Raw genomic sequence first — 229,921 nt, 5'->3', positions numbered from 1 at the left:
ATCGGCAAATTCTCGACGCAGGATATTGCAGCGATCGGCTCCGACCTCATCGTCGGGCTTTCGACCGCCGTGATCGCAGCACTGACCACCGATCAGGTCGCAGCGCTGAGTGCAGCCGGACTGTCCGGGCTGTCGACGAAGCAGATCCAGTCTCTGACAAGCGACCAGATCGGATCGCTCTCATCGTCCCAGATTGCGGTTCTCAACTCCAAGCAGATCGCAGCGCTGGATACGGAAGATGTCGCGGCCCTTTCGGCCGGCCAGATCGCCGCTCTGAGTTCGGGCGGCGTTACGGGGCTTTCGAGCGCGCAGATCAGCGTCCTTAGCACCGCTCAGGTCGAGGCCTTTACGGCGACCCAGGTTGGCGCCTTCAGTTCATCGCAGATTGCAGCGCTTGGCGCCGACGATCTTTCGACCTTCTCGGAAGCCGATATCGCCGCGATCAGCTCGGCTGCGATGCAGGGTCTGTCGACCGCGACCATCGCGGGCTTTTCGGCAGACCAGATCGAAGCGCTAGGCACCGCCAATATCGCCGGCCTGACGACGGCTCAGGTCGGGGCGATGAGCACGGATCAGCTGTCTGCGCTGACCACGAGCCAAATCAAGAACCTGACCTCGCGGCAGATTTCGGCGCTCGGCACATCCGGGATCGCTGCCTTCTCCCACGATCAGATCGAAGCGCTCAACACGGCCGCCATCGCGGGGCTGACAACGGCCCAGATGAGCAGCATGAGCAGCGATCAGATCGAAGCTCTGACGTCCGTTCAGGTTGCCATGCTGAGTTCGACGCAGATCGCATCGCTTGGCACGGACGATCTGGCGACATTCAGCACTGGCGATCTTTCGGCGATCAGTTCGTCGGCCATGCAGGGGATCTCGACAGCGACGATTGCAGGCTTCTCCGCCGATCAGATCTCTGCACTCGGCACCGGCGGCATTGCCGGGCTGACAACGGCCCAGATCAACGTTCTGAGCACCGATCAGGTCGGCGCACTCACCACCGGCCAGCTTTCGGCTCTGACATCGAGGCAGGTGGCAGCGCTCGGCACCGACGACATTCTTGCCATCTCGGCCGATCACATTTCGGCGCTCAACCCGTCGGTGATCGCCGCTTTCTCGACGGTCCAGATCGCAGCGCTCAGCACGAGCCAGTCAGAGGCACTGACATCCAGCCAGATCGCCACCTTGAGCTCAGGCCAGATCGCAGCCTTCGGCCTTGACGACATCGAGACATTCTCGACTGCAGACATCGCCGCCATCACGTCCAAAGCCGTGCCCGGCCTGTCGACGTCGATGATTGCGGCACTTTCGACCGACCGTATCGCGGCTCTCAGCGCCGACGGCATTGCAGGCCTTTCGACCGCCCAGATCAATGCCATGAGCGTGTTGCAGGTGGAAGCCCTGACGACTGCACAGTTCTCGGTGATGACGTCCCGCCAGCTTGCGGTGCTCGGCACGGACGATCTGGCGATGCTGTCGCCGAACGATATCGCGGCGCTCAACACAGGCGCGATATCAGGCCTCTCGGCGACCCAGATTGCCGCCTTGACGGTCGATCAAGTGGAAGCATTCACCTCCGATCAGGTGGGCATGCTCACATCCACACAGCTTGCCGCGCTTGACCAGGACGATATCGAATCGTTCTCGACCAGTGACATTGCCGCGATCAGTTCGAAGGCGATGCCTGGCCTTTCCACAGCAATGCTGTCGGCGTTTTCGGTCGAGCAGATCTCCGTGCTCGGTACCGGCGGCATTGCAGGACTTTCGACGGCGCAGATCGCCGTCTTGAGTTCGATGCAGATCGAAGCTTTGACGACCACGCAGATCGCGGTCTTCACGTCCAAGCAGATTGCAGCGCTCGACACCGGCGATCTCGCCGTTCTCTCGAGCCAGCAACTCGCGGCCATCAGCTCGGCCAGCGTCGGCGGACTTTCGACGGCAACGATCGGCGCCTTCACGACGGAGCAGATCGCGGCCTTGAGCCCGGCGGCGATCTCGGGTCTCTCCACCAGCCAGATCAACGCCATCAGCGTCGATCACCTGGAAGCGCTGACGACCGACCAGGTCGGCGCCCTGACCTCCAAGCAGATGGCCTCGCTCGGCACAGACTATATCGCAGCACTTTCGGTCGAACAGATCGCAGCGATCGGTGCCGGCGGCATTTCCGGTCTCGGCAGTGTTCAGATCGCGGCTCTCAATACCGAGCAGATCGACGCGTTCACGACGAGCCAGATTGCGGCGCTGAGTTCCGGCGCGCTGATGGGGCTCTCGTCGGAAGATTTCGAAACCTTCTCGACGGCGGATCTGGCAGCGATCAGCTCATCCGCAATCAAGGGCCTTTCGACCGGCTTTATTGCCGCGCTTTCTAACGATCAGATTGCTTCTCTGAGTGCCGGAAGCGTCGGCGGCCTGACAAGCCTGCAGATCGACGCCATGAGTTCGCAGCAGATTGACGCCTTTTCGACCGAACAGCTTGCGGGCCTCAGCGCCAACGGACTTGGGGGGGTTTCGGCAGACGATTTCGGCACGTTCACACTCGAAGAGCTGGCCGTTCTCAACCCGACTTCGATCAAGGGACTGCCGGTCAGCATCATCGCAGGTCTTTCCACGATCCAGATCGGCGCGCTGACGACCAGCCAGGTGGCCGGCCTCGGCTACAACCAGATCGTCGCCATGAGCATCGATCAGCTCGCCGCATTGTCGGTCGATCAGGTCGGGGCCCTGGGCGCGCTTCAGGCATCGGGCATCGGCGCCGACGATATTCTCGGCTTTACCACCGAGGAGATTGCCGCCTTCAGCACCGGTGCGATCTCAAGCTTGAGCACGCTGGTCATCGCGTCGCTCACCACGGCACAGGCAGAGGCCCTCACACCGCTGCAGGTCAACGCGATGACGTCGGCACAGATTTCCGCACTGACGGATGCGGGCCTTGCGACATTCTCGGCCGAAGACATCTCGCTCATCAGTGCCTCGGGGATCTCCGGCATATCGACGGCAGACATCTCGCATCTGACGAGCGACCAGCTTGCGGCGTTGATCGATACGCAAATGGGATCGTTGAGCCCGGACCAGATCTCCGCCGTGATTGCCCGCTATGTCGCATAAGTAAGGTTCACCGCGTCGCGGTGAACCGCTCGACGGCCGTTGGGTTCAAAGCATCTGTGAGAAACCGGTAAACCTTGCGGCGCGGCACGGGCGGACAGATGCCACCGCGCCGTGCTTCTGCTAAGCTTGCTGCCGATGAAGCAGGAGTTGGCTCTTGTCCGACGATCAGGATAAAGACAGCAAAACCGAAGACCCGACTGGTAAAAAAATCCAGGACGCGATGGACAAGGGCAACATCGCGATCTCGTCCGAGGTGGCGATCTTCGCCTCGACGCTTGCCTTCTACATCTACCTGATCTTCTTCCTGCCGCAAAATACCGCTCATCTGGCTGAGGTTCTTAAAGATCTGGTCGAACGCCCCGAACAGTGGCGCATCGATTCGAGCGCGGACCTGGTGTCGCTCTGCGCCTATGTGCTGCTTCAGAGCGCTTATTTCATGCTTCCGGCAGCCGTCCTGTTCATGGGCTTCGGGTTGCTTGCGTCGGCAGGTCAGCACATGCCGTCGTTCATTCTCGAACGAATCAGGCCGCAGTGGAACCGGATCTCGCCGATGTCCGGGTTCAAGCGACTTTTCTCGATGCAGGGCATGGTCCATTTCGGCAAATCGCTGATCAAGATCGTCGCCGCCGGCATCATCATGTACCTGTCGCTGCGCAACGAGTATTTCAAACTGCTCGATTCGATCTTTTCCGACCCGCAGACGCTTTTTCCGATTCTGGCGCGAATCATCAAGAAGATGATCATCGTCGTCCTGGCCTGCACGTTTCTGGTTGCAGCACTGGATATCGCCTGGACGCGTTTCCACTGGTTTACCGAGCTTCGGATGACCAAGCAGGAAATCAAGGACGAGATGAAGCAGTCGCAGGGCGACCCTTTCGTCAAGGCGCGGCAGCGTTCGATTGCCCGTGATCGCGCCCGTCGGCGCATGATCAACAGCGTTCCGCGCGCCACACTGATCATCACCAACCCGACCCATTATGCGATCGCATTGCGGTATGTCGCGCAAGAATCGGAAGCTCCGGTTGTGGTTGCCAAGGGCCAGGATCTGATTGCGATGCGAATCCGCGAAATTGCTCAGGAGCACGGAATACCGATTTTTGAAGACCCACCGCTCGCCCGTTCCATGTTTGCGCAAGTCTCGGTTGATAGCGTCATCCCATCGGTTTTTTATAAGGCGGTCGCTGAACTGATCCATCGGATCTATGCGGGACGTCGTCAGAACAAACGGATGCGCTGACAGAATGAAAAAATGCTCCTATTCCGCCGTACGTGAAGAAATTCTTGCAAAGGCCATCGGCCCGCTTGCATCCGAATTACGGCTCATCGATGCGGCCGATCTCATTTCGCTTTTGCGGCTTGAGTATCATGCCAATATCTCGGACCTCGTCTCTTCGGCGGCCGAGCTGTATTTCCATCCCGGCACCGTGAATTTCGGCGTCGGTGGCGACTATCATCTCGACTGGGATACGCACCCATCGGTCACGCTGGACCTGGAGATCAAGCCGCGTGGCGTGACGATCCATGCTCAGCTGACGCTTCAGGCCGAAAAGGCGAGCGTCGAAATCAACTACATCAGCTTCCTTTCGCCCTCGGCCAATCCTGACGAGAACACCCGGTTTCTCGAGCGCAGTCTTCAGGACGCAGCCTTCGTACCGTCCATGCGCGGTTTGGCCGGCATGGCCGCGACGGCAAACTAAAAGGCGTCGTACCGCGGATCGTAAAGCTCCGCTTAACCGGGTCTCTGGTACATATGCTTGATTCGGCATTTGACTGCCGAATCAAGCGGCGATGCCCGGGAATGAAGCCCGATCTTTAAGGGTGAAGACCATGACTTCGACGACGCTGTCGACCTATACGAGCTATCTGATCGTCAACCGCGACATGAAGTCGTCGCTTGACCGCGTCGCCAGCCAGGGCACGGTCGCTCGCGATACCGAATATTACGAAGCCAATATCGACAAGGTGACGACAGCCGACGAATTCGTCGATGACTATCGACTGTATTCCTATGCGATGAAGGCCTATGGCCTTGAGGAAATGACCTACGGAAAGGCCTTCATGAAGAAGGTCCTGGAGAGCGATCTCAGCGATACCGCAAGCTTTGCCAATTCGCTGACCGACAAGCGCTATGCGACCATGGCGGCGGCTTTCAACTTCGGCACGAAGACCGCCGAGGCGCAGACTTCGGTTCAGGAAGATAATCTCGTCAAGGCGTATCAGGATTCCTTCGATCAGGAAGAAAAGGATATCCAGTCCGAGGTCGACTATTACAGCAAGGCCATCGCTAATATCACCGATGTCGACGACCTCCTGTCGAACAGCCGGCTGAAGACATATGTGCTCGACTCATTCGGGCTCGATGCCAAGTACACGTCCACCAGCTATCTGAAGCAGGTGTTGACCAGCGATCTCGAAGACCCGAACAGCTTTGCCAACCAGACCGGCAGCGACAAGTTCGTGGCGCTTGCCGAAGCGTTCAACTTCCAGGCTGACGGCACCGTCGCAGACGGCGACAGCGCCCAGACGAGCGGCCAGATCGAATCGCTGAGGCTCGATTACGTCTACAACAAATCGACGTTCCCATCCGATACGCTCGCGGCCGCCAACCAGACCTATTGGGAAACCAATATTGCCTCGATGACCAGTGTCGACGAGTTGGTCGACGACCCGCGGATGGTCGAGTATCTGACCACGGCCTTCAGCGTCAAAGTGCAGTTCACCTCCACGATCCGGTCGCTGCTGACCAGCGATTCGGCTGCAGCGACGCTCGGCTATACGGGCGTCAAGGCGATGTTCAATTTCCAGAGCGACGGTTCGATCGCCGCTGGCGAGACCGCTCAGAACCAGACCCAGCTGGCGTCTACCAGCACCTCCTACCAGACGGCCTTCAAGGCCAACCAGGAAGATGCGGTTACCAACGCCGTCACCAACTATCAGACGCGCATCGCCGAGGTGAAAAGCCTCGATGACTTTCTAAGTTCGAATAAAGACGACGACGACGATACCAATGACGATGTGACGGAGATCTGGGACGTCGCCCTGCGCGCCTATGGGATCGATCCGGCCGATGTCAGCAAGAGCCGGCTCAAGGATATTCTGGCAAGTGATCCGAACGACCCGAAGAGCTACGTCAACCAGCTGAAAGACGACCGGTACGTCAATCTGGTCAAGGCGTTCAACTTCGACGCGGAAGGCGATATCGACACGCCTCTCCTCGTCCAGTCAGCCAGCGTCATCAGCAATTTCGCGACAGACTACAAGACGGAACAGCTCAAACTTCTCAAGGGCAGCGCTCGCGAGAAGGCGGAGGAAGCTGCCGACAAGGAGATCGACTACTACAATACCCAGATGCAGACGATCACCACGGCCGCCGAGCTTATTGCCGACGACCGCCTGGTGTCCTTCGTGCTCGAATCGAAGGGGATCGATCCCAAATCGGTCACCAAGGACGAGCTGAAGAACATGTTCTCGTCCGATCTCGACAATCCCAAAAGCTATGTGAACAGTCTTGCCAACGGCGTGTTTGCTGAGATCGTCGCATCGTTCAACTTCGATAGCGAAGGCAACCTTTCTGCGCAGCCCGTGGGCACGATCCAGCAGCGCGGCGACGTGCTGGCGACCGTCAATAACTACAAGCAACAGACGCTTGAAGAGCAGGAGGGGGAATCCAACGAGGGCGTGCGGCTGGCGCTGTATTTCGAGCGCAAGGCGGCGGACGTTACGAGCGCTTATACGATCCTTGGCGACACGGCGCTGTTCGAGTTTTTCAAGACGACGTTCAGCATGTCCGACTACATATCCAACATGGATACGGATCAGCAGGCGAGCATGATCGAGAAATACGTCGACATCTCGAAGCTTCAGGATCCGGACTACGTGACCAAGTTGATCAAGCAATACACTGCGCTCTACGATTCCGAGAACAGTTCGACTACATCGCCGGCGCTGACGCTGCTCACAACCACCGGCACGACACGCATCAGCTCCGATACGCTGCTTGCCGTCGCCCAGCTTTCATCGAAATAGAGACTTCAGTGGATGTAGCCGAGGCGGATCGCCTTGGCGATCGCCTGGATGCGGTTCACGGAATTGAGCTTGATCGTCGCGGAGCCGAGATAGGCGTTGACAGTGTGAACGGAGAGGCCAAGCTTCTCGGCGATCTCTTCGCTGATACGACCGTCGCCGGCCAGTTGAAGACACGCCACTTCCCGTTCGCTCAGGGATTCGGCCGGCACGCTTCGACGCTCATCGAGTGCCAGAAGGTCCATCATGACCTGACAACTTCTGACGTGCTGGTCGATGATCAGATTGCTGCCCAGCTCCAGCGAGCCCGACAAAAACGTGACGTAGCCATTCCCGAGAGCACCCAACCGCACCGGGAATGCAATTCCTGACGATGGCATGATCCGGTCGTCGATCTTGCGCACGAGCGAGGAAAAATCGCCGGCCTCGCTATAGGCCCCTTTTTCCGTGCCGGTCCACACGATCGGCAGGATCGACATTTCGATATGATCGAGAAACATATCGCCGTAGGAGCTCACGAGTACGCCCTGATGCTCCCCGCTTCCGGCGCCCCAGTTGTCCAGCTCGCAGACCAGCTTGCGCTTGTTGGGAAGCCCGGCGCCGGTAACACGAAACACAGCAAAGTGCCGCGCCTTGAGGTTCCTCTGCATGGCGACGAGTTTGGGAAATATGTCAGAACGACTGGAGGCACGCTGAAGACGCAGATACTGGATGCTGCCCGGTCCATCTGACGTTCCACCGCGGGAAAAGCCCATTGTTGCCCCAAGCCTTCCTAAACCAGATTGTTGCGTACGGCATAAGCGATCGCTTCCGACCGCGTTTTGGTTGCCGTCTTACGCATCACGCTGGTGATGTAGTTGTTGATCGTATTGCGGGAGATCCCGAGGATCACCGCTATCTCATCGCTGGTCTTGCCCTCGGCGATCCAGAACAGGCATTCCAGCTCGCGTTCCGTCAGTTCGAAGTCGCGTTCAGCCTTGGCATCGCGCGCCTCGGCAAAGCTTGCGCCATAGGATGCAAACAGTCCGACTTCGCGAAGTCTTTCCTGTGACAGGATGATGCCTTCCAGGAAAAGCAGCATCAGAGAGAAACGGGTTTTGCCGACGCAGAATGTCAGCGAACAGTATTGGCGGCTGATGTCGTCCGGCGGCGTGATGTCATCGGGCAGGAGCGCGAAGCTCGGGGTCAGCAGCGACAGACACTTTTCGAGTTCCGTCGAACGCGCATAACCACTCGCCAGATCCGCCCCAAGCCGTCGGACGAGATCGAATGGCCAGTTGGAGGTTACGATGAAATCGAGACCGTGTTCCTGGACGAGGTCGTAGCGGGCGAGAAGAAAATGCGAAGCGCCAACGTAGTCTGCGAGCAGCCGCATGATAGCCTGAACGTTGTTCGATCTCGACAAGATCGAAAGCCGTCTTACCAGTTGTTCACGGGAGATAATTTTCGACCCAGGTCCATCGTGATACGCGCGCTGGTCGATCGTCATCTCTGCTTCAGGCAACTCCACCGTTATCTGCTCCCCACCGGCTCCTCTCCCCGAAGGGCGACACCGGTATGTTCAAACGACGTATGGCATCCGCTTCCAGAATTAAGGCAGTTCCGGGTGCCGATACCTTGGCGTGACCGGTCCATTCCGAATCAGACTTCACATGTGCAAAGCCTAGACGTTGCCGTACGAATCAGGGCCATTGTAGGAATCGCTTTTGGAAATGCTATGCCGCGAGCGCCGATTTTGCCCACTTCCATCCATAAAGGCTTCATCAATGAGGCTAAAATGCGCCAACTGTATGGCAATGCCCACGCAACAAGGCCGGGACGAGCCCGGCCTGTTGTGATCATATGTTTGTGAAGGCAGTTTAGGCTGCTTTGTCGATCGCCCACTTGCGCAGGATTTTCGCGGCCCGCTCTTCGGAGATCTCGACCATGCGGGAGAGACGTTTTTCCGGACCTTCCTTGACCCGGCGGTTGAAGCCGCCGTCGTCGGCACCGCCCAGAAGATCGTCCGAGCTGTCGAAACCGAAGTCGGCGCCGAAGCCATCCATGAGCGCCGGGCTTGCGCCACCCGGTGAGAAGTCGGGAAGTTCGAGGCCGGCCGCATCGGCGGTAAGCTCTCCGGCCGGGACGCTGGTGTTGCCACCGACGGTGCGCACCAGAGGACGAAGGCCAAGCCAGACCACGAGAAAGGCGACAAGAACGAACGCAAGCGAGTTGATGATGCCGCCGATATTACGGTTGAGCACTTCCATCATACCCGGACCAGACGAAGCGGCCTCGTCGAGAAGCTGGGTTTCGACGAAATCCATGGCCGTGAGTGTGACGACATCGCCGCGGTCGCTGCTGATGCCGGCAGCCGAAGACACGATCTTCTGCATTTCGGCAAGATAGGCGTCGACCTTTGCCTGATCCGCGGGCTCGCCCACCATCTTGGCAATACGGCCCTTGTTGACGACGACGGCGATCGAAATCTTTTCAATCTGATAGCCGTTGCGAACTGTCGCCGTGGTCTTCTGATTGATTTCGTAGTTGGTCTGCTCTTCCTTCTTGTCCGACTGGTCGGAGGATTTAGGAGCGCCGTCGCCGCCGGCCTGAGGAGCGGCCTGGGGAACGTTCTGCTCGACCGTGGTCGCGCTGTCGTTCTGGGCCTGCTGCGACTTGGAAGCTTCCTTGGTGGAGCGCACCGACCGTTCAACGCGGGAGTTCGGGTCGAAAACGGTTTCCTGGATCTGCTGGCTGTCGGTGTTGAGGGCGGCAGTCACGCTGGAGCGGAAGTTATCCATTCCGAGAAAGGGTGCCAACGCCTTGTCGATGTTGTTTTCGATTTCCTGCTGGACCGACTGGACCACACCGAGCGAACGGCTGATCTGGCTGTTGCTGCCATCGTCACCCGAGGCGAGAAGCTGGCCGGTTGAATCGAGGATCGTGACGTCGTCGACTTCGAGGCCCGGGACGGCCGAGGCGACGAGATGGCGGATAGACGCAGCGGCTTTGCGACCGGCGGATGCGTTCGCACGGATCATCACGGACGCCGTCGGCTTCTGCTCGCCGCGACGGAAGTTGCCGGCATCAGGCATGACGATGTGGACGCGTGCGGCCGACACGCCGGAGATCTGCTGGATCGAACGGCCGATTTCGCCTTCGAGCGCCCTCACCCGCGTGACTTCCTGCATGAAGGAGGTCAGACCGAGCGAACCGACATTGTCAAACAGCTCGTAGCCGGCATTGGCGCTGTTGGGCAGACCGCGTTCTGCAAGCATCAGACGCGCCTTACCGGTCATACCGACAGGCACCTGGATGCTTGCGCCATCAGAGCCAACCTCAAAGGGCATGTTGGCTTCCGCAAGGGCGATGCTGATCTGATTGAGATCGGCTGTTTCCAGACCGACATACAGTCCCTCATAGGAGGGCTTGTTCACATAAAGGGCAGCGGCCAGAACGATCGCTATCGAAACGACGCCGACGGCGCCCAGCGCGATCAATCGTGTCTGGCCAAGACTGGCCAGATTTTTGAATATTGTTGGAAATTGAGATAACAGATTCATTCTGTCCCACGCCGCCAGATAACATCTCGAGCCTATGCCCAGCATCACCCTAGGGAGCGAAGCTTGCGCGAGCGTTTCGAAACGTCGTGTCTGGTTGCCGCATGACGATTGCGCGGCCTGGCAGCAGGGTCAGAGACAGTCTGTGACGTCAGAAGAAATCGAAGTCTCCAGCGGCCTTGTTGAGCGGCTGGGAGTGGCCGTGGCGCATCCCGTTGGCCAGCGCCTTCTGCATGTCGGCAAGTTTGACGAGGCTGAGAGCCGTCGACAGATCCACCATCCAGTCGCTCGGAATGCTCGCGGTGACGGTATCGATGAACTCTGCGAGACCCCGCGTTTTCTGCACCGCGAGATCGATGCCCTGCAGCACTTTCACGCTGTCGGGTGAATGAAGCAGGCCCGGGCCGGCCAGTTCCAACACCTGCGGTTCGATACGCTCGATCAGATAGGCGACATCGTGCAGCTCCGAGACGAGGCGCATCAGTACCTCGGGCAGAGATTCCTCAAGGGAATCGCGTATCGGGGCGGTGATTTCAGTCATGAATTTCCTCGTCTTTACCCAGGCGTAAGAATTAAAAGAATTCGATCGAGCTTTCGACGGGCTTTGGTGGCGTACGGACAGGACGCTGCTCCAGCGCAACCGTCTTTTGCGTTTCGGCGCCTGTGAGAGGATATTGCCGGGCACGGCCGCTGACCGGCCAGAATTCCAGCTTGCGGCCGTGATCGCCTCCGGTCGAGGACCCCACCACCGGAATGCCTTCGTCACGCAGGAACTCCACGGCGAAGGCCGCATTCTGTTCGCCGACATTGGAGAAACTGGCAATCGTCTTTGCGCCGCCGAAGATCTTTGCCTCGAGCCGGTCACGACGGGCACCCTTTTTCAGGAGACCGTTGATCAGCAACTCCATCAGGTGCACGCCGTAGCGGGTCGCGTCGCCCCCCGACGACGCTGCCCCGCCCGAGCCCGGAAGCAGGAAGTGGTTCATGCCGCCGACACCGGCGACAGGATCACGAAGGCAGGCAGCCACGCACGAGCCAAGAATCGTCGACAAAACCACATTGGGATCGCTTTCGACCTTGAATTCGCCCTGGATAATATGGACGCGTTTGGCACCTGCCGGGTCGTTCATTTAAGGGCTCCGAACACCGCCTCGATAGCAGCTTTCATCTTTTCGATTGTGAATGGCTTGGCGAGCACGTTGTTGGCGCCGAGCTGAGCAGCCTTCTGAACCAGAGCGCGATCGCCCTGCGCCGTCAGAATGATAAACGCTGCCTTCTTGGTGTTCGGGTTGGTGCGCACTGCCTGCAGCAGGCCCAGACCGTCCATGTTCGGCATGTTGAAGTCCGAGATCACCAGGTGATGCGGCTGCTCGGCCATGATCTTCATGCCCTGCACACCATCGCCGGCGGCAGTGATCTGCTTGAAACCGAGCTGTGTCAGAGCGTCGCTGAGCAGCAGTCGGCTGGTGACCTGATCGTCGACGATCAGAACTTTGATTTTTTCAGCGAGGGACATTATTCGGTACCTTCTTTTCGGGCGGCAGTTAGTTTCAGTATTTCGTCTCCGATGGAGCCGAGCGGCAGCTGCTGCTCGACTGCACCAATTTCGTAGGCGACCCTCGGCATGCCGTAGACCACACATGTCTTTTCGTTCTGGCCGATCGTGCGAGCGCCTGCGCTACGCATCCTCAACAGTCCCGAAGCCCCGTCGCGACCCATGCCCGTCAGGATAGCCCCGACCGCATTGCGACCAGCCAACTCCGCGACCGAATCAAACAGGACATCGACCGAGGGCCTGTGGCCGTTCACCGGATCGCGTTCGACCAGCCGGCAGCATGGCGCCGACGGATTGACCACCTGAAGGTGCCGGTCGCCACCAGGCGCGAGATAGATCTTGCCGATCTCGAGACGCGCATCATCGGTCGCTTCCTGCACCACAGGAGCGCAGATACGATTAAGCCGTTCAGCAAAACTTTTCGTAAACGTGGACGGCATATGTTGAGTGATTACAGTCGGTGGGCAGTTCAGCGGAAACTTTTGAAGCACTGCGATCAACGCTTCAACGCCACCGGTAGAAGATCCGATCGCCACAACCTTGCGACCGTTGCGGTAATCTGATGCCGGCGTCGGGACCATTGAGACCGGAGCACTGACCTGTCGGCGTGCAGAGCGTGCCGCGGCCTTTACCTTTTCAGCCAGATCCATGAACGGGCGAACGTCTCCCGGCACCGGCTTTCCGACGCAGTCGAACGCACCGATTTCGAGCGCGGCAAGCGTTGCGTCGGCGCCGCGCTGGGTCATGGTCGAGACCATGATGACCGGCATCGGACGCAGACGCATGATCTTTTCGAGGAAGTCGAGGCCGTTCATGTTCGGCATCTCGATGTCCAGCGTCACGACATCAGGATTGAGCTGCTTGATGGCGCTACGCGCTTCCATCGCATCGCTGGCCTGCCCGACGACGCTGACATCGGGATCGGAATTGAGGACGGCCGTGATCAGGCCTCGCATGGTCGGGCTATCGTCGACGACGAGAACTCTGGCCGGTGCGATCATGCCTTCCTCCCGGCATTCTTGCCCATATATTTGTAGGTCGTGATGCCGATATTATCGAACGTGTTCTTCGCTTCGCCCGATACCCGCTCCGAATGGCCGATATAGAGATGGCCGCCTTCCGGCAGAAGCTGGGAGAAGCGTGACCAGATTTTCACCTGGGTCGGTTCGTCGAAATAGATCACGACGTTGCGGCAGAAGATGATGTCGAAACCGCCCTTGAAGGGCCATTGCGCCATCAGGTTCAGTTCGTTGAAGGTGATAAGCTTCTTGACGCGATCATCGACCTGGAACTTGCGGCGGCCACCGACGTCGACCTCGCGGAACCACTGCTTGCGCATGGCCGGGGAAACAGTTTCGAGGGCACCTTCGTCATAGGCTCCTGTCCGCGCGGCAGCCAGGATCTTAGGGTCGATATCGGTTGCCAGGATGCGGAAATCATAGTCGGCAGCGTTGGGAAGAAGGCCCAGCACCGTCAGCGCGATCGAATAGGGCTCCTGCCCATCGGAACAGGCCGCCGACCATATGCGCACACGTCCGCCATTGCGGGCACGCTGGATCAGCCCGGGCAGGACCTCGTCCCGAAGGTGCTCGAAGTGGTGGTTCTCTCGAAAGAAACGGGTGAAGTTCGTCGTCAGATGCGACAGCATCTCCCGGCGTGCCGGAGCGCCCTCAACGGAGGCGACCAGGGTACAGTATTCCCGAAAGCCCCGCAGTCCGAGGTTGCGGATATGCTTGGACAAGCGGGAATAGACGAGCGACGCCTTGGAATCGTTGAGGTAGATCCCGGCATCGGCGTAGATCATCGCCGCAATCTCCGACAGGTCGCGGCGCGTCAACGGGTATTCCCCGCTGGCGAGGACTTCGTCCGGCGACTGTCTGGCTTCTATGGCGCCCAGGGGCATCATGCGGCTTCGCTTTCCTTTTCGAGGTACGTCTCGGGGAAGAGATGATCCAGCTCGATCATGCAGATCATCCGCTTGTCGAACGCCAGAATGCCCTTCGCGTATTGTTTCGCCAGGTCGGAGGAAATCTCCGGCACAGGCTGGATATTCTCTTCTGTAATCGTAAGGATATCGGAAACGGCCTCGACCAGCAGGCCGACAATCCGTTTCCCGACCTGCGCAACGATGATGACGTGACGCGCCGTCGGTTCGGCATCCTTCATTCCAAGCCGCGCCGACAGATCGACGATCGGCAGCACGGCGCCGCGCAGATTGATCACGCCGCGCACATCGGCGGGAGCGTGCGGCAGCTGCATTGCCGGCGTCCATCCGCGGATTTCGCGGACAGACATGATGTTGACGCTGAATTCCTGATCGCCGATCCGGAAAGCGATCAGCTCCCGGCTTGCCTGCGTCAGATTTTTCACAGCGTAGGACATTGTGTTCAACCTGTCGCAGCGAGCGACATCTCCGGACTGAGCGACTGCCCGCGGGACGCGGCGACCACTGCGTCAACATCCAGGATGAGAGCGACGCGGCCATCACCAAGGATGGTGGCGGCGGCAATGCCCGGAACATGGGTGTAGTTGGCTTCCAGCGACTTGATGACGACCTGACGCTGACCCTGGATGGCATCGACCATCAGCGCGCGCTGACCGCCGCCTTCGGATTCGACCAGAAGTGCCACGCCCTCGACCGGATTTGCCTGTGTGGCGCGGAAGTTGAGGATGCGGCCGACATCGACCAGCGGGCAGAACGAGTTGCGGATCGAGATGAGCCGCTGCGTTGCGCCAAACGAGTGGATGGCAGACGCTTCCGGCTGCAATGTCTCCACGATCGCCGTCAACGGCACGACAAGCGTCTGGCCGGCAACCGTTACCACCATGCCGTCAAGGACGGCGAGCGTGAGCGGCAGGCTCATGGTGAAGGTCGAGCCCAGACCCGGGCGCGAGGAGATCGAGATACGGCCGCCAAGTGCCTGGATCGAACGCTTGACCACATCCATGCCGACGCCGCGGCCGGAAATGTCGGAGATCGTGTCGGCCGTCGAGAAGCCAGGCGCGAAGATGAGGTTGTCGATTTCCTCGTCCGACAGATTGGCATCCGGCGAAATCAGGTCGTTGTCGATTGCCTTCTGCTTGACGCGCTCACGGTTGATGCCGCCACCGTCGTCGATCAGTTCGATCAGGATGCGGCCCGAACGATGCTTGGCCGAAAGCTTGATCGTGCCTTCCGGATCCTTGCCGGCGGCTTCGCGCTTTTCAGGGCTTTCGATGCCGTGGTCGACAGCGTTTCGGATCATGTGGGTCAACGGCTCGGCGATCTTGTCGATAACCGTCTTGTCGACTTCGGTGTTCTCGCCTTCGGTGACCAGACGGATCTGCTTGCCGACCATGTCTGCGACTTCGCGGACGATACGCGACATGCGCTGGAAGACCGGCTTGACCGGCTGCGCGCGGATCGCCATGACCGAGTCCTGGATCTCGCGCGTCAGCTGCTGCAGCTCTTCGAGACCCATATTGACGGCGGAGGTGCCGCTGGCATCGTTTTCGATGACGCTCTGCGAGAGCATCGCCTGGTTGATGACAAGCTCGCCGACCAGGTTGATCAGGCGATCGACGCGATCGAGATCGACGCGGATCGTCTGGCCGGCGGCCGCTGTGGCAGCGGCCTGGGCCGGAGCCGGCGCGGGTGCTGCGGCTTCCTTCTTTTCGACGCGTGCCGCGGCGGCAGCCATCTTGCTGACGTTGGCGGCAGCTTCAGTCGCCACGACGGCGGCTGCCTCGTCGGCAGCCTTCGTGTCGGAGCCGAGCTCATCGTCGAGCGACGAGAGATCGAATGGTACCGGAACCATCGGCAGTTCTTCGTCGCTTGGCTTTGCTGCGGCCAGCTTGACGTCGAGATCACAGTCCCACTCGGCGAATTCGAACACCGAGCGAATATCGGCTTCGGTCTTTTCGGTCGTCAGGGAGATTTTCCAGCTGAAATAGGAGGCTTCCGGATCCAGCTTGTCGAGGGTCGGCAGCTGCTCCATGTCGCAGCCGACGCTCATCTCGCCGAGCTTGGACAGGTCGCGCAGCAGGAGGGCTGCTTCGTTGCCCTTGGCATAGAGATCGTGGCGCGGCTTGAAGCCGATCTCGTAGACCGACCCTTTTGCTGCCGGGACGTCGTCGTCGAAACCATCGAAGGTGAAAGGGATCGGCTGGAAACCGCTGTCATCGCTCGGCTTCGGTGCCTCGGCCTTTGCAGGCTTTGCGACTTCGGCATGGGCCGAAGGCATTTCGCCATGGGCAAGGGCTTCCAGTTCCTTGACGAGGCCGCGTGATCGCGCCTCGTCCACACCACCGCCGTCACGGGACGCGGTGACGAGATCGGCGAGCACGTCGGCCGATTTCAGCATCACCTTCAGAACGTCCTGGTTCGGCTCGAGCTTGTTGGACCGGACGCAGTCGAGCGTCGTCTCGAAGACGTGGGCAAAGCCCACGAGGTCATCGAGGCCGAAGGCGCCTGCTCCACCCTTGATGGAATGAACGGCGCGGAAGACGGCGTTGACCGTTTCGGGGTCGCGGTCCCCGTCGTTCAGCTTCAGCAGACCAGATTCCAGTTCAGCGAGCTGTTCTTCGCATTCCTGAAAGAAGATCTCTTTGATTTCGTTCATATCCATGGGAGGATTTCCTGGCTCAGGCGGTTACACGCTCGATGGCATCGATCAGTTTAGCGGGATCGAACGGCTTGACGATCCAACCCGTGGCACCGGCCTGGCGGGCGCGGTTCTTCTTCTCCGCGTCGCTTTCCGTGGTCAGGACCAGGATCGGGATGGCGCGATACTTGTCGTTGCGGCGAACGCCTTCGATGAAACCGAAGCCGTCGAGGCGCGGCATGTTGATGTCGGTGACGATCACATCGGGGTTGCAGCCTTCGAGGACTTCGAGACCTTCGATGCCGTCTTCAGCCTGGATGGTTTCGAAACCGGCGTTGTTGAGAGTGACCAGAAGCATGTTCCGGATCGTCCGTGAATCGTCCACGGTCAGGACTTTTTTCTTCATCGCTAAATCTCCTTAGCAACCAAATTCTGTGTATCGAGGCCGATGAGCTGCATCGTCTTGACGAAGGCATCGGAAGGCTTTTGGACGGCAAAGGACTTCTTGTCGTCATCCCAGGCGTTTGCGCCGGCGACGAGGACCTGGACGCACTGGACGCCGAGACGCTCGACACCGGACGCATCGATGACGATGTCGCTACCGCGCATGGACAGCAGTTTGGCGTGCAGCGCGGACGCCTCGTTGAGGTCCAGCACGGAAGACAGTTTCAAACTTCCCGGACCGGCTTTCTTGGCCGCCATCAGCTTATTCCTTGTCGTTTGGAGTAAAATGTCTCTGAGGAACCGATGCGTTCCGCCGCGGCCCGCGGGGAGATGTCGGTGGCAATTTCCGGCCGGCGTGCAGCCGGTCTTGAGCGGTCGTCATCGTAACGGCCCTGTCGCGCAATCCGGAATTCGCGAACCGTGCGTCCAAGCTCCAGGATCACCGTCTGCAATTCGTCCGCGCCTTCGCCCGAGCGACGCGCCAGAACGGCATTGGATGCGACTTCCTGGCTGAGATCACTGACATGTGCCGTGACGACGTCGAGGCCTTCCGCCTGGACCCCGGTATCGCGAGCTATGCCCGCAATCGTGTCGTTGATGGCGGACACCTGCTGGACGATGCCATCGATGGCGCCCTGCGTGCGGTGAACCATTTCGACACCGGCATCGACCTGCGTCTTAGTGCCGTTGACGAGCGTCTTGATCTCGCGGGCGGCCTCGGCGGAACGCTGGGCGAGCGCCCTCACCTCCTGCGCAACGACAGCAAAGCCGCGGCCACTGTCGCCGGCGCGGGCGGCTTCGATGCCGGCATTGAGGGCGAGGAGATTGGTCTGGAATGCGATCTCGTCGATCGTGCCGATGATCTGGCCGATCTTTTCGGCTGACGCTTCGATATCCGCCATGGCGCTGATCGCCTGACCGACGACCTTGCCGCTGTCTTCCGCTGACCGGCGTGTGGCGGCCGTCGCCTTTTCGGCGGCGGCCGTGCCGACGGCACTCTGGCGGACACCGGCAGCGATCGACGAAAGCGCTTCGCCAGACTTTTGCAAGCGGGCGGACTGGTTCTCGGAAGTTCTGGCGAACGTGCGTGCGCTCTCGGAAAGAGCGTCGGTCAGCATGTCCGCCTGGATTCCGGTCTCGCCGACGGTCTCGAATGTCGTGCGGAGGTCGCCGATGGCGCTGTTGAGGATGTCGCCGAGTTCGCGATAGGCGTCCGGCATGTCGTCCGGAACCTTTGCGGTCAGATCGCGATCGGCCAGCGCTGAAACCACGGAGAGGAAGGTCTCAACGGCCTGCGCCTGATCGGCCTGGCGCTGCTCGGTCAGGGCACGCTGGTGCTTGAGGCGCAATTCGTTAAAGCGCAACGACACTGCGATCTCCGCGTCGACCATGACGAGACGCACGATTGCGCTGACGAGATCGTTGAGTTCCTGTTCGCGCTTGCGACTTGCCGGAAGAATGGAGCGGGATGACATGCCGGCGACCGCACCGGTGATCAGATGCTCGAGCATCACCGAATGACCGGCAAGGTGCCAGCGCGGATCAAGACCCATGCGGCTTTCGGTATCGGAGAGGAGTTTGACCCGTTCGGCATACAGTGCATCGAAGCGCGCGTCGCTGAGCACGCTCCAGTGAGACGCCTGGAGGTCATGCAGGCGTTCGATCTGCTGTTCGCTTTCGAAGATACCGGCAGCTTCGGGAACGGACTGCAGCCGATGAAAATAGTCGCGCAATCCGGCTTTGAGATGCGGTTCGAGCTGCGGCCGGCACCGGCGCAGCAAGTCGCGCAGGTCCCCGTCGAGGCCAGCAAAGGCCAAGCGTTCGCTCAGGCTGCCCGCCTGGCTCCGTCGCCCCTGTTCTGTCGGCGTGTCCTGCACCAAAACCGTCCCCGCATGAAAGTCAGACCAACCCGACGAGTTGGTGTATTGCCGCCCAGCGAGGCAAATCCGAAACGGGCGGGAGCGTGCCGGGACAGGCCATGACCTGTCTGCGGTGGCGATGCTTATACCGCGAAGCATTTCGTAATCTGTCGATGAGAAATACCGGATTCAGACCGGTACGGCTTGGCGGCTTCATGCCTGTTGGGAGCCCTCGGGACATCCCATTCGCCGTCTATCTAATATGTATGGTTAATTCCTTGCCCGAAGGTTAACACGGGCGGTGTGAAATGCTCTTTCAAGCAAAGTCAGAAACCGGCCATAGCTCCGACTGTCCGCAAAGGTGACAACAAACAGAGGCGCAGAACAGCTCAACCAAAAGCTTTAAAACTTTCAGTAAAATCAAATGGATCTAATCTGGAAGTTCAGCTTGTGCCGATGTTTCAATTGTCCGGCGGCCAGATCAGTTCGGCCAGCGCTCGTTGGCCGTCCTTGCTTCCGGTCGATGCAAGAGCCTGAAAAATTCTTCGCGCATCGGGCTTGCGACCGACATTGAGGTAGGCGTAGCCGCGAAGGATCATCAGATCGGTCTGTTCCGGCGTGATCTGGGCGCGCTGATCGAGCGCGATGAGCGCCTCCCGGTAGCGACCGAGGTTGAAGGAGCTTTGGGCGCGATTGGCAAGAATGGCGCTCTGAAGCTCCACGGCGCGGGAGTTGGTCTGCTTGGCGGCGGCCGCGGCAACCGATGCCTGATCCGTCAGGCCTGCCCGCAGATAGGCAAGGCTTCGACCATAGGACGCATCGGAGCGGACCACGTCGGAAGCACTGTTTTGCGCGACCTCGAAAGCCTTGACGGCTTCGAGCGGCCTGTTCAGATCCATCAGGCACCAACCGCGCGATAGTGCCTGGTCCGGATTGGTCTGGCGGAGTTCCGTCAGAGCACAACCGCGCGACGGCGGCCCGGAGCTTGCCTGAGCGGATCTGGTTGCCTGGCGGACCGACGGCTGCACGGCAACAGGCTGCCGGGTTGCAGCGGCACGCTGCGGGTTGGGTTGCTGAACGCTGCGTTGCGCTGGTTGCTGGTAGGGTTGTCCGTCCTGCTGCGAATAGGCTTCCGCAACGCGATCCTCGGGCCTGACGCTCGGCAGCGGCGGTTGGCGACGGTAACCTGTCCGGTCGTCGACGCCCGCGACAGATGGTCTGCCGAGATTTGCAATGCGCTCTGAACGACCGCCCCAGGCACGCTGGAGAGAAGCGACACCGGCCCGGTCGCCCAGGTCGTTGCGGGTCAGCGCCAGACCATAGGCGGAGGGCTCGTCATCCGGCTTCCAGGCGAGTGCTGCCCCGAACCACTCGGCGGCCGTGCGAAGCTGCCGCATTGCTCTTGCATACCAGCCGAACTGTTGTGCCGCGTCGGCATCGCGGGCGGCGATCACGACAGGCGCCATGCGGGCCAGAACCTCTTCCTGCAGCATGGGCGGAGGATCGAGTGCAAGAAGATTGGCGACGGCGGAAAGATAGGCCGCCTTGGTGCCTTCGGAACTTTCCCGGAAACGATAGAGAACGTTTTCCGCTTCAAGCGGCGACTTCTGGCGGACCAGGGTGAGCGCCAGCCCCTCAGCAGCGGAGGCCGTCTCTTCCTTGCCATAGGCGCGCCGGAACCAGCGCTCGGCACCGCCGAGATTGTCTCTGCGATAGGCATACCAGCCCAGCAGCAGCGCGTCCGAGGCGAGCCCTTCGCGTTCCGCGAGTTGTTCGAGACGCGTGACATACTGCTGGCCGACGACCAGTTTCGCATCGTCGCCGGCTTCGCTGATAAAGCGGCGCGCGAGATCGTTTCTCAGACCCTCGAATTCCGGCTGACCACCGGCGGGAGTTTTTTCCTTGGCGAGGAGATCTTCCAGCATGGTGGAGGGAAGAAGTTCACTCGCCTTCTGCACCGTGGCGACACGCGCGGCGGTGTCCTCGCAATTGTCCAGAACGTAGAGATAGGCATCCCGGGCGCGACCCTGTCGCTCGGTCTCGGCAAAGGCTTCCGCCACCCGCCACAAGACGTCGATTTCGCTGCAGGTGAGAAGGCTCGGGTTTTCGGCCGCCATGCGGATGACGACGTCGTAATCCTTGCTGTCGGAGGCGCCGGTCAGGCTGACACGTGCCTCGGCAAGCTTTAGCCGGTCGAGGAGATCGTCCGGTGCCTGCCAGCCGCTCTCGGAAGTCTGACGGTCGGCGATTGCCTTACGCACGTCGGCAAAGCGCGACTGTGCATAGAGTTGCCACATGTTTTCGAGCTGCGGATCACTGCTTGCGCGCACAGCCAGCGGATCAGCGGGCGGCGACCAGGTCGGATAGAGCGCGCGCAGGCGCGAGATCTCGGCCTGAAGCCGTGCCGTGTCGCCACGGGCAGCAAAATATCGCAAGGCGCTTTCATCCACGACGACCGGAGGCGGCGTGTTGCCGCGCTGCGCCGTCAAGTTTTCGGGACGCTGCAAGGGTGGTGGCGACGATGCGGCCGGGGACTGTGCGATCAAGGGCATGCCCGAACGCGCCGGGGAAGGCGTATCGGCCGGTTCGGTGGCGGATCCGTTCGGCAGCGTTTGCGTGATCACAAGCGCTGCTGCACCCGGAGACTGCGCGGAAGGTTCGTCTGAGGAGAGCAGTTGAGCCGTAAGCCGCTCGGTCTTGGGACGCGGCTGCATACCGTCTGCCCATGCGGGCGCTTCGGGACTGATGGCGCCGGTCAGCTGCGTCATGTCGACATTGGAGGATTGTCTATCGAGGCTCCAGAATCCAACAGCGGCGATACCTACCACCGTCAATGAGATCATCATAACCTTCATGGACTTCCGATCCCGATCCTAACCCCGACCTGTTGCCCCGCAACGAGGCGTATCAATGGCATGAACGCCATGATGTGTAAGAATGAGCTGATATGGTTAACGAACAATTTAGATTTGTTTAGCAAATTGTAAGCAAGACTCGCGATTCGCTTCGTTGCGTAGACTTTTGTGGAAGCGGAAATCGAGACGGAAGCGATCGGACGATGACTGTCCAATAGATGCGCCATTATATGCGAGTGCCCATGACGAAAAGATCATTTGCCGAAGTTCGCCGGTTCGTACGCAGCGACCGCCGAAGCTTCGCAATTGCCATCGCAGGATTGCTGCCTCTCGTCCTGGCAAGTTGCGGCGGAGCTCCGATCCAGCCGGGCGCCCTGGTGAAGACCGTGCAGGCGGAAGAAGCCATGGTCATGCCCCCGCCATCCGGCCCCGGTATCGTCGGCGTCATCGAGCGGCGCTACGACAACGCCATCGAGCAGGAAATTCCGCTCTTCACATCCGCACTCACGCCCGGCCAGAACTTCATCAAGGCGCAGTTCTTCGGCACGAAGAGCGCGTTCAGCTATAGCTCGAACCGGCTGACGTCGAAAATGGTCTCGCAAAGCGGCACGGCCCGCGAAATGGCATCCGGGTTTCCCGGTGTACGGATGGTGCGGTCGCAATTTTACGTCCAGAACAGCTATGGCCCGTTCGGCTATGCGTTCGGGCGCGGCAGGGGCAGCGATCTTTGCCTCTACGGATGGCAGCAGATCCGCTCGCAGGCGCAGAAGATGTCGCCGGTCGATAATTACGGCTCGATCCAGATCCGCGTGCGGATCTGCGAGGCCGGCGCGACGGAGCAGGCGCTTCTCGCCTTCATGTACAATTTCACCATCAACGCCTCCGTCGACTCGCTCGGCTGGAATCCCTATGGCGATGCGAGCCCGCTTTCGCCTGAAATCGGACGAACCGGCGCTCCGACCTACCCGCGTCCTGCCTCGACGGAAGCTATCGTTCCGGTCCTGCCGCAACGACAAGCTGCGCCGATGATCCGCCGCGCAGCCCCTGCGGCGCCGGTCCGGCCAGCCGTAGCACCGGTTGCCAGCAGCATGATGGAGCCTGTCATGCAGCCGGTGGGGCCAAGGATCCCCAGCGTTTCCGCCCTTTCTCCCGCAGGCCTCAGTCCGTCAGCACCCTCGGACGCTGCTGCGTCCCCGAGGTCACTGACACCCGCAGCCGCTCCGCGCGTCACTGTTCCTTCGCCTTCCTGCTCGACACAGGCGGAGGGTGCCAATGTCGTATGTCGCTGAGCGTCAGGCCGGCAATCCCGTCGTGATCCTGCCAACCGTAATCCGGTCGATCGAACCGCAAAGGTAATCCGGCGATGCGTACTTTTATTTCTGCCATCGTGTGGGTTCTCGCCACGATCATGATCGTGACCCTGGTCACCCTGCCGATCAACACGCGCACCCAGTTGATCGCGAGCGTCCTGATCGTCACGGTGATGATCATCATCAAGATGCTCAACGCCGACGGCAAATGGCGTCTCGTGGCTCTCGCCTTCGGCACCGCGATGGTGATGCGCTACGTCTACTGGCGCACGACGAGCACGCTGCCGCCGGTGAACCAGCTGGAGAATTTCATTCCCGGCATGCTCGTCTATCTTGCGGAAATGTACAGCGTGATGATGCTGGCGCTCAGCCTCTTCGTCGTTGCCATGCCGCTGCCGGCGCGAAAGCCGCACGGCCGCACGGAAGGACCGCTTCCGAGCGTCGACGTCTTTGTGCCGTCCTACAACGAGGACGAGACGCTGCTTGCCAACACGCTTGCAGCCTGCCGCAACATGGATTACCCGGCCGACAAGTTGACCGTCTGGCTGCTCGATGACGGCAGCACGCTGCAGAAGCGCCGCGCCGACAACGTGGCGGATGCAAGGGCTGCGGATGCGCGCTACAAGGCCCTCAACCAGCTTTGCGAAGACCTCGGCGTCAAATACCTGACCCGCGAGCGCAACGAACACGCCAAGGCCGGCAACCTCAACAACGGGCTTGCCCATTCGAGCGGCGATCTGATTGCCGTGTTCGACGCCGACCACGCCCCGACGCGCGACTTCCTCTTGGAAACCGTCCACTATTTCGAGAAGGAGCCGAAACTCTTCCTCGTGCAGACGCCGCACTTCTTCCTCAATCCTGATCCCGTCGAGCGCAACCTGCGCACATTCGAGAAGATGCCGAGCGAGAACGAGATGTTCTACGGCATCATCCAGCGTGGTCTCGACAAGTGGAATGCCGCCTTTTTCTGCGGCTCCGCGGCCGTTCTCAACCGCAAGGCGCTCGAAGTCTCCAACGGTTTCAGCGGCGTCAGCATCACGGAAGACTGTGAAACCGCGCTCGATCTGCACGGTCTCGGCTGGCACAGCATCTATGTCGACCGCCCACTGATTGCCGGCCTGCAGCCGGCGACCTTCGCCAGCTTTATCGGCCAGCGCTCGCGCTGGGCGCAAGGGATGATGCAGATCCTTCGGTTCCGCTTCCCGCCGCTCAAGCGCGGGCTCTCCTTCCCGCAGCGCCTCTGCTACATGTCTTCGACGCTATTCTGGCTGTTTCCCTTCCCGCGGACGATCTTCCTGTTTGCGCCGCTGTTTTATCTGTTCTTCGATCTGCAGATCTTCACCTCGTCCGGCGGCGAGTTCCTGGTCTACTCGCTGACCTATATGATCGTGAACATGCTGATGCAGAACTACCTCTATGGGTCGTTCCGCTGGCCGTGGATTTCGGAGCTCTACGAATACGTCCAGACCGTGCACTTGCTGCCGGCTGTCGTTTCGGTCATGCTCAATCCGCGCAAGCCGACCTTCAAAGTGACGGCGAAGGACGAGTCCGTGTCCGTCAGCCGACTTTCGGAGATCAGCCGTCCGTTCTTCGTGATCTTCTGCGTTCTCGTCATTGCCTTCTTCATCAGCATCTACCGGGTCTATACCGAGCCGTTCAAGGCGGACGTGACGCTGGTCGTGGGCGGCTGGAATCTTCTCAACATCATCATTGCGGGCTGCGCGCTCGGCGTCGTTTCCGAACGTGGAGAGAAGCAGTCGTCCCGCCGTATCCGCGTCAGCCGGCGTTGCGAATTCGGGATCGGCGACCGCTGGTTCACGGCGACGATCGAGGATGTTTCGGTCAATGGTGCAGCACTGCAGATCTATACGGAAGGCGCCAGGGACATCGCGAACGGTGCCATGGGTGTGCTCCGGTTCCAGCCGTTCAGCGACCTGCCGATCAGCGACTTGCCGATCGAAATCCGCAATTTCGATACGGTCGGCGACGTGACAACGGCGGGGTGCCGCTACATGCCCCAGAAATCCACCGATCACCGTTTGATCGCCGATCTCATATTCGCCAATTCGAGCCAGTGGACACAATTCCAGACCTCGCGACGTTACAACCCGGGCCTCTTGCGCGGCACGATCTGGTTCCTGGGTCTTGCCGCCTATCAGACGACCCGCGGCCTCGGCTACCTGTTGAAGGATCTGGGCAAGAGCCAGACGACGAAGGAAGGTTGAGCGACATGATCATCAATACACGCTTCCCCCGCCTTCTCTTCGTCGCGGCCATGCTGGCATCGACCGGCGCCCTGTCGGTCTCGTCGCTTGCGCAGCAACCCGGTCAATCGCCGGCCACCGCATCATCGCCATTCGACATGGGTCCGGAGCGGTCCCGCCAAGGTGTAACCCCGACCGCGCCGCCTTCACCGCAAACCCCGGCTCCGGCACCTGTGCCACAGGTTCAACGGCCCATTCCAGCCGCTCCAAAAACGCCCGCGGCACCGGCACCGGCGGCCACCGCTTCTCCCTCTCCGGTAACGGCCCCTGCTCCTCAGGCGGCAGCCAAGGCTTCGACCGAAACGGCGCGGCGCTACCTCATCCCTGCCCCGTCGCTGCGCCTGAACGGCGAGGTCCAGCAGCGTTCCTGGTCCGTCTACCTGACCGAGGAGCAGGCGGCGACGGGTGCAAAGCTGCACCTCACATACCAGAACTCGATCGTCGTTGCGCCGGAGGCCTCGCGACTTTCCGTGACGATCAACGACGTCGAGATCTATGGCGACAAGATTGCATCGCCCGACCAGCCGTTCGAACGGGTGCTCGACATACCGCCGGGCGTTCTGAAGGCGGGCGGCAATATGGTACGGTTCGCGGCCAATCAGCGTCACCGCACCGACTGCACGGTCGAATCCACGTTCGAACTCTGGACCGACATCGACCCGAAGCGGACGTTCCTGGCGTTCGACGACGAGCGTAGCGACCGGTTCAACCGACTGGACGATGTCAGGGCAGTCGGCGTCGACGGCAGCGGAAAGACGCGATTCCGCTTGATTGTGCCGGCGCTCGACCAGCTGGCCGCGACGGATGTTCTGATGCGGCTTGCGCAGGGACTATCGCTGGTGGGCGGCATGCCGAACCAGTCGTTTTCATTCCAGAAAACCATTACACCCGATCTGAGGCCCGGCGAACTTGCGGTCTTCGTGGGGACACCGGACGAACTTCGACCGATCCTTCCGAACCTGGCGGCAGCCGCTTCCAGTGCAGCCGTTGCAAGCTTTACCGATTACCCTGGGCACGGATCCTCCGCTCTGGTCCTGTCGGGACCCAGCTGGCCGGCGCTTCAGGGCCTTATCGACAGTTTCGTTGCCTCCACCGATGGCGGCAGCATCCAGCGCCGCGATACACTGGCGACCTCGAGCTGGCGCGGCATCGATACGCCATTCCTGTTTGCCGAGAAATCGATTGATTTCAATTCTCTCGGGGTCAGCAGCGAGGAGTTTTCCGGGCGGCTTTACCGTACCGAGTTCACAATCGGCGTTCCGGCGGATTTCTACGCGAACGCCTATGGCGAAGCGCGGATCCTGCTGGATGCGGCCTATGTGTCGGAGGTTCTGCCCGGCAGTCACATCGACGTCTTCGTCAATGGGAATATTGCCTCAACCGTTCCGATCACCTCGGACGGAGGCGCCATTCTGCGCCACCTGCCGATCAAGCTGACGCTGCGTCACTTCAAGCCTGGGGTCAACACGATCACGCTCGAAGCTGCGCTGCTGACGGCGTCTGACAAGGCCTGCGCGCCGGGTGCCTCTGCGAATGAAGGCACGCGGTTTGCTCTCTTCGGTACTTCACAGTTCGAGATGCCGGATTTCGCCCGCATCGCCCGCGTCCCCAATCTCGGCGCTACGTCCGGCACCGGCTTTCCCTATTCGACCGGCACCGAGTCCGTTCCTTTGTTCCTCGGGCGGATCGATGAAAAGACCCTCGGATCTGCGGCGACTTTCCTTGGCAAGATCGCGACCGCGTCACATCGGGCAATACCGGTCTCGGTGACGATTTCAACGGCGCGTATCGCCGGGCGCAATGCGCTGTTTGTCGGCGCGATCTCCGAATTTCCAGCCAATATCCTGACGGATCTCGGCATCGAGCAGAAAAGCCGCGGTAGCTGGGGTGAGAACAGCGATCACGTCCCGGCCGACCGGGCGTCATTGACGCTCCAGGACTGGCAGGATCGCAACGGCAACAACTTCTTCGGCCGACAGCTTTCTTCCGTGGCGGATTGGGCCAAGCGGAACTTTGACCTCTCCGCACCGATGCTGCGGTTTGCGCCGGCCGGTGACGCGATCTATGTGCCCCCGAAAACCGCCGGAATGATCATCGCACAGGAAAACGATCCGACCCAGACCGGCACCTGGACGGCGGTGATCGGCGCGACGGGCGATGAGCTTTCCGCCGGGATGGAGGCCTTTTCGGCACGCGAGGCGTGGAACCAGCTCGACGGACGCGTGTCCGTGCACGATGTTTCCGAAGCAGATCCGGTGATTGTTCCGGTCAACTGGTTTCACTTCACGCCGACTGCAAACTTTTCACTCTCGAATGCACGGTTGATCGCAACGAACTGGCTGTCGGACAACATCATGTCCTACGGACTGCTTCTCGTCGCGAGTGCAATTCTCGTGGGGCTGGCAACCGGTGGACTGCTGACCCGGCTCGGTCGGAAATAGGCACGGCAGGTCAATCCCGTGCGGCTGTCGGGTCCTCCGGCAACCCTCCCTTACCGGTAAAGCGTCGGCTGACATGCAGCGATCCCTGAAGGCCGAACCGCCAGGGCTGGTCGATACCACGCGATATTCCGATCCGCCGTCCCGCGACCACCAAGGGCGGCGTTACCGGCGGAGCAAGCCGGAAAGGCACTTCCATGAGCGACAGGCCGTCATGCTCGATACCAATTCCCAGCGCCTGGCAGACGCGTCCGGGGCCGGAGCATAACAGCAGGGGCTCCGCCCTGCCCCGCCGGTGTTCCATCTCGGCAATGCCGTTCACGGGCTGCAAGGCCCGGATCAGCACCGCGCTGCCCGGCGTGCAGACGAAATTCACGCACCAGTGGATGCCGTAGGAACGGTAAACATAAGCATGACCGGCCGGCCCGAACATGGCAAGGTTGCGGGGCGTCGGCCCGCGAAAGCTGTGGGATGCCGGATCATCCGGCTGGTAGGCCTCTGTCTCGACGATGACGCCGCCGACGCCCGAAAGCTCGAATTCAGCGCCGATCAGGTCGCGCGCCACATCCACCGCGGACCGCGTGAAAAATCCGGCTGCCAGTGCCATGTCGTGCCTCACCATTTCTGCGGTTCATGATCCAACCTAACCACTCGAGAGCGCCAAGGGAACAAAGGGCCTCGTCACGGGTTGGCGTCCATTCCCTGGCTCTTTGCCTCCCGGAGCGTTTTCATGACTGTTTTTTCTTCCGATAACAGAGACTCTGCGGCCTATCCGCTGCAGTCCCTCTTCGTTCCCTTTCCTTTCGTCTGCTTCACCCTGACACTCGGGACCGACCTGGCCTTCTGGCTGAGCGATGGTCACCTGATGTGGCAGAACTTTTCCTCCTGGCTTCTGTTCGCCGGCCTTGTCTTCGGTGGCGTTGCAATCGTCGCTGGCCTGCTGGATATGCTTCGTCCAAGAACACGGCCGCTGCGCCCGGCATTTCTCACCATCGTCATCTATATCGTCATTCTGGCGCTGGCTTTCCTCAATAGCCTTGTTCACGCCGGCGACGGCTGGACGGCCGTTGTGCCTTACGGACTGGCGATTTCTGTCGTCACATTCGTTCTCTCGATTTTCGCCGCCGCGATTTCCGCCCGCAAGTATTCCCGCCTGGCCTGGAGGATCTGATCCATGAAGCCGTCCCGCATTCTCTTTGCCTCCGCGCTTTCGCTGTCGCTCGGCACCGCCTTGCCGGCCTTTTCCCAAAGCAGTGACTTCGATGTCAACTCGCAGATTGGCCCCGATCCTGTCCTGCCGGAACCATCGCACCCGCTCATCCCCGACCTGAAAGTCGCGGAAGTGATCGGCTGGAAGGATGGCGAAACGCCGAAGGTTCCTGAAGGCCTGAAGGTTACCGTTTACGCCAAGGATCTTTCGAGCCCGCGCACCGTCCACACGCTGCCGAACGGCGACGTGCTTGTCGTGCAATCCAAGGCACCGGCAGGCGAGCCGACCTCGAGGCCGAAGGATTTCATCCGCGGCTGGATCATGTCGATCGCCCACGGCGATATTGGCGCTGAGAAGGAAACCAATATCATCACTCTGCTGCGCGATACCAATCTCGATGGCACGGTCGACGAACGACACGACCTTCTGACCAAGCTGGATTCCCCGTTTGGCCTGGCTTGGGTGGACAATACGCTCTACGTGGCCTCGGCCAGCGCCGTGATCGCCTACCCATATGAACTCGGCCAGAACGAGATTACCGCGCCGCCCAAGGTGCTGACCCCGCTTCCTGGTGGGCCAATCAACCACCATTGGACCAAGGATCTGGCGCTCAGCCCCGATGGCAAGATGCTGTACGTCTCAGTCGGCTCGAACTCCAACATCGTGGAGAACGGGCTCGAGGCTGAAAAGGGCCGCGCCGCGATCTGGCAAGTCGATCGTCAGACGGGGGCGGCACGCGTCTTTGCATCCGGCCTACGCAACCCGAATGGTCTTGCCTTCAACCCGGATACGGGCGTTCTCTACACCGTCGTCAACGAGCGTGATGAACTCGGTCCGAACCTGGTGCCGGACTACATGACGTCGGTGAAGGAAGATGGCTTCTACGGCTGGCCGTGGAGCTACTACGGCAACCATGTCGACGTTCGCGTTCACCCGCCACGGCCGGACATGGTCGAACGGGCGATCGCGCCGGACTACGCGCTGTCCAGCCATGTCGCAGCACTCGGCCTGACGTTTTCGGCCAATTCCGCCATGCCGTCCGCCTTCGCAAGCGGTGCCTTCATCGGCGAACATGGCAGCTGGAACCGGGATCACTTCAACGGCTACAAGGTCGTCTATGTGCCCTTCGAAAACGGCAAGCCTGTCGGCAAGGCACAGGACGTCGTGACAGGCTTTATCGAGAACGATCAGGCGCGCGGCAGACCTGTCGGTGTCGGGATCGATGGAACGGGGGCGCTTCTGGTTGCCGACGATTCCGGCAACACGGTCTGGCGGGTCGCCAATGCCGACGGCACGGTCATTCCGCAGCCGATCGGCACCGACCAGACCGCGGCAACCGCACAGCAGGCCGCGACCACCGACAAGACGGATCGGGCACCCGTTGCAGCAGTGAGTCCTCCGGCCAACGGGACGACCGGCTCCACGGAACCGGCACTCGCCGCACCAACCGCCCCTGCAGAAGAGCGGCTGACCGGTCAGGCCCCAGTGTCCGGTAAAAGTGATACGCTGCAGCCGTCGCAAACCGACATTGCGCCAGCAGCAAGGCCCTGATCCGGAAACGGTCTCGCGCTTATCGACGCTAGACAGACGAACTCATGTGCAGCCGGTACCACCTACCGGCTGCACTTTCTTTTTAAGGTCGCCCGTCATGCCGCGCGCTTGAGTGCATCACCGAGCATCGAGACGATGGTGCCGATCTGCTCCTTTTCGATGATCAGCGGCGGCGACAGCGCGATCGTGTCGCCCGTGACTCGGACCAGCAGCCCCTTCTGGAAGCAATCGACGAAGACATCATAGGCACGTGCTCCCACAGCGCCTTCGCGAGATGCCAGCTCGACGGCGCCGACGAGGCCAAGGTTTCTGATGTCGATGACGTGCGGCAGGCCTTTCAGCGAGTGCAGCGCCTCTTCCCATTCGCCAGCAAGACCAGCAGCGCGGGTCAACAAGCCCTCTTCCTCGTAGATTTCCATGGTCGCTAGACCGGCGGCGCAAGCGACCGGGTGGCCGGAATAGGTATAGCCGTGGAACAGCTCGATCGCGTTCTCAGGCCCTGCCATCAGTCCGTCATAGATCGTGCGGCTGGCAAACACCGCGCCCATCGGGATCGTCCCGTTGGTAATGCCCTTGGCGGTGGTGACGAGATCCGGCACGACACCGAAGTAATCCGTGCCAAACGGCATGCCGAGACGGCCAAAGCCGGTGATGACTTCGTCGAAAATCAGAAGAATGCCGTGTTTCGTGGCCGTTGCGCGCAGCTTTTCGAGATAGCCCTTGGGCGGCAGGATGACGCCGGCGGAGCCTGACATCGGCTCCACGATCACGGCTGCGATGGTTTCCGCCCCGTGCAGTCCGACGAGACGTTCGAGATCGTCGGCAAGCTCGATGCCATGCGCCGGCAATCCCTTCGAGAAGGCGTTGCGCTCGATATCGAGCGTGTGACGCATATGGTCTGCCGGGATCTGCGGAAAGACACGGCGATTGTTGACGAGACCGCCGACCGAAATGCCGCCGAAGCCGACGCCGTGATAGCCCTTCTCGCGACCGATGAAACGGGTGCGGGTCCCCTGCCCGATCGACCGCTGATAGGCAATGGCGATCTTGAGTGCGGTATCGACTGATTCGGAACCGGAACCGGTAAAGAAGACACGATCCAGCTTGGCGGCGGCACCACCCGGCGCATGCTCCGCCAGTTTCGTGGCGAAATCGAACGCGATGGGATGACCCATCTGGAAGGTCGGGGCAAAATCCATGGTGGTGAGCTGGCGTTCGACGGCCTGTGCGATCTTCTTGCGACCATGGCCGGCATTGCAGCACCACAGCCCCGCCGTGCCGTCGAGAACCTTGTTGCCGTCGACATCGGTGTAATACATGCCATCCGCCTGCGCGAGCAGACGCGGCGTCGCCTTGAACTGGCGGTTTGCCGTAAACGGCATCCAGAAATTGTCAAGATTGAGCGCGTTTGTCTTGCTCGCGTGATCCATGAAAGCCTCCTGTTCGATAGGGTAGATGTCACGGATTTTTCGGTGGCGAACAAGTCTTTTTGTGTTGGGGGCGGGAGAGGTGGCGGATATCGAGAAATCCATTTTGCCGCCACAAATTCCGCGCTATGACAATTGGGAAGCAGTGCCGGGGACGTAATGCAGTATTTCAAGACACATATAAGGGTATCGACGTCGTTTGCTTTGCGTGAGGTCGCGACGCGATATGGAAAGCATCCCGGCGGAAATATATTTGGGCGCTCCTTGAGCCTGTATCCTACGTGGTGCTGATGAGCTTCCTCTTCGGAGCCCTTGCGCGTCATCCTGCTTTGGGTACCAGCTTTCCGCTGTTCTTCGCGACCGGTTTCATCGCTTTCGCACTCTATTCCGATACATACCGGTATTTGACCTCCTCGATCAGCGCGAACAGAGCACTTCTTTCCTATCCCACAGTCGCTCCAATCGACGCTTTCGTAGGACGCTTCATTCTGCAATCCATAACGTCGCTTCTGGTGGCGCTGGTGATCCTGACTGCTGCTCGCATGACGGAACCTCACGCGTTAGCCTTGAACTGGAAAGCATTACTGGAAGCAGTTTTCTATGCTTGGGCGCTAGCGCTGGGCATGGCCTTCTTCAATGCAGCGCTTTTTCAGAGGTACTCGTTGTATGAGAAGCTGTATTCGATCGTGACGAAGCCGCTTCTACTTCTTTCCGGCGTGTTCTACGTACCCAGCCTGCTGCCATCGCCGTTTCGCGAATATATGCTCCTTAATCCGCTCACGCACGTTGTGATCCTTCTCCGGGAAGGCTTTTACGGACAGAGCCCGTTGGATGGAGTAGATCGCTTCTATCTGGCCGAATGGTCGGCATGCCTGTTGTTCGTCGGCATGCTCACGTTCACCTTGATCCCTTTTGCACGTGAACGATAAAATAACTCGTTCTGACGTTGCGACTTGTCTTCACACGATAAAGCGAAATTGCATGCGGCAGTGAGATGCCGCAATCGTTTCGTCCGCAGCAAGCGCAGGCTGCCGCCGGATATCCCATCTTGAGCCTGAAGTTCTGCTACACTCCTCTCGCGATCAGCGAAGGGCTCTTGAGAGATGGCAGATGATTTTTCAGCGACCTGCATCAGCTTAGATGTCATCGACCGGATTACGGATACGATCGAGAATTACGACTCTTTACCATCCGACGACGTCATCGTGGTGCTGAACGAAGCGCTAAATGTGATCCGGGAACTCCTGCGGATGCTGGACGTCCAGAGAGATGGTTGAAGATGCCGGGCGGCATGCTAAAGCACGGCACTTCAGGTGAGGATCATTCCTGACAAACTTGCGGTGACACGCGCGATGTACGAGCGATATCTGGGTTGGGTGCTTTCATCTTTCACGTGGGCCGGGGTCAAGCCGCGTGCCTATGTGTTCGGGATGAGCCCGTGGAAAAAAAACGTGCGCCACTGGCTGGACGGCGAAACCGTTTCGCAAAAAAGCAGGCATGTCGGAAAAGTCTGGTTTCATGCTGTTATCGCTCCCGCCATTGCCGCGCGGAAAGGCTCGAAGGTCTATGTCTGGGGTTACAAGGTTCAGCCCCACATCGAACAGTTCTGTCGATCACGGAACATCCCGATCATCCGTGTCGAAGACGGGTTCATCCGGTCCATATCTCTCGGCGCCTTCAAAGCGCCACCCCTTTCCTTGTGCTTCGATCGTTCGGGGATGTATTTCGACGCGACCCAGCGTTCTGACCTCGAACAACTGATCGAAGCCTACGACTTCAACGCCGACCCCGACCTGATTGCGCGTGCCCGGACTGGCATTAACAAGCTCATTGCCTCGCGGCTTTCCAAGTACAACACCTCGACCGATACCGATATCGCCGCAGTCTATGGACCCAAAACCGATCGGAAGCGCATTCTCGTCGTCGGTCAGGTTGAGGACGATGCCTCGATCCGACTGGGGTGCGACCGCATCATCGATAATAATGCACTGGTGCGAATTGCCGCGAGCGAGAACCCGCAGGCCCAGATCATCTACAAGCCGCACCCGGAAGTGCTTCACGGAACGCGCGCTAACCAGTCCGATCCAAATGACGTGAGCGATCTGGCGATGATCCTGAAACAGGACATCACCCTGGCAGATGCCTTTCAAACCGTTGATCATGTCTACACAATCACATCGCTGTCAGGCTTCGAGGCACTTATCCGCGGCATCCCGGTCACCTGTCTGGGGATGCCGTTCTATGCGGGCTGGGGCGCAACGGACGACCGGCAGGAATGCGAACGGCGGACGGCAAAGCGAACTCCCGAAGAGATATTCGCCGCCGCCTACATCCTTTACGCCCGCTATCTCCACCCTACCCTCCACAAGCCGCTCAGCTTCGAGGAAGCGATCGAACTGCTCGCGGAGATGAAGGGGCGGGTGTTGTAAGGGGCCAGATCGCTGAAGATTCCAGCGCGGTCCTCGGACACTGTCTTGCAGAAAGCGGCTTCCACAGTGATCGATAGCCCCATGACAGAACCGTTCGACTGATGCAGTCTACGACGGCACAGAAATAGACAAAACAGATGCCGACGGTTGGCTTTACTTCCGTTGACAAGTGCTTACTCAGATCCGACAACATAACTTGGACGGCAGCCACCGGGGGGACTTTTTGATGTCTAGGCGCGCGATCTTCGGACTTTCCGCATTGTTGTTTTCGTCTCTAGTTCTGGCGCTGCCTCTGACTGCGGCGGAGCGGCGGATAGAGACCACGGCGGATGGGGACTATTCGGGTTTTGATCTGCGGACCGTCAAGAATGTCAGCCAGGGTCAGTGCGAAACTGCCTGTATCGGCGACAACCAGTGCCGCGCCTTTACCTATAATGTCAAAGCCAAGTGGTGCTTTCTCAAGTCCGACCACGCGCAGCTCAATCCGTTTGCAGGCGCGGTCGCCGGCAAGATCGTCGAAGTGGCGGCGGAACCGGATATCGGAGCGGCGCCGCGGCTCTCCTTTCTGACGGAAGAACTGCTTCAGCAGGCCCGCGAGCAGAAGGATGGCCTGACGCTTGGTGACAACCAGCAGGGCCGGGATGTCGAAAGACTGAAGACCGACGCGCAGGCCGAACTTCTCGCAGGCCGGTTCGATAACGCGATCTATAATTACAAGGGTGCCCTCTCGCTCACACCTGAAGATGGCGCGCTCTGGATCGAATTTGCCCGCGCCGCCTCCACTGCCAACGGCAACAGCTCTGCAGACGGCGATGCAACGCTTGGCGCCATCAACGGCTATCTTCTGACCCGAACGACCCAGGCAAGAGCCGATGCGCTTGCCGTTCTTGGCGCAGCGCTTGCCAAGCAGCAGGCTTACCGCCAGGCGATTTCCGCCTACAAGCAGAGCCTTGCGCTGGTCAGCGCCCGCACGGTGCAGGCATCCTATAACGACCTTCGCGAGCGTCATGGTTTTCGCGTGACCGGCAACACGGTCGATGCAGACAGCGCCAATCCCCGCGCCTGCGTTCAGTTTTCCGATCCTCTGGTAAAGGCCGGCGTCGACTATGCGCCGTTTGTCACGCTGGACGGCAAGGCGCCGAAGGCGATGGAAGCCAAGGACAGCCAGATCTGCGTCGAGGGCCTGACCCACGGCCAGCGTTACAAGCTGTCGCTGCGGCGCGGCCTTCCCTCCTCCGTCGATGAACCGTTGCCAGCGCAGGTCGATCTCGACCTCTACGTCAAGGACCGCTCTCCGACGGTGCGGTTTACCGGGGACAGTTTCGTGCTGCCATCCACGGCCCGGCGCGGCATTCCGATCGTTTCGGTCAATACCGAAACGGCCGCTCTCAAGCTTTACCGGATCGGCGACCGCAATATCGCGCCGCTTCTGACGGACTCGGAATTTCTGACCCAGATGAGCGGCTACACCGCCGACCGCATCGAGCAGGAAAACGGTGAACTCGTCTGGCAGGGCACGATCGCTCTTGGGCCCGAATCCAACCCCGAACTCAACAAGGATGTGGCGACCAGTTTTCCGGTTGACGAGGCGTTGCCGAACCGCAAGCCGGGTGTCTATGTGCTGACGGCATCGGCCGCCAACGCCATCTCCCAGGAATGGGATAACAAGGCGACCCAGTGGTTCGTCGTTTCCGATATCGGGCTGACCACCTATGCCGGCACGGACGGGCTCAGTGTGTTTGCCCGTTCTCTCGGTTCCGCCAAGCCGATCGCCGGCGTCGATCTCCAGCTTCTTGCCAAGAATAACGAGGTGCTGGGCACCGCAAAGACCGATGGCGATGGCCGTGCCACGTTTACGGCCGGCCTGATGCGCGGGACGGCGGCCATGGTGCCGGCGGTGCTGACGGCGCAAAACAGCGGCCAGGACTACGTGTTTCTCGACATGAGCCGCGCCGGCTTCGATCTCTCCGATCGCGGCGTCACCGGCCGGCCGGCACCCGGCGCGATCGATCTTCTGCCCTGGACCGAACGCGGCATCTACCGGCCAGGCGAGACGGTGCATGCGAGCGCCCTTGCCCGCAATGTGGATGCGACCGCGATCGACAACCTGCCGCTCACCTTCGTCTTCCTGCGCCCTGATGGCGTCGAGGATCGCCGCATGGTGAAGTCAGGCGCGCTCGGTGGCTACACGCTCGATCTCGCCCTGCAGGACACGTCCATGCGCGGCACCTGGACGATGCAGGTGTTTACCGATCCGAAGGGCTCGGCGATCGGCGAAAAGACGTTTCTGGTCGATGATTTCGTACCTGATCGCATCGAGTTCGACATGACCAGCGCGGCGAAGGAAATCGTGGTCGGCGAACCGGCTACGGTCGAGATCGACGGACGTTTCCTCTATGGCGCACCGGCAGCGGGACTTGGCCTGGAAGGCGAGATCGCCCTCAAGCCGACCCGCGAAAATGCTGCCTTTCCCGGCTACCAGTTCGGCCTTGCAGATGAGGAACAGGCGGAAACCGTCCGCATTCCGCTCGAGGCACTCGACGATACCGATGAAGACGGCAAGGCATCGTTTCCAGCAGATGTCGCGGAGCTTCCCTCGACCACCAAGCTGATCAATGCCGATATCGTCGTGCGCATGAAAGAATCGGGCGGCCGCGCGATCGAGCGGACCCTGTCGCTGCCGGTCAAGGCGGACGGGCCGCGGATCGGCATCAAGCCGGAGTTTTCAGGTGACCTGCCCGAGGGCGCGGTTGGCAGTTTCAAGGTCATTCTCGTGGACGAGACCGGAGCAAAGCAGGCCGCGAAAGGCTTGGCCTGGAAGCTGGTCAAGGTCGAGCAGGACTATCAGTGGTATCGCGAGGGGAGTTCCTGGCGCTACGAGCCGATCACCCGCACCAAGCAGGTATCCAATGGCAGCGTTGACGTAACTGCTGACGGCGGCCGGATTTCGGTTCCGGTCGCATGGGGCCGTTACCGCCTGGAAGTCGAGACGGTCGATGCTGGCGGCCCGGCCTCAAGCACCGAGTTCGATGCCGGCTGGTTCGTGACCGCCACGTCGACCGAGACGCCGGACGCGCTGGAGATCGCCCTCGACAAGCCGAGCTACAAGGTCGGCGATACTGCCAAGCTCAAGGTTTCCTCGCGTTATGCCGGCGAACTGATGATCATTGCAGGCTCCGAGCAGCTGACCGCGGTCAAGACGGCAAGCCTTGCGGAGACCGGCGGAGAGATCGAGATCCCCGTCACGGCCGAATGGGGAGCCGGTTCCTATGTGACCGCGACACTCTACCGCCCGGGTGCTGCGCGTGAAAACCGTATGCCGATGCGGGCGATCGGCGTGACCTGGCTGAAGGTCGATCCGGAAGCACGCGATCTCGCGGTCGCGATCACGGCACCGGATAAAACCCTGCCGCGCCAGCCATTGGATATCTCAGTCGCCGTAACCGGTGCCGGCGCCAACGAAGATGCCTATATGACGGTGGCAGCCGTCGATGTCGGCATCCTCAATCTCACCCGCTACGAGCCACCGGCGCCGGACGACTGGTATTTCGGCCAGCGCCGTCTCGGGCTCGAAATCCGTGACATCTACGGCCGGCTGATCGATGGCTCGCTTGGTGCTACCGGTCGCCTTCGAACTGGCGGCGATGGCGGCAGCATCGCGCTGCAGGCAAGCCCGCCAAAGGAAAAGCTGGTCGCTTTCTTCTCGGGCCCGGTGAAGCTGGATGCCGACGGCAAGGCGAACGTCTCCTTCGACATTCCGCAGTTCAATGGCACGGCGCGCGTGATGGCCGTCGCCTGGTCGAAATCCGGGGTCGGTCATGGGGTCAAAGACGTCATCATCCGCGATCCGATCGTCGTGACCGCCAGCCTGCCGCGCTTTCTTGCGCCGGGAGACGACAGCAACCTCAGACTGGACATCGTCAACACCGATGGGCCTGCCGGCACCTATGATCTCGCCGTCACGACAAACGACCCGGTTGCGGTCGGCCAGAGTGCGATCAAGCCCGTCCAACTCGCGGCCGGCGCTAAGACGAGCGTCACGCTGCCGCTGGTGGGTATCGGACCCGGCGACGGAACTGTTTCGATCCGCGTCTCGAATGCGTCGGGCCTGTCGGTCGATCAGGTTCTCAACATCCCGGTTCGCCCGGCGGCCATGCCGGTGACGGAGCGGCGGCTGGTGGATCTGAAGCCCGGCTCAAGCGTGACTGTTGATGCCAACCTTCTCGCCGACAGCATGCTTCAGGGTGCCTCCGTCAGCATCAATGTCAGCCGTTCCAACGCGTTCGATATTCCGGCGCTGCTGATGAGCCTTGACCGCTATCCCTATGGCTGCGCCGAACAGACGACAAGCCGGGCACTTCCGCTTCTCTATCTGAGCCAGATGGCGGTTCAGAACGGGCTTGCCGATGATGCCGAGGTCAAGAAGCGGGTGCAGGATGCGATCTTCCGCGTGCTCTCCTTCCAGGCATCGGCTGGCAGTTTCGGGCTTTGGGGACCTGATGGTGCCGGCACCGATCTCTGGCTGGACGCCTATATCACCGACTTCCTGTCGCGGGCTCGCGAACAGGGTTTCGACGTGCCTGAAAAGCCCCTCATCCAGGCGCTCGAAAATCTGCAGAACACTCTGGCCTACACGACCAATGTCGCCGACCAGGGCAATCAGATTGCCTATGCGCTCTACGTGCTGGCGCGCAACCGCAAGGCTGCGATCAGCGACCTGCGCTATTACGCCGATACGATGCTCGGCGACTTCCCGACACCGCTTGCCAAGGCGCATATCGCTGCAGCACTTTCGCTCTACGGCGATGCCCAGCGCTCGCGCACCATCTTCAACGACGCGCTGCAGATGTCGGAAGAAGCGCAGATCAAGAAAGTCAGCCTCAGCCGTTCGGATTACGGCTCCTCGCTGCGAGATGGTGCAGCGGTTCTGGCGCTGGCCGCCGAAAGTCGGCCGGTGCCGCCGATCGTGCCTGCACTTGCCAATGTCGTTGCCAAGGAATGGGTGGCGAAGAAACATACCAGCACGCAGGAACAGACCTGGATGCTGCTGGCATCCCGGGCCTTGCAGAACGGCGACGAAGACCTGCGTCTCAGCGTCAACGGCGCGGCCCACATCGGGACGCTGATGTCGCAGATGCCAGGCGACGTGCTGCTCGATCATCCGCTGACGGTGCGCAACGACAGCAAGGATAAGCTGTCTGCGGCCATCACCACGGTTGCGGCCCCGGCACAGCCACTTGCCGCCGGCGGCGATGGTTTCGAGATAACCCGCACCTACTACACGATGGACGGCGAGGAGGCGAATGTCAGCACGGCGCAGCAGAACACGCGTTATGTCGTCGTTCTCAACGTCACGGAGACAAACGACTGGCCGTCTCGCATCGTCGTGACGGATCTCCTGCCGGCGGGTTTCGAGATCGACAATCCGAGCATCGTCAACAGCGCCAGCCTTGCCAATTTCGACTGGATCGAAGAGGTGCAGGCCGCCCATACGGAGTTCCGCAGCGACCGTTTTGTTGCAGCCTTCAACCGCGCAGCAGGTGACAACCGCAAGATCACGCTCGCCTATGTGGTGCGCGCCGTGACACCCGGCACCTACGATCATCCGGCGGCGCAGGTGGATGACATGTACCGCCCGCAGCTTTCCGCAAGGACTGCGATGGGCAAGATGGAGGTGGTGGCGGCGCCGTGAGAGACGACAGGCAGGTGTCTGCCGCCCTCCTCAACGGGCGGCATTTTGCACGGAGCGAAGTCGAGGCAGTCAGCGTCAGGACGACAAGAAGACCATGAGACGCAGATGGACGTATTCGTTGGCTCTTGGTCTTTGCGTCGCTCTCGCAGGGGGGCTGGTGATCGGGCTTGACGCTGCAGACCGCGCCTATCCGCCGCCGCTCGACAAGGCGCAAACCGTATCGGCAGAGGTGCTTGACGCGGACGGGCTTCTGCTCCGTGCATTTGCCACATCCGAAAGCCGCTGGCGTCTGAAGACCTCGATCGCGGATGTCGATCCGCGATTCCTGAAGATGCTTGTTGCCTATGAGGACCAGCGGTTTTACCAGCATGGCGGCATTGACCTGAAGGCGATGGGCCGCGCCGCGGTCCAGCTTCTCGTCAACGGGCGGATCGTTTCCGGCGCCTCGACGCTATCCATGCAGGTCGCGCGTCTGATCGAGCCCCGGGAAGCCCGGTCCTATTCGGCAAAGCTCCTGCAGATCGCCCGCGCCATCCAGATCGAGCGCCGCCTCGACAAGCAGGAGATCCTCGAGCTCTATCTCACCTACGCGCCCTATGGCGGCAATCTCGAAGGCGTGAGGGCTGCAAGCCTTGCCTATTTCGGCAAGGAGCCGGGGAGACTGACGGTGGCGGAAGCCGCTCTGCTCGTCGCCCTGCCGCAATCCCCGGAAACGCGGCGGCCGGACCGGCACCCGCAATCGGCAATGCGGGCCCGTCAAGGTGTTCTCTCGCGGCCTGCCGTGGCATCGCTGACGGGTGAAGGGGAAGCGGAACGGGCGTCCCATGACGGCCTCCCGCGGCGCAGACTGCAATTGCCGGCGCTTGCCGCGCATATGGCGGAAGCCGCAATCCGTAAACAGCCCGGGGTGCCGCGATACCAGAGCACGCTGAAACGCGGCATTCAGCAGAAGCTGGAAGACGTCGCGCGGGAAGCTTCGGCGAAGCTCGAACCGAAAGCATCGCTGGCCATGGTCATGGCGGATGCGATGACGGGCGAAATTGTCGCCCAGGTCGGTTCGGCCGACTATTTCGATGCCAGCCGCGCCGGCTGGACCGACATGACACGGGTGCTGCGGTCGCCGGGGTCGACCCTGAAGCCCTTCATCTACGGACTTGCCTTCGAACAGGGGTTGGTGGCGCAAGAAACGATGATCGAGGATCGGCCGGCGGATTTCTTCGGCTATCGGCCGAAGAATTTCGACATGAGCTATCAGGGCGATGTCACGGTGCGCCAGGCCTTGCAGCTGTCGCTCAACGTTCCGGCGATCCGACTGCTCGATGCCGTCGGCCCGTCGCGTCTGATGATCCGGTTCAGACGGGCCGCGGTACAACCGGTGCTTCCCCCGAACGAGGCGCCGGGCCTTGCGATCGGGCTTGGCGGGGTCGGCATCACGCTAAAGGATCTGGTTCAGGCCTATGCGGCTCTCGCCAACGGCGGCCAGCCCGTTCGGCTCGGCAACGGCATCGACACCATCGCGGCGCGTCTCGACAGCGAACCCTTGCTGGAGCCTCAGGCGGTCTGGAACGTCACCGACATCCTCTCGGATGTGCTGCCGCCAACCGGAAGCCGCCGCCTCGGCATCGCCTACAAGACCGGCACGAGTTACGGATACCGCGACGCCTGGTCGGTGGGTTATGACGGACGCCATGTCCTGGGTGTCTGGGTCGGGCGGCCGGACAATGGTGCGGTGCCGGGCATCGCCGGCTACCAGACAGCGGCGCCGATCCTGTTCGAGGCCTTTGCCCGCTCCGGCGTCGCGATCACGCCGCATCCCTCGCCCCCGCCCGCCACGTCACGGCTGGCGCAATCCGACCTGCCGATCGGTCAGCGGCGCTTCTCGATGACGGCAAGCGGCCTGATCAGCGCCTCGACCCGCGAAGCCGCCCCGCAGATCGTCTATCCCCCCGAGGGCGCCAAAGTGGATCTCGGCGCGCAATCGGGCGAGATCTCGCCGCTGGTGCTGAAGCTGCAGGGCGGGCGCCCGCCGTTCCGCTGGCTGGCGAACGGAAAACCCCTCACCGATCTTTCCCGCCGCCGCACCAACAACTGGTTACCCGAAGGCGCGGGCTTCTCGACACTGACGGTGATCGATTCCGCCGGCCGGGCTGCAACCGTGCGGGTGTTCGTGGAGTGAGGGCGGGTTAGGCCAGGAGTGAACCGGACCGAGATCGGAAGGATCAGGCCCGTCAGCTTGTCAGCCGTACACGACCCACGATCTTGCGAAACAAGACATCCATTGCCTCGCTTATGCCATCGGTCGGACTGACCTCGAAATAGTAGCCTTCCGTGGCGCAAGATTGCATCTGCGTTGGAATTTCCTTCTGAAAGGGTGCGATCCACTTCTTGTAGAAACCGTCTTTGGGCAGAGGCAAATAGGTCGTGTACAGGACTGCGACCTTTATTCCGCGCGCCTTCAGGGCGTTGCAATGACTGGCATTCAACGGCTCCATGCAGCGATCGCCGTTGGATGATGAGAGCTTCTTTGTACAATCGGAACGGTATGCGTCTCCAACGCCGTCCGCGACAAGGAAAACGATTGGCTGTCTATCCGCCGAACTGCTCCCGTCACCGACGGTTTTGATCTTTTGGCCAATCTTGGACAGTATTTCATTGTAGTCGGTCTGCCCGTTCGGCGACGAATGGCTCGGAACGCTCATCAGCTCAATCATCTTCGTGGCCTTTGCCACTGAGGTGAAATTGCTCGTCGGCTCGGAAACGGTGTATAACTGGGCATCGGCAGAGGTTTGTCCGAACGTGTAGGCACCGATCTTGAATTGGCCTGAAACGGTCTGAGTCTCCTGCGCCGTTGTCATGAGCGCGGAGACCGCCTCCGCGACAACGTCGATGCGGATGGTCGCGCCAACTTCTTTGGCGAGATAGTAATAGCTGTTTTTGTCGGCGACACCGCTCGTCGAAACGATGTGGCATGCAAAAGCGCAGTTGGCGTCCTTGCCTTTCCCATCCGATCCATTCTTCGTTGCAGCTTCCAGTTTCGCCACGTCGTCGGCAGTCGCGCCGACCCCCATCGATGGCGTGTTGTCCAGCAGCATGTAGAAATCCAGAAAACTCGGTATCAGGTATGCTGCGGTCGCTTGCCCCGAAATCGCCATCTCGTCATTGCCGAGGATTCGCGTAAAGGTCGTGGGTAGAGTGGCGGCGTATTTCAGTCTCGATGTGACGACACCGTCGGACTTTACCAGCTCCAGCTTGACGTCGATCAGCAGGCTCGACAAACCTTCCATGTTGTCCCCATATCTGGCCGACAACTGAGATTTGAAGATTTTCTTGGCTTCGGTGTCCGCGATGGCGACAGTACCGTCCTCGGCCATTTTCATGGCTTTTGCGACCGCTGCGGATTTTTCGGAGACAGCAGCAAGTACCGCAGCATCCGCAGCGGCATCGAGATAGGATTTTGCCTCCAGGGCGCGTCCGAAATCGATTGCCAATCCGACACTACCGATCAAAGGAACCATGATAAGGCCGGTGAGCACGCCGAAATTGCCCCGGGTGCAGGAAAAAATAGACCTCAATGTCGCAAGCATAAACCGCAATCTGCCTTTTAGTTTTTATAGCGGCATCATGCTGCAGTTCGATCAGAGCATTCGATCAACTCCCACCGTTTCAAATGTTTGTTACTAAAGTAGCTAATTGAAATTGTTAACGAAACGTGTTTTTGCGGCGCCTGGTCTCGTGGCCAGCGGTGGGGAACGGGAGGGGGCCAACCACATATGTTTTTGCAACGTTCGAAGAAGCAGGAGGGCTGGAGCCGTTTGTGCTGACGGAGAAGCCTACAGGCTTCGGTCAGGGCGCGTTCTCGTCAGGAGAGGATATGCTACGCCTCGGCTTAACTGGCCAAGATCTCAGCCACGATGCACCCATCCTGTTCGACTACATGCGGCGGCAAAAGATGGTCAATCCAGTGAGGCCGCGGGCGGAACCGTTCCATAGCATTGGTGGCCGGCTCGACCTCACAATCATCCGGCCGACTGGCTACGAGCAAACCCTGCTGAAGACTTGGCCCGACGAAATCGGGGAGAAGATCTGCCCGTTTAATGATCAAGCCGCAGCCGCTTAATCTACTGCCATGGGAGGGGCTTGGGTTGCGCCGCGACCAAGCCCCATATAACTGTCGCACTGCTTGTTGCGAAGAGTAAGCCGGCGATCATGCCAAGTGCTGCTGATATGTACATAGTGCGGTTCATCCAACCGACGTCTTCGTCGAGCTTTATATGGCGATAGACTAGGGCTGGGTCAGCATAGTTTCGATATAAAACCTCCGCCAGTTGGAGGTTCATCCATGCGAAAAGGCCCGCTACAAGGGTAATGAAGACCGCCGCGAGGTTCTGCGCGGCTGCATAGATTAAGAAGTCGCTCTTACCCTGAGGTATGGACGTTCGAAGCGAGTTTAGTGCGTATATCGCGCCGCCGTGCACTGCGAGTAACGAAGCAAAGAGCCATTTTGCGTAGTCCATGTGGCCCGCATGAGACTGGTTCTCCTGCTCTCGATAGTACCGATATAGCTCCTCATTGTGGAGCTTCAGCCTATCTCGATATTTGAGGTCGGTCATGTGATCGTAAAATACGATCTCATCGGTCTCGCGATCTACGGGCTCATCATTTGACATACGTCAATCCTGTCAGCGACTGATAGCGTCGATCCGGCGGGCTTTATTTTCGAGCTATGAGGAAATGGACGGCTTTGTTAAGGGCGGTGTCATCTTGCTTCAGCGTCGCAATCTTGTCGACCAGATCATTTAAAACGAGCCGGACCGCTGCTGCAGCTTCTAAGCAGAAATCGTCAGTCTCATTGTGTAGGCCTACACTTAGCGCGCTATGAAGGGCAGCCAAAGGGTTATGACCGTTGATGAGAAGTCCTTGAGGTAGTGCCACTTTGATTTTATCGAGCGATTTTGAGAATGATATCTCAAGTTTCGCGCTTTCCAGTTCGTCGATCAACTCAGCCGGTGCGCCGATCGTTTTGCAGACTTTGATGATATCATTGAACAGATCGTTTTTATGACTTTCGACAACGCGCCTGTAATATGCGAAAGCTGCTATCCCATAGCCAAGGCTCTCACACTGTCGGCCTTTCAGGAACAACGGTGCATCCTGTCGAAAAAGTCTAAGTACCTTGTTCGAGGCGGGAATCCCAAAAGCAGGCAGTTCGCCGAATTTATACGCCTTTCCTTTTCCTTCATCGTCTAGCGTAAGGTGCAACGAATACTGCTTGGTCTGCCTGTTGCAGTCACCACAAATATAGATCGGGTGAGGGACTGTTTTGGCCGTACTTCTTTCCAAGGAGCCACTTGTGGAAGTCCTAAATGTGCGCTCTCCCTCGCAAATTTTGCAATGTAGCCTAAGTTCAGGATAGGTAAGTTTGCGAAAGACGCCTCCACTCGGATAGTACGCAATTTCCCACAAGCCGGTGACATCGCGTTCGGTAGACGGGTGGACGGACTCAAGGAATACCTTAAACTCTAAAGGAGGTGGCTGCTCCATGAGGGGAGGATTTTCGTTGCTGTCTTCTCTTGGTTCATCGCTCATCAGTATCTCTCAGTAATTGCTTTCGAAACGCTGTAAGCTGCCATCGTGACACGCTCATTTCGGAGTTACGAAGACATCGCAAACGCGCTCTGGCGGCGCGTCCACCCTCCGGTATCCTGTAGTGTCTTCATACCATAGTGCTTGCTCGTATCGATAAACGCGTGTCGTGACGGCAGTCGGCCCTGACGCGTAACGTGCATCTCCCGGACAGGTTTTTATCAGCACCGCATCTCGCAGGAACTTTCTTTCGAATTCTACTCGAACAGGGTCCTTTTCCTGGTCACTGCAGGCAACCAGCGCCACCGCAAGAAATCCAAATAAGAGTGGCCTGGAGATGCCGTCGGTCATTGGGGCGTTGCTTTTCATGTTGCATCCGTGTCGCGTGGACTAGCGGAGTGTGCCAAGAAGCGTCGAGAAATCAAGGGGAATAGCACGCAGCGAGACGCAACACGAAAACGACTGAAGCTGAAAATTTATTCGGCTAAGTTTATGAAAATATTGGAAAAAAATGGTGCCCGGAGGCGGATTTGAACCACCGACACGCGGATTTTCAATCCGCTGCTCTACCAACTGAGCTATCCGGGCATCCGGGCTTTGTGCAAGCCGTTCCGGTCCTTGGTTGACCGGCCGGGGTTTGTATCCCCGGGAAGCGAGCGGGGTTATAACATCTTGTTCGGCCATGTCCAGCACCCCGGACGACTTTTTTGAAAGGTTTGTGAAAAACCTGATTTCATGAGCGAAATCAAAGGCCGAACCGGACGAGGATCTAGTCCTCGTAGTTGTCGGCTTTGCTTTCATCGTCGGCCACGGGGATGGCGTAGCTGCCCTGCAGCCAGCGGGAGAGATCCAGATTGCGGCAACGGTCCGAGCAGAAGGGATAGTGTTCGCGCGCGGAAGGGCGGCTGCATTCGGGACAGGGCCTTGCCTTGCGCAAAGGCTCCACCTTGCCGCCTGTCGTGATGTCCTTGTTTGAAGTTTCAGCCATATCAGGCCTCCTTCTTAAGTCTTCAGCCTTGCGGCCATGCGCCGGCGACGTCAAAACCTTCGCCAGCCAGCAGACCCGTCACTTCATGAAGCGGCAGGCCGACGACGTTGGAATAGGAACCGACGAGTTTCTGCACGAAGGCGCCGGCGATGCCCTGGATCGCGTAAGCCCCGGCTTTTCCCCGCCACTGGCCCGATGCGATATAGTTCTCGATCTCGCGGGTCGACAGTCGCTTGAAGCGCACCTTGGTCTCAACCACCTTCTGGCGGAACTGGCCGCCCGGCGTGACAAGACAGATGCCGGTATAGACCCAGTGGCCGCGGCCCGACAGAAGATTCAGGGCGGCACTGGCGTCCTGCGTATACTCCGTCTTTTCCAGGATGCGGCGTCCAACCGCCACGACCGTATCGGCAGACAAGATATAGCTGTGGCGCCAGGCGGGATCGTTGTTGACGGCGGCGAAGGCGGCTTCCGCCTTTTCCGTCGAAAGACGACGCGCAAGCGAACGCGGATGTTCCACCCGCTTGGGTGTCTCGTCAATATCCATCGGCATCAGCCGGGCCGGTTCGATGCCGACCTGATTGAGAAGATCGAGACGACGCGGCGAGCCTGAGGCCAGGATGAGCTTTTGTTCGATCGCCATGGGGACCCGTCTTTGCCGCGAGAAATTCTTACTTGAAGCGGTAGGTGATGCGACCCTTGGTCAGGTCGTAAGGGGTCATTTCGACAAGAACCTTGTCGCCTGCCAGAACGCGGATACGGTTCTTGCGCATGCGGCCCGCGGTGTGGGCGATGATTTCGTGTTCGTTCTCGAGCTTCACGCGAAAGGTCGCGTTCGGCAACAGTTCGACGACAATGCCCGGGAATTCAAGAACTTCTTCTTTAGCCATGTATTGGTTTTCTTTCTGTGTTGAAGGTCGGGCAGGCCGAAATCTGATCAGCCGCCTCGAAATTTGCGCGGAAACTACACAATCGCGTCCGGTTTGTGAACCTCGCTTGACAGCGATTCTTGAAGACCGTCAATCGCCTGCCGGAGGTGGCCTGCGAATGGGCCTCATCCGTCGGTCAATCAGCTTCCACAGATGCTCTCGCACCTCGCGATAAGCGTCGAGAACCTGCTCACGCGTGCCGGTCGCAGCCGTCGGATCCATGGTCGGCCAATAGACCACATCGACGGCGTTCGAACGGGTGAGTTCCAGCGCCACGTGATGGGCCTCCGGCGTCAGCGTCACTATCAAATCGAAGAAATCATCCTCAAGGTCATCCATCGTCCGCGGCTTGTGCTGCCGGTTGCGGTTAAGCGAAAGGCCCACCTCTTCCAGAACGACATCGACGAAGGGATCGTGCTCGCCGGAACGGACACCCGCCGACTGGATGTAGATATCGGGCTGCAGCAGGCTTTTTGCAATGGCCTCCGCCATCGGCGAACGGATGGAGTTGAAACCGCACATGAAGAGGATCGCGGTCGGAATGCCGATCGTCTGCTTCCTTGTCGGTTCGTCATCGGCCGCCATGGTCTTCAGCCGCGCCAGTAGAGCACGCAGACGAGCGTGAACAGCCGTCTTGCGGTATCGAAGTCGATTCGGATCTTGCCGTCGAGACGATCCATCAGGGTTTGCGAGCCCTCGTTGTGAATGCCGCGGCGGCCCATGTCGATCGCCTCGATGCGCGATGGCGTGGAGGTCTTGATCGCCTCGTAATAGCTTTCGCAGATCATGAAGTAATCCTTGATGATCCGCCGGAATGGCGTCAGCGACAGGATGTGGACCGCAACCCCCTCGCCCGCTTCGCCCGTGATGGTGAGCATCAGCTTTGCCTCGACCAGCGAAAGCTTCAACGTGTAGGGGCCGCCTGCATGGCCGACCGGCTCGAAGGCGTTTTCCTCGACAAGGTCGAAGATGGCAACTGCCCGCTCATGTTCGACATCGGGCGTCGAGCGCCCGATCGAGTCGTCGAGGACGACATCCGAGAGCCGGAAGTGCCCTTGTCCCATCCCTAGCCCTCGTCTTGCGGAGGATGGGCGTTCATGCGGATGGCGACCGAACGGGCGTGTGCATCGAGCCCTTCCGAATGGGCGAGCGTGATGGCGGCCGGCGCCAGTTGCCGCAGCTGATCGGGTCCGAGCCTGAGGATCGAGGTGCGCTTGACGAAATCGAGCACACCGAGGCCGGACGAAAAGCGTGCCGAGCGTGCCGTCGGCAGAACGTGGTTGGAGCCGCCGACATAATCGCCGATGACTTCAGGCGTGTGGCGACCGATGAAGATGGCGCCGGCATTGCGGATGCCGGCCATGAGCGCATCCGGATCGGCAACGGCCAATTCAAGATGTTCGGCGGCAATGCGGTTTGCCAGCGGCAACGCGGCTTCGAAATTCTCGACCAGGATCACAGCGCCAAAATCGCGCCAGCTCGCGGCGGCCGTTTCTGCGCGCGACAGTGTCTTCAATTGTCGCTCGACGGCTGCCTCGACCGATTTTCCGAATTCGGCATCGTCAGTGATCAGGATCGACTGGGCACCGGCATCGTGTTCGGCCTGCGCCAGAAGGTCGGCGGCGATCCAGTCGGGGTCGTTGTCCTTGTCGGCCAGGATCAGCACTTCAGATGGGCCGGCGATCATGTCGATGCCGACGATGCCGAAGACCTGGCGCTTGGCGGCCGCCACATAGGCGTTGCCGGGACCGACGATCTTGGCGACCGGCGCAATCGTATCAGTACCATAGGCAAGCGCTGCTACGGCCTGCGCACCGCCGACGCGGTAGATTTCCGTAACGCCCGAGATGCGTGCCGCGGCAAGGACGGCCGGGTTGATGCTGCCGCCACCGGCCGGCACGACCATGACGACGCGCGGCACGCCGGCAACCTTTGCCGGCAGCGCATTCATCAGCACGGAGCTTGGATAGGATGCCGTGCCGCCCGGTACGTAGAGACCGACGGCTTCGATCGCTGTCCAGCGGGAGCCGAGGCCGACGCCGATCGCGTCTTCGTAGATATCGTCCTTCGGCATCTGACGGGCATGATGCTTTTCGATCCGCTCGGCTGCAAACTTCAGCGCGTCGATCACCTCGCGGTCCGTTTCGGCGAAGGCCTTGTCGACCTCCTCATCGGTCACGCGGATGCCGGTCGCTGCAAGATCGATGCCGTCGAAGCGTTTTGAATAGTCGACAAGTGCCGCGTCGCCCCGGGCGCGCACGTCATCGATGATGGCGTGCACGACGGCGTTCACATCCTCGGAGACTTCCCGCTTGGTCGAAAGAAAAGCGGAAAAGCGTGTCTCGAAGTCCGGTGCTGTCTGCTCAAGCCAGAGTGCCAAGCGGATATTCCTTCCCGTTCCATGCCATGATCACAAGGCCGGTCAAGGATGGCGCGGCCTCGTTGCGGTTTCCCATGCGCCGCCGATATCTGCAAGAGCAACTTCGATGCATTCGACATCGAGAGCAATGGTGCCGCCGCCGGAAAGCAGCAGTTCCACGGTGCCATCAGGCCCCTCGCCCTTGGGCATGAAGCGCACGGCGAGAAGCGACAGGACATCGTCCTTGCGGTTGCGGTCGATCCCCGTCGAACGGACCGCTTCCACGCGCTTGAGGACGAGCGCTGCACGGTGCCGCTCGAACCCCTTTTTCTTCTCGCCGGCCTTTTCCCAATCAAACCTGTTGGCAGCCAGCGAGAATATCTTTTCCGACGCCGACCACTGCACGTCGGACAGCTTGAACACCGCATCCTGCATATGGGCAGACACGATCCCCAGATCGTCGGTATCGAGAGCCAGAAGCTTGAGCTCGGTCATGCGCGTCCATTCCGTTCCTGGGCCGCGATCTGCGGCCCGTTGCTTGATGGTCTGGAGATAGGATGGCGCATGGCAAGAAGCAACTATTTCGGGAAGTCGGCAGAGAGCGTCGTGTCCTTCCAGGCAACGATCTCGTCGCGGCGTTCCGCAAGCTTGGCGGTGATGCCGGTATAGGCAATTTCGCCGAGCACGAGGTGGCGCGGCGGGTTGGACGCCTCGACGACCTTGATCATGGCTTCGCCGGCACGCACAGGATCGCCCGGCTGCTGGCCGCTATAGCCTGCCGTCTGCGACAGACGGGCGCCTGCGGTATCCTGATACTCGTCGATCTTGACAGGCGTCTGTTTCAGCGAACGGCCGGCCCAATCCGTTCGGAACGGACCGGGTGCGACGCAGGTGACCTTGATGCCGAGCGACGCCACTTCGGCAGACAGCGCATCGGAAAAGCCTTCGACCGCATGCTTGCTTGCCGCGTAATAACCGGAGCCCGGAAAGCCGATAAAGCCTGCCTGGGAGGTGATGTTGAGGATGTGGCCCTTGCGGCGGGCGCGCATGCCGGGCAGCACCGCCCGCGTCATGGCGAAAAGGCCGAAGACATTGGCATCGAACATGCCGCGGATCTCGTCTTCCTCGCCTTCCTCGATCGAGGCCTGGTAGCCGTAACCGGCATTGTTGACGAGGACGTCGATGCGCCCGAACTTTTCCTCGGCAGCGCTGACAGCAGCTGCGATCTGGCCTTCGTCGGTCACGTCGAGATCAACGGCGAGCGCATTGTCGTGGCCTGCAACGAGATCAGCAAGCCTCGCCTTGTCGCGGGCCGTGACGACGGTCGGAAAGCCCTTTGCAATTGTCAGCTTGGCGAGTTCCAGGCCGAAGCCGGAGGAGCAGCCGGTGATGAACCAGACGTTGGAAGATGCATCAGTCATAAAAATATCTCCGATGGAAAAGCCGGATCATGAAAATGAGGCGGGGCGTGTTGGATGACAATACCTGACATAGGCATGAAAAAAGGGACGGCAAGGTATCCCCCTGGCCGCCCCTCATCCCTCGAAACATGCGGCCTCTTCAGGCCATATTGCTCAGTCGCTGACGCGTTCGACGATGGCGCCGCAGCGTGTCAGCTTTTCTTCAAGACGCTCGAAACCACGATCGAGATGGTAGACGCGGCTGACGATCGTTTCGCCTTCGGCCGCAAGGCCGGCAATGACGAGCGACACCGATGCGCGAAGGTCTGTTGCCATCACTGGCGCACCCTTCAGCTGCGAAACGCCTTCGATACGCGCCATCTGCCCCGACAGCGAAATGCGCGCACCGAGACGGGCGAGTTCCTGCACGTGCATGAAGCGGTTTTCGAAGATGGTTTCGGTGACGTGCGAAACGCCCGACGACATGGTCATCAGCGCCATGAACTGTGCCTGCAGGTCCGTCGGGAAGCCCGGGAAGGGCTCGGTGACGATATCGACCGGCTGAATCCGGTTGCCGTTCCTGACGACACGCAGACCGCTTTCGGTTTCGGTGATCTCGGCACCGGCAAGGCGCAGCGTATCGAGCGCATTTTCAAGCAGCGAGGCCTGCGTGCCTTCGAGCACCACATCGCCGCCGGTCATGGCAACCGCCATCGCATAGGTGCCGGTCTCGATCCGGTCCGGCAGGACGCGGTGACGGGCGCCCGACAGCGAGGCAACGCCTTCGATGGTGATGGTGCGCGTGCCGGCGCCGCTGATCTTGGCGCCCATGGCCGTCAGGCATTTTGCGAGATCGACCACTTCGGGTTCGCGGGCGGCGTTGTCGATGACGGTGGTGCCGCGGGCAAGGGTTGCCGCCATCAGCATGACATGCGTGGCGCCGACCGAAACCTTGGGGAAGGTGTAATGTGCGCCGACAAGGCCGCCCTTGGGCGCCGACGCGTTGATATAGCCGGCATCGACCTCGAGGATGGCGCCGAGCGCCTGCAGGCCGTCAAGGAACAGATCGACCGGACGCGTGCCGATGGCGCAACCGCCCGGCAGCGACACGCGGGCCTTGCCTTCACGCGCAAGCAGCGGGCCGATCACCCAGAACGAGGCGCGCATCTTGGAGACGAGCTCGTAAGGAGCGGTCGTATCGACGATGGTGCGGCAGGTGAAATTGATCGTGCGCGAATAGCTCTCGGCCTGGCTTTCGCGGCGGCCGTTGACGGAGACATCGACGCCATGATTGCCGAGGATGCGCAAAAGCTGCTCGACATCGGCCAGATGCGGCACGTTTTCGAGCGTCAGCGTATCGCTGGTCAGAAGCGAAGCGATCATCAGCGGCAGCGCGGCGTTCTTGGCGCCCGAGATCGGGATCGTGCCGTGAAGCTCGTTGCCGCCGGAAATTCTGATGCGATCCATGGTGTGGTAACTCTTTCTCTCAAGCGGCCGGGTTTGCGTCTCTAGACCAAACCCTGCGTCGCTTCAATGCGTGATGAAAAATGCGGATTAAAGCAAATCGTGCCACAACCCGTCGATTGCAGGCAATCGCTATGATGATTCGTCCGTTTTTACGGCAGAGGGTGAAGAGGCCGGCAACCCTTGCGTCTCGTCCGCCTCGCCGGCGCGCCGCGCACGCGACTGACCTTTCCGACGCATCAGGTTTTCCCGCAATTTCGCAGCCGCCCGCTGCTTGCGGTCCATCTCGCGCCGCTCGGCTTCGCTCATGGGTGCAGCCTGCGCCTGGCTATCCAAGGTTTCTGGTTTTTTCGACATCGCTTCTCCATAGAGAAAAAGCCCTCCACACGAAAGCGCCCACGGCGTTTTCCCGGATGGTTCTCCAAGAAGTTCGATTTTGCTGCTTGCACTTGCCCCGAACCTATGGCAATAGCCCCCTCGCTGACGACACGCTCACCCAGCCCGTCCGCAGATGCTGCTATAGCTCAGGGGTAGAGCACTCCCTTGGTAAGGGAGAGGCCGAGAGTTCAAATCTCTCTAGCAGCACCATTTTTCTTCCCATCCAGTATATGTAGTCTGCCAGTACTTTTCGGACAATCTTACGACGTCGTGCGACGCGAAGCTCGCGTCTTCGGTGCGTAAACTACCAGCCGTTTCATTGTCGATTTCGCGTGCGAGTACTTTGGCTCACCGGACAAGGCGAAGTCGTAAAAGGCCGCGCGCCCCCTCTCCGCCTAGCTCCGACACCCAACATACGGCATCAGCAGCTTCAACTGCTCGCTCATGATATCCGGCCTGTCGCGCGGGGGATCAACAGTTTGCTGGTTGGTGTTGCCCCAGACGCCGCCGCCGGCCCAGTAGGTGGCGCCGAGGAAGATGTCGGGGCGGGCCATCATGGCATCGAGCAGGTCGCGCAGTTCCCGTAGAGAGCCTTCGGTTCGGCCTGTGGCGAATTCGCCGATGAAGATGCGTTTTCGATGTTGGGTCGCCCAGTCTGTGGCGCTTTTCAGGATCCGCTTTCCGATGCCTTCGGTGGCGATCGGGTTGGAGCCGCCAAATCCCTTGTCGAGATACTGGTGCATGTCGAAGCCGCAATTGTCTGCAGGATCGAACGCCTGCAACATCACGGTGCCGTTCGAGGTCTTCGTCCAGGAATGGGCGCCCGTCCAGGCGATGCCGGAAAACAGCACGGTTCCCGTTGCGCCACGCCGCCTGATTTCGGCGCATGCGGCGTTCTGGGTGTTGAGGTTGAGAATGGGATCCTGGTCATGCGGCTCGTTCATCAGCCCGTACCAGACAAGGCTGTTTTTCCCGTAACGCTGTGCCAGCTCGCCCCAGAACGCCGCGTAGCTTTCGAGCGTTGCCGCGGACGTGCCGTCTCCGATGACGATCTTATCGCGCCTTCCGTAGTCATGCATATCCAGGAGGACAACCGCACCCTCGCCCACTGCCCGGCCGACCAGACGATCGAGGCCCTCAAGTGCCGCCGGCTCAAGCGGTTTTGCAATATCGGGCTGCAGGCGGTTCCACTTGAAGGGGATCCGAAACACTTTCACGCCCAGCGAGAGGTAATAATTCAGGTTCTCCAGGTGAGGCCACTTCCAACGGCCGCCAATCATCTCGAACTCAGCACCGGCCAGGTTAACCCCGATCAGCGGGCACGTTGCCGTTCGGGCGCCTACGGAAGGACCTGACGACACAACCGACGCCGCAAACGCGCCAGCGCCGAACAACAAAGATCTTCTTGAGCATTCATTCATGTAAGACGCCTGTAATAAAGATTTTATTATAATATTGATGCACTAAACAATCAATAACTTACGGATTTTTGTGCAACACCTCAGCGAATTCACACTACAACACCCATATTGAATTCCATTATACGATTAACCTAGCGATTAGTTTTGTTTATTGAGGACTCAGCAAGAGCATATCCATGCTGTAACCACGATTCGATGTCGTGCTACTCGACATTTCACTGATTAGCAGCGGTGATGGACGGCATGCGCGGGTGTCCGGCGACAGCAGGAGTGGGAATGCGAGTGATATTCGATCTGACGCTTGCCACGCGCAAGCCGGAGATTACCGGTGTCGAACGTTACGGGATCAATCTATTCGAGGCATTCAGGAAAATTTGCCCTGGCAGCACGGCCTATGTCATGTCGACGTCGTTTTTTTCGAGCGACGACAACCTGGTCCTCTGCCGGCATCCTTTGATGGCCTGGCTCACTTTGCCGTTCAGGCTGGCATCTTCCAGTTACGATGCGGCCGTCTTTCCGAGCATGCCGGCAAGTCCGCTCTCCATATCATCCAGACTGCCACTCTATCGAATCATTCACGACGACTTCCCCTGGACAAGAGGACAGGAGATGCCGATCAAGGGGCGCCTTCTGTTTCGGGATGTGGAGCGCGCCGTCTCATCCCGATACCGCGCCATCTTTGCGCCAACCGGCTACTCGGCGGCAAAGCTTCGTCCGATCTTTCCCTCCCATGATGTGAGCGAGATCGGCAACGCCCCCGCGCTGCCGTTCAACGGCGAACTGTCCGAGATCGCGGAACTGCGGGGCAAAGACTTCGTCCTGAGCGTGGGGACGGTGGAGCCCCGAAAGAACTACGAAAAGATCATCGACGTCGCGGCAGCGCTTCAACCGCACAATGTTCTGTCCGTCGTTGTTGGTCGCAGCGGTTGGGGGAATATTGTCACCGATCTCGACCGGGCAAGCAACGACCCAACGAGCAACATCCGATGGATGAAGGACATATCCGACAGCCAGTTGCGGTGGCTTTACGCAAACTGCCGGTCGTTCCTGTCCTTGTCGCATGACGAGGGGTTCAATATGCCGCTCGTCGAGGCAGGGTCGCTGGGCTGCAGTATTGTCGCGTCCGACATCGCCATCCACCGGACTGTTTCTCCGCCATGGGGACGGCTGGTCTCGCCGGGCGCACGCGCTGACGAGATCGCGACTGAGATCATGACGGCTCCGCGAGCGACTGAAAGCGCGTATCTTGCCTACAGAGCCCGGTATTCCTGGGATTTTATCGCGGCAAACCTGCTTTCGAAAATCCAGGCCCAAAGACGCACCGGAGCACGGCCCCATGCCTGAGCACCAGTTGACCATGCTCTGGCATGAAGCCGGAAACTCGCACTACCATGACCGATTTGTCGAGCTTTCGAAGGTCGCCAATCTCACGGTCATGGGGCCAAAAACCTTTCAAGGCACAACGTTCGACCCTGAGAAATTCCGCTTTCCGGTGAAGCTGTTTAATTCCGTCTTGTCGTCGCACTGGCTGACATTCATTCCGAGCACCATCGCTTTCTACCGGGAAGCGCGACGGGCGGACATTCTCTACGTTCATGAGGAACCGCACTCGCTTGTCGCGTTCCTAAGCGCCACCCTGCGTCTCGGGCGGCCGATGTACATCGAAAGCTCGGCCATCAATCTCAAGGGAAACCTCTCCGGATGGAATGTCCTCGAGCGGTTCGTCTATAAAACAGCAACCAAGATCATTCCCAAGAACCATGAGGTCGCCGATGTCCTTCACAGACGGGGGGCTCCCCGGAGCAAGATCTCAAGCCCCATCGGTAACGGCGTTTCAAAGTCGTCGTTTTCGATCGTCGATAAGTCGGCGGCACGTTCTGCGCTTGCGCAAAAGTATCCGCAGGTCTCCGATGCATTCAAGAAGGGCGGTCTCGTTCTCGGCTATGCCGGGCGGATCTGGCAGCCGAAAGGGATAGAGATCCTGGCGCAGCTTGCACAGGAACTCCCGGTCACGATCCTCGCCTGCGGGCCGGTCGCAGATGATTATCTGGTCGATACACTCGTTGCGGCGGGGGTAACGGTTCTTCCCAGTCTTCAGAAGGATGATCTGCGGACATTTTACAGCGCGCTCGATCTCTTCATTCTGCCGAGCCTCTCGACGAAGAACTGGCGGGAACAGTTCGGCCGTGTCTGCATCGAGGCGATCTATTGCGGGACGCCGGCTGTCGGTTCGCATGTGGGCGGCATTCCGATGGTGATCGGCGCCAGCCAGACCTTCGAGGCAGGCAATATCGAGCAGGCCAAGGCACTGCTGACCAAACTTTCAGACGAGGCGGAGCGGGCGGAAATCCTGCGGTGGCAGACCGCCCATGTCGATCAGAATTTTTCCTGGAAAGCGATTGCAGAGCAAGTTTTAGCCGTCACACACTTAAAGAGATAAATGCAATGACCGAAGATCGACTTGGGTCCAGAGATAAAATATTCGGTTTATCCTTTTACGAATATTCCGACGACGCTCTCGTAGAACAGGCTGTTTCTCCCCTTTCCGAGACGGACGGGGTAAAACTGGTCGTCACTGCGAATACGGATCACGTCTCCAACCTGTACAAAAATGCTGAATTCAGACGTGCTTACGACAGTGCGTGGTCAGTCACGATCGATGGCATGCCCGTCTTTCTCTATGCGAAACTGTGCGGCGCGGCCGTCAAGCAGCGGATACCAGGCGCCGATCTCTTTCCCAAGCTGCTCGATGCCCTGACAGACACGAACCATCGGCCGTTCTTCGTCTGCTCGAGCCAGGCGACGGCGGACGGGCTGGCAGTCCAGATGACGGCACGTGGCTTCCCGGAGGCCGGCTTCGGCTACGCGATACCGCCGTTTGGTTTTGAAAAACAACCCTCTCATACGCGCGACCTGCTGAGCGCGATCCGCGACAACCGCACAACGCATCTGTTCATGGGTATCGGCGCGCCCAAATCCGAAATTTGGGTGAACCAGAACAGATCCGCGCTTGGGCACCTTTACGCCTTCTGCTTCGGCGCGGCTCTCGAATTCACAGCCGGCACCAAGACTAGAGCGCCAAAGGTTTTCCGGTTGGTTGGAATGGAATGGTCTTGGCGAGTGGCCACCGAGCCCCGTCGCTTGTTCAAACGGTACTTCATCAGCTCCTGGGGCTTTTTCTCAGCCGTTGTCGCCGATCTGAACCAATCCAGAATAAGCTCGTAGGTGGCCCGATGTACGATGTGTCCGTGATCATTCCAGTCGTATCGAAAAGCAGTCGTCTGGCGCGCACGCGCGAAGTGGTGCGGCGATTGCAGGAGCAGAGGGCGATCGCGCTTGAAATCATCATCGTGATGCAGGGGTTCGACGAGACCGAAACGATCGGCATCGACGGTGTGAAAACCATATTCTCGCGCGTGTTCAGCTCGTCGCATTCCCGAAATGTCGGCGCCTGTCACGCGACGGCCGATCTCATCTCGTTTCTGGATGACGACACATTCCCTGCCGCGAGCGATTTCTACCGCAGGGTGAAAACCATTCTCGATGTCGGCGCGGTCGATTTCGTCACCTGCAACATCGTCTCGAACGGCAAGCGGCTGGCTGCAAGCCGGATCGAAAGCGATGTCCAAATCAACAGGCAAACCATCATCGGCAACATGTGGGAACCGGGGCTGACGCTTCGCCGCAAGACGTTTTTAAAATTCCAGTTCGATGCCACGCTGGGTATCGGCGCCATTCATGGATCGGGAGAGGGCTTCGATCTCGGGGCACGTTTGGTCGATGCCGGCCTGAAGGGCAAGCGGTTGGCCGGCCTGGAAATCGACCATCCGCCTTTGCCGTTGAACTCCGAATTCGATGTCCAGCGCACGTTCTACTACTCGCTTGGCAACGGCAGCTCCCTGGTCGCCAGAGGGTTCCACAAGGCCTATGCAAAGCAACTCTTCAAGCAGGTCGCAAAGACGGTGCTCTATCCATGTCTCAACAGGTGGAGCGAGGCGAAGCTTGCCCTGCTGCGGCTTGCCTGCCTGCTGATCGGGCCGGCGATCCCGCGCGGCGTTCCGAAGATCATTCCAAACCAGTTGGCGAAGGACCTGATCGACGGTGAAATCGACCCGTTCCCTAAGGTGGAACCTCGGATCGACCGGGCCACAGCCTAGACCATTCGCATGACGCGACCGAAATATCACCGATCGGGTTCACATGTCCTATTTGAAACTGGCAATCAAGGGTACGAGCTGGTCGCTTGCGCAGGTGCTCGTCGAGCGGCTGACGCAGACCGTGGTGTTTCTGATTGCGGCAGCCTTGCTCGGGCCGCATGAGTTTGGTGTCGCAGCGCTTTCAACCGCGCCGGCCGTGATCATCGCGTCCACCCTGCAGTCCGGAAGCCAGGTGGTGATACAGCGGCGATTGCTCGACGATGACTTCGTCAATTCGGTCTTCGGTCTCTTCCTTCTGCTTGGCCTTTGCGGCTCGGCGCTACTGTTGATAGCGAGCGCCCTTCTCCGCCACCTGGAAACCTTCTCCGGCCTCAGTGCCATGGTTGCCGTGACGTCGATCGCTCCCCTTGTCTCAGCGCTCGCGGTCGTGCCGGAAGGACTGCTCGCGCGAGATTTCGCCTACAAGGTACTGGCGGTCCGAAAGTCGGCCGGGTTGCTTGTGGGCGGGATTGTCTGCTGCGCGCTTGCGTTTTCGGGGTTCGGCGCCTGGAGCATCGTTGCAGTCGTCGTGATAACGCCGATCGTTGCGGCGATGGTCAGTGTTGTGGCGGCGCGCTGGAAGCCAACGGCCATGCCGACGCTGATCTCGATGCGGTCGACGCTGAATTTCTCGTTCGCCGTAATCGGAATGTCGGCAGTCACGCAGATCAACGTGCGCTCTGCCGATGTGGTGGTCGGTTTGGTCGCGACACCGACAGCGACGGGTGTTTTTCGGCTATCACGCACGGTGCTTGATCTCGCATCAAGCCTGTTTCTCAATCCGATCAACAACATCCTGCTCCCAATCTTTTCGAGGATGGGTGAGGATCGTGACCGGATGATAAGCACGATGTGGAGGTCATGCGCGGTAACAGGCCTTGTTGCCGCGATACCTTTTGTCGCTTCCGCGTTTTCAGCGCCCTATGTCGCATTTATGTTTTTTGGAGACAGGTGGCCACAACTGCCCGAAACGATAACACTGATGCTGGTGGCGCTACCGTTCATTGCGGTTGTCGTGCCAGTGCAAACCTTCCTGGTTGCAACAGGACACCCAAGCTTGGCATTCCTGAACAATGTTTACCAGGCACTTGCTGATGTCGCGATGATTGCAGTCGGAGCATATTTCGGGATTTTTTGGGCAGCAGCGATGTTCAGCCTGAGATTCTCTCTGACAGCGTTGTTTATTCTCCTGGCCGTGCAGAAGCGATTCAGTGAGATCAACGCGTTTGATGGGATCAAAACAACATTTCCGGCGCTTGTCGCGATTGCGATCGTATCAACCCTGACCGGGTTTCTATGGCTATGGCAGCTCGATCTCAAACACTTATCAGTCGCTGTATCATTTAGCGTTACGGCCTCTCTGGCATACGCATTGATATGCGCGTTCGTATTTCACGATCGTATCCGGCCAGTTCTTGAGATCTGGAAGGCGCGGCGCGTTCGTGCGCCGACTGCTGCCTGACCTAAAGCACGGCTGTCTCGCAGGCTGGCCTCCGTCTCGAGGTCCTGGGGAAGGTTGGTGGTCTGATACGGTATCATCGTAACCGTCGGGGCGTCCGACCTGATCGATCAGGACAGCGCGCCGGTGTCTGACGAGTGCGACCCTAGTTTACCATTGGTTGGCAACAAAGGTCAGGCGGTCGTTGGATGGCCCGATCTTGACCCAGATCCTAGGGCTCTTCTGCGACTGCATCATGATCCAGGTCAGGTCGGTCTTCTTCCACGGCTTGATTTCGGAGAACCGGTTGTCCAGCACCAGGTCGCCGGCGGATGTCTTTGCAACCAGCACCGCATGTCCCTCTCCGGACCGCGTTCTTGCCACAGCCATTCTCAGCGATCCGGAAGGCCAGCCGAGGGAGATGAGGTGTTTGCGCTTCGTGAGCGCGTAATCTTCGCAATCGCCTGACGCCACATCAATGCTCCACTCGTCGGAGCCGTCGGCATCATTGACGGGACGGACGGTGCGATTGATGCCTGAATTCACCGAAAGCAGTTGCGCCTTGCGATCCTCAGTCAGTTCGACGATGCCGTCGCCGCCGGTATCGGCGCACTGCTCCTGATTGCTACGGCAGAATTTCGCAAAAGCGTAAGGTGCAAGCGCAAAACCACTTTCCTGGATGCGCTGCATTGAGCCTCTCACATCCCGCAGAATGCCGACAGGGCCAGCCGCCATCGTTACCGATGGAACTGCGAAAAACGCCAGAGTCATGACTATCGAATGCAGTTTCATGGCACGTCTCCATGTGGAATGGAGAGTAATTTACCTGCATTCGTTGTATATCACGTTTTGAGAAAGTGTAAGATTTTAATCGTCGTGCAGATTAAATTTTTCTGTTTAAGAACTACTGCAAACATCGATTTTGCTGATGGTTCAAGGAACTGCTCCCATCAGGGCAACAAAAAAGGCCGGAGCGAATACACGCACCGACCTCCTGCATTGCTCTCAGCCACTGCGCCAGTACATCCGTGGTCGCCGACGAAAACAATGTTGTAGTCACGATATGGGAGCTCGATCCAGATATTCAACAGGAAATCGGGATCAAAAATGGGGGCAGCAGCTCAATGCGCTGCCCCTCATCACCTCAAAAGGCTAGACGCCCTCAGTAAGGCGAGTTGCACTGTGCGCGAACGCCGGCACGTGGCACGTAGCTGTTATCCGATGCACGGTAGCTGCGGTAGCGGTCGGCACACCACTGGACGTGAGCACGGGTACCTGCGCGGGCCGGGCGACCTGTCACGGCACCGCCGATGATTGCGCCTGCGCCGAATGCTGCGAGCGGATACCAGAAACCATCGGAATGGCGGCGATAGCCCGGACGGCGATCACGGTATCCACGGTGGCCCTGGTGCCACCCGCGACGATCACGCATTTCCCGGCGTTCGCGCATGTCACGACGGTACTGGACATGTTCGACATCGGATACCTGAGGCGACTTCACCATCGGCAGGGGTGCCGCAGTCGCCGGGACAAGCGAGGTGAGGCCCAGTGCCACCGCAAGCGACGACGCGGTCAGAAACTTCGTAACAATATGCATATTAGTTCTCCGTGTTATGGAGAGACAACACATTGACGCAACAGGGAGTTCCCTCATCACGCGAGAGTGAGGCCCGCGTTACAGGTGTTTCCAACCTTGAGCGATCGCGACAACGGGAACAGCGGCCAATACATCGTTTAAATCTTAAATAAGCATTCTCCGCTATTTCTGATTGTTCAGAGCGTGCGGAGCATCCCATGGGCTTTTACGGCAACCCCTTCGGCTACGAGTATCAGTTCCCAAACAGGCTTACGCCGTCCCTCGACAAGGACGTCGTCAGCGTGGTTGACACCACCGCGGTTGCCGCGCTTACCGTCAATACAAAGTCGCTGTTCCAGCTGAAACTGCAGGACAACTCGATCCGCTTCGAGTTTACCCAGTATGCCTTGTGGACCTCTGGTTACAAGCCGACTTCAAGCGATACCGCCAGCGCTGTGCACTTCAACGGGCCGGTGTTTACCGATATCAACAACAACCTGTCTCCGATCGTCGGCGTCTCGATCAAGAGCAATATTGCCGGCCTCGACAGCCGGGACGTTTCGTTCGACTACAACAAGATTGCGATCGACTTTACCGGCATCAAGGCGGGTCCGACGTCGTACATCACAGTGTCCGTGACCTTCAATGAACCCAAGATCGGGGGTGACGGCAACGACGTGCTGAACGGATCGCGTTACGCAGACATCATGTCCGGCGGCAAGGGCGACGACAAGCTGATGAGCAGCGCCGGCGCCGACAAGATGGACGGTGGTGCCGGAACCGATACCGTTTCCTACGCCAATGCCACAACCGCAGTGGTTGCCAGCCTCGCCGCGCCGGAGGGCAATACGAACAATGCCAAGGGCGATACCTATACCTCGATCGAAAACCTCATCGGTTCGCAGTATCGCGATGTGCTGACGGGCGACCAGGGCGCGAACGTCCTTTCCGGCGGCCTTTCGAACGATCGCCTGACAGGCGGCGAAGGCGCGGACAGTTTCGTGTTCGACACGCGACTGAACAAGAAGGGCAATGTGGATACGATCACAGATTTCTCCGTCGCGGATGACACGATCTGGCTCGACACGGATATATTCACAAAGGCCGGCACGGTTGGGGATCTCGCATCGGATGCATTCCATAGCGGCACCGCGGCCAGCGACGCATCCGACCGGATCATCTACGACAAGGCGACCGGTCGTCTCTACTACGACGCCGATGGAACCGGGAAATACGGGCAGATGCTGTTTGCCATCGTCGACAAGGGCCTCAACATCACCGCAGCAGACTTCGACATCATCGCCTGACCGTATCCGGCACGAGGGTGCTTACGCCGCCTGCTGGACGAAATGGCCCGGCGAGACCTCGAGATAGGTGCGCTTCGGCGCCACGTAATCGAGCGGCCTCACGGGGCTCTTAATCTCTTCGGACAGTGGCGGCGGCGTCTCACCGCGGCGTGAGGGGTCGGGAACCGGCACGGCCGAGATCAGCCGGCGGGTATAGGCGTGCTGCGGATTGTCGAAAATCGCCGCACGCGGCCCGATCTCCACGATCTCTCCAAGGAACATGACAGCGACCCGGTGGCTCATGCGCTCCACGACCGCCATGTCGTGGGAGATGAACAGATAGGCCAGACCGTGCTTTTCCTGAAGCTCGAGCAGCAGGTTGGAGACCTGCGCCTTGACCGTGACGTCGAGGGCCGAAACTGCTTCGTCGGCGACGATAAATTTCGGCTCCAGCGCGAGCGCGCGCGCAATCGAGATGCGCTGGCGCTGACCGCCGGAGAATTCATGCGGATGGCGATCGGCCATTGCCGCCGAGAGCCCGACCTGTTCCAACAGTTCTGACACACGCGCCTTGGCCTCGCGCTTGCCCATCATTTTATGCGCAAGGATCGGTTCTGCAATCGCCGAACCGACGGTGATGCGCGGATTGAGCGAGGCAAACGGATCCTGAAAGATCATCTGCGAATTGCGACGCATGGTGCGCAGATCGCGCGTGCCGGCCTTTGTCACATCCTGGCCGTCGATGACGATCGAGCCGGCGGATGGATTGAGCAGACGAATGATTGCGCGTCCGGTCGTCGACTTGCCGCAACCGGATTCACCGACCAGCGACAGTGTTTCACCGGAGCGCAGATCGAAGGATACGTCTTCCACGGCATGGACGCGACCATTGGGCAGGTCGAAACGGACCGCAAGATTCTCGACCTTGAGGATTGGTGCGACGGACTGGGAAACCGGTTTCATCTCGCGGCCTTCGGTCGCTACTCCCGTCGCGGGATCGACCTCGGGGAAGCGCTTGGGCGCCACGCACGCGCCCATCGCGCCGAGGCGCGGGATCGAGGCGAGCAGCGACTTCGTGTAGATCGCTTTCGGGCTTGCGAAGATCTCGGTGGTCGGACCGGTCTCGATCATGTCGCCGCGGAACATCACGACCGTGCGGTCGGCGATTTCGGCCACCACGCCCATGTCGTGGGTGATGAACAGCACGCCCATGTTTTCCTCGCGCTGCAACTCGCGCAGCAGGTGGAGGATCTCGGCCTGGATCGTCACATCGAGTGCCGTCGTCGGTTCGTCGGCTATCAGCAGTTTCGGACGGCAGGCAAGTGCCATGGCAATCATCACGCGCTGGCGCATGCCGCCGGAGAACTTGTGCGGATATTCGTGCAGCCGCGCCTTGGCGGCCGGGATGCGCACCCGCTCCATCAGCCGCACGGTTTCAGCTTCGGCTTGGCCCCACGACAGGCCGCGATGCAGAACCAGCGCTTCGGCAATCTGGTTGCCGATGGTGAAAACCGGGTTGAGCGAGGTCATCGGCTCCTGGAAGATCATGCCGATCGACCCGCCGCGGACCTTGCGCATTTCGGATTCACTTGCGGCAAGCAGATCCTTGCCGTCGAGCAGGATCCTGCCCTCGGTGCGCGAGCGTCCGGGCGGCAGGAGCCGCATGGTGGAAAGCGCCGTGACGCTTTTGCCGGAGCCGCTTTCACCCACGATCGCCACCGTCTCACCGGCATCGACGGACAGGCTGATGTTGCGGATGACGGCCTTCCATCCTTCCGGCGTCTTGAAGGAGGTCGTCAGGTTTTCGATCGACAGAACAGGCGGGGTCGTTTTTACTGTGTCGGTCATGATCAGCTTTCCTTCGCCAGCCGTGGATCGACGAGATCGCGCAGGCCATCGCCCAGCAATTGCAGGGAGAGAACCGAAAACACGATGGCGAGGCCTGGAAACACCATTAGCCACGGAGCGTTGTTCATGTATTCGCGCCCTGACGCGAGCATCGTGCCCCAGGTCGGCATGTCAGTGGAAACACCGACGCCGAGGAAAGAGAGGCTCGCTTCCGCCAGCATCGCCGAGGCGAACACGAAAGTTGCCTGCACGAGGATGGGCGATGCGAGGTTGAGGAGAACGTGGCGGAGCAGGATCTGCCATGTGGGCAGACCCATGGCCACAGCTGCCTCGATATAGGGCAGTTCGCGCAACACCAGCGTCGAGCCGCGGATGATGCGGGCAAGACGCGGCGCGTAGGTGATGCCGAGCGCCAGGATGACGGTCGTGAGCGACGGACCGAGTGCCGCGACGAGCGCGATCGCGAGCAGGATATCGGGAAACGACATCATCGCATCGAGGAGGCGCGAAATCGGCGCGTCGAGCTTGCGGAAGAAGCCGGCAGCGACACCCAGAATGACCCCGAGAACCGTGGAAATGGCGACCACGCCGAGGCTGACCATCAGCGAGATGCGGCCTGCGAAGATGGCGCGCGAAAAGATGTCGCGGCCGAATTCGTCCGTGCCGAAGAAATTCGCCATCGACGGCGGCTTCAGCTTGTTGACGATCGACAGCTTGTTTGGCGCGTAAGGGGCGACCCAGGGCGCAAGCAGTGCAGCTGCAACGACGACCACGAGAATGATGGCGCCTGCCAGCATCGCGCGGTTTCCGAACAGGCGGCGAAGGCTTGACGCGAAGGGCATGGAGACGGAGGCCATGGTGTTCATAGGCGCACCCGCGGATCAACGATGATGTAGAGCATGTCGACGATGAAGTTGATGAGAACGTAGATGGCGGCAACGACGAGCAACGCGCCCTGGATGACCGGATAATCACGCCGCAACACGGCCGAGACGACGAGGTTGCCGACGCCGGGAAGGCCGAACACGGTTTCCGTCACGACAGCACCCGCGACCAGCATGGCGACCGACAGGCCGATGACGGTGATGATGGGGATCAGCGCGTTCTTCAAGGCGTGCTTGAGGATAACGCGGCCCTCGCCCGCTCCCTTGGCGCGTGCCGTGCGGACGTAATCGTCGCCGAGAACGTCCAGCATTGCGGCGCGCGTGAAGCGTGTGATGAGCGCCGAGTTGACGACGCCGAGTGCCACGGCCGGCAGGACGAGGTGATGCAGCCGCTCGAAGAACGGCGTACCCGGACCGCCATAGCCGGAAGCCGGGAACCAGCCCTGCCCGACCGCGAAGATCTGGATCAGCATCAGCCCGAGCCAGAAGCTCGGCACGCTTGCCGCAACCATGGTCAGCGTCACCACGATCTGGTCGAAGATCGTGCCGCGCTTGACGGCCGAGAGAATGCCGACGGGAAGCGCGATGGCAACCGCGATCAGGATCGAGAACAGCGTGAGGAAAAAGGTTGGCTCCGCACGCGCGGCAAGTGCAGTCGTGACCGGCTGGTTCAAGAAGATGGACTGACCGAGATCGCCTTTCAGAATGCCCAGCACGAACTGGCCGTACTGGACGAGCATGGGCGCATCGAGGCCCATGCGGGTGCGCAGCTGCGCGATGTCTTCCGGGGTCGCATCCGACCCCAGCATGACAGCGGCAGGATCGCCAGGCGTCACGCGAACGATGATGAAGACCACCGTCACGACGAGGGCGAGCACGATGGCCATGCCCCCCAGCCGTTTCAAAAGTGCCTGTGCGATCCTTGCCATAGCCAGTCCCTAGTTATCCAGCTTACTTCTTCGGGCTCACGTTCCAGAAATGCGGCCAGTAGGTCGGCTCATAACCGGAAACGCCGTTGGCGAGACCCGAAACACCATTGAAGTTGCCGACCTTGTAGAGCGGCGCATCGTCGTAGATGACCGTCTGGATTGCGTCCCATGCGGTCTTCTTGGCGTCGTCGGTCGTGGCGTCCATGTAGGTCGCAACGGCCTTGGTCTTCTGGTCGGAGACGTACCAGCCCGGATAGGTGTCGGTGATCGTGTTGATCGTCGTCGGATCGCCCGGGAAGTTGGAGTGGGTGATGAAGATGTCCCACTGCTTGGCGTCGGCGCGACGGGTCGTCAGCGTCGCCCAGTCGACCACCTGCAGATCGACCTTGAAGCCTGCGGCTTCCAGATAGGCCTTGGCGACTTCGCCGATCTTGTAGTGGAATTCATACTGGCGGCTGGTCATCAGGCGCAGCGGCTGGCCATCGTAACCGGCAGCCTTGAGCAGCTTGGCAGCTGCTTCCGGATCGCCTTCGCCGTAACGGGCAACGCCCGCTTCGGTGTGCCAGACGGAGCCTTCCGGGAAGATCGAGGCATCGACGCTGAAGAAGCGGTCATCGGAGAAGGCGGCGAGCATCATGTCGGATGCATTGAGCGCTGCCTGAACGGCCTGACGGAGTTCCTTCTTAACCAGAAGGCCTTCCTTCATGTTCATGTTCATCGATGCCCAGCCGGCATTCTTGAAGATGACGGGCTTGGCATTGCTGCTCTTTTCGACGCGCTCATAGGCGCTGACCGGGAGCGAGTCGGCGAAATCGAACTGGCCGGAAATCAGGCCTTCGACGCGGGTATTGGCGTCTGGAACCGGCACGAAGCGGATTTCCTTGGCGATCGCCTCGCGCTTGCCGGCATAGTTGCTCGGCGTGCCCTCGGGCGATTTGTAGCCGTCGAAGCGGACGAGCTGGGTGTACTGGTCGGGCTTGCGTTCCTTCAGCGAATAAGGACCCGTGCCGACGAATTCGGTCAGCGTATCGGCGATCTTTTCGGACGGCAGGATGACAGACGCCTGAGACAGGGTCGCGAGCAGCGGCGCATACCGCGACTTCAGCTTGATGACGACGGCATGGTCGCCATCTTCCGCGATGCTTTCGACGACGCCGGCAACCTGCTTGCCCTTGGAATTGATCGTCATCCAGCGCTTCAGCGACGCCGTGACGTCCTTGGAATCGAAGTCGCTGCCGTCGTGGAACTTGACGCCTTCGCGCAGCGGGATCTTGTAGGTGAGGCCATCTTCCGAAAGCGTCGGCATGGCGGCGGCCAGAAGCGGCACGGACTTCCACTCGGCGTCGTAGGTGTAGAGCGTTTCGAAAATGTGCTGGTCGATCGTCAGCACGATATCGGTCGGCGTCTGCATCACGTCGAGCGACGGCGGCTCGCCGATCGTTGCAACCGTCAGCACGCCGTCGCCTGCCTGGGCATTCGCCTTTGTCAGCGCGAGGCTGCTGGTGCCGGCCAAAGCCGCCAGCGTCATGAGAACAAGTGCACTCTTTTTCATTGTCATCCCCTTGTTGTCTTCAGTGGTCAAATCCCGGCCGGCTTTCCTGTCCGGTCGAAAATTCAGGCATCCAGTCCCAGCGGATCCGCGACGCGCGGCCATATTTCGAGGCTCGCTTTGCGATACGGCGTCGTTGTGGGATTGGTCGGGTAACAGGTCGGCGCGGCGATATAGACGATCTCGGAGGAGACCGGCTGGAAGCCCGCGTGAAAATGGTTGGTCGACTTGACGAGCAGATAGGATTTGGCCGCAAATTCGATGCCCTGATTGGCAAAGATGTCGGGCTCGTAGGTCTGGGTGCGGCTGGTGATCAGCACGATATCGATATGGGTACCGACCGGGCGCACGACGGCGGTGCTGCCCAGTGTAACGCGGCTGTTGCGAAAGCTCTGCCAGCCCGCATCGAACACGCTTTGCACCGTGACGCGCAGATCGAGCGGTTCACCGCCTTCCGGACCGGATTTTCCACCAATGCGCAGGCTGAGTTCCGCGCCCTCTCCTGCCGCCTGGCAGAAGGTGACGGCAATCGGATCCCAGATGGTCGCAACGGCGAAATCATCCATGCCGCGCTCCATCATCCGGCGCAGGATGAAGGTCGCATCACCCGCCACGCCGCCGCCGGGATTGTCCCAGACATCGGCGATCGTCACCGGCAATCCGGGATTTTCTGTGCGGATCGACACGGCCTTGTCGAGGCCGGCTTCCGTATCGAGCATGGGCATCGCGGTCTGCCGGCGCAGGCTGTAGAGCTCGCGCCCCAGGGAGGCCGCAAGCGCATCGCCCTTGGCCTTGTCGTTGTCGGTCACGACGACGATGCGGGTGCCCATGTCGGGCAGGTCGCCGGCCATGAAGCCGTGAATGACCGAGGCAGATAGAATGCCGTCCTTGCCTTCCATCGCTTGCATGCGATCGACGAAGGAGCGCATCGGCTCGCGGCTGGTCGGGAAGATCGTGATCATCCGGCAGTCGAATGTGGAGATGACCGGCTTGATCTTGCCCTTCAAGGCCTGCAGCGCCAGCTCGACCACGTGTTCACCGCGCTGTTCGAAATCCGTATGGGGGAATTCGAGGAAGGCAGCCATGATATCGAGATTGGCGACGCGTAGCGCCGTCAGGTGACTGTGCGGATCAAATTCGGCGGCAACCAGAACATCCGGCCCGACGATCTGCCGGACACGCTCCAGAAAATCACCTTCCGGATCGTCATAGCCCTGCGCGGCCATTGCACCGTGAAGACCGAGCACGACGCCATCGACGGGAAGCGCTTCCGTCAGTTCGGAGAGGATCAGGTCGCGCAGCGCCTCATAGGTCTGGCGCTGGATCAGGCCGGCGGGCTCTGCCCAGCAGGACGTGCCCTCGATCACGGTAAAACCTTCCGCCCTGCCGCGGCGGCGCAGGATCGGCACGACGGACGAGCACAGCGTCGGCGTATCCGGATGCTCGCCCGGCCCGGCGAAGAACGCCGCCTTGAAGGCGTTCATATCCGTCGGAACGGGAGAGAATGTGTTGGTCTCGGTCGCCAGGGAGGCGGTGAAGATGCGCATATGTCTTATCCGGATAGGTCCGACGGCATCAGGCTCCCATCACGGTCACCGAGCGCCAGCACCCCTATTGCTTGAATTTTGTCGATGGCCGGAGCAGGCATGCCACGCTCCGGAAAACCTCAGTCCCGTTTCTCGTTCAGTTCGCCCATTCACCATTTTGGTGTAATTTATTTTCTTCATAATGCGTCAAACCCGACTGAAGTCAACGAATTTCCAGAACTCGCACCAATTTGTGTAATTTATTTTCTACAGATCTGAATTCGGGGAAATTTTCACCTTCATGGCATTTCGCGCTGCGAACATGAAAAAGGGCGCCCGAAACAGGCGCCCGATTTTCATTCGCTCGGAGGAAATCGATCCGTCAGCTACCAGACGGTGCCGCGGGCATCGACGTTTTCGACCCGGGTGACGATGCCGTCGCGGTGAAACACCATCCGGTCGAACAGGTTGGTGACGACGCAGGTGTGGTTCGGCACGACCTTTACGATCTGGCCGATCTCCGCAAATGGGGTTGCACAGGCCGACAGATCGACCACCGCATGTTCTTCGGACAACGATACGATCCGCGCACCCTCGAAGCCGACGAGTGAACCGTAGTCGGAAAAGCCGAGCAGATCGGAGGTCAGGGCCTTCGAGCCGCAATCGAGCACTGCCCGGTCGGGCGCAGGCTTCGACACGACCGTTGCCAGGATATGCATGGCGAGATCATCGGGCGTGCAATGACCGGCGCGCACCATGCTGCGGTCGTTATAAACATAGGTTCCCGCCCGATGTTCGGTGGCGGAGGGCACCAGATGTGCCGAAAAGAGATCCGGCGAACCGCCGCTGGACCGCACCGGGCATTCGATGCCCTTTTCCGACAGAAGCGACATGGTGGTCGCCATGAACTCCTCGACGGCCTCTGCGCCACCGATGGCCGGGTAGGTCATGATGCCGCCGAAGCGCAGGCCCGGCGCCGCTGCAATCTTTTCGGCGAGAGCCACCGCCTGTTCCGGCGTCTGCACGCCGCAGCGTTTTGCGCCCGTATCGCATTCGATCAGGACGGTCAGCGGGCGATCGGCATCGAACGTTGAAGACAGGCCCGACACGGTCGTTTCACTATCTGCGACGACGGCAAGCTTTGACACGCGCGCATTCAGCGCCTTCAGCCGCGCAAGTTTCACCGGTCCGAGAATGTTGTAGGTGATCAGGATGTCGTCGAAACCGGCATCGGCGAACACTTCAGCCTCGGTGACCTTCTGGCAGTTGAGGCCGACGGCGCCGGCTTCGATCTGCTGGCGGGCGACGGCTGCGATCTTGTGGGTCTTGATATGCGGGCGGAACGCCTTGCCCTGCGCATCGCAGTAGGCCTGTACCTGCGCAATATTGGCGGCGAGCCGATCCTCGTCGATCACAGGCATCGGCGTTGCGATCTGATCGAGCGGCGTGCCGGGTTCAGGCCAGGGATAGTTCATGATGTAAACCTCTGTGGGCATGGCTGGTTTCGTTGATGCTTGCCCGCTTTGTGCTATCAGGGCAAGAACTGGTGAAATTCATTTTCACGATCGTGACGTGCTTCGTTTGTGCGACCAGTTTCGAGGAAGATACCTGATGGACCTGTTTCACGCGCTTTCCGATGAAGACGGCAGGCTCTCGAGCCTGGAGACGAAACTGGCGCAGTTTGCGCTCGCCAATGTCGATTTCGTGGTCAATTCTTCAATCAGTGATCTGGCCGAGCGTGCCGGGGTTTCGCCGCCGACCGTGACAAGGTTCTGCCGCCGACTGGGCTGCCAAGGCTATTCCGACTTCAAGGTTCAGCTGGCCAAGATGGCCTATGTCGGTTTGCGCTATCTGAAACCGGAAGCGCCGACCGCGACGGTGGAAGAGGTTGCCCAGGACATCATCTCGAAAGCCCAGAACGCGCTTTTCGATTTGCATCGGCAGCTCGACCTTGGCGCAATCGAGAAAGCCGCGCAGATGCTGCGCGGTGCCGACTTCATCCAGGCCTTCGGTGCCAGCGGCAATTCCGCGATGGTCGTCAACGAGCTGCACAATCGCCTCTTTCGTCTCGGCTGCCGCATCAATGCATCGAACGACCACAACATGAACCTGATGATCTCGGCAGCAGCCCAGCCCGGCACGGTCGTGTTCGGGTCGTCCTATACCGGCCGCGACATGGGCCTCGTCCAATGCCTCAAGCTGCTCCGCCAACACGGCATTCCCACCATCGTGATGACGCAGCGGGGTTCGCCTGTCTCCGATGCGGCCGACCTGACGATCGCCATCGACATGCAGGAGGGCAAGAACATCTTCCGCCCCACCTCGACCCGCTTTGCCTATCTCGCTGCGATCGACATCCTCGCCAACATGGTCGCCTATGCCGACCGCAACATTGCGCTCAAGGCGCTGCGCAGCATCAAGGAAGAACTGGTGCGCAACCGCGACGGCGACGACCGCCAGCTTCTCGGCGACTGACGGTCGTCATTGACACAATCAGTCGATCGGCTTGTAGGCGATCACGTCCATCTCGACCTTGGCATCGACCATCAGCGGCGACTGGACCGTCGAGCGTGCTGGCGGATGATCGATGAAATGCTTCTGGAACACCGCATTGAAGCTGGAGAAGTCACGGGCATCGTCGAGCCAGACATTGACCTTCACGACATCGGCCAGCGTGCAGCCCGCAAGCGCAAGCACGTCCTTGATGTTCGCAACGACCTGTTCGGTCTGGGCCACGATGCCACCGGTCACCACTTCGCCATCCACCGTCGGCACCTGGCCGGACACATAGACGAAATCGCCGGCGCGCACGGCCTTGGCGAATGGACGTCGCTGGCCGCCCGCCTGTGCGTCGGCCGCAGCGAGACGTTCGATTTTCTTGTGGCTCACGATGCTCTCCGTAATTTATTTTCACCGACCGCGAATCTAGCACTGCCTGGATGCGAATTTCCAGCACCTCGGGGGAATACGAGAAAATTATTTACGGTAGTTAAAACGGCTCGGATATCAGCGACGCCTTGCCGACGACGCGCGCGAACCGGTCGGCGCCGTCGTATGGCGCTTCTCCAAGCGCTTCTCGACGACATGTGCCGGCTCCGGCCGGCCAAAGGCAAAACCTTGCAGCAGGTCAACGCCAAGACTTGCCAGCACGTCCGCATGGCCGAGCGTTTCGACTCCCTCGGCGACGACTTCCATGTCCAGCGTCCGGGCGATATCGACCAGTGCGGCGACCAGGCGCTGCTGGGGCAGGCCATCCAGCATGGGCAGGATGAGCTGCCGATCGATCTTGACGCGGTCCGGGCGAAGCTTGATCAACCCGAGCAGTGAGGCATGGCCCGAACCGAGATCGTCGATCTCGATTTCGATCCCAAGCGACCGGATGGCATCGATATTGGCTCTGATCTCCGGTGTGAGCTCATCGAGGAAGATCGTCTCGACCAGTTCGAAACTCACCTGGCCTGCCGGGATATCGAGACGCTTGAGCTTTTCCTCCAAATCAGGATCGGAGAGGCGGGAGGCCGACATGTTGACGGACACGCGCGGCAGAGCAAATCCCTCGGCTTGCCATCGCCTCAAGTCGGCAAGGACAAGGCGCAGCATGATTTCGTCGATTTCGTCGATCAACCCGTTCGTCACCGCCGTCGGCAGAAATGCGCCGGGCGGTTTCAGCTCTTCTCCATGTTTCCACCGCACAAGCGCTTCGAGGCCCTTGATAGCGCGGGTCCGGGCATCGACCTGTACCTGGTAGAACGGCACGAAATTGCCGTTGGTGATGGCGCTGCGCAGCTCGTAGAGGATGTGTTTTTCGGCGATCGATGCGGCTGCCATGGCGGGCGAGAACCATTCGGCGCGGTTGCGTCCGTTTCTCTTGGCCTCATAGAGCGCGAGATCGGAACAGGCGAGCAGTCCGGTGACATCCGACGCCGAGGTTTGCGCCACGCCCATCGAACAGGTGACAACGACATTCTTGCCGTTGAGAAGAACGGGTGATTGTAGCTCGGCGCGGATTTCGGCGACGATCTTCTCCATCGCGTTGAGGCCGCGGTCCATCGAAACGATGGCGAATTCGTCACCCCCCAGCCGCGCCACGATATCTCCCGGGCGGCTTGCCTGCTTCAGGATCGACGCGACATGGGCGATGACCACATCTCCACAGGCGTGGCCATATCGGTCGTTGATTTCCTTAAAGTTATCGACGTCGAGATGGCACAGCGACACGAAGTCCAGCTCACCCCGTTTTGCAAGGCTGGCACATATCGCGTCGAAGCTGCGGCGGTTGAGAAGTCCGGTCAGGTGGTCGTGGTCAGCAGCATAGCGCGCTTCGGCGCGGCTCTGGTCTGCGGCTTCCCGCTCTTCCGCCAGTTGATGGCTTCGCATCACATCGTCGGTGACATCCCATTCCGCGCCGACGAAGCATGGCTCGCCATTCCCGTCGATGAAGAACTTTGCGCGTGAGCGAAGGTGGCGAATGGAACCATCCTGGCGGATGATCCTGAACTGCGACGCATAGTCTTCGCGGTTTTCGATTGCCTTTTCGAAGTGCGCATTGGCGGCATCTCGGTCGTCTGGGTGGACGCATTCGAGCCACACCACATCCGTCGGACCCTTCGGGACACCGTAGAGTTCCTGTAGCTGCTCATCCCACCGGGTCTGGTTCTTGCGCAGATTGTGCTGCCAGATGCCGATGCCGGAAGCCTCCAAAGCAACATTCAACTGGCGCAGGAGGTCGTCCAGTTCGTTGTTCGTCCAGATGCGTTTGTTTTCCATGGCTTGCTCTGCCGACATCGGTGGCGACGACAATAACAGCCATTACTTAGCGAATACTAAAACAATGTGCACGTGTTATTATGAGGGAGCTCTACCCTTTAAACACCGGCGATCCGCGTCAGCGAGATAGCTCAGGCCGTTCGCGACCGCCGAGCAACGCCGATTCGGCGATCAACCGAACATCGGGAACTTGGAACGTATGTTTTCGATGTAATACTGTCCTGGCGACCGGGACCCTGCCAATTGCTGGAACACCTGCACGGGTACCGTCTCGAATTCGCGAATTTGCCCGTTTTTCATGAACAGCCGGAGACGCTCCGCACCTTCATCATAAGCAGCAGCATCGAAGAGAGATGAGTTTAGCTCTGCTTGCATAATCGCACTCCTTGAACGGAGACAATAATGCAGTGCAGCATAAAAATTGCAAGAAAATTTAAGCTTAATTAAGTAATCGAGATGCTCACGCTCTCTTCGTTGCTTTCACATGAAATTCGGAGGAACTAGCAATTTCCGAGCCCTCCTTTTGAGGCTGATCCCGATCCACCTCAAAACAATCCAGGCAGCTTGGCGGTCGTCTCATGGTCGCCTGAGGCCTCGAAATCAGAGAGGCGAACGAATTCTGCGCCTCTGTTTTTCAGATCAACCAGTGCACGAGCGACCCCCTCGCCGGCGGCATGAGTCGGCTGGTTGATGTGTGAAATCACCACATCGCCATCCTTGGCAGCAGCAATCCGTTTTTCGGCAGCCGCGGCGCCGAGGAGCGAGCCATCATCGCCGTTCAGCGAATAGCCGGCGATCTTGAAACCCATGGCCCGGATCTCCCGGATGGCCGAGAGATCATATTTTGCCGTCGCGCCGCGAAACCAGTGCGGTCTCGGAAGACCGGCTGCAAGCATGGCGTCGGCTCCTCTCCCCACCTCGCGGCCGACAGCTTCAGGCGAGCCTGCGGCCGGTATGCCATAGATCGCGATCGGAATATCGACTGCGGGAATGTGATTCTCGCCGTGATTTTCCAGCTCGAAGAGATCGCTGTTTTCACGCAGAACAGCGACGGTTTCCGGATTGTGCTTCAGCCAACGTGACGTGACGAAGATCGTTGCGGGAATTCTTTCACGAACCAGCGTGGTCAGAATACGCTCGTCGGCCTTGCCCATGCAGGCATCGAAGGTAAGGGCAACACGGATGTGTTTCGCATTTCCCGCAGGCGCCACCGTCAGACGCGGCTCGACCAGTTTCTGAACCGCCAGAGCGTCTGCTTTCGCCAAAGGCGCAAGACAGCAAAGGAGGATAGCGGCGGTGGACAAGAGGCGCATGGTCAGTTTCCGCAGGATCGGGTTGTTCCAGGATCCCGCTTTTAATTCTCTGCACGCCATTCGACCATGCGCATTCTCACGTATCAGCAATGCGGCCGCATCACTGCATCATGCTTGCGCTCAGAAGCTCGCCGACGCGAGCCGGGTGCGGATCGCACGGATGCTTTCCGGACGGCGATCGCCCAGTTCCCGTTCCCAGCGGATTGCGGTTTCGACGATCAGGTCGAGATCGTCGTGGCGCGGGGTCCATTCAAGAAGGCGCCGGGCGAGCGTCGCATTGGCGACGACGCTCGCTGCATCGCCCGGGCGACGCGGGCCGTAGTTGATGTCGAACCCGCGGGCTCCGGCTTTCTTGACCGCTTCGAGCACTTCCAGCACCGAATAGCCGCGCCCATAACCGCAATTGGCGATCAGAGGTTCGCCGCCACGACGCAGATAGCTCAGTGCCTTCAAGTGCGCTTCGACCAGATCGGTCACATGGATGTAATCGCGCACACCGGTACCATCGGCTGTCGGATAATCGGTGCCATAGACATCGACGCCGCGGCGCTTGCCGAGAGCCGCCTCGCAGGCAATCTTGATGAGATGCGTCGCACCTTCCGTGGAAAGACCGGTGCGCCCAAGCGGATCAGCACCGGCGACGTTGAAGTAGCGCAGCGCGACGAAGCGGAAATCATGGGCTGCAGCCGCATCGCGCAGCATCAGTTCGGACATCAGCTTGGATTGACCGTAGGGGTTTTTCGGCAGCGTCGGCGCGCTTTCCAGAACCGGCGTGTCATCCTTCTGATCGCCGTAGACGGCGGCGGTGGAAGAGAAGACAAAATGCTTGATGCCCGCTTCGACGGCGGCTGCCGCCAGGAAGCGGGTCTTGCCGGTATTGTTTTCGTAATAATCCAGCGGATGCGCGACCGATTGCGGCACGACGATCGAGCCTGCGAAATGCAGGATGGCGTCGATGTCATTTTCAGCAAAGATCTGCTTCAGGATGATGGAATCGCCGACATCACCCAGATAGAAGCGCGCCTCGTCCGGAACCGCCCAGCGAAAGCCTGTCGACAGCCGGTCGAGCACGACGACATCCTCGCCAGCGTCGAGCAGCGCCCAGACCATGTGACTTCCGATATACCCTGCACCACCCGTGACCAGAACAGCCATTTTCTCGCCCCTGCTTTTTTCTTTCGCAGAGAGAAACACGGCCGTTCTTCAGCAAACCTTACCACCGGGCGGGGCCGCCGGGTTTAACGCGGAACACGGAAAACACGGCGTTCAGGCGATCGATAAAATTTTACAGACCGCCCTCTTTGCGGTGATGGAGCGGGGTTAGAGGCGCTTGATATAGTCCGCCAACCGACCGGCGGCTTCTTCGACATGGGCCGAATTGCGCAGAAAACAGGCCCGCAGAAACAGTTCGCCACCCTCTCCGAAGGCAGAACCGGGCGCCAGCGCCACGCCGATCTTGTCGACGATGTCCATTGCCGTCAGGCGGCTGTCGGTTACGCCATCCACCTTCAGGAAGGCGTAGATCGCGCCATCCGGTTTCAGCGTCTGCACGCGGTTGGTGGCGATCAGCGCATCGCAGAGGATATCGCGGCCGGCGACGGCGCGGGCCACGTTCTCGTTGACGAAGCCATCGCCTTCGTTCAGCGCCACGACCGCGCCGCGCTGCATGAACTGGGCAACGCCCGAATTGGAATACTGGATGAGGTTTTCGATCACCTGCCCCATTTCCGGCGGGGCCACCAGCCAGCCCATGCGCCAGCCGGTCATCGACCAATTCTTGGAGAAGGAGTTTGCGAAGATGATCCGATCGCCCTCTTCCATGATGTCGAGGAAGGACGGAGCCCTTGCCGCACCACCGTAGTAGTAACGGGCATAGATCTCGTCGGCGATGATCCAGATCCCATGTTTGCGGGCGAGCGTCAGAATGTCTCGGAGATCATCAAGCGTTGCCGTCCAGCCGGTCGGGTTGGCGGGCGTATTGATGAAAAGGCCACGTGTCTTTGGTGTGATCGCAGCGTCCAGCGTGTCGAGATCGAGAGACCAGCCGCCGCCGGTAAAGGCAAGCGGCAGGCCGATGGCGGAAGCGCCGGAAATCTCGATCGCGGAGATGATGTTCGGCCAGGTCGGCGAGAGGTAGATCAGTTCATCGCCCGGCGAGGCGATCGCCTGCACGGCCATCATGATCGCGTGCATGCCGGAGCCGGTGACATAGAAATGCTCTGACGACAGCGTCTTTGAAAAATGCCGCGTGTAATAGTCTGACAGTGCCTGGCGCAGTTCGGGAATGCCGCGCTGCCAGGTATAGAAGGTCTCACCGCCCAGAAGCGCGCTCGATGCCGCCTGATTGATGAAATCCGGGCTCGGCAGGTCGCCCTCGCCTGCCCACAGCGGGATCAGGTCGCGGCGGCCACCGGCGCGGGCGTGATTGATGATCTCGACAATACCGCTTTCGGGAGTGGAGACGGCGCGCGGGCTGAGACTTGCAATGATCGACATGGTTCCTGAACATTTCCCTATGCTTTCATTCTGTTTAGCGCAGAGAACTCGGAAAATCCCATGACAATCCGTGGATCGGCGATCGTTTTTCTTGATGGATCGCCGATCTGTTGACGCGGTTGGATTACCGGATCGGGTTACCCGTCTTCAGAAGATCGCGGATTTCCGAAAGCAACTGGATATCGGCCGGCGGCGGGGCCGGTGTGGCGTCCGCAGGCTTCTTTTCTTCCATGGCGCGGAGCTTGTTCACGCCCTTGACCATGAGGAAGATGATGAAGGCGAGGATGAGAAAGTTGATCGCGACCGTGATGAAGCTGCCATAGGCGAAGACCGCGCCCTGCTTGCGGGCTTCTTCCAGCGAGGGCGCTGTGACCGCGCTCGACAGCGCCACGAAGTAGTTGGAAAAGTCGAACCCACCGCCTGTCACGGCACCTACGACCGGCATGACGAGATCGTTGACCAGTGATGTGACGATGCCGGTAAAGGCGCCGCCGATGATGATGCCGACGGCGAGATCGACGACATTGCCCTTGGCGATAAAGGAACGGAATTCGGAAACAACGGACATAGCATTACCCCTGCTGCTCGGGTTGTTGATCCGCCCCAACATAGTGCATCACCACTTGCTGAAAAGGTGAAAAAGACAGAGACTTAAAGATGACCAGGCATTGGACTTTTTGCCAATGCCGCGGCGATTTGCAAACCCTTGCTTTTGACCTAATCTCATCCGCGTCGCGGCATTGCGGGGAGGAGACATGCTTTCGGGCTGGGTGATCATCGTCGCCGCTTTCGCCTATATTCTGCTGCTGTTTGCGGTCGCAAGTTATGGCGACCGGAGAAGCCGCGTCGTGGGCGTGCCGAAGATCGGCCGGCCCGTGGTCTATGCGCTCAGCCTGGCGATCTACTGCACCTCGTGGACCTATTTCGGTGGCGTGGGTCTGGCTTCCCGTCGCGGGATTGAATTCCTCGGCATCTATATCGGCCCGATCCTGATGCTGACATTGGGCATGCCGCTGATCCGACGCATCGTCGAACTCGCGAAAGCCGAGAAACTGACCTCCGTCGCCGACTTCGTCGCTGCCCGCTATGGCAAGAACTCGACCGTGGCGATGATCGTCGCCATCATCGCGCTGGTGGCCTCCGTGCCCTATATCGCGTTGCAACTCAAAGCCGTGTCGAGTTCGGTCGCCGTGATGGTCAATCCCTCCGACTACGGGATTGGCAGCGGCAACCTGCATTTCATCGATCTGGCCCTGATCGTGACACTGCTGATGGCCGGTTTCGCCGTCATGTTCGGCACACGCCATACGGATGCGACGGAGCATCAGGACGGTCTGATCCTGGCAGTGGCGATGGAATCCGTCGTCAAGGTCTTTGCTTTTGCAACCGTTGGGCTGACGGTGCTGTTCGTGCTGTTCGACGGTCCTGCAGACCTGATGGCCAAGGCTGCCGACAACCTCCTGATCACCTCGGCACTGTCCTACGAAACGCCCCTCAGCCGCTGGCTGATTTTGATACTTCTCTCGGCCTTCGCCATCCTGCTTCTGCCTCGGCAGTTCCATGTGACGGTCGTGGAAAACCGCACGGATCGGGAACGCAAGGTCGCTTCGTTTCTGCTGCCGATCTATCTCGTCGCGATCAACCTGTTCGTGCTGCCGGTGGCGATTGCCGGACTGGTCACGTTCGGTGGAACCGGCAATGCCGACCTCTACATTCTCACGCTTCCGCTCCACGGCAATCTGCCGGTCGTGACGCTGATCACCTTCATCGGCGGCTTTTCCGCCGCAACCGCGATGGTGATCGTCGAATCCGTCGCACTGTCGATCATGGTGTCGAACGACATCATCATTCCTGTCTTCCTGCGCCGCAAGCTGATGGCGGCACGCTCGGCGCATGGGGGTCGTGCCGATTTCACCCGTGCACTTCTCAATATCCGACGGCTCGCGATCTTCGCCGTGCTGCTTCTCGGCTACGGCTATTACCGGATGGCGGACACCCAGTCGGGTCTTGCCTCGATCGGCCTTCTGGCGTTTGCGGCGATCGCGCAGGTGGCGCCCGCGCTGTTCGGCGGGCTGATCTGGCGGAGGGCGAATGCCCGAGGCGCAATCCTTGGCATGTGCCTCGGGTTTGCGGCCTGGGCCTATCTGTTGTTCGTGCCGAGCCTCGGCGGACCGGACAATTCCCACATCGCCGCGGCCGTGCTGAATTTCCTGATCCCCGGCACCGGCATATTCTCCGGTCCCGAAACCGATCCGCTCGTCAACGCGACGATCTTCAGTCTGGCGCTCAACATGCTGGCCTTCGTGCTCGGCTCTCTGTCACGCAATCCACGACCGGTGGAGCGTTTGCAGGCCGGAATTTTCGTCAAACGGCATCTGCGCTCGGAATTCGCGACCCGCGGCTGGAAGACCCGTGTCAGCGTGGGAGACCTCAAGGCGACGATAGCCCGCTATCTCGGCGAGGAGCGCATGCAGCGTTCGTTTTCCCACTATGAGCGCACCGCGGGACGCCGGTTCGAGGACGACCAGCCGGCCGATATGGCGCTGGTGCATTTCTCCGAACAGCTGCTGGGAAGCGCGATCGGTTCTTCCTCGGCACGGCTTGTCTTGTCGCTGATCCTGCAGAAGGCCGAGGACGCCAGCGCCGACACCGCCTTCCTGCTCGATCAGGCGAGCGAAGCCCTGCAGTATAATCAGGACATGCTGCAGACGGCGCTTTCGCAGATGGACCAGGGAATTGCCGTGTTCGACAGTGCCGACCGGCTGACGATCTGGAACCGGCGTTTTCGCCATCTTCTCGACCTTCCCGACCAGGTCGGACAGGTCGGATTTCCGCTCTCAGAAATCGTGGCGATGCTTTCGGACCGGGGTGACATTCCTGCAGACGAACAGGCGGATGTGGTCAACAGGTTCAAGACGCTGGATGCGTCGTTCTCGCTTGTCGTTGCAAGCGGCGAGCGGATCATCGAAGTGCGCACCAACCCGATGCCGGATAGCGGCATCGTTGCAACCTTCACCGATATTTCCGACCGTGTTGCGGCGGCAAAGGCGCTGAAACAGGCGAATGAAACGCTCGAACAGCGGGTTACACAGCGCACCTCAGAGCTGACCCGCGTCAACCATGCACTGGGCCAGGCGCGTGCCGAGGCCGAGGAAGCCAATATCGGCAAGACACGTTTCTTTGCCGCTGCCGGCCACGATATCCTGCAACCGCTCAATGCCGCGCGACTGTACTCATCCGCGCTGGTCGAGCGCATGGCGCCTGCCGACCGCAACGGTCCGCTGGTGCGCAACATCGATTCCGCGCTCGAGTCGGTCGAGGCGATCCTTGGGGCGGTACTGGATATTTCGCGGCTCGACACCGGCGCAATGAAGCCGCAGTTTGAAACCATCGTCCTCGACGATCTGTTGCGCCGCATCGCGACCGACTATGAGCCGATGGCGCGCGAGAAGAACCTGACCTTCGTGGTGATGCCGACCTCACTCAGGGTTCGCTCCGACGCCAATCTCCTGCGCCGGCTGGTGCAGAATCTGGTGTCCAACGCGATCAAATACACAATCAGCGGCAAGGTTCTGGTCGGCGCGCGGCGGCATGGCGGGCGAGTATCGATCGAAGTGCACGACTCCGGCATCGGCATTCCGGCAGCGCAGTTCGAGACCGTGTTCAAGGAATTCGCAAGGCTCGACGAAGGGGCGAAAACCGCAACCGGTCTCGGCCTCGGCCTTTCCATCGTCGACCGTATTTCGCGCGTGCTCGACCACCCCGTGCAGCTTGCATCGAGGCCCGGTCGCGGAACCATCTTCAGGGTGGATCTGCCGCTCGACGCATCGGTCGCGCGACCGGCGAAAGCCTCCGAGCGGCCTGAACGGCGCAAACGCTCGCAGCCGCTGACCGGGCTGAGGGTTCTGTGCATCGACAACGAGCCGAAGATTCTGGAGGGGATGGCGCTGTTGATTACGGGTTGGGGTTGCACGGTCAGGGAAGCGCAGTCCATCACGGCGCTGGACGAAATCATCCGTTCGGGTGAGCCGGCGCCGGACATCATTATCGCCGATTATCATCTCGATGACGGCGACGGGATCGCGGCGATCCAGTCGCTGCGTACCGCTTACGAGGCCGATGTTCCGGCCCTGCTCATCACCGCCGATCGGTCCGCGGATGTGCGCAACGAAGCTGAGAAACACGGCATTTCACTGCAGCACAAGCCGGTGCGACCGGCGGCGCTGCGCGCTTACCTCACCCAGATCGCCGGTCTGCGGCGTCTCGCGGCGGAATGACGCAAACTGCTTGAAAAGCTGTTCATCGAATAGTCATCACAGACTGTTTACGGTTGAAATGTCTGAACGTCAGATACAAAGCGAGTGTCGCTCGGAACTCTCCGGCGCGTCGCGACGTTTAGGCGCGTGACTTCCCGGCCCGAAGAGGCCTTACGGACCGAAAGGCACGAGGCCATCGGAACCGGTAGAGACGGAGACCGCGACCGATGAAACGATTCGAGATCATTGACGGGATGCGGGGATATTTCCTTGTATTTATGGTTCTCAACCACCTGATATTTGCCGGTGGCTACTTCCTGGTCAAAATCAACCACAACCAGCTTGCTTTTGTCGAGGATGCGCAGGGCTTCGTGTTCCTGTCCGGTCTGATGATCGGCATGGTCTACGCCCGCAAGATGATGAAAGGCGGATATGCCGCCGGTCGCACTGCGATCTACAGCCGTGCCTTCGAGCTCTATCGCTATGCGATGGGCATCGTGATCGCCGTGCTGGTGGCGCAGATGCTGCTGCCGGGGGCCTATTCGGTCTGGTTCAACTGGCTGGGCTACACCAATTTCGACGATCCGCTGCGTCTCGCTGCGATCGCCACCTTCCTCTACCAGCCGACCTTCATGGACATCCTGCCGCAGTATATCGTCTACATGCTGTTTGCACCGATGCTCATCAAGCTGGTGCTTGATGACAAGTGGCACTACGTGGTCGCCGCCTCGATCATGATGTGGATGGCCGGACAGCTGGGTCTGCATCAGATCGCGACGATCCCGATCAATGAGCTGATCATGGGTTCGGACGATCAGGGCATCCGCGTCTCGTTCAACCTGTTTGGCTGGCAGATCGTGTTCTTCTCGGGCCTCGTGCTCGGTGCGCTGACCTCGTCCGGCAAGATCAACTGGGGCAAGATCCTGTCGCCAGACAACACGTTCATCCCCAAGGTGGCGCTGGTGCTGGTGATGTTCTTCCTGCCGCTGCGCCTGATTACCGCCAACGAGCTGATGCCGGCCTACATGATCGGCAAGTTCGCCTCGATGGAAATCCGCGCCGATTTCGGTCCTGTCTATCTGTTGAACTTCGCTGCCATGAGTCTTCTAGTCACCTGGCTGCTGGTTGCCGGTCCGCAGCACAAGGCAAGCTGGGTGCGTAACATCTCGTCTGCCGTGACATGGGTATTTACCCTGCGGTATCTGCGCCTGCTCGGCCGCCACTCTCTCTATGTCTATGTGTGGCACGTCGCGATCGTCTACTTTGTCTACTATTTCGACGGTCGTACGCCGGAGCTTGGCGAGTGGACAAAAACCGCGATTGCGCTGACCGCCGTCGCCCTCCTGTCGATCCCGGCTCTGTGGCGCGAGCGCGACAAGCTGCTCGGCACTGCGGAACCGGCGCCTGCGAAGACGCTCAAGACGCCGACACCGGCTGCCCAGAGCGTTCCACAGCAGATGATCATCCGGTAGCAGCCACTATCGTTTCGATACAAAAAGGGCGCCCACGAGGCGCCCTTTTTCGTGATCAGATGCTGGCGACGTCAGGCCGCCTGGCTGACTTTCGCATAGGGGTCGAACCGACCGTAGAAGGTCTCGCCCTTCGCCGCCATGTCCATGAGCAGCGGTGTCGGCTTGAAATGGCTGCCATATTGCGCGGCCAGCTTTTCGGCGAGTTCGACAAAGGTCTTCACACCCATGCCGTCGATGTAAGACAGCGTGCCACCCGTATAGGGGGCAAAGCCGAAGCCGAGGATGGAGCCGACATCGGCTTCGCGCGGATCGGTGACGATGCCTTCCTCAACGGTGCGGGCGGCTTCCAGTGCGATCGTCACGAGGAAGCGCTGCTTCAGCACGCTGACGTCGACGTCTCCAGCCGGCTTCTGTGGATAGAACTCCTTCAGGCCGGGCCAGAGCGATTTCTTCGCGGGCTTGGCCGGGTAATCGTAGAAGCCCTTGCCGTTCTTGCGACCGCGGCGGTCGAGCACGTCGACCATCTTGTCGATCAGCGCCATGTGTTCCGGCTTGACCGAGTTGGACCCAAGATCGGCGATCGAGGCCTTCATGATCTTCTGGCTGAGATCGACGGCCACTTCATCGTTGAGAGACAGCGGCCCGACCGGCATGCCGGCCATCTTGGCGGCGTTCTCGATCATCGCTGCCGGCACGCCTTCGGCCAGCATGTCATAGGCTTCGTTGATATAGCGGAAGACGCAGCGGTTGACGAAGAAGCCTCTCGTGTCGTTGACGACGATCGGCGTCTTCTTGATCTTGCCGACAAAATCCAGCGCCATTGCGAGAGCCCTGTCGCCGGTCTTTTCGCCCAGGATCACTTCGGTCAGCATCATCTTTTCGACCGGCGAGAAGAAATGCACGCCGACGAACTGGTCCGGACGCTTGGAGTTTTCGGCAAGGCCCGAGATCGGCAGGGTGGAGGTGTTCGACGCGAAGATCGTGGTTTCCGGAATGACGGCTTCGACCGCCTCGATCACGGCCTTCTTGACGTTGCGGTCTTCGAACACTGCCTCGATGACGAGATCGGCATCTGCAAGTGTCGAATAGTCCGGCGTGGCGGTGACGAGCGAGAGGAGCTTTTCGCCCTCCTCCTTCGTCAGGCGACCCTTGGCGACGCTGTCGGATACCAGCTTTTCGGAGACGGCCTTGCCCTTGTCAGCTGCTTCCTGGCTCTGGTCGATCAGCACGACGGGAATGCCGGCGGCAGCGGTCACATAAGCGATCGAGGCACCCATGAAGCCCGCGCCGACCACGCCGACCTTCTTGAACTCGCTTTTTGGAACACCAGCCGGACGGCGGGCGCCCTTGCCCAGTTCCTGCATCGAGATGAACAGCGAGCGGATCATCGAGAAGGCTTCGGTCGTGCCGAGGATCTGCGTGAAATAGCGCTGCTCAACCTTGAGCGCCGTATCGAAGGGCAGCTGAAGCCCCTCATAGACGCATTTGAGGATGGCGAGCGCGCCCGGATAGTTGCCTGCCGTCTCACGGCGCAGGATGGCGGGAGCCGCCGGGAAGAGCTGGGCAGCCTGTGGCGTCCAGACCCCGCCGCCGGGTGCCTTGAAGCCCTTTTCGTCCCACGGAGCGACGGGCTTCAAACCATCCTTGATCATCTGCTTTGCAGCGGTCACGAGCTGATCGGGTTCGACGACCTGATGCACGAGACCCATCGCCTTGGCGCGTTGCGGAGTCAGCGTCTGACCGGTCGTCATCATTTGCAGGGCGGACTGGGCATCTGTCAGGCGCGAGACGCGCTGCGTTCCCCCGGCGCCCGGAAAGATGCCGACCTTGACTTCAGGCAGCGCAAGCTTGACCGACTTGGAATTGGCGACGACGCGCCCGTGGCAGGCCAGCGACAGCTCGAGAGCGCCGCCCATGCAGGTGCCGTTGATGGCCGATACCCAGGGCTTGCCATTGGTTTCGATGGCGCGGAACAGCCAGGTCATTTGCCCTGCAACCTCGAACAGCTTCTGCTTGGCGGTGGCAGGGTCCTGTGCGGTCGCTTCCTGCAGCATGGAGAACATGCCGCGGATCATGGTGAGGTCGGCACCGCCGGAAAACGAGGATTTGCCGCTGGTAAAGACGACGCCCTTGATGGCGGCATCCGCGACGGTTGCCTTCAGGATCGCGTCGAGTTCTTCCAACACCTCGGCGGTAAAGACGTTCATCGACTTGCCCGGCATGTCCCAGGTGACGACAGCAATCCCGTCCGCGTCGGTTTCGATGGTGAAGTTGGTGTAGGTCATTGGGTTCCTCCCCTATCAGGCCGACAAATGGCTGCGCTGGGTTTCCAACGTCCTGGTCTTTTCGACCACGACATCGCCGGTGTGCTTCGTCTCGGACGGCTCGAACAAGAGTATCCAGCACTCATCGGCCGCGACCGGATTGTGCTCGACGCCCTTTGGAACGACATGGAAGTCGCCTGCCTTCATATGGACATGCGGCCGGTCCCGATATTCGATCGTGAGTTCGCCCTTCCAGATGAGGAACAGTTCGTCCTCGTCGCGATGCGAATGCCAGGTCAGATGATCCTTGACCTTGGCGACCTTCACGCTCTGTCCGTTGAGATCGGCAATGACGCGTGGAGACCAGTGGTCGTCAACATGCGCAAACTCATCTTCGATTGTACCCGTATTGAAGCTCACGATTAGACCCTCTCGATGACGGTCGCGGTGCCCATGCCGGCGCCGATGCAGAGCGTGACCAATGCGGTGTTGAGATCGCGGCGTTCCAGTTCGTCGAGGACGGTGCCGAGGATCATCGCGCCGGTGGCACCGAGCGGGTGACCCATGGCAATCGCGCCGCCATTGACGTTGATGATGTCGTGGGAAATGTCGAACGCCTGCATGTAGCGCAGCACGACGGCGGCAAAGGCCTCGTTGAGTTCGAACAGGTCGATATCGGCAATCGTCATGCCGGTGCGGGCCAGCAGCTTTTCGGTGACGTCGACTGGGCCGGTCAGCATCAGCGCCGGGTCGGAGCCGATGTTTGCGAACGCGCGGATACGGGCGCGCGGCTTGATGCCCATGCTTTCGCCGCCGGCCTTGGAGCCGATCAGGACGGCTGCAGCGCCATCGACGATGCCAGACGAATTGCCGGCGTGGTGGACGTAATTGATCTTTTCGATTTCCGGATGTGCCTGGATGCCGACAGCTTCGAAACCGCCCATTTCGCCGGGCATCTGGAACGAGGCATTGAGCGAGGCCAGCGCCTGCATGTCGGTTGTGGGCCGCATATGCTCGTCGCGGTCGAGAATGGTCAGGCCGTTCTGATCCTTGACCGGGATCACCGAGTTCTTGAAGTAGCCAGCATCCCAGGCTTTTCCGGCTCGCTTCTGGCTTTCGACGGCATAGGCATCGACGTCATCGCGGGAGAAACCGTATTTCGTCGCGATGAGATCGGCCGAGACGCCCTGCGGCATGAAGTAGGACGGGAAGTTGACCGAAGGGTCCATGTACCAGGCGCCACCGGACATGCCCATGCCGACGCGCGACATCGATTCGACACCGCCGGCAATGACGATGTCGTCGGATCCGGCTGCGATCTTACCGGCGCCGAAATTGACGGCATCAAGGCCCGATGCGCAGAAACGGGAGATCTGCATGCCGGGTGCCCGGGTCGAATATCCCGCTTCGAAGGCTGCGGCCTTGGGGATGACGGCGCCGCTATCCATGACCGGATCGACGCAACCCATGATGATGTCGTCGACGGTTTCCGTATAGAGCCCGTTGCGATCACGGATGGCTTCGAGGGTCTTTGCCGCGAGACGGACAGCCGGCACTTCGTGCAGTGAGCCGTCCTTCTTGCCGCGACCGCGCGGCGTGCGCACGTGATCATAAATGAAGACTTCGGTCATGGTGTCATCTCCCTTGGTGGCAAATTACATTGCCTTTGTTTCACTGCGGGAGAGAAGACCCCTCCCAAACCCTCCCCACAAGAGGGAGGGTTTATCCCGCCGCGCCCCCGATGTTCAATCGGGACGAGCGGTCGCCACACATTTTCTCCCCCTTCTAGGGGGAGATGGCCGGCAGGCCAGAGGGGGTAGCCAACGCTCAGAACGCCTCGGCGGCCAGTTCCATCATGGTGTCTGCGCCGGCCTCGATGCGCACCTTGCGCAGCGCGGTTTCCGGCATGATACGCTCCATATAGAACTTCGCCGTGACGAGCTTTGCTTTCAAGTAGTCTTCGCGCGGGTCACCGGCGGCCAATGCGGTCTGCGCGGCCTTTGCCATCTTTGCCCACATGTAACCGAGTGTGACGAGGCCGAATAGGTGCATGTAGTCGGTCGAACCGGCGCCAGCATTGTCGGGCTTGGCCATGGCGTTCTGCATGAACCACATGGTCGAGGCCTGCAGGTCGTTCAGACCCTTCTTGAGGCCCTTGGTGTAGAGAACCATCGCCTCGTCGCCGCGGTTTTCCTCGCAGAAATCACCGATTTCCTTGAACATGGCCATGACGGCGCGGCCGCCGTTAAGCGCCAGCTTGCGGCCAACCAGATCGAGCGCCTGGATGCCGTTGGCGCCTTCGTAGATCATCGCGATGCGGGCATCGCGGACATACTGGCTCATGCCCCATTCTTCGATATAGCCGTGGCCGCCGAAGACCTGCTGGGCAATCACCGCGTGATCAAAGCCCTTGTCGGTCAGCACGCCCTTGAGGATCGGCGTGGCAAGCCCGAGGAGATCGTCGGCGTTCTGGCGTTCCGCTTCGTCCTGCGAGCGGTGGGCGATATCGGACTTCAGCGCCGTCCACAAAACGAAGGCGCGGCCTGCCTCGTTGAAGGCCTTGATGGTCATCAGCGAGCGGCGAATATCCGGGTGGACGATGATCGGGTCCGCCTTCTTGTCCGGCGCTTTCGCGCCGGAGAGCGAACGGCCCTGGATGCGCTCGTTGGCATAGGCGACGGCGTTCTGATAAGCGGTCTCGGCGATCGACAGGCCCTGCAGGCCGACACCGAGGCGGGCCTCATTCATCATCACGAACATGGCCGAGAGACCCTTGTTCTCGGCGCCGATCAGATAGCCGGTGGCATCGTCATAGTTCATGACGCAGGTGGAGTTGCCGTGGATGCCCATCTTCTCTTCGAGCGCACCGCAGCTGACGCCGTTGCGGGCTCCGAGCGAACCGTCATCGCCCACCATGAACTTCGGCACGATGAACAGCGAGATGCCCTTGGTGCCTTCAGGCGCGCCCTCGATCCGCGCGAGAACCAGATGCACGATATTGTCGGTCATCGAGTGTTCACCGGCGGAGATAAAGATCTTCTGACCGGAGATTTTGTAGGAGCCATCATCCTGCGGCACCGCCTTGGTGCGCAGCAGACCGAGATCCGTGCCGCAATGGGGCTCGGTGAGGTTCATGGTGCCCGACCAACTACCGCCGACCATGTTGGGCAGATAGGTGGCCTTCTGCTCGTCCGTGCCGTGGACGAGGATGGCGGCGATCGCCCCTTGCGTCAGGCCGGGATACATCATCAGCGACATGTTGGCCGACGACATGTATTCGCCGACGGCGGCATGCAGTGTGTAGGGCAGGCCCTGGCCGCCGAACTCTTCCGGTACGGCCAGGCCGATCCAGCCGCCCTGGACATACTGGTCATAGGCCTGCTTGAAGCCGTTGGGCACCAAAACAGTGCCGTCGTCGTTGCGGGTGCAGCCTTCCCGGTCGCCGGAAAGGTTGATCGGGAACAGGGCCTCTTCGGCTACTTTCGCCGCCTCGCCGATGATCGCCTCGATCATGTCGGGCGTCGCATCGGCAAAACCCTGCAGGTTGCCGTAACGCTCCAAGCCGAGCACATCATTCAGAACGAAAAGTGTATCGTTTACCGGTGCCTTATAGACGGGCATCGTTATCCATCCTCCAGATTAGCCTGACGCTTCCTCCCGGGCATCGCAGCCCGTCGTCTCCTGCACTTACTTAATTGACGTTCGCGTAAACGTCAAACAGTTGGAGTCTCATATCGCGAGCCGATTTTGACCCGGCGTTAGCATCACCTAATAGGTGCTTTCGCCTGCACTGCCGAGGAAGTCGCGCCCGCCGCGCTGCATCACAGTGATAGCATCGTCGAAACCCGTGTCATCCGGGCAAACATGCGGAATCGTGGCAAAAAGGTTAAGATCTTAACGAACATTAACGATTTATTTACTACGTTTCTGGAAATAGTGGGGACTACGGGAGGTCAGTCAAATCCATCCAACGAATGAGTCGTTCTTTCATAAGGCAAGCCTTGCGTAAGAAATGTCTAATATGGATGTGATTCACCGGTGCCAATAGGCGGCGGATGAGGCTGAAACCGAGCGTCGGCAGGTAAAACGCGGAAGCGAGCGAGCACATGAACGGATCACGATCGAATCCTAACCGCCCGGGCGAACGCTCCTCTCTTGACGCCCTGAACCGTACGATCGAGGGCCTGGAGGCCCGAATCGAGGATCTGATGTCGGGCGCCGGGCGCGAACGCCGCCAGCCCGCTTCCGACCCGCGCCTCGAAAAACCGGCGTCCGTGCAGCCCCCGCAGATGCAGAGGCCAGCGGCGCCTCGCTTTGCCGACCCGCTGGCGGAAATCCGCGAGCGACAGCGCATGCTGGGATCGGCCCGCGAGCGCATGGCAAGCGCACAGCAGTCGCATGCGGCCGAACCGGTCCGCCAACCCGTCCAATCACCACTCCGCGATAAGATCACGCCGCCGGAAGCCTATCGTCCCAGCCAGGAGCGCCGTCCGGCTGCACCGGTTGCGGCAACTGCCACCGAAGTTTCTGCGAGCCGCTTCGAGCGGGCCGTCGCCAGCCGCGATATGCAAATGCGGGAAACCCGCCAGCAGGCGACCGATGGCGCCTCCATGCGCGAAATCGCCGAAGCGCTGGTCGGCTTGCGTCATGAACTGAAGCAGGACATCGCCGAAGGCGTCGCCCGCGAGATGGGCGCACTGCAAACCGAAATCCGCTCGATCCGCTCGATTGCCGAAGATCATCGCGGCACCGAAGACCTGCGCGGCGATTTCTCCCGTCTTGCCGACAGCATTAGTCAGCTGGGCTACAGCAATTCTCCCGATGCGGAGGCCCTGCGCGCCGAGTTCGAGGAACTGCGCAATGTCATGGCCCAGGTCATGGATGGCGTGGCACGCGAAGATTCCGTGCAGCGCATGGAAAGCCGCTGGCAAGGGCTGGAAGAGCGAATCCACGGGCTTGAGCCAGAGCTTCTGCGCGACGAGGTTTCGCAGCTCGCCTACCGGATCGACGACATCAAGACCCAGCTTGGCGGCATGAACGACAGCCCCGCGCTGCGCGCGCTGGAGCAGAAGCTGATTGCGATCGCGACCGCGATGGAGCAACTCGGCAGCCGCATGCAGCCATCCGACGAACTGCTTGCCGAACAGTTCACCATTCTCGACGAGCGTCTCGACGAAATCACTCGCGCCGTTGCCGCCGGCAGCCGTGCTTCGGCCGCAGCCACGCTCGACCAGGCTTTCATGCAGAAGCTCGACGGCCGGATCGTCGCTATCGCAGAGCAGGTCGATCAGATCAGCCAGGCTGCTGCCGATCCGAGCGAGATGCTGTCCGGACGGATCGAAGCGCTGACCGCGCGGATCGAGGAACTCTCCGACGAACAGGCCGCCATGCGGCTGGAGGAGCGGCTCGACCAGCTTTCGGTCATGCTGACGCAGGCGCAGAAGCCCGCCTATCAGACCGAGCTTTCCGACCACCTCGCCGATATCTCGCGAAAGATCGATGGTCTTGATCACAACTCGATCAACGACATGCTGGGCGAGCGGCTGGATGATCTCGCCCGTCGTATCGACGAGATCGAATATCGCCCGGCGCCTGCCACCGACGAGCGGGCCTTCGACCGGTTGGAAACCCGGCTGACCGACATCGCCATGCGACTGGACGAAGCAGCCAGCGCACCGCGCGGCGACGAAAACGCCCTGCGTAGCCTGGAAGACCAGATTGCGCATCTTTCGAGCCTGATCAGCGAGCCGCAGACATCTTCGGTCACTGCGCTACCTGATGGTTTCGAGCATCGGTTCTCGGCAATCGAAAGCTACATGTCGACCAACGACGAGTACATTCTGGAAGCCGCACGGCAGGCCGCAGAAGCCGTCGTCGAAGCCTATTCGCGCAATACCGGCGCCGGCGGCATGGCCGTCGCGTCCGGCGACATGGCAGCCCTTTCGGCCCTCGCCGACGATCTTCGCCACCTTGAAGAGCTGACCCGTGGCACGGAAACGCGCAGCCATCAGACGTTCGAAGCCTTGCACGGAACGCTGGTGCAGATCGCCAATCGTCTGGACACGCTGGAAGACAGCATTTCCACGGCCCGTTTCGAGCCCGCCTATCGCGATGCGCCGGCCAGTCGCGAAGCCCAGACCGACCAGCCGCTTCGCCATCCCAAGATGCCCGCCGCAGCGCAACTGTCCGTTCCAGCGATGGAATTTGCCGGCGCCGAGGACCGCCATGTTGCTTTGGCAGATGCGCCCGTCGAAAACGACGAGGTCGTCGTGCCCCCTGCAGCCGCGCGGGAAGAGCCGGCCAAGCCCGGTCTGCTGGCCGGCCTCTCGAAGCGTTTCAAGTCGGGCACCCGCGATGCAGGCGAAAAGCCGGCCCGCACCGTCATAGAGCCAACGCCTTCGATCGATCCAGCCGACATTCTCCCAGCCGGCCGTGAAAACGACCTGCTGGAGCCGGGCTCGGGCGCTCCCGATGTCAAGAAGATCCTCGAGCGCGTGCGTGCCAGCCAGGCCGCCGGCGATTTCAGTGGCGAGAAACCCGGAACGGCCGACAAATCGGACCGCGCTGACTATATCGCCGCTGCCCGTCGTGCAGCCAAGGCCGCAGCACAGGAGACGGATCCTTCCCAGGTCAACGCAGTCAAGAGCGTTCGCTCCGCCACCAAGTCGCAGACCACGTCGGTTGCCGGCACGCCGTCCGAAAAGACCGGCATGTTTGCCAAGTTTTCGCAGCATCGCCGCCCCATCCTGATGGCCGTCGGCGCCGTGCTGCTGGTGATGATGTCGATGCAGGTGGTCAAGAACGTGACCGGAAGCAGCGACAGCGCGCCCGAACAGGCTGCCCTCGAAGCCCCGGCTCCGGTCTCCGTGCCGGAAGAGACTGCGCAGGCTCCTAGCGCACCAGTCGAAGCTCCCGCTCCTGTCGACACCGCTCAAACCCCGGCCGAAAGCCCTGCAGCCAGCGAGGGTGACGGACAGGATGTGGCAGCGACGCCGCCTCCGGTCGCGCCCGACGCCGCGACAAACCACCTGATCGATCCGGTTCCCGCAGCCGGAGATCTCGCTTCAATGCGTCCGGCCGCCGAAGCTGCTCCGGCACCTTCAGAAGACGCCGGCTTCACGGCACAAGCGCCGGCTGCCGCTGAAATCGAGGCACCGGCTCCGATCGTCGTGCCTGTCGGCCTGGAGCCGAAATCGCTTGCCGACGCCGCATCGTCGGGCGATGCCAACGCGCTGTTCGAGATTGCCACCCGCTTTACCGAGGGACGTGGCGTCAAGACTGATCTCGCAGAGGCGGCAACCTGGTACAAGCTTGCCGCCGACCGTGGTCTTGCGCCTGCCCAGTACCGCATGGCGAACATGTTCGAAAAGGGAACGGGCGTCGAGCGCAACCTCGGTGAAGCCGTTCGCTACTATCAGCTGGCCGCCGAAGCCGGCAATGCCAGCGCCATGCACAACCTCGCCGTTCTCTACGCGTCCGGTGCCACGGGCCAGCCTGACTACACCCAGGCCGTCAAGTGGTTCACCCAGGCCGCCGACCACGGTGTCGCCGACAGCCAGTTCAACCTTGCCATCCTGTTTGCCCGCGGCAACGGCGTGAAGCAGGATCTGGAAGAGAGCTACAAGTGGTTTGCCGTTGCGGCAAAGGCTGGCGACAACGACGCCGCCCAGAAGCGCGACGAAGTGGCCAACGCCATGCGCAAGGAACAGCTGGAAAGCGCCCGCGCCAAGGTCGACCTTTGGAAGGTGATGACACCCGAGCCGCGGGCAAATGCCGTTGTTGTTCCGGATGAATGGGCTGCCGGCAAGCGTCTTACCACCGCATCTGTTGACATGGAAAAGGCCGTCCGCAACATCCAGGCGATCCTCAACAAGAACGGCTTTGAAGCCGGACGGCCGGACGGCAAGCTTGGTGCCAAGACGGTAAGCGCAATCAAGTCGTTCCAGTCCTCGATCGGCCAGGAGCCTTCCGGCCGCATCAACGACGCACTGGTTCGGGAATTGCTGGCACGCAACAAGTAGCCAGCAACCCGTAAGACGACCAATCCGGTCGGGCTGGGGACTATCGGCCACGCCCATTGGAAAACGCTGAAGCTGCTGTTTTCCCCGCAGATTCACGAATTGACACCCCGGCAGGCCAAGCGCATGACGGGGTGTCCTTCATGCGCGGTTCATCGCGTCTGTGAAAGGGTTCCCCAAAGCCAGAGCGACGGCCCACTTGAATGCGTGCCGCCTGCAACGGCGTTGTCTTTTTCGACGTGTCGAGGTTCAGCCGTGACTGTCTACCTGCCGATTGCAGAGCTTTCGGTGAACATCTTCATCATCCTTGGCATGGGTGCAGCTGTCGGGTTTCTGTCCGGCATGTTCGGCGTCGGCGGTGGCTTCCTGATCACGCCGCTTCTGATTTTCTACAACATTCCACCCGTCGTTGCCGTCGCAACCGGCGCCAACCAGGTCGTTGCCTCCTCGATCTCGGGCGCGATCACCCATTTCCGGCGCGGGTCGCTGGATATGAAACTGGGCACGGTGCTGCTTGCCGGGGGCCTTGTCGGCGCGACGGTCGGTGTGTGGATCTTTTCCTGGCTACGGCGCATCGGCCAGCTCGACCTGTTCATCTCGCTTCTCTATGTCGTGCTTTTGTCGACGATCGGCGCGCTGATGCTGCAGGAGAGCCTCAGAGCCATGCGGCGGGCAAGGAACAACCAGCAGCTACCGCTGAAACGCCCGGGCCAGCACAACTGGGTGCACCGCCTGCCCTTCAAGATGCGGTTCAAGAAGTCGAAGATCTATCTCTCCGCCATCCCGATCCTCGTGCTCGGTTTCGTCATCGGCGTGCTCACCTCTATCATGGGTGTCGGCGGCGGCTTCATCATGGTGCCGGCGATGATCTATCTCCTGCGCATTCCGACCAATGTCGTGGTCGGTACCTCTCTGTTCCAGATCATCTTCACCACCGCCTATACGACGATGGTTCAGGCGGCGACGAACTACTCCGTCGATATCGTGCTTGCGACGATCCTGATGATTGCCGGCGTGATCGGCGCCCAGTACGGCGTGCGCGTCGGCCAGAAGCTGCGCGGCGAACAGCTGCGCGCATTGCTGGCGCTGCTGGTTCTAGCCGTCGGCATCCGTCTTGCGATCGGCCTGATCGCAACGCCGAGCGACGTCTATTCGGTGGCCGTCGGAGGACTGTCCTACTGATGCGCAGGCTGATCCTCTCCCTCCTTCTTCTTCTCTCATTCGGATTGTCGCTGGCAACGCAGGTCGCGGCCCAGACGCCGTTCGACACGGCCTCGCCGATCAAGGAAGGGCTGGAGATCGGAGCATCGTCGAGCGAGATTGCCATCACCTCGGATTTCCGCGGCGCCGACCTCACCATCTTCGGGGCCATTACCAATCCGGACGAGCTGCTGCTCGCGATCGGTCAGTACGATATCGTCGTGACGCTTGAAGGTCCGCGCGACTATGCCACCGTGCGGCGCAAGGAACGCGTGCTCGGGATCTGGATGAACACTCAGGCGATGACGTTCGAACAGGTGCCGGAGAGCTATTCGATCGCCAGCACACGCCAGCTGAACGACCTCGATCACCAGGCGCCGTCCTTCAACAATATCGGGGTCGGCATCGAACACCTGCCTCTCAACCCCACCGGCTACATTCCGAATTCCGGTCTGATCAGCGATTTCCGCGAGGCCTATCGCCGGCAGAAGCTCAACAGCGGGCTTTACCAGCGCGACACGAGCGGTGTGCGCTTCGTCTCGTCCAGCCTGTTCCGAGCCTCGTTGCGGCTTCCAGCCAACGTGCCCGATGGCGTGCACATGGTCCACGCCTATCTGTTCAAGAGCGGCGACCTGATCTTTCAGCGGGAGATGCCGTTGCGCGTGGTCAAGACCGGCCTGGAGCAGGCGATCACCGATGCAGCGCACGAGCGTCCGATCGCCTACGGTCTGTTCTGCGTGCTGATCGCTGTCGTAACCGGATGGGGCGCCAGCATCATCTTCCGCAAGGACTGATCGTCTAACAAATTCGCCGGAACGGTTTCCAATCCTCTCCTCACGCCCTAGTTAGGGCGCAACATACAGTTCCAATGCAAAGCGTCAGCATGTTCCGCCGGACCGCCGCACGCCTTTTGGCTTCCCTGTCCCTCCTCCGTCCGCTGCTTCGGCCGTCCGAACTGCGCGCAGTCATCAGGCGCAGCGAATTCGGCCTGATCCTGATCGCAGGCGTTGTCGGGGTTCTCGCCGGCCTCGCGGTCGCCGCGATGAGTTTTATCTCGCACGCGCTGCATGTCCTGATCTTCAAGATCGGCAGCACCGAGCGCTTAAGTTCGGCGGCTTTTCTCGAGCCGACGACGGTGCTTTTGGCGCCGGTTGCCGGCGGTGTCGTGATGGGCCTGCTGTACCTGATCCTGCGCAAGTGGCGTAAAAAGCCGATGGTCGACCCGATTGAGGCCAATGCGCTGCATGGCGGTCGCCTGTCACTGACCGACAGCATCATCGTCGCGGTGCAGAACCTGATCTCCAACGGCTTCGGCACCTCGATCGGGCTTGAGGCCGGCTATACGCAGCTGTCCTCCGGCATTGCGTCGAAGATCGGGTCATTGGTGCAGTTGCGCCGAACGGATCTGCGCGTGCTGGTCGGCTGTGGTGCTGCCGGTGCCATCGCATCCGCCTTCAACGCGCCGCTGACCGGCGCCTTCTACGCGTTCGAGCTGATCATCGGCACCTACACGATCGTGAGCCTCGCGCCCGTCGTCGTCGCAGCGCTTGCGGCAACCTTCGTCACCCGGCTTTTCGTCGGCGACGCCTTCATGATCGATATCGGCAAGATCGGTACCGTCGTGCCCGCCGATTACCTGCCGGCGGTGGTGCTGGGCATCGTCTGTGCGGGCGGCGGCATCCTGCTCATGCAGGGTGTGACCAAGGTCGAGGAACTGGCGCGCGCCAGTTCCATCTCGTCCGCCTTCCGGCCGGCGATCGGAGGACTTGCGGTGGGCCTGCTGGCGCTGATCGATACGCAGGTGCTTTCGGCCGGTCACGGCGCGCTGCATGCCAGCCTCAACCAGAATATGGCGATTGGCGCGGTGCTGGGCCTGCTTCTGCTGAAATCCGTCGCTTCGGCCATTACCATCGGCGCCGGTTTCCGTGGCGGCTTGTTCTTTGCCTCGCTGTTTCTCGGTGCGCTGATCGGCAAGCTGTTTGCCTATTCGACACCCTACATCTTCGCCAATGCGACGCTGACGCCAGTCATCTATGCCGTGGTCGGAATGAGCGCGATGGCCGTTGCCGTGATCGGCGGACCGCTGACCATGACCTTCCTGGCGCTCGAAGTGACCGGTGACTTTCCGATCACGGCGCTGGCGCTTGCCGCGGTCATCACCTCGTCCGTCGTGGTGCGCACCACATTCGGCTACTCGTTTGCGACCTGGCGTTTTCACCTTCGCGGCGAAAGCATCCGCAGCGCCCATGACGTCGGGTGGATCCGCAACCTTACCGTCGACAAGCTGATGCGCGCCGACGTGAAGACGGCACCGGCATCCATGACGCTCGAGGACTTTCGCAAGGAGTTTCCGCTTGGATCAACCCAGCGCGTGATCATGGTCGGCGAAGACGAAAAATATATCGGCATGGTGCTGACGCCGGAAATCTATTCGGCGGCGACCGAAGGCGGCGAGGAAAAGCCGCAGCTTGCCGATTTCATCCGCTTCAAGAACGACGTTCTCCTGCGCAGCATGAATGCCAAGCAGGCAGCGGCGATGTTCGACAAGACGGAGACGGAAGCGCTGGCCGTGGTCAACAACCAGATCGAGCGCAAGGTGATCGGCCAGCTTTCGGAAAGTCATACGCTGCGGCGCTATACGGAAGAGCTGGACCGACGGCGTCGGGAGATCTCGGGCGAGATCTAGGCGGCACGCATCGTTTGAGTCGACGGGGCGGAACCGCTGTGGCCCGCCCCGCCGGTGGCATTACATAGCAGGTAGAACCGCGATGTCACGTACATCGGTCTCGACGCCGGAGATTGTACCGACTTCGGTCGCAGCGCCCGTTTCCAGGTTGACCGTGTAGAGCATCTTTCCGGCTGCGAGATAGGCGGTGTTCTTGCCGCCGTCCTCACCCTGGATATCGAAGGCGTAGGTCGCAGGCTTGTCCTTGAGACCGAGCTTGCCGATTGCCTTCAGGGTACCGTCGTTCGGCTTGGTCTGCTGGATCAGTGCGCCGATCGTGGCATCGATGTTGTACATCGCGGTCTTCTCGGGCTTGCCGATCGAATTGGTATAGGCCGCGGCGACGATGTTCGGGGCTTCGCCCTTGTGCATGTCGCCCTCTTCGAAGGCGAGCGTCCCATCGACCGTGACGGCGCCCGTATCCGGATGGACGCGGTGGTTGGTGGTGCCGGTCATGAAGCGCAGGCGGTCCGCCATCGGGTTGAAATCGACCACGACCGGAGCGTCCGACATGGTCAGCATCTTGTCCATCTTGGCGACTTCGGTGGCGGCACCGGTTTCGAGATTGATCGAGACGATCGCGTGTTCCGGCGTGACGCCGATCACGGTCTTGTTGCCCGGGCGGAAATCAATGCCAACCAGCTTGGTGACGCCGGTGACTTCCATCGTCTTGGTGACTTCAGGCTTTGCCGTGTCGAACATCACCAGCGTCTTGTCGCCGGTGAGACCGAGGACCGGGGCGGCGGAGGCGGCAACTGCGCCCGTGACGGCTGAAGCTGCGAGGATCGAGGATGCGATCAGAGCGTGGCGAAGGGTCTTCATGGTGTCTGTTCTCCCGTTGAAACCTTTGACGAGAGCATGTCGGCGCATGGCCTTTCCGATGCTCTCAGAAGGGAGACACACGGGAGGATACGTTTGGATGCAGCAGACGAAAATATTTTTTCGCTGCATCCATTTTCCGGTTTGGCGTGTCCTTAAGTTCGAAGGCGACTTTGCAGCCGGTAAACCTTTCGAGACTGGACGAGCCCATGCCCGCCGTGGCAACAGCACAGAGACAATATTCGCGTTCCTGCGAACGCGCATGGGGAGAGAGCGGCTTGGCCCTGGTGACTGACCAAACACACGATCTCGAGATGGCGCTTGCCGCCTGCGCTGCGGGAGACCGTCAGGGCTTGCGCCGCATCTTCGACGATGAAGCCGGCCGGCTGGTGGCTGTTGCGCAGCGGATCGTGCGGCGGCGGGAACTGGCGGAAGAAGTGGTGCAGGAAGCCTTCATCCGCATCTGGACGCATGCGCATCAATATTCGCCCGAGCGCGGATCGGCGCGCGGCTGGATCTACGCGATCGTGCGCAACCGCGCGCTCAATCTGCTGCGCGACGGCAAGCGCGAGGATCTGGTTGGCGAAGACCGGCTGGAGACGCTGCAGGACGGCGAGCAGTTGGACCAGATCATGGCCTCCTTCCACAAGCTCGACCGCAACAGCCGTCTGCACGAGTGCCTCGGTTCCCTCGACGAGATCAAGCGACGCGGCATCCTGATGGCCTATGTCGGCGGCTACACGCATGGCGAAATCGCCGGACGCCTCAAGCTTCCGCTTGGAACGGCAAAATCGTGGATCCGGCGCGGACTTTCCTCGCTGCGGGAGTGCATGGCATGAGGATCGAGGAACGAGACTTTCCGGCCATCGCCGACGACTATGTTCTGGGTCTTCTCGATGCGGCTGAGGCTGCCGAGGTCGAAGCCGCCATCGAGCGCGACGGCGGCCTTGCCGAAGCAGTCGCCAGGGCACGCGAGCGGTTCCTGCCGCTCGACACCAGCGTCGAGCCGGCTCCGGTATCCTCGGCGCTGTGGGACGCGATCTCTTCCCGTCTGCCGGAGCAACCGGGCGCCGCTGCCCCGTCTCTCGCTTCGGTTTCGCCGAGACTGCCTCTCGCGGGCAACGACAACAGCCGCTCCGGCTGGCGGGCAACCGCCATCTCCGCAATCGCGGCGTCGCTGATCCTTGCCGGTGGTCTGGTCTGGAGCGTCACCCGGGTAAACGAGCCGTTGGTGGTGGCTGTGCTCCTCAACGAGGCCGGCGAAATCCAGGCCGTGGTCGAAGACTTCGGCAACGACACGGCAAGCGTGAAACTGCTCAACGATTTTGCGGTGCCGCAAGACAAGACGATGCAGGTCTGGACCCTGCCGTCCCGCGAGATGGGCCCGATGTCGCTGGGTCTGCTTGAGCAGTCGCACTCGGCTAAGCTCAGCGGCTCCACTCTTCCGCGACCACAGGAAACGCAGCTCTACGAGATCACGCTGGAACAGGCGGGTGGTTCACCAACCGGACGGCCGACAGGGCCGATCCTTGCCAAGGGGTTCGCGAAACTGGCGCGGTAGAGGCGCGCAACCGCCTTGGCCTTTCGGCCAATTGCGCACCAAAAACCGGGCTGTATTCTCCCTTCGCCGAAGGGAGAATGGGATGACGCTGACGCAGGACACACCACGTCCGACAGGTGAACCGGTGACGATCACCTGCCAGGACGGGGTGGTGCTCGGCGGTCACATCTGGCCGGCATCGGGGCCGCCGCTTGCCAGTGTCGTCATCAACCCGGCAACCGGCGTCCTTGCCCGCTACTATCACTATTATGCAGAGTTTCTAACGAGGCACGGCTTCGATGTGCTGACTTACGATTATCGCGGCATCGGACTGTCGCGACCGGCGAGCCTTAAGGGCTGCGGCTATCGCTGGCGGGACTGGGGCGAGCAGGATTTCGACGCAGCGCTTCGGTTCATGCACGACAGGCGGCCGGATCAACCCCTGCAGGTGGTTGGCCACAGTATCGGCGGCTATCTGCCCGGCCTATCTCCGAACGGGGCACGGATCGACCGGATGCTGACGGTGGGCGCGCAATACGCCTACTGGCGCGATTATGCGCCGGGGCACCGCGCCCGGCTGTTTTTCAAGTGGCATGTAGTGATGCCGGTGCTTACCGCCGCATTCGGCTATTTCCCGGGCAAGCGGCTCGGCTGGCTCGAAGACCTGCCGGCGGGCGTTGCCAACCAGTGGAGCTTTCGCGGGGCCCGGATGGAGATGACCCATCCGGTCGGCGAGCGCGACGAGGTTCTGCGCCGGTTTGCGGCGGTCACGGCACCCATCCTGGCCATTGCCGTTGCGGACGACGACATCGGCAGCGTGGCAGCTATTCGCCGCAGCCTCGCCTATTATAGCGGCGCCGAACGGACGGAGGTTCTGCTGGAGCCCGCGGTCTACGGGCACTCACGGATCGGGCATTTCGGCCTGTTCCACGCGCGCCACAGGGAGGAGTTCTGGAACGAAACACTGCGTTGGCTGAAGGAGGGGGTTGATCCCTGGAGCGATCAGCCCAGCAAATTGCCGTAGCGGACGGAATAGATGCGGTCGCGCCCGAGGAGGTGGGCGACCAGGGTTTCGCGGTCGAATATGCCGTGCATCGCCTTGTGATTGAGGTCGAGGCCGCCGGCGAGAACACCGAAGGCGGGCATGAGGAGGCGGTGGCCGTCACTGGCAAAGCACGGACGGCGGACGGATTTTTCGCGGCGGCGGACCGTGGCGGACGGGTGGAGGTGGCCTGCAACCTCGCCCTTGATGACGTTCGGGCCTGCGGCAAGGCTCGGTTCATGGCGGAAGACGAGGTCGCCATAGACGAGTTCGTCGGTGCAGGTACCGGGCAGATCGATGGTTCCGTCCGGATCGTGGTTGCCGTTGATCCAGATCCAGTCGCGACCGCGCGCCATGTCTGCGATCATCGTGCGCAGGTTCGCCGGCAGGTATTCGGAGCCGCGGCGATCGTGGAAGTTATCGCCGAGCGAAACGACGACTTTCGGATCGTAGCGGGCAATCACGGCGGCGAGGATGTTGAGAGTGGCGATCGTATCGTAGGGCGGCAGCATCATGCCGCGACGCGCGAAGGCAGCACCTTTTTCCAGATGCAGGTCGGACACGACGAGCATGCCGGTTGCCGGCAGATAGAGGCCGCCGAGCGGATCGCAGACGGCAGCGACGCCATGGACGACGATCTCTTCCGCGCCGGTTGCGGCCGGGGTCATCGTGCTGGATTGGGCGGCTAGGCGCAGGCGATGCAGCAATGTCTTTCCGTCTTTCCTGTCTTGCGGAACAAAGTCATTCATCCGCCGGGCCGGGCATTATCCGGGCCATGCGTGGCGAATAAAGCCCTACCCCATCGCCTCGGCGATCAATTCGTCTGCGGCCTCTGCCAACACCACGTCCTGCGCTTCGCCCGGTACCGTTTCACGGCCGATTTCCAGCATGATCGGCACCGCCAGCGGCGAAACGCGATCCAGCGCCCGGTGGGTGATATGCCCTTTGATTCGTGCCAGCATATCTCCTAGCCGGCCAATATCCAAAAGCCCCGTTGCCGCATCTCGGCGTGTGGCCTCCAAAAGAACGTGATCCGGTTCGTGGCTGCGCAGCACGTCGTAGATCAGATCGGTCGAGACCGTGACCTGCCGGCCGGTCTTTTCCTTGCCCGGATGACGCCGCTCGATCAATCCGGAAATCACGGCGCAATTGCGGAAGGTCCGCTTCAGAAGATAGCTTTCCGCAAGCCAGGTTTCGAGATCGTCGCCCAGCATGTCCTCGTCGAACAGGTCGGAGAGACTGAGGCTGCCATCGGCGATCATGCCCCCCATGTCGTTGAGGCCGTAGACGGCCAGAGAATAATCGGTGGCGACAAAGCCGAGCGGTCTTGCGCCTGTGCGCTCCAGCCGGCGTGTGAGAAGCATGCCGAGCGTCTGGTGGGCGAGCCGCCCTTCGAAGCAATAGGCGATCATGAAGAAGCGTTTGCCACGCGGAAACGTCTCGATCAGCAGCTCGTCGCGGCGCGGCAGGATGGAGCGTTCCTTCTGGATCGCCAGCCAGTCGCGCACCTGATCCGGAAGCACCTTCCAGCGTTCCGGATCCGCCAGCATGGCGCGCACCTGATCGGCGAGATAGGTGGTGAGCGGAAACTTTGCGCCGGCATAAGTCGGGATCATGGGATCTGCAGAATAGGTGTTCGACACCAGACATTCGTTTTCGCGGATGGTTTCAAACCGCAGCACCTTGCCGGCAAACAGAAACGTATCGCCGGGCGCGAGCTGTTCCAGGAACTGCTCCTCCACCTTGCCGAGCGTCATGCCGCCGCGGCCGACGGCACCCTTGGCGTTGCGCTTGACGAGGCGGACACTGAGCTCGGTCGCCTCGACGATGGTGCCGAGGTTGAGGCGGTATTGCTGCGCCACCTGCGCATTCGACACCCGCCAGAGGCCCTCCTCCGTCTTGCGGATCTTGGCGTAACGCTCGTAGGCGCGCAGGGCATAGCCGCCGGTCGCGACGAAATCGACGATCCGTTCGAACATTTCCCACGAAAGGCCGGCATAGGGCGAGGCCGAGATGATCTCGTCATAGAGCTCGAGCGGATCGAACGGCTCGGCGCAGGCCATGCCGAGGACGTGCTGGGCGAGAACATCGAGCGCACCTTCGCCGACCGGCGGCGTATCCTGGGCGCCGAGGTAATTGGCATCGAGCGCCGCCTGGCATTCCATCACCTCGAACCGGTTACCGGGCACGAGGATCGCCTTCGACGGCTCGTCCATGCGGTGATTGGCGCGGCCGATGCGCTGGGCAAGACGCGAGGCCCCCTTGGGTGCGCCGATATGAAGCACGAGATCGATATCGCCCCAGTCGATCCCCATGTCGAGCGTCGAGGTGGCGACGACGGCACGCAGCTTGTTCTCGGACATCGCCGCTTCCACCTTGCGGCGTTGGCTGGCGTCGAGCGAGCCGTGGTGAAGGGCGATCGGAAGATTGTCGTCGTTGATGGTCCACAGCGCCTGGAACAGGAATTCCGCCTGGAAGCGGGTGTTGACGAAGATCAGCGTCGTCGCATGGCGCTTGATCTCGCGGTAGACGTCCGGGATGGCATAGGCCGAGACATGGCCTCCCCAAGGGATGCGGTTTTCGGTGTCGAGAATGGTGATATCGGGGGCAGCGCCGCCCGTCACATGGACGAGGCCGGCGGGTGGGGCAGGATGTTCGCCCTGCGGCACCAGCCAGCGCTGGAGATCCATCGGGTCGGCCACGGTGGCAGACAGCCCGATCGTCTGCATGCCGGGAGCAAGGCGGCGCAGGCGCCCGAGGGCGAGCGACAGGAGGTGGCCGCGCTTGGAGGTGACCAGAGAATGCAGCTCATCAAGGACGACGTATTTCAGGTCCTTGAAGAAACGCTCCGCTTCCTTGTTGGCGAGCAGCAGTGACACCTGTTCGGGGGTGGTCAGCAGAATATCGGGCGGATTGAGCTTCTGGCGCTGTCGCTTCGACTGCGGCGTGTCGCCGGTGCGGTTCTCGACGGTGACGGCAAGCCCCATTTCGGTGACCGGCTTCATCAGGTTGCGCTCGATATCGACCGTCAGCGCCTTCAGCGGCGAGATGTAGAGCGTGTGGATACCGGTAAACGCCGAGCCCGGCGGGATCTTGCCACGCATGACCAGATCGGTCAGCGACGGCATGAAGCCCGCAAGCGTCTTGCCGGCACCGGTCGGCGCGATCAGCAGCATGTTCTCGCCGGCCTGGGCGCGGGCCAGAAGCTCCAGCTGGTGGGCGCGCGGAGACCAGCCCTTTTCCGCGAACCATTTGAGGAACGGGCGGGGCAGAGCGACAGCATCAGAGCCGGACGTTGGGTTTTCGACGAGATCCACCTCGCTAAGGTAAGACGAACCTTGCGAAAATGAAGAGGATTACCGAACGATATATCTATCGGTGCGGTGGTTGATCGCAAGCGTCAGGTTCAGCGTCACCGCGGCGATGACCGAGCAGAGGATGACGAAGGGGCTGGCGACGAGGAAGGACAGGACCAGCACGACGCAATCAAGCCCGAGCTGCACGAAGCCGGCCCGCCAGCCGACACGGTCCTGCAGGTAGAGCGCGAGGATGCCAAAACCGCCGAGCGAGGCGCGATGGCGAAACAGGATCAGCATGCCGCATCCGATCAGGAGACCGCCGAACAGGGCGGCAATGACCGGATCGATGGCGCTGATGGTAATCACCTTCGGCAGGACGCCCGTGAGCACCGACGTGACCGCGACGGCGGAGAAGGTCTTGACCGTGAAGACCGGACCGAGCCGTCTGTAGGCAAGCCAGTAGAAGGGCAGGTTGAGCAGGAAGAATGCGGCACCAAAACTGATATCGACGGAGTAGCGCAGCAGGAAGCCGATACCTGCCGTGCCGCCGATCAGAAGGTTTGCGGCCTGCAGCAGCACGACGCCCAGCGCTGCCAGCATGGAGCCGGCAAGGATCGCCTGCACATCTTCGATGAGCGAATGTTTTTCCGAGCTGGAAGCCCAAAGGCCGACGGGGCTCTTTTTGTCGGTCACGTTTGCCATCAGCGCACCGCGATGTAGCGGTCGGAGCGATGGTTGACGGTCAGGAGAAGGTTGAGCACGACGGCGCTCAGCAGCGACCAGACCACGGTCATCGGGCTGACGACGAAAAAGGCGGCGGCCATGACGCAGAGATCGAAACCCAGCTGGACGAGGCCTGCCGGGATCTTGAAACGGTCCTGGATGTAGATCGCGAGAATGCCGATGCCGCCGAGCGAGGCGCGATGCCGGTAAAGGCCCAAAAGGCCGAAGCCGATCAGGATGCCGCCGAGCAGCGCTGCCCAGAACGGATCCAGATACTGGATCACCAGAAAGCGTTTCTCCAGCTCGGCAATGACGGAAACGCCGGCAATCGCGATAAAGGTCTTGACTGAAAAACCGAGGCCAAGGCGCTTGAAGGACAGGTAGTAGAACGGCAGATTGACGACGAAGAACAGGACGCCGAAGGGAATATCGAACGCATAATGCAGCAGGAAGGCGACGCCGGCCGTGCCGCTTGTGAGGAGCCCGACCTGGTTCAGGAGATAAAGACCTAGGGCTGCGACCATGGCACTGATGAACAGGCCCTGCGCATCTTCCAGCATCGTGTGGCGTGCCGGATCAAGGCTGTAGAAACCCATACGGCGCCTTGCTGCAACCTGTTCGTCGGCCACGCTATTCCCCTTGATTTTTGGCGGATTGTGCACCGCGATAGCAGCTTCATCAAGCGACATCGCTGCGCGCGCCGACGGCCTTTCGAAATAACAACAAAGTGAAGGGTCAGGCTGCCTTTTGCGACAGAAACAGAATGCCGTGGATGGGTTTGCCGGCATCCATGCGAATGGTCGTGCGCTCGACGGCGATCAGATCAAAGCCGTAATGCGCGAGCAGGCCTCCGATATAGACTTCCGAGTGGGCGTAACGGAGCGAATCCTTGAGCACAAACGTCTCGTCCTCGCCCGCATCTTCCACCGAGAAGGCGAACAGACCGGCCGATGCCAGAAGCTCGGTCACGAGCGGAAAGACGGTTTCGAGCGAGCCGAGATACATCAGCACATCGGCTGCCGAAACAAGGTCGGCGCGATGGGGTGGAAGCGTGTCGAACAGGCCGGACTGTGCTGCCTCAAGGCTGAGGTCCGATTGGCTCAAGTGATCATAGAGGTGTTTTTCCGCAGCCTTGGCCAGCATGTTGGCGGACAGGTCGAACCCTTCGAGGCGCCCTGCCCGGTCGCGGATCTCGGCGCCGAACAGGCCGGTGCCGCAGCCGAGATCGACCACGGTCGCAAACGGCCCATGGGGCGCAACCAGCGTGCCAAGCTTTTGCGGGACCGAGTAGTTGAGCTTTTCCACCAGTGACGTATCGAACCTGTCGGCATAGTCGTCGAACAGGCCCTCCACATAGCGGCTGGGCGGCTGGTCCGGGACATCGCCGGCGCCGATCAGCGCGAGCCGCAGGCTGGCGCCGAAGATATCGTCCGGCTGCAGTTCGAGCGCGCGGCGATAGGCGTCGGCGGCATTAGCAAGTGCCGCCTTGTCGCGGTATTCGCCGAGCCTGAACCATCCGGCGGCCCAGGTGGGGACGAGCTCAAGTGCCTGCTCCATCAGTTCCGCCGCTGCGGAGAAATCCTGTCCCTCGGCCAGCATGCGGGCATAATCCGCACGGCGGTCGGCAATGACGTCACCGGAAGAGAACTGGATCGCGCTCATGGCGTGACGGCTTTCACTGGAGTTACGGCGGGAGTTGCGGCGGGCATTTCGGCGACGGTGGAGTTGCGTCATCTCGCCATTCCCCTCGCCCCTCCTGTCACCCGGGCCACAAAAAAACTCAAGTTGTATTTGAGAGGCTAGTGAAGCGTGCCTATGTGACAGGTTGCGGGACTGTTCCCGCAAGGCTATGGCAATCCCAAACCAATTTTCCAACGGTGGAGACGATCGACGATGGCGGATGGCGTGAACAGGTTCCTCGGCGATTCGATCGGCCGCACGATCATTAAGCTGATCGTCGTCTGCCTGATCGTCGGCTTCGTGCTGGCGTTTTTCGGCTTCACGCCGGACAATATCGTCGACACCATCCGCTACTATTTCCTCGACCTCTGGTACAACGGTTTCCAGGCACTGGGACGCGTCGGAGACTATCTTCTGCTCGGCGCGATCATCGTCGTGCCCGTTTTCATCGTGCTGCGCCTTCTGAGCATTCGCCGCTGAATGTCGATGGTGTCTCTCCCCTCCCGCCGCACGTTTCTGGTGCTCGCCGGCACCGGCCTTCTGCTTGCCGGCTGCTCCACCACATCTGTCATGACGCCGACGCCTGGTTCTGTCGACGAGACGGAAGCAGCGCTTCCGCTCGTCAACAAGCTGCGCCAGGCCCAGGGCCTTTCGCCGCTTGGCCTCGACAGGCCGGCCCAGCAAGCAGCCGGACGGCAGGCCGTCAGAATGGCGAAGGCGAAAGAGATGAAGCACCTGATCGGCTTCGGCGACGATTTCGGCGACCGGATGCGAAAGAGCGAGGTGGCGCTGCCAGCCGCCGAAAACATCGCGACCGGACAGCACACTGTCGGCGAAGCTGTTCAGGCCTGGATCGATTCGCCGAAACACCTGCGCAACATGCTGGGCAGCTACAAGAGCCTCGGCGTTGCCGCCGCCCGCGCAAGCGACGGACGGCTTTACTGGGCGATGGTACTTTCCAACTGATCTAGAGGCTTTTGGCCGCCCACTGGTCGAGATGCGTGTCGCGCAGTTCGCGGATCGATGTGGCCTTTTCCTGGTCAAGCAGAGATGACAGGCCGCGGACGATCGCGGATGGCAGGCCCGGTCCTTCATAGACCATGCAGGAATAGACCTGAACGAGATCGGCTCCGGCGCGGATCTTTTCGAGCGCTTGCGCCGCACTTCCCACACCGCCGACGCCGATGATCGGCAGATCCTTGCCGACCCGCTGGCGCATCTTGGCAAGCACGGTCGTGGAGCGTGAAAACAGCGGCGCGCCGGAAAGGCCGCCCGCTTCTTTCGCCTGGGTCTGGTTGCGCAGACCGTCACGCGCCAGTGTCGTGTTGGAGACGATCAGACCATCCAGAGCATGGGACGTAGCTTCTGCCGCGACGTCGTCCATTCCCTCTTCGGTCAGATCCGGCGCGATTTTCAGGAAGATCGGCACGGAACGGCCATGGCGGGTCGCCTCTTCGTCACGCACGGACAGGATTGCCTCGAGCAGTGCCTTCAGACTGTCGCGCGCCTGCAGGTCGCGCAGGCCGGGCGTGTTGGGCGACGAGATATTGGCTGTGAAATAGGTGGCAAGGCCGTAGAATTTGCGGATACCGGCGACGTAATCGGCGATACGGTCCTGCGCATCCTTGTTGGCACCGATATTGACGCCCACGATGCCGCTTGCGCCTCTACGGGCCGAAAGTCGCTGGAACGCCGCCTCGTGGCCCTCGTTGTTGAAGCCGAGCCGGTTGATGATGCCGCGATCCTCGACCAGCCGGAAAATGCGCGGCTTGTCGTTGCCGGCCTGCGGCTTCGGCGTGACGGTTCCGATTTCGGTGAAGCCGAAGCCGAGCTTCAGGACCGCATCCGGCACTTCGGCATTCTTGTCATAGCCGGCGGCAAGCCCGATCGGGTTTTCGAAGCGGATGCCGGCGATCGTCTGGGCGAGCCGCGGATCGGCCTTGAGGCTGCAGGCCGGCACGACACCGCTTTTCAGCGCCGCGACCGACAGGCCGTGAGCTTTTTCCGGATCGAAGACGAACAGACTGCGCGACGCCAGCGCCGAAAACGGCCGCATCACTGTTCCGATCATGGCATTTTCTCCGGAAAGGCATGCTGGCCGTCAACGCCGATCAAAAGCGGCATTTCCCAGAGCACGGCTGAAAACGGCAGGAAGCCATATAGGTGGGGGAAAAGATCGCCGCCGCGCGAGGGTTCGAATTTCAGGGCATCGCCCAGAACCAGCGTGTTGACGGCGACCAGCATCAGGCCCGTCAGGCCGGCGAAATGCCGCTTGGCCGTTTCGCGCGCCTGGGACCCGGTGGAGAAATGGATGTAGCCGTCGCGCAGGTCGATTTCCGCACCTTCGAAGCGACCAGTCTCCTTGGCCTTGCGCCAAAGTGAATCGGGTACAATCTTGTAGACGATATCGGGCATCACGAACTCCCATAGTCCGGCTCTGATCTATGATCGGCACCGTTTGCCGCAAAGGGCGTTGATTGTCCATGGTGCAATGAGGAGGAAGGATCATGAAAAGGATCACTGCGACACGAGTCTTTGTAACCGTTGCGCTCTCGACGCAGGTGCTTTCGCTGCCGGCTCAAGCGCAAGACGACCGGCGGTTCCAGCTGGAGCGGACCGAACAGGGGATCGTTCGGCTGGATACGCAAACCGGCGCGATGTCGCTGTGCAACGACACCGACGGAGAACTGGTCTGCCGCATGGCACCGGACGAGCGGGCCGCCTATGAAAAGGAACTGGATCTGCTCGAAAAACGCGTAACCGCGCTGGAACAGCGTCTTGCCGATCGCCCCAAGACCTTTCCTGATGACGATGCTGTCGACCGGTCGCTCTCGATCATCGAGCGGTTCATGCGCGGCGTCATGTCGATGGTACGGGAATTTGGCGGCGAGCCGCAACCGGACAGGACCTGAGTCATGCTATTTTGCAGACTTGTGTCGCGCCACACTCGGCGCTACACATTAGGTATTACAGGGAAAGCACGACTATGCCTTTGGGAGGGGGCGTGGACATGCAGACACTCAACATCATCATCGCCGACGACCATCCGCTTTTCCGCGGTGCGCTGAAACAGGCGATACAAGGCGTTGCCGACGAAATTGTCATCGTCGAAGCGGGCGACTTCGATGCGGCAAGAAGAGCGGCGCAAGACAATCCCGAAACCGATCTCATGCTGCTCGACCTTGCCATGCCGGGCGTGAGCGGATTTGCGGGCCTGACGTCGCTCAGGTCGGCCTTTCCGGCGCTACCGGTGATCATCGTTTCAGCCACGGACGATCGCAGCACGATCAGGCGGGCGCTCGATCTGGGCGCTTCCGGCTTCATTTCCAAATCCTGCGGGCTTGACGATATCAGGGCCGGAATACAGGCCGTGCTGGAAGGCGATATCTGGGTGCCGAAAGGCGAGACATCGCAGAGCGAGGAAGACGCCGCAAGATCAGACATTCTCGACCGTCTGCGGACGCTGACGCCCCAGCAGCACCGGGTTCTGTCGATGCTTGGCGAAGGCCTGCTCAACAAGCAGATCGCCTACGAGCTGGGCGTCTCGGAGGCGACCATCAAGGCGCATGTCTCGGCTATTCTTTTGAAGCTGAACGTCGATAGTCGCACCCAAGCCGTCATCAAGCTCGGCCGGCTCAACATGGCCATGGTGGCGTAGGATAGCAGCAAAGGATTTTATTCCTTTTCTGCTTTACGAAATCCCCCTGCTGGGCTAAATTCTGCGACGAGCAAGCGGAGATCGCTCATCTCCGGGCGGCGGCCTTGAGGGCCGGTATCCTTGACGCTTGCATCCAACGGGACTGATCGGCAATGGCAGGCGGAAGGCGGCAACGGCTGTTTCCTCTTGTGCCGGGGGCAGGGACGACGATGCTGTCACATGAGACGATATGGATCGCGATCGACACGCTGGCTGAGCGTCATCAGCTGTCGCCGTCCGGGCTTGCCCGACGCGCAGGACTGGATCCAACCTCGTTCAACAAGTCGAAACGGCTTGGCCCCGATGGACGGCTGCGATGGCCCTCGACGGAATCGATTGCCAAAGTTCTGGAAGCGACCGGCGCAACGGTCGATCAGTTCATGAGCTATCTGCCGCATGCGATGGGCAGGTCGCAACTTCCCGACGGCAATTTTCCCTCCCAGAACGGCACGATCCCGCTCCTCGGCTTTGCCCAGGCCGGCTCCGGCGGCTTTTTCGACGATGGCGGTTTTCCTGCCGGACAGGGCTGGGATGTGGTGGAATTTCCCGTCGATCCCGCCCGAAAAGCCGGTGTCTACGCGCTCGAGGTCCAGGGCGATTCCATGATGCCGCTCTATCGGGACGGCGACGTGCTGATCGTCGAGCCCGGCGCACAGGTTCGGCGTGGCGACCGCGTGGTGTTGAAAACCCGCGAGGGCGAGGTGATGGCGAAAGTTCTGGCGCGCCAGAGCGCGCGCCTGATCGAGCTTCTGTCGCTCAACCCCGAACACGCGAACCGTTCCTTCGACACGGCCGATGTGGAATGGATGGCGCGGATCATCTGGGCGAGCCAGTAAGCCGCGTTGCATTCAGCGTCTCTTGAGAAAAAATTCCTCTGTCTCAATAGAGGCCGTTCGGGAAATAGCGCAGGTAGAGTTCCTGCAGGCGGCCGTTGCGCGACAATTCGGCCAGCGCCTGATCAAAGGCGGCGGCAAGGGTCGGATCGTTTCTGCGGACCATGATGGTCAGGCCCTCGCCTAGAAATTTCTGCGACAGGTAGGGGCCGTCGAACAGGCTGCAGCAGGTCTCCGATGCCTCGCTTGCGACCCAGAAAGGCAGGCGAAGGCCATCAGCAAAGACTGCATCCACTTGTCTCTCCTTCAGCGCTGCCAGCATTTCCTCGTAACTGTCGAACGGCTTTTGCGTGAGCTTCGGGAAGAACGCTCTTAGCATCGCCTCATGCGCCGTTCCCTTGACGACACCGACCGGACGATCGCTGAGGTCCGATACCGTGGTCGCAGCCAGTGTCGCCGCGTTGTTGCGGGCAAACCTTGCCGGGATACCGAGATAGGGCCTGGAAAACAGAAAGCGCTGCCGCAGCGACGGAGTTGCGGCGACCGCTGCCATCACGGCCTCCCCGCCCCCGTCTTCCAGGGTCTTTTCGAGATCCGCGAAGGGCATGGCCTGAATCTGGCACTTTGCCTCGATCTTCAGGACCGAGCAAATCTCGCGGGCGAGATCGATGTTGAAGCCTGACAGCCGGCCAGATTGATCTGCGAAATTGAAAGGGGGGAAATCGACAGTCGTCAGGATGCGCACGCGCAGGATTGTCGACAGATCCTGGCGCTCCACGCGTTCTCGTGCGTCAAACATCAGCGGAAGCTGGGTCGCCGGGGTAGAAGGCGGAGCGGTGGAGGCCGCAAGTGCCTGCGTTGCGGACAGAAGTCCGTATATCACCACCACCAAGAGCTGCATAAACTTGAAAACACCACTGCTTTTTAGGGATGTAATCAGGTATCGCATCTTTATGATCCGTGTGGGGCAATAGGGGTTCGTCTGCGGACGGTGTAGCAGCAACATGCGCTCAGAGGAACATGCTTCGCAGCCGACCTATCACGACGAAACGGGGGCGCCGCCGACCGACGAGATCGAGTCCGGGCAATTGCTCGACTTTCGTCCCGGCATCCAGGTCGAGCTGACAGCGCTTGCGGCCCTCGGTTTCTCGAAACCGTTGATCGCCAAGCTGGCTGGCCTCTCCAGGCAAAACGGGACGACGGTCGAGGCCGAGCTTCTGGCATGCGGCGACGTGAGGGAAGACGCCTATTACGGTGCCATCGCCCGTCTGCTGCGACTTCCCTTCGTCTCGTCGCTCGATCCCGCGCTTGTCGTTATCCTGCCCTCGACCGACGCCCAGCTGACACGCCCGACCATGGTGAGGATCGCCCATCGCAACAAGGCGCAGGAAATCGCCATCGTGCCGGAGGCGGCGCGACTTTCGCAGATTGCGGCAACGCTTGCGACCCTGCCTCTTGTGGGCCGCGATCTCGTCATCACCACGCCGAGCGCCATTCGCGAATCCGTCTGGAAAGCCGATGCAGCGCGCCGCATCCGCGAGACCACGAATACCCTGTTCGAGCAGAGACCCCTGCTGTCGGCCCGCGTTGTGCTCGCAGGCCACCAGGGCTTTTACGGTGGGTCGTTTCTGACGACCCTTGCCTGTCTCCTGCTGATTGCACCGATCGATACGCTGCTTGCGCTGCATATCGTCCTGTCGCTCACCTATTTCTCGACGCTTTGTCTGCGGCTTTCGGCGATGATCCGGCAAACGTTGGTGGCACCTGAACGCGTGCCAGTCGCTCCACCGTTCGGGCCGCTGCCGCACTACACCATTCTCGTCGCGCTCTACCGCGAAGAGGCCATGGCCGAGCAGTTGGTCGCAAGCCTCAAGCGGCTGGACTGGCCCGCATCTCTGCTCGACATCAAGTTCGTATGCGAAATCGACGACCGGCAGACGATCGAAGCCTTGAAGGCGCTTGAGCCTGGCCCGCAGTTCGAGATCGTCGAGGTACCGGCCTATGGTCCGCGGACGAAGCCAAAGGCTCTCACCTATGCGCTGAAAGGTGCGCGCGGCGAATTCACGGCAATCTACGACGCCGAGGACAGGCCGCACCCGCTACAACTCCGCGAGGCGTACCGGCGGTTTCGCGCGGCACCATCCGAACTTGCCTGCCTGCAGGCACCACTGATCATCACCAACGCCCGGGAAAGCTGGTTGAGCGCGTTGTTTTCGCTCGAATATGCAGCGCTGTTTCGCGGCCTTTTGCCGATGCTCGGGAGAATGAACATGCCGCTTCCACTCGGCGGCACGTCCAACCATTTCCGCACCAGCGCGCTGATCGCAGCCGGCGGATGGGATCCGTACAACGTGACGGAAGACGCCGATCTTGGCATGCGGCTCTACCGGCTCGGCTTTACCGCCGACGTGATGCGGCACCAGACGCTGGAGGACGCGCCTTTATCGATCAAGGTGTGGACGTCGCAGAGAAGCCGCTGGTTCAAGGGCTGGCTGCAAACCTGGCTGGTGCTGATGCGCGACCCGGCGCGGCTGATCGGCGAAATCGGCATCAAGCCTTTCTGCGTGATCCAATTGCTGGTGGGCGGCATGCTTTTGTCATCGCTGCTGCATCCGCTGATCCTCGTCTTTCTCGGCGTCGGCTTCTCGGCAATGCTGCGGGCGCCGATCGACACGCTGCCGCTTGAGGTCGTCGGCCTGTTCGCGATCGACTTCACCAATATCCTCGGCAGCTATCTCATCTTCCTCGGCCTCGGCATCGGATCGATGACCGACCACGAAAAGCGCCTCGTCGGCCGCCGCTGGGTTGCCGTGCCGCTCTACTGGATGATGACATCCTTCGCCGCCTGGAAGGCGCTACGGGAACTCAGGACAAAGCCCTTCCACTGGAGCAAGACACCCCACATGCCGCGCCGGAAGGAGAGCTGATCGGGTGGGGGATTGGAGCGGGTGAAGGGAATCGAACCCTCGTATTCAGCTTGGGAAGCTTCGAGAACAATCAGGAAAATCAAGCCAGCGTTTCACGAGGCAGAGACCCCGTTGACTTCCAGTCGGCGGGGTTTTCGACCCGGCCGGCGTTCTCGCCTCATGCGAACCGCAGATACTCGAAGCTCGCAAGCCCACCAGGACGAGCGCGCTAGCAGTTTTGCTAGTCGATCGCATTTCGCTTCACCGCAATGGTTCACAGCGAAAGGGAGATAACGATGCACAAAATGAAGCCAGAAGACATTCCCGCGTTCGTCGAGGAAGTAGCCGCGACCGGCTGCAACATTACAGGGATTGCCGGCGTCGGCTATATAATCGGCGATGCCGATTTTCCAGATGGTCAGCTTGAAGAAGTCATGCCGCAGCTTTCCGCAATTACGGAAGCCTACGGTAAACGCGATCACCTTCTCGAGGAGATCACAGAATATCTCGTTTCGATCGGTCGGAGCTATCCCCCGCCTGAGGTGCACTAGCAGTCATTACAGCCGAATAGACTGCGTTCTCGTTGCCAAGCAGCAAGCCTTCAGATGTAAAACAACTGTTGAACCGTTCGCTGAACGGAGATCCGTTGGCCTGCAGTCGGTGAACCTGATCCGTTACAACCCGCGGGAGGATAAGATGGCGCGCGCCTTTTCAAGGTCGGCCGGCGTGTCGACACCGAGCGGCACCGATGCGACGATCTCAGCATCGATGCGCATGCCCGCTTCGAGTGCCCGCAACTGCTCGAGCGATTCGCGCTTTTCGAGCACCGAAGGGCCGAGCGCCACGAATTTCTCGAGTGCAGTGCGGCGGTAGGCGTAAAGCCCGATGTGGTGATAAAGCGGCCCGTTGCCATAAGGGGCCGTGGCGCGGGTAAAGTAGAGCGCCTTAAGCCGTGTATCCGAGAGAGGCGATCCGACGATCTTGACCACGTTCGGATTGGTGTTCTCATGCTCGTCGGTGATTTCGACCGTCAGCGTGGCGATATCCGTCTGCGGGCTGTCCAGCAGCGGTTTGAGCGAGGCGCGCACGACGTCGGCTTCCACGGTCGGCAGGTCGCCCTGCACGTTGATGACGTATTCCACCTTGCCATCGGGGTCCGCCTTGGTCAGCGCTTCGAAGATGCGATCGGAACCCGACTGGTGGTCTTCGCGGGTCATGACCACCTCGAAACCTGCGGCTTTCACCACATCAAAGACGTCGTGATGATCAACGGCAACGACGATGCGACCGACATTTGCCTCTTCGGCGCGCTTTGCGACCTGCACGATCATGGGCAGGCCGGCGATGTCTGCCAGCGGCTTGCCGGGAAGGCGCGTTGACGCCATTCGTGCTGGAATGAGGACGAGCGTTCGGTCGAAAGCCGTGTAAGTCATCGAAAAACCTTCTAATTCAACCTGCGCCGTGGGAGTGACGTCATATTGTTTACGTTCTTCAACGAGTCGCGAATGCTTCAACAGTCATCAGACCAGCTTACTTCCAACTAACGTTGATTAGACGACCGAAGTTGTAAAAGACGCCACGCGACTTCTACAGTGATTTCGCTCACCCGTCATATCTTGCTAGGCGACTCCTGCCCGTAAAAGATCATGGAAATGCACGATCCCAATCGGCTGATTGTCGTCGTTGACAACAAGCAGTGCGCCAATGCTGTACTCGTTAAGAATCGCCATAGCGGCGGTAGCAAGCATGTCTTTCGGCACCGTCTTCGGGTTGCGCGTCATAACATCTTCCACGCACATCTCTGACAGATTGCTATCGAGATGCCGCGCAAGATCTCCGTCAGTCACAACACCTTGGAGGCGACCAGAGTTGTCCACTACGCCGACGCAGCCGAAGCGCTTACGCGATAGTTCGTGGATAGCATCCACCATAGACATCCCCACCTTGACCAAGGGGAGACGATCGCCGATGTGCATGAGGTCCGCGACGTGAGATAGCATAGCCCCGAGTTTGCCACCGGGATGATAAACCCTGAAGTCAACGGCTGAAAATCCACGAGCCTCAAGCAACGCCACGGCGAGAGCGTCACCTATAGCCAACTGCATCAGCGTTGACGTAGTCGGCGCCAAACCATGGGGACAGGCTTCAGTTGCCTTTGGCAACAACAGCACAATCTCAGATCCGCGTGACAGGGCAGAGTTCTCTCCGGATGTGAGTGCAATCAGTGGAACGGAAAAACGACGAGTGTAAGCAACGATACCCTGCAACTCCGCCGTCTCACCACTCCAGGAAAGCGCCAGCACTACATCCCTTGGGGTAATCATGCCTAGATCGCCGTGATTTGCTTCGACCGGATGTACGAAGAAGGACGGCGTTCCAGTGGATGCAAGGCTCGCTGCGATCTTACGGCCGATATGGCCACTCTTACCAATGCCGGTTATGATTAACCGGCCATCAATACGACCTACTAGCTCTGTCGTCTTACGAAACGCTTCGCCGAGGCCCCCACGCATAGCGTCGGTCAAAGCTTCTAACCCCTGCTTGCCAAATGAAAGGGTTCGATGCGCGGAGTCAATGACGTCGTATTCTTCTACTCGCACAGCGGGCGTCGTCATACCGTATCCTTCAGTTCCGAAACAATTAGCTTGTAAGCTGCAGTTATTCTCAAGACTTTGCGATGGCGTCGAAGGCCAGCAGCTTTTCCAGAAGCCGCGGCATGTCCTTCAGGTAGACCATGTTCGGACCGTCAGACGGTGCGTTGTCAGGATCTTCGTGGGTTTCGATGAAGACGCCGGCAACACCGACTGCGACGGCTGCACGGGCAAGCGTTTCGACAAACTCGCGCTGGCCGCCGGAAGAGCCGCCCTGGCCGCCTGGCTGCTGGACGGAATGGGTTGCGTCAAAAATAACAGGGCTTCCGAGCGACGCCATGATCGGCAGCGAACGCATGTCGGAAACGAGAGTGTTGTAGCCGAACGACGCACCGCGCTCGCAGAGCATCACATTGGGATTGCCGCTTTCGAGGAACTTCGCCTGAACATTCTTCATGTCCCAGGGTGCCAGGAACTGCCCCTTCTTGACGTTGATCGCGCAACCCGTCTTTGCAGCCGCGACCAGCAAGTCGGTCTGACGCGACAGGAAGGCGGGGATCTGCAGGATATCGATCGTGTCGGCCACGAGGCCGCACTGCTCTTCCGTGTGGATGTCGGTCAGAACCGGAAAGCCGTATTCCTTCTTGAGATCGGCAAAGATTGCCATCGCGTTGTCCAGGCCGATGCCGCGCTTGCCGGAGATCGACGTGCGGTTGGCCTTGTCGAAGGAGGATTTGTAGACGAGGCCGATGCCGAGCTTCTTGCAGAGTTCGACAAGCGTGCCGGCGATCATGAACGCATGATCACGGCTTTCCATCTGACAGGGACCGGCAATCAGCGAGAGCTTTGCCGTGTTTGAGAAAACGACTTTCGAACTCCCCTCGCCCACGGACACTTCAGAATTGGCGGAGACTGTCATTTCACTATTCCTCGAAACCGAAAACCACACCTTGCCCCGGGGCTGCCGACACGATCACGCGGCCATCCCTGCGGATGAATGCGACGTCATTAGCAGCAAGGGTGATCTCTGTCACGGCGAGAAACGCTCAGTGGCAGTTGACGAAATATATTGGATCCGCGCGACGCATCCTTTCGGCAAAGGTGCGACTGACACGCTCGTCGACGTTGAATCGGGTTCGCATGATCTGACGCGAGATCTAAGGGCCTTGGTGTCAGCCTCAGTAAAGCCTCTGTAGGTACCCATCACAGAATCTCACGAGGACAGCATGGCTAGAAACAAGTTCACCCTCGTAATGCTGATCATTGCAGTTAACCTCCTCACCAGCTGCCAAGCGGACCTCAGTCCTATCACTGCAGGTATCGACATGCGTGATTTGTCAGAAAATAGAATGGCAGAGAGAGGTGAGCGCCCTTCCCGGCACGACGAACGTCCGGTGGCCCAGTTGTCTCCTGCGAGGCCAGTAGAGGAAGAGGACGCACGATCGTCAGACTGCGAAGCAAATACAGTCGATTCTCTCCTGGCGTCCGATACATCGCCAGTCAAGATTACCTGTTCAGTCAAGCTCCCTGCTGGTGCAGTGGTCACCCGCCAGGTTCTCTTTGAGGGGGATGCATCAAGCGGAAGCACATTGGATTGCAATGGCGGGCGGCTGGAAGGAGACGGGCCGAAGGGTGACGGTGGAGCGGTACTAGTGAAATCTAAACAGCAGGGAGGAAAGTGGTCTCGACCCAGCAGCGTGACCGTCACAAACTGCGAGATTACAGGTGGTGTCCGGATCTACGGTCTTGGACGAAACGGCGAAGCCGAAAACGTGAAGGAATCATCCCTGAACCGAAACCATACTGCGTTTGCTCAGTCGGCGGCTCCGACGAACATTACCTTCGACCGAGTACGCATCAAGAGTTCGGGGACGGCTCCATTTTATGTCAGTCCTGGAGCGACTAAAGTATCGCTGATCAACTCCAGGATAGAAGGTAAGTCACGAGTCACCGCAATCTACCTGGATGCCGAATCGGCGAGCAATAGGATACTGAACAACACATTCGATATCGCTACGGCGGGCCGTGAGATCATTGCTGTAGACGGCTCTGCGGATAATGAGATCTCCGGCAACACATTCAACACAGCCCTCAACGGCGGGGTATTCCTCTACCGAAACTGTGGAGAGGGCGGAACGATCAGACATCAAGCTCCTCAGCATAATCGCATCGAAGGCAACGTCTTCAAAATGGGCGGCGGCAAAAGTCCCGCGGTCTGGCTAAACTCACGAAACGGAAACCGATCGTACTGCTTCATCGACCCGTCGCATCCATTCGGGAGCAGCTTGACCTCAAAGGATCTTGCGCAAGATAACATTGTCGAAAATAACAAGATCGGCGGAGCTGGAGATGAGGCAATCCGCAACGATGATCCTTCGAACAAGGTCAGCAGAAATAGCCATTAGCTCGTCCGACTTTCGACTGCCATTTTTATGTCGCCGCGCTGACGACAGGCGTCTTTTGACGTTCAGTCGGCGGGGTATCTTAAACGCTATCTGACGCGACAACGTGCTCACAACACCCGATCTCAGGAGGATCTGCCGAATCGCTCAAGGGACAACCGCCAGATCGATGATTAAAGCTGATTAATCCGCTAAGCGTGTGTCCATGATCACGTCGCGTGCACCATACCGCTTCTTTGAGACTGCTCCAGTCGTCGTGCGGGTTGTCCTCCTTCCTGACAAAACTTCGCCATTGGCAGGTCTTTCAGTTCCCAAAACTTGGGTGTAATCGTGCCACGCATAGCTTCCAGCCGATCGGACTTCCGCGTGAATCCTCTAAAAATACATTTACGAGTTGTATTCGCTTTCATCATACGTGAAATCGCTACGCGATACGGCACGAAAGCTGGCGGCTACATATGGGCGTTCGTCCAGCCCATAGCTTTTATTGCAATCATGGGAGCACTCATGGGATCGGTCGGCCGGATGCCAGCGATGGGAGAGAGCTTCATACTGTTCTACTCAACCGGATACATGGCATTCAACATGTTTCGAGCCATGGAAGACTACCTAACGTCGTCCATAAGCGCCAACCGGGCGTTATTAACCTACCCGGTCGTCGCACCAATCGACGCTGTTGTCGGTCGGTTCGTTTTGGAAGCCCTGACATCAATTTTAGTCGCGGCAGTAATCATTGGCTCCGCATACCATTATGCCGGGCACACCTCGCCAATAATCTGGCGTGATGTTTTCGAAGCAATTGCATTTGCCTGGGCATTCGCAATAGGCGTCGCGATGACGAACATGGTTCTTTTCTTCCACTATCCGCTTTACGCAAAATTCTACGCGATCGTCTCTCGTCCACTGTTTCTGCTATCTGGCATTTTCTATGTACCATCCGCGATGCCTGAGCCCTTTAGCACGTACCTCCTATATAACCCGATTACACATATCGTGATTCTTTTCCGAGAGGGTTTCTACGGTGAGTCTCCCGTGAGTGGTCTCGACATGTCGTTCGTCCTGGAGACATCGGGAGCGGCGCTAGCGTTGGGGTTCATACTATTTACGTTCTTCAACGTGTCCCGACTTCGCGAAAAGTAGACGTCCCGGGTCCGCCGGCACTTTCAAGGTTTGGTGAACCGGACGTTGTGAAATTGTCATTCGGGATCTCACCGGCTCTGTACCTTACAAGCCAACGGCAAGAAATCTTGTGGCCTGACTATCGAGATACTGCTACTCGATAGCGCTGTGGAAACGGATGCCTATCAAGAACAATCATGATCGATTACGTCGTCGACTACATAGAAGAAGCCATCAAGCAAGGTAGGCATAAACGCGTCGTGAAAGCTGTGCTCTGGACTGGGCGTGGCCTGTCTACTGCGATGGGATTAAACCACGTAAACGACTTGGTCCTACAGGGGATAATTTTACAGGCAGAACAGGATGGAGACCGCCAAGAAGCAGAAGCCGCGCTGCTTGAGTACGCCAGTAAGTTCGGCCTGAAGTGGTCGATGTTGAGCCGATACAAGACTGAGAAAATGCAGGAGTCAGCTCGTGTGCTAGTTGCCTCCGGTCTTTTGCGTAGCGACCAACAGCAGCTACTTGATGCACATATTCTTTTTAGAGACGGCAACGCTGCGGCCGCTTTGGAAGCGCTCTCAGAAACCACGAGTGAAAACTACAATATCCGATATGCTGCAATGTCTCTAAAGCGGTCGATTTATCACTCGCAACAAATGCCGGCCAAAGTCGCAGAGGTAATGACTGACTTCATCAGAACCGAACCTGACGGTATCTTAATCAGTGCGTCCATCACGGCCGCCGCCGCTGCGGAAACAGCTCAGCGTGAAGATCTTTTCGTTATAGCGACGTCTCGGATACTCGATGATGTTATTAAGATTCGAACGGATCGAGATCTCTTTAAGCGGTATTGGAAAGATGCGGCAATCGGAGCGGCGTCGACATTCGACTTGTCGTCAGCAAGATCTATTGCTGAAAGTGCTCAAGCTCTTTTACTAAAAGCACAAAAGGTTGTCGACGAATATTCAGAACTCATAGCGGACCTTGCTCCTTGCATGGGCGCAATCGAACAGGCTCGGCTGGACATGTTAGTTCGCTGCGGCAGAAGCTCCCCTAGCAGACACGACGGCCAGGCTGTCGTTGTTATTCCAGGAGCTGCGGTACGGTCCAACATTATCGATTATCCGGGGTTTCGCGCAGACATTCGCTTTTGCTTGAAGCAAATTATAGCGACCCTCGAACAAGCGAAAATTCCATACACCGTGAAGAGTCGGATAAAAACTCATGGCGAGTTGGACTTTGATGTCCCTTTCTTTTCGTACCATACCATTTCAAACAGCCCACGGGGACTTCACTTCAAAGAGACTGACCGCCGTGGTCTCTTCAGTTTCGATACGTCTGGCTATGCCGGCTGGTCATCCTTCTCATCAACGGGACCAGCAGACTGGGTCGAAGAAGGGATCAGTCAGAGTGACGCCGATAGCTTCTTCGAACGTGACCGAATTGCCTTTCTCACGTCTCGCCTCTCGAAATATGAGCAAGTTGATTCCGACAGCGAACTTCCAGATGCGTTCATCTTCGTTGCACTGCAAATTCTTGGCGATGCCGTTCAAAGCCTAGCCTACAGCACGCCATTCAAGATGCTGGAAGAGGTGATCACTGTAGCTAAGCGTAGGAATCTAGCAGTCGTTGTGAAACGCCATCCCTCCTGCAAATCGCCTGAAATTGCAATGTTCCTCCAGCAGGTTGCCAATGATATCGTGCTCGTAACCGGGAACATTCACGACGTGATACCCAAAGCGGTTGCCGTCTGCGTCATCAACTCTGGCGTGGGTGCTGAGGCCCTGACTTATGAAAAGCCTGTTTATGTGTTCGGCCGCGCTGATTATATGCCGGCGTGCTTTGTGTGCAAGCACGCTGGAGACTTTGCTGCCCAATTCGAAGCCGGTAAGGGACGCCTTTCACCCAAGGAGTTTCGGCTTTTCTGGTACGCTTACCGACGCAAGTTCGCGTGTGACGTTACAGACAAGGGCAAAGCCGCCCGGTGGATATCAGATCGTGTTTATAAGCACCTTAGTGACAATCAATAAACACAGACATGTTATGATACTGTCGAGTCGGGTGCATATCTAACGCTGGCCGATCCTTTCGCCTCGACGCGATTGACCTGAGACCCAATCTCCCTCCAGTTTTCGGGAGAGTCTTGGATTTTTAATCTGGCCTCATGCGGCCTGTTTTTCCATGGCCATTTTCATTGCGAATTCGCTGGGGGTGATATTGCCCAGCGACGAGTGCGGTCTGTTTCTGTTGTAATCCTCCTTCCATGCAGTGATTGCGGCGCGGGCCTGAGCGAGCGACGAGAACAGCGTCTCGTTCAGGCACTCGTCGCGGAAGCTGCCGTTGAAGCTTTCGACGAAGCCGTTTTGCATCGGCTTGCCGGGGGCGATGTAATGCCATTCGACCTTGCTCTCCTGGCACCATTTGAGGATGGCCATGCTGGTCATCTCCGTCCCGTTGTCCGAGACAATCGTCCTCGGTTTTCCGCGTCTGGCGATGAGACTATCCAGTTCACGGGCAAGCCTTGCGCCTGACAGGGATGTATCGGCGACCAGGCATAGGCATTCGCGGGTGAAGTCGTCAACGACGGCCAGGACCCGAAAGCGGCGACCGTCGGTGAAGGCATCGCTGACGAAGTCCAGGCTCCAGCGCTCATTGGGACGCGAGGGCAGAGCCAGAGGACGCCTTGTCCCCAAGGCTCGCTTCCGGCCGCCGCGCTTGCGCACCGTCAGCTTCTCCTCCCGATAAAGACGCCGAAGCTTCTTCAGGTTCATGACGATCCCCTGCCGGTCGAGCATGACGTGGATACGGCGATAACCGAAGCGGCGTCGTTCAGATGCCACCTTCTTCATCGCCTCACGAATGGCCGCATCGTCAGGCCGCACGCTGCGATATCGCATGCTCGACCGATCCACCGACAGAACCTCGCACGCCCGACGCTGGCTCACCCCATGCTGCGCACAGACATGAGCCACCGCATCCCGCTTCACATCGGGCGTCACCATTTTTTTGCAGCGACATCCTTCAGGATCGCATTGTCCAGCATGGCTTCGGCGAGCAGTTTCTTCAGCTTGGCATTCTCGTCCTCAAGCGCCTTCAGCTTGCGCGCATCGGACACGTCCATGCCGCCATACTTCGCCTTGTATTTGTAGAAGGTTGCGTCCGAGATGCCGTGCTTGCGGCAGACGTCCGCCGTCTTCGCGCCCGCCTCCTGCTCCTTCAATATCCCGATGATCTGTTCTTCCGTGAACCGTGAACGCTTCATTCGTCCGTCTCCTTGATGTGACGGACTCTACCAAAATCTGGAGGAAGGTCAGGGGCTCAGGTCACCTTGCGCCTGCCTCAATTCGTCGACCTGCCGCTGCTGATCCTGAAACCGCTGGTCATAGTTTGCCCAGACGCGCTCATGTTCTGCCCTCGGCACCAGCCCGTCGCGGATGTCCTTTATGGCCCCCTCCGTTCGCTGGCGGTCCTCCTGACTACGAGCTGTCCGCCACTCCATCTCTTTCTGCGTGACCATGGCGGAGACGATCGTCGACAGGCTGTCCTTTGTCTCGATCGACCGCATGCGCATGTCCTCGCGCATAGTGGTGATGTTGTCCTTGATTGGCTGCAACGCCATGAAGCCGAGACCGCCCAAGACAGTGATCGTCACCGAGCAGAAGCCAATGATGATCGGCCACTGTGTCTTTGAACCGCCGCGGATGTCATCGATTAGGCTCCGGATCTGAGATCCTATCTCGGAGAACCCTTGCTTCATCCGTGTATCCAAGTCGCCGATCTGCCGGGACTGATTATCGACGCGCTCGCCGAGCTGCGCGTATTTCGCTTCCGGATCAAAGCTGCCGTTTGGCATGTCGTTTCTCCCAGTCATTCGTTTTTAGGCCTCTGGCATTTTCGCGCGATAGCGGGTGTTGACTCATGTCAAAGATTTAGAACATCGTGAGAACGAAAACGCCGCATGACGTCGGCATCACCATCCTTATCGAAGGCGAACACGTGCACCGTGCGCGAGCGAGAACCCGTGTCCGAACGACAGACGAAACCTGCTATGCCGCTTCCAACGCTCCAAGACTATCGCGCCGAGACCATTGAGATGGTCTGCACCCCCTGCGCGCGCCAGGGCGTTTTCAGCCACAAGAGCTTGGTCAAGAAGTTCGGAGCGAACGCGGAGTTCGTTCAGATCCGGCGTGTGCTGGCGATGAGGTGCGAGCACGCCGGAACCGAGAGATGCAGGGCTAGATTTCCTTGCCTTCTGCAAGCACACACCCTCGGGGAGCCACGCCGATGAGCGACGAGACCAGGACTGTCTTAAGTGGACCGACGAAGCTTTACGTCCACTGGTGCAGCGTCCCCTCATGCCGGGAGTGGGGCGGCTTTGGCTTCTCAAGCAATCGCGGAGAGCCGCAATGGTGGTGCTGGGAGCATTACCCGCACAAACCGAACCAGGCGCACAGCGAAGCGGCCGAGATTGCAGAGATGCTGCGTTGAACGCCGGCTACAACGACCAACAGAGTAAGTGAGAGTATCATGGCGAAATCAGAGACAAGCGCAGGCTTCAATGCCTGGTGGAACTTGCTTTCAGACGAAACCAAGAAGGGGATCGATCGCCGCGTGGCGTGGATGGCATTCGTAGCAGGATCCAGACACCGAATGTACCCCCCGAAAAACACCTATCGTTTTCGGGCTGGTCGTTGGATCGTCACAGTGACGGCCGAGACATACGAAGACGCGCGGGCAAAGGCTGCCGAGAAGCTGGACCAGCGTGCGGAAAAGCTAGGGGCCACGCCACCGCCAAGCGGATGGCCTCTAACGAAGATTGCAGGTTCGCATAAGGATCTTGGCTAGAATCATAGCGGCGCCTGGATCGCTTTGTCGTGCTGTCGGCACTGATCCTTCGACCAGATGGACGCGGCGCAGAGAGAGGCCACCGTGCGCCCGATCTTGCGCTTGTCGGCCGACGTCAGCCCGCGAGCTCCGATTAGGTCCGTGCCGACCACCCGCTTAAGGCCGTCGGCACTTGCCGGAGCTGCTGTCGAACACCCCGCCAGCGTCGAAGCACTCATCAAAGCTGCTGCGAGCACGATCAGACGCATCACCTGCTTCATTGTTCTGCCTTTCGATTGAGTTGCGCTCGCCAACGCCGCCGGCGTTGTAGAGCCACGTGGGAAAACCGCTACGCGGAGAAATACCGCAAAGTGAGAGACAAGGCTGGAGTTCCTTCGAACATCTTGTCGATGGACTCGCGCGCAGGCGCGGTTTCAGAAACCGTCGAGGCCACCGGGTCGCTGGAGCTTGCCAGCAGTCTCGCGACGCACTCGACAACGAAGATGACCAAAAAGTACAGCCGCGGCGACGGGCTTGAGACGAGCCGCAAAATAGCCGAAGCACGAAACGCGAACCGCGCCAGTGTAACGGCGGTGAAACAGTGAAACGCCATTTCCTGTAAGTAATTGAAACGTCTGGAGCGGGTGAAGGGAATCGAACCCTCGTATTCAGCTTGGGAAGCTGCTGCTCTACCATTGAGCTACACCCGCGTCGGGGGAAGGTTTCCAACAATGGGCCGTGTCTGTCAAGGTCGCCGGGGTGGAAGCGTCCGGGGGCGGCTTTCTAGCTGCGGAAATGCTTGGAGAGTTTGAGGCCCTGCGCCTGATAGTTCGAGCCGAGGCCGGAGCCGTAGAGGCCCTGGGGTTCTTCCAGCATGTGTTCGTAGACGAGGCGACCGACGATCTGGCCGTCTTCGAGGATGAACGGGACCTCGTGGCTGCGCACCTCCAGGACTGCGCGGCTGCCGCGGCCGCCGGCGGCTTCGTGGCCGAAGCCGGGGTCGAAGAAGCCGGCGTAATGGACGCGGAATTCGCCGACCAGCGGGTCGAACGGTGTCATTTCGGCTGCATAAAGCGGTGGCACATGGACGGCCTCGCGCGAGACGAGGATGTAGAATTCGTCCGGATCGAGGATCAGTTCGTTGCGGCCGCGGCTGTGGATCGGCTCCCAGAAATCGAACAGATCGTGCTGGGCCTTCTTGTCGACATCGACGACGGCCGTGTGGTGCTTGCCGCGATAGCCGATCAGGCCATCCTTGTCGCCGGCAAGATCGATCGACAGCGCTATGCCGCCGCCGGATATGTTCGGCTGCGCGGCGGCAACCAGCGTTTCGGCTTCATGCAGCGCCAACAGCTCCGGCTCCTGGAGAAGGGCGTTGCCGATCCGGAAGCGGATCTGCGACAGGCGCGAGCCCTGGCGCACGACGATCGGGAAGGTGCGTGGCGAGATTTCCAGATAGAGCGGGCCGCAATAGCCTGAAGGGATCTTGTCGAACTCCTGGGCGCGATCGGTGATGACGCGGGTAAAGATATCGAGGCGGCCGGTGGAGCTTTTCGGATTGGCCGAAGCCGACATCTCGGCCGGCAGATCGAGGCTTTCCATCAGCGGCACGATATAGACGCAGCCGGTTTCGAGGACGGCGCTTTCGGAGAGATCGATGACGTGCAGGCTGAGGCGCTCAAGCTTGTCGGACACGAGACTCATCGGCCCCGGCATGAACGAGGCGCGCACGCGAAACGCCTTCTGGCCCAAGCGCAGATCAAGGCTTGCCGGCTGGATCTGGTCCTGATCAAGCGCCCTCTCGGACTTCAGCCGTCCTTGTTCGAAGAGCGCCGCAATGGCGCGGTCCGCCAGAATTCCCGTTTCGCGAGCCATCATGTCTCTTTCAGATTTTGGGGCCGACAAAACCAAATGCGGACCATTGACGCAAGCGGAAGCGAGGCGTAAGGCAGCTTTATCCCGTGGTGATTTGGCCGGTCGGCTTGCAGCCACGTTAAACAAGTGGCTAAAAAGACCGGGTTGAAAACCGGTCTGCGATTGCGGCCGGTTTTTTTTGTATCACGAAGGTGATGAACACATGAGCAAAACCCCGAACAAGAACTGGCGCCCGGCCACCACGCTCGTCCATGGCGGCACGCTGCGCTCGCAATATGGCGAGATGTCGGAAGCCATCTACCTGACGCAGGGCTTCGCCTACGACAGTTCAGAAGCCGCCGAGGCCCGTTTCAAGGGCGAGGCCGACGGCTATATCTATGCCCGCTACGGCAGCCCCACCAACGACATGTTCGAAAAGCGCATGTGTGCGCTGGAGGGTGCAGAAGAAGCCCGCGCCACCGCCTCCGGCATGGCCGCCATCACGGCAGCGCTCATGTGCCAGCTTCGCGCCGGCGACCATATCGTTGCCGCGCGGGCCCTGTTCGGTTCCTGCCGCTGGGTTGTCGAAACGCTCGCCCCGCGCTACGGCATCGAATGCACGCTGGTGGACGGTCGCGACCTTGCCAACTGGGAAGCGGCGATCAAGCCCAACACCAAGGTGTTTTTCCTGGAAAGCCCGACAAACCCGACGCTGGAAGTGATCGACATTGCCGGCGTTGCCAAGCTTGCCAATCAGGTCGGCGCCCGTCTGGTGGTCGACAATGTGTTTGCAACGCCGCTCTTCCAGCGGCCGTTGGAACTCGGCGCCCATGTGGTCGTCTATTCCGCCACCAAGCATATTGACGGCCAGGGCCGCAGCCTTGCCGGTGTCATCCTGTCGGATCGCGAATGGGTTCTGGAGCACCTGCAGGACTATTATCGCCATACCGGTCCGGCGATGTCACCGTTTACCGCATGGACACTGATCAAGGGCCTGGAAACGCTGCCGATCCGTGTTGCCCAGCAGACGTCGAATGCGGCAAAGATCGCCGATTTCCTGGCCGAGCAGTCCAAGGTCGCGAAAGTGATCTATCCCGGTCGCAAGGATCATCCGCAGGCCGATATCATCGCCAAGCAGATGACGGGCGGATCGACGCTGGTCTGTTTCGAGCTGAAGGGCGGCAAGGAAGCGGCCTTCAAGCTGCAGAATGCCATGGAGGTGGTCACCATCTCCAACAATCTCGGCGACACCCGCTCCATCATCACGCATCCGGCAACGACGACGCACAAAAACCTCAGCGACGAAGCCCGTACGGAACTAGCAATTTCGCCCGGCACCGTGCGCTTTTCGGCCGGCATCGAGGATGCGGACGACCTGCTGGAAGATTTCGCGCAGGCGCTGAAGCAGATCTGATCGGCTTTACGCCGAACGATGGGTAGACCCGGAACGCTCCGGGTTTACCAAATCAGTTATCCCTATCATCAAGAACGCGACATTGCCTCAGATGCAAGCCGCGAGAATTCTTGACCTTTCTCCCCCACTGTACGATATCGGCACGATGAGCAATCTTGAGGTGCCAATGTACCGCGCCCGCACCAGAGACATAGACGTCGCCGTCGAGCCCTATTATCTCGAGGAGCAGTCGAGCCCCGAGGACAGTCGTTATGTCTGGGGATACCGGATCGTGATCGAGAACAAGTCCTCGATCAGCGTCACGCTCGTGCATCGCTACTGGAACATCACGGACGAAAACGGGATCGTCGACGAGGTCGACGGACCAGGCGTCGTTGGCGACCAGCCGCGACTGGAGCCGGGCGACAGCTACGAGTATTCGTCCGGGTGCCCGCTCGACACGCCATCCGGCGTCATGTTCGGCACCTACGATATGAAGACGGACGAAGGCGAGACTTTCAAAGTCGACATTCCCGCCTTCTCGCTGGATTCACCAGGCGTCGTGCGCGTTCTGAACTGACCCGCAAGGCGGATCAGGCGCTTTCGAATTCTTCCGTCACGAACTTGTAGGTGGTCGAGCAGAACTCGCAGGTTACCGCGATTTCTCCATCTTCCACACTCGCGTGGATTTCTTCCGCAGAGAACCCGTCCAGCACGCCCTTGATCTTGTCGCGCGAGCAGCTGCAGCGGTCGAACACCGTCTGCGGATCATAGACCCGCACGCCGCGCTCGTGGAACAGCCGGAACAGCAGCCGTTCGATCGCCACCTGCGGATCGGTCAGCTCGTCCGTATCGATGGTACCTACCAGCGTGCTCGCCTCTAACCAGGCATCGTCCTCGACTTCGACGGCATCGCGTTCGTCACCGTCGCCGCCATGCAGGTCGGGCTGGCGCATGCGCTCAGGCGCTTGCGGAAGGAACTGGGCGACAAGTCCGCCGGCGCGCCAGTTGTGGCGCGGGTTGCCGTCCTCGTCGCGGTCGATGAGTTCGGCGACGGCGAGGCGAACCCGGGTCGGGATCTGTTCGGACTGGCGGAAGTAGACGCCGGCCATTTCTTCAAGCGACGAGCCGTCCATCGGAACGATGCCCTGATAGGGCTGCATGCCGCGACCCTGATCGATCGTCAGCGCAAGAAAGCCATGGCCGAGCAGTTCGGCAGGCGAGATCTTGCCGTTCTCGACGGCTTCGGCCAGCGCATCCTCGTCGTAGCGGGCATAGGCGCGCAGTGCATCCGGCGTGGAGAAATCGGCAACAAGCAGGTCGACCGGGCCGTCACCCTTGGTCTGCATGGTGAACTTGCCTTCGAATTTCAGCGAAGTGCCCAGCAGTGCAGTGAGCACGACGGCTTCCGCCAGCAGCCGTGCGACAGGTGCCGGATAATCGTGCCGTCCGAGGATCGCGTTGAGGAGTGGCCCGAGCTGGACTGCACGGCCACGCACATCAAGACCATCCACCTGGAAGGGCACGACGCGGTCGTCGCCGGCAAAATCGAGTTCGTTCAGTTCAACAGTCGCTTCCGCCATGAGTTAACTCCTTCGCGCCGGCGCTCCCAGTTCCTCGAACGCTTTTACACAAGCGCCAGCCGCAGCGGAACCGCCGGCCGGGGATTTGAGAACGTTGACGATATCGTGTTGAAGCGCCGCACTCGTTCGGCGGCGCGCTTTGAAAGCCGTCAGATGGTGGCGGCTCTCATCGAATTCAAGTCGGAAGCGCTTTTGATCCTCAGACGATGCCGAAGCACCAGGCAAGGATCGACTTCTGCGCGTGAAGACGGTTTTCCGCCTCGTCGAACACCACCGACTGTGGTCCGTCGATGACCTCGTCGGTGACTTCCTCGCCGCGATGGGCCGGCAGGCAGTGCATGAAGAGCGCGTCCTTGTTTGCCTGATCCATCAGCGCCTTGTTGACCTGATAGGGCTGGAAGATGTTGTGGCCGCGCGCCTTGTGCTCCTGGTTCATCGACACCCACGTATCGGTGACGACGACATCAGCGCCGGTGACCGCTCGTTCGGCGTCGTGGCAGAGCATGATCTCGCCGCCATTGTTGCGCGCCCAGTTCAGGAACTTGTCATGCGGCTCGGAGCCCATTGGCACGGCCATGTTCATCTTGTAGCCGAACCGCGCCGAGCCTTCGACGAGCGAGTGCAGCACGTTGTTGCCGTCACCCGTCCAGGCGATGGTCTTGCCTTTGACAGGACCGCGATGCTCCTCGAAGGTCATCAGGTCGGCCATGATCTGGCAGGGATGGGTATCGTCGGTCAGCGCGTTGATAACAGGCACGGTGGCGTGCTCGGCCATTTCCCGCATGCGGTTGTGATCGGTGGTGCGGATCATGATCGCATCGACATAGCGCGACAGGACACGTGCCGTATCGCCGATCGTCTCGGCGCGGCCGAGCTGCATTTCCGTGCCGGACAGGAAGAGCGTTTCGCCGCCGAGCTGGCGCATGCCGACATCGAAGGAGACGCGGGTGCGGGTGGACGGCTTTTCGAAAATCATCGCCAACATCTTGCCGGCGAGCGGCTGGTCGCCCTTGCCGGCCTTGAAGGCCTGCTTGCGGCTTTTCGCGTCGTCGAGAATGGTGCGAAGATCCTCCGGCGAAACCGCCGAAAGATCCAGGAAATGCTTTGGTGATGCCATGCTATCGTCCCCTATCGAGGGGAACCGTCACCGGCACCCCTCATCGCGCTCAGGCTGTTTTCTTGAGTTCTGCCTCGGTCAGCTTTTCCGCTGCCCGTTCGATCCGTGCGAGCCCCTCGCGGGCTTCCTCCGCCGTGATCGTCAACGGCGGCAGAAGGCGCACGACGTTATCGCCTGCCGGCACCGACAGCATTTTCTCATCGCGCATCGCGACAACCAGATCGCCTGCTGGCACTCTCGCCTTGATGCCGAGCATCAGGCCTTCGCCTCTGATGTCTTCGATCACATCCGGAAAGCGATCCTTCAGGCTTGCCAGTCCCTGGCGGAACACGAGCGCGACATCGCGGACATTGTCAAGGAAGCCATCGGCCAGCACGACATCGAGCACCGCGTTGCCGCAGGCCATCCCGAGCGGATTGCCGCCATAGGTCGTGCCGTGAATGCCGGGTTTCATGCCGGAAGCAGCCTCCGCTGTCGCAAGGCAGGCGCCGAACGGGAAGCCGCCGCCGATGCCCTTGGCAACGGCCATGATGTCAGGCGTGATGCCTGTCAGTTCGTGGGCGAAGAACCGACCGGTGCGGCCAACCCCGCTCTGCACTTCGTCGAGGATCAGCAGCAGGCCTTTCTCGTCGCAGATGCGACGCAGCTCGCGCAGGAATTCCTTGTCCACGACGCGCACGCCGCCCTCGCCCTGGATCGGCTCGATCAGCAGCGCGCCGGTGTTTTCGTTGATCGCAGCGTTGAGGGCATCGAGATCCCCGAACGGGACCTGATCGAACCCTGGCGCCTTCGGGCCGAAGCCTTCCATGTATTTTTCCTGACCACCGGCGGCGATCGTCGCGATGGTCCGGCCGTGGAAAGCACCCTCGAAGGTGATGATGTGGAATTTCTCCGGATGGCCCTTGGAGAAATGATAGCGACGCGCCGTCTTGATGGCGGTCTCAAGCGCTTCGGCGCCGGAATTGGTAAAGAACACCTTGTCGGCGAACGTGGCATCCACCAGACGGCGGGCCAGACGCTCCTGCTCCGGGATCTCGTAGAGATTGGAAAGGTGCCAGACCTTCTCGGCCTGCGACTTCAGCGCGTTCACCAGATGCGGATTGGAATGACCGCAGGAGGTGACGGCAACGCCTGCCCCGAAATCCAGATATCGCTCGCCACCTTCCGTCACAAGCCATACGCCCTCGCCTCGATCAAAGCGCAAAGGTGCCCGGGCAAACGTGTCGTAAAGTGCGGCTTCAGCCATGGCGACATCACTCCTCTGGGTAGGTTCCGCCCCCCCTCTCCAGACCTCTCCGGAGACCGGGAATGCGGCCTGAAAAATCAAAAATGCCGCCCACCGGGCGGCGCGGGCACTATCATGGCTAAGTGCCTCCATGTCAACAAAACTTGGTGTTTTATAGGGCTTTCGGGGCATATGCCGCGATGCAACCTGATGCTGTATTGCGGCATTTCGGTCTGTGACAAAAATGACTCTTGAGGGCAGCAAGTTGGGGAAAACCGCGAAATCGATTCGCGGCGATTCGAGCGACTCTTGCCACGGAGTCAGCCACACACTAGGTTAATCCTCAATTACTAGAACGCATGCGGCGGAACTAGTCACCTCGAAGCATAGATTGCGTGGGTGCGGCGGATTTATTTCGCCGCAGAGGTGAACGGATTCTGTCTGCCAGCAACGTTCAAAGGCGGAGAACGGCATGAACTGGACTGATGAGCGCGTCGAGCGACTTAAAAAACTATGGTCGGAAGGTCTCAGCGCCAGCCAGATTGCAGCCCAACTTGGAGGCGTAAGCCGCAATGCCGTGATCGGCAAAGTGCACCGTCTCAACCTTCCGGGTCGCGCCAAAGCAGGCGGTTCGGCGTCGGCCAATCGCCCGGCATCCAAGCGCCCAGCGCCCGCAGCTCCGCGCGCGCCGAGCTTTGCCGGACGCGACACAGCCCGTCCTGCAGCACGGACGGTGGGTGCAAACGCACTCAAGGAAGATCAGGACGTAAACGTCGCCGAACCGGTGAAATACACCGCTTCCGGCAGCGTCGTCGTGCCGATCTCGCGCCGTCTGTCGCTGACGGATCTCACCGAGCGCACATGCAAGTGGCCGGTCGGCGATCCGCTGACGGACGACTTCCATTTCTGCGGTTGCGATGCGCAGGATGCGTCGCCCTATTGCAAATATCACGCGAAGCTTGCCTACCAGCCGGTACACGAGCGCCGTCGTCCGGCTGCCCGCGCGTCCTAAGCCAGGCGGCTGCGGAAACAAGATCGAAGGCGGGCTCTGGCCCGCCTTTTGCGTTTTTGGCATGGCTGACTTGCGCTGAAAAAACTTGCCGGACGCCGTCTCCGCCCCTATCTCGGCCTGGAGAGAGGACGACCTCCCCCTGAATGGGCAGAACGCCGGGACGACCCGGCATGAACCTGACCTAAAGGGGAAGATCATGCGCTCGATAAGAGACCGTATTCGCCACGCCATCAGCTTTGAAATCATCGGGCTTCTGATGATGGTGCCACTCGGCGCCCTCGTCTTCGACATGCCGGCCGAACATATGGGCATTGTCGGCGTCGTGTCTGCGACGGTCGCGACCGGCTGGAACTACCTCTATAATCTGGGTTTCGACCGCTTTCTGCAGGCGCGACGGGGTACGACGCTGAAGACGCCTGCCTTGCGCATTGCTCATGCGGTGCTGTTCGAAATCGGTCTGCTGGTCGTGCTGATGCCGTTTATCGCGTGGTATCTGCAGATTACCCTTCTCCATGCGCTGACAATGGATATCGCGATCGCGCTGTTCTACGTGGTCTATGCCTATCTCTTCAATCTTGGCTACGACAAGCTGTTCCCGCTGCCGGAATGGAAGACCCAGGAAGCCGCCTGACCATCAGAGTTCCGGACGGTGCAATACGCCAGTCCGATGGAAGCCTGAATGTCTCGGCAAACCCGATCTCTCCGGCGCGCGTGATCCGCAGAGCCCGGGTTTCCTCCCGGCGGCTGATCCAGCCGACGCCAAGAGCGCGGTCCAGCAGTGCTGCACCCATTTGTCCCGCCAGATGCGGCCGTCGCTCGCTCCAATCCAGGCATGTCCGGCAGAGCGGGCGTTTCGAACGGGTCAGCTGTTCGAGATCAATCCCGAAATCACAAAAGAAACGCCGGCCTTCATCGGCGATCAGGCCGGCTCCATCGCCGAGCAGCAGATAGCCGTTGCCGGTCAGGGAGTCGGCGAGCGCGATGGCGAGACGGCCTGCCATGTGATCGTAACAGGTGCGGGCAAGCCGTAACGCCTCGTCTTTCGGGCCGACAGGATGATGGCGCTTCGGCCCATCCGCGGCGACTGCCATCAACGCGTGGATCACGTGCGCGACTTCCGGAGAGGCAAGCCGGTAGTAGCGGTGCCTGCCCTGCTTCTCGACTGCGATCAGATGCGCCTGCGCCAGTTTGCCGAGATGGCCGCTGGTTGTCTGCGCGGTGACGCCGGCATGGCGTGCCAGTTCGCCCGCCGTCAGCGCCTGGCCGCCCATCAGCGCGGACAGCATGTTGGCGCGCGCGACATCGCCGATCAGGCTTGCAACTTCCGCAATCGTATTTCCTGAAACCATATTGGACATGATCCAGTTCTAGCACCGGAAAACTTTGCCGTCAGCGATCAACGGTTCGGCCGTCGCCGAAGCATTTCTTTTCCTCTCTCCGCTAAGAGCGGGCGGAGATTGCATGGATGGGGATAGGAACTGGAATGGCGGACACCAAAACAAGCATGGCAACGGATCTGTTGCTGCTCCTCACGCTCGCGACGCTTTGGGGCGCGTCCTACACGCTGATCAAAGTCGGTGTGGAGACGATTTCGCCCGTCACCTTTATCGCCGTCAGAACACTGGTCGCCGGGCTCATTCTCGCTGCGGCACTTCGCCTTCGCGGATTGAAGCTGCCGACCGACCGGCAGACCTGGAAGCTTTTCACGGTTCAGGCCTGCCTCAACAGCGCGGTCCCCTTCACCCTCATCGCCTGGGCCGAACAGACGACCGATGCGGGCCTTGCCACCATTTTGAGTTCCACGACGCCGATCTTCGCGTTTCTGCTGACGGCGCTGATCACGCGCCATGAAAGCGTCTCTGCGGCCAAGCTGTTCGGAGTTGCCGCAGGCATTGTCGGCATATGCCTGATCGTCGGCATGGAGGCGCTTGCCGGCTCGGGCGAGAACCTCTGGGCGCAACTCGCCATCGTGGCGGCGACGATCTGCTATGCGGCGGCTGCCATCTTCGGCAAGAATTTTAAGGGATTGGACCCGATGATGCCCGCCGCGGGATCGCTGATCGCAGGGGCGGCCATCCTCATTCCTGTCAGCCTTGTGGTCGACCGGCCCTGGACGCTGACACCGAGCACCGATTCCATGCTCGCCCTATTGGCGCTGGCGGTATTTTCGACGGCGCTCGCCTTCGTCATCTATTTCCGGCTAGTGCAGACGCTCGGCTCCGTCGGCACGACGGCGCAGGCCTATCTCCGGGTGCCGATCGGCGTTGGCATCGGTGTCGTGTTTCTCGGCGAAACGCTTGCTTCGACAGCATGGCTCGGCCTGGCCTGCGTCGTGGCCGGTGTCATTGCCATGACGCTGCCGGCTAGGAGACGCGGTCCTCAGGCTTCCATTGAGTAACCGGCACCGCGGACCGTGCGGATGACATCCTGCATGTTGGAGAAGTTGAGTGCCTTCCGCAGGCGCCCCACATGCACGTCGACGGTGCGTTCGTCGACATAGATGTCATGACCCCAGACGCCGTCGAGCAGCTGCGAGCGCGAAAAGACGCGGCTGGGTGAGGCCATCAGGAATTCCAGAAGTCTAAACTCTGTCGGCCCGAGGCGAACTTCGCGGCTCTTGCGGTGAACGCGATGGGTTTCGCGATCGAGTTCGATATCGCCGCATTTGAGGACGCTCGAAAGGACCTCCGGTCGGGCACGGCGCAGCATCGCCTTGACGCGGGCCATCAGTTCCGGCGTCGAGAAAGGCTTGACCACATAGTCGTCTGCGCCGGTGGCAAGCCCGCGAACGCGCTCGCTTTCTTCGCCGCGCGCCGTCAGCATGATGATCGGCAGGCGTTCCGTCTCCGGCCGCATACGCAGGCGACGGCAGAGTTCGATGCCTGAAACGCCCGGCAGCATCCAGTCGAGAATGAGAAGATCCGGAACGCGCTCCTGAAGCCTGATTTCCGCTTCGTCACCGCGAAGCACGGTATCGACCTCGTAACCCTCGGCCTCCAGGTTATACCGAAGGAGGACGCTGAGGGCCTCTTCGTCTTCCACGACTGCGATCTTCGGCTGCATTCCGACTTGCTCCGTCACTCGTCCCGAACTGCACTTAGATCCGCCAGATCCGCTCGCGCTGCTTCAGGTCATTGGTTTTGGCAGTTATCGTCCCGAAACCGGCGGGCGATTTCGGGAGAGCTGCATCATGTCCCGGCGGAGCCGAGCATGTTGGACGTATCGTCCTTCGGACGTTCGCCCTCCGGCTGTGCGCCGGTCGCGATGTAGTAGATGGTCTCGGCGATATTCGTCGCGTGGTCGCCGATGCGCTCGATGTTCTTGGCGCAGAACAGGAGATGGGTGCACGTGGTGATGTTGCGCGGATCCTCCATCATGTAGGTGAGGAGTTCGCGGAACAGCGAGGTGTACATCGCGTCGATTTCTTCGTCGCGCTGGCGGATGATCTCGGCTTTTTCCGCAGAGCGGTTAGCGAAGACATCAAGAACGTCCTTGAGCTGCACCAGCGCCAGTTCGGAAAGATGCTCCAGACCACGGGCGAGCTTACGCGGGACGCCTGTTCCCTGCACGGCGAGCACGCGCTTGGCGGTGTTCTTGCCAAGGTCGCCGACGCGTTCCAGGTCAGCTGCAATGCGCAGCGTGCCGATGATCTCGCGAAGGTCGGCCGCCATCGGCTGACGCTTGGCGATGGTGACGATCGCCTTGTCCTGGATATCGCGCTCGGCATGGTCGAGAATGACGTCGTCCGAGATGACCTTCTGGGCCAGTGCGGAGTCGGAGTTCACGAGCGCACGCACGGCATCTCCGCACATCTGCTCCGCCAGGCCGCCCATTTCGGAGATCCGGCGGTTCAGGTATTTCAGTTCCTCGTCATAGGCCGAGAGAATATGGGTCGAAACCATGTGTCTGATCCTTGATGTCTGCAGTTGCGGCTGACGGGCTCTGCGCCCGCATCAGCCGAAGCGGCCCATGATGTAATCCTGGGTGCGCTGGTCATCCGGATTGGTGAACATCTTGTCGGTATCGTTTTCCTCGACCAGGTGGCCGAGATGGAACATCGCCGTGCGCTGCGAAACGCGGGCCGCCTGCTGCATCGAGTGGGTGACGATCACGATCGTGTAGTTGGCGCGCAGTTCGTGGATCAGTTCCTCGACCTTGGCCGTGGCGATGGGGTCGAGTGCCGAGCACGGCTCGTCCATCAGAATGACTTCAGGCGAAACGGCGATCGCACGGGCGATGCAAAGGCGCTGCTGCTGACCGCCGGAAAGGCCGGTACCGCCTTCATGCAGGCGATCCTTGACTTCTGCCCAGAGGCCGGCGCGCTGCAGGCTTGCCTCGACGATCGCGTCCATTTCCGTTTTGCCACGGGCAAGGCCGTGGATCCGGGGACCGTAGGCAATGTTCTCGTAGATCGACTTCGGGAACGGGTTCGGCTTCTGGAACACCATGCCGACCCGGGCACGCAGCTCCACGACGTCGATTTCCTTGTCGTAGATATCGTCGCCGTCGAGCGTGATCTTGCCGGTGACGCGGCAACCCTCGATCGTATCGTTCATGCGGTTCATCGTGCGCAGGAAGGTGGACTTGCCGCAGCCGGACGGACCGATCAAAGCAGTGACGGTATTTTGGCGGACATTCAGGTTCACGTCATAAAGAGCGCGCTTGTCACCGTAATAAACGGAGACATCCTTGCCGATCATCTTATAAGCAACGTCGTTCATTTTCTTGTCCAGCGCCTTCTCAACTGCAGCTTCTGACATCATGTTCATTGCTTCCCCCTTCCTCTACCAACGCCGTTCGAAGCGGCGTCGCAAGAGAATTGCGCCAACATTCATCAAGATCAGGAACAGGAGCAGGATCATGATCGCTCCCGAGGTTCGTTCAACGAAGGCGCGTTCCGCCTCGTTAGCCCACATGTAGATCTGTACCGGCAGTGCCGTCGACGGATCCATCGGCGTGGTCGGATAGTTCGCCACGAAGGCGACCATTCCGATCAAGAGGAGCGGCGCCGTTTCGCCGAGGGCGTGCGCGAGGCCGATGATCGTACCGGTCAGGATACCGGGCATGGCAAGCGGCAGGACATGGTGGAAGATGGTCTGCATCTTCGAGGCACCGAGCCCGAGCGCTGCAGCACGGATCGACGGTGGCACTGCTTTCAGCGCCGCGCGGGTGGCGATGATGATGGTCGGAAGCGTCATCAGCGTCAGCACCAGGCCGCCGACAAGCGAGGCCGAGCGCGGCAGGCCCATGAAGTTGATGAAGACCGCGAGACCCAACAGACCGTAGACTATCGACGGGACCGCTGCGAGATTGTTGATGTTGACCTCGATCAGGTCGGTAAACCGGTTCTTCGGGGCAAACTCTTCAAGATAGATCGAGGCTGCGACGCCGATCGGCAGGGACAGGACGAGCACGATCAGCATCATATAGAAGGAGCCAATCAGAGCGACGCCGACGCCAGCTGCTTCCGGACGGCTGGACGCGCCGTTGAAGAAAATGCCGGTGTTGAATTCCTTGGCGAGCGCACCGCTGTCGGTCAGCTGCTTCATCCATCCGACCTGCTGGTCGGACACCTTGCGGCTGGTTTCCGCCACGTCGAGATTGATCTGGCCTTTCACGGCGCTGTCGATATCGCCGGCTGCCAGAAGCGAAACCGTCTGGGTCGTGCCGATGATCTCAGGATCGGAAACGACCATATCGCGCAGCTGGCCACGAACGCCGTCCGAAATCATCTGGTTGACGGCACGCAGACCCTGGCGATCGTTTTCGGCGACGCCCAGAACCTTGGCCAGCGCATTGCGGGCGACGATCGGGTAGTTGGCCGTCATCAGCTTGGCCGGATCCATAGCCCGCACATTATCCTTGTCGATGATCTGCTGCGAGAACTCGACAGGGATCGTGATCATCGTCTGCTGAAAGGCGGTATAGCCCTTCGAGACGACCGACCACAGAAGGAGCATCAGGAACAGGATGCCGAACGAGAGAGCAGCGATGCCATAGGCACGGAAGCGGCGCTCGGCGGCGTAGCGGCGTTTGATACCGATATCGCGACGGGCAGGCTTGGCCAAGACGCCGGCGGTGGAGGAAACCACGTCGGTCATTCGTACTGCTCCCGGTATTTGCGCACGATGTAGAGCGCGTAGATGTTGAGGCAAAGCGTGATCGCAAAGAGCGTGATGCCGAGTGCGAAGGCGACAAGCGTCTGCGGCGAGGTGAATTCAAGGTCGCCCGTCAGCTGGCTGACGATCTTGACGGTCACCGTCGTCATCGGCTCGAACGGGTTGAGCTGCATGCGGGCGGCGACGCCGGCGGCGAGCACTACGATCATGGTTTCGCCGATGGCGCGCGAGGCGGTCATCAGAAGTGCGCCGACGATGCCCGGCAGTGCTGCCGGCAGGACGACCTTCTTGATGGTTTCGGACTGGGTGGCGCCGAGACCGAGCGAGCCGTCACGAAGCGTTCCCGGCACGGCGGTGATGATGTCGTCCGACAGCGACGAGACGTAAGGGATCAGCATGATGCCCATGACGAAGCCGGCAGTGAGAACGCTCTGTGCCTGGATGAAGTTGGCGTAATCGCCTGTGACAAGGCCGTTCAGCTGCGAAGACAGGTCGCGCAGGAATGGGCCGACCGTCGTCAGGGCAAAGAAGCCGTAGACGATGGTGGGAATGCCGGCGAGAACTTCGAGCAGAGGCTTTGCCACGGAGCGGACACCGCGGGAGGCGTATTCCGACATGTAGATCGCGGAAAACAGGCCGCTCGGGACGGCGACGAGCATGGCGACGAAGCCGATATAGAGTGTTCCGAGAAGCAGCGGGATAAGGCCGAACTGACCAGCCGAGTCCGTGGCGCCGGCGGCCGCAAAGCGCGGATCCCAGACGGTGCCGAAGAAGAACTCCCACGGCGGGATGCTGGTGAAGAAGTGGGTCGCTTCCGTCAGCATCGAGGCAACGATGCCGACCGTGGTCAGGATCGCGATCGAGGATGCGACGACGAGGCTGGCGAGGATCACCTTCTCGACACGGTTGCGGGCCCGAAACCGTGGCGCGATGCGCGTGTAGGAAAAGCCGGCGCCGATCAGGGCTGCCAGAAGGACTACCGCGGTCATAACCCAGTTGCTGATCTTGGTCATGACGTTGAGATCGCCAGCGGACTCGACCATGTATGGTTCGGGGTCGCCGGCAAGCGGGACGCCCTTAGCGCCAAGCGCTGCGCGCAGTTCGACGGGATTTCCGCCGATGCGCTCGATCTCGTCCAGGCTCAATACGTTCATGCCGCGCGCAAGCGAGCTTACCATGCCGAAGGAGAGACCCTGTTCGGCCGGCGAACGCGCCTTTACGTCTTCAGGAAAGCCATCGCGGACAGTGGAGTTGATATAGAGCGGGCTGACGACCAGCCACGCGGCCAGGATGAGAACCGATGGCAGAACGGCGCAGAGTGCGACGAAGGTGCCGTAGTAGCCCGGACGTGAATGAAGCTTTGAGGAACGGCCGCCGGCGATTGCCAGGGCGTGCCTGGTTCCGACAACGTAACAAGCGATCGCAATTATCGCCAGAATCAATAAAATCAATGGTGTGCTCATTAAAATCCCCCGGCCTACCGCCATCGACGGCACCCATTACCGCACAAATCCCACCATCGGAATCAATATGTTTCGCCATCCAAAACGCAGCGACTGACGCCAGGCTTTGCTTCTGTCGCGCGACGGACAAGTCGCCGCCTGGCACGAAAGAAGACCGGCGCCGCAAGAAGCGGCGCCGGAATTTTGATTACATGGTCTTGCCGGCTTCGAAGTCCTTGCGGACCTGTTCGCGCTGATCGTCCGGAGCAGCAACCAGGCCGTATTCGGCGAGCGGGCTGTCAGGGCCGATCATTTCGTCGGAGATGAAGAACTCAACATATTCCTTGAGGCCTGGGATAACGCCGAGGTGAGCCTTCTTGACGTAGAAGAACAGAGGGCGCGACACCGGGTACTTGCCCGAAGCAATGGTTTCGGTGGAAGCAACGACATCCGAAACGGTCGCGACCTTCAGCTTGTCCATGTTGTTTTCATAGAAGGCCAGGCCGAAAACGCCGAGGCCGGTCTTGTTGGCCGAGATGCGGGCCAGCGTTTCGGTGTAATCGCCGTCGATGTCGACAGCTGCGCCGTCCTTGCGAACTGCAACGCACTTGGCAGCAGCCTGCTTGGCATCGGTGATGGCAGCCTTGATGACGTCAGTCGCGCCGGCTTCCTTGCAGCCTTCAGCCATGATCTTCTCTTCGAAGACTTCGCGGGTGCCGTGCTTGGAGCCTGGGATGTAAGCTGCGATCGGGCCCTTCGGCAGGGTCGCATTGACTTCCGACCAGTTCTTGTAAGGGTTGGCAACGAGCTTGCCGTCAACGACGACTTCAGCAGCCAATGCCTTGTAGAGATCCTTCGGGGTGATCTTCATGTCGCCGTTCGACGAGTCGGCAGCGAATACGATGCCGTCGTAACCGATGCGGATTTCCTGAACGTCCGTGACGCCGGCAGCCTTGCAGGCTTCGGCTTCGCTCTTGTTGATCTTGCGCGAAGCATTGGCAACGTCGATCGTGCCTTCGCCGACGCCGGAGCAGAATGCCTTCAGACCGCCGCCCGTGCCGCCGGACTCAACAACCGGTGCCTTGAAGTTCGGGTTGGTCTCGGCAAAGGTCTCGGCAACGATCTTCGCATAGGGAAGAACGGTGGAGGAGCCGGCAACCTGAACCTGGTCGCGTGCGGATGCAACGCCGGCAAAGGCAACAGAGGCCACGAGGGCTGCTGCGGAAAGTTTGAACATGTTCATCGAAGTTCTCCCGGTATGGGTTTCCAGAAATCTTGTCATGCCGGCCTCTTAGACATTTGCCGGCTCTCGGCCCGCTGGTCATAGCCGCCCTTGGCCTTAGCTTTTATGTCACTTCGGTGAAACATTTGTGACAATTCAAGTTGTTGAAAATATTGATGTTCTGGAAGAGACCGGGAAAACTGGGTTGGTTTTATGTCAGAAACGGACGGTAAACTCCGTCCCCTTGCCGAGTTCCGACTTCACAAGCAGGCGGGCACGGTGCCTGGTGAGGATGTGCTTGACGATGGCAAGCCCCAATCCGGTGCCCTTCTTGGAGCGGCTGTCGGCGACGCTGACTCGGTAGAAACGCTCGGTCAGGCGGGGAACGTGCTCAGCGGGAATGCCCGGACCCTTGTCGATGACATTGACTTCGACCGGCAGCCTGCCGCCGCCTTTCAGGAAGACGTCGACGAATTTGCCCTCCTGGCCATACTTGCAGGCATTCTCGATGAGGTTCTCGATCACTTCGATCAGTTCGTCTCGATCGCCCAGCACATCGACCCTGCCTTCGGGAAGATGCAGGCGGATTTCGACGCCCAGTTCCTCAGCCAAAGGCAAGAGCGCGTCGCTGACATGGATGATCAGCGGCTTCAGGTCCACTGTCTGGTCCGGAGCGATATGCGACTTCAGTTCCAGCCGCGACAGGGAGAGAAGGTCGTCCACCAGTCGGCTCATCCTGGTCGCCTGGTCGAGCATGATGCCGAGAAAGCGTTCCTGCGCCTTCGGATCGCCGCGAGCCGGGCCCTGGATTGTCTCGATGAAGCCCCTGAGCGAGGCAAGCGGCGTTCTCAGCTCATGGCTTGCATTAGCGACGAAATCGGATCGCATCCGGTCGATGCTGCGCAGTTCGGAGACATCGCGGAACGACAGGAGGTAATAGTTTCCCATGCCCGGCGCCAGGCCGCCGATATCGATCGGCGCCACGCGCAGGATGAAGACCCGTTCGGACGGAAGGCGCTCGGAATGTTCGATCTGGTTCGGCTGGCCGGTTGCGATAGTTTCGCGCAGCATGTCGAGAATGCCGGGCGACCGCAGCCGCGCTGTCAGATGGGTGCCGATCGGCAGATCGCCGAAGGCCCGCTCCGCTGCCTTGTTGCGGTAGAGAACGGTGATGTCTCCACCCAGCACCACGACCGGCATGTCCAGCGTGCCGAGAGTTGCAGAGATCAGCGGCAGCGGGTCGAAGACGGGTGGCTCCGGAACAGGCATTTCAACCGGTACGACAGGTATCTCCGGCAAGGGCCGGGACAGCACGGCGACGACGAGGGGAAGCCAGAGCGCGAAGACCAGAAGATCGTTCGCGCCGGCAACAAAAGCGATCACCGCGATCGTCGAGAGCAGCAGAAGCAGCAGCCACTCGCGCCGGAAGCGAAGTGCCAGCTCTTGCGCAAACCCGCGCTCTTCCTTCGGCAACGCTTCCACGCGCGAACCCCTTTTTGTTTGGTCGAACTTGCGGTCATATAACGCTTGCATGACAGATATGCATCGGTCCTGAGGGAAACCTCAAGCCCTGCAAACCGTTGAAGCAGTCGCAGCCGTTTCGGCCGCCGAAGGAAAAAGGACAGCAATCATGGCAGAGACAAGCAGCCGGTCAGCGGAACTGGAAATCGATGGCAAGCTGAGGCATTTCGACATTGACGATCCGAAACTGCCCGGCTGGGTGCATGATCACGCGCTGGAATCCGGCGGCTTTCCCTATGACCACAAGTTGGACAAGGAGAAATACGCCAAGCAGCTGGAGAAGCTGCAGATCGAGCTCGTGAAGGTGCAGTACTGGCTGCAGGATACCGGCAAGCGGATGATTGCGCTGTTCGAAGGCCGGGATGCTGCCGGCAAGGGCGGTACGATCATGTCCATCCGCTCCTATATCAATCCGCGATCTGCACGCGTGGTGGCGTTGAGCAAGCCTTCGCCCACCGAAGCGGGCCAATGGTATTTCCAGCGTTACGTGTCGCACTTCCCGACGTCGGGCGAGATCGTGCTGTTCGACCGCTCTTGGTACAATCGCGCCGTGGTCGAGCCTGTCATGGGCTTCTGCAAGCCGGGCCAATACGAAGCCTTTATGAAGGACGTGCCGCAGTTCGAGGAGATGATCGTCGACGACGATATCCATCTGTTCAAGTTCTGGCTGGATATCGGCCAGGAAATGCAGCTGAAGCGGTTTCACGACCGGCGCCACGATCCGTTGAAGATCTGGAAGCTTTCGCCGATGGACATCGCGGCACTCAACAAATGGCCTGACTACACCGCAAAGCGCGACCAGATGCTGGAGCGAACACACAGCAAGCTTGCGCCATGGACGGTGGTGCTGGCAAACGACAAGCGGCGTGCGCATCTGAACGTCATCCGCCACATCCTTGGATCCCTCGATTACGAAGGGAAAGACAGGGACGCGATCGGCGAGATCGACGACAAGATCCTCGGCTTTGGCAGCAAGTTCCTGAAGTAGAGACAGACAGGTGAGCGAGCCGGACGACGTTGTCGTCCGGCGTTCGGGGTTCAGCCTGCGGGCAAAATGCGGACGGAGTAGAGCAGGACCGGTCTGTCGGCACCGTCGAGGCCGGTATTGATCAGGATGCGCCCCGGCGCGTTTGGCGCGATCGCCCGGTCGAAGCTGACCTTGAACAGGGCTTCCAGTCGCTCCTGGGTTGCCGTGAATCGATGTCTTGCGCAGCCCCCGAGGCTGCCGAAATCGCAGCGTATCGACATCTGGACACCTTGGTTGCCGCCAGCCTGGACGGTGACCGCGATGGTGGCCGGCCCGCCTGCCAGGCGCTGCAATACATCCGCCGGAACCGTGACGGCGATATCACCGCCGGTTTGCGGGGTTGCCGACAGGAGCCGAACGGCTGGACCTTCCGAACCGGTTGCAGCCTCTGCCTTTGCCTCGCGACCGACCTGCAGCGTATCGATCTGCTTCGGTTCGAAGACCTGCGCCCATTCATCGGAAAAGCCGCCGCGAGGATCAAAGCGCGCATTGGGACCCGCCTGCGATTGCGACGCCCGGTTGGCGGCCTGCAGGGCCTCGTCCATCACCGACTGGACCAGGCCCGAATTATAGAAATACCAGCAAGCGACGCCGACGACTGCAAGCGAGATGACCCATTTCAGCAGCCAGGAGATCAGCCGCTGACGACGGCTCTTGCGCGGCTTGGCTGCAGGGTTCGTCTCGGCGTCGAGAGATCCGCGCCGCTTCCTGCCGCGCTCGGGCTTGGCAACAGGCGGTTGGCCACGTTGCACGCGGTCCGGCTCGACCGAGGTCAGTCCGTCCATCTGCGGCACTTCGGATGAGGCCGGACGGAAATCCGGTCGCGCGGCGCCGAGACTTCCGAGATCCCCGGCCGACTGGACATCGTTGGGCTGCCTCTGGTCATTTGCCGGGGATGGCGCGCGTGTTGCGCCGCCGAGACCGGTATCCGGATCGGGGACGGCTACCCTTTCATCCGCAACGATCGGGGCTGCGACATCTGGAGCTGCGGCTCTGGCTGTGGCGGCAGGTGCGACAACCGGGTCGATGACAGGATGAGTGATCTCGTCAGGCTCGATAGCGGGACAGGCCAGCCGGTCCACTTCCTCCGTCTCGATCTCGCGGATCTTTTCTTCCAGCCGCTTTTGCTGCTGCATGACAATCAGCTTGTCGGTCACGCCCTGGCGCTGCAGACCTGCTTCCAGCGCCTGTCGCGCCGACTGATAAATCCGTGCCCGCGTGTCGCCATCGGTCCGATCGGAACGATCAAGGGCATTCCTGATGGCTGTTTCCAAACCGCTCACTGCGGATCCTTCCGGTTGTGCATACCCGACTGCCGGCCTTGCTGAAAAGACGGCGTTAATTTTCGGTAACCTCTCCGTCGCCGAACTGCAAGCCGGTGGTCAATGGCCTTCCTTCGCCAAGATTGGGGAGAAGATATGGTTAGGCGTGAGAATGCCGCGGAAACAGCCGCTTATCGAGCCGCCAGTGCGCATGGCACGCATACCTTCACCAGACGGCGCCATCTTTCCCGAGCCGAATGCATCTGCTAAAACCGATCTTACGTGTGCGTAAACGTAAACCAAAAGGAGATTGCCGATGCTTCCGGACGTGCTGAGACAAGGACTGCGAATTCCCGTCGTGGCGTCGCCGCTGTTCATCATCTCGCATCCGGCACTGACCTTGGCGCAGTGCAAGGCCGGCGTGATCGGCGCCTTCCCTGCCCTCAATGCTCGACCGGAAAGCCAGCTGGACGAATGGCTTGCCATGATGACCGAGGATCTTGCCACCTATAATGCAGCCAATCCCGACAGGCCGGCCGCACCGTTCGCCGTCAACCAGATCGTTCATACGTCCAACAGGCGGCTGGAACACGATCTGACGATGTGCGTGAAATACAAGGTGCCGATCGTCATCTCCTCGCTCGGCGCAGTGCCGGAAGTGAATGCAGCCGTGCATTCCTATGGCGGCATCGTGCTGCATGACGTCATCAACAACCGGCATGCGAAGTCCGCGATCCGCAAGGGTGCCGATGGGCTGATTGCTGTCGCAACCGGCGCCGGCGGGCATGCGGGGACGCTGTCGCCCTTCGCGCTTGTCCAGGAGATCCGCGAGTGGTTCGACGGGCCGCTCCTGCTCGCCGGCTCGATCGCCACCGGCGGCGGCATCTTGGCGGCGCAGGCGATGGGGGCCGACATGGCCTATATCGGCTCACCCTTCATCGCCACGCACGAGGCGCGCGCCGTCGACGGCTACAAGCAGATGATCGTCGATTCGTCGGCTGCCGATATCGTCTATTCGAACTATTTCACCGGCATCCACGGCAACTACCTGAAGGGCTCAGTGACGGCGATGGGGCTGGATCCGGATGCGCTTCCAAGCGCCGATCCGACCAAGATGGATTTCGACGCGGCGGTGAGCGGCCCGAAGGCCTGGAAGGACATCTGGGGCGCCGGTCAGGGCGTCGGCGCCGTCAAATCGGTGACCTCAGTCGCAGATCTGGTCGGCCGCCTGGAGCGCGAATATGGCGAGGCCCGCACAAGGCTGGCGCTTTGACAGCCCACGGACCGCAGCGATAAAATTTCACGCCAATCGAAAACCGGCTTGAAATCGCGCCCCATTGCCTGTATCAGCGCCTTCACTCGCAGCAGGCAACACCTTGCGCTGCGTAGGCCGCTTTAGCTCAGGTGGTAGAGCACATCATTCGTAATGATGGGGTCAGAGGTTCGAGTCCTCTAAGCGGCACCATTTTTCCCAATACCTCTCATCTCACCACCCCCTCACATCCGCCCCGATGCCTGCAAATCGCGTTCGGCGCGTTCAAGTGCGCTGGTGTTGAGGACCTTGCGCTGGAGGGCGACCGCGACGGCGCGCATGCGGAGGTTGAACCAGCCTTCGCTGCCTTCGTGGTTGCGGCCGCATGATTCGTAGACATCGAGTTTTTCGTAGAGCTGCTGCAGACGGTTCTGGACGCTGCGGAGCGACAGGTGCTTGCGGTGGGCGATCGCCTTGTCGGTGAGGCCGAGCGCGACGTCGATGAGGATTTCGTATTCGACATCGCTGAGGCCGAGCGAATTGCCGAGGCTTTTCTGCTGGATGCCGCGCACTTCGCGGTCAATCACGCATTGGGATTCCATGAAGACGCTGCGCAGCGCCAGCTTCAACCGGTCTTCGGATGCGGATTTGAGGACATAGCCGTAGGTCGCGCCCTCGGGCACGATGCGCGAGACGCCCCGCACATAGGCCTCGTCGGAATAGTTCGACCAGAACAGGATTTTCGTATCGGGACGTTCGCGCCAGATGGTGCGCGCCGCTTCGATGCCGTTGCGCTCGCTCATCTGCAGGTCCATCACCACATGCTCGATGCGCGAGGAGCGCGCCTGTGCTTCGCCGATGAGGCCGTTTTCGGCCTCCACAACGCTACGGCACTCGGGAAGGGCCGCACGCACCGCCTCGTGGAGATAGGAGCGGTGAAGCGCGTCGTCCTCGATGATCAGGACATCCATCATCATCCTATCTCCGCTCCCGTCTTCGGTTGTATCGGAAGGGTCAGCCGCACGAGCGTGCCGCGATCTTTGGCGCTGGTGATCTCGAACCTTGCGGAGATCAGCCGCGCGCGGGTCTTCATGTTGTCGATGCCGTGACCGGCGCGGTTTTCAGGCGCGCCGATGCCGCTGCCGTCGTCCTTGACCTCGATCGAAAGGGCCCTGCCCGCCTGCGTCAGCGCCACGTCGATCCGGCCTGCCTGGCCATGGCGGATGGCGTTGTTGACCGCTTCCTGGACGATCCGGAACAGGGCGATTGCGACCGTCGGATCGAGATCGCGAAGCGTGCCGCCGGTCTCGTCGGTCATCTCCCAGGCGATCGTCTGGCCGCTTTCGCGCACCGACCGCTCCAGATGGTTCTCGATCGCCTCGGCGACGCCGAACAGTTGCAGCACGGTGGGCTTGGCTTCCTCGATGATCTCGCGGAGATCGTGCATGCATTGCTGCATGGCGCGACAAAGCGGCTCCAGCGCATCGCCCGGCACGCTCGCAACCCCGGTCAGCTTCTCCATGCGGCGCGTCAGCCGGGTGAGGTCGGCGAGCGTCTGGTCATGCAGATCCATGCCGATGCGCTGGCGCTCCGCCTCCAGGGCCTCGGTGAGTTTCAGGGCGCCCAGCCGCAGACCCTCTTCGCGGGCACTGGCTTCGGTCTGGATCACAGCCGAGCGCTTAGCCTGTTCGGCAGCCCGTAGCGCGAAGAAATAGGGGGCGAGCAGGTCGGCCACCGCGCGGGCGTTCTCGACATCTTCCATCGTGTAGCAGTCGTATTGCCGGCTGGAACAGCTGAGCGCGCCGATCACGTCGCCTTGGGCTTTGAGCGGAACATGGAGACGGCTTTTGAGCGACAGCTCGATGATGGGGCTCGCAAAGGCGCCGTCGAAATGAAAGCGCGGATCGGTCAGGGCATTGCCCGAAAGAAGATAATCCACCTCGCCGGCCAGCAGCGTGCGGATCGGACTGCCGGTCAGGAGCGCCGGCGGCTCCTTGCTCCAGGCGGTGTCGAGGCCGCTCTCATAGGCAATATGGTATTTTCCATCCAACATCTTGATGCAGACATCGAGATGGTCGTGCGGGATGATATGGCTGATCTCCTCGCCGACGGCCTTGATGATCGCATCGAAATCGAGCTGGCCTGCCAGCAATCTCGATATGCCGAGATAGCGGTCGAACAGCGAGTTGCGCGCCGGATTGAGCATGATCAGGCCTCCTCCCAGGCCCTGGCGACATTAAGCGCCAGCTTTTCAGTCACGTCCTGCGGGAACCCGCAGACTTTGCGCGAAAGCCCGCAGAAAGCGTGCTTGGATGCGCCTGTACAACATTAGAAAACTCCTCCATTCTCGATTTACTGAGCAAAAGGGGCTCAGGGCAATCATTATCTCCGGACACCCGTTGAGGAGCGGCCCGGGGATATAGAGGGAGCTTTTGGGAGGAAATCATGAATATCAGAACGATGCTTGCGGCATCCGTTGCCGTCGCGTGCCTGTGTGGTCCGGCGCTTGCCGATACCTCATCCAAGAAGATCGCGCTTTCCAACAATTATGCCGGCAATTCCTGGCGACAGGCGATGCTGACGAGCTGGGACAAAATCACCAAGGAAGCCGTTTCCAATGGCGTGGTTGCAGCTGCTGATCCGTTTACCACGGCCGAAAACCAGGCGACCGAACAGGCCGCCCAGATCCAGAACATGATCCTGCAGGGTTATGATGCGATCGTCATCAATGCCGCGTCTCCGACCGCACTCAACGGCGCCGTCAAGGAAGCCTGCGACGCCGGCATCACCGTCGTGTCCTTCGACGGTATCGTGACTGAACCCTGCGCATGGCGCATCGCGGTCGACTTCAAGAAGATGGGCGAGAGCCAGGTCGACTATCTCGCGAAGAAGCTGCCGAAGGGCGGCAATCTTCTCGAAATCCGCGGCCTTGCCGGCGTTTCCGTGGACGACCAGATCCATGCCGGCATCCAGGCAGGCGTTGCCAAGCACACCCAGTTCAAGGTGGTCGGCTCTGTCAACGGCGACTGGGCGCAGGACGTGGCCCAGCGTGCGGTTGCCGGCATCCTGCCGAGCCTTCCGGACGTAGTTGGCGTGGTGACACAGGGCGGCGACGGGTATGGTGCGGCACAGGCATTTGCCGCCGCCAAGCGCCCGACGCCGACGATCGTGATGGGTAACCGCGAAGACGAACTCGTTTGGTGGAAGCAGCAGAAGGACAAGGACGGTTACGAGACCATGTCGGTCTCGATCGCGCCTGGCGTCTCGACGCTCGCCTTCTGGGTGGCCCAGCAGATCCTCGACGGCAAGGAGGTCAAGAAAGACCTCGTCGTGCCGTTCCTCAGCATCGACCAGGCGGGCCTCGAAGAAAGCCTGAAGACCACCCAGAAGGGTGGCGTGGCGAATGTCGAATATTCGCTGGCAGACGCCAAAAAGGTGATCGACGCCAAGTAGCGTCGCCTCCCGCGTGCCGGGCCGCGAGGGCTTCGACCTCTCGCGACCCGGCATGATTTCCCATTCAAAAAACAGACTGCGATCTGCATGAGCGAAACCTTGAACCGACAAGAGGTTGTGGCCGCGCGCGGCGTCCGTGTGACTTTCGGAGCCGTGAAGGCGCTTGATGGCGCCGACCTCGTGATCCACGCGGGCGAATGCGTCGGGCTGGTCGGCCATAACGGTGCCGGCAAATCCACCATCGTCAATGTCATCAATGGCGGCTTATCTCCCCATGAAGGCTCGCTCCGCTACAGCGGCAACGATGTGCGGGGCATTTCGGCTGCGCGTGCCAACGGCGTGCGCTGCGTATTCCAGGAACTGTCGCTCTGCCCAAACCTGACGGTCGGCGAAAATGCCCGCATCATGCATGCGGAGCTGAAAGGCTGGAACTGGCGCGGCCGGGCGCTTTCGCTGGTCGAAGCCCAGTTGCAGGACATCTTTCCCGGCCATGCGATCGATTGCGACAGCACGGTCGACGACCTCTCGATCGCCGAACGGCAGATGGTGGAGATCGCCATCAGCTTTGCCGGCATCTCGGCCCAGCCGAAGCTGGTCATCCTGGATGAGCCGACGTCATCGCTCGATGCCGGACTTGCGGCACAGCTGATGGCCTACATCCGCAAATTCGTCTCCGCCGGCGGGTCGGTGCTGCTGATCTCGCATATTCTCGGCGAAATCCTCACCACGTCCAACCGCATCGTCGTCATGAAGGATGGCCGTGTGGTGGCAGACCGCGCCGCCTCCGAATTCAATAACCGCAGCCTTGTCGAGGCGATGGGCAATGTGGTGCGTGAACAGGAGCTATCGCGCAAAGCGGTCGCGAAGTCCGGCGCTCCGGTGCTTTCGATGCCGTCTCGTCGTGGGAGTGGGCACGGGCATGGACAGAGCAAGGGGCTGCCCTTCGAAGCCTATCGCGGCGAGATGATCGGACTTGCGGGTCTCGGCGGCCATGGCCAGACCCAGGCGCTGCTCGATCTCTATCTGGCGCGCAACAGCAACTGGTTTCCGACGAAAAAGCGCGACATCGCCTTTGTCGCCGGCGACCGCAGCCTCAACGGCACGTTCCCGCTCTGGAGCATTCTCAAGAACCTCTCGATCGCCTCGCTCGACCAGCTGTCCTCGAAGCGGATGATCGACGGTGACCGGGAGAATGCGCTGGGTGAAGGCTGGAAGAAGCGGATCGAGATCCGCACGCCCGACATGGGCAACCGCATCCTGTCGCTTTCCGGTGGCAACCAGCAAAAGGTTCTGTTTGCGCGGGCGCTCGCCACCACTGCCGAAATCGTGCTGATGGACGATCCGATGCGCGGCGTCGATATCGGCACCAAGCAGGAAGTCTACGAGATCCTGCGCTCGGAGGCCGCCAGCGGCCGGACATTCATCTGGTACTCGACCGAAATGGACGAAATCCGGCTCTGCGACCGGGTCTATGTATTTCGCGAGGGCGCGATCGTCGCCGAACTTGTCGGAGAGGAGATCAGCGAGAAGAGCGTGCTTTCTGCCTCGTTTGCGCAGGGAGAAGCGGCATGAAGATCTCATCCGGGACCATTCGCCTGATCATCCCCGCCGCATCGCTGGTGCTGCTGCTGGCGGCCGTCTTCTACATGCAGCCGCGCGCCATGAGCTATAACGGCCTCAACCTGCTGTTCAATCTGGCGGTGCCGATCGCGCTTGCGACCATCGCCCAGATGCTGATCATGTCCGTCAACGATCTCGATCTATCAATGGGCACGTTCGTGAGCTTTTGCGCATGTGTCGCTGCGACGCTTTTGCAGACGTCGCCGGCACTCGGCATTCTCATCCTTCTCGGGGCGATCGCGACCTATGCCGTCATCGGCGTCGTCATCCACCTGCGCGAATTGCCGTCGATCGTCGTCACACTCGGGATGAGCTTTGTCTGGGGCGGGCTTGCGGTGCTGATCCTCCCCTCGCCTGGCGGTACGGCACCGGGTTTTGCGCGATGGATCATGACCGCCAAGCCGCCGCTCGTGCCGATGGCGATCGTTGCCAGCATCCTCATCGCCGCCGTCACCCATTATATCGTGATGCGCTCGTCGTTCGGGGTTCTGATGCGCGGCGTCGGCGGCAACGACCGTTCGGTCGAACGGGCCGGCTGGTCCGTGATCGGCATCCGTGCCGGAACCTACGCGCTGGCCGGGCTGTTTGCCGTGCTTGCCGGTATCGCGCTGGTGGGGCTTACCACCTCTGCCGATGCCAATATTGCGCTGCGCTACACGCTGTTGTCGATCGCGGGCGTGATTCTCGGTGGCGGCGAGTTCGTCGGCGGCAAGGTGTCGCCGATCGGGGCCGTCATCGGGGCGCTGACGCTGACGCTTGCCGGGTCTTTCCTGTCCTTCATGCGGATTTCGCCGGACTGGCAGATCGGCGCGCAAGGGGCGATCCTGATCGTCGTGCTTGCCCTTCGCCTTGCCCTCAACCGTCTCGAAAAGCGGGAGAAGAGCCAATGACCATGCAACGTCTTCTCGTCGCCAAGCCGTGGATCTGGTCGTTTGCAGCGACTGCCGTCGTCTGGATCATCACCGTTCTCTTTACCGGCGGGGCAAGCTCGTTCGGCCTGTCGCAGGCAGCGCTGACCTTTGCCGCCTTTTCCGTCATCGTCGGCATCGGCCAGATGTTCGTGATTACGCTTGGGCCGGGCAATATCGATCTGTCCGTGCCGGCGACGATGACGCTATCAGGCACGCTTGCCCTGAAGCTGATGGACGTACAGGACGGCATGATCGTCGTTGGACTGCTCGCCTCTGTTGGCATCGGTCTCGTCGTCGGGCTGGGCAATTACATCCTGATCAAGCTCTTGCGCATTCCGCCGATCATCGCGACGCTGTCGATGAGTTTCATCGTGCAGTCGGTGGCGATCTGGAGCAATCGCGGCCTGCGCATCAAGCCGCCGGAAACGCTGGCGGAATTTGCCACATCCGGTCTGTTCGGCATTCCCAACGTGGCGCTCGTGGCGTTGGTCCTCTCAGCATTCGCATGGGTGCTTCTCGAAAAGTCGATCTACGGGCGCTGGATCTCGGCGATCGGCCAGAGCACGTTTGCGGCCCGGATGACCGGTATTCCCGTCGATGGCACGCGGCTTGTCACCTATATGCTGTGCGCGGTTCTCGCCTCCGTCTGCGGTTATCTGCTGGCGAGCTTTTCCGGCGGTGCTGCGCTCAACATGGGCTCGGAATACCTGCTGATGTCGATTGCCGTCGTGGTCATCGGCGGCACGGCGGTGGCGGGAGGAAATTCGAACATACCGGGCATCTGGGGCGCCTCGCTGTTCATGTTCCTGGTCGTGTCGATGCTCAACACCTACGGCTTCGGCGCCGGTGTGCGCCTGATCCTCACCGGTACGATCATCATCGCCGTCATTCTTCTCGCCGGCGGTCGGCAATCCGGCCGATAATCTTCAAACACTTCAGACAGTTTCAACCGGACGCAATGCCATGTCGCAGACATCTTCACCTTACGAAATCCACGACGACCGCTTCCGGCACCTGATCGTTCCGAGTTCAGGCCTGGAGGAGCTCTATTCCGACTGCCGCTGGGCGGAGGGGCCTGTGTGGTTTTCCGATCTGCAATGCCTGATCTGGAGCGACATTCCCAACCAGCGGATGCTGCGCTGGGTGAAGGACGGCGGCGTTTCGGTGTTTCGCACGCCCTCCAATTTCGCCAACGGCAATACACGCGACCGGCAGGGGCGTCTTGTCTCCTGCGAGCATGGTGGTCGACGCGTCACCCGCACCGAGATCGACGGCTCGATCACCGTGCTTGCCGACAGCTACGAGGGCAAGCGGCTGAATTCGCCCAACGACGTGGTGGTACGCTCGGATGGCAGCGTCTGGTTCACCGACCCGACCTATGGCATCAAATCGGATTACGAGGGTTTTCGCGCCGAGCCTGAACAGGCGACCCGCAACGTCTATCGGCTGGATCCGGAAACCGGCGAGATCGACGCGGTGGTGACTGATTTCGGCCAGCCCAACGGGCTCGCCTTCTCGCCGGACGAAAAGATCCTCTATGTGGCCGACTCATCGTCGAGCCATGACCCGTCCGCGCCGCGTCATATCCGCGCCTTCGATGTCGTGGACGGCAGGCAGCTCAAAAACAGCCGGGTATTTTGCGATATCGACAACGGTCTGGCGGACGGGTTCCGCGTCGATGTCGACGGAAATGTCTGGACGAGCGCCGGAGACGGGGTGCATTGCTTCGGTTCGGACGGCAAGCTTTTGGGAAAAATCCTGCTGCCGCAGACGGCGGCGAACCTCACCTTCGGCGGCCCGCGGCGCAACCAGTTGTTCATCACGGCAACGAAATCGCTCTATGCGATCTTCCTTGCAACAACGGGCGCCGGCGTTAGCTGAGCAAGTGTAAAATTAGCAAAACGCAATCCATGGTGAGGCAAGCTTCGGTTATTATTCAACAACCCGTCGCTCACCGCCAAGGAGCGTCATTCGGGAGGATTGGCTACCCGCCGTAGGCGGTCCTCCCGTCATTCACGCGTCACGCGATACCAGTCACGCGCTCCGCGAAAAATCAGCCAGCCGATACGTCCGCATCCTGTTCTGCAAACATCATCTGCAGTTCCATCTGGACGGCATGCATGAACAGTGCGGCCTGCCTTGAGATTTCCTGGTCGTCAGCGCCGCGCTGGCGCATGGACCGTGCAAATTCCGCCATTTCCGTTCTCCAGAACTGGTTGGCGGCGTGGCCATGAAGATCACTCAGGGTTTCAGCACATCGTCTGACATCACCAGTGCGTCGATCGGCCGGGAACTGTAAGAGCGTCATTTCAACTCCGTAAATACCGGGCGAATCGCCCGTACTGAGCGAAACAATGAGCTTTACTCCTTCACAAAAGCTGAACGAGGCTCGCGGAGGTGCGTTCCCAAACCTCGCGAAATCGTTAATATATTAGTTTTTCTAGATATTCGGCGATTGCCATCGACGATGTCAGCCCGGGCGACTCTATTCCGTAGAGCGCCGCATACCCCGGATGACCCGTCTGCTTCGGTCCCTGAATGATGAAATCACCGCCGCCGCCTCCCTTGGGACCGACGACCTTTGGGCGGATGCCGGAATAGGCGGGCACAAGCGTGCCATCGGCAAGATCCGGCCAGTAACGGCGGATGGCGGAATAGAACTTCTGCGATCGATCGGGATCGACGTCATAGTCGATCGTATCCACCCATTCGACATCAGGGCCGAATCGAGCCTGGCCGGCCATATCCAGCGTCAGATGCACGCCGAGCCCGCCGGGTTCTGGCACCGGATAGATCAGCCGCTGCGAAGGCGCACGGGCAGACAGCGAGAAATAGGATCCCTTGGCATAGTGGCGTTCGGGAATGGTCGTAGGATCGAGGCCTCCGATTTCGGCGGAAATGCCCCAGGCGCCAAGGCCTGCCGCGTTGACGACCAGCTTTGCGTCGACGTCGACGGGATCGGCTCCACCGACCGACAGGCCCACCGAATCATCCCGCAAGGCGCCGCCGAGAACCGGAGAGTTGAGGACGATGCTGCCGCCGTTGTTCTCGATGTCCGCGATATAGGCTTCCATCAGCCGGTGGCTATCGATGATGCCGGTTGAGGGCGAAAGCAGTGCCTTGAAGCCGCGGATATCAGGCTCCATGGCCGCCAGTTCCGCGCCGTCGATCAGCCGGCAATCCTCGACACCATTGGCGGTCGCTTGCTTCAGAAGTTTCTCGAGATAGGCGACCTCCGGCTCGCTTGCGGCAACGACGAGCTTGCCGCAGCGCCGGTGGGGAATGCCGCGCTCCTCGCAGTATTGGTAGAGACTGTGTCTGCCGGCGACTGACAGCGACGCCTTGAGACTGCCTGTCGCGTAATAGAGTCCGGCATGGATGACTTCGCTGTTGCGGGCGGAGGTAATGCTGCCGGTCACTGATTCGGCCTCGAGCACGATCACCTCGCGGCCGGAGAGCGCAAGGCGACGCGCGATCGCCAGCCCCACCACACCGCCGCCGATGACGACGCAATCGAGCTCCAGTATTTCCGCCATGCCCACTCTCGCAGTTTCCGCCTTCCACGCGGCATGGCGGATGTTATACGAGAAATCCGGTGAGGCCAGAGGAGGAAAGCCAGTGCTGAAGATCGTATTCCTGGATCGCGACACGATCGGCCCTTCGGTAACGATCACAAGGCCGGGGTTTGCGCATGAGTGGATCGAATACGGCAAGACGCCTGAAGATGACGTCGCAGCGCGCATTGCCGATGCCGATATCGTCATCACCAACAAGGCGCCGGTGCGTGCCGCCTCGATCGCGCAGGCATCGCGGCTGAAGATGATTGCGGTCGCCGCCACAGGTTATGACGTGATCGATCTGGCAGCGGCAAAGGAGCGCGACATCGTCGTTTCGAACGTGCGCGGTTATGCGGTCAACACGGTTCCGGAGCATACATTCGCGCTGATCTTTGCGGTGCGCCGCTCGATCATCGGCTTCCGGCAGGACGTGATCGATGGCGAATGGCAGAGGGCGAACCAGTTCTGTTTCTTCAACCATCCGATCAAGGATCTTGCCGGCTCGACGCTCGGCATTTTCGGCGGCGGGACGCTGGGCAAATCCGTGGCACGGATCGGCGAAGCGCTGGGCATGACCCCGCTGTTTGCCGCTCGCAAGGGATCGACGGAGGTTGCGCCGGGCTATACGGCGTTCAACGAGGTGCTCGAGCGCGCCGATATCATCACGTTTCATATGCCGCTGACGCCCGAGACCCGCGATATGATCGGCATCGCGGAATTCCGGCGGATGAAGCGCAAGCCGCTGGTCATCAACACGGCGCGCGGCGGGCTGGTGAACGAGGCCGACCTGGTGACGGCATTGAATGAAGGGCTGATCGGCGGGGCGGGCTTCGACGTGCTGACGAAGGAGCCTCCGGCACCGGACAATCCGCTGCTTGCCGTTCTCGACCGGCCGAACGTAATCGTCACGCCGCATGTCGCCTGGGCAAGCGACGAGGCGATGCAATCGCTCTGGGCACAGGTCATCGACCATGTAGAGAATTTTGAGAAAGGCGCACCCTCCAACGTTCTGTAGACAGTGTCGGTGGGTGGAGGTCTTGATCAATGCAGCGAACGGAAGCCGTCACGCGTCGCAGCCTTGCGGAAACAACGATGGAGGATGCAGCCGCCGCCTTCACCGAAGGATTTCGGGGCTATGTGGTGAAATTCACCATTTCGCCTGACGCGTTCGCTTTACGCATGGCGCGTGAAGATGTCGACCCTGAAGCAAGCGAAGTGTTTTTCGACGGTGACAAGCCCGCCGGGACCCTGCTGATTGCGCGACGTGGGCGACGGTCGCGCGTCAGTGCGCTCGGCATCGGCCCGACGATCCGCGGTCAGGGCCTCGGGACCCGCGTCATGACGGATGCGATTGCCGCTGCAAGGGCACGGGGCGATGACGTCCTTATCCTCGAAGTGATCGATTCCAATATCCGCGCTCGTGACCTTTATCTGTCACTCGGCTTCGAGACGTCCCGCAGGCAGGTTGGCTTCAGCCGCAGCCGGACAAGGCCAGTACCGGACGTGCAAGCAGCAGCCGAATGCGACCAGATGGAAGTGGCCGCGATGCTGTTCTGTTTTGCGGATGCACACCCGACATGGCAGACGGATCCGGTCTGTTTCCGCCATCCCGGTTCGCCGCTGAAGAGCTTTTCGGTCGGGACAAAGGCGGTCGCATTGCTTGATGATACCAAGCACGACGTGCGGATCTATGGTTTCGCGGTCGATCCGGCGGAACGGCGCAAGGGTCTCGGCCGCGCCTTGGCCGACAGCCTCGCGGCGCGCTATCCCGGTCGCAGGCTATATACGGCGGAGAATATTGCAGCCGGGTTGCTTGATCCCTTCATGCGCCGCATCGGATGGCGACGCAGCCGGCTGACGCAGTCCGAGATGGTGCTGAGGCTGGATTGAGCGGAAACGCAAAAAGGCCTCGCACGCGGCGAGGCCTTTCGATCAAAAGTAGCTTATTGAGCGACTACATCCAGTATGGCGGGACGCCGTAGTAGTCGTACACCGACTTGTCCTTGGCGCTATAGAAGCTGTCGTCGTCGATATCCTTGTAGCGCGGTGCTCCGGAAATCTGGTCCTTGGTAAGGTCGATCCGGTAACCGTCCAGCTCCTCGTCGTAGTGAAGCTTTTCCCACGGCAGCGGATAGTAATCGTCACCAATGCCAAGGAAGCCACCGAAGCTCAGGACGGCGTAGGCAACGCGGCCACCCTTTTTCTCCAGCAGAATTCGCGCAATCGAGCCGATCCGCTTGCCATCGGCGCCGTAAACTGCGGTGCCTTCTACCTTGTCGCTGGCAATCAGCGAAACGGTATCCTTGACATAGGGGTCCTGCCCCGCACGCGGTTCATGATGCATCATAACGCAACTCCTTTTTGTCGTGTCGTTATGGTTGAAAAACGGCTTGCGGCCGCGGAGGTTCCGCACTTTGCGGCCAAAAGCTTGTCGAGTATCAAGTCTCGGCACGTTGACGCTTACGTCAAAGTTAGATAGCAATTCACGATAGGTTGCGCTGGTCTGTTGGGGCTGACGCATGGCATAATCATCGACGATGGCCGGCGGAGGAGGAAGCCGCCAGCCAGCTGCGCCTGATGCGCGCAGATCGATATGGGAGGAGACGCAGATGAGCGAATTGTCCAAGCAGCCCGCCACAGCGAGGGAAAAGATCTGGCTTGCCAGCTACCCGCCCGGCGTTCCCCCCGAAATCCCACCCCTGGCACATGCTTCGCTCGGCGCTCTATTCGAAAATAGCTGCGCCCGTTATGCCGATCGCCCGGCCTTCTCGAGCATGGGCAAGGCCATCACCTTTCGCGAGCTTGAAGCCGAGAGCCGCAAGATCGGCGCCTGGCTGCAATCGACGGGCTTGCAAAAGGGAGACCGGGTGGCGGTGATGCTGCCGAACATCCTGCAGAACCCTGTCGTTGTCTACGGCATCCTTCGGGCAGGCTATACGGTCGTCAACGTCAACCCGCTCTACACACCGCGCGAACTGCAATACCAGCTGGAGGATTCGGGTGCCAAGGCGCTCTTCGTACTGGAAAACTTCGCCCATACGGTAGAACAGTCGCTTGCTGGCACCGATGTGAAGCATGTGGTCGTAGCAACGATGGGCGACATGCTGGGCCTCAAGGGCCATATCGTCAATCTCGTCGTGCGAAAGGTGAAGAAGCTCGTTCCGAACTGGTCGTTACCCTCGGCGACAAGCTTCAAGCAGGTTCTCTCCGACGGATCGGGCAAAACCCTGACGCCGCAGGATGTGGGACCACAGGATGTCGCGTTCCTGCAATATACGGGCGGCACGACGGGTGTTTCCAAGGGCGCGATCCTGACGCACGCCAATCTTCTTTCCAACGCATCGCAGATGGGCCTGTGGCTGGACACCGCCTTCCTGACAAAGCCGCGTCCGCCGCAATTGCAGTTCCTATGCGCGCTACCCCTCTACCACATTTTCGCGCTGACGGTGAATTCGCTGATGGGGGTTGCGACCGGCAGCCACAATATCCTGATTGCCAATCCGCGCGATATCCCGGCCTTCGTCAAGGATCTGCAGAAATACAAGATCCACGTCTTCCCCGGGCTCAACACGCTGTTTAATGCGCTGATGAACAATGCCGATTTCCAGAAGCTGGACTTTTCGGCGCTGCTGCTTGTGTTCGGCGGTGGCATGTCGGTGCAGCGGCCGGTCGCCGAGCGCTGGCTTGAGATGACCGGTTGCCCGATTACCGAAGGCTACGGCCTGTCCGAGACGTCGCCGGTCGCCACCGCCAACCGGATGGATGTCCAGGGATTCACCGGCATGATTGGCTTGCCGATCTCGTCTACCGATATCTCGATCCGCGACGACGACGGGCTGGAGGTCGAACTCGGCGGCGTCGGCGAAATCTGCATCCACGGCCCGCAGGTGATGGCCGGATACTGGAACCGGCCGGACGAGACGGAGAAGGCGATGACCCCGGACGGATTCTTCCGCACCGGCGACATGGGCTACATGGACGCTGCCGGCTATATCAAGATCGTCGATCGCAAGAAGGACATGATCCTTGTCTCCGGCTTCAACGTCTATCCGAACGAGGTTGAGGAAGTCGTGGCGAGCCATCCGGGCGTGCTGGAATGCGCGGCAGTCGGTGTCAAGGACGAGCATTCCGGCGAGGCGGTCAAGGTGTTCGTCGTGCGCCGGGATCCGGAACTGACCGAGGCCAATATCAAGGCGCACTGCATTGCCAACCTGACAAACTACAAGCGCCCTCGCTTTATCGAGTTCCGCGACGCGCTGCCGAAAACGAATGTCGGAAAAATTCTGAGGCGCGAGCTTCGGCAATAGCCATTCGTTGCGCGGCTGCGACAAGCGCTGCCCAACTGCCCCCGTCCCACAAGAGATCACCCTTTTGAGGTGGACCTTGGACGCCTGCTCCGTTAGCCGTTAAGGATAATTAACTTTTTGGCATGTGGAGTTCGCTTGGATAAAAGCGCTGGACCCTTTCGTTGCATCGTCATTGCTGCGCTCTTGGCAGCCGCCCTTTCGGGCTGCGCCGGGCGGCCTGAAGGCGTGCTCGTTCCAGCCGCGGCAGGGGCTGCGGAAACCAAGGGCATATCCAAGGTAGACGTTCTCGTCGCCACCACCCGCCGACCCTCCGAGACGCCGGGCGTGCTGTTTTCCGGAGAGCGCGACAAGACCCCGAGCGTGACCGAAATTAGCGTCTCGATACCACCCGATTCCGTCCGCAAGATCGGCGAGGTCCAGTGGCCGAAAAAGATCGTGGCGGATCCGACCAAGGAATTTGCGACGCTTTCGGTCACGCCGCTCTCGCCGCAGCGTGCCAGTGAGTGGCTGCGCGGCAACCTGCCGAAAAGCCGACGGGTAATGGTGTTCGTGCACGGGTTCAACAACCGCTACGACGACGCCGTCTACCGCTTTGCCCAGATCGTTCACGACAGCGGCACCGATGTGGCACCGGTCCTCTTCACATGGCCGTCGCGCGGCAGCATCTTTGCCTATAACTACGACAAGGAAAGCACCAACTATTCCCGCGACGCGCTGGAAGACATGCTGAGCCGGCTTTCCAAGGATTCCCAGGTCAGCGAAGTGACGATCATGGCGCATTCCATGGGCTCGTGGCTGACAGTCGAGGCGCTGCGCCAGATGGCGATCCGCGACGGTCGCGTGGCACCGAAGATCACCAACGTCATCCTTGCCTCGCCGGATCTCGATGTCGACGTGTTCACCAACCAGTTCTCGGCGCTTGGTCCCAAGCATCCGAAATTCACGTTGTTCGTTTCGCGCGATGACCGTGCGCTCAATCTGTCGCGACGGATTTCCGGCAATATCGATCGGCTCGGGCAGGTCGATCCGACCGTCGAACCCTATCGTACCGAATTCGAGAAGGCCGGTATTACCGTGCTCGATCTGACGGCGCTGAAGGGGAACGATCCGCTCAACCACGGCAAGTTCGCCTCAAGCCCGGATGTCGTGAAGCTGATCGGCAACCGGCTGATCGCCGGCCAGGAAGTGACCGACAGCGATGTCGGACTTGGTGAGCGCCTGGGTGCTGTGGCGCTCGGCACGGCACAGACGGTCGGCAGTGCTGCAAGCGTTGCCGTCTCCACACCGATCTCGATCTTCGACCCGCGCACGCGGCGCAACTACGCCGAACAGGTAGATCGCTTCGGCCGCGCCATCGGCAACACGGCCGAAAGTGCCATCGTTCCGTAAGGCCAGAAGTCCAGGCACGCAGCGAACATCGCGCGCAGCGCTTGATTTGAACGCGAAAGCGAATAGGTTCCCACGCATCCATCCGAATGCGAGGAACGTCCATGCAGACCATCGTCAACGAGCTGAAATCCACTGCCGAGAAGACAAATGCCACGGATATCCGCGCGGCTTTTGCTGCTGATCCCGGCCGGTTCGGGAAATTCAGCGTCAGCTTCGACGACCTCACCATGGATTATTCCAAGACTGCGGTGAACGACGACATCCTCGCTTTGTTCGAGACGCTGGCCGAAGCTGCCGGTGTTGCGAAAAAGCGCGACGAGATGTTTTCGGGCGTCGCCATCAACTTCACGGAAGACCGGGCCGTTCTTCACACCGCCCTGCGCAACCGTTCCAACACGCCTGTTATGGTCGATGGCCGGGACGTGATGCCGGATGTCAACGCCGTGCTTGCGGCGATGGGCAAATTTTCAGACGGCATTCGCTCCGGCAGCCTGAAGGGCGCAACGGGCAAGGCGATCACCGACGTCGTCAATATCGGCATCGGCGGCTCCGATCTCGGCCCGGTCATGGCAACGCTGGCTCTTGCACCTTTCCATGACGGCCCGCGCGCGCATTTCGTTTCCAATGTCGATGGCGCCCATATTGCCGACACGCTGAAGCATCTCGACGCCGAAACGACGCTCTTCATCGTGGCGTCCAAGACCTTCACGACGATCGAGACGATGACCAATGCCGCCACGGCGCGCAAGTTCATCGCCGACAAGCTGGGCGACGATGCGGTGAAGCACCACTTCTGCGCGGTCTCTACGGCGCTCGACAAGGTTGCGGCCTTCGGCATCGATTCCGACCGGGTGTTCGGCTTCTGGGACTGGGTCGGTGGTCGCTACTCGATCTGGTCGGCGATCGGCCTGCCGCTGATGCTTGCCGTCGGTCCGGAGAATTTCGGTAAGTTTCTCGATGGTGCACATGCGATGGACACCCATTTCCGCACGGCGCCGACCGCGCAGAACCTGCCGATGCTGCTCGGCCTGATCGGCTTTTATCACCGCAACGTGCTGGATTACCCGACCCGCGCGATCCTGCCCTACGACCAGCGGCTGCTGCGCTTTCCGGCCTATCTTCAGCAGCTGGACATGGAATCGAACGGCAAGGGCGTGACGATCGACGGCACCCCGGTCGAGGGCAATTCCGGCCCGGTCGTCTGGGGCGAACCCGGCACCAATGGCCAGCACGCCTTCTACCAGCTGATCCACCAGGGCACGAGCGTCATCCCGGCCGAATTCATGATTGCAAAGACAGGCTTCGAGCCGGAACTGCGCCACCAGCACGATCTGCTGATCGCCAATTGCCTGGCGCAGTCCGCGGCCCTGATGAAAGGCCGGACACTGGATGAGGCCAAGGCGCAGCTGGCAAAGGCCGGCATGGACGACGCGAAGGCCAGCCACATCGCGCCGCATCGGGTGTTCACCGGCAACCGCCCTTCGATCACCTTCGTGTACGACAAGCTGACGCCGTTTGCGCTCGGCCGGCTGATTGCGCTCTACGAGCACCGGGTCTTTGTCGAAGGCGTGCTGTTCCGCATCAATTCCTTCGACCAGTGGGGCGTGGAGCTTGGTAAGGAACTGGCGACAGGTCTTTTGCCCGTCGTGCAGGGCAAGGCCGCCGCTGACGACCAGGACGGCTCGACGCAAGGTCTCGTGAAGGCATTGATTGGCTGAGACGCCTTAGGATGAGCCGGGTTCGCCCGGCTCATCCTTGATACCACGGAAGCGCATGCCGGACTCGTCGTGATTGGCGATCCGAGCAACCAATAGCTCCTCACCGAGTTTGTAAAGGCCCGGACATTTTCGCCGTTGCAGGCGAAACGCCCAAAGTCTGACCAGGAGCCAAGACAATGCAATCGATCGTCTTCATCCAGCCGCTCGTCGCGCTCATCGCGGGGATTGTCATCCTTCTGATGCCGCGCATTCTGAATTACGTGGTGGCGCTCTATCTGATCTTCATCGGCGTTACTGGCCTTTGGCCCAACGTGATGCAAAACATCCCGATGCCAAATTAAGCTTGTCCTGCCGCTGTCTCGTTCTTCAACGAGGACAGCTGGCAGGCGACACGGTCCTTGTCAGAGCCCGATCTCGTGGGCAAACGGCGGGTTCGCCCCTGCTCGCGAGACGGTGACTGCCGCAGCCTTGGCGCCGAGCGCCAGAAGGGCCGCAATCTGATCTTCGGACAGGCTTGCGACCTGTGTCTTGGTGAGCATGTTCTGCATTTTCAGCGAGGCCAGCACACCGGCGTCGAACGTATCACCGGCACCGACCGTATCGACCACCGTCACCTTCTCGCTCGGCACGGTCACCTTGTGATTGGCGGTGTAGCCGACTGCACCATCGGCGCCGCGGGTTACAACGACGAGCTTTGCGCCGTGATGCAGCCAGTGGCGGGCAAGCGTGTCCTCATCGCCTTCCAATCCGAACCAGGCGAGGTCTTCGTCGGAGAACTTGACGATATCAGACATCGCCGCCATGCGGTTGATGCGCGCGAGATGCGAGGCCTTGTCCTTGATAAAGCCGGGACGGATGTTCGGATCGAGAGAGATGACGCGCTCGCCCTGCTCGCGGGCCATCAGTGCCTCGTAGGTCGAGCCGCACGGTTCCGGGATGAGGCTGATCGCGCCGAAATGCAGGGCTTCGCAATCGTCGCCGATCGCCGGCAGGTCGGCCTCGGTGATCATGCGGCCGGCCGTCCCCTCGTCATAGAAGGCGTAGGTGGCATGGCCATCGACCAGCTTGACGAAGGCAATGGTGGACGGGCGGGCGGTGATGGCGCAGTAGCTGAAATCGACATTGCTGCCGCGCAGCGTCTCGCGCAGCACATCGCCCATCATGTCGTCGGCAAGGCCTGTGAAGAAGCCCGTGTCCACGCCGAGGCGCCCGAGCGCGATGGCCGTATTGAAAATGGCGCCACCGGCATAGGGCGCAAAGCCCTTTTCGCCAAGCGTGGTTTCACGCGGAAGCATGTCGATCAGAGCTTCGCCGCAGCACAGGATCATGGTTTTCCTCCCAAGGAATTTGCCTGTTTTCGACAGGAATAAGCGAGCTTTTGTCCGTTGACCAGAGCAAAAGCTCGCGTTCCGCGAATGCTTAGCGGGGCAGTTCGCTGATGCCGCCGTTGCGGGCCGACCATGCCAGCGGGGCATCCAGAAATGCCTCGACTTCCGACAGCGTGTTCTCGTCGAACAGCTTCTGGTCGCGGGCGACCGAAAGCACGTTGCGCCATGTGGCAATGTGGTGGAACTGCACCTTGCCATCGGCAAAACGCAGCGCGCCCTCGTCGAAGATACCGTAGTAGAACAGGGCCATGCCATGATCGACGACGCCGCCGGCAGCGCGGATGGCATCGATGAACTTGAACATCGAACCGCCGGCCGTGGTCAGATCCTCGATCACGAGGACGCGTGAACCTTCGGGCAGGTTACCCTCGATCTGGGCGTTGCGGCCATGGCCCTTGGGCTGCTTGCGCACATAGATCATTGGCAGCGCCAGGCGGTCTGCCAGAAGGGCAGCGAACGGAATGCCAGCGGTCTCGCCGCCTGCGATGCAATCGAATTTCTCAAAGCCGGCGTCACGCAGAAGCGTCGACACGGCGAAATCCATGATGGTGGAGCGGATGCGCGGGTAGGACAGCAGCTTGCGGCAATCGATATAGACCGGGCTCATCATGCCTGAGGCAAACTTGTAGTGCTTTTCGGCATTGAAATGCACCGCACCGATTTCCCACAGCATCTTGGCCATGAGTTCGGCCATAACGCTACGGTCCGGAAATGTGGTTTGAATCATGCGCCCGCTCCTTTGCTCGATTCATCGTGTCGCAAGTCCCGGCGGTAAGGCCGCATGACATTCTCGTCGGAACTGCATCTAGAAACCACGCGCCGCAATATCAGCAAGCGGGAGACCGCGCCAGCGCAAGGCGGGTACGATTTACTGAATTCAGGCGTTTTCAGGCGCTTGTGCGATTTTCGCCCGACGACACTGACCGCAGGTAGCCTGAGACCTGGACGCGGTCACGCCCGGCCCGCTTTGCTTCGTAAAGTGCCGCATCGGCGAGGCTAAGCACAGTTTCGAAAAGCACGCCCGATTGGGAACCCACCGCGATTCCGGCGCTGACCGTGCAGCGCACGCGTTCAACCCCGACCGTGATGTCACGGGCACCGAAACGATTGCGGATATCGTTGGCGATCCGCTCGGCGCGCCCCGGCAGAACATTGTCGAGAAGGACGGCGAATTCCTCGCCGCCCAGTCGCGCGGTGTTGGGGCCCGGCGTTTCCACCAGCAGATCCTCGGCAAAGATCTTCAGCACTTCATCGCCGACCGCATGACCGTACTGGTCGTTGATTGTCTTGAAACGGTCGATGTCGAACACGATGACTGCGGTGGAGGTGCCCAGCATCCGACCGCCGTTGCGCTCGAACATGGCGCGGCGGTTCATCAGTCCGGTCAGCGCATCGGTCATTGCCTCGCGCCGATGGAGCGCTGCCATGCGCCACTGGTGAAGCGCCAGCGAGAGCGCGCCGATGCCTGTCATGCCGGCGATGCAGATGCCGATATTGAGCGTCTCGGCCCAGTTGTTCGGGGCGTGACCCAGCACCCACTGCTGGTTGGCAATGAGGACGGATGCACACAGAACGAAGGAAAATCCGCTCATCGCATAAAGGATGGCCATGCCGGTCAGCGGACCGGGCGCTTCGCTGCGCGCCAGCCAGTATTGCCATGCCGTACCGCCAAGAAGCAGCGCTGCTGCAATGTTCATCAGGATGAAGCCCAGCCCGTCGAGACCGCCGATCATCAGCGGCAGACCCGGGGCGATCGCCGCAAGCGCCAAAAGTTCGGCAAGCCGCCAGGGCCTTGCACCGGTGCGGAACTGCACGGAAGCACCGTATATCACGCTGAGGCCGGAGATCATGAACACGTATGCGACGGATGCGGTCAGGGTACCGGCTTCGGCCGTGTAGAAGCCATAGGCGAAGATGCCGGTTACCGTCATGCTCAATGCGATGACCAGCGTCAGCAGGAAAGAATCGGTCCGCCTTGAAAACCAGGTGCCGAACAAGGTCACCATCAGGCACGCGGCAGAAACGCCGAGCGCAAGCAGAAGAGATTTATAGTCTAGCGTCATGCCGGCAAACTCTTCGGTGATCGAAGTCAGGTAACGGGCGGAAAACTATCTCCCGTTTGTCTCCAAATTATTACCAAGCAACCGTCAAGCTTAAATTTCCTGCCAAATGCCGCTTAGGTTTCAACGACTTCCCAGTGCAGCGGAAACATCGGATCAAACACGGTGATGAGGCCAGCCCCCGTGTCCCGCTTGTCCGGGAAAGCAACCGGATCAGCCTGGCGAACCATCGAGATGCGTTCTTCGTTGGGCGCCAGACCATACCAAGCAGGGCCGTTCAGCGAGGTGAAGGCTTCGAGCTTGTCGAGCGCGTTATCCTGTTCGAACACATGGGCAAGGCAGCTCATGGTGTTGAGCGAGGTATAGATGCCGGCGCAACCGCAACCGCATTCCTTCAGCGGATCCACATGCGGCGCCGAATCGGTGCCGAGGAAGAAGCGGGCATCGCCGGAAGTCGCAGCGGCTCTCAGTGCCAGGCGATGGTTTTCGCGCTTGGCGACCGGCAGGCAGTAATAATGCGGGCGGATACCGCCGACGAGAAGCGCGTTGCGGTTGATGATCAGGTGATGGGTGGTGATCGTTCCGGCCAGATTGGATTCGGCCGACTTGATATAGTCGATGCCGTCGGCCGTGGTCACATGCTCCATCGTCACCTTCAGTTCCGGCAGGCGCTTGCGCAGCGGATCGAGAACGGTCTCGATGAAGACGGCTTCGCGGTCGAAGATATCGACGTCCGGCGTCGTGACTTCGCCGTGTACGCAAAGCGGCAGGCCGATCTTTGCCATGCGCTCGAGCGCCGGCATCGCCTTGTCGAAATCGCGCACGCCACCATGCGAGTTGGTGGTGGCACCGGCGGGGTAGAGTTTGACTGCGGTGATCAGGCCGCTGTTCTTGCCGTCTTCGAGATCATTGGGATCGGTCTGTTCCGTCAGGTACAGCGTCATCAGCGGTTCGAACCGGTCGCCCTTGGGCAATGCCGCCATGATCCGTTCGCGGTACGCTCTTGCGTCTGCGGTCGTGACCACCGGCGGGACCAGATTGGGCATAATGATCGCGCGCGCGAAATGCCGGCTGGTATCGCCGATCACCCCTTCGAGAACCGCGCCGTCGCGCAAATGCAGATGCCAGTCGTCGGGGCGGCGGATACTGATGGTATTCATGGGGCCTCTGGGCGGTTGTTGGCGCTGGAAGAGTTCATCCCCCTTAGCATCAACATTCCGCTCAAAACAATCACCGCGACAACAAACTGACGCGGACGATAGTGTGGAACCCCATCACTACACGCCCCGATTACACGCAAATGTGCACAGGCTGGATACCATTTATCAATGAAAGCTTAAGATCGGCAGGAACCAGTCCGCATTTCCGGCGTTCGTCCACCAATCGAACAGTTCTACCAGCCGGAGCGAGAAGATGAAATCCCTTAATTCGAAAGTCAACAGGGGATTGGCAATTGCAGCAGGCGCTGCCGCAGCTTTCTGTGCATTGACGGTTTCCCTGAGTGCCCAGGAGCGTTCCAACCTCCTCGTGACTGTAGCTCTTCAGACCGAGTGCGACCAGCTTGCCGGCAGCCCGTTCGACGAGCAGCGCAATGGTTCATTTGCTCCGGTCGATATCGCAAACATCGACGTTAAGGCCGTTGATGCGTGCCGCACCGCTTACGAGGCGACCGGCAACCCGCGTTTCGCCTATCAGCTGGGCCGCGCGCTCAATAATTCCGAACAGGCCGATCAGGCGATGACGGCTTATAATGTAGCTGCCGAAGCAAACTACCCTGCAGCCAAGGTTAACTTCGGCATGCTGATGGGCCGCCTCGGTGACGAGCAGCAGGAATTCCGTCTCTATACCGAAGCCGCAAACGGCGGTAACCGGCTCGCAGCCTACAATCTTGGCGTCGCCTATCGCGATGGCCTGGGAACTCAGGTCGACGTCACCAAGGCGCTCACCTGGTTTGAAAAGGCAGCTGCTGAAGGCGACGATACCGCTGCGTTCAATATCGGCGCGATTTATGACGAAGGCACTATGTTGCCGGCCGACGATCAGACGGCGATTGCCTGGTACGATCTGGCTGCACAGCGCGGCAATACCGATGCGATGATCAATCTCGGCCTGATGTACGAAAGCGGTGAAGGCATTACGGCCGACGCCCAGAAGGCGGTCGACCTCTATCGCAAGGCTGCCGAGAAGGGCGACCTGTTCGGCGCCCAGAAGGTCATGGAATTCCAGGAACTCGGCATGATCCCCGCTCAGCCGAAGCAGGACATGAACGAGGGTATGAACACGCTGGTTCTGAAGCAAGGCGACATTGAGACTCCTGCCAAGAACGGCAGAGATATCTAAGACTTTCGAGACAACGCAGGCTCGCCGACGGCCTCCGCTTAGATCTCTCCGGCTGACGGACCCCAGACATCCGTCATCGCGAAACCATCGGCCAGTGGATCGAACGGATCAAGCGCGATCTGGTGCAGACCGAATGTAAAACCGCGTCCCGCTATCGTCGGAATGATCGCAGGTTTGCCGGCTACCGTCGTTTCGGCAGCCAATCCCACTTCGAACTGAGTGCCGATGATGGAGCGCGAGATGAAGCTGTCTCCGACCTTTGCCCTGCCGCGCGCGTGAAGCGTTGCGAGATTGGCCGAGTTGCCGGTGCCGCAGGGCGACCTGTCTGCCCGGCCCGGCCACATTGTCGTACAGGTTCTAACCGTGCCATCCACTTCCGTATCGCGAAACATCACATAAGCAACGCCGGAAATTTCGGGAATTTCAGGGTGTACGACCTCGACCTGCCGGTTGACCAGATCCTTCAGGATCATGCCGGCCTTGACCAGTTCCGCGGCATTGCCCTTCTCGATCTTCAGGCCGATCTGGTCGACATCAACCAATGCATAGAAGATGCCGCCGTAGGACAGGTCGAGCGTGACATCTCCCCATTGCGGTGTGCTGATCGTCACATCAAGCTGATGGACAAAGGACGGCACCATGGTGAGCTTCACCTTCTCGCATCGTCCGTCGCGGCAGGTAGCAACGGCCCTGACGAGGCCCGCAGCCGTTTCCAGCGTCACGACCGTCTCGGGCTCTTTCATCTCGACGATACCGGCTTCCAGAAGCGCGGTGGTGGCGCAGATGGAGTTGGACCCGGAACTGGCATGCGCCTGATCCGGCTGGAGGATCACAAAGGCTGCATCCGCATCCGGATGCTTCGCCGGCAGCAGCAGGTTGACGGAACCGATCGGGGCGCCACGCGGTTCCAGGCAGAGGAAGCGGCGCAGTTCGTGGCCCTTGGGATCGGAATTCAACCAGGCAAGCTGGGCTGCGACCGTATCGCCCGGGATCTTCGGGACGCCACCGATTGCGACCCGTCCGATCTCACCTTCGGCATGGACATCCAGCAACTGGATCGTACGTTTCCATCTCATGTTTCGCCCCTGACGCGCTTGAACCTTTTGCCGGATCTCACCGGCCTGATCTCTTTGAAACCGGCCTCAGCGAAGCCAGAGGTACCGGAAGCCCATGTTTCGGTCCGGCGCGCGATGATACGGAACGAGCCTTGTCCGGAAATCGGTGGCGGAAAGACCAGTCGCGCTTTCCAGCATTGCCGCATCGAGTTTCGGCTCGACAACGGCACCGTCTCCATCCGCCTCGATCACCAGGACCGGCGGCGCGAGATCCCGCATCGCGCGCTTGACTGATGCGCTGTCGATGTCGAACACCGGTACATCGGGAAACTGCATGCGGATATTGCCGGAAAGATGCATCCCGAGCGCCAGAATGGTTGCCGGGCGATCCTCGGTGCGGATCTGCTTTGCCAGGTCAGCAAACGGCATATTGATACGGCCCGGAGGTCCAAGCAGGCCTGCCGTCAGAACCTTTGCCGGCCCCGGTACCAGCACGACCACCATGATCACCAGAAACACGGGGACCAGCCGTTTGAAACCCAAACCAAGGTCGGCCCCGGCGCGATCGAATTTCAGCAGCAGATATAGCGGCAATGCCAGCAGATAAGGGTCGAGCCAGCGCTCGGTGATCCGTGTCGTTCCAGCCACGAGGACGACCGCAACCACGCCAACCAGCGAGAACAGCATGATGCGGCCAAACAGCGTGGTCCAGCGATCGCCTGCCCTGACCGCCCGCTTGACCGACGACTTGAATGCAAGTGCCAGCACGACGACAGCCAGTGCGCCAAAGGCGAGGCAGGCGACGAGGAGCGATCCGAGCGCCTTGGTGACGCGGAAAACACCCTGCGGCGCATCCGACTCAACCATTTTGCCGAGCGTGCCACGCGTTGCGAGATCGAGATTGCCGAGAAGCCAGACCGCGTGCGGCAGGACGATGGCAATGCAGATGACGGCGGCAAGCAGCATGCGCGGATCAAGAAGACGCGCGCGCCAGTCCCGATCGAGCGCAACCGCCACGATGGTCGCGGCAGGAAGGATGACGAAATTGTACTTCGAGATCGTACCGATCCCGATCGCAATGCCGATGATCGCATATCCCTGCCAGTCAGGACGCACCAGCGTGCGGCAAAGACCGTAGAAAAACAGGGAGGTCGCCATCAGGAGCGCGATCGTGTGGGTAAGATCCTGCTGCGGCATGAAGGAAACCTGCGGCAGCAGCGTCAGGCTGAGCATAGCAAGGCCGGCAAAGCTGCGGCTGACCTGCAGTTCCCGCGCGGCAAGGCCCATGAACAGATAGACCAGGAACAGCATTCCGAACCGGGGCAGCGCCAGCGACAGCAGCGAGATGTCCAGCGCGCCAACGAACAGGTTCTGTACCCAGTTGTAGAAAGGCGGCTGCGGTCCGTAGCCGAGCAGCCAGAACTGCGAGTTGAGCGACTGCTCAGCCTCGTCGAGCGTCAACGAATTGGGAAGCGACACGCGAATGGCGATGCTGAGTATGAAGTAGATGCCGAACAACACCGCGACCGGCTTCACACCACCGGAAAGAAAGCCGGAGATGCCCCCACTAGCGCCGGAGCCACCGTCTCTCGATGACAGCATGTTTGCCTTCTGCATGGTTCTCGCTCCGAATTGACGGAACAGCAGGTCGCATATCCCCTATCGACAAATCAACAAAAATGATTGCCGGCGGACCGAGAGTTGAGAGAACATTTTTGGGAAGAAGAGAATGGCGCACCCGAAGAGATTCGAACTCCTGACCCCCAGATTCGTAGTCTGGTGCTCTATCCAGCTGAGCTACGGGTGCGTCTGCAAGCAGTGTGTTTTGCTTGCGTGGCGATCCTCTAAATGCTGCGGCAAAGGATTGCAAGCGATTTTCGGTCAGCGACTGTCATTTTCATGTCAAATAGTTCGCAAGCCCCTGAATTTGCGTGATTTTGCGATCAGGCGCGGGCGCGGTAGTCGTCCAGCGATACGGGACGGTCGGGAATTTCGATGCGGAACTGAGTACCCTCGGTCGGCTTTTCCACCAGCGCAATCGTGCCGCCATGGGCAAGGACAAGCTCGCGTGCGATCACCAGGCCAAGACCGGTGCCGCCGGACCGGGCCGAACCGCGGAAGGCCGAGAACAGGTTCTCGCGGGCCTTGCGGGGCATGCCGGGGCCGGTGTCGTCAATCATGATGCTGACGACGCTGCCGACCCTGTGGGCTGAGACCGTGATGCGGCGCGCAATCGACTTGTCGTCCGGCTCGAACGTCACCAGCGCCTGCAGCGCGTTGCGGCAGAGGTTGTGGATCACCCGGAAGATCTGTTCGCTGTCGCAATCGACCTCGAGATCGACGGCGATCTGATCGTGAAATTCGATGCCGGCATCAGGATCGATGGCCAGGATGTCGCGGACTTCCTGGAAAAGTTCGGCGAGAAGAATCCGGCGCCGCTTCGGCGCGGCTTCCGAGGCCTGCCCATAAGCCAGCACTTCGGTCGTGTAGCCGACGGCGCGGTCGATCGTGCGCAACAGTTTTGGTGCGAAGCTGCGCACCATCGGATCTTCGACATCGGTCAGGCGGTCCGACATCAGCTGCGCTGACGCAAGGATGTTGCGCATGTCGTGGTTGATCTTGGAGACGGCGAGACCGAGATCGGCCAGGTTGCGCTGTTGTTTCAGCGTCCGCTGCAGCTCCGTCTGCATGGCCGACAAATGCCGGCCGGCGACGGCGAGCTCGCCACGAGACCGGTCGGCAGTAAACACACGCGCAGGATCTTCCGGCTGCTCGGAAAATTTCTGCATGCTTTTCGTCAGGCGGCGGATCGGCAGGATCATCATGCGGTTGATGGCGAGGAAGATAAGAACTGCCGTGATGATCGAAATCAGGAGTGACAGGAGAAACATCATCTTCGCGTATTTGAGCATATCCTTGCGCAGAGCATCATCGGTCATGACCAGTTCGATGATCATGTCGCTTTCGCCGATCGGGCCGTAGATGCGCATGACGCGTCCGCCGCCCAAAAACAGCGTGTCCAGCGCGTCGCGCATCGTCACCAGAAGCGGCGTATCGGTCAGATCATACTGCTCGTCGATCTGCGGCGGCACATCGACTGCTGCCAGCAGGCGCGAGGTCCCGTCCTTGCGCAGCGCAATCACCTTGGTTCCGGTGGCAAGAAGCGTGTCGTCCTGTACGGCGCGGGGCAGTTCCGCCGGCTGAAGTCCGTCGATGACGATTCCGGCCGCAGCGGCAGTATCCAGCCGGTCACGCAGCCAGTTCATCCGCATGCCGGCAACAGACGGCATGAAGATCAGGATTTCGGCCAGCATCACGAAGACGATCGTCAGCCAGAGAAGACGACCGGAGAGCCCACGGAAAAGCTGCGGCATCTGCTCGGCAGACGCCCTGGAGGCTGTTCCGGTCTGCGCCGATTGCTCCTGCTTTGGAGTTTCGGCCCCATCATCCATGTGGCTCGTCATCGTTATCTCGCCTGTCCAGCCGTTCGGTGGTGGCTGCAATCATCTGCATATTCTAGCTTTCTGGCGCATTTTTTCCACCCCCCAACCGGAAGTCGGCCTTGGAGCGTTTCCTGGGCTAGATTGAAGCACGACAGAACCGACAAAAACAAAGGGCCCGGATGGACGATACCACCTGGGCCCCTGTTCGCTTGCACGGTTGGTTCGGCTCAGAACTCTTCCCAGTCCGCGCTTGCCGACGGCGCCGCTGCCGCAGCGGCGGATCCGCCGCCAAAGGCGCGGGCGATCGATTTGGTCATGGTCTTGACCGGGGACACGCGGGGCGCCGGTGTTCTTGCGGAGGCAGAACCGGAAGCGACCGCGACGGGCGCACGATGACCCGACGCTTCTCCGTCGATCCGGAACTTGGATACGAGTGCGAAAAGATTGTCCGCTTCACCGGAAAGCCTCGAGGTCGCGGCGGATGTTTCTTCCACCATCGCGGCATTTTGCTGCGTCACCTGATCCATCTGGTTGATGGCGCTGTTGATCTCCGCCAAGCCGGTCGCCTGCTCGCGCGATGCAACCGCGATCGAGTTGATGTGATCGTTGATGCTGATGACGCGGGATTCAATGTCGGACAGGGCATGGCCGGTGTTCTGGACGAGACGCACGCCGGCCGCTACTTCGTCACCGGACTTGCCGATCAGCGCCTTGATATCCTTGGCCGCACTGGCAGACCGCTGCGCCAGTTCGCGCACTTCCTGTGCGACGACGGCAAATCCCTTGCCGGCTTCGCCCGCACGAGCTGCCTCGACACCGGCGTTGAGCGCCAAGAGGTTGGTCTGGAAGGCAATCTCGTCGATGACGTTGGTAATCTGGGCAATCTCGCGCGATGCCTGCTCGATACGGCCCATGGCGTCGACGGCGCTGCGCACCACCTCACCGGACTGCACGGCACTGGTCTTGGCTTCGCTCACCATCACGGTCGCCTCGGTGGCGCGCTCTGTCGAGGTCTTCACGACAGCTGTGATCTCGTCGAGTGCCGCCGAGGTTTCTTCCAGAGCTGCTGCCTGCTGCTCGGTGCGCTTGGAGAGATCGTTGACGGCGGAGCTGAGTTCGGATGCTCCGTCGTTCATCGCGCCGGTTCCGGCACGGATGTTGCGCATGGTGCCACGCAGCGTGTCCATCGTCGCATTGACGTTCTGCTGCAGTTCGGCAAAGGCGCCCTTGAAATGGCCAGCCATGCTGTCGTCGAACTTGCCTTCCGCCAAGCTGCCGATGACACGGCGCGTTTCCGCCACGCCTGCATCGACACTTGAGACAAGCTGATCGACATTGCGTGCGAACCGGTCGAGGTTTTCATCGCCCCACTGCTTGTCTATGCGCCGCGAAAAATCACCTTCGACCGCTGCGCCGACGACGTTGGCCATACGCGCCTGAAGATCATCGTTCTTCGATCGCATCTCTGCTTCGGCACCGCTCATCCGCGCCACCTCGAGGCCGTTCTTCTTGAACACGCCGACAGCCTCGGCCATGTCTCCGATTTCGTCGGCACGGCCGGCAAAGGGCACAGCTGCAGCGTAGTCGCCGGTGGCCAGGCGCTTCATCGAAGACGTGAGCTCGAGAATTGGCTGGCTTATCTGCTTGCGACCGAGCGAAATTCCGAATGCCAGACCACCCATCACACCCAGCAGGGTAGCGCCGAGCACGCTGTAGAAGATCATGTCGCCAAAGCCGTCGATTTCGGCGCTGAGCTTGTCCATCGCCGCCTGGTCGATCTTGACGATTGCGTCGATCTGCTCCTGGTAAGCCTTGCGGTTGGCGCGATTGGCGTCGTTATTGCCCTGAACGTTGGCGGCCTGTGGCCCTTCGGCTTGGCCCAGACGCGCAGTCTCGGAGCGGAAGGCCTTAAATTCCTGGAAGCGCGCGACGAGCTTGTCGAAGATTTCCTTCTCCTCCGCCGGGACGGTCGGCCCCCAAGCGGCGAGGAGCTTCTCGATTTCGGCAAGCGATTTCATGATACCATCGCCGAACGGCTTGGCGCTTGCTGCGTCCTTGGCTGCATAGACGCCCCGCGCATCCATAACAACGGCCGTCACCATGCGGTTAAGATGCTCACCCTGGTACACGCGCTGCGCAACAGCAGCATAGTCTCTGGTCTGCTGATTGTATTTCTGGACTGCGAAGAGCGATATGCCACCGATGACACAGGTTACAACGCTCATCACACCAACGAGCATGTTGATCTTGGCTCTTATCTTCACAATGCATTCCCCCGAAGCGACAAATTAAAAAATGCGGAGGGCCCTAAACTCCTACATCTTGATGGTGCGAGAAATAGCACTGAGAGATTAACATTTGTTGATGATCAAAAGCTCAGTTAGTGAGCGCCTGCCTAGTCTAGCGCTGCCTCGCAACTGACTGAAGTCTCCCGAATCCACGAAAATACATGGGGTCTACTCCGGGAAAGCACGGTTTTCATCCGTCAGGCTTACAGGACATGGAAAGCCCGTGTGGACACAAGCGTTAACGCGACATCCAGAATCCAGCCAACTTCGTCAGACACTTGCCCGGAACCGAGCGCAATCGCGGTGCTGCGATTGACTTTTCGCGCCTCTTCCCCTTATAAGCCGCGCACGTTCACAAGGCTCCCAGTCGCACTGCGGCCGGCGCCCGAACGTTTCCTAAACGCTCTTGCTTTTAACGAAGCAAACTTCAAGAAGGGCCGCACACCGCGGTATTAAAAAAATGAAGCGTACCTACCAGCCGTCCAAGCTTGTTCGCAAGCGTCGTCACGGCTTCCGCGCCCGCATGGCAACCAAGGGTGGCCAGAAGGTTCTTGCCGCTCGCCGCTCACGTGGCCGCGCTCGTCTCTCGGCTTAACGCCGGGATGCCCGGATAGCGGGCGATGACGACCGAACCTACGAACAAGAAGACTGCCGGGCGGCTGAAAAGCCGGCCGCAGTTCCTTGCCGTGCGAAAGGGTGAAACCCGACGCGGCCGGACTTTCCTTCTGGAAGTCCTTGATCGACATCAGCCGGACGAAGCGCCGCGGGTCGGATTTACTGTTACCAAGAAGCACGGCAACGCGGTTGAACGAAACCGCATGCGCCGCCGCCTGAAAGAGGCGGTTCGGCACTCAGCCGCATTTGCAATGAAGAACGGACACGACTATGTCATTGTCGCGCGGAGGGAGGTCCTCAAGACCCCGTTTGCAGACATGACGGCACAGCTCATCGAGCGCATCGAAAGCCTGCCGAAATCGAAGCGGTCCGAGGAGACCCTTTCCAGGAAAGCATGATGGAAAAAAACCGCAATTACTTCATCGCGATCGCACTTTCTGTGATGATCGTCCTTGCCTGGCAGTTCCTCTATATGAACCCGAGGATGGAAGCTCAGCAGCGCGCCGACGAAGCACGGCTTGCGCAGCAGCAGCAGACCACCGAGCAGGCCGGACAGAACTTCACGCCGGAAAGCCCGGGCGCTGCAACCTCGACCGGCAACCTTCCTGGCGCAAACCAGGCGCAGGCGACGGCTACCCGCGAAGAGGCGCTTGCAAAGTCTCCGCGCGTTGCGATCGAGACCGCGGCCGTCTCGGGCTCCATCAACCTGGTCGGCGCTCGCTTCGACGATCTGAAGCTTCGCGAATATCATGAGACGGTCGACGACAAGAGCCCGATCATCACGCTATTCTCCCCGGCCGATACCAGAGACGGCTATTTCACCGAGCTTGGTTACATCGGCAGTGACACCAGCGGCACCGTACCCGGTTCCGGCACGCGGTGGACGCTTGCTGGCGGCGACCGGCTGACGCGCGAAACGCCGGTGACGCTGTCGTTCACGAACGACAAGGGCATCGTCTTCAACCGCACCATCGCGATCGACGAACACTACATGATCACGGTCAACGACAAGATCGACAACCCGACCCAAGAGCCGGTTTCGATCTCCTCCTATGGCCGCGTGACCCGTTACAACAAGCCGGCAACGCCGTCCGTCTGGGTCATCCACGAAGGCTTCATCGGCGTTCTCGGTGCCGACGGCAGCCTCAGCGAACATACCTATCACAATATCGAGGAAGAGGCTGTCGCCAACACGAAGGCGACCGGCGGCTGGCTCGGCATTACCGACAAATACTGGGCCTCGACGATCGTGCCGCCACAGGCGATGCCGTTCGAATCCCGCTTCACGCATTTCACCGACGGCCAGCCGCGTTACCAGGCGGATTACAAGGGCGACGCGCTTTCGATCGCTCCCGGCCAGTCGACAGAGCTGAAGAGCCTCGTGTTTGCCGGCGCCAAGGAAGTTCCGCTGATCGACCAGTATGTCGAGCAGCTCAAGATCCCGCATTTCGATCTGGTGATCGACTGGGGCTGGTTCTACTTCATCACCAAGCCAATGTTCAAACTGATGGACTTCTTCTTCCGTCACGTGGGCAATTTCGGCGTGGCAATCCTTTTGACAACCGTCGTCGTCAAGCTGCTCTTCTTCCCGCTGGCGAGCAAGCAGTATGCCTCCATGGCCAACATGAAGCGCATGCAGCCGCGGATGGAAGAGCTGAAGGCCAAGCACGGTGATGACCGCATGGCCCTTCAGCAGGCGATGATGGCGCTCTACAAGGAAGAAAAGATCAACCCGATCGCCGGTTGCTGGCCTGTGGTGCTGCAGATCCCTGTCTTCTTTGCGCTCTACAAGGTGATCTATACCACCATCGAAATGCGGCATGCGCCGTTCTTCGGCTGGATCCAGGACCTTTCTGCGCCGGACCCGACATCGCTGTTCAATCTGTTCGGTCTTCTGCCTTACGACGTCCCGCATTTCTTGATGATCGGCGTCTGGCCTATCATCATGGGCATCACGATGTTCATCCAGATGCGCATGAACCCGACGCCGCCGGATCCGACACAGGCGATGATCTTCACATGGATGCCGCTGGTCTTCACCTACATGCTGGCATCGTTCCCGGCCGGTCTCGTGATCTACTGGGCATGGAACAACACGCTTTCGGTGTCGCAGCAGGCCCTGATCATGAAGCGCCACGGCGCCAAGATCGAGCTGTTCGACAACATGAAGGGGCTGTTCAAACGAAAGCCCGCGGCGTCCAAATAGCTATTCTTCAGAAACCCCGGTTCGCCGGGGTTTTTCTTTGGCCGATTGAGAGCCTAGCGAGCGGAAAGCGACATTGGCTGGCGTGGGTGGATCAGTCCCGCCTTTGGGCCGGCGCTAGGTTGCCCGAGGCAAGTTCCGCAAGCAGAGTAGAACATGCTGACGCTGGAATTGCTCCAGCAACCGGAACAGTCCCATGCCTGCGCCCTTCCCGCCGCCCACCCCACCGGGTCCACCCTTGGCCGGCACGATCCCCGCGAGCCTTCCCGGCTCGGAATACCGTATCGGCGCCCTGCTCGTCTTCGGCTCTGCTTTTGCCTGGAGTTTCGGCGGTGCGATCGCCCGCTTTCTCGATATCCCCGACAGCTGGACGATCGTGTTCTGGCGCAGCCTGTTCGGCACCCTGTTCCTGCTCGCCTTCATGCTGCTGCGCGACGGGCCGCGCGGCACGGTGGCGCTGTTTCGCAGCATGGGCTGGCCGGGCCTTTCGGTCGGCCTCTGCTTCATGGTGGCGTCCACCTGCTTCATCATATCGATCCAGTATACGACCGTCGCCAATGTGGTGCTGCTCGGTGCCGGTGTGCCGCTGTTTGCGGCGCTGATGGTCTGGCTGTTTTACGGCGAGCGCATATCGGGCGTTACCTGGCTTGCGATCGGCACCGTGATCGTCGGTGTCGGCATCATGGTATCGTCCTCGTTTACCGGAAAGGTCTCGCCGCTCGGAGACGGTCTGGCGCTGATCATTCCGCTGGTGTTTGCGCTGGCGACCGTCATCACCCGCCGTTACCCGCATGTGCGGATGACACCCGCCACCTGCTTCGGATGCTTTGCAGCCGGCATGATCGCGCTGACGATGTCTTCGAACCTCGCGGTCACCCCGGGCGAACTCGGTATTCTCTTCATCTTCGGTGCGCTCAATCTCGGGCTCGGCATGGCACTGTTCGTCACCGGTGCGCGGCTTATCCCCTCAGCGCTGGCTGCCCTGCTCGGCACTGGTGAAACCGTTCTCGGGCCCGTCTGGGTCGCCGTGATCCACGGCGAGATCCCGGCACCGCGCACAATCGCGGGCGGGGTGCTGATCCTTGCGGCGCTCATCACCCATCTGACATTCGAGTTTCGTCGCCAGAAGAGACAGAACCGGTCGAACGCTTGACATATGGGGCTAAAACCCGGAAGCGATGTCCTTGAATTGAAGACAGGACGACGAGACCATGGCCGCAGACCATAATTCCGAGGAAAAGACGCTGTTCGGCAGCGCGTGGATCTTTATCCGCGGCGTGCCCTCGATGGAGTTTCTGCCACCGGAAGGACCGCTTGAGATCGCGTTTGCCGGACGCTCGAATGTCGGCAAGTCCTCGCTGATCAATGCGCTCGTGGGCTACAAGGGGCTGGCGCGCACATCCAACACGCCGGGCCGCACACAGGAACTGAACTATTTCGTGCCCGACGGCTATTCCGGCCAGGCAGGCGACCTGCCGCCGATGGCGCTGGTTGACATGCCCGGCTACGGCTATGCGCAGGCGCCCAAGGAAAATGTCGACGCCTGGACGAAGCTTGTGTTCGATTACCTGCGTGGCCGCGCCACGCTGCAGCGCGTCTATGTGCTGATCGACAGCCGCCATGGCATCAAGAAGAACGACGAGGACGTGCTCGACCTGCTCGACAAGGCCGCCGTCTCCTATCAGATCGTCTTGACGAAGACGGACAAGATCAAGGATCCTGCGGTTCCGAGGCTGATTGCCGAGACGCTCGAAAAGATCCGCAAGCGGCCCGCTGCCTATCCGGAAGTGCTGTCGACATCGTCTGAAAAAGGCCGCGGCCTGGACGAGCTGCGCGCCGAGATCATGAAGACCATCGGCCGGTAAATAACTCCCAGAACGCAAAAATCCGGCCGCCTGTGACAGGCGACCGGATCTTTATGCGAGGCTTCGACCTGCTTTGGTCAGCCGTTACATCTTCGGCAGCAGAACCTTGTCGATGACGTGAATGACGCCGTTCGACTGCTTGACGTCGGCGATCGTCACAGTGGCTACACCACCGGTTTCGTCGGTGAGCGTGATCTTGCCCATGCTTTCCTTGGCCTTCAGAACGCAGCCGCCGACGGTCTTGACGTCATGCGTGCCCTTGTCGTCCTTGATCATCTTTTCGATCGCGGTCGACATGGCGTTCGCGGCCACCACGTGGCAGGTAAGGATCTTGGTCAGCTGCGCCTTGTTTTCCGGCTTCAGCAGGGTTTCGACAGTGCCCTTCGGCAGCGCAGCGAAGGCTTCGTTGGTGGGCGCGAACACGGTGAACGGACCTTTGCCCTGCAGGGTCTCGACGAGGCCCGCAGCCTTCACGGCGGCGACCAGTGTCGTGTGATCCTTGGAGTTCATGGCATTCTCGACGATGTTCTTGTCTTCATACATGGCAGCGCCACCGACCTTCGGGTTTGCGGCGTAGGCGCCGGCAACGGAGGCGGACAGGATTGCGGCGCATGCGGCAAGGCGGATTGCGGATTTAAACATTGTTCTCTTCCTCTCTACAGCCTGAACGACCCCGGCGCTGAAGGCGCCTCCCAGGTCCGGCTTTCCCTCTGTGGGGACATGGCTAGAGACGAGAGGAAAGCGGGAAGAGTTTCAAAGGCTGGCGACGCGAAGACAGAAATCCGCTATGCCTTTGATTTAGCATCCCTTAATTAGAGATCCCGGATCTTTCCGACGGCGAGAACCGGCCCGGTCCGGTGACCGGTCGGCGAGCCGCCCAATGGTTCAAGGCTGACGGCGAAGGACGCGCCGTTCTCGACACGCTTGCGATGCCCGGCCGGCACTTCGATCGTGTCGCTGCCGCTTTCCGGCAGGATACCGAGCGAGATTGCCTCTTCACCGCTGCCGGGGACAAGCCACAGTTCGAGCGAGCGGCGTTCCGCCGTCGTTGCGGCAACGGGCGTCAGCTGCAAGCGACCGCTGGCACCGTCATACCGCGCCCTCAGGCCGAACGCATTGCCCTCGCCGCTCATCTCGGCGACCAGTTGCTTGCCCGGCGCAGAGCCACCCACAGGTCCGCCGATCCAGCCCGTCGACAAGGACGCGTATGTCACCAAAAGGGCAATCGAGGCGAATGACAGGCCGCGCCACAAAAGCAGCGAGTTCCACCATCCACCGCGTGCCAGCTCGTTTCCGAAACCGTTCTGGGCGAAGACGCGCTTTTCGATCCTGGCGTAAACGCCTTTCGGCGGACGTTCCTCGCCGTATTCCGCATCGAGGTCGGAAGACAGGTTTTCCTGCCAGCGCATCACCATGGCCGCAAAGGCCGCATCACGGACGATGCGATCCTCGACGCGGCGGCGCTGGTCAAGCGGCAGGACCCCGAGCACATATTCGCCAGCCAGAAGCTGGTCGCGGGAGCGATCGTTTTCGCTTTGGTCTGGTGTCGTCATCGGTCCAGGCACTCCCTCAGCTTGAGAAGGCTGCGCCTCAGCCAGGTTCGCATCGTATTCAGCGGCACGCCATGGCGTTCCGCCAGTTCCTGATAGGTCAGGCCTTCGACATAGGCGCTTTTGACCGCCCCTGCGCGGTCAGGATCGAGCTCCTGCATGCAGCTGTCAATGCGCCTTCCTTCACCGCGCATCACCGATGCCTCCTCCGGATCAGGACCGAGGTCGGCGATATCCGTCCTGTCTTCCAGAGCGTCCGTCACGGGCCGGCGGGCGCGAAGGCGGTCGATCGAATGGTTTCGGGCGATTGCGACGAGCCAACCGGCTGCGCTTGTTCCCGAAGGGGCAAACCGATCGGCTCTCTGCCATATCCGCACGAAAATCTCCTGCAGGGCATCTTCTGATTCGGCCCTATCCTTCAGGATACGCAGGCAGACTGCGAATAGTTTCGGCGAAACGCCGGAATAAAGCTTTGTGAATGCCGTCCGGTCGCGCAGTCCTACGCGGCCGATCAATTCGGCAATCTCGCGATCACTCACCAAAACCAAAGCCTCCCCGTGCGGCACAAGACGCAATGCATCGCTGCCACATACATGCCTCACCGTAATTTTGCTCATGAATTATTTGATCTGTCAAAAACATGCGTTAAAAGGCCCCACACATTTCCCCAGAGGTATTTCCATGACGGCTTCGGAAAGCGAACTTCAGGCACAACTTCTGGCACAGGCGCTGCCCTATATGCAGCGCTACGAGAACAAGACGATCGTCGTCAAATACGGCGGCCATGCAATGGGCGATATGGCTCTGGGCAAGGCTTTCGCGGCCGATATCGCGCTTCTCAAGCAGTCCGGCGTCAACCCGATCGTCGTTCATGGCGGCGGCCCGCAGATCGGCGCGATGCTGACCAAGATGGGCATCGAATCGAAATTCGAGGGCGGGCTTCGCGTCACCGACGCAAAGACGGTCGAGATCGTCGAGATGGTCCTTGCCGGATCGATCAACAAGGAAATCGTCGCGCTGATCAATCAGACCGGCGAATGGGCGATCGGTCTCTGCGGCAAGGACGGCAACATGGTGTTTGCCGAAAAGGCCAAGAAGACCATCATCGATCCTGATAGCCACATCGAGCGCGTGCTCGACCTCGGCTTCGTCGGCGAGGTTGTCGAAGTTGACCGGACGCTGCTCGACCTGCTCGCCAAGTCCGAGATGATCCCCGTCATCGCCCCCGTGGCCCCCGGCCGCGACGGCGCGACCTACAACATCAATGCCGATACGTTCGCGGGCGCCATTGCCGGCGCGCTGCACGCCACCCGCCTCTTGTTCCTCACGGACGTTCCAGGCGTGCTCGACCGCGACAAGAACCTGATCAAGGAACTGACCGTCGCGCAGGCACAGGTGCTGATCAAGGACGGCACGATCTCCGGCGGTATGATCCCCAAGGTCGAAACCTGCATCGAGGCGATCCGCGCGGGCGTGCAGGGCGTCGTCATCCTCAATGGCAAGACTGCACATTCGGTTCTGCTCGAGATCTTCACCGAACACGGTGCGGGCACGCTGATCGTTCCCTAAGCGGCACCAAGAGCTCGGCCTTCAGGACATCAGAAGGCCGAGGATGCCGCAGACGATCAGCAGGCAGCCCCACAGTTCCATGCGGTTCAGCCGTTCGTGGAACAGGAAATAGGACGATGCGAAGGTGAAGATCAGCTCGATCTGTCCGAGCGCCTTTACATAGGCCACCTGCTGCAACGTCATGGCCGTGAACCAGCAGGCGGAGCCAACCACGCCAGCGAGCCCGACCAGCGCCGAGGAGCGCCACGTACGCACGACTTGAACAATCTCTCGCTTGTCCTTCCACAGCATCCAGATCAGCATGAAAACGGTCTGGAATATCGTGACGCATGTCAGCGTGACGGCGGCCTGCATGATCGAATTGGGTCCGTTGAGCGACAGCGACGCGGATCGGAAGGAAATCGAGGCGATGGCGAAGAGGCCGCCCGAGGCCATGCCGATCAGCGCGATCCTGCCGACCATGGCGGTGCCGAGATTGCGCCACGAGAGCGGTAGATTGGCCATCGAGATCAGCATCACCCCGATCACCCCGACGATGATCGCCACTATGCCGCCGGTGGTCAGTTTGTCGCCCAGAATGATAAAGCCAAAGATCGCCGCCTGCACCGGCTCGGTCTTCGAATAGGCGGTGCCGACCGCGAAATTCCTTAGCGAAAACAGGTAGACCAGAAGCATGGTCGCGAAAATCTGCGCAAGCCCGCCGAGCACGACCCAGAAGACGAACTCAAGATCCGGGCTGGGCAATGCATAGCCCACACCGAAATGCAGAACGAGCACGTAGATGACGGCGAGCGGAAATCCGTAGCCGAAGCGCACGAAGCTTGCGCCGCGGGTGCCGAGCGAGCCTTGCAGATGCTTCTGAAGCGCTGACCGCAGGTTCTGGCAAAAGGCGGCAGCGATGGTGATGGGGATCCAAAGTTCCATCGCAAGGCGGTATCACGCGGCCCGATCATCGGCCAAGGTCGGCAAGGCCCGTAAATGTTCGTCGAAGCGGATTTTCTTCTCATCCAAACGCTGGCATAACACGGCCATGGACAAGACGCCGAAGACTGCCCCTGACGCCGCCGATTTCGCAGACATCCGTGACTGGGTTTTCGATCTCGACAACACGCTCTACCCGCATCACGTCAATCTGTTTTCGCAGATCGACAAGAACATGACGGCCTATGTGCAGGAACTGCTGCAGCTGGAGCATGACGAGGCCAAGCGGCTGCAGAAGCAGTATTATCACGAGCACGGCACGACGCTGCAGGGCCTGATGCTCAACCACGGCATCGATCCGGATGGGTTTCTCGACCGGGCGCATGCGATCGACTATTCGACACTGTCGCCGCATCCGGAACTGGGCGAGGCAATCCGGGCGCTTCCCGGCCGCAAGTTCATTTTTACCAATGGCAGCGTGCCGCATGCGCAGGCCGCCGCGCGCGCGCTCGGCATCCTCGACCATTTCGACGACATCTTCGATATTGTTGCCGCCGGTTATCTGCCAAAACCGGCCGGCGAGACCTACGACAAGTTCGCGGCCCTCCACACGGTCGATACGAAGAACGCTGTCATGTTCGAGGACCTGCCGCGCAATCTCATCGCGCCGAAAGCGCTCGGCATGCGCACAGTACTGCTGGTGCCGCGCAATCTCGATACTGTCGTCATCGAGCGTTGGGAAAAGTTTTCAGACGAGGACGATCACATCGATTACATCACCGACGATCTGACCTCGTTTCTGTCTGGCCTCAAGTTCGCGTAGGCCGCGCCTTACCAAAAGTTCATCTACATTACAGATGTTTAAGTGGTTTTGACCAGTTGCCGATCCTATCTTCAGGCTATCGAAGCAACCGGAAAGGACCACTCGATGATCGCGAAGAAGATAGTTTTGGCAAGCCTGAGCGCTGCTCTTATCGCTGGCGCAGCCATCCCCGCCTTCGCTGCACCAGGCCCTGACGGACCACGCCATCATGAAGGTCGGCGCGAAGGCCCTGACGGCGGCCCGCATGGCGGTCCACGCGCTGCGATGATGCAGGATGTCATGTTCGTTCGCCTTCTCAAGCAGGCGGATACGAACAAGGACGGCAAGATTTCCAAGGAAGAGCTGACCGCTCGCCAGGAAGCGCTTTTCGCCGAGATCGACCTCAACAAGGACGGGTCCATCACCCGCGGTGAAATGGTTGATTTCCGTGACAACAAGATGGCCGAGTTCCGCAAGAACAACCCGCCGCCGACGCCTGAAGAGGCTGAGGACGAAGGCCCGGATGCAGACGGCCCGATGGCAGAAGGACCCGAGGGTGAAGGCCCTAAGGCTGAGGGCCCCAAGGCTGACGGACCACGTGCCGACCGCGAACAGGCCCGTGACCGCCACCACGACCGGCATGAGCGCAGGGAAGCCCGCAGGGACCGCGGTCCAAGGGGTGGACCAGACGGCGGCATGATGGGTCCTGCCATGTTCCGCATGATCGACGAGAACCGCGATCGCAAGATCAGCAAGGAAGAGGCAGCCGCAGCCACCGAAAAGCTGTTCGCCCGCATGGACACCAACAACGACGGACAGATCACGATCGACGACCTGCCGGACCGCCCCCTCTAGTTCTACGCCCCCCTGAACTAGACCGGTAGTCGTCTGATGGACCCGCCTTCCCTTCCGGGAGGCGGGTCCAGTCGTTTCAACTGTCCGAAACTTGTCAGAGCCGCGCGTCGACCGCCGATGCCTCAGGGATAGACGGCTGAGCGCCTCTTTCGAGGCAGGCGAGCGAGCCCGCAACGGCTGCGCGCCGCAGGGCATCTGCAAAGCCAATTCCCTGATCGAGACTTGCAGCCAGATAGCCGCAGAACGTATCGCCGGCACCGACCGTGTCGACAGGCTCGATCTTCAGGCCCTTGGCCGACAGGATTTCACCATCCAGTATGGCGACGACACCTTCGCCACCGAGCGTGACCACGAAAGTCTGACCAGTCTCACTGTGAAGGCGGCGCAAAACATCTTCGCGCGTCTTGGCGTCGCTGATCGTGCAGCCCGCGAGAAGGTCGAATTCGGTCTCGTTGGCGACGACGATATCGGCAAGGCCGGATAGTCGCACCGCATCAGCCGTCAGCGGCGCGGTGTTGATCATCGTCCGGATGCCTTTCGCCTTTGCTGCGCGTAGAGCCGCCTCAACGGCTGCCGGCGGGATCTCGAGCTGCAGCATCAATGTGTCGGATGCAGCCATGGCGTCCACCGCGAGCTCTGCCTGTGCCTCGCCAATCGTTCCGTTGGCACCGGGCACTACCGCGATCATGTTCTCGCCGCTGTCATCGCCGACCAGGATCAGAGCTGTGCCGGTCGAAATATTTGTCCGCGTGACCGCTGAAAGATCGGTTCCGGATGCCTGGAGCAGCGCCAGCGCCGGGTCTGCAAAACCGTCGTTTCCGACCGCGCCGACCATGCGCACGTCGCTGCCTGCGCGGCGCGCGGCCAGCGCCTGGTTCGCACCCTTGCCGCCGGAGGCCGTCGCAAAGGTCGAACCCACAACCGTTTCGCCCGGCCCCGGCAACCGCTCTGTCGTTGCGATAAGATCCATGTTGATGGAGCCGAAGACGATGATCATGCTGTGCCTGCCTGTTTTGTGAAACGCGGCGCGACACTGCCCGAGAGGATCAGTCCTCGTCAACTACCCTCAGACGCAGCGATCCCGTCCGGCTCTCGACCGCACCGGATGCCGGAGCTGCGGGGCTTGGTCCAGTCTGGGGTATCGGGGCGGCCACTGGTGCTTCCAGTTCGAGCGCTTCGATCCTTGCACCGCGCCGGCCGAGCTTTTCGGTTGACGTCACGATCTGCTCGACATCCTTCTGGGCTGCGAAGAAATGCGATTGCAGCTTGCGCGTCCGCTCGTCCAGCCGGCCGAGGTCTTCCATCAGCAAGGCTACCTCGCCCTGGATCAGATGCGCCTGTTCGCGCATCCGCTGATCCTTCAGCACGGCCTGGATGACCTGGATCGACAGCATCAGCAGCGACGGCGAGACGATGACGATCCTCGCGCGCTGCGCCTTCTGAATCACGCCCTCGAAATGCTCATGGATCTCGGCAAAAATCGATTCGGACGGCACGAAGAGAAAGGCGGTGTCCTGCGTTTCTCCGGCGATCAGGTATTTCTCCGAGACATCGCGGATATGGACTTCCATGTCGCGACGGAATTGCTGGGATGCGGCACGGCGTGCTTCGGGAGCAGCCGCTTCGCGAAACGCATTCCATGCCTCCAACGGAAATTTTGCGTCGATGACCAGCGGTGGCAAGCCGTTCGGCATGCGGATCACGCAATCCGGTCTCGACCCGTTCGACAACGTCTTCTGGAATTCGAAGGCACCCATCGGCAGGCCGTCGGAAACGATCGCTTCCATCCGGCCCTGGCCGAAGGCGCCGCGCGTCTGCTTGTTGGAGAGGATCGCCTGCAGCCCCACGACATCCTTGGCAAGGCTCTGGATATTGTTCTGGGCAGCGTCGATGACGGCCAGACGCTCCTGCAACTGGCGCAGGTTGTCATGGGTGGATCTGGTCTGTTCGGTAATGGTTGCGCCGATCCGGTGGGTCATGCCATCGAGCCGCTGGCCGACGACCTGGCTGAGTTCGACCTGGCGCGCGGCAAGCGTTTCGCCCATCGCCGAAAGCCTGCCCTGCATTTCCCCCTGCATCCGCATCAACTCGCCCATGCGGGCCTCTGCGTCTTCCGCCTGACGACCGCTGCCTCCGGAAAGGCGCATGAGAAAAAGCATCAGAAGCATGCCGAAAACGCAGGAAGCGGCCATCAGCACCATCGGGTGCTGGCTCTCCAGAAAACGGGAAATCTCGGGGAACAGGTCATTCATGGCGGCAAGCTAGCAGAAAACCGCGGATTGGAAAGATCAAAACGGGAACATTGATCGAAAACGGCGATCCGGGGCTGTTCCATCGGCGAAAAAGATAGGTTATGGGATCGCCATGACGATCAAGCCGCTTATCATTCTCCCCGATCCGCTCCTGCGTCAGGTGTCCAAGCCTTTCGAACGGGTGGACGATGCTCTTTTGAAGCTCGCGGACGACATGCTGGAAACCATGTACGACGCTCCGGGCATCGGCCTTGCCGGGATCCAGATCGGCGTTGCCCGCCGCATTCTCGTGGTCGACGTGTCGCGCGAGGAGGACGAGAAGAACCCGATCGTCGTGATCAATCCGGAGATTATCCGCTCATCGGACGAGCGATCGGTGTATGAGGAAGGCTGCCTTTCCATCCCGGAATACTATGCCGAGGTGGAGCGCCCGGCCTCCGTGACGGTCAAGCATATCGGTCGCGACGGCAAGGAACACGTGATCGAGGCCGATGGCCTGCTCGCCACCTGCCTTCAGCACGAGATCGACCATCTGGACGGCGTGCTGTTCATCGACCATATATCGCGGCTGAAGCGCGAAATGGTGGTCAAGAGGTTCACCAAGGCTGCCAAGGCGAAGGCGGTCTAGCGATCGCTTGCAGGCACTCTCGGTTTGAAGGCGCGTTCCTTGCGGGCGCGAAAAGGTCCATGTCTCTTCGCATCATCTTCATGGGCACGCCGGAATTTTCCGTGCCGACACTGCAGAACCTGAAGCAGGCAGGCCACGAGATCGTCGCGGTCTATAGCCAGCCGCCGCGTCCCGGCGGGCGCCGGGGGCTGGATCTCGTCAAGTCGCCCGTGCACCAGGCCGCAGAACTGCTCGGCATTCCGGTCCTGACGCCGCTTAATTTCAAAAGCGAGGAAGACCGCGAGACCTTCAGGTCCTTCAAGGCGGATGTCGCCGTGGTCGTCGCTTACGGCCTGCTTCTGCCCGAGGCGATCCTGACCGGCACCCGGCTTGGCTGCTACAACGGCCACGCTTCGCTGCTGCCGCGATGGCGCGGAGCTGCCCCGATCCAGCGCGCCATCATGGCTGGCGACGACAAGACCGGGATGATGGTGATGCAGATGGAAAAGGGCCTCGATACCGGTGCGGTGGCACTCACCCGGGAAATCGAGATCGGCGAGGCCATGACCGCTGGCGAGTTGCACGACCGGCTGATGCTGACGGGCGCCCGCGCCATTGTCGAGGCGATGGAGAAGCTAGAAGCCGGCGACCTGCCGCTGACACCGCAATCTGAGGACGGCGTGCTTTACGCATCGAAGATCGACAAGGGCGAGACGCGCATCGATTTCTCAAGGTCTGCGCGCGACGTTCACAACCATATCCGCGGGCTTTCCCCGTTTCCGGGCGCCTGGTTCGAGGCCGAGATCAACGGAAAGCCGGAACGCATCAAGGTTCTCTCGTCCGCGATCGGCGCTGGACAAGGAGACGCCGGCACGGTGCTGGACGACCACCTGACGATCGCCTGCGGTGATGGCGCCGTTTGCCTGACGCGACTGCAGAAGGCCGGCGGCAAGCCGCTCGATGCCGCCGATTTCCTGCGTGGCACGGCGATCACGGCCGGAATGCGGGTGGCCTGATGCCGCGTTACAAGATGATCGTCGAATATGACGGCACGTCCTATGTGGGCTGGCAGATGCAGGACAACGGTCATTCGGTACAGGCCGCGATGCAGAAGGCGATCCTGAAGCTGACCGGCGAGACCGTATCGGTCCGTGGTGCGGGGCGGACCGATTCCGGCGTGCATGCCTGGGGCCAGACGGTTCATACGGATCTTTCCCGCGAGTGGGTTCCCTACAAGCTGCGCAACGCCGTCAACGCTTATCTGATGACGGCATCGGAAAAGGTCTCGGTCATCGATGTCAGCCTCGTCGATGAAACCTTCGATGCGCGGTTCTCGGCCATCAAGCGGCACTATCTCTACCGCATTCTCAACCGGCCTTCGCCCCTGGCGCTCGAGGCGAACCGGGCCTGGTGGGTGTCAAAACCTCTCGACCACGAGGCGATGCATGCCGCGGCCCAGATGCTGGTCGGGCATCATGATTTTACCACCTTCCGCTCCACCCACTGTCAGGCGCATAGCCCGGTGCGGACGCTCGACCGGCTGGACGTGACGCGGTCAGGCGATCTGATCGAAATCCGCGCCTCTGCCCAGAGCTTCCTGCACAACCAGATCCGCTCGTTTGCGGGAACGCTGAAGATCGCCGGACAAGGCAAGGTTACACCCGAGGACGTTAGGGCAGCGCTCGAGGCACGCGACCGGAAGCAGTGCGGCCCGGTGGCCCCGCCGGATGGTCTCTACTTCATGAAGGTGGATTATCCTGACGACCGTCAGGACGGATAGACGCCCAGGAACCGCTGCAGCACCTCGGACAGAAGCATGTCCGGCACGATCAGCACCATCACCACCGCAGTCACCAGCAGCGGCTGCGGGCCGCAAAGCATGCGCATCACTCGCGTCAGCGCGACGACGACGGCGATCAGCAGCGACAGATGTAGAAGCGCCAGAAATCCGGTCATGCCAATCGGCAGGATGAAGGCCGCCGCCAGAACCGCATAGGCGTAGGCAAACGGCACGGACAGCCAGTTGACCACGATCACCATCGTCGGGAATTTCTGGCAGAGCCCGAATAGCGCGCAGACGATGCCCACCAGAATGAGCGGCAGGATCCAGTCGATCGCCTCCAGCATGCCGAGCCGGAAGAAGAACAGGCCACCGGTCTTCGTCCCCGGCGGCATCGCCTGCAGAAACATCATCCGCCACCAGGCCCAGGTGACGAACATTGCCGGCAGACACCAGACAAAGGCCCAGAAGGAGCGCAGCAGGCCGCGGTCGGAGAGATCGAGCTGTTTGAACCCTTGCTCATCGCCCTTGATCAGCAGCCAGATGCCGGACACGTAAAACCGGACTTCAGCGTAGCTGGGCATCGGCACCTCTTGGATTGGGAATGCGGGAAGAATGTCCGCGGTGGGCAATCATGCGACCGTCACTCCAAGGCTTGTCTCCAGCCAGGACACGACGACCAGTTCGGTCAACACGGTGAACCCGAGCAGCGAAGCCCGCAACCATGGGGAACCGCCGACAACCGTCGTCAGGAGCCGCCAGTAGAGAAGAACTGCACCGACGAGAACGGCGAGCATGACGGCAAGCAATCCATATCGGTAAACGAGGCCCGCACCGAACAGGCTGCCCAGCGCAAGGCTGACCGGAAATGCCGTCACGTAAGACGCATAGACCAGTGGCACCGTGAACCAGTTGCGCGTCACGATCAGCGTGCGCAGCAGCGGTCGCAGTCCGAAGGCGACAGCGACGAGGCAGATGGCGAGAACCGGAACGATCCACTGCGCGATCTCCACCAGAAACATCTTTCCGGCGAATGCGAGGACACCGTCACCGCCCCTTGGATGCGCCTGCGCATATTCGGCACGCTTGAACATCCATCCCGCGACGATCGCGGGCAGGCACCACAGGATCGCGAGAAAGGACCGGGCAACGCCCTTGTCGGAAATGTCGAAGGCGCTGAGGCCGCGCGCATCGCCGCGGATCAGCAGCCAGAGACCGCTTAAGTGATGGCTGAGGTCATGAAACCGCAGCATCGCCGAACCAGCGGGAGAGGAAGGTTCCGTAGATCTGCGTCAGCGTTTCGAGGTCGGCAATCGCGACCCGCTCGTCCACCATGTGCATGGTCTGGCCGACGAGGCCGAACTCGACGACCGGGCAGTAATCCTTGATGAAACGCGCATCGGATGTGCCGCCGGTGGTCGACAGCGCAGGCACCCTGCCCGTCACCGCCTCGACGGCGCCCGAAAGCGAACTGATCAGAGCGTTGTTGCGGGTCAAAAAGACGTGGCTCGGTCGCTCGGCCCAGACGATCTCGTAGCGGACCTTGTCGCGCCCGGGGCGCAGCGTCTGATCGCCTGCCGCCATATCGAGACGGCGCAGAATCTCGGCCTGCACGGTTTCGGCCGTCCAGGTGTCGTTGAAGCGGATGTTGAAGGCAAAACTCGCCTTGGCAGGCACGACATTGGTGGCCGGGTTACCGATATCGACCGTGGTGACTTCGAGGTTGGAGGCCGGGAATTCCGGTGTGCCTTCGTCGAATCGCGGGTGCATCAGGGCATGCGCCAGGGGTAGCAGCCCGCGCACGGCGTTGTCCGCAAGATGCGGATAGGCAGCGTGGCCCTGAACGCCATGGACCGTAACCTTGCCGGAGACGGAGCCGCGGCGGCCGATCTTGATCATGTCGCCGAGCACGTCCGGATTGGTCGGTTCGCCGACCAGGCAGGCATCCCAGCGCTCGCCCCTGTCGGCTGCCCATTTCAGCAGCTTCTCGGTGCCGTTTACGGCCGGGCCTTCCTCATCGCCGGTGATCAGGAATGAGATCGAGCCCTGCGGGGCGCCGTGTTCTTCGATATGGCGGGCAACGGCTGCGGCAAAGCAGGCAATGCCGCCCTTCATGTCGACGGCGCCGCGACCGAACATCTCTCCACCTTCGATCTCGGCGGAAAACGGCGGATGGCTCCAGGACGCCTCGTCGCCGACCGGCACTACATCCGTATGGCCGGCAAACATCAGGTGCGGACCGTTCGTTCCAAGCCGGGCATAGAGGTTCTCGATGTCGGGCATGCCGGGCTCGGTCGCCACCATCCGCTCGACGGTAAAGCCGAGCGGCGAAAGCATCGCCTCAAGCGCCGACAACGCGCCGCCTTCGGCGGGCGTGACGGACGGGCAGCGGATGAGGTCCCGCAGGTTTGCGATCGGGTCGACAGCGGACATCGGGATGGCCTTCGGTTAGTCGCGCAGCAGTTCGTTGATGCCGGTCTTGGAGCGGGTCTTCTCATCGACCGTCTTGACGATGACAGCGCAATAGAGATGCGGTGCGGCCAGGCCGTTCGGCATCGTGGCATTACCGGACGGCATCGAGCCGGCAACGACGACCGAGTAAGGCGGCACTTCGCCGAACGAGACTTCACCGGTGGCGCGATTGACGATCTTGGTCGACTTGCCGATGTAGACACCCATTCCGAGGACCGAGCCTTCGCGAATGATGCAGCCTTCGACGACTTCCGAACGGGCGCCGATAAAGCAGTTGTCCTCGATGATGGTCGGGCCGGCCTGCATCGGCTCCAGCACGCCGCCAATGCCGACGCCGCCGGACAGGTGCACGTTCTTGCCGATCTGTGCGCAGGAGCCGACGGTTGCCCAGGTATCGACCATCGTGCCTTCATCGACGTAGGCGCCGAGATTGACGAAGGATGGCATCAGCACGACGTTCTTGCCGATATAGGCCGAGCGGCGCACGACAGCGTTCGGCACCGCGCGGAAACCGGCCGAACGGAACTGGTTCTCGCCCCAGCCTTCGAACTTCGAAGGAACCTTGTCCCACCAGGTGGAGGTGCCGGGGCCGCCCTTGACGACTTCCATGTCGTTGAGGCGGAAGGACAAGAGAACCGCCTTCTTCAGCCACTGATTGACGGTCCAGCTGCCATTCTCGCCGCGTACGGCCACACGCGCCTCGCCGGCATCGAGAAGGTTGAGCGACTGCTCGACGGCATCGCGGATCTCTCCCTTGGTCGAGATCGTCACGCTGTCGCGGTTGTCGAACGCGGTTTCGATCGTCTTTTCGAGGGAGGAGAGGTCTGCGCTGCTCATGGAAAATCCTTCGTCGTCGTCGATATCGTGATGGCCGCAAAGGCCCGGGACACAGCCGTGTGGCTGGCCAAATGGTGCCAATTGCTCTAAGCGACCGGCACTCAAGCGTCAATGCGAATTGGCGTCAACGCATATAAGCGAACGGCTCCGGAAGGGTTATTGCGATGGCACGGGTGAAGAATGACGGACCACGGCGGAAGGACGGGGTCTGGGATCCGCTGAAGGACAACAAGGCCGACAAAAGTGCCGCCGCAGTTCAGCCGAAAACACCGCAGACGCTGTCGCCGACCTATCGCCTTGCCTTTGCCGATGAGGATTTCCTGAGCCGCGAAGAATTGCGGCCGGTGCGGCTGCAGCTGGAACTCATGAAGGCCGAGATGATGCTCGCCGAGGCCGGGATCAAATCCACGGTCGTGCTGTTCGGCGGCGCCCGCATTCCGGCACCGGGCCAGGCGCCTTGGGCGGCTCACAACGAGACCCAGCGCAATAACCTAATCGCAGCCTCGGTTTTCTACGAAGAGGCCCGCAAGTTCGCGACGCTCTGTGGTGTGCATTCGGCAGCCTACGACCATCAGGAATATGTGGTCGTGACCGGTGGCGGACCGGGCGTGATGGAGGCCGGCAACCTTGGCGCGTCGGAGGTTGGCGCACCGAGCATCGGGCTCAACATCATGCTGCCGCACGAACAGGCGCCCAATCCTTACGTGACGCCGGAGCTCTCATTCAACTTCCACTATTTCGCGATCCGCAAAATGCACTTCCTGATGCGCGCCAAGGCCGTTGCCGTCTTCCCGGGCGGCTTCGGCACGCTCGATGAGATGTTCGAGGCGCTGACGCTGATCCAGACCAAGCGCATGGAGCGAATCCCGCTCATCCTGTTTTCAGAAAAGTTCTGGCGCGGCATCGTCAACTTCGAAGCGCTTGCCGATTTCGGCACGATCTCGCCGAAGGATCTTGAGCTGATCAGCTTTGTGGAAACCGCAGATCAGGCGTGGAAGATCATCGCGGATTTCTACGGGCTTTGATGGTGGTACGGTGCAGGTTCCTTACCCTCTCCCCGTGCGCGGGAGAGGAAACAGGCCCTGATCGGGCAATGACCATTCAGCTTGCCGGTTGAGCTTGAGCCCTAGAGACGGCCGACGCGCTCCGTCAGCAATTCGAAGAAACCATCCGCGTCGACATGGCGCATGAAGGTCGCATTGGCCGTGCGGCCGGTAACGCCCCACCAGTCGGCGACCGTCATGCCGACGGTGAGTTCCGATTCGGTCTCGATCTCGACATTGCAATGGCGGCCGGTAAAGAGCTCCGGCTTCAAGAGATAGGCGATGACCGACGGGTCATGCAGCGGGCCGCCGTCGGAGCCGTATTTCTCGATGTCGAAGCGCTCGAAGAAGGCAAGCCATTCGACGAGAACCTGCGACGGGCGGTTGCCGAGTGCGGCGATCTTTTCGACCCGTGCCTTGGTGGTCAGCAGCTGATGCGTGACATCGAGCGGCATCATGACAACAGGGATACCGGCGCCGAATACGATTTTGGCCGCTTCCGGATCCACATAGATGTTGAATTCCGCCGCCGGCGTGATGTTGCCGCCTTCAAACAGGCCGCCACCCATCATCACCAGTTCCTGGACGCGCGAAGCAATGTCCGGCGCCTTGGTAAGCGCCATGGCGATGTTGGTGAGCGGACCGAGCGTGCAAAGCGTCACGGTGCCTTCCGGCTCGCGGCGCAGCGTCTCGATGATGAAGTCGATGGCGTTCTTTTCCTGCGCCGCCATGGTCGGCTCAGGCAGTTCCGCTCCGTCGAGACCAGTCTTGCCGTGGACGTGTTCGGCGGTCACCTGCGGCCGGTTCAAAGGCTTCAGCGCACCTTCGTACACCTTGGCATCGGGCCTGCCGCAGAGCTCGCAGACGATCCTCAGATTGCGGCTGGTGAAGGACAGCGGCACGTTGCCGGCAACGGCAGTCAAACCCAGCACATCCAGCTCGTCGGGGCTCGCAAACGCCAGCATGATCGCGGCTGCGTCGTCCTGACCGGGATCGGTGTCGATGATGATTTTTCTGCGTTGCATGTCGATACCCCTTAATCGTCGCGGGTTTTTGAGCCGGGTTGCGGATCGTGTCAAGCGGCTGCCGGCGTCTTGCGCTGACTGCCGCAAATTCCCATATATTGACCCGTCGGCGGGCCTTATGGACGCCGGCACAGTCGCTGGATAAAAGCTGGGACGAATGATGAGCCGTACGACACCTTTCGCAAGCCCGTTGCTTCTGGGCTTCGACGCGATGGAAAAGACCTTGGAGCGTTCGGGCAAGGGGAGCGACGGCTACCCGCCCTACAATATCGAGCGCGTCAAGAAAGCAGCCGGTGACGAACCGCGTGAGGACGACTGCGACCTTCTGCGGATAACGCTTGCGGTTGCTGGCTTCTCGGAGGCCGAACTCGAGGTCATGACCGAGGAAAACCAGCTTATCATTCGCGGCAGGCAGGTGGAGCAGAACGAGCGCGACTACCTCTACCGCGGCATTGCGGCACGCCAGTTCCAGCGGATCTTCGTGCTGGCCGACGGGATGCAGGTATCGGGCGCATCGCTGAAGAATGGTCTTCTTTCGATCGATCTGATCCGCCCCGAGCCGGAGCGTGTAGTGCGAAAAATTAACATTTCCGTCTCACAGTAGATCAATCAGCAATCGCTGATGCGTCCCCACTGTGGAGGCAGAAATGCTTATGAAAGAAGCGAATCCGAGCTTGACGGAGTCCGAACTCGCGCATCTCGGAAACGGCGAAGTCGGTTACATTCGCAAGATGAAGTCGGACGATGTGTCCCGCTGTTTTCCCGAGGCTCCGGACATCGATCCCAGCCTTGACCTTTGGGCCCTGTTCGGTGCGGACGGTACGCCGATCCTGCTCACCGACAACCGCTCCAGCACCTTTTTCAAGGCTGCCGAAGACGAGCTGAAGACCGTTACCCTGCACTGATGCGAATAATCGTCAGACCTTGATGAATGTCAGGTAGGCCGATGACCGCCCTTCCCGGCGGGCCTTGTTCTCGTATCGCGTGCCCGGCCAGCCGGCATAGGGCGTCAGCCAGTCCGAAGCCTGTTCCGCCTGCCAGGCAAAGCCGCCATGATCGCGGCAATGGATCAGCGTCCAGTTCACATAGGTATCGATGTCGGAGGCGAAGCAGAATGTTGCGCCCGGCTTCAGCACGCGGTGGAACCGCTCCAGGTTGACCTGCGAAACGAAGCGGCGCTTCCAGTGCTTCCGCTTTGGCCAGGGATCGGCATAGAGAAGGTCGATCTGATCGATCGAAGCATCCGGCAGCCAGTCCAGAACCTGGGTCGCATCGTCATCGTAAAGGCGGATGTTGCGCAAGCCCTGCTCTTCCACGCTGGTCAAAAGCTTTGCCATGGAATTGACGAAGGGCTCGACGCCGATAAAGCCGGTCGACGGATTTTCGGCGGCGCGGTGGATCAGATGCTCGCCGCCACCGAAACCGATTTCCAGCCGCATCCGCTCGACAGAGAAGTCGTAGAGGCTCTCGATCGTGTCCGGCGCCGGGTTGCCGAGATCGAGCTTCAGCTGCGGCAAAAGCGTCGCCAGACCTTCCGCCTGCTTCTCGCGCAACGGCTTTCCCTTGCGGCGGCCGAAAAAGGCTTCCGTGGAACGGCTGGGATGCGGCTTGTCGGTCATGGATCGTATTCTCTCAAAGTAAAAGCGGGCGCCTTCGGCAGAAGGCACCCGCTTTACTGTTTTACAGGCGTGCTCGTAAAGGGCGATCAGGCTGCTTCGAGCTGATCACCCTTGAGGGCGTCCTTCAAAGGCTTCACGAGATCGGTCTTTTCCCAGGAGAAGGAACCGTCGCGACCGGCCTTGCGACCGAAATGGCCGTAAGCAGAGGTCTTTGCATAGATCGGCTTGTTGAGATCGAGGTGACGGCGGATGCCGGACGGGGAAAGGTCCATGGTCTTGCGGATTGCCGCTTCGATCTGGTCTTCCGTCACGTTCTTGCCGGTTCCATGCAGGTCGACATAGATCGACAGCGGCTGGGAAATGCCGATCGCATAGGAAATCTGTAATGTGCAGCGTTCGGCAAAGCCGGCGGCCACAACATTCTTGGCGAGGTAGCGGGCAGCGTAGGCTGCCGAGCGGTCGACCTTGGTCGTGTCCTTGCCGGAAAACGCGCCACCGCCGTGGGGCGCTGCACCACCGTACGTATCGACGATGATCTTGCGGCCGGTGAGGCCTGCATCACCATCGGGACCGCCGATCACGAACTTGCCGGTGGGGTTGATGTACCACTTGCAATCGGCTGCGATCGGAAGTTCGCCGAGCGCTTCGCGAATATAGGGTTCGACGACGGAGCGAACCTTCTTCGAGTCCCAGCTGGGATCGATATGCTGTGTCGAGAGGACGATCGAGTCGACGGCGGCCGGCTTGCCGTTTTCGTAACGGACGGTCACCTGGCTCTTGGCATCGGGGCCGAGCTTGGCGGCTTCGCCCTCGCCCTTCTTGCGGGCCGTGGCAAGCAGCTGAAGGATCTTGTGCGAATAATAGATCGGCGCCGGCATCAGGTCCGGCGTTTCCTTGCAGGCGTAACCGAACATGATGCCCTGGTCGCCGGCACCTTCGTCGCCCTGACGGTCGCTTGCGTTATCGACGCCCTGCGCGATATCGGCGGACTGCGAATGGAGGAGGACGTCGATCTTGACCGTCTTCCAATTGAAGCCATCCTGTTCGTAGCCGATGTCGCGGATTGCCCGGCGCGCGGCCGACTTGAACTTCGACGGGTTGATCACGTCGTTGCCGTTCTTGTCCTTCTTCATCAGGCTCGGCGGCAGGCGGACTTCGCCCGCAATCACCACCCGGTTTGTCGTCGCCAGCGTTTCACAAGCGATGCGGACGCCCCAAGGATCAATCCCTGTCTTTGCGGCTTCGCGGTAGACGAGATCGACGATCTCATCGGAAATACGATCGCAGACCTTGTCCGGATGACCTTCTGCAACGGACTCACTCGTGAACAGATAACTGGCGCGCATAACGGGATTCCCCTCAAAGAACAGACATCGAATGTTTAGTAAGTTCATCCGCTGAAGACAAGCGTACAACGACATAAATATATCTTTATGCGTCCAAGCGATTACCAATTCCCTGAGGTCACGGCATAAAAAAAGCGGCCCGGAGGCCGCCTTTCAAATAATGACCGGTCGACCGGTCATTCCGTCTCGGCATCGGCGGCAAGCGCCTTGACCAGATCCACCAAACGGCGGCGAACCTTGGGATCGGCGATCTTCACAAATGCGCGGTTCAACTGCAGCCCCTCAGAGGACGACAGGAAATCAACCACGTAGTTCGAGCTGGATGCCTCCGCCATGCCGGACGCTCCACCCGCCTGATCGCCTGGCGCATCTTCGAAGAAGAAGGAGACCGGGACGTTCAAGATGGACGAAATGTTCTGCAGACGGCTGGCGCCAACGCGGTTCGTTCCCTTCTCGTATTTCTGAATCTGCTGGAATGTGATACCAAGGCTCTCCCCCAGCTTTTCCTGGCTCATGCCCAGCATTGTGCGGCGCAGACGAATCCGGCTCCCGACGTGAATATCAATCGGGTTCGGCTTCTTCTTGTTTTCAATCATAACGACGTCCTGACGAAGTTGCTGTCAATCTTCAACCCGGTCCGCGTGTGGGAGATACACTTTGGTGGCGCCGGTCACAACAAATCCGGCAAGCAAGGTGTATGGCGAGACGATAGGCCAAACCACTATGCAATTTTAGGGGTTTTGGGTCAATTCTTCCAGAATTTAAAACTTGTACGGGAAATAAGTGCAATCACAAACATGAGACATATCAGCAACCAGAAGTAAAAACGCCGTTCAGAAGCGTTCCAAAATGGGATTTCGACACTCGACATGGTTGAGTCGATCACACCCTTTTGATTGTAATCCAGGCCGCGTACGACCCTGCCAAAAGGATCGACGAAAGCCGAAATACCGGTGTTGGCACCGCGAATCAACGGCATGCCGTTTTCGACAGCCCGGATACGCGCCTGCTGGAAATGCTGGAAGGGTCCGGGCGTTTCACCGAACCAACCATCGTTTGTGACGTTCAAGAGCGCGCTCGAGCGTTCAATGCCGGCACCGATTTCATCCGGGAAGATCGCTTCGTAGCAGATCAGCGGATAGAAGGTTTGTCCGCCCGGCAGCGTCAGCATGGCGCGGCCCGGTGCTGCGGTAAAGCCGCCCGGCATGGCGATCGCATCGGGGATGCCGAGCGACCGCAGCATGTCCTCGTAAGGCACATACTCGCCGTAGGGGACCAGATGCACCTTGTCCGACGCCGACACGATCTGGCCGTTGCTGTCGATGACGTAGATCGAGTTGTAATAGCGGGTCGCAAAACCCGGCCCGGCATTTTCAGCGCGGACGGCGCCGGTCACCAGAACCTGATCATCTTCCAGCACATCGGCAATGCGCGACAGGGCATCGGGATTATCGGTCAAGATGAACGGAACCGAGGTTTCCGGCCAGACGATGATATCCGGACGCTTTGCACCATCCTTTGCGGGCAGCGCCGTCATCGCCAGATGTTCTTCGAAAATCGCACCGCGCTCGGAATCGTCGAGTTTGCGCGACTGGTCGATCAGCGGCTGGACGATTCGCACCTCGACGGGATCCTTGGCGGTTGCCGCCAGGACTGCGTCGGCACCGGAAAGCCGCCAGGCGCCGAAGCCGAGATGGGCGCAGAGGATAAGGCCAGCGAGCGCGAGGCCAAACCCCATGCCGCGTCGCGTCCCGATCAGTGCCGGTGCGGAGAACACGAAAACAGCCAGCACCGTCACACCCGTCACGCCGAGCGGAGCGGCCGACTGCATCATCAGCGGCATCGGCATGGCGCCGAAGCCGATCGAGTTCCAGGGAAAGCCCGTCAGCATGAAGCCCCGCAGCCATTCCGCAAGACCAAAGCCAAACGCGGCAGCCGCAATCCTGCCCAAGCCATCTGACCAGAGGATGCGTGCCACCAGCGCCGCAAAGCCCCAGAATAGCGCCAGAAAAGCCGGCAGACCCAGAACTGCAAGCGGTATTGCCCAGGCAAACTCGTCCGCCTCGACGAGAAGCGCATTGCCGAGCCACCAGAGGCTGGCGACGAAGTAGCCGAAGCCGAACACCCAGCCGAGGAAAAAGGCCGATCGCAGGCGGCTGAGCCGCCCACCATCCGGATTGCCGGTCGTGCCGTCCATCAGCCAGATGAACAGCGTGAAAGACACGAACAGGGCAGCAAAGAAGCCGAAGGGTGGAAGGGCGAGTGCGCCGACAGCGCCGGCAAAAAAAGCAAGGAGGATGCGCGGCCAGCCCCATAGAAGAATGACCCTGCCAGCCAGTCGCTCCATCGATGTCCCCTTCGCCCGAATCAGAAGCCGCAGTCTTTCATGAAAAACTGCGGCTTGTCCTGTTATCGGCTGTTCAAAACACCTGGAAACTCAGGCCGATGGATGATCGTTGCCACGATCGGACGAGGGTGCCGGCAGAAGCACGGTCGGCGTCTTGTCAGTAATCGCCTTCTGCTGCGTCTCGGCAATGGGCTCGCCCTCGCCCTTGAGCTGCCTGCGGCGAACGAGCGCGCGCTTGCGCATGATCCGGACCCGCTTGATGCGGCGCGGATCGGCGTCGAGGATCTGGAATTCGAACCCTGGCACAGCCTGCACGACTTCACCGCGCACCGGAATGCGACCGAGCGCTGAGAAGATCAATCCACCCAGCGTATCGACGTCGTCCAGCCGGTCCCGCACGTCGAAATCGGAGCCGATCGCCTTGGAGATTTCCATCAGCTCGATACGGGCATCGGCAATGAAGATATCGTCGCCGGCACGCGAGAACATCACTTCCTCGTCGTCATGCTCGTCCTCGACATCGCCGATCACCATCTCGACGATATCCTCATGCGACACGAGACCATCGGTGCCGCCGTATTCGTCGATGACCAGCGCCATCTGCGTACGTGCGGCCTGCATCGTGCTCATCAGCTCGGATGCCAGCATCGATGGCGGTACGAACAGCAGTTTGCGAACCAGGCCTGCCTCGGCAACGGTCTGATCGAGATTGACGCGGCTGAGATCGAAGGCCGCCTTGGCGGTACGGGCCGGCTTCTCGACCGCTCCACCGGCAACGACGGCTGCTGCTGCCGTTGCACGGGTACCGGTCCGGCGCTTGTTGCGGGCCTGTTTTGCCAGATAGGACAGAAGGTCGCGGATATGCACGAAGCCGCGGGCATCGTCGAGATTGTCGCTGTAAACCGGCATGCGCGAGCGGCCGGTCTCCTCGAAATGGATCATCAGTTCGCCGATCGTCATGCTCATGTCGACGGCTTCGATATCGGCGCGCGGCACCATGATGTCCTCGACGCGAACCTCGCGGAAGCGGAGGATGTTGTGCAGCATGGCGCGCTCTTCCGGAGAAAAGGCGTTGCTGACATTGGTGTCGGTCATCAGCGCGTCGGCGAGATCCTCGCGGAGCTGTTCGCCCTGCGACGGCCGCAGCAGGCGGACCGCCCGAGACCAGAATGTATTATGGGATTTGGGGTGATGCTCGGATCGTCCCGAACTACTTCCCTCGTCCGACGAGGGTGAGTCCGAACTGTCCTTGCCCTCGCGGGCGACATTGCTCGAATAATCGTTCATTGGTCCAAACTACACTATCGGGTCCTGCCCCGCATAGGGGTCAGATAGGCCGAGACCGGCTAAAATACGAGTCTCGAGTGCTTCCATTTCCTCTGCCTCGTCCTTTTCCATGTGGTCGTAACCGAACAGATGGAGAAAGCCGTGGACCAGAAGATGGGTCAGATGATCGTCGAAACTCTTGTCGAGATCAACCGCCTCGCGTTCGACGGTCTGCCTTGCGATGACGATATCGCCCAGCATCGGGCCCGGCATACCGCCGGGTTCGAGCGGAAAAGCAGGGAAAGACAAGACGTTGGTCGGCTTGTCCATGCCTCGCCATTCGGCGTTGATGGCCTGGATGGATTCATCGTCGGTAAAGACGAGAGAGACTTCGGGCGGCATTTTCGGGAATGGTTGGTCTTCTTCGCGCACCAGAAAATCGGCGGCGGCTGCGAAAACCTTTTGCGTCAACGCCAGAAGCGCCGGCTCTTCCGGCCAGCCTTCGTCGTCGATGCTGATCTGTATGTCGAGTTCGGGCATAGGGACTGGAAACCGGACTAGCGTCCGGCCTCCTCGCTTTCCTCATGGACGGCATATTGCGCGTCATAGGCCCGGACGATGCGGCCAACCAGCGGGTGGCGCACGACGTCGGTATCCTTGAAGCGGATGACCGAGATGCCTTCGACCCCGTTGAGGATCTGCAGCGCCTCGACCAGACCGGATTTCACGCCGCGCGGCAAATCCACCTGGCTCGGGTCGCCGGTGATGATCATGCGTGCGTTTTCACCAAGACGGGTGAGAAACATCTTCATCTGCATCGATGTCGTGTTCTGCGCCTCGTCGAGGATGATCGCGGCATTGGCAAGCGTGCGGCCGCGCATGAAGGCGAGCGGCGCGATTTCGATGACCCCGGCCGTGATTGCCCGTTCGACCTTGTCGGCTGGGATCATGTCGTAAAGCGCGTCATAGAGCGGCCGCAGGTAGGGATCGACCTTTTCCTTCATGTCGCCTGGAAGGAAGCCCAGACGTTCGCCCGCCTCGACGGCCGGACGCGAAAGAATGATCTTGTCGACGGCACCGCGTTCCAGCAGCTGCGCGGCATGCGCCACGGCCAGATAGGTCTTGCCGGTACCGGCCGGACCGACGCCGAACACCATCTCTGCCCGATCGAGCGCCCGCATATAGGCGTCCTGCGTCGGGGTACGCGCGACAATCGTCTTTTTCTTGGTGGAGATCTGGCTCATCGAAAGCCTGGCCTTTTTCTCGAGCGTCGGCAGTTGCAGCTGGTCGTCCGCGGCCTGTGCCATGCGGATAGCTCCTTCGACATCGGATGTTTCGATGGTGCCGCCCTTCTGGATTCGCTCATAGAGGGTATCGAGAGCCCGACGGGCCTGATTGGTGGCTGGGACATCGCCTGAAATGGCCACGGAATTACCGCGGGGCCGCGCATCAATATTGAGGCGCTGTTCGAGAAGTTTCAGATTCTGGTCGAATTGACCGAACAGCTCGCTCGCGAAGCGATTGTTCTCGAACGTCAGGACAAAGTGGTTGGCGTCGGTCGCTGCTGATTTGGGGTGGCGCGCTGTCGAAGAAACCGATTCTCGTCCGCTCAAGTAAACAAGCTCCTCACTTGCTGGTCAGGCACCCATTAAACTCTCTGCCGGCTCGGCAAACAAGCTGTTCGGGCCGGTACCAATGATTCGTACACGGATAATCTCACCGATTTGCGATGTTTTTGCATCAACATTCACAGACTGGAGCCAGGGCGAACGGCCGATCACCTGCCCGGGCATACGTCCCGGCTTTTCCAGAAGCAGATCGATCGTCTTTCCAACACAGGATGTGGCGAAATCGGCCTGCTGTTTCAAGAGCAAAGCCTGCAATCGTTCGAGACGCTCGGCTTTTACCTCTTCAGCGACCTGATCGGTGAGATCCGCGCCGGGTGTTCCCGGCCGGGTCGAATATTTGAACGAGAAGGCGGAGGCGTAGTTGACGTCCTCGACGATCTTCAACGTGTCTTCGAAATCCAGATCGGTCTCGCCCGGGAAACCGACGATGAAATCTCCCGACATGGCGATATCGGGACGGGCATTGCGGATGCGGTCGATCAGCGCCAGATATTCGGCGCCCGTATGGCGACGGTTCATCGCCTTCAGGATGCGGTCGGATCCCGACTGAACCGGCAGATGCAGATAGGGCATCAGGATGCGCAGGTCGCGATGCGCCTCGATCAGTCGGTCATCCATGTCGCGCGGATGGCTTGTCGTATAGCGCAGGCGGGCAAGGCCCGGGATTTCAGCAAGACGATAGAGAAGGTCGGCGAGACCCCAGTCGTTCCCGGTTGGACCTTCAGCGCTCCAGGCATTGACGTTCTGGCCAAGCAGGGTGATTTCGCGCACGCCGCTTTCGACCAGCCGGATGGCTTCGTCGACAATCTGGCTGATGGGGCGCGACACTTCCGAACCGCGGGTATAGGGGACGACGCAGAAGGTGCAGAATTTGTCGCAGCCTTCCTGCACGGTAAGGAAAGCCGTGACGCCGCGGGCGCGGATAAGCTTGCGGTCGGTGGCCGGCAGATGGTCGAACTTGTCCTCGACCGCGTATTCCGTATCGACCACAGGCTTGCCGCCGCGGGCCTTGCGCAGTGCATCCGGCAGTCGGTGATAGGTCTGCGGGCCGATCACCACGTCGACCGATGGCGCGCGGCGGATGATTTCCTCGCCTTCCGCCTGGGCGACGCAGCCGGCAACGCCGATCATCAGTTCGCGGCCTTCGGCAGCACGCGCCTTCTTCATGTCGCGCAGACGCCCCAGCGCCGAATAGACCTTCTCGGCGGCCTTCTCGCGGATATGACAGGTGTTGAGGAGGATCAGATCCGCCTCGCCCATCTCTTCGGTCGCGACATAGCCTTCGCTCGCCAACGCGTCGCCCATGCGGGTCGAATCGTAGACGTTCATCTGACAGCCGTAGGTCTTGATGAAGACCTTGCGGGTGTTGGGGATGGTGACGGGCTCTTCTGCCGGCGAAAGGGTGACGTGTTCGTTCATGGCCGTCTCCTTACTCCAAGAAGGACCGGATTTGAAGCGGTTCTAATCGGCGTCGTACTCTCTTTGGCGAAGATGCCTGATCAGCATGCGGCGAAGCCGGGCGGTAATGGTCTGGCTGAGATGCTTGCGGTTGTCGCCCGTGCGGAAATCGACCGTCTCGCCGAACGCCACATCCACGTCGATCGCGCCTTCCTTCAGCACGCCCATCAGGTGCGGCATGAGCTCGATATCCCCCGGCCAGGCCGCAAGCGGGCGGTGGAAACGACCCATCGCCATGCCGTGCACCCGCGTATAGGCGATCGATACAGGCTGGACATACACGACGCCGTGGGGCGTGTGCGGCACGGCGGCAGCGGCTGCCCCGAACAGCGAGGACTTTACCTCGAGCAGGCGGTTGCCATCCGACGTCGTGCCTTCGGGGAAGAGCACGACGATCTCGCCCGCCGTCATGCGTGCGGCAATCTCGTTGATCTGGTCGCCGGTTCGGCGTTTTTCCTCGCGGACGACGAAAATCGTCTTTTGCAATTTCGCGAGCGTGCCGAAGATCGGCCATTTGGCGACTTCCGACTTGGCGATGAAGACGACATCCGCGATAGCACCAAGCACGAGGATATCCTTCCACGAGACGTGGTTGGAGGCGAGCATCAGGGGGCGCCGATGCTGCAGGTGACCGTGGACGTGGATGCGGATGCCGAGCAGGAAGCAGGCGGTGCGGTGCCAGAGGCGCGGAATATAACGGCGCATCTTCAGATCGAAGGCGAGGCCGATCAACTGAAACGGCAACAGCACAGCCGTGACCACCAGCAGACAGACGACGATGAACCCGATGCGGATTGAGGTGATCACTGTCGATCCTTGGCTGTCGTCACGCCGTTCGTGTTCAGGCTATTCGTCTTTGTCGAGCGGGATGCCGTAGAGTTCCAGCCTGTGTCCGACCAGCCGGAAGCCGAGTTCGCGGGCAATGCGCTCCTGCAGCGCTTCGATCTCCGCAGATTGGAATTCGATCACCGTGCCGGCATTGAGATCGATCATGTGATCGTGATGTTCTTCCGGCACCGTCTCGTAGCGAGAGCGACCGTCACGGAAATCGTGGCGCTCGATAATGCCCTCGTCCTCGAACAGTTTCACGGTGCGATAGACGGTCGAGATCGAGATCCGTGGATCGACCTTGGAGGAGCGACGATACAGTTCCTCGACATCCGGATGGTCGTCGGAGTCCTGCAGGATACGCGCGATCACCCGGCGCTGATCCGTCATGCGCATGCCCTTCTCGGCACACAGTTCCTCCAGATTTTTGGAAAGATCCGTCATGACGTTTTGGCCTTCAAATGCTCTCGTTTCATCACGAACTAACGAAGAACGCGGCTCATGACAAGCGCCGAGGACCGTCGTCCATCGGCACCGGTATAATAGGCCGGGCGTTCGCCGACCTTTTTGAAACCCAGCCTGCCATAGAGCGTCACAGCGGCCTTGTTTTCGGCCTCGACCTCGAGGAACATTGTTTCGGCGCCGCGCGATGTCGCTTCGCGCAAGCCGGCCTGCATCAGCCTCCATCCGAGCCCAAGACGGCCAAACTTTTCGGGGACGGCGATCGTGAGAATTTCCGCCTCACCGGCTGCTTCGCGCACCAGCACGAAGCCCCCGAAGGGTTTTGAAAAGAACGCGTTGGTCTGGCGTGCGACGAAGCCGAACACGCCTTTCTGAAGAAGAAGATTCTGGAATTCGCCATCGTTCCAGCCGCGCGGGAAGCGCGCACCATGAAGCTCGGAGACTTCGACGCAGTCGGAGATCTCCATCGGGACGACTTCGAAAAACGGCTTCCAGCTGAGATAATCGTCAAACATCGGGCATTCGGTCGCGTGAAAGAATTGAACGACGCGGAGTTACGAGATCTGCCGCGCCAACGCAAAGCCTGTCTGCGGTTTTGCATCCGGTCCACGAAGATAAAGCGGTTTCGGCTTTTGCGAACCTTTCGGCTTTGAAGCCGCAAGTCTTGCAATGACGGCGATATCGAAATGGTCAGGCAGGACCGGCGCCTCGTGCGGGCGCCATGAGCCGGTCACGTCGGCCGACAGCTGGGCAATGAGTGCTGCGGCATCATCCGGCGACAGTGCCGCGGGTTCGCTGAGCGGGGAGCCTTCGGCTGAAAAGGCCTGGGCATAGACCTCGTCCCGCTTGGCATCCATGGCCGCAACGACGGGGCGTCCGGGATGCTTTGCAAGATGTGCGGCAGCCAGCGTTTCGAGCGTGGTGACGCCGACGCATTCCACATTGAGAGCCAGTGCCAGACCGCGGGCGGCCGCAACGCCAACTCGAATACCGGTAAACGAGCCCGGGCCGATGCCGACGGCGATACGCTGCACGGATGAAAGTTGAAGGCCAGCTTCATCAAGCGCCTGGTCGACGATCGCCATCAGGCGCTCAGCATGACCCTTGCCGATCGTCTCAGTAACGGACGACAGAAGCCTGCCGGACGCGCCATCATAGAGCGCGGCGGAACAATCAACCCCGGCAGTATCGATGGCCAGAACGAGCATGTGCGGAACTGTTTTTCGAAATCAGATGGCTTCGACGGCCTGCACTTCAGGCACGAAGTGCTTGAGCAGGTTCTGAACGCCATGCTTCAGGGTCGCGGTCGAGGACGGGCAACCGGCGCAGGCGCCCTTCATGTTGAGATAGACCGTGCCATCGCGGAAACCCTTGAAGGTGATGTCGCCACCATCCTGGGCAACGGCCGGACGAACGCGGGTTTCCAGCAGTTCCTTGATGGTCGCGACGAGGGTCTCGTCGTCGGCCTCGTAGAACTCGCCGTCTTCATCGGTATCTTCGGCAAGCGACGAGGCGCCGCCCATGACCGGCTGTCCGGACATGAAATGCTCCATGATCGAGCCGAGGATGGCCGGCTTCAGATGCTGCCACTCGGCGCTATCCTTGGAGACGGTAATGAAGTCGTAGCCGAAATAAACACCGGTGACGCCGTCGATCCCGAACAGTCTGGCGGCCAGCGGAGACGCATCGGCCTCGCTCGCATTGCGGAAATCGGCCGTGCCCTTTTCCATGACGATCTTGCCGGGCAGGAACTTCAGGGTTGCCGGATTGGGTGTGGCTTCCGTCTGAATGAACATGATTTGTCTCCTTGACCCGTGCGCGCCAGCGGTCGCCGCAAACTTAGAACTCTTCCAAAGAAGATAGTCGCGATCAGCTTTTGGTTCAAGTGCGCCTTTCTGCCAATCCGGTCAAGAGAGAGGTCAGGCGAGCGCGTCGATTTCCTCGTCGGTCAGCGTATCCGGCAGAACGGTGACGGGAATGGGGAAAGCAGCACCCCTGCCCGCAACCGCCGAGACCAGCGGGCCCGGCCCTTCCTTGGTCGATCCGGCAGCCAGAACCAGGACGGCGATATCGCGGTCTTCTTCCACCAGCATGTTGATCTGCTCGGGCGCGCTTCCCTCGCGGATGACGATTTCCGGATCGATCCCGATCGTTTCGCGCACCCTCTGGGCGGCTTTCGCCATGATCGATTCCGCTTCTTCCATGGCTTCGGCGCGCATGATCTGCTCGACGCCGATCCATTGCTGGAAATCCCCATCGGGGATGACGAAAAGCAGCACCAGGCCGCCATTGGAATTCTTCGCGCGGCGGCCGGCATAGTGCACGGCAAGCTCGCATTCGGGGGTGCCATCGATGACCGCTATGAACTTGCGCCGATGTCCCTCAAGCCTGGAAAGCCGTTTCGAAACCATGCCGCCCCCTCAATTCCCGTCGGACGTTGTCGTTGTGGCGAAATTATACGAACCCGCGAAAATGAAAACCCGCCACGCGACCGTGACGGGTGCAAGATTTTCAGGCGCTCTCCCGCTCAGCGCAGGAAACCGACGATATCGAACACTTCACCCATGACCTTTTCGGCTCGGGCGCGGGCACGCTCGCCCCCATCACGCAAGATAGCGTCGATATGGGTCGTGTCGTCCAGCAGGCGGCGCATTTCGAGCGAGATCGGTGCCAGAACATGAACGGCGAGGTCGGCAAGCGCCGGTTTGAACACCGAGAACTGTTGGCCGCCGAATTCGGCAAGCACATCCGCCTTGGTGCGATCGGCGAGCGCTGCATAGATGCCCACGAGATTGGCTGCTTCCGGGCGACCGTCGAGGCCTTCGAGTTCGCTCGGCAGGCCTTCCGGATCGGTCTTCGCCTTGCGGATCTTCTTCAGGATCTCATCGGCATCGTCCATCAGGTTGATGCGCGACAGATCTGACGGATCGGATTTCGACATCTTCTTGGTGCCGTCGCGCAAGCTCATGACGCGCGGGGCCGGACCATCGATCAGCGGCTCGACGAGCGGGAAATAGCCGTGGATCGGCTCTTCGCCGACGACCATGTCGACGCCGGTGCCGGTCGCACGGATCTTGTCCTGGAAATCGATGTTGAATTTCTGGGCGATATCGCGGGCAAGCTCCAGGTGCTGCTTCTGGTCATCGCCGACAGGCACATGGGTGGCGCGGTAGACGAGAATGTCGGCGGCCATCAGGCTTGGATAGGCGAGCAGTCCAAGCGAGGCGTTCTCGCGGTCCTTGCCGGCCTTGTCCTTGAACTGGGTCATCCGGTTCATCCAGCCGATGCGGGCGACGCAGTTGAAGATCCAGGCAAGTTCCGCATGCTGCGGCACGGCAGACTGATTGAAGACGATATGCTTCTTCGGGTCGATGCCGGAGGCGATGAAGGCCGCCGCGATCGAGCGGATCTGGCCGCGCAGATCGTCATGCACGAGCTGGGCCGTGATCGCGTGCAGATCGACGACGCAGTAGATGCAGTCGTTGTTTTCCTGCAGGGCGACGAATTTGCGGATGGCGCCGAGATAATTGCCGAGATGGAGATTGCCGGTGGGCTGCACACCGGAAAAGACGAGCGGCTTGAAGCTGTTCATTCTAGATCCTCGATAGGCTGATGGAAGGCCTCAGGCCGTTGGACTTGCGCAACCTGACAAGTGTGCGTGCTTGCCGCTGCTGCGCCCCGCGGGCCATGTAGCTGATGGCCGGGCTTATGCACGCCCCGCCACGAGGGATCAAGAGGCTGCATCATCCGCGTGCTGAATGAGATCCCAAAGGTTGCCGTAGCAATCGGCAAACACTGCGACCGTGCCATAGGGTTCGTGCCGCGGTTCTTCGATGAACCGCACGCCTTTTGTCGACAACCGCGCGTGATCCCCGGCAAAATCGTCGGTTTTCAGGAAAAAACTTACCCGACCCGCCGTCTGGTTGCCGATCGCCGCCGTTTGGACGTCGCTGTCGGCGCGTGCCAGCAGCAGCGCTGCCCCCTCTCCACCCGGCGGGCGCACCACCACCCAGCGCTTGGTCGCCTCCAGAGGGGTATTGGAGACAAGGTCAAAGCCCATGATTCCGCAGTAAAAATCGAGCGCTCGATCGTAGTCGTCAACGACCAGTGTGACCAGAAATAGGGAACGGATCGACATCGAAACACACCTTGTTTTGTCGTGGCAGGTACAGGTCTTCGACGCTTACTGCCCGCCATGTCAAGGAACTCGAAGCAACCATAAGGTTAACGCAGCTTAACCCCTGAGGCAGACAAATCCCACTTTGGGGCAAATTCCTCCATACTGAGGTCACTTTTCGGAAAGAAATACTCCCCCACCAAGTCGACCCCAGTCGGTCGTGAGTATTTTCCGAGGTTTACCCGTATGCGCATCTTTTACCGCGTCGCGCTGTCCTGCTTCCTGACGCTCTGCCTAACGATCTCCGCAACCGCACAAGCCGCCGAAAAAGGCGAGAAACGCCGCAGCAGTTCTTTCAAGCACGACTACTCTGCTTACTATACTGTCCAGCGCGTCAGCGTTCGGACCAACTGCTTTCCCGAGAAGCTGGGTGCCATCCTTGCCCATATCGCCAAGGAAACCGGCAAGAAGCCGATGGTGACCTCCGGCCACCGTCCGCGCTCTGGGACATCACAGCACAGCCATTGCTACGCCGCCGACATTCGCGTTCCCGGCGTTGCCGAAAAGAGGGTGCTTGCGGCAGCAGCGAGTGCCCCTGGAATCGGCGGCATCGGCCGTTACTGCAACGGCATCGTGCATGTGGATGTCGGCCCGCGGCGCGCCTGGGCGCATTGCGGTAAGGGTGGAAAAGGTGGCAAGGGCAGCCTTGCAAGCCTGAAGCGCCGCGGAAAGTCCTGAGATCAGGACTCCGCCGGTGGTGGGACAGCAGACTTTGGCTTCCGCTTGATGTTTCGCCTGATCATGCCGAGATCGGCACCGCCGATCGCAAACGCGCAGGCGAAATAGACGACCATTGCAATGCCCAGAAGGCAGGCCAGAGCCAGCACCTGGGTCAACAGATGCGAGCCCGGTTGCAGCCATGGGCTGGCATAGGGAAGCGCATAAAACAGCGCCGCCGCCATGACCCCTGTCGCGACCAGCAAAAGTGCGGTACGCCGGGCAAGCGCCCATTCCCAGACGAGATCACCCCGCCAGACCAACGTCGAGAATAGCAGGATCGTGTTGATCCATCCCGCCGCGGCTTCCGCCGTCGCGATGCCGCGTTCGGCGATCATCGGAAACAGCGTGATGGCGAGGCCGGAGTTGATGACGACCGACACCATGGTGAAGCGCATCGGCGTCTTTGTATCCTCGCGGGCATAAAAGCCCGGCTGCAGCGCCTTGATCAGCACGAAACCCGGAAGACCGATACCGTAGATCGCAAGGATCGAGGCGACGACAGTGGTGTTTTCCGCTGAAAACGCACCGCGCTCGTATAGAACGCGGATGATCGCATCCGATAGCATCCAGAGACCGGCAGCGGCAGGAAGCGTCAGGAACAGCACGAATTCGATCGAGCGGTTCTGGATGTTGCCGGCTTCCTTGACGTGGCCGCCCTTCAGCGCCCGTGACAATTCTGGAAGGAGCACGACACCGACGGCAACGCCGACGACACCGAGCGGCAGCTGGTAGATGCGGTCGGCATATTGCAGGGCAGCGATTGCGCCTTCCTTGCCCGACGCAATCGCCTGGCCGATGATCTGGTTGATCTGGGTAATGCCGCCGGTGATCGCGGCCGGAACCGCGAGCCAGAGCAGGCGCTTGACGTTGGGTGTCATCTTCGGCCGGCGAAAGCCGATATTGATGCCCGCGTGGCGCACGCCCACATAGACGACGCCAAGCTGCAACACGCCCGCAACCAGCACGCTCCACGACAGATACCAGGCGATTTCGCGCGGATCGGCGCCGACCCAGAGGCCGTAGAGAAGCGCTGCGATCATAACGACGTTCAAGAACACCGGGGCAATGGCGGCGGCAAAGAAATGATGCAGCGAGTTGAGCATGCCGCTCATCATCGCCGTCAGCGACATGCACATGAGATAGGGGAACATGACGATGGCCATGCGCACAGTCAGCGCCGTCTTTTCCGCGTCATCTGCAAAGCCCGGGGCAATGACCCACCGGACCAGCCAGGGCATGGCCAGCTGCATGGCGATGGTGATGATCAGCAGCGCGGAAAACAGGACGCCGAAGACCTCTTCGGAAAACCGCTTGGCGCCATCGACGCCATTCGCCTCGATTTCCTTGGAAAACAGCGGAACGAAAGCGGCGTTGAAGGCGCCTTCGGCAAACAGCCGGCGAAACAGGTTGGGAAACCGGAAGGCGGCGTAAAACACGTCTGCCATCGGCCCCGTGCCAAGGGCCGCCGCCATGAAGGTTTCACGGGCGAAACCGAAGATGCGGCTGCCGAGCGTCGCGCCGCCGACGGTTGCGAATTTTCTGGCAAGACTCATCGGTTTGGGCTCATCGGCTTGGTCTCATGCTGGGGAAGCTGGGATTGTTCATGTTCTGCCTGTGCGTTGGCATGCGTCGTTCGGCCGGCGCCCTGCCCCACAGTTTCTGCGGCGCAAAAGAGCGGACCGAACGAAGCACCCGTTCAGCAGGGATAGCACCGGTGTCGTGTTTCAGACACCGACTTTCGACTTCCGCGGCAAGACATTTGCTCCGTCTGCGGCAGCCGGCTGGGGCGCGACGATACCATCCGGCATGGCTTCCTGAAGCTCGTCTTCCTGTTCCGCCATGACCGCCTTCAGCCTGGTGATGATATTGCCCTGGCGGTTCTCATTGGTCACCTTGTGACCGACGAGATCGGTGACGTAGAACGTATCGATCACCTTTTCACCAAATGTGGTGATCCGCGCCGACTGGATATCCAGCGAGAGATCGGCAAGGGCCGCGGTGATTTCCGCAAGCAGACCGGTCCGGTCGAGGCATTCAACCTCGACGACGGTGAACTTGTTGGAAAGCCCGTTGGAGATGATCGCGGACGGCGGGATATCGAAGGCCTTGTTCTTGTTCTTCTTGGCTTTCGCGCGGATGGCGATGACTTCCGGCAGTCGCTTCTTGCCGGCGAGCACGTCTTCGATCATCCGTCCGATCGTGCCGCCACGGCGCATCTCGTCGTCATCGACCGCAAATTCCCGGTTGATGTGGATCGTATCGAGCGCACGGCCATCGGAGGTGGTGAAGATCTGCGCATCGGCGATGTTGGCACCGGCGGCCGCGCAGGCGCCTGCGATGATCGATAGAAGACGCGGATGGTCGGGGGCGAGAACGGTGATTTCGGTGATCGCCCGAAAACTGTCGGTGCGCACCATAGTGGCGAGCGGCTTGCCGGCCTTGTCGGTTTCGCGGATGAAGCCTGCGTGGCGAACCTGGTCCTCGACGGGCACGGACAGGAGATACGGCTGGTAATGGAGCTTCACCAGCGCCTCGCGGTCCTGCTGGCTCCAGTCGGACAGCGCGTTGGCGAGGTCCTCCTCCGCCACCTTGGCCCGCTCCTTGCCGGATGCTTCCGAGAAGCCGCCGGAGAGACGCAGCTCCGTTTCATAATAGAGAGTGCGCAGAAGCTGGCCCTTCCAGCCGTTCCACACACCCGGGCCGACGGCGCGGATATCGCAGATGGTCAGCACCAGCAGCAGCTTCAAGCGATCGAGCGACCGGACTTTTTCGGCAAAGTCGGCGATGGTCTTGCGATCATGCAGATCGCGGGTCTGCGCCGTCATCGACATGATCAGGTGTTGTTCCACCAGCCATACCACGAGTTCGGTCTGCTTGGCGTTGAGGCCGAGACGCGGGCAGAGTTTTTTCGCAATCCGGGCACCGGCGGTCGAGTGGTCCTCTTGGCGGCCCTTGGCGATATCGTGGATCAGCACCGCGACATAGAGCGCCGCGCGCTCCTCGATCGTCGGCATCAGCTTGTTGGCGAGCGGATGCATGTCCGCCGCGCGGCCGTGATCGATCTCCGACAGCGCATCGACCGAGCGGATCAGATGCTCGTCGACCGTATAGTGGTGATACATGTTGAACTGCATCATCGCCACGACCTTGCCGAATTCGGGAATGAAGCGGCCAAGCACGCCGGCCTCGTTCATCCGCCGCAGCATCAGGCCGGGATCGCGCCTGGAGGTGAGGATGGAGAGGAAGAGGCGGTTCGCCTCGTCGTCTTCACGCAGGGCACTGTCGATGAGCGAAAGCGAACGGGTGATGCTTTTCAGCGCGTCGGGATGCAGTTCCAGCCCGGTCAGATCCGCCACGTGGAAAAAGCGGATCAGGCTGACCGGATCGCGCTTGAAGACGCCTGGATCAGCCAGCGTGATGCGACCGCGGTCTTCCACAAATTCGACGGAGCCGGCAATCTTGTGCAGCCGCTTGGTGAAGCGCGAGATGACGCGCTGGGTGAGACCGGGTGCGGCCTTCGCCTGCTGGTCCTCCAGCGCTGCGCAGAGAATGCGGGTGAGATCTCCGACGTTCTTCGCGACCAGGAAATAATGCTTCATGAAGCGTTCGACGGAGGACAGACCAGGCCGCGCGTTGTAGCCGAGGCTTGCCGCGATATCGCGCTGGATGTCGAACGACAGACGTTCCTCCGCCTTGCCCGTCAGAAAATGCATCTGGCAGCGCACCGCCCAGAGAAAGTCGTCGGCCTTTTCGAAGGACCGTGCCTCTTCGCGCGAGAGCACGCCGAGCTTGACGAGTTCAGTCGTTTCGCGAACGCGGTAGTAGTATTTGGCGATCCAGAACAGCGTGTGCAGATCGCGCAGGCCACCCTTGCCCTCCTTGACGTTGGGCTCGACCAGATAGCGCGTATCGCCCGCCTTCTTGTGGCGCTGGTCGCGCTCGGCAAGTTTGGCGGCGACGAATTCCGGACCGGTGCCGGCAACGACTTCCAGATCGAAGCGCGACATCAGCTGATTGACCAGCGCGCCGCTGCCGCAGATCGGGCGGCATTCGAGAATGGCGGTGCGGATCGTCATGTCGGTTTTCGACAGGCGAATGCATTCCTCCACCGTGCGGGTGGCATGGCCGACCTTGAAGCCCATGTCCCACAGGAGATAGAGCAGGAATTCCACCGCCTTGCGCATGGCATCGGAATTCTTTTCGGGCAGCAGGAAAAGAAGATCGATATCGGACCCTGGCGCGAGCGTGCCGCGGCCGTAACCGCCGGTGGCGGCAACGGCGATCTCGCGGCCTTCCGGATAGAGGCTCTCGGTGATGGTTTCATTGAGGACGCAGATCAGCTGGTCCTGGATCCAGGATATGCGGCGGGCGCAGCGAAGACCGCTGCCATCCTGGCTCAGCAGTTCGCGTGCCTTTTCGCGACCGTCGACACTGGCCTGCCGCAGGATCGGCAGGAGAGCTGCCCGCGATTCCAGCAGCGGCCGATCCTTGGTTCCGAGCGCCTCGCGGCATTCCGTCTGCAGGCCGGCGACGTCCATCAGTTCGGAAAAATCGATATCGTGACGATGATCTTGTCTTGTTGCTTGCTTGGCCATGTCTTCCTGCCGGTGCCCGCCCTCTCCATTCCCGATGGAGACGACGACGGATTTCGGGCACCTCCCCTAAAGCGTTCCCAGGTCCCTGCGGCCCTGCCCCATACGCTTTAGCTCATTTTTGTTGCGCAGCCGTTACCGCAGAGCGCTCCGCATGTGAGCAGCGTGCTTACCACGGTTACGGCTTGACGGCGCCAAGTTGTTTGTTCGCGACCGGAACGTCAAGCCCGATATTGCCCGGGTCTGCGATAGACTTCGATCCGCTGCGCCACTGACGCGGGCTCATGCCGGTGATGCGGCGAAACTCGCGGTTGAAGTTCGACTTGGTGGAAAACCCGACATCGAACATGATGACCGTCGCCGGCCGGTTGGTTTCGCGAAGCTGCAGACATGCTTCCGCGATCCGGCGTCTGTTGACGAACTGCGAGATATTGAGGCCGGTTGCGCGGTTGATGGCAACTGACAGATCCCGCGCAGGCACGCCCGCTTTGCGGGCCAGTTTTGCAAGACTGAGGTTTTCGTCGCGGTAGAGACCGTCCCGATCCAAAGCCTCTGTCGCGCGCGCGACGAGACCCTCATCCTGTGGATTGGCCTCATTTGCCTTCCCGTTCGGCAGCGGGCCTTCTCCTGCTTCCGGCGCAAGATAGTAGATGCCGGTTACCACGAGAACGACGATGTTGATCGCCGTCAGGACAAGCGGAATGTCGTCCCTCCCGTTGAACGTTGTGTAGATCGAGAGGGCAGCATCGCTGACTGCGAAGAACAGCATCAGCGCGGCCGTCATTCTTGCGGCCCGCAGGGCGGGACGCATTCGCTGAAGGCTGGCTTCGACCATGAGATCGGAACCTTCCGAACGGGTCAGCCGCCAGAGGGCGACGCCGTAAAAGAGAAAGATCACCAGCAGGAGCGGATCGACCAGGATCGGTGCGAAGACGACCGAAGTGCCGACGCAAAACGGTGCGGCGAGGTGGCGCCAGGGTGCAGATCGCCCGCCGCCGGAAAGCGACTGGAAGGCGAGAAATGCGAGCGGCGGCATGACGGAGGCGGTGACCGGCTGAACCGGTGCGAGTGCCGTTATGCCGTAGCCGAAATGAAGGCCGACGACCAAGCCCTGGGCCGCATAGAGAACGACAAATGCGACGAAGTAGCGACGGCTTCCCGGCACGTCGACGCCTTTGAGGCTGTGATAGAGCGCAAGGGCAAAGACGATACCGACCAGAAACGGCAAAGGGATAGAGAGCACTGCAGTGACCCCGGCGGGAAATGGCCTGAAACATGTTTGAGGTCCGACCATATCACGATCGAGGTCGAAAGGCAGGCAGATACAGGCGCAAGGGTGGTGCCGTTCACAACCCCGATGGAGATTTCCATGGCCCTGCCCCTACCCCGCCTTCGCCTTGCAACCCTTGCCCTGATCGGTTTCGGCTATTCCGCAACCGCCTTGCCGGCCCTCGCCTTCGAGGCGGGAACCCAGTGGATCCAGATCAATCCGTCGCACCGAACCCAGCCCGAGAGGGTGCTGATCACCTATCCAGCAAAGGCCGACGGCGACCCTTATACGCTCGGTGCCGATGCTCTGTGGGTCGGCGTGCCTGCTCGCCGCAATGCCACGCCTGTGCAGGAGAAGTTTCCGCTGGTCATTCTGAGCCATGGCTCGGGCGGCAATGCAGCGGGGCTGGGCTGGCTTTCGACAGAACTCGCGCGCAACGGCTTCATCGTTGCGGCACCCAATCATATCCATTCGACCTCAGGCGATTCCATTCCGGTGGAAAGCTTCAAGATCTGGGAGCGGGCACAGGATGTTTCAGCCCTGATCGATACACTGACGACGAGCGCCACCTGGAGCGCGCTTGTCGACAAGGAGCGGATCGGCGGCATCGGCTTTTCGCTTGGGGGCAACACAATGATGCTGACCGCCGGTGTCCGCGCGTCGCTTCAGACCTTTGTCACCCATTGCGCGGAGGCAGGCGGCAGGGATGCGGGCTGCAACTGGTTTCAGAAGGGCGGGGTGGATTTTTCCCAAGTCGATCGGGAGGCATTCGAAGGTGGTTATGGCGACAAGCGCGTTTCAGCGGTGATTGCGGTCGATCCGGGTTTTGCCATGGCTTACCAGAACGAAAGTCTTGCCGGCATCGATAGACCAATGCTTTTCATCAACCTCGGCGAAGGCGACGGCATCATGTCCGGCACCAACGCCCAGTCGCTGACGGTCGATATTCCGGAGGCCAACTACGCGCTAGTTCCCGGCGCAAACCATTTCTCGTTCCTGAGCATCTGCAACGCGAATGGAGCAGAATTGCTGAAGCAGTATGAGGATGATCCGGTTTGCGATGAGGTGAGCGACATCCCACGCGAAAAGCTGCATCAGCAGATCTTCTTCAATATTGCCGTCTTTCTTCGCAGAACGCTGCTGGAACGCTAAGCGCTCAGCCGACGGCAGGACGGAGGCCTTCCGACAGGGCCTCCTTCACCGCGAGTTCCGCCATGGCGAGCGTTGCTTCACGGGTTCTGGCGGCGGCGATAAAGCGGCCGTTGTGGCAGAAGGTAGCGCCTTCGACGCCGGATGCGGCTTCCAGGTCTGCATTGGTGAGGCCGGCCCATGCGGCGGGGAGATCGGCGCGCAGTTCGAAACCGTCATCGGCACGGCGGATGCCGGTGACGCACCAGTCCTTGTCGCGCGGGTGGACGACGAAGAGAAGCTGATCGGCGCCAGCCTTCAGGATGGCGGGGCGGAACGGCATGCCCATCGGCAATTCGAGGATGCGACCCTCGCCGGCCTTGGCAATGGCGTCCAGAACCAGCGTCTCTGCCCGCAGCTTTGCGGCGCGCTGCGAAATACCGGCTTCGACAAAGGCGCGGGCAATGACAAGCGCTGCATGGAAGGCGCGATCATCGGCGCCTTCGTCCTTTTCGTCGAAGGCGGGCTTCAGGGTTTCGAGAAGCGACGGCAGTGTCAGGCCGGCCATCGGACCTGCGACCGAGGGGCTGAGCGCGCCATTATCCATCAGGTCGATCGGCAGCACGAACTTGGTGTCGAAGGCTGCATGCAGCGCCTCGACATGGGCTTCCGGTACGCCGAAGGCGAGCAGGTAATCGCGGCCGTAGTGCTTCCAGATCAGGCCGAAGGAACTGAACGGCGCGCCGTCATCGCGCAAGGGCGCACCGCGCTGGTGATGATCGAAAATCTGCGCCTGCGCGTCGAAGGAGCCGCCGACGTCGTAGATGATGCGGTCGCCACCCGGCGTGATCCATTCGGGCGCCCGGCTGCGGACGATGCGTGCATCGGTGAACAGCCGCGTCAGGATGACACTGGACAGGAGTTCGTCGGCATGGAAGCCACCGGAATGGGTGACGAGATAATCTGGAGTCATGCCGCGATCAGCCTTTTCTTTCAATGGAAAGAATCAGATAGCCGGAGCGGAGGGCCTTCTCAAGCGCTGAGGTGTGGTTTCGGGAGAATGCGTCAGGAAATTGCAGTAATTTCGAGTTCATGACCGTTTACAGTCACGACATCGCCGACCGACTTGCCCAGAAGCGCACTTGCAACGGGAGAAACGTAGGAGATCGAACCTTCCTTCGGATCGGCCTCATCCTCGCCGACGATGCGATAAGCCTGCTCGCGGCCGTCGTCACGGCTGAAGCGCACCGTGTTGCCGAAGGCGACGACTTCAGTCGAAACCGGTGCAGGCACTAGCTGAGCGCTGTGCAGCCTCTCGGCGAAGTAGCGGAGGTCGCGCGCGGGACCTGCGGCCTGGCGGCGGCGCTCGTTGACGTCCTCAACCGTGTTGGCCGCGTCAAAAGCCTCCTTTGCGGTACGAAGCTGCGCCTCTAGCGCCTTCAGGCCGGCCTCGGTGACGAGGTTGGGATGCGACGAGATAGGCCTGTCCGGCAGCTGGGTTTCCGCTGCGGTTTCGGCACTTTCTTCCTTCACGAAGGCGACGCTCACGTGCGTGTTCCTTTCAACTGAGATGCGGCCTTACTTGGCCGCAAGTTGTTTCTTCAACGCATATAGGGCGTCGAGCGCATCGCGCGGGCTCATTTCGTCCGGATTGATGGCTTTCAGCGTTTCCTCGACCTTTGACGGACCGCGCTTCATCTCATCTTTTCTCACCGCCACCTGGAACAGCGGCAGATCGTCGATGAGCTGGCTTGCGGGGTTCTTGCGATCGCTGTCCTCAAGCTTGGTCAGCACATCTCGGGCACGGGCGACAACGCTGTCGGGCAGGCCGGCAAGCCGTGCGACCTGGATGCCGTAGGAGCGATCGGCCGCCCCGGGTCCGACTTCATGCAGAAAAATGACCTCGCCGTCCCATTCCTTGACCTTCATCGTGGCATTGGAAAGGCGGTTCAGCTTTTCAGACAGAACGGTGAGTTCGTGGAAATGGGTGGCAAACAGCCCGCGGCAGCGGTTGCTTTCGTGCAGGTGCTCGACTGCGGCCCAAGCGATCGACAGGCCGTCGAAGGTTGCCGTGCCGCGGCCGATCTCATCGAGGATGACCAGCGAACGGTCCGTCGCCTGGTTGAGGATCGCTGCCGTTTCGACCATTTCGACCATGAAGGTGGAACGGCCGCGGGCAAGATCGTCGGAGGCGCCGACGCGGGAAAACAGGCGGTCGACGATGCCGATATGGGCGGACGCGGCAGGAACGAAGGACCCCATCTGAGCGAGGATGGCAATCAGCGCGTTCTGCCGCAGAAACGTCGATTTACCGCCCATGTTGGGGCCGGTCAGAAGCCAGAGGGCACCGAACTCGTCGGTTCCGGCGGGCGAGAGGTCGCATTCGTTGGCGATGAACGGTCCTGACGACTGACGGCGCAGAGCCTGCTCGACCACCGGATGGCGGCCGCCTTCGATCGCGAACATGCGGGACGCATCGACGGCCGGGCGGCGGTAGTCCCACTCCTCGGCGAGCATCGCAAGACCGGCTGCAACATCCACGATGGCAAGCGCGCGGGCGCCGGCCTTGATCGCTTCGGCTTCGGCGGTCACGGCCTCGACCATGAGACGGAAGGCTTCGAGCTCGATCGTTAGCGCCCGGTCGGCGGCGTTGGCGATGCGGCTTTCGAGATCGGCCAGCTCTGTTGTGGTGAAGCGCATCGCATTCGCCATGGTCTGGCGGTGGATGAAGCGCGCCTTGGCTTCCGGCGTATCGGTCATCGGGCCGGCATTTCCGGCGGTCACCTCGATGAAATAGCCGAGCACGTTGTTGTGCTTGATCTTGAGCGACTTAATACCGGTCTCTTCGGCATATTGCAGCTGCAGCCCGGCGATGACCTTGCGCGACTGATCGCGCAGTGCGCGGACCTCGTCCAGCTCGGCACGTGCACCGTCCGCGAGGAAGCCGCCATCGCGCTTGAGGAGCGGAAGGTCTTGCGCAAGCGTGGTGCCAAGCAGGGTTTCGAGTTCTCCCGGCAGCATCTTCAGATCATCGAGAGCCTCCGACAGTTCCTGCGGCAGCATTGCGCCATCGAGGAAGCTTGCAACGCCACGCGCCGCTTCGAGACCTGCAAGGATCGCACCGAGATCCCGCGGGCCGCCGCGATCGAGCGCCAGACGCGACAGGGCGCGCGGCATATCCGGCACATGTTTCAGCGAGGAGCGCAGATCCGAGCAGAGGCCGGGCTCGTCACGGAGGAAGGAGACGGAATCGAGCCTTCGGTTGATGCGGTCGGGATCCGTCAGCGGCGACATCAGCCGTTCGGCAAGAAGCCTTGCACCGCCGCCGGTAACGGTTCGGTCGATCGCCTTCAGGAGCGTGCCTTCGCGCTCGCCCGAGAGCGTTTTCGTCAGTTCCAGATTGCCGCGAGTGGCGGGGTCGATGAAGAGCGTCGAGGCGCCGCTTTCGCGCTCTGGCCTCCCGAGCGGCGGGCGCTCCGCCATCTGGGTCTTTTCCACATAGGCGATGGCAGCCGCCGCCGCTGCCATTTCAGCGCGCGAAAACGTGCCGAAGCCATCCAGCGTGCCGACGCCGAAATAGCGCGCGATGCGGCCTTCCGACGTGGCGCTGTCGAACAGGACCGAAGGCTGCGGCACAGCGACGCGGCCAAGCACGTCGAAGACCGGCTTCAGTTCCGCATCGTGGAACATCGTATCCGGCATGATCAGTTCGCGCGGCTCGATCCGCAGGATATCGGCGAGCAGGCGCGAGGGCTCGGTTTCCGCCAGCCGGAAGACGCCGGTGGAGATATCGATCCAGGCAAGCGCCATCAGCGGTTCGGCGGCGCCCTTGATGCGGGCAAGCGTCATCAGGTAGTTGGATTCCGAGGCGACGAGCAGCTTCTCCTCGGTGATCGTGCCGGGCGTGACGAGACGCACGACATCGCGTTTGACGACCGATTTGGAGCCGCGCTTCTTCGCTTCCGCCGGATCTTCCACCTGTTCGCAGACGGCGACGCGAAAGCCGAGCATGATCAGCCGCTGCAGATAGTCATCCGCTGCATGAACAGGCACGCCGCACATCGGAATGTCCTGTCCCATATGCTGGCCGCGCCTCGTCAGCGTGATGCCGAGAGCCCGCGAGGCATCGATCGCATCCTCGAAGAACAGCTCGTAGAAATCGCCCATGCGATAGAACAGAAGCGATCCGGGATTGTTGGCCTTGATCTCGATGAACTGTTCCATCATCGGCGTTGCCGACGCGCGGCTTTCCTCCGAAGCCAGCTGGTCGGTCGTCAGGGCATCGAGCGTAGGTCTTTGAAAATGGGTCACGGCACCAATGTTTGTTGCGCAGATTTATTGTTGCGTCTGGAAAGAGGCGACACTATCGGTGATGACCCTTGAATTACAACATCCCCCGCGACCTCGAGGGGCGCTGCCCACAAAAAGCTGGAGAGGCCAATGCCCGCAAACGACAAGACGCCGGAAAAGAACACGCGCAACAGAGCGTCGGTGACCGAGCAGGAAGCGCTGGATTTCCACTCGCAGGGCCGTCCCGGCAAGCTCGAGATCACCCCGACAAAGCCGATGGCGACGCAGCGCGACCTTTCGCTGGCCTATTCGCCTGGCGTCGCCGTGCCGGTTCTGGCGATCGCCGCCGACCCTTCCAAGGCCTATGACTACACGACGCGCGGCAACATGGTGGCCGTGATTTCCAACGGCACGGCAATCCTTGGTCTCGGCAATCTCGGTGCACTGGCATCAAAGCCTGTCATGGAAGGCAAGTCCGTCCTGTTCAAGCGGTTTGCCGATGTGGACAGTATCGATCTCGAGGTCGATACGGAAAACGTAGACGAATTCATCAACTGCGTGCGCTACCTCGGCCCGTCCTTCGGCGGCATCAACCTTGAGGACATCAAGGCGCCGGAATGCTTCATCATCGAGAGCCGTCTGCGCGAACTGATGGACATCCCGGTTTTCCATGACGACCAGCACGGTACGGCGATCATCGCCGCCGCCGGTCTCATCAACGCGCTGGAACTCACCGGCCGCGACCTCAAGACGACGAAGCTGGTTTGCAATGGCGCCGGTGCTGCCGCGATCGCCTGTATCGAGCTGATCAAGGCGATGGGCTTCAACCCTGCCAACATCATCCTCTGCGACACCAAGGGCGTGATCTACCAGGGTCGCACCGAGGGTATGAACCAGTGGAAGAGCGCCCACGCCGTCAAGTCCGACAGCCGGACGCTGGAAGAGGCCATGAAGGGTGCCGACGTGGTGTTCGGTCTTTCCCAGAAGGGTGCGTTTACCGAAGCGATGATCCGCTCGATGGCGGACAAGCCGATCATTTTCGCGATGGCCAATCCCGATCCGGAAATCACGCCGGAAGAAGTGGCGCGGATCCGCGACGACGCGATCATGGCGACCGGCCGCTCGGACTATCCGAACCAGGTCAACAACGTGCTGGGCTTTCCCTACATCTTCCGCGGTGCGCTCGATGTGCGAGCCCGCCAGATCAACGATGCGATGAAGATTGCCGCCGCGCAGGCGCTGGCCGATCTTGCCCGAGAGGACGTGCCTGATGACGTGGCTGCCGCCTACCAGGGCAACCGCCCGCGTTTCGGGCCGCAATACATCATTCCCGTGCCGTTCGATCCGCGGCTGATCTCGGCCATTCCCGTCGCCGTTGCCAGAGCTGCAATGGAAAGCGGAGCAGCGCGTCGCGACATCACCGACCTTGACGCCTATGGTCGCGAGCTTTCCGCCCGCCGCGACCCGATCGCTGCAACGACGCAAGGTATCTACGACCGGGTTCGCCGCTTCCCCAAGCGCGTGGTGTTTGCCGAAGCCGAAGAAGAGCAGGTCATGCGGGCCGCGATCTCGTTCTGCAGCCAGGGTCTCGGCACCGCCATCCTGCTCGGCCGCGACGATGTGATCCGCGAGACGGCGGAAAAGGCCGGTATCGACCTCGAACGCCCCGGCATCGAGATCATCAACGCGCGCATTTCCAAGCGCGTCGATACCTATATCGACTTCCTCTACGCCCGCCTGCAGCGCCAGGGCCTGCTTCTGCGTGACGTGCAGCGGCTGATCCACCACGACCGTAATCATTTTGCCGCGACCATGGTGGCCGTAGGCGACGCGGATGCGATGGTAACCGGCACGACGCGCAATTATGCGACCGCTCTTTCCGACGTGCGCCGCTGCATCGACGACAAGCCCGGACACAAGGTGATCGGCGTGTCGATCGTTGTGGCCCGCGGCCGGACGATCTTCGTGGCGGATACCGCCGTGCACGACATGCCGACTGCCGAGCAGATCGCCGACATCGCCGTGGAAGCCGCACGCGTCGCCAAGCGCATGGGCTACGAGCCCCGCGTGGCGCTGCTTGCCTATTCCACCTTCGGCCAGCCAATCGGCGAGCGCTCCGAGCGTGTCCGCGAGGCGGTGAAGATCCTCGACGGGCGCCGGGTGGATTTCGAGTATGACGGCGAGATGGGTGCCGATGTGGCGCTCAATGCCAGCCGCATGGAGCAGTATCCGTTCTGCCGCCTCTCGGGCACCGCCAACGTGCTTGTCATGCCGGCCATTCATTCGGCCTCGATCGCCACCCGCATGCTGCAGGAGATCGGCGCATCGACGCTGATCGGGCCGCTTCTTGTCGGTTTGGATAAATCGGTGCAGATCACCCAGATGGGCGCGAAGGACTCCGAAATCGTCAACATGGCGGCGATTGCGGCCTATAACGCGGGGTCCTGAGAGACCCCGCGCCGACGCTTTTGTTGAAAGCTTCAGCCGATCGGATTAGGGTGTTTCATCTGGTCCGATCGGAGTTCCCGTTTCATGAAGACCGTCAGCATTCAGGAAGCCGAAGAAAACCTGTCGCAGCTTGTCGATGAAGCCGCGAACGGGGAACCGTTCGTGATCGCCAGGGCGGGCAAGCCGCTGGTGACGGTGGTTGCTGTCGATGAGGCGGCCGCACCCGAGGTGACCGGGCCCAGGAAACGGCGGATCGGATTCCTTAAAGGTCAGTTCTTCATTCCGGAAGACATGGATAAGGCGCTGGACGAAGAGATCGAGGATCTGTTCTACGGCGCACGCGATTGAGGCTGTTGCCGGATTCCCATCTTCTGATCTGGCTTGTCGCCGCGTCCGAACGCTTGCCATCCTCGGTGCACGACATGGTGGGTCGCTACTGCGGACCGACCAGGCTCCAAATCTAGAGCGCTCTAGTTCGCGAAGCGACCGGCGTCGGCGCCGAAGTAGTTGATGTAGCGGCCGGAGATCGAGGCGATCGGCAGCACGATCAGCACATCCGTGGTGTTGAAGGCCTGATCGACGACGGCACCCTTTCCGATCATGGCGCCGAGGCGAAGGTAGCCCTTGACCAGCGGTGGCATGGCGGACAGCGCCTGGCGCGGATTGATCGCCTCGACAGGCATCAGATCCATGTTGCGATTGAGATCAGGCAATGCGTGGACCATCCACTCGTCCTTCACCAGCGCATTGTGATGCAGGAAGGACAGCGCCAGCGCGTGTTCTTCCGGACGCACGCCGGGGAAAGAGGCGCAGCCGAACATGGCATTGACACCATGCTTCAGCGCATAGGCCCAGTTGCCCTGCCAGAGCAGTTCGACGGTGCGTTTGGTGCGGTAGTCGGGCAGCACGCAGGAGCGGCCGAGTTCCATGAACTGCTTGTCCGGATGGCGGGCGAGAAGTGGCGCGATATCGAACTCGGACGTCGAATAAAACCCGCCATTCGCCTCAGCGACGCTCTGGCGCAGAAGCCGGTAGGTTCCGACGATCTGGTCTTCGATTTCACCGTCTATCGCGTTGTCGACGACAAGCAGATGGTCGCAGATCGCATCGTAGCTATCGATATCCCGTCGAAGCCGCATCGCCTCGGGCTCAATCGTGGCGCCCATCTCCTCGACGAAGACGCGGTAGCGCACGGCCTGGGCGGCATCGATTTCGCGCAGGTTGCGGGCAAGCCGCGTTTCCAGCGTGCCGATGCGGCCGAACACATCGCTACCAACGCGGCTATTTGCCGGATCAGCAGCCGGGGCCTGCTTTGTCTCAGAGGTCAATGTGCGGTTCAGGAGTTCGATAGCCATGGTGATTCTTCCCGTACCGGTTGGATCACCCGCGTTTAAACATGCATCTGCAACAAGAGCGTGACAGATATCGTCACAATAGGAAGTGGTGCAAGGCCCGTCAACGCGACTGTCAGGACGTGCTGGAAGCCTGCGCAAAAAGACGCAATTCCTCAATCAGAACAGCCGGATCGAGCGGCTTCTGAAGCACTTTGCAGGCGCCCTGATCGATGACTTTGCGCCGCGCCTCGCCGCGGCTTTCGGCTGTCAGCACCATGACGGGGACCGGCTGCAGCGCGGTTCTGGAGGCGGCAGAGATGAGATCCATGATGTTGCCGCCGGGCATATGCATGTCGCAGAGAACGACATCCGGGCGGTTTTCGCCAAGGGCTTCGATGAGACTTCCGAAATCCTCCACGGAACGAACCGTGTGCCCTGCCTTGCGCAGAACCGCGGCGACCAGAAGCCCACTGACGGGATCGTCTTCTCCGAGAAGAATATCGAGGGCCGGGCCGGCTTCCCGCTTGCGATCGACCGAGTTTGAATTTTCAGGAGCCGGCACGTCCATTACCGGGCGGTCGCGGGCGCCAAAACCACGCATGCGGCCACTGAGGACATCGACCAGCGATTTTTCGCGCAGCGGCCGGATCAGCCAGGCATCGAAATATTCCTGGGGTTGCGACGCCCTTTCCTCCGGATTGACCAGCAGAATACGGTGCAGCGGCGCGTGCGACGGTTCCCACGCGTAGTCGGAGGCCAGTCGGTGATCGACGATGAGATCGGTATAGGGCGAGCCTGTCGCTTTGGCCCGATCGATCAACAGCTGCACCTGGGCGGGATCGGACACATGCCTCCCACGGCCGCCGAGTGTTTCGATGCTGGAAACGGTCGCAAAGGCGGCCGGACCATCTGGCGCGAGCAGAAGCACGCGAGAGCCAAACAGCGAGCGGTTGCGAACGGCAGCACCGGCCGGCGCATCCTCGGCAAGACGCATGGGATAGCGGATGGTGAAGACGCTGCCATTGCCCTT

205 protein-coding genes, 5 tRNA genes and 1 riboswitch (2 of these 211 running past the window's edge) are annotated in these 229,921 nt (G+C 60.5%); of the genes, 82 read left to right on the top strand and 128 right to left on the bottom strand.

Annotated elements, in window-relative coordinates:
- From J3A65_RS20760 to J3A65_RS20745, 4 genes are all read left to right on the top strand, one after another.
- A protein-coding gene (locus J3A65_RS20760) for a hypothetical protein (protein WP_209903175.1) crosses the window boundary here: on the top strand, positions 1-3,105 show its 3' end. Its footprint begins 3,732 nt before the window's first position; only the last 3,105 of its 6,837 coding nucleotides appear in the window; its start codon lies off the left edge, out of view; it ends in the stop codon at positions 3,103-3,105.
- A 154-nt stretch (positions 3,106-3,259) separates the two neighbouring features.
- Positions 3,260-4,342, top strand: coding sequence for a flagellar biosynthesis protein FlhB (gene flhB / locus J3A65_RS20755; protein ID WP_062453826.1), 1,083 nt, complete (start codon positions 3,260-3,262; stop codon positions 4,340-4,342).
- A 4-nt stretch (positions 4,343-4,346) separates the two neighbouring features.
- The gene (locus J3A65_RS20750) at positions 4,347-4,802 is read left to right on the top strand and encodes a hypothetical protein (RefSeq protein ID WP_062453827.1); all 456 of its coding nucleotides are present in this window, start codon (positions 4,347-4,349) and stop codon (positions 4,800-4,802) included.
- Between the two features lie 130 nt (positions 4,803-4,932).
- Entirely contained in the window at positions 4,933-7,131 is a 2,199-nt protein-coding gene (locus J3A65_RS20745; protein ID WP_209903173.1) for a DUF1217 domain-containing protein, read from the top strand.
- 5 nt (positions 7,132-7,136) lie between these two features.
- Here the strand turns inward: J3A65_RS20745 and J3A65_RS20740 are convergent, their stop codons facing one another.
- From J3A65_RS20740 to J3A65_RS20675, 14 genes are all read right to left on the bottom strand, one after another.
- Positions 7,137-7,883 carry a helix-turn-helix transcriptional regulator gene (locus tag J3A65_RS20740; RefSeq protein WP_062453829.1) on the bottom strand — a complete coding sequence of 249 codons (747 nt, stop codon included), beginning with the start codon at positions 7,881-7,883 and terminating at the stop codon, positions 7,137-7,139.
- Positions 7,884-7,900: 17 nt separating this feature from the next.
- Complete coding sequence (locus J3A65_RS20735; RefSeq protein WP_082471832.1) at positions 7,901-8,617, bottom strand: helix-turn-helix transcriptional regulator; 717 nt, start codon at positions 8,615-8,617, stop codon at positions 7,901-7,903.
- Between the two features lie 370 nt (positions 8,618-8,987).
- Positions 8,988-10,670 (bottom strand): flagellar basal-body MS-ring/collar protein FliF, encoded by a 1,683-nt coding sequence (gene fliF, locus J3A65_RS20730; protein ID WP_209903171.1) that lies wholly within the window; start codon positions 10,668-10,670, stop codon positions 8,988-8,990.
- A 148-nt stretch (positions 10,671-10,818) separates the two neighbouring features.
- Entirely contained in the window at positions 10,819-11,208 is a 390-nt protein-coding gene (locus J3A65_RS20725) for a hypothetical protein (protein ID WP_209903169.1), read from the bottom strand.
- 31 nt (positions 11,209-11,239) lie between these two features.
- Complete coding sequence (gene cheD, locus J3A65_RS20720) at positions 11,240-11,797, bottom strand: chemoreceptor glutamine deamidase CheD (RefSeq protein WP_062453833.1); 558 nt, start codon at positions 11,795-11,797, stop codon at positions 11,240-11,242.
- Complete coding sequence (locus tag J3A65_RS20715; RefSeq protein ID WP_062453834.1) at positions 11,794-12,183, bottom strand: response regulator; 390 nt, start codon at positions 12,181-12,183, stop codon at positions 11,794-11,796. The genes cheD and J3A65_RS20715 overlap by 4 nt, the downstream gene beginning before the upstream one ends.
- Positions 12,183-13,223, bottom strand: a complete 1,041-nt coding sequence (gene cheB, locus J3A65_RS20710; protein WP_209903167.1) for a chemotaxis response regulator protein-glutamate methylesterase — start codon at positions 13,221-13,223, stop codon at positions 12,183-12,185. Before cheB ends, J3A65_RS20715 begins: the two co-directional genes overlap by 1 nt.
- A complete protein-coding gene (gene cheR, locus J3A65_RS20705; protein WP_209903165.1) occupies positions 13,220-14,128 on the bottom strand; it encodes a protein-glutamate O-methyltransferase CheR in 909 nt (302 codons plus the stop codon). Before cheR ends, cheB begins: the two co-directional genes overlap by 4 nt.
- The gene (locus J3A65_RS20700; RefSeq protein ID WP_062453837.1) at positions 14,125-14,604 is read right to left on the bottom strand and encodes a chemotaxis protein CheW; all 480 of its coding nucleotides are present in this window, start codon (positions 14,602-14,604) and stop codon (positions 14,125-14,127) included. Before J3A65_RS20700 ends, cheR begins: the two co-directional genes overlap by 4 nt.
- A gap of 5 nt (positions 14,605-14,609) precedes the next feature.
- Positions 14,610-16,829: a chemotaxis protein CheA gene (locus tag J3A65_RS20695; protein WP_062453838.1), complete on the bottom strand. Its 2,220-nt coding sequence runs from the start codon at positions 16,827-16,829 to the stop codon at positions 14,610-14,612.
- Between the two features lie 16 nt (positions 16,830-16,845).
- Positions 16,846-17,211, bottom strand: coding sequence for a chemotaxis response regulator CheY1 (cheY1, locus tag J3A65_RS20690; RefSeq protein WP_062453839.1), 366 nt, complete (start codon positions 17,209-17,211; stop codon positions 16,846-16,848).
- A gap of 2 nt (positions 17,212-17,213) precedes the next feature.
- Positions 17,214-17,507 (bottom strand): STAS domain-containing protein, encoded by a 294-nt coding sequence (locus J3A65_RS20685; RefSeq protein ID WP_062453840.1) that lies wholly within the window; start codon positions 17,505-17,507, stop codon positions 17,214-17,216.
- Positions 17,507-19,129 (bottom strand): globin-coupled sensor protein, encoded by a 1,623-nt coding sequence (locus tag J3A65_RS20680; RefSeq protein WP_113109484.1) that lies wholly within the window; start codon positions 19,127-19,129, stop codon positions 17,507-17,509. Before J3A65_RS20680 ends, J3A65_RS20685 begins: the two co-directional genes overlap by 1 nt.
- Positions 19,130-19,569: 440 nt before the next feature.
- Entirely contained in the window at positions 19,570-21,954 is a 2,385-nt protein-coding gene (locus J3A65_RS20675; RefSeq protein WP_209903163.1) for a cellulose synthase, read from the bottom strand.
- Between the two features lie 251 nt (positions 21,955-22,205).
- Between J3A65_RS20675 and bcsN the strand changes: the two genes are divergently transcribed.
- The 3 genes from bcsN to J3A65_RS20660 all read left to right on the top strand — a co-directional run bounded on the left by bcsN (position 22,206) and on the right by J3A65_RS20660 (position 27,978).
- Positions 22,206-23,252, top strand: a complete 1,047-nt coding sequence (bcsN, locus tag J3A65_RS20670) for a cellulose biosynthesis protein BcsN (protein ID WP_162238117.1) — start codon at positions 22,206-22,208, stop codon at positions 23,250-23,252.
- Positions 23,253-23,326: 74 nt separating this feature from the next.
- Positions 23,327-25,498: a UDP-forming cellulose synthase catalytic subunit gene (gene bcsA / locus J3A65_RS20665; protein ID WP_062453845.1), complete on the top strand. Its 2,172-nt coding sequence runs from the start codon at positions 23,327-23,329 to the stop codon at positions 25,496-25,498.
- 5 nt (positions 25,499-25,503) lie between these two features.
- A complete protein-coding gene (locus tag J3A65_RS20660; RefSeq protein WP_209903160.1) occupies positions 25,504-27,978 on the top strand; it encodes a cellulose biosynthesis cyclic di-GMP-binding regulatory protein BcsB in 2,475 nt (824 codons plus the stop codon).
- 10 nt (positions 27,979-27,988) lie between these two features.
- Here J3A65_RS20660 and J3A65_RS20655 read toward each other — a convergent pair whose 3' ends face one another.
- Positions 27,989-28,582 carry a DNA-3-methyladenine glycosylase gene (locus J3A65_RS20655; protein ID WP_245341599.1) on the bottom strand — a complete coding sequence of 198 codons (594 nt, stop codon included), beginning with the start codon at positions 28,580-28,582 and terminating at the stop codon, positions 27,989-27,991.
- 123 nt (positions 28,583-28,705) lie between these two features.
- On the opposite strand from J3A65_RS20655, the gene J3A65_RS20650 reads away from it, so the two are divergent.
- Positions 28,706-29,146, top strand: a complete 441-nt coding sequence (locus J3A65_RS20650; protein WP_209903156.1) for a DUF2231 domain-containing protein — start codon at positions 28,706-28,708, stop codon at positions 29,144-29,146.
- A gap of 3 nt (positions 29,147-29,149) precedes the next feature.
- Positions 29,150-30,736, top strand: coding sequence for a sorbosone dehydrogenase family protein (locus tag J3A65_RS20645; RefSeq protein WP_209903153.1), 1,587 nt, complete (start codon positions 29,150-29,152; stop codon positions 30,734-30,736).
- 95 nt (positions 30,737-30,831) lie between these two features.
- Here J3A65_RS20645 and J3A65_RS20640 read toward each other — a convergent pair whose 3' ends face one another.
- The gene (locus J3A65_RS20640; protein ID WP_174195610.1) at positions 30,832-32,166 is read right to left on the bottom strand and encodes an aspartate aminotransferase family protein; all 1,335 of its coding nucleotides are present in this window, start codon (positions 32,164-32,166) and stop codon (positions 30,832-30,834) included.
- A gap of 221 nt (positions 32,167-32,387) precedes the next feature.
- Here J3A65_RS20640 and J3A65_RS20635 point away from each other — a divergent pair, with 221 nt between their 5' ends.
- The 5 genes from J3A65_RS20635 (at position 32,388) to pbpC (ending at position 42,460) form a co-directional block, all read left to right on the top strand.
- Positions 32,388-33,092: an ABC transporter permease gene (locus J3A65_RS20635; protein WP_209903657.1), complete on the top strand. Its 705-nt coding sequence runs from the start codon at positions 32,388-32,390 to the stop codon at positions 33,090-33,092.
- Between the two features lie 174 nt (positions 33,093-33,266).
- Positions 33,267-33,440, top strand: a complete 174-nt coding sequence (locus J3A65_RS20630) for a hypothetical protein (protein WP_209903151.1) — start codon at positions 33,267-33,269, stop codon at positions 33,438-33,440.
- A 75-nt stretch (positions 33,441-33,515) separates the two neighbouring features.
- A complete protein-coding gene (locus J3A65_RS20625) occupies positions 33,516-34,592 on the top strand; it encodes a capsular polysaccharide biosynthesis protein (protein WP_209903149.1) in 1,077 nt (358 codons plus the stop codon).
- Positions 34,593-34,818: 226 nt separating this feature from the next.
- Positions 34,819-40,284 (top strand): alpha-2-macroglobulin family protein, encoded by a 5,466-nt coding sequence (locus J3A65_RS20620; protein WP_209903147.1) that lies wholly within the window; start codon positions 34,819-34,821, stop codon positions 40,282-40,284.
- A gap of 94 nt (positions 40,285-40,378) precedes the next feature.
- Positions 40,379-42,460, top strand: coding sequence for a penicillin-binding protein 1C (pbpC, locus tag J3A65_RS20615; RefSeq protein WP_209903145.1), 2,082 nt, complete (start codon positions 40,379-40,381; stop codon positions 42,458-42,460).
- 52 nt (positions 42,461-42,512) lie between these two features.
- Here pbpC and J3A65_RS20610 read toward each other — a convergent pair whose 3' ends face one another.
- Positions 42,513-43,868: a pilus assembly protein TadG-related protein gene (locus J3A65_RS20610; RefSeq protein ID WP_209903143.1), complete on the bottom strand. Its 1,356-nt coding sequence runs from the start codon at positions 43,866-43,868 to the stop codon at positions 42,513-42,515.
- 230 nt (positions 43,869-44,098) lie between these two features.
- Here J3A65_RS20610 and J3A65_RS20605 point away from each other — a divergent pair, with 230 nt between their 5' ends.
- Positions 44,099-44,401, top strand: coding sequence for a hypothetical protein (locus J3A65_RS20605; RefSeq protein ID WP_209903140.1), 303 nt, complete (start codon positions 44,099-44,101; stop codon positions 44,399-44,401).
- Between the two features lies 1 nt (position 44,402).
- Here the strand turns inward: J3A65_RS20605 and J3A65_RS20600 are convergent, their stop codons facing one another.
- The 13 genes from J3A65_RS20600 to J3A65_RS20540 form a co-directional block, all read right to left on the bottom strand.
- Positions 44,403-44,951, bottom strand: coding sequence for a hypothetical protein (locus J3A65_RS20600; protein ID WP_209903138.1), 549 nt, complete (start codon positions 44,949-44,951; stop codon positions 44,403-44,405).
- A gap of 43 nt (positions 44,952-44,994) precedes the next feature.
- Positions 44,995-45,870, bottom strand: coding sequence for a hypothetical protein (locus tag J3A65_RS20595; protein WP_209903136.1), 876 nt, complete (start codon positions 45,868-45,870; stop codon positions 44,995-44,997).
- Between the two features lie 509 nt (positions 45,871-46,379).
- Positions 46,380-46,455 (bottom strand) — tRNA-Phe (locus tag J3A65_RS20590).
- A 181-nt stretch (positions 46,456-46,636) separates the two neighbouring features.
- Entirely contained in the window at positions 46,637-46,855 is a 219-nt protein-coding gene (yacG, locus tag J3A65_RS20585; RefSeq protein ID WP_062579059.1) for a DNA gyrase inhibitor YacG, read from the bottom strand.
- Positions 46,856-46,877: 22 nt separating this feature from the next.
- A complete protein-coding gene (locus J3A65_RS20580; protein WP_209903134.1) occupies positions 46,878-47,498 on the bottom strand; it encodes a Maf-like protein in 621 nt (206 codons plus the stop codon).
- A 28-nt stretch (positions 47,499-47,526) separates the two neighbouring features.
- On the bottom strand, positions 47,527-47,745 hold the full coding sequence (gene infA, locus J3A65_RS20575) for a translation initiation factor IF-1 (RefSeq protein ID WP_062453856.1): 219 nt from the start codon (positions 47,743-47,745) through the stop codon (positions 47,527-47,529).
- 129 nt (positions 47,746-47,874) lie between these two features.
- Positions 47,875-48,306, bottom strand: a complete 432-nt coding sequence (locus J3A65_RS20570) for a low molecular weight phosphatase family protein (RefSeq protein ID WP_209903656.1) — start codon at positions 48,304-48,306, stop codon at positions 47,875-47,877.
- Positions 48,307-48,374: 68 nt separating this feature from the next.
- The gene (locus tag J3A65_RS20565; RefSeq protein ID WP_062453857.1) at positions 48,375-48,848 is read right to left on the bottom strand and encodes a UPF0262 family protein; all 474 of its coding nucleotides are present in this window, start codon (positions 48,846-48,848) and stop codon (positions 48,375-48,377) included.
- A 2-nt stretch (positions 48,849-48,850) separates the two neighbouring features.
- Positions 48,851-50,164 (bottom strand): histidinol dehydrogenase, encoded by a 1,314-nt coding sequence (gene hisD / locus J3A65_RS20560; RefSeq protein ID WP_184654089.1) that lies wholly within the window; start codon positions 50,162-50,164, stop codon positions 48,851-48,853.
- 42 nt (positions 50,165-50,206) lie between these two features.
- Positions 50,207-50,638, bottom strand: a complete 432-nt coding sequence (locus tag J3A65_RS20555; RefSeq protein WP_092663522.1) for a DUF2948 family protein — start codon at positions 50,636-50,638, stop codon at positions 50,207-50,209.
- An 83-nt stretch (positions 50,639-50,721) separates the two neighbouring features.
- Positions 50,722-51,564 (bottom strand): oxidoreductase, encoded by an 843-nt coding sequence (locus tag J3A65_RS20550; protein ID WP_209903132.1) that lies wholly within the window; start codon positions 51,562-51,564, stop codon positions 50,722-50,724.
- Positions 51,565-51,717: 153 nt separating this feature from the next.
- Complete coding sequence (gene murA / locus J3A65_RS20545; protein WP_192087543.1) at positions 51,718-53,010, bottom strand: UDP-N-acetylglucosamine 1-carboxyvinyltransferase; 1,293 nt, start codon at positions 53,008-53,010, stop codon at positions 51,718-51,720.
- A 129-nt stretch (positions 53,011-53,139) separates the two neighbouring features.
- Positions 53,140-53,364: a hypothetical protein gene (locus J3A65_RS20540; RefSeq protein ID WP_209903129.1), complete on the bottom strand. Its 225-nt coding sequence runs from the start codon at positions 53,362-53,364 to the stop codon at positions 53,140-53,142.
- 156 nt (positions 53,365-53,520) lie between these two features.
- Here J3A65_RS20540 and J3A65_RS20535 point away from each other — a divergent pair.
- Positions 53,521-53,595 (top strand) — tRNA-Thr (locus tag J3A65_RS20535).
- Between the two features lie 185 nt (positions 53,596-53,780).
- Here the strand turns inward: J3A65_RS20535 and J3A65_RS20530 are convergent.
- Positions 53,781-54,665 carry a glycoside hydrolase family 5 protein gene (locus J3A65_RS20530; RefSeq protein ID WP_209903127.1) on the bottom strand — a complete coding sequence of 295 codons (885 nt, stop codon included), beginning with the start codon at positions 54,663-54,665 and terminating at the stop codon, positions 53,781-53,783.
- A gap of 417 nt (positions 54,666-55,082) precedes the next feature.
- On the opposite strand from J3A65_RS20530, the gene J3A65_RS20525 reads away from it, so the two are divergent.
- Genes J3A65_RS20525 through J3A65_RS20505 form a run of 5 tightly spaced genes read left to right on the top strand, consistent with a single transcriptional unit; the run spans position 55,083 to position 60,464 of the window.
- Complete coding sequence (locus J3A65_RS20525; protein WP_209903124.1) at positions 55,083-56,150, top strand: glycosyltransferase; 1,068 nt, start codon at positions 55,083-55,085, stop codon at positions 56,148-56,150.
- Positions 56,143-57,246 (top strand): glycosyltransferase family 4 protein, encoded by a 1,104-nt coding sequence (locus J3A65_RS20520; RefSeq protein WP_209903122.1) that lies wholly within the window; start codon positions 56,143-56,145, stop codon positions 57,244-57,246. The genes J3A65_RS20525 and J3A65_RS20520 overlap by 8 nt, the downstream gene beginning before the upstream one ends.
- 5 nt (positions 57,247-57,251) lie before the next feature.
- The gene (locus J3A65_RS20515) at positions 57,252-58,031 is read left to right on the top strand and encodes a WecB/TagA/CpsF family glycosyltransferase (protein ID WP_209903119.1); all 780 of its coding nucleotides are present in this window, start codon (positions 57,252-57,254) and stop codon (positions 58,029-58,031) included.
- Between the two features lie 8 nt (positions 58,032-58,039).
- A complete protein-coding gene (locus J3A65_RS20510; protein ID WP_162734834.1) occupies positions 58,040-58,963 on the top strand; it encodes a glycosyltransferase in 924 nt (307 codons plus the stop codon).
- A gap of 43 nt (positions 58,964-59,006) precedes the next feature.
- Entirely contained in the window at positions 59,007-60,464 is a 1,458-nt protein-coding gene (locus J3A65_RS20505; RefSeq protein ID WP_062579013.1) for an oligosaccharide flippase family protein, read from the top strand.
- A 147-nt stretch (positions 60,465-60,611) separates the two neighbouring features.
- On the opposite strand, the gene J3A65_RS20500 is transcribed toward J3A65_RS20505, so the two are convergent.
- Positions 60,612-61,232: a transglutaminase-like cysteine peptidase gene (locus J3A65_RS20500; RefSeq protein ID WP_245341598.1), complete on the bottom strand. Its 621-nt coding sequence runs from the start codon at positions 61,230-61,232 to the stop codon at positions 60,612-60,614.
- A gap of 370 nt (positions 61,233-61,602) precedes the next feature.
- A complete protein-coding gene (locus tag J3A65_RS20495; protein WP_209903115.1) occupies positions 61,603-62,037 on the bottom strand; it encodes a BA14K family protein in 435 nt (144 codons plus the stop codon).
- Positions 62,038-62,234: 197 nt separating this feature from the next.
- On the opposite strand from J3A65_RS20495, the gene J3A65_RS20490 reads away from it, so the two are divergent.
- Complete coding sequence (locus J3A65_RS20490) at positions 62,235-63,323, top strand: calcium-binding protein (RefSeq protein WP_192078216.1); 1,089 nt, start codon at positions 62,235-62,237, stop codon at positions 63,321-63,323.
- Positions 63,324-63,344: 21 nt separating this feature from the next.
- On the opposite strand, the gene J3A65_RS20485 is transcribed toward J3A65_RS20490, so the two are convergent.
- The 6 genes from J3A65_RS20485 to J3A65_RS20460 all read right to left on the bottom strand — a co-directional run bounded on the left by J3A65_RS20485 (position 63,345) and on the right by J3A65_RS20460 (position 71,513).
- Positions 63,345-65,150 carry an ABC transporter ATP-binding protein gene (locus tag J3A65_RS20485; protein WP_209903113.1) on the bottom strand — a complete coding sequence of 602 codons (1,806 nt, stop codon included), beginning with the start codon at positions 65,148-65,150 and terminating at the stop codon, positions 63,345-63,347.
- A gap of 2 nt (positions 65,151-65,152) precedes the next feature.
- A complete protein-coding gene (locus J3A65_RS20480) occupies positions 65,153-66,016 on the bottom strand; it encodes an ABC transporter permease (protein ID WP_062579007.1) in 864 nt (287 codons plus the stop codon).
- Positions 66,013-66,954, bottom strand: a complete 942-nt coding sequence (locus J3A65_RS20475; protein ID WP_162759435.1) for an ABC transporter permease — start codon at positions 66,952-66,954, stop codon at positions 66,013-66,015. Before J3A65_RS20475 ends, J3A65_RS20480 begins: the two co-directional genes overlap by 4 nt.
- 31 nt (positions 66,955-66,985) lie before the next feature.
- Complete coding sequence (locus J3A65_RS20470) at positions 66,986-68,515, bottom strand: ABC transporter substrate-binding protein (protein WP_209903111.1); 1,530 nt, start codon at positions 68,513-68,515, stop codon at positions 66,986-66,988.
- 62 nt (positions 68,516-68,577) lie between these two features.
- On the bottom strand, positions 68,578-70,059 hold the full coding sequence (locus J3A65_RS20465) for a M81 family metallopeptidase (protein WP_209903108.1): 1,482 nt from the start codon (positions 70,057-70,059) through the stop codon (positions 68,578-68,580).
- Between the two features lie 365 nt (positions 70,060-70,424).
- Positions 70,425-71,513, bottom strand: a complete 1,089-nt coding sequence (locus J3A65_RS20460) for a D-TA family PLP-dependent enzyme (protein WP_209903652.1) — start codon at positions 71,511-71,513, stop codon at positions 70,425-70,427.
- A 136-nt stretch (positions 71,514-71,649) separates the two neighbouring features.
- Between J3A65_RS20460 and J3A65_RS20455 the strand changes: the two genes are divergently transcribed.
- On the top strand, positions 71,650-72,513 hold the full coding sequence (locus J3A65_RS20455; protein ID WP_062579003.1) for a MurR/RpiR family transcriptional regulator: 864 nt from the start codon (positions 71,650-71,652) through the stop codon (positions 72,511-72,513).
- 18 nt (positions 72,514-72,531) lie between these two features.
- On the opposite strand, the gene J3A65_RS20450 is transcribed toward J3A65_RS20455, so the two are convergent.
- The 7 genes from J3A65_RS20450 to mscL form a co-directional block, all read right to left on the bottom strand.
- Positions 72,532-72,927, bottom strand: a complete 396-nt coding sequence (locus J3A65_RS20450) for a RidA family protein (protein ID WP_192087554.1) — start codon at positions 72,925-72,927, stop codon at positions 72,532-72,534.
- A 117-nt stretch (positions 72,928-73,044) separates the two neighbouring features.
- Positions 73,045-74,805 (bottom strand): GGDEF domain-containing phosphodiesterase, encoded by a 1,761-nt coding sequence (locus J3A65_RS20445; RefSeq protein WP_162237961.1) that lies wholly within the window; start codon positions 74,803-74,805, stop codon positions 73,045-73,047.
- A 171-nt stretch (positions 74,806-74,976) separates the two neighbouring features.
- Positions 74,977-75,180, bottom strand: a complete 204-nt coding sequence (locus J3A65_RS20440) for a KTSC domain-containing protein (RefSeq protein ID WP_062579001.1) — start codon at positions 75,178-75,180, stop codon at positions 74,977-74,979.
- A gap of 170 nt (positions 75,181-75,350) precedes the next feature.
- On the bottom strand, positions 75,351-76,118 hold the full coding sequence (locus tag J3A65_RS20435) for a polysaccharide deacetylase family protein (RefSeq protein WP_209903106.1): 768 nt from the start codon (positions 76,116-76,118) through the stop codon (positions 75,351-75,353).
- A 120-nt stretch (positions 76,119-76,238) separates the two neighbouring features.
- Complete coding sequence (galE, locus tag J3A65_RS20430; protein ID WP_062453878.1) at positions 76,239-77,273, bottom strand: UDP-glucose 4-epimerase GalE; 1,035 nt, start codon at positions 77,271-77,273, stop codon at positions 76,239-76,241.
- Positions 77,274-77,438: 165 nt separating this feature from the next.
- Positions 77,439-78,614, bottom strand: coding sequence for a pyridoxal phosphate-dependent aminotransferase (locus tag J3A65_RS20425; RefSeq protein ID WP_062578998.1), 1,176 nt, complete (start codon positions 78,612-78,614; stop codon positions 77,439-77,441).
- Positions 78,615-78,738: 124 nt separating this feature from the next.
- Positions 78,739-79,182 (bottom strand): large conductance mechanosensitive channel protein MscL, encoded by a 444-nt coding sequence (gene mscL, locus J3A65_RS20420; protein WP_062578996.1) that lies wholly within the window; start codon positions 79,180-79,182, stop codon positions 78,739-78,741.
- Positions 79,183-79,369: 187 nt separating this feature from the next.
- Here mscL and J3A65_RS20415 point away from each other — a divergent pair, with 187 nt between their 5' ends.
- Entirely contained in the window at positions 79,370-82,891 is a 3,522-nt protein-coding gene (locus J3A65_RS20415) for a PAS domain-containing hybrid sensor histidine kinase/response regulator (RefSeq protein WP_209903104.1), read from the top strand.
- 206 nt (positions 82,892-83,097) lie between these two features.
- The gene (gene opgC, locus J3A65_RS20410; protein ID WP_209903101.1) at positions 83,098-84,342 is read left to right on the top strand and encodes an OpgC domain-containing protein; all 1,245 of its coding nucleotides are present in this window, start codon (positions 83,098-83,100) and stop codon (positions 84,340-84,342) included.
- A gap of 71 nt (positions 84,343-84,413) precedes the next feature.
- Here opgC and J3A65_RS20405 read toward each other — a convergent pair whose 3' ends face one another.
- The 4 genes from J3A65_RS20405 to J3A65_RS20390 form a co-directional block, all read right to left on the bottom strand.
- Positions 84,414-86,627 (bottom strand): 3-hydroxyacyl-CoA dehydrogenase NAD-binding domain-containing protein, encoded by a 2,214-nt coding sequence (locus tag J3A65_RS20405; RefSeq protein ID WP_209903099.1) that lies wholly within the window; start codon positions 86,625-86,627, stop codon positions 84,414-84,416.
- A gap of 15 nt (positions 86,628-86,642) precedes the next feature.
- Positions 86,643-87,026, bottom strand: a complete 384-nt coding sequence (locus J3A65_RS20400; RefSeq protein WP_062453884.1) for a cupin domain-containing protein — start codon at positions 87,024-87,026, stop codon at positions 86,643-86,645.
- A gap of 2 nt (positions 87,027-87,028) precedes the next feature.
- Positions 87,029-88,237 carry an acetyl-CoA C-acetyltransferase gene (locus tag J3A65_RS20395; RefSeq protein WP_209903098.1) on the bottom strand — a complete coding sequence of 403 codons (1,209 nt, stop codon included), beginning with the start codon at positions 88,235-88,237 and terminating at the stop codon, positions 87,029-87,031.
- Positions 88,238-88,433: 196 nt separating this feature from the next.
- Complete coding sequence (locus tag J3A65_RS20390) at positions 88,434-90,227, bottom strand: acyl-CoA dehydrogenase C-terminal domain-containing protein (protein WP_062453886.1); 1,794 nt, start codon at positions 90,225-90,227, stop codon at positions 88,434-88,436.
- 485 nt (positions 90,228-90,712) lie between these two features.
- On the opposite strand from J3A65_RS20390, the gene J3A65_RS20385 reads away from it, so the two are divergent.
- The 4 genes from J3A65_RS20385 (at position 90,713) to J3A65_RS20370 (ending at position 98,510) form a co-directional block, all read left to right on the top strand.
- Positions 90,713-94,627 (top strand): peptidoglycan-binding protein, encoded by a 3,915-nt coding sequence (locus tag J3A65_RS20385; protein WP_209903095.1) that lies wholly within the window; start codon positions 90,713-90,715, stop codon positions 94,625-94,627.
- Between the two features lie 252 nt (positions 94,628-94,879).
- Positions 94,880-95,806, top strand: a complete 927-nt coding sequence (locus J3A65_RS20380) for a sulfite exporter TauE/SafE family protein (protein ID WP_209903093.1) — start codon at positions 94,880-94,882, stop codon at positions 95,804-95,806.
- Positions 95,806-96,618, top strand: coding sequence for a TIGR02186 family protein (locus J3A65_RS20375; RefSeq protein ID WP_062453889.1), 813 nt, complete (start codon positions 95,806-95,808; stop codon positions 96,616-96,618). The genes J3A65_RS20380 and J3A65_RS20375 overlap by 1 nt, the downstream gene beginning before the upstream one ends.
- Before the next feature lie 89 nt (positions 96,619-96,707).
- Positions 96,708-98,510 carry a chloride channel protein gene (locus J3A65_RS20370; RefSeq protein ID WP_209903091.1) on the top strand — a complete coding sequence of 601 codons (1,803 nt, stop codon included), beginning with the start codon at positions 96,708-96,710 and terminating at the stop codon, positions 98,508-98,510.
- 60 nt (positions 98,511-98,570) lie between these two features.
- On the opposite strand, the gene J3A65_RS20365 is transcribed toward J3A65_RS20370, so the two are convergent.
- A complete protein-coding gene (locus J3A65_RS20365; RefSeq protein WP_062578984.1) occupies positions 98,571-99,371 on the bottom strand; it encodes a DUF4394 domain-containing protein in 801 nt (266 codons plus the stop codon).
- A 311-nt stretch (positions 99,372-99,682) separates the two neighbouring features.
- Between J3A65_RS20365 and J3A65_RS20360 the strand changes: the two genes are divergently transcribed.
- The 3 genes from J3A65_RS20360 to J3A65_RS20350 all read left to right on the top strand — a co-directional run bounded on the left by J3A65_RS20360 (position 99,683) and on the right by J3A65_RS20350 (position 101,932).
- Positions 99,683-100,207, top strand: a complete 525-nt coding sequence (locus J3A65_RS20360; RefSeq protein WP_209903650.1) for a sigma-70 family RNA polymerase sigma factor — start codon at positions 99,683-99,685, stop codon at positions 100,205-100,207.
- Positions 100,204-100,929 carry an anti-sigma factor gene (locus tag J3A65_RS20355; RefSeq protein WP_113109449.1) on the top strand — a complete coding sequence of 242 codons (726 nt, stop codon included), beginning with the start codon at positions 100,204-100,206 and terminating at the stop codon, positions 100,927-100,929. Before J3A65_RS20360 ends, J3A65_RS20355 begins: the two co-directional genes overlap by 4 nt.
- Positions 100,930-101,011: 82 nt before the next feature.
- Positions 101,012-101,932 (top strand): alpha/beta fold hydrolase, encoded by a 921-nt coding sequence (locus tag J3A65_RS20350; protein WP_209903089.1) that lies wholly within the window; start codon positions 101,012-101,014, stop codon positions 101,930-101,932.
- On the opposite strand, the gene pdeM is transcribed toward J3A65_RS20350, so the two are convergent.
- From pdeM to J3A65_RS20325, 5 genes are all read right to left on the bottom strand, one after another.
- The gene (gene pdeM / locus J3A65_RS20345; RefSeq protein ID WP_245341727.1) at positions 101,911-102,618 is read right to left on the bottom strand and encodes a ligase-associated DNA damage response endonuclease PdeM; all 708 of its coding nucleotides are present in this window, start codon (positions 102,616-102,618) and stop codon (positions 101,911-101,913) included. The two genes, J3A65_RS20350 and pdeM, sit on opposite strands and share 22 nt — an antisense overlap.
- A gap of 126 nt (positions 102,619-102,744) precedes the next feature.
- The gene (locus J3A65_RS20340; protein WP_209903085.1) at positions 102,745-105,267 is read right to left on the bottom strand and encodes a ligase-associated DNA damage response DEXH box helicase; all 2,523 of its coding nucleotides are present in this window, start codon (positions 105,265-105,267) and stop codon (positions 102,745-102,747) included.
- A 39-nt stretch (positions 105,268-105,306) separates the two neighbouring features.
- Positions 105,307-105,951 (bottom strand): YitT family protein, encoded by a 645-nt coding sequence (locus tag J3A65_RS20335; RefSeq protein ID WP_209903083.1) that lies wholly within the window; start codon positions 105,949-105,951, stop codon positions 105,307-105,309.
- Positions 105,951-106,568, bottom strand: a complete 618-nt coding sequence (locus J3A65_RS20330; protein WP_062453896.1) for a YitT family protein — start codon at positions 106,566-106,568, stop codon at positions 105,951-105,953. Before J3A65_RS20330 ends, J3A65_RS20335 begins: the two co-directional genes overlap by 1 nt.
- A 139-nt stretch (positions 106,569-106,707) precedes the next feature.
- Positions 106,708-107,634 carry a methyltransferase gene (locus J3A65_RS20325; protein ID WP_209903648.1) on the bottom strand — a complete coding sequence of 309 codons (927 nt, stop codon included), beginning with the start codon at positions 107,632-107,634 and terminating at the stop codon, positions 106,708-106,710.
- A gap of 231 nt (positions 107,635-107,865) precedes the next feature.
- Here J3A65_RS20325 and J3A65_RS20320 point away from each other — a divergent pair, with 231 nt between their 5' ends.
- Positions 107,866-108,132, top strand: a complete 267-nt coding sequence (locus tag J3A65_RS20320) for a DUF6460 domain-containing protein (protein ID WP_062453898.1) — start codon at positions 107,866-107,868, stop codon at positions 108,130-108,132.
- On the top strand, positions 108,133-108,618 hold the full coding sequence (locus J3A65_RS20315; protein WP_175487290.1) for a CAP domain-containing protein: 486 nt from the start codon (positions 108,133-108,135) through the stop codon (positions 108,616-108,618).
- Between the two features lies 1 nt (position 108,619).
- On the opposite strand, the gene J3A65_RS20310 is transcribed toward J3A65_RS20315, so the two are convergent.
- Together J3A65_RS20310 and J3A65_RS20305 are read right to left on the bottom strand one after the other, a co-directional pair.
- Positions 108,620-109,723 carry a quinone-dependent dihydroorotate dehydrogenase gene (locus tag J3A65_RS20310; RefSeq protein ID WP_113165334.1) on the bottom strand — a complete coding sequence of 368 codons (1,104 nt, stop codon included), beginning with the start codon at positions 109,721-109,723 and terminating at the stop codon, positions 108,620-108,622.
- Entirely contained in the window at positions 109,720-110,067 is a 348-nt protein-coding gene (locus J3A65_RS20305; RefSeq protein WP_062453901.1) for a DUF952 domain-containing protein, read from the bottom strand. Before J3A65_RS20305 ends, J3A65_RS20310 begins: the two co-directional genes overlap by 4 nt.
- A 92-nt stretch (positions 110,068-110,159) precedes the next feature.
- Here J3A65_RS20305 and J3A65_RS20300 point away from each other — a divergent pair, with 92 nt between their 5' ends.
- From J3A65_RS20300 to J3A65_RS20290, 3 genes are all read left to right on the top strand, one after another.
- Positions 110,160-110,564, top strand: a complete 405-nt coding sequence (locus J3A65_RS20300; protein ID WP_092663642.1) for a hypothetical protein — start codon at positions 110,160-110,162, stop codon at positions 110,562-110,564.
- A 98-nt stretch (positions 110,565-110,662) separates the two neighbouring features.
- Entirely contained in the window at positions 110,663-111,310 is a 648-nt protein-coding gene (locus J3A65_RS20295) for a response regulator transcription factor (protein ID WP_209903081.1), read from the top strand.
- 209 nt (positions 111,311-111,519) lie between these two features.
- The gene (locus tag J3A65_RS20290; protein ID WP_062453904.1) at positions 111,520-112,185 is read left to right on the top strand and encodes a helix-turn-helix transcriptional regulator; all 666 of its coding nucleotides are present in this window, start codon (positions 111,520-111,522) and stop codon (positions 112,183-112,185) included.
- A gap of 43 nt (positions 112,186-112,228) precedes the next feature.
- Here J3A65_RS20290 and J3A65_RS20285 read toward each other — a convergent pair whose 3' ends face one another.
- On the bottom strand, positions 112,229-112,981 hold the full coding sequence (locus J3A65_RS20285; protein WP_245341725.1) for a transporter substrate-binding domain-containing protein: 753 nt from the start codon (positions 112,979-112,981) through the stop codon (positions 112,229-112,231).
- Positions 112,982-113,186: 205 nt separating this feature from the next.
- Here J3A65_RS20285 and J3A65_RS20280 point away from each other — a divergent pair, with 205 nt between their 5' ends.
- Together J3A65_RS20280 and J3A65_RS20275 are read left to right on the top strand one after the other, a co-directional pair.
- Positions 113,187-115,109, top strand: a complete 1,923-nt coding sequence (locus tag J3A65_RS20280) for a glycosyltransferase family 2 protein (protein WP_209903076.1) — start codon at positions 113,187-113,189, stop codon at positions 115,107-115,109.
- A gap of 275 nt (positions 115,110-115,384) precedes the next feature.
- Positions 115,385-115,639 carry a hypothetical protein gene (locus J3A65_RS20275; protein ID WP_245341597.1) on the top strand — a complete coding sequence of 85 codons (255 nt, stop codon included), beginning with the start codon at positions 115,385-115,387 and terminating at the stop codon, positions 115,637-115,639.
- A 123-nt stretch (positions 115,640-115,762) separates the two neighbouring features.
- Here the strand turns inward: J3A65_RS20275 and J3A65_RS20270 are convergent, their stop codons facing one another.
- From J3A65_RS20270 to kdsA, 3 genes are all read right to left on the bottom strand, one after another.
- Positions 115,763-116,521 carry a 3-deoxy-manno-octulosonate cytidylyltransferase gene (locus J3A65_RS20270; protein WP_209903074.1) on the bottom strand — a complete coding sequence of 253 codons (759 nt, stop codon included), beginning with the start codon at positions 116,519-116,521 and terminating at the stop codon, positions 115,763-115,765.
- 186 nt (positions 116,522-116,707) lie between these two features.
- Positions 116,708-117,703, bottom strand: coding sequence for a KpsF/GutQ family sugar-phosphate isomerase (locus J3A65_RS20265; protein ID WP_209903072.1), 996 nt, complete (start codon positions 117,701-117,703; stop codon positions 116,708-116,710).
- A 49-nt stretch (positions 117,704-117,752) separates the two neighbouring features.
- Positions 117,753-118,598, bottom strand: coding sequence for a 3-deoxy-8-phosphooctulonate synthase (kdsA, locus tag J3A65_RS20260; RefSeq protein WP_209903070.1), 846 nt, complete (start codon positions 118,596-118,598; stop codon positions 117,753-117,755).
- Between the two features lie 307 nt (positions 118,599-118,905).
- Here kdsA and J3A65_RS20255 point away from each other — a divergent pair, with 307 nt between their 5' ends.
- The 3 genes from J3A65_RS20255 to J3A65_RS20245 all read left to right on the top strand — a co-directional run bounded on the left by J3A65_RS20255 (position 118,906) and on the right by J3A65_RS20245 (position 123,230).
- On the top strand, positions 118,906-120,084 hold the full coding sequence (locus J3A65_RS20255) for a right-handed parallel beta-helix repeat-containing protein (RefSeq protein WP_209903068.1): 1,179 nt from the start codon (positions 118,906-118,908) through the stop codon (positions 120,082-120,084).
- A 363-nt stretch (positions 120,085-120,447) separates the two neighbouring features.
- Entirely contained in the window at positions 120,448-121,221 is a 774-nt protein-coding gene (locus J3A65_RS20250) for an ABC transporter permease (protein WP_209903066.1), read from the top strand.
- 176 nt (positions 121,222-121,397) lie between these two features.
- Positions 121,398-123,230, top strand: coding sequence for a hypothetical protein (locus tag J3A65_RS20245; RefSeq protein WP_209903064.1), 1,833 nt, complete (start codon positions 121,398-121,400; stop codon positions 123,228-123,230).
- 132 nt (positions 123,231-123,362) lie between these two features.
- Here the strand turns inward: J3A65_RS20245 and J3A65_RS20240 are convergent.
- The 3 genes from J3A65_RS20240 to J3A65_RS20230 form a co-directional block, all read right to left on the bottom strand.
- Positions 123,363-124,462 (bottom strand): IS3 family transposase gene (locus J3A65_RS20240; RefSeq protein WP_209899056.1). Its coding sequence is split into 2 segments (ribosomal slippage): positions 123,363-124,210 and positions 124,210-124,462, totalling 1,101 coding nucleotides; the frame shifts between segments, so codons are not numbered across the junction.
- 48 nt (positions 124,463-124,510) lie between these two features.
- Entirely contained in the window at positions 124,511-125,053 is a 543-nt protein-coding gene (locus J3A65_RS20235) for a hypothetical protein (RefSeq protein ID WP_209903061.1), read from the bottom strand.
- A 994-nt stretch (positions 125,054-126,047) separates the two neighbouring features.
- Positions 126,048-126,293 carry a hypothetical protein gene (locus tag J3A65_RS20230; RefSeq protein WP_209903643.1) on the bottom strand — a complete coding sequence of 82 codons (246 nt, stop codon included), beginning with the start codon at positions 126,291-126,293 and terminating at the stop codon, positions 126,048-126,050.
- Between the two features lie 141 nt (positions 126,294-126,434).
- Here J3A65_RS20230 and J3A65_RS20225 point away from each other — a divergent pair, with 141 nt between their 5' ends.
- A complete protein-coding gene (locus J3A65_RS20225; RefSeq protein ID WP_209903059.1) occupies positions 126,435-126,629 on the top strand; it encodes a hypothetical protein in 195 nt (64 codons plus the stop codon).
- 31 nt (positions 126,630-126,660) lie between these two features.
- Here the strand turns inward: J3A65_RS20225 and J3A65_RS20220 are convergent.
- Positions 126,661-126,734: transfer RNA gene (locus J3A65_RS20220), tRNA-Gly, on the bottom strand.
- 73 nt (positions 126,735-126,807) lie between these two features.
- The gene (locus J3A65_RS20215) at positions 126,808-127,902 is read right to left on the bottom strand and encodes a 2'-deoxycytidine 5'-triphosphate deaminase (RefSeq protein ID WP_209903056.1); all 1,095 of its coding nucleotides are present in this window, start codon (positions 127,900-127,902) and stop codon (positions 126,808-126,810) included.
- 73 nt (positions 127,903-127,975) lie between these two features.
- Positions 127,976-128,054: riboswitch (SAM riboswitch) on the top strand.
- A gap of 47 nt (positions 128,055-128,101) precedes the next feature.
- Between J3A65_RS20215 and J3A65_RS20210 the strand changes: the two genes are divergently transcribed.
- Entirely contained in the window at positions 128,102-129,292 is a 1,191-nt protein-coding gene (locus tag J3A65_RS20210) for an O-succinylhomoserine sulfhydrylase (protein WP_209903054.1), read from the top strand.
- Between the two features lie 166 nt (positions 129,293-129,458).
- Positions 129,459-129,851, top strand: a complete 393-nt coding sequence (gene apaG, locus J3A65_RS20205) for a Co2+/Mg2+ efflux protein ApaG (RefSeq protein ID WP_062453923.1) — start codon at positions 129,459-129,461, stop codon at positions 129,849-129,851.
- A 13-nt stretch (positions 129,852-129,864) separates the two neighbouring features.
- Here the strand turns inward: apaG and J3A65_RS20200 are convergent, their stop codons facing one another.
- The 3 genes from J3A65_RS20200 to J3A65_RS20190 all read right to left on the bottom strand — a co-directional run bounded on the left by J3A65_RS20200 (position 129,865) and on the right by J3A65_RS20190 (position 133,217).
- The gene (locus tag J3A65_RS20200; RefSeq protein WP_092663650.1) at positions 129,865-130,854 is read right to left on the bottom strand and encodes an Hsp33 family molecular chaperone; all 990 of its coding nucleotides are present in this window, start codon (positions 130,852-130,854) and stop codon (positions 129,865-129,867) included.
- Positions 130,855-131,053: 199 nt separating this feature from the next.
- Complete coding sequence (argF, locus tag J3A65_RS20195; protein WP_062453925.1) at positions 131,054-131,971, bottom strand: ornithine carbamoyltransferase; 918 nt, start codon at positions 131,969-131,971, stop codon at positions 131,054-131,056.
- A 49-nt stretch (positions 131,972-132,020) separates the two neighbouring features.
- Entirely contained in the window at positions 132,021-133,217 is a 1,197-nt protein-coding gene (locus J3A65_RS20190; protein WP_209903051.1) for an aspartate aminotransferase family protein, read from the bottom strand.
- Between the two features lie 451 nt (positions 133,218-133,668).
- On the opposite strand from J3A65_RS20190, the gene J3A65_RS20185 reads away from it, so the two are divergent.
- A complete protein-coding gene (locus J3A65_RS20185; protein WP_062453927.1) occupies positions 133,669-134,208 on the top strand; it encodes a GcrA family cell cycle regulator in 540 nt (179 codons plus the stop codon).
- A gap of 196 nt (positions 134,209-134,404) precedes the next feature.
- Positions 134,405-134,839 (top strand): PACE efflux transporter, encoded by a 435-nt coding sequence (locus J3A65_RS20180; protein ID WP_209903049.1) that lies wholly within the window; start codon positions 134,405-134,407, stop codon positions 134,837-134,839.
- Here the strand turns inward: J3A65_RS20180 and J3A65_RS20175 are convergent.
- The gene (locus J3A65_RS20175; protein ID WP_209903047.1) at positions 134,778-135,566 is read right to left on the bottom strand and encodes a helix-turn-helix transcriptional regulator; all 789 of its coding nucleotides are present in this window, start codon (positions 135,564-135,566) and stop codon (positions 134,778-134,780) included. The genes J3A65_RS20180 and J3A65_RS20175 overlap by 62 nt on opposite strands.
- A 125-nt stretch (positions 135,567-135,691) precedes the next feature.
- Here J3A65_RS20175 and J3A65_RS20170 point away from each other — a divergent pair, with 125 nt between their 5' ends.
- Complete coding sequence (locus J3A65_RS20170; protein WP_209903045.1) at positions 135,692-136,606, top strand: EamA family transporter; 915 nt, start codon at positions 135,692-135,694, stop codon at positions 136,604-136,606.
- On the opposite strand, the gene phoB is transcribed toward J3A65_RS20170, so the two are convergent.
- The 7 genes from phoB to phoR form a co-directional block, all read right to left on the bottom strand.
- Entirely contained in the window at positions 136,588-137,271 is a 684-nt protein-coding gene (phoB, locus tag J3A65_RS20165) for a phosphate regulon transcriptional regulator PhoB (protein ID WP_062453930.1), read from the bottom strand. The genes J3A65_RS20170 and phoB overlap by 19 nt on opposite strands.
- Before the next feature lie 125 nt (positions 137,272-137,396).
- Positions 137,397-138,110 (bottom strand): phosphate signaling complex protein PhoU, encoded by a 714-nt coding sequence (phoU, locus tag J3A65_RS20160; RefSeq protein ID WP_062453931.1) that lies wholly within the window; start codon positions 138,108-138,110, stop codon positions 137,397-137,399.
- Positions 138,111-138,161: 51 nt separating this feature from the next.
- Positions 138,162-138,977 carry a phosphate ABC transporter ATP-binding protein PstB gene (pstB, locus tag J3A65_RS20155; protein WP_062453932.1) on the bottom strand — a complete coding sequence of 272 codons (816 nt, stop codon included), beginning with the start codon at positions 138,975-138,977 and terminating at the stop codon, positions 138,162-138,164.
- Positions 138,978-138,992: 15 nt separating this feature from the next.
- Positions 138,993-140,309 (bottom strand): phosphate ABC transporter permease PstA, encoded by a 1,317-nt coding sequence (gene pstA / locus J3A65_RS20150; protein ID WP_209903043.1) that lies wholly within the window; start codon positions 140,307-140,309, stop codon positions 138,993-138,995.
- On the bottom strand, positions 140,306-141,790 hold the full coding sequence (pstC, locus tag J3A65_RS20145; RefSeq protein ID WP_209903041.1) for a phosphate ABC transporter permease subunit PstC: 1,485 nt from the start codon (positions 141,788-141,790) through the stop codon (positions 140,306-140,308). Before pstC ends, pstA begins: the two co-directional genes overlap by 4 nt.
- Positions 141,791-141,977: 187 nt before the next feature.
- Positions 141,978-143,012: a substrate-binding domain-containing protein gene (locus tag J3A65_RS20140; protein WP_062453935.1), complete on the bottom strand. Its 1,035-nt coding sequence runs from the start codon at positions 143,010-143,012 to the stop codon at positions 141,978-141,980.
- A gap of 195 nt (positions 143,013-143,207) precedes the next feature.
- Positions 143,208-144,473, bottom strand: coding sequence for a phosphate regulon sensor histidine kinase PhoR (gene phoR / locus J3A65_RS20135; protein WP_348635224.1), 1,266 nt, complete (start codon positions 144,471-144,473; stop codon positions 143,208-143,210).
- A 148-nt stretch (positions 144,474-144,621) separates the two neighbouring features.
- On the opposite strand from phoR, the gene ppk2 reads away from it, so the two are divergent.
- The gene (gene ppk2 / locus J3A65_RS20130; protein WP_062453936.1) at positions 144,622-145,500 is read left to right on the top strand and encodes a polyphosphate kinase 2; all 879 of its coding nucleotides are present in this window, start codon (positions 144,622-144,624) and stop codon (positions 145,498-145,500) included.
- A 50-nt stretch (positions 145,501-145,550) separates the two neighbouring features.
- Here ppk2 and J3A65_RS20125 read toward each other — a convergent pair whose 3' ends face one another.
- Positions 145,551-146,822, bottom strand: a complete 1,272-nt coding sequence (locus J3A65_RS20125; protein ID WP_209903037.1) for a hypothetical protein — start codon at positions 146,820-146,822, stop codon at positions 145,551-145,553.
- Here J3A65_RS20125 and J3A65_RS20120 point away from each other — a divergent pair.
- From J3A65_RS20120 to J3A65_RS20110, 3 genes are all read left to right on the top strand, one after another.
- Entirely contained in the window at positions 146,800-147,093 is a 294-nt protein-coding gene (locus J3A65_RS20120) for a hypothetical protein (RefSeq protein WP_209903034.1), read from the top strand. The genes J3A65_RS20125 and J3A65_RS20120 overlap by 23 nt on opposite strands.
- Positions 147,094-147,117: 24 nt before the next feature.
- Entirely contained in the window at positions 147,118-148,074 is a 957-nt protein-coding gene (locus J3A65_RS20115) for a nitronate monooxygenase family protein (RefSeq protein ID WP_209903032.1), read from the top strand.
- Between the two features lie 116 nt (positions 148,075-148,190).
- Positions 148,191-148,266, top strand: a tRNA-Thr gene (locus J3A65_RS20110).
- A 32-nt stretch (positions 148,267-148,298) separates the two neighbouring features.
- Here the strand turns inward: J3A65_RS20110 and J3A65_RS20105 are convergent.
- Positions 148,299-149,024 (bottom strand): response regulator transcription factor, encoded by a 726-nt coding sequence (locus J3A65_RS20105; protein WP_062580135.1) that lies wholly within the window; start codon positions 149,022-149,024, stop codon positions 148,299-148,301.
- A gap of 2 nt (positions 149,025-149,026) precedes the next feature.
- A complete protein-coding gene (locus J3A65_RS20100; protein WP_209903030.1) occupies positions 149,027-150,259 on the bottom strand; it encodes a sensor histidine kinase in 1,233 nt (410 codons plus the stop codon).
- Between the two features lie 239 nt (positions 150,260-150,498).
- Here J3A65_RS20100 and J3A65_RS20095 point away from each other — a divergent pair, with 239 nt between their 5' ends.
- The 5 genes from J3A65_RS20095 to J3A65_RS20075 all read left to right on the top strand — a co-directional run bounded on the left by J3A65_RS20095 (position 150,499) and on the right by J3A65_RS20075 (position 155,918).
- Positions 150,499-151,506, top strand: coding sequence for a substrate-binding domain-containing protein (locus J3A65_RS20095; protein ID WP_062453953.1), 1,008 nt, complete (start codon positions 150,499-150,501; stop codon positions 151,504-151,506).
- Between the two features lie 87 nt (positions 151,507-151,593).
- Entirely contained in the window at positions 151,594-153,078 is a 1,485-nt protein-coding gene (locus J3A65_RS20090; protein ID WP_209903028.1) for a sugar ABC transporter ATP-binding protein, read from the top strand.
- The gene (locus J3A65_RS20085; RefSeq protein WP_062578936.1) at positions 153,075-154,016 is read left to right on the top strand and encodes an ABC transporter permease; all 942 of its coding nucleotides are present in this window, start codon (positions 153,075-153,077) and stop codon (positions 154,014-154,016) included. The genes J3A65_RS20090 and J3A65_RS20085 overlap by 4 nt, the downstream gene beginning before the upstream one ends.
- Positions 154,013-154,960: an ABC transporter permease gene (locus J3A65_RS20080; RefSeq protein WP_209903025.1), complete on the top strand. Its 948-nt coding sequence runs from the start codon at positions 154,013-154,015 to the stop codon at positions 154,958-154,960. The genes J3A65_RS20085 and J3A65_RS20080 overlap by 4 nt, the downstream gene beginning before the upstream one ends.
- 40 nt (positions 154,961-155,000) lie before the next feature.
- Positions 155,001-155,918: an SMP-30/gluconolactonase/LRE family protein gene (locus J3A65_RS20075; protein WP_209903023.1), complete on the top strand. Its 918-nt coding sequence runs from the start codon at positions 155,001-155,003 to the stop codon at positions 155,916-155,918.
- 172 nt (positions 155,919-156,090) lie between these two features.
- On the opposite strand, the gene J3A65_RS20070 is transcribed toward J3A65_RS20075, so the two are convergent.
- Positions 156,091-156,345 carry a DUF6074 family protein gene (locus J3A65_RS20070; RefSeq protein WP_062453958.1) on the bottom strand — a complete coding sequence of 85 codons (255 nt, stop codon included), beginning with the start codon at positions 156,343-156,345 and terminating at the stop codon, positions 156,091-156,093.
- A gap of 115 nt (positions 156,346-156,460) precedes the next feature.
- On the bottom strand, positions 156,461-157,573 hold the full coding sequence (locus tag J3A65_RS20065; protein ID WP_209903021.1) for an NAD(P)/FAD-dependent oxidoreductase: 1,113 nt from the start codon (positions 157,571-157,573) through the stop codon (positions 156,461-156,463).
- 85 nt (positions 157,574-157,658) lie between these two features.
- Here J3A65_RS20065 and J3A65_RS20060 point away from each other — a divergent pair, with 85 nt between their 5' ends.
- Positions 157,659-158,609: a D-2-hydroxyacid dehydrogenase gene (locus tag J3A65_RS20060; protein WP_245341723.1), complete on the top strand. Its 951-nt coding sequence runs from the start codon at positions 157,659-157,661 to the stop codon at positions 158,607-158,609.
- A gap of 29 nt (positions 158,610-158,638) precedes the next feature.
- Complete coding sequence (locus tag J3A65_RS20055) at positions 158,639-159,484, top strand: GNAT family N-acetyltransferase (protein ID WP_209903016.1); 846 nt, start codon at positions 158,639-158,641, stop codon at positions 159,482-159,484.
- Between the two features lie 64 nt (positions 159,485-159,548).
- On the opposite strand, the gene J3A65_RS20050 is transcribed toward J3A65_RS20055, so the two are convergent.
- Positions 159,549-159,941, bottom strand: coding sequence for a PRC-barrel domain-containing protein (locus J3A65_RS20050; protein WP_062453961.1), 393 nt, complete (start codon positions 159,939-159,941; stop codon positions 159,549-159,551).
- A gap of 262 nt (positions 159,942-160,203) precedes the next feature.
- On the opposite strand from J3A65_RS20050, the gene J3A65_RS20045 reads away from it, so the two are divergent.
- From J3A65_RS20045 to J3A65_RS20030, 4 genes are all read left to right on the top strand, one after another.
- Entirely contained in the window at positions 160,204-161,901 is a 1,698-nt protein-coding gene (locus J3A65_RS20045; protein ID WP_062453962.1) for a long-chain-fatty-acid--CoA ligase, read from the top strand.
- A 135-nt stretch (positions 161,902-162,036) separates the two neighbouring features.
- Entirely contained in the window at positions 162,037-163,290 is a 1,254-nt protein-coding gene (locus tag J3A65_RS20040; RefSeq protein WP_062578927.1) for an alpha/beta hydrolase, read from the top strand.
- Between the two features lie 101 nt (positions 163,291-163,391).
- Entirely contained in the window at positions 163,392-165,008 is a 1,617-nt protein-coding gene (gene pgi / locus J3A65_RS20035; protein ID WP_209903015.1) for a glucose-6-phosphate isomerase, read from the top strand.
- A gap of 176 nt (positions 165,009-165,184) precedes the next feature.
- The gene (locus tag J3A65_RS20030) at positions 165,185-165,349 is read left to right on the top strand and encodes a DUF3096 domain-containing protein (protein ID WP_082471821.1); all 165 of its coding nucleotides are present in this window, start codon (positions 165,185-165,187) and stop codon (positions 165,347-165,349) included.
- A gap of 60 nt (positions 165,350-165,409) precedes the next feature.
- Here the strand turns inward: J3A65_RS20030 and J3A65_RS20025 are convergent, their stop codons facing one another.
- The 4 genes from J3A65_RS20025 to pyrC all read right to left on the bottom strand — a co-directional run bounded on the left by J3A65_RS20025 (position 165,410) and on the right by pyrC (position 169,616).
- Positions 165,410-166,336 carry a carbohydrate kinase gene (locus J3A65_RS20025; RefSeq protein WP_209903013.1) on the bottom strand — a complete coding sequence of 309 codons (927 nt, stop codon included), beginning with the start codon at positions 166,334-166,336 and terminating at the stop codon, positions 165,410-165,412.
- Positions 166,337-166,427: 91 nt separating this feature from the next.
- Positions 166,428-167,123: an orotate phosphoribosyltransferase gene (locus J3A65_RS20020; RefSeq protein ID WP_062453965.1), complete on the bottom strand. Its 696-nt coding sequence runs from the start codon at positions 167,121-167,123 to the stop codon at positions 166,428-166,430.
- 160 nt (positions 167,124-167,283) lie between these two features.
- Positions 167,284-168,459 (bottom strand): GGDEF domain-containing protein, encoded by a 1,176-nt coding sequence (locus J3A65_RS20015; RefSeq protein ID WP_209903011.1) that lies wholly within the window; start codon positions 168,457-168,459, stop codon positions 167,284-167,286.
- A gap of 113 nt (positions 168,460-168,572) precedes the next feature.
- Positions 168,573-169,616: a dihydroorotase gene (gene pyrC / locus J3A65_RS20010; RefSeq protein WP_092663692.1), complete on the bottom strand. Its 1,044-nt coding sequence runs from the start codon at positions 169,614-169,616 to the stop codon at positions 168,573-168,575.
- Positions 169,617-169,869: 253 nt separating this feature from the next.
- Here pyrC and J3A65_RS20005 point away from each other — a divergent pair, with 253 nt between their 5' ends.
- The gene (locus J3A65_RS20005) at positions 169,870-170,796 is read left to right on the top strand and encodes a tetratricopeptide repeat protein (protein WP_082471820.1); all 927 of its coding nucleotides are present in this window, start codon (positions 169,870-169,872) and stop codon (positions 170,794-170,796) included.
- A gap of 38 nt (positions 170,797-170,834) precedes the next feature.
- On the opposite strand, the gene J3A65_RS20000 is transcribed toward J3A65_RS20005, so the two are convergent.
- The 5 genes from J3A65_RS20000 to J3A65_RS19980 all read right to left on the bottom strand — a co-directional run bounded on the left by J3A65_RS20000 (position 170,835) and on the right by J3A65_RS19980 (position 177,558).
- On the bottom strand, positions 170,835-171,872 hold the full coding sequence (locus J3A65_RS20000) for a proline racemase family protein (protein ID WP_209903009.1): 1,038 nt from the start codon (positions 171,870-171,872) through the stop codon (positions 170,835-170,837).
- Positions 171,873-171,938: 66 nt separating this feature from the next.
- Positions 171,939-173,468, bottom strand: a complete 1,530-nt coding sequence (locus J3A65_RS19995) for a glycosyltransferase family 39 protein (RefSeq protein ID WP_245341595.1) — start codon at positions 173,466-173,468, stop codon at positions 171,939-171,941.
- A gap of 113 nt (positions 173,469-173,581) precedes the next feature.
- Positions 173,582-173,658, bottom strand: a tRNA-Arg gene (locus tag J3A65_RS19990).
- Positions 173,659-173,794: 136 nt separating this feature from the next.
- The gene (locus tag J3A65_RS19985) at positions 173,795-175,225 is read right to left on the bottom strand and encodes a HAMP domain-containing sensor histidine kinase (RefSeq protein ID WP_244474024.1); all 1,431 of its coding nucleotides are present in this window, start codon (positions 175,223-175,225) and stop codon (positions 173,795-173,797) included.
- A 296-nt stretch (positions 175,226-175,521) separates the two neighbouring features.
- Positions 175,522-177,558 (bottom strand): methyl-accepting chemotaxis protein, encoded by a 2,037-nt coding sequence (locus J3A65_RS19980; protein ID WP_209903007.1) that lies wholly within the window; start codon positions 177,556-177,558, stop codon positions 175,522-175,524.
- Positions 177,559-178,042: 484 nt separating this feature from the next.
- Here J3A65_RS19980 and rpmH point away from each other — a divergent pair, with 484 nt between their 5' ends.
- The 5 genes from rpmH to yihA all read left to right on the top strand — a co-directional run bounded on the left by rpmH (position 178,043) and on the right by yihA (position 182,265).
- Positions 178,043-178,177, top strand: coding sequence for a 50S ribosomal protein L34 (rpmH, locus tag J3A65_RS19975; protein WP_062578914.1), 135 nt, complete (start codon positions 178,043-178,045; stop codon positions 178,175-178,177).
- Positions 178,178-178,202: 25 nt separating this feature from the next.
- Positions 178,203-178,595 (top strand): ribonuclease P protein component, encoded by a 393-nt coding sequence (rnpA, locus tag J3A65_RS19970; RefSeq protein WP_062453971.1) that lies wholly within the window; start codon positions 178,203-178,205, stop codon positions 178,593-178,595.
- Positions 178,595-180,403: a membrane protein insertase YidC gene (gene yidC / locus J3A65_RS19965; protein ID WP_062453972.1), complete on the top strand. Its 1,809-nt coding sequence runs from the start codon at positions 178,595-178,597 to the stop codon at positions 180,401-180,403. Before rnpA ends, yidC begins: the two co-directional genes overlap by 1 nt.
- A 193-nt stretch (positions 180,404-180,596) precedes the next feature.
- Positions 180,597-181,553: a DMT family transporter gene (locus J3A65_RS19960; RefSeq protein WP_082476190.1), complete on the top strand. Its 957-nt coding sequence runs from the start codon at positions 180,597-180,599 to the stop codon at positions 181,551-181,553.
- A gap of 58 nt (positions 181,554-181,611) precedes the next feature.
- Complete coding sequence (gene yihA / locus J3A65_RS19955) at positions 181,612-182,265, top strand: ribosome biogenesis GTP-binding protein YihA/YsxC (protein WP_113109416.1); 654 nt, start codon at positions 181,612-181,614, stop codon at positions 182,263-182,265.
- An 84-nt stretch (positions 182,266-182,349) separates the two neighbouring features.
- Here yihA and J3A65_RS19950 read toward each other — a convergent pair whose 3' ends face one another.
- From J3A65_RS19950 to J3A65_RS19940, 3 genes are all read right to left on the bottom strand, one after another.
- Positions 182,350-182,907 (bottom strand): fasciclin domain-containing protein, encoded by a 558-nt coding sequence (locus tag J3A65_RS19950; protein WP_062453974.1) that lies wholly within the window; start codon positions 182,905-182,907, stop codon positions 182,350-182,352.
- A 170-nt stretch (positions 182,908-183,077) separates the two neighbouring features.
- On the bottom strand, positions 183,078-183,818 hold the full coding sequence (locus tag J3A65_RS19945) for an anti-sigma factor (protein ID WP_092663698.1): 741 nt from the start codon (positions 183,816-183,818) through the stop codon (positions 183,078-183,080).
- Positions 183,815-184,354 (bottom strand): sigma-70 family RNA polymerase sigma factor, encoded by a 540-nt coding sequence (locus J3A65_RS19940; protein WP_062454914.1) that lies wholly within the window; start codon positions 184,352-184,354, stop codon positions 183,815-183,817. The genes J3A65_RS19945 and J3A65_RS19940 overlap by 4 nt, the downstream gene beginning before the upstream one ends.
- Positions 184,355-184,496: 142 nt before the next feature.
- Here J3A65_RS19940 and argB point away from each other — a divergent pair, with 142 nt between their 5' ends.
- Positions 184,497-185,384 (top strand): acetylglutamate kinase, encoded by an 888-nt coding sequence (gene argB / locus J3A65_RS19935; protein WP_209903005.1) that lies wholly within the window; start codon positions 184,497-184,499, stop codon positions 185,382-185,384.
- Between the two features lie 21 nt (positions 185,385-185,405).
- Here argB and J3A65_RS19930 read toward each other — a convergent pair whose 3' ends face one another.
- Entirely contained in the window at positions 185,406-186,308 is a 903-nt protein-coding gene (locus J3A65_RS19930; RefSeq protein WP_209903003.1) for an EamA family transporter, read from the bottom strand.
- A 106-nt stretch (positions 186,309-186,414) separates the two neighbouring features.
- Between J3A65_RS19930 and J3A65_RS19925 the strand changes: the two genes are divergently transcribed.
- Positions 186,415-187,128 carry a pyrimidine 5'-nucleotidase gene (locus J3A65_RS19925; RefSeq protein ID WP_209903001.1) on the top strand — a complete coding sequence of 238 codons (714 nt, stop codon included), beginning with the start codon at positions 186,415-186,417 and terminating at the stop codon, positions 187,126-187,128.
- Positions 187,129-187,233: 105 nt separating this feature from the next.
- Entirely contained in the window at positions 187,234-187,962 is a 729-nt protein-coding gene (locus tag J3A65_RS19920; protein WP_209902999.1) for an EF-hand domain-containing protein, read from the top strand.
- Positions 187,963-188,056: 94 nt separating this feature from the next.
- Here J3A65_RS19920 and J3A65_RS19915 read toward each other — a convergent pair whose 3' ends face one another.
- Both J3A65_RS19915 and rmuC read right to left on the bottom strand, forming a co-directional pair.
- Entirely contained in the window at positions 188,057-188,959 is a 903-nt protein-coding gene (locus tag J3A65_RS19915; RefSeq protein ID WP_209902997.1) for a ribokinase, read from the bottom strand.
- Between the two features lie 49 nt (positions 188,960-189,008).
- On the bottom strand, positions 189,009-190,121 hold the full coding sequence (gene rmuC, locus J3A65_RS19910) for a DNA recombination protein RmuC (protein WP_245341721.1): 1,113 nt from the start codon (positions 190,119-190,121) through the stop codon (positions 189,009-189,011).
- A gap of 205 nt (positions 190,122-190,326) precedes the next feature.
- Here rmuC and def point away from each other — a divergent pair, with 205 nt between their 5' ends.
- From def to truA, 3 genes are read left to right on the top strand one after another with little or no spacing between them, the layout of a single operon-like run.
- On the top strand, positions 190,327-190,842 hold the full coding sequence (gene def / locus J3A65_RS19905) for a peptide deformylase (protein WP_062578892.1): 516 nt from the start codon (positions 190,327-190,329) through the stop codon (positions 190,840-190,842).
- Between the two features lie 59 nt (positions 190,843-190,901).
- The gene (gene fmt, locus J3A65_RS19900; protein WP_209902992.1) at positions 190,902-191,837 is read left to right on the top strand and encodes a methionyl-tRNA formyltransferase; all 936 of its coding nucleotides are present in this window, start codon (positions 190,902-190,904) and stop codon (positions 191,835-191,837) included.
- A complete protein-coding gene (gene truA, locus J3A65_RS19895; protein ID WP_209902990.1) occupies positions 191,837-192,601 on the top strand; it encodes a tRNA pseudouridine(38-40) synthase TruA in 765 nt (254 codons plus the stop codon). The genes fmt and truA overlap by 1 nt, the downstream gene beginning before the upstream one ends.
- Here truA and J3A65_RS19890 read toward each other — a convergent pair.
- Genes J3A65_RS19890 through dapD form a run of 4 tightly spaced genes read right to left on the bottom strand, consistent with a single transcriptional unit; the run spans position 192,589 to position 195,910 of the window.
- Positions 192,589-193,185 carry a hypothetical protein gene (locus J3A65_RS19890; protein ID WP_209902988.1) on the bottom strand — a complete coding sequence of 199 codons (597 nt, stop codon included), beginning with the start codon at positions 193,183-193,185 and terminating at the stop codon, positions 192,589-192,591. The genes truA and J3A65_RS19890 overlap by 13 nt on opposite strands.
- Positions 193,186-193,233: 48 nt before the next feature.
- Positions 193,234-193,854 carry a hypothetical protein gene (locus J3A65_RS19885; protein WP_062453985.1) on the bottom strand — a complete coding sequence of 207 codons (621 nt, stop codon included), beginning with the start codon at positions 193,852-193,854 and terminating at the stop codon, positions 193,234-193,236.
- Positions 193,838-195,034, bottom strand: a complete 1,197-nt coding sequence (gene dapE / locus J3A65_RS19880; RefSeq protein ID WP_209902985.1) for a succinyl-diaminopimelate desuccinylase — start codon at positions 195,032-195,034, stop codon at positions 193,838-193,840. The genes J3A65_RS19885 and dapE overlap by 17 nt, the downstream gene beginning before the upstream one ends.
- A 15-nt stretch (positions 195,035-195,049) precedes the next feature.
- Positions 195,050-195,910: a 2,3,4,5-tetrahydropyridine-2,6-dicarboxylate N-succinyltransferase gene (gene dapD, locus J3A65_RS19875; RefSeq protein WP_092663720.1), complete on the bottom strand. Its 861-nt coding sequence runs from the start codon at positions 195,908-195,910 to the stop codon at positions 195,050-195,052.
- A 164-nt stretch (positions 195,911-196,074) separates the two neighbouring features.
- Between dapD and J3A65_RS19870 the strand changes: the two genes are divergently transcribed.
- Complete coding sequence (locus J3A65_RS19870) at positions 196,075-196,935, top strand: LOG family protein (protein ID WP_062453988.1); 861 nt, start codon at positions 196,075-196,077, stop codon at positions 196,933-196,935.
- A 101-nt stretch (positions 196,936-197,036) separates the two neighbouring features.
- Here the strand turns inward: J3A65_RS19870 and J3A65_RS19865 are convergent, their stop codons facing one another.
- Positions 197,037-197,978, bottom strand: coding sequence for a nucleoside hydrolase (locus J3A65_RS19865; protein ID WP_209902983.1), 942 nt, complete (start codon positions 197,976-197,978; stop codon positions 197,037-197,039).
- 160 nt (positions 197,979-198,138) lie between these two features.
- Here J3A65_RS19865 and J3A65_RS19860 point away from each other — a divergent pair, with 160 nt between their 5' ends.
- Together J3A65_RS19860 and J3A65_RS19855 are read left to right on the top strand one after the other, a co-directional pair.
- Entirely contained in the window at positions 198,139-198,582 is a 444-nt protein-coding gene (locus tag J3A65_RS19860; protein ID WP_209903637.1) for an Hsp20 family protein, read from the top strand.
- A 43-nt stretch (positions 198,583-198,625) separates the two neighbouring features.
- Positions 198,626-198,883: a DUF1150 family protein gene (locus J3A65_RS19855; RefSeq protein WP_062453991.1), complete on the top strand. Its 258-nt coding sequence runs from the start codon at positions 198,626-198,628 to the stop codon at positions 198,881-198,883.
- A gap of 12 nt (positions 198,884-198,895) precedes the next feature.
- Here J3A65_RS19855 and J3A65_RS19850 read toward each other — a convergent pair whose 3' ends face one another.
- From J3A65_RS19850 to J3A65_RS19775, 16 genes are all read right to left on the bottom strand, one after another.
- Positions 198,896-199,597: a tRNA (guanosine(46)-N(7))-methyltransferase TrmB gene (locus J3A65_RS19850; protein WP_209902981.1), complete on the bottom strand. Its 702-nt coding sequence runs from the start codon at positions 199,595-199,597 to the stop codon at positions 198,896-198,898.
- Positions 199,598-199,683: 86 nt separating this feature from the next.
- The gene (metK, locus tag J3A65_RS19845) at positions 199,684-200,943 is read right to left on the bottom strand and encodes a methionine adenosyltransferase (RefSeq protein WP_062453993.1); all 1,260 of its coding nucleotides are present in this window, start codon (positions 200,941-200,943) and stop codon (positions 199,684-199,686) included.
- 176 nt (positions 200,944-201,119) lie between these two features.
- Entirely contained in the window at positions 201,120-201,539 is a 420-nt protein-coding gene (locus tag J3A65_RS19840; RefSeq protein ID WP_062453994.1) for a helix-turn-helix domain-containing protein, read from the bottom strand.
- A 149-nt stretch (positions 201,540-201,688) separates the two neighbouring features.
- Entirely contained in the window at positions 201,689-203,290 is a 1,602-nt protein-coding gene (gene lnt / locus J3A65_RS19835) for an apolipoprotein N-acyltransferase (protein ID WP_209902979.1), read from the bottom strand.
- A gap of 90 nt (positions 203,291-203,380) precedes the next feature.
- Positions 203,381-204,577 carry a hemolysin family protein gene (locus tag J3A65_RS19830; protein ID WP_062578873.1) on the bottom strand — a complete coding sequence of 399 codons (1,197 nt, stop codon included), beginning with the start codon at positions 204,575-204,577 and terminating at the stop codon, positions 203,381-203,383.
- Between the two features lie 9 nt (positions 204,578-204,586).
- Positions 204,587-205,096 (bottom strand): rRNA maturation RNase YbeY, encoded by a 510-nt coding sequence (gene ybeY / locus J3A65_RS19825; protein WP_209902977.1) that lies wholly within the window; start codon positions 205,094-205,096, stop codon positions 204,587-204,589.
- 17 nt (positions 205,097-205,113) lie between these two features.
- The gene (locus tag J3A65_RS19820; RefSeq protein ID WP_062453998.1) at positions 205,114-206,169 is read right to left on the bottom strand and encodes a PhoH family protein; all 1,056 of its coding nucleotides are present in this window, start codon (positions 206,167-206,169) and stop codon (positions 205,114-205,116) included.
- Between the two features lie 24 nt (positions 206,170-206,193).
- Entirely contained in the window at positions 206,194-207,603 is a 1,410-nt protein-coding gene (gene miaB, locus J3A65_RS19815; RefSeq protein ID WP_209902975.1) for a tRNA (N6-isopentenyl adenosine(37)-C2)-methylthiotransferase MiaB, read from the bottom strand.
- Between the two features lie 42 nt (positions 207,604-207,645).
- On the bottom strand, positions 207,646-208,446 hold the full coding sequence (locus J3A65_RS19810; protein WP_162237981.1) for a lysophospholipid acyltransferase family protein: 801 nt from the start codon (positions 208,444-208,446) through the stop codon (positions 207,646-207,648).
- A 42-nt stretch (positions 208,447-208,488) separates the two neighbouring features.
- Entirely contained in the window at positions 208,489-208,914 is a 426-nt protein-coding gene (locus J3A65_RS19805; RefSeq protein ID WP_062454001.1) for a Fur family transcriptional regulator, read from the bottom strand.
- 38 nt (positions 208,915-208,952) lie between these two features.
- Positions 208,953-209,447, bottom strand: a complete 495-nt coding sequence (locus tag J3A65_RS19800) for an N-acetyltransferase (RefSeq protein WP_092663734.1) — start codon at positions 209,445-209,447, stop codon at positions 208,953-208,955.
- A gap of 39 nt (positions 209,448-209,486) precedes the next feature.
- Positions 209,487-210,140, bottom strand: coding sequence for a tRNA (adenosine(37)-N6)-threonylcarbamoyltransferase complex dimerization subunit type 1 TsaB (tsaB, locus tag J3A65_RS19795; RefSeq protein ID WP_209902973.1), 654 nt, complete (start codon positions 210,138-210,140; stop codon positions 209,487-209,489).
- Positions 210,141-210,161: 21 nt separating this feature from the next.
- Entirely contained in the window at positions 210,162-210,728 is a 567-nt protein-coding gene (locus tag J3A65_RS19790) for a NifU family protein (RefSeq protein WP_174195519.1), read from the bottom strand.
- A gap of 123 nt (positions 210,729-210,851) precedes the next feature.
- The gene (locus J3A65_RS19785) at positions 210,852-211,343 is read right to left on the bottom strand and encodes a universal stress protein (protein ID WP_062454005.1); all 492 of its coding nucleotides are present in this window, start codon (positions 211,341-211,343) and stop codon (positions 210,852-210,854) included.
- Positions 211,344-211,459: 116 nt separating this feature from the next.
- On the bottom strand, positions 211,460-212,524 hold the full coding sequence (gene trpS / locus J3A65_RS19780) for a tryptophan--tRNA ligase (protein ID WP_209902971.1): 1,065 nt from the start codon (positions 212,522-212,524) through the stop codon (positions 211,460-211,462).
- Positions 212,525-212,662: 138 nt separating this feature from the next.
- The gene (locus J3A65_RS19775; RefSeq protein ID WP_209902969.1) at positions 212,663-213,070 is read right to left on the bottom strand and encodes a VOC family protein; all 408 of its coding nucleotides are present in this window, start codon (positions 213,068-213,070) and stop codon (positions 212,663-212,665) included.
- A gap of 225 nt (positions 213,071-213,295) precedes the next feature.
- Here J3A65_RS19775 and J3A65_RS19770 point away from each other — a divergent pair, with 225 nt between their 5' ends.
- Entirely contained in the window at positions 213,296-213,787 is a 492-nt protein-coding gene (locus J3A65_RS19770; RefSeq protein WP_209902966.1) for a DUF882 domain-containing protein, read from the top strand.
- Positions 213,788-213,789: 2 nt separating this feature from the next.
- On the opposite strand, the gene murJ is transcribed toward J3A65_RS19770, so the two are convergent.
- The 3 genes from murJ to J3A65_RS23565 all read right to left on the bottom strand — a co-directional run bounded on the left by murJ (position 213,790) and on the right by J3A65_RS23565 (position 219,664).
- Positions 213,790-215,382 (bottom strand): murein biosynthesis integral membrane protein MurJ, encoded by a 1,593-nt coding sequence (gene murJ, locus J3A65_RS19765; RefSeq protein WP_113166981.1) that lies wholly within the window; start codon positions 215,380-215,382, stop codon positions 213,790-213,792.
- Between the two features lie 171 nt (positions 215,383-215,553).
- Positions 215,554-218,424: a [protein-PII] uridylyltransferase gene (locus tag J3A65_RS19760; protein WP_209902964.1), complete on the bottom strand. Its 2,871-nt coding sequence runs from the start codon at positions 218,422-218,424 to the stop codon at positions 215,554-215,556.
- A gap of 175 nt (positions 218,425-218,599) precedes the next feature.
- Positions 218,600-219,664 (bottom strand): AraC family transcriptional regulator, encoded by a 1,065-nt coding sequence (locus J3A65_RS23565; protein WP_162237960.1) that lies wholly within the window; start codon positions 219,662-219,664, stop codon positions 218,600-218,602.
- 126 nt (positions 219,665-219,790) lie between these two features.
- On the opposite strand from J3A65_RS23565, the gene J3A65_RS19750 reads away from it, so the two are divergent.
- Entirely contained in the window at positions 219,791-220,843 is a 1,053-nt protein-coding gene (locus J3A65_RS19750) for a dienelactone hydrolase (protein WP_162238120.1), read from the top strand.
- A gap of 4 nt (positions 220,844-220,847) precedes the next feature.
- Here J3A65_RS19750 and J3A65_RS19745 read toward each other — a convergent pair whose 3' ends face one another.
- The 3 genes from J3A65_RS19745 to mutS form a co-directional block, all read right to left on the bottom strand.
- Complete coding sequence (locus J3A65_RS19745) at positions 220,848-221,792, bottom strand: MYG1 family protein (protein ID WP_209902962.1); 945 nt, start codon at positions 221,790-221,792, stop codon at positions 220,848-220,850.
- A gap of 92 nt (positions 221,793-221,884) precedes the next feature.
- On the bottom strand, positions 221,885-222,367 hold the full coding sequence (gene greA, locus J3A65_RS19740) for a transcription elongation factor GreA (protein ID WP_062454013.1): 483 nt from the start codon (positions 222,365-222,367) through the stop codon (positions 221,885-221,887).
- A gap of 30 nt (positions 222,368-222,397) precedes the next feature.
- Positions 222,398-225,046 (bottom strand): DNA mismatch repair protein MutS, encoded by a 2,649-nt coding sequence (mutS, locus tag J3A65_RS19735; protein WP_209903635.1) that lies wholly within the window; start codon positions 225,044-225,046, stop codon positions 222,398-222,400.
- Between the two features lie 213 nt (positions 225,047-225,259).
- On the opposite strand from mutS, the gene J3A65_RS19730 reads away from it, so the two are divergent.
- Both J3A65_RS19730 and J3A65_RS19725 read left to right on the top strand, forming a co-directional pair.
- Positions 225,260-227,557 carry an NADP-dependent malic enzyme gene (locus tag J3A65_RS19730; RefSeq protein ID WP_209902960.1) on the top strand — a complete coding sequence of 766 codons (2,298 nt, stop codon included), beginning with the start codon at positions 225,260-225,262 and terminating at the stop codon, positions 227,555-227,557.
- 84 nt (positions 227,558-227,641) lie between these two features.
- Positions 227,642-227,905 carry a type II toxin-antitoxin system prevent-host-death family antitoxin gene (locus J3A65_RS19725; RefSeq protein ID WP_092663756.1) on the top strand — a complete coding sequence of 88 codons (264 nt, stop codon included), beginning with the start codon at positions 227,642-227,644 and terminating at the stop codon, positions 227,903-227,905.
- A 122-nt stretch (positions 227,906-228,027) separates the two neighbouring features.
- Here J3A65_RS19725 and J3A65_RS19720 read toward each other — a convergent pair whose 3' ends face one another.
- A complete protein-coding gene (locus J3A65_RS19720; protein WP_209902958.1) occupies positions 228,028-228,912 on the bottom strand; it encodes a GNAT family N-acetyltransferase in 885 nt (294 codons plus the stop codon).
- Between the two features lie 112 nt (positions 228,913-229,024).
- Positions 229,025-229,921: the 3' portion of an ATP-binding protein gene (locus tag J3A65_RS19715; protein ID WP_184654168.1), read on the bottom strand. 837 nt of this gene lie beyond the right edge of the window; only the last 897 of its 1,734 coding nucleotides appear in the window; its start codon lies beyond the right edge, outside the window; the stop codon is at positions 229,025-229,027.

Origin of the sequence: Rhizobium sp. PvP014 (assembly GCF_017876855.1) — a bacterium.
Lineage (GTDB): Bacteria > Pseudomonadota > Alphaproteobacteria > Rhizobiales > Rhizobiaceae > Neorhizobium > Neorhizobium soli.
The sequence above is the reverse complement of the archived record's forward strand: the minus strand, read 5'-3'. Positions and strand labels throughout refer to the sequence as shown.

Bases quoted from the DNA above. Each gene is read 5' to 3' on its own strand.
- J3A65_RS20660 (WP_209903160.1), top strand. From the start codon at position 25,504: ATGATCATCAATACACGCTTCCCCCGCCTTCTCTTCGTCGCGGCCATG.
- J3A65_RS20505 (WP_062579013.1), top strand. From the start codon at position 59,007: ATGTCCTATTTGAAACTGGCAATCAAGGGTACGAGCTGGTCGCTTGCG.
- J3A65_RS20200 (WP_092663650.1), bottom strand. From the start codon at position 130,854: ATGGCGGAAGCGACTGTTGAACTGAACGAACTCGATTTTGCCGGCGAC.
- J3A65_RS20075 (WP_209903023.1), top strand. From the start codon at position 155,001: ATGTCGCAGACATCTTCACCTTACGAAATCCACGACGACCGCTTCCGG.
- rpmH (WP_062578914.1), top strand. From the start codon at position 178,043: ATGAAGCGTACCTACCAGCCGTCCAAGCTTGTTCGCAAGCGTCGTCAC.
- galE (WP_062453878.1), bottom strand. From the start codon at position 77,273: ATGGCTGTTCTGGTCACGGGTGGTGCAGGGTATATCGGAAGTCACATG.
- J3A65_RS20225 (WP_209903059.1), top strand. From the start codon at position 126,435: ATGGACTCGCGCGCAGGCGCGGTTTCAGAAACCGTCGAGGCCACCGGG.
- J3A65_RS20405 (WP_209903099.1), bottom strand. From the start codon at position 86,627: ATGACCTACACCAACTTCACCATCGAAACCGACGCGGACGGGATTGCT.
- J3A65_RS20280 (WP_209903076.1), top strand. From the start codon at position 113,187: ATGCGCTCAGAGGAACATGCTTCGCAGCCGACCTATCACGACGAAACG.
- J3A65_RS20570 (WP_209903656.1), bottom strand. From the start codon at position 48,306: ATGTGCGGTTTCAACTCCATCCGTTCGCCGATGGCGGAGGCCATTGCA.
- J3A65_RS20085 (WP_062578936.1), top strand. From the start codon at position 153,075: ATGAAGATCTCATCCGGGACCATTCGCCTGATCATCCCCGCCGCATCG.
- J3A65_RS20025 (WP_209903013.1), bottom strand. From the start codon at position 166,336: ATGATCCTGTGCTGCGGCGAAGCTCTGATCGACATGCTTCCGCGTGAA.
- J3A65_RS19785 (WP_062454005.1), bottom strand. From the start codon at position 211,343: ATGGTTTCGAAACGGCTTTCCAGGCTTGAGGGACATCGGCGCAAGTTC.
- J3A65_RS20305 (WP_062453901.1), bottom strand. From the start codon at position 110,067: ATGCCCGATATCGTCTACAAGATTGTACCCGATTCACTTTGGCGCAAG.
- J3A65_RS20365 (WP_062578984.1), bottom strand. From the start codon at position 99,371: ATGAAGACCCTTCGCCACGCTCTGATCGCATCCTCGATCCTCGCAGCT.
- J3A65_RS19885 (WP_062453985.1), bottom strand. From the start codon at position 193,854: ATGCTGCGGTTTCATGACCTCAGCCATCACTTAAGCGGTCTCTGGCTG.
- J3A65_RS20515 (WP_209903119.1), top strand. From the start codon at position 57,252: ATGACCGAAGATCGACTTGGGTCCAGAGATAAAATATTCGGTTTATCC.
- J3A65_RS20115 (WP_209903032.1), top strand. From the start codon at position 147,118: ATGCTTCCGGACGTGCTGAGACAAGGACTGCGAATTCCCGTCGTGGCG.
- pstC (WP_209903041.1), bottom strand. From the start codon at position 141,790: ATGAGCACACCATTGATTTTATTGATTCTGGCGATAATTGCGATCGCT.
- J3A65_RS20565 (WP_062453857.1), bottom strand. From the start codon at position 48,848: ATGGGACAAGGGCACTTCCGGCTCTCGGATGTCGTCCTCGACGACTCG.
- J3A65_RS20315 (WP_175487290.1), top strand. From the start codon at position 108,133: ATGTCGATGGTGTCTCTCCCCTCCCGCCGCACGTTTCTGGTGCTCGCC.
- J3A65_RS19950 (WP_062453974.1), bottom strand. From the start codon at position 182,907: ATGTTTAAATCCGCAATCCGCCTTGCCGCATGCGCCGCAATCCTGTCC.
- J3A65_RS20480 (WP_062579007.1), bottom strand. From the start codon at position 66,016: ATGAACACCATGGCCTCCGTCTCCATGCCCTTCGCGTCAAGCCTTCGC.
- J3A65_RS20750 (WP_062453827.1), top strand. From the start codon at position 4,347: ATGAAAAAATGCTCCTATTCCGCCGTACGTGAAGAAATTCTTGCAAAG.
- J3A65_RS20645 (WP_209903153.1), top strand. From the start codon at position 29,150: ATGAAGCCGTCCCGCATTCTCTTTGCCTCCGCGCTTTCGCTGTCGCTC.
- J3A65_RS19730 (WP_209902960.1), top strand. From the start codon at position 225,260: ATGCCCGCAAACGACAAGACGCCGGAAAAGAACACGCGCAACAGAGCG.
- J3A65_RS19840 (WP_062453994.1), bottom strand. From the start codon at position 201,539: ATGATTGAAAACAAGAAGAAGCCGAACCCGATTGATATTCACGTCGGG.
- cheB (WP_209903167.1), bottom strand. From the start codon at position 13,223: ATGATCGCACCGGCCAGAGTTCTCGTCGTCGACGATAGCCCGACCATG.
- kdsA (WP_209903070.1), bottom strand. From the start codon at position 118,598: ATGACAGTCTCCGCCAATTCTGAAGTGTCCGTGGGCGAGGGGAGTTCG.
- ybeY (WP_209902977.1), bottom strand. From the start codon at position 205,096: ATGCCCGAACTCGACATACAGATCAGCATCGACGACGAAGGCTGGCCG.
- J3A65_RS20245 (WP_209903064.1), top strand. From the start codon at position 121,398: ATGATCGATTACGTCGTCGACTACATAGAAGAAGCCATCAAGCAAGGT.
- yidC (WP_062453972.1), top strand. From the start codon at position 178,595: ATGGAAAAAAACCGCAATTACTTCATCGCGATCGCACTTTCTGTGATG.
- J3A65_RS20140 (WP_062453935.1), bottom strand. From the start codon at position 143,012: ATGAACATGTTCAAACTTTCCGCAGCAGCCCTCGTGGCCTCTGTTGCC.
- J3A65_RS20395 (WP_209903098.1), bottom strand. From the start codon at position 88,237: ATGACCGAAGTCTTCATTTATGATCACGTGCGCACGCCGCGCGGTCGC.
- argF (WP_062453925.1), bottom strand. From the start codon at position 131,971: ATGGCATCACCAAAGCATTTCCTGGATCTTTCGGCGGTTTCGCCGGAG.
- mscL (WP_062578996.1), bottom strand. From the start codon at position 79,182: ATGTCCGTTGTTTCCGAATTCCGTTCCTTTATCGCCAAGGGCAATGTC.
- J3A65_RS19920 (WP_209902999.1), top strand. From the start codon at position 187,234: ATGATCGCGAAGAAGATAGTTTTGGCAAGCCTGAGCGCTGCTCTTATC.
- yacG (WP_062579059.1), bottom strand. From the start codon at position 46,855: ATGGCTGAAACTTCAAACAAGGACATCACGACAGGCGGCAAGGTGGAG.
- metK (WP_062453993.1), bottom strand. From the start codon at position 200,943: ATGCGCGCCAGTTATCTGTTCACGAGTGAGTCCGTTGCAGAAGGTCAT.
- phoU (WP_062453931.1), bottom strand. From the start codon at position 138,110: ATGGTTTCGACCCATATTCTCTCGGCCTATGACGAGGAACTGAAATAC.
- J3A65_RS20370 (WP_209903091.1), top strand. From the start codon at position 96,708: ATGTTCCGCCGGACCGCCGCACGCCTTTTGGCTTCCCTGTCCCTCCTC.
- J3A65_RS20330 (WP_062453896.1), bottom strand. From the start codon at position 106,568: ATGGGTTTCTACAGCCTTGATCCGGCACGCCACACGATGCTGGAAGAT.
- J3A65_RS20190 (WP_209903051.1), bottom strand. From the start codon at position 133,217: ATGGCTGAAGCCGCACTTTACGACACGTTTGCCCGGGCACCTTTGCGC.
- J3A65_RS20465 (WP_209903108.1), bottom strand. From the start codon at position 70,059: ATGCGCATCTTCACCGCCTCCCTGGCGACCGAGACCAACACATTCTCT.
- J3A65_RS20335 (WP_209903083.1), bottom strand. From the start codon at position 105,951: ATGGCAAACGTGACCGACAAAAAGAGCCCCGTCGGCCTTTGGGCTTCC.
- cheY1 (WP_062453839.1), bottom strand. From the start codon at position 17,211: ATGAAGAAAAAAGTCCTGACCGTGGACGATTCACGGACGATCCGGAAC.
- J3A65_RS20745 (WP_209903173.1), top strand. From the start codon at position 4,933: ATGACTTCGACGACGCTGTCGACCTATACGAGCTATCTGATCGTCAAC.
- J3A65_RS20095 (WP_062453953.1), top strand. From the start codon at position 150,499: ATGAATATCAGAACGATGCTTGCGGCATCCGTTGCCGTCGCGTGCCTG.
- lnt (WP_209902979.1), bottom strand. From the start codon at position 203,290: ATGGAGCGACTGGCTGGCAGGGTCATTCTTCTATGGGGCTGGCCGCGC.
- J3A65_RS20120 (WP_209903034.1), top strand. From the start codon at position 146,800: ATGGCTGTTTCCAAACCGCTCACTGCGGATCCTTCCGGTTGTGCATAC.
- murJ (WP_113166981.1), bottom strand. From the start codon at position 215,382: ATGAGTCTTGCCAGAAAATTCGCAACCGTCGGCGGCGCGACGCTCGGC.
- J3A65_RS19915 (WP_209902997.1), bottom strand. From the start codon at position 188,959: ATGATCATCGTCTTCGGCTCCATCAACATGGATCTTATCGCAACGACA.
- J3A65_RS20310 (WP_113165334.1), bottom strand. From the start codon at position 109,723: ATGATCGGAACAGTGATGCGGCCGTTTTCGGCGCTGGCGTCGCGCAGT.
- J3A65_RS20360 (WP_209903650.1), top strand. From the start codon at position 99,683: ATGGCGCTTGCCGCCTGCGCTGCGGGAGACCGTCAGGGCTTGCGCCGC.
- J3A65_RS19750 (WP_162238120.1), top strand. From the start codon at position 219,791: ATGGCCCTGCCCCTACCCCGCCTTCGCCTTGCAACCCTTGCCCTGATC.
- J3A65_RS20285 (WP_245341725.1), bottom strand. From the start codon at position 112,981: ATGTTTGACGCACGAGAACGCGTGGAGCGCCAGGATCTGTCGACAATC.
- J3A65_RS19890 (WP_209902988.1), bottom strand. From the start codon at position 193,185: ATGCCCAGCTACGCTGAAGTCCGGTTTTACGTGTCCGGCATCTGGCTG.
- J3A65_RS20235 (WP_209903061.1), bottom strand. From the start codon at position 125,053: ATGCCAAACGGCAGCTTTGATCCGGAAGCGAAATACGCGCAGCTCGGC.
- J3A65_RS20005 (WP_082471820.1), top strand. From the start codon at position 169,870: ATGAAATCCCTTAATTCGAAAGTCAACAGGGGATTGGCAATTGCAGCA.
- J3A65_RS20000 (WP_209903009.1), bottom strand. From the start codon at position 171,872: ATGAGATGGAAACGTACGATCCAGTTGCTGGATGTCCATGCCGAAGGT.
- J3A65_RS20530 (WP_209903127.1), bottom strand. From the start codon at position 54,665: ATGATTGGCGGCCGTTGGAAGTGGCCTCACCTGGAGAACCTGAATTAT.
- J3A65_RS20625 (WP_209903149.1), top strand. From the start codon at position 33,516: ATGTACGAGCGATATCTGGGTTGGGTGCTTTCATCTTTCACGTGGGCC.
- J3A65_RS20170 (WP_209903045.1), top strand. From the start codon at position 135,692: ATGGCGGACACCAAAACAAGCATGGCAACGGATCTGTTGCTGCTCCTC.
- J3A65_RS19985 (WP_244474024.1), bottom strand. From the start codon at position 175,225: ATGCCGCAGCTTTTCCGTGGGCTCTCCGGTCGTCTTCTCTGGCTGACG.
- J3A65_RS19760 (WP_209902964.1), bottom strand. From the start codon at position 218,424: ATGGCCAAGCAAGCAACAAGACAAGATCATCGTCACGATATCGATTTT.
- J3A65_RS20630 (WP_209903151.1), top strand. From the start codon at position 33,267: ATGGCAGATGATTTTTCAGCGACCTGCATCAGCTTAGATGTCATCGAC.
- argB (WP_209903005.1), top strand. From the start codon at position 184,497: ATGACGGCTTCGGAAAGCGAACTTCAGGCACAACTTCTGGCACAGGCG.
- J3A65_RS20540 (WP_209903129.1), bottom strand. From the start codon at position 53,364: ATGTCGAAAAAACCAGAAACCTTGGATAGCCAGGCGCAGGCTGCACCC.
- yihA (WP_113109416.1), top strand. From the start codon at position 181,612: ATGGCCGCAGACCATAATTCCGAGGAAAAGACGCTGTTCGGCAGCGCG.
- trpS (WP_209902971.1), bottom strand. From the start codon at position 212,524: ATGAACAGCTTCAAGCCGCTCGTCTTTTCCGGTGTGCAGCCCACCGGC.
- J3A65_RS20355 (WP_113109449.1), top strand. From the start codon at position 100,204: ATGAGGATCGAGGAACGAGACTTTCCGGCCATCGCCGACGACTATGTT.
- J3A65_RS20090 (WP_209903028.1), top strand. From the start codon at position 151,594: ATGAGCGAAACCTTGAACCGACAAGAGGTTGTGGCCGCGCGCGGCGTC.
- J3A65_RS20610 (WP_209903143.1), bottom strand. From the start codon at position 43,868: ATGCTTGCGACATTGAGGTCTATTTTTTCCTGCACCCGGGGCAATTTC.
- J3A65_RS20215 (WP_209903056.1), bottom strand. From the start codon at position 127,902: ATGATGGCTCGCGAAACGGGAATTCTGGCGGACCGCGCCATTGCGGCG.
- J3A65_RS20175 (WP_209903047.1), bottom strand. From the start codon at position 135,566: ATGTCCAATATGGTTTCAGGAAATACGATTGCGGAAGTTGCAAGCCTG.
- J3A65_RS20685 (WP_062453840.1), bottom strand. From the start codon at position 17,507: ATGGCGGCCAAGAAAGCCGGTCCGGGAAGTTTGAAACTGTCTTCCGTG.
- J3A65_RS20735 (WP_082471832.1), bottom strand. From the start codon at position 8,617: ATGACGATCGACCAGCGCGCGTATCACGATGGACCTGGGTCGAAAATT.
- J3A65_RS19805 (WP_062454001.1), bottom strand. From the start codon at position 208,914: ATGACGGATCTTTCCAAAAATCTGGAGGAACTGTGTGCCGAGAAGGGC.
- J3A65_RS20595 (WP_209903136.1), bottom strand. From the start codon at position 45,870: ATGAGCGATGAACCAAGAGAAGACAGCAACGAAAATCCTCCCCTCATG.
- rnpA (WP_062453971.1), top strand. From the start codon at position 178,203: ATGACGACCGAACCTACGAACAAGAAGACTGCCGGGCGGCTGAAAAGC.
- J3A65_RS20230 (WP_209903643.1), bottom strand. From the start codon at position 126,293: ATGCGTCTGATCGTGCTCGCAGCAGCTTTGATGAGTGCTTCGACGCTG.
- J3A65_RS20600 (WP_209903138.1), bottom strand. From the start codon at position 44,951: ATGTCAAATGATGAGCCCGTAGATCGCGAGACCGATGAGATCGTATTT.
- J3A65_RS20435 (WP_209903106.1), bottom strand. From the start codon at position 76,118: ATGCGCCTCTTGTCCACCGCCGCTATCCTCCTTTGCTGTCTTGCGCCT.
- J3A65_RS20065 (WP_209903021.1), bottom strand. From the start codon at position 157,573: ATGGCGGAAATACTGGAGCTCGATTGCGTCGTCATCGGCGGCGGTGTG.
- tsaB (WP_209902973.1), bottom strand. From the start codon at position 210,140: ATGCTCGTTCTGGCCATCGATACTGCCGGGGTTGATTGTTCCGCCGCG.
- J3A65_RS20050 (WP_062453961.1), bottom strand. From the start codon at position 159,941: ATGATGCATCATGAACCGCGTGCGGGGCAGGACCCCTATGTCAAGGAT.
- J3A65_RS20455 (WP_062579003.1), top strand. From the start codon at position 71,650: ATGGACCTGTTTCACGCGCTTTCCGATGAAGACGGCAGGCTCTCGAGC.
- J3A65_RS20640 (WP_174195610.1), bottom strand. From the start codon at position 32,166: ATGGATCACGCGAGCAAGACAAACGCGCTCAATCTTGACAATTTCTGG.
- pbpC (WP_209903145.1), top strand. From the start codon at position 40,379: ATGAGACGCAGATGGACGTATTCGTTGGCTCTTGGTCTTTGCGTCGCT.
- J3A65_RS20715 (WP_062453834.1), bottom strand. From the start codon at position 12,183: ATGTCCCTCGCTGAAAAAATCAAAGTTCTGATCGTCGACGATCAGGTC.
- murA (WP_192087543.1), bottom strand. From the start codon at position 53,010: ATGGATCGCATCAGAATTTCCGGCGGCAACGAGCTTCACGGCACGATC.
- J3A65_RS20275 (WP_245341597.1), top strand. From the start codon at position 115,385: ATGCACAAAATGAAGCCAGAAGACATTCCCGCGTTCGTCGAGGAAGTA.
- J3A65_RS20675 (WP_209903163.1), bottom strand. From the start codon at position 21,954: ATGATGATCTCATTGACGGTGGTAGGTATCGCCGCTGTTGGATTCTGG.
- J3A65_RS20525 (WP_209903124.1), top strand. From the start codon at position 55,083: ATGCGAGTGATATTCGATCTGACGCTTGCCACGCGCAAGCCGGAGATT.
- ppk2 (WP_062453936.1), top strand. From the start codon at position 144,622: ATGGCAGAGACAAGCAGCCGGTCAGCGGAACTGGAAATCGATGGCAAG.
- J3A65_RS20700 (WP_062453837.1), bottom strand. From the start codon at position 14,604: ATGTCCTACGCTGTGAAAAATCTGACGCAGGCAAGCCGGGAGCTGATC.
- J3A65_RS20425 (WP_062578998.1), bottom strand. From the start codon at position 78,614: ATGTCGATCATTGCAAGTCTCAGCCCGCGCGCCGTCTCCACTCCCGAA.
- J3A65_RS20485 (WP_209903113.1), bottom strand. From the start codon at position 65,150: ATGACCGACACAGTAAAAACGACCCCGCCTGTTCTGTCGATCGAAAAC.
- truA (WP_209902990.1), top strand. From the start codon at position 191,837: ATGCCGCGTTACAAGATGATCGTCGAATATGACGGCACGTCCTATGTG.
- J3A65_RS20555 (WP_092663522.1), bottom strand. From the start codon at position 50,638: ATGACCGAGCTCAAGCTTCTGGCTCTCGATACCGACGATCTGGGGATC.
- J3A65_RS19860 (WP_209903637.1), top strand. From the start codon at position 198,139: ATGAGCCGTACGACACCTTTCGCAAGCCCGTTGCTTCTGGGCTTCGAC.
- J3A65_RS20490 (WP_192078216.1), top strand. From the start codon at position 62,235: ATGGGCTTTTACGGCAACCCCTTCGGCTACGAGTATCAGTTCCCAAAC.
- J3A65_RS20520 (WP_209903122.1), top strand. From the start codon at position 56,143: ATGCCTGAGCACCAGTTGACCATGCTCTGGCATGAAGCCGGAAACTCG.
- J3A65_RS20350 (WP_209903089.1), top strand. From the start codon at position 101,012: ATGACGCTGACGCAGGACACACCACGTCCGACAGGTGAACCGGTGACG.
- J3A65_RS19870 (WP_062453988.1), top strand. From the start codon at position 196,075: ATGGCACGGGTGAAGAATGACGGACCACGGCGGAAGGACGGGGTCTGG.
- J3A65_RS20070 (WP_062453958.1), bottom strand. From the start codon at position 156,345: ATGACGCTCTTACAGTTCCCGGCCGATCGACGCACTGGTGATGTCAGA.
- J3A65_RS19960 (WP_082476190.1), top strand. From the start codon at position 180,597: ATGCCTGCGCCCTTCCCGCCGCCCACCCCACCGGGTCCACCCTTGGCC.
- J3A65_RS20375 (WP_062453889.1), top strand. From the start codon at position 95,806: ATGCGCAGGCTGATCCTCTCCCTCCTTCTTCTTCTCTCATTCGGATTG.
- miaB (WP_209902975.1), bottom strand. From the start codon at position 207,603: ATGAACGAACACGTCACCCTTTCGCCGGCAGAAGAGCCCGTCACCATC.
- J3A65_RS20500 (WP_245341598.1), bottom strand. From the start codon at position 61,232: ATGAAACTGCATTCGATAGTCATGACTCTGGCGTTTTTCGCAGTTCCA.
- infA (WP_062453856.1), bottom strand. From the start codon at position 47,745: ATGGCTAAAGAAGAAGTTCTTGAATTCCCGGGCATTGTCGTCGAACTG.
- J3A65_RS20620 (WP_209903147.1), top strand. From the start codon at position 34,819: ATGTCTAGGCGCGCGATCTTCGGACTTTCCGCATTGTTGTTTTCGTCT.
- J3A65_RS20265 (WP_209903072.1), bottom strand. From the start codon at position 117,703: ATGACGACGCCCGCTGTGCGAGTAGAAGAATACGACGTCATTGACTCC.
- pgi (WP_209903015.1), top strand. From the start codon at position 163,392: ATGCAGACCATCGTCAACGAGCTGAAATCCACTGCCGAGAAGACAAAT.
- apaG (WP_062453923.1), top strand. From the start codon at position 129,459: ATGTACCGCGCCCGCACCAGAGACATAGACGTCGCCGTCGAGCCCTAT.
- J3A65_RS20020 (WP_062453965.1), bottom strand. From the start codon at position 167,123: ATGATTCAAACCACATTTCCGGACCGTAGCGTTATGGCCGAACTCATG.
- J3A65_RS19925 (WP_209903001.1), top strand. From the start codon at position 186,415: ATGGACAAGACGCCGAAGACTGCCCCTGACGCCGCCGATTTCGCAGAC.
- J3A65_RS19995 (WP_245341595.1), bottom strand. From the start codon at position 173,468: ATGCAGAAGGCAAACATGCTGTCATCGAGAGACGGTGGCTCCGGCGCT.
- J3A65_RS20460 (WP_209903652.1), bottom strand. From the start codon at position 71,513: ATGAACTATCCCTGGCCTGAACCCGGCACGCCGCTCGATCAGATCGCA.
- phoB (WP_062453930.1), bottom strand. From the start codon at position 137,271: ATGCAGCCGAAGATCGCAGTCGTGGAAGACGAAGAGGCCCTCAGCGTC.
- J3A65_RS19945 (WP_092663698.1), bottom strand. From the start codon at position 183,818: ATGACGACACCAGACCAAAGCGAAAACGATCGCTCCCGCGACCAGCTT.
- J3A65_RS20740 (WP_062453829.1), bottom strand. From the start codon at position 7,883: ATGGGCTTTTCCCGCGGTGGAACGTCAGATGGACCGGGCAGCATCCAG.
- J3A65_RS20105 (WP_062580135.1), bottom strand. From the start codon at position 149,024: ATGGATGTCCTGATCATCGAGGACGACGCGCTTCACCGCTCCTATCTC.
- J3A65_RS19770 (WP_209902966.1), top strand. From the start codon at position 213,296: ATGCGCATCTTTTACCGCGTCGCGCTGTCCTGCTTCCTGACGCTCTGC.
- J3A65_RS20470 (WP_209903111.1), bottom strand. From the start codon at position 68,515: ATGAAAAAGAGTGCACTTGTTCTCATGACGCTGGCGGCTTTGGCCGGC.
- J3A65_RS20550 (WP_209903132.1), bottom strand. From the start codon at position 51,564: ATGACTGATGCATCTTCCAACGTCTGGTTCATCACCGGCTGCTCCTCC.
- J3A65_RS20445 (WP_162237961.1), bottom strand. From the start codon at position 74,805: ATGGAAAACAAACGCATCTGGACGAACAACGAACTGGACGACCTCCTG.
- J3A65_RS20325 (WP_209903648.1), bottom strand. From the start codon at position 107,634: ATGAGCGCGATCCAGTTCTCTTCCGGTGACGTCATTGCCGACCGCCGT.
- J3A65_RS19830 (WP_062578873.1), bottom strand. From the start codon at position 204,577: ATGAACGATTATTCGAGCAATGTCGCCCGCGAGGGCAAGGACAGTTCG.
- J3A65_RS20495 (WP_209903115.1), bottom strand. From the start codon at position 62,037: ATGCATATTGTTACGAAGTTTCTGACCGCGTCGTCGCTTGCGGTGGCA.
- J3A65_RS19850 (WP_209902981.1), bottom strand. From the start codon at position 199,597: ATGACCGACAAGCCGCATCCCAGCCGTTCCACGGAAGCCTTTTTCGGC.
- J3A65_RS20385 (WP_209903095.1), top strand. From the start codon at position 90,713: ATGAACGGATCACGATCGAATCCTAACCGCCCGGGCGAACGCTCCTCT.
- fliF (WP_209903171.1), bottom strand. From the start codon at position 10,670: ATGAATCTGTTATCTCAATTTCCAACAATATTCAAAAATCTGGCCAGT.
- J3A65_RS20185 (WP_062453927.1), top strand. From the start codon at position 133,669: ATGAACTGGACTGATGAGCGCGTCGAGCGACTTAAAAAACTATGGTCG.
- pyrC (WP_092663692.1), bottom strand. From the start codon at position 169,616: ATGAATACCATCAGTATCCGCCGCCCCGACGACTGGCATCTGCATTTG.
- J3A65_RS20415 (WP_209903104.1), top strand. From the start codon at position 79,370: ATGCTTTCGGGCTGGGTGATCATCGTCGCCGCTTTCGCCTATATTCTG.
- pstA (WP_209903043.1), bottom strand. From the start codon at position 140,309: ATGACCGACGTGGTTTCCTCCACCGCCGGCGTCTTGGCCAAGCCTGCC.
- J3A65_RS20655 (WP_245341599.1), bottom strand. From the start codon at position 28,582: ATGGCACTGGCAGCCGGATTTTTCACGCGGTCCGCGGTGGATGTGGCG.
- def (WP_062578892.1), top strand. From the start codon at position 190,327: ATGACGATCAAGCCGCTTATCATTCTCCCCGATCCGCTCCTGCGTCAG.
- J3A65_RS20650 (WP_209903156.1), top strand. From the start codon at position 28,706: ATGACTGTTTTTTCTTCCGATAACAGAGACTCTGCGGCCTATCCGCTG.
- J3A65_RS19790 (WP_174195519.1), bottom strand. From the start codon at position 210,728: ATGTTCATTCAGACGGAAGCCACACCCAATCCGGCAACCCTGAAGTTC.
- cheR (WP_209903165.1), bottom strand. From the start codon at position 14,128: ATGATGCCCCTGGGCGCCATAGAAGCCAGACAGTCGCCGGACGAAGTC.
- J3A65_RS20695 (WP_062453838.1), bottom strand. From the start codon at position 16,829: ATGGATATGAACGAAATCAAAGAGATCTTCTTTCAGGAATGCGAAGAA.
- pstB (WP_062453932.1), bottom strand. From the start codon at position 138,977: ATGAACATGATGTCAGAAGCTGCAGTTGAGAAGGCGCTGGACAAGAAA.
- J3A65_RS20045 (WP_062453962.1), top strand. From the start codon at position 160,204: ATGAGCGAATTGTCCAAGCAGCCCGCCACAGCGAGGGAAAAGATCTGG.
- cheD (WP_062453833.1), bottom strand. From the start codon at position 11,797: ATGAACGACCCGGCAGGTGCCAAACGCGTCCATATTATCCAGGGCGAA.
- J3A65_RS20055 (WP_209903016.1), top strand. From the start codon at position 158,639: ATGCAGCGAACGGAAGCCGTCACGCGTCGCAGCCTTGCGGAAACAACG.
- dapD (WP_092663720.1), bottom strand. From the start codon at position 195,910: ATGAGCAGCGCAGACCTCTCCTCCCTCGAAAAGACGATCGAAACCGCG.
- J3A65_RS20300 (WP_092663642.1), top strand. From the start codon at position 110,160: ATGAAAAGGATCACTGCGACACGAGTCTTTGTAACCGTTGCGCTCTCG.
- J3A65_RS20015 (WP_209903011.1), bottom strand. From the start codon at position 168,459: ATGACGCTAGACTATAAATCTCTTCTGCTTGCGCTCGGCGTTTCTGCC.
- J3A65_RS19720 (WP_209902958.1), bottom strand. From the start codon at position 228,912: ATGGCTATCGAACTCCTGAACCGCACATTGACCTCTGAGACAAAGCAG.
- J3A65_RS19865 (WP_209902983.1), bottom strand. From the start codon at position 197,978: ATGCAACGCAGAAAAATCATCATCGACACCGATCCCGGTCAGGACGAC.
- J3A65_RS20100 (WP_209903030.1), bottom strand. From the start codon at position 150,259: ATGCTCAATCCGGCGCGCAACTCGCTGTTCGACCGCTATCTCGGCATA.
- J3A65_RS20580 (WP_209903134.1), bottom strand. From the start codon at position 47,498: ATGGCGATCGAACAAAAGCTCATCCTGGCCTCAGGCTCGCCGCGTCGT.
- J3A65_RS20725 (WP_209903169.1), bottom strand. From the start codon at position 11,208: ATGACTGAAATCACCGCCCCGATACGCGATTCCCTTGAGGAATCTCTG.
- opgC (WP_209903101.1), top strand. From the start codon at position 83,098: ATGAAACGATTCGAGATCATTGACGGGATGCGGGGATATTTCCTTGTA.
- J3A65_RS20255 (WP_209903068.1), top strand. From the start codon at position 118,906: ATGGCTAGAAACAAGTTCACCCTCGTAATGCTGATCATTGCAGTTAAC.
- J3A65_RS19775 (WP_209902969.1), bottom strand. From the start codon at position 213,070: ATGTCGATCCGTTCCCTATTTCTGGTCACACTGGTCGTTGACGACTAC.
- fmt (WP_209902992.1), top strand. From the start codon at position 190,902: ATGTCTCTTCGCATCATCTTCATGGGCACGCCGGAATTTTCCGTGCCG.
- J3A65_RS19745 (WP_209902962.1), bottom strand. From the start codon at position 221,792: ATGACTCCAGATTATCTCGTCACCCATTCCGGTGGCTTCCATGCCGAC.
- J3A65_RS20295 (WP_209903081.1), top strand. From the start codon at position 110,663: ATGCAGACACTCAACATCATCATCGCCGACGACCATCCGCTTTTCCGC.
- bcsA (WP_062453845.1), top strand. From the start codon at position 23,327: ATGCGTACTTTTATTTCTGCCATCGTGTGGGTTCTCGCCACGATCATG.
- J3A65_RS20440 (WP_062579001.1), bottom strand. From the start codon at position 75,180: ATGCAAGCAGAGCTAAACTCATCTCTCTTCGATGCTGCTGCTTATGAT.
- J3A65_RS20030 (WP_082471821.1), top strand. From the start codon at position 165,185: ATGCAATCGATCGTCTTCATCCAGCCGCTCGTCGCGCTCATCGCGGGG.
- J3A65_RS20320 (WP_062453898.1), top strand. From the start codon at position 107,866: ATGGCGGATGGCGTGAACAGGTTCCTCGGCGATTCGATCGGCCGCACG.
- J3A65_RS20080 (WP_209903025.1), top strand. From the start codon at position 154,013: ATGACCATGCAACGTCTTCTCGTCGCCAAGCCGTGGATCTGGTCGTTT.
- J3A65_RS19800 (WP_092663734.1), bottom strand. From the start codon at position 209,447: ATGTTTGACGATTATCTCAGCTGGAAGCCGTTTTTCGAAGTCGTCCCG.
- rmuC (WP_245341721.1), bottom strand. From the start codon at position 190,121: ATGCTTTTTCTCATGCGCCTTTCCGGAGGCAGCGGTCGTCAGGCGGAA.
- J3A65_RS20180 (WP_209903049.1), top strand. From the start codon at position 134,405: ATGCGCTCGATAAGAGACCGTATTCGCCACGCCATCAGCTTTGAAATC.
- J3A65_RS19855 (WP_062453991.1), top strand. From the start codon at position 198,626: ATGCTTATGAAAGAAGCGAATCCGAGCTTGACGGAGTCCGAACTCGCG.
- J3A65_RS20390 (WP_062453886.1), bottom strand. From the start codon at position 90,227: ATGCCCGTCTATAAGGCACCGGTAAACGATACACTTTTCGTTCTGAAT.
- J3A65_RS20270 (WP_209903074.1), bottom strand. From the start codon at position 116,521: ATGACTTACACGGCTTTCGACCGAACGCTCGTCCTCATTCCAGCACGA.
- J3A65_RS19725 (WP_092663756.1), top strand. From the start codon at position 227,642: ATGAAGACCGTCAGCATTCAGGAAGCCGAAGAAAACCTGTCGCAGCTT.
- dapE (WP_209902985.1), bottom strand. From the start codon at position 195,034: ATGTCCGCTGTCGACCCGATCGCAAACCTGCGGGACCTCATCCGCTGC.
- pdeM (WP_245341727.1), bottom strand. From the start codon at position 102,618: ATGACCCCGGCCGCAACCGGCGCGGAAGAGATCGTCGTCCATGGCGTC.
- J3A65_RS20290 (WP_062453904.1), top strand. From the start codon at position 111,520: ATGCTGTCACATGAGACGATATGGATCGCGATCGACACGCTGGCTGAG.
- J3A65_RS20210 (WP_209903054.1), top strand. From the start codon at position 128,102: ATGAGCAAAACCCCGAACAAGAACTGGCGCCCGGCCACCACGCTCGTC.
- J3A65_RS20510 (WP_162734834.1), top strand. From the start codon at position 58,040: ATGTACGATGTGTCCGTGATCATTCCAGTCGTATCGAAAAGCAGTCGT.
- J3A65_RS19930 (WP_209903003.1), bottom strand. From the start codon at position 186,308: ATGGAACTTTGGATCCCCATCACCATCGCTGCCGCCTTTTGCCAGAAC.
- mutS (WP_209903635.1), bottom strand. From the start codon at position 225,046: ATGATGGAACAGTTCATCGAGATCAAGGCCAACAATCCCGGATCGCTT.
- bcsN (WP_162238117.1), top strand. From the start codon at position 22,206: ATGACGAAAAGATCATTTGCCGAAGTTCGCCGGTTCGTACGCAGCGAC.